Here is a 227464-nt window from a genome sequence, read left to right as displayed (position 1 = left end):
GAGGATGCAGTGTTCCAGCAGGCCCAGCTGTCGTTCGAGGCGGGCGACTACCAGCCGGCCGTCGCGGGCTTCTCGAAGCTGATTGATAACCGGCCCAACAGCCCGCTTATTCCTCAGGCTTTGCAGAAGCGCGGTGTAGCCTATGCAAACCTGCAGCAGCAGGACAAAGCCGTGGCCGACTTCCAACGCGTGCTCACGAATTATCCGCGGAGCGAGGCCGCCTCGCAGGCCTTATACAGCCTGCAGGAAAGCCTCACCGCCCTTGGCCGCACCGAAGAATTTGATGCCTCACTGGCTTCTTTTAAGGCCCAGAACCCCGACAGCAAAGCCACCGAAAGCGTGGAATTCGAAGCGGCAAAGTCATTGTATCTGTCTGAAAAATACCAGCCTGCCATTCTGCGTCTGGAGTCTTACTTGAAGCAGTACCCGCAGTCGGCACTTGGTGCTGATGCCCGCTTCTTCCTGGCCGATGCTTACCTGAAAACCGGCGACCGTCAGCAGGGCCTTACCCGTCTGCGCGCTGTGGTTGAGGAAGGCAAGTCCGAATTTGTGAACCGCGCTGTTGGCCGTTTGGCTGACCTCGAATTCGAGAACAAAAACTACGCGGCCGCCGCCAAGCTTTACGAGCGTCTGCGCGGGGCCAGCACCAACCGCCGCGAGGTTGCCAACGCTACGCTGGGTCAGATGCGCAGCCTCTACGAAAGCGCCGATTACCCCGGTACCCGCCGGGTAGCCGAGGAGTTGCGCGCCCAGGCCGGCGCTACTGCCAACGCCACCAACGCTGCTTTGCTCTATTTAGGCAAAGCCAGTCTGCGCACCGACCAACTCGACCAGGCTGCTACCGAGCTCACGGCAGCGGTTGCTGCTGCACCCAACGACATCAACGGGGCCGAAGCGCAATACTATCTGGCCGAAACCCTCTTCAAGCAGAAGAAAACCGAAGAAGCCAAAGCCGCTGCCCTGAAGGTGAACTCTGACTTCAGCAGCTACTCCCTGTGGCTGGGCCGAGCCTTCCTATTGGTGGCCGACATCTATGCCGCCGAAGGCGATAATTTTCAGGCACGAGGTACGCTGAACTCGCTTATCGATAACAATTTCCCGGTGCCCGAAATCCTGGAGGCCGCAAAGCAGCGCCTCAAGACCCTCGGCGCTGACCAACCGGACGAAACCACCGAGCCGGCCCCAACCAAAAAGCCGCCGGTGAAAGCCCCGGTAAAAGCTCCTACCAAGGCTCCCGCGAAACCAACCTCTTCTGCTACTGCGCCCCCCAAGCCGACGACTGCTCCGGCCAAGGGCAAAACCACCGTGCCCCGCACCAACCTGCGCGGCAACACCACTGCCCCGGCCGACACCACCCAGCGCTAGCCGCGGTGCCTTTTTTCATTGAAACCTCCCTGCTGATGAAGCGTTTGTCGATACTTACTTCACATACTGGTCCGCGCTCTGCCGCTGGGCTGGTGCTGGCCGCTGTGCTGGCCGGCGGCCTGGCTCCGGCCGCTGCCCAGACCCAGCCCCCCAAAAAGCGCACTGGGCAGATTGAAGAAGCCGAGATTGAGATTGTGAAGGAACGGGTGAATCTGCTGCCCGAAGCTACGCGCAACTACGAGAAAATCAAGCTGCCCGCCCCGCCCAAAGTCGAGCGCAAGGTGGCGTATACCTTTCCCGATTTCCGCTTGCCCGCCAACCGCCTCGCCCCATCGGTAAAAGTGCTCACCATTCGGGCCGAGGAACCCACGCCGCTCACTGGCAACCTTGTAAAGCTTGGCATCGGCAACTATGGCACGTTTTACGGGCGCGGCTACTTTCACAGCACCCGCAACACCGACCACGCCTATGGTTTGGACATCAAGCATATCAGCTCCATCCAGGGGCCGGTAGATGGCAAAAATTCGCGTATGTCCGAAAACAGCGCCCACCTGATGGGTGAGCTGTACCGGGGCACCGGGGCGTTCGGAGCCACGCTGGACTTTGGCCGTGAGCGGTATAATTTCTACGGCTACGAGAAAGCCGCCAATGCCAGTCCCGTAACCACGCCCGAGTCAGCCGATATCAAGCAGATTTTTAGCCGTTTCGCCGTGAAGGCCTACGCCCATAACCGCGACCCCGAGCAGGTGCTGACCTATGATGCGGGCATTGGGTACCGCTATTGGGCCGACAACTTTGCCGCTTCCGAAAACGATGTGCGGCTGAACGCTAAAGTTGGGTACGCTCTCAGCGAATCCAGTAGGATTACCGTAGCCGCTGATGCCTCGTTTATTTCGGATAAAGACCAGGCGGCTCCCACAACGGGCAATCCCAACCCGGCTTCGCTTACTCGCACGCGCACGTTTGTACAGGCCACGCCAGCCTACGAGTTCCTGAAGAATAACATTGCCGTGACGGTGGGGGCCACGCTGGGCTATTCCAGCGATACCACCACCAACGTGAGCAAAACCAGCGCCTATCCTGCAATCCGTTTGGGCTACACCATTGAGCCTGAAAAATTCATGGTGTACGCCGGCTTGGGCGGGGCTATTCAGCGGGTAACCCGCTACGACCTGAGCACCGAGAACCCCTGGCTCAACCGTGGACTGAATGTAGCCGACACGCATCGCGGGCCCACCATTTACGCTGGCTTTACATCGACGCCGGCTCGGGGCCTGGAATTCAATGCCCGCGCCACGTTTGCCCGCGACCGCAACCTGTACTTCTACCTCAATAACCCCATCGACCCTACGCGTTTCGACCTAGTGTATGATAGGCAAGGCACCACCGTGTTGAACCTGCACGGCGAACTGCTATACAATGCCGCTGAAAAATTCCGCATCGGCACGCGCATGGACTATAATACGTACACGCTCAAAAACCTCCCGGCGCCTTTTCACCGGCCCGAGTTTCAGGGCTCCGTGTTCGGTACCTATAACGTGTTCGATAAGCTGATGCTCGGCGTCGAAGGCTACTTCTACTCGGCGAGCTATGGCATCAGCTACCGGCCGGCGGCCACGCCTAGCGCGGTGCGCACCGCCGATTTCTACCGCGCCACCGACCCGGTTATCGACCTGAATCTGCGCGCCGACTACCGCATTACGCCAAAAATATCCATCTTTGTGATGGGTAACAACCTCGTCAACCGACAGTATCAGCGCTTCTATGGGTATCCGGTGAAGGGCATCAACGTACTGGGCGGGGCTACCTACACTTTCTAAGTTAAGTGTTGAGTGTTGAAGGTGAAACGCTTTATTGCTTTTAAAGTAGTAAGCTTAAGCCTGATAACTCCCGGCTTTTAACACTATACTTTTCGCTGATACAATGCATCTCGCCGACCACATCCGTCCTTTGCTCCGTGACCACGACTGCGTGATTATTCCGGACTTTGGCGGACTCGTGGCCGATGTATCGCCGGCCCGGGCCCAGCCCGGTCGGCAGGCCCTGAGCCCACCCACCAAACTTGTTGCCTTCAACCAAGCCCTCACGCGCAACGATGGGCTGCTGGTTGATGCCCTGAGCCAGCACCTGGGCTTGCCCATTGCCGAAGCGCGTGAGCGGGTGCGTGCGGCCGTGGCCGGCTTGCACCAGGAGCTTGACGAGAACAACCGCACCGAGCTGCCGGGTATTGGCATTTTCCGTCGCGCCGCCGGCCGTGGACTCGCCTTTGAGTACACGGGTACCGATAACCTGCTTGCTTCCTCGTTCGGCCTGCCCGAACTGGCCGCCCGCCCGGTGCGCACCGGCGAAAGTCGCAAGTTGCCGCAGCCCGTGTTGCGCGGCGCACGCACCCGCCTGGCCCGCTTCGTGCCTGCCAGCATCATCGCGGTAGCTGTTAGCCTGCTGTTGATTGCTAATTACCAGGTGGCCCTCAAAGCTGGGTACCTGCCCACGGCCCTGCGTACGTCGGTGCCAAAATGGGAGTGGGCGCAACGCCGCGCTGCCACGCCCGCGGTTGCAGCCGAGCCTCAACAGGCTGCCTTGGGCCAGCACGACTTTGGTCGCCCAGCGCCAGAGGCCACTGAGGGGCTAACGCCCATTGCCGAAACGCCGCCCGCAGTTCCCGAAATGGGCTCATCAAGCGACCTCACAGATACACCAGTGCGTAAAGCGCCGGTGGTGCGTGCCGAAACTGGGTCAACCAACGCACCAATTAGCTCAGCGAAGGCTGCCGCTGCTGAGCCGGCAGAAGTTGTAGCCACAATGGCTGCGCCGGCAGTGGTGGCCGCGCCGCGCAAGGCTGTAGTCATCAACAGCAGCACAATTAAAACCCGTACGGGTCGTTTCTACGTTATTGCCGGAGCCTACACCAGCCTGGCCCGGGCCGAAGCGGGCCGCCGCAACCTGCTCCGGGCTGGCCACACGGCCCGCATCATCCTGCCGCATTTTGGTACGCGGTATTTCCGCCTTACGGCCGGCGACTTTGCCGACCAGGCCTCGGCCCAGCGCGAGGCCCAGCGCTTGCGCCTGAGCACGCGCTGCGACTACATTACGCTGAAATATTAATCGACCGCATGTCCGTATTCCTCCTGCAAGTGGTTCCCACCGCTGCCGATACCCTCAATACCGCCGCCACTGCTGCTCCCATTGCCTCCGCCGACGTTCCGGTTATCGACCTGCTGATGCGGGGGGGCTTGATTATGATTCCGCTGGTAGCGCTGTCGCTGCTCTCGCTCTACATCATTCTCGAGCGCTACTTCACCATCCGCAAAGCCGCTGGCGACCCGGACTCGTTCATGGCCAACATCCGTGCCCTTATGGTAAAGGGTGACCTAGCCGGCGCCAAACTGCTTTGCGCCCAAACTGCCTCGCCACTGGCCCGAATGGTTGAGAAAGGCCTGCGCCGCATCGGCCTGCCACTCAAGGAAATCGAGACGAGCGTGGAGAACGTGGGCAAGATTGAAATTGCCCGCCTTGAAAAGAACATCAGTATCCTAGGAATCATCGCCGGCATTGCGCCCATGATTGGCTTCGTGGGTACCATCATCGGCGTTATCAAAATATTCTATTCAATTGCCGCGACCAAGGAGTTCGGCATTCCGCAGGTGGCCGATGGCCTCTACGTGAAGCTTGTGACTTCCGCTACTGGCCTTATTGTCGGCATCATCGCCCACGTGGGCTACCATTGGCTCAGCATTCTGGTTGAGCGCATGGTGTTTCGCATGGAGAACTCGGCCATCGAGTTCATGGACATTCTGCAGGATAACTAATCAATGAAGAATGAGGAATGAGGAATGAAGAAGTGGTTTCGGCCAACTCCGTCATTCCTCGTCCCTCGTTCCGCATTCTTCATTAAAAAGAATGAATCTTTCCCGCCGTCATCGTCTCACTTCGCACGTCGAAACCGGGGCTATGAACGACATCATGTTCTTCCTGATGTTGTTCTTTCTGATTGCTTCCACGCTGGTGAACCCCAACGTCATCAAATTGCTCTTGCCAAACGCAAAGTCGAGCAAGCAAGTAATGAAGCAGCCCATCACCATATCAGTTGATGCGGCTGGAACCTACTTCGTGAATAAGAAGCCGGTGAACCCATCGGCGGTGGAGTCGGAGTTGGTGGCACTGGTAGGGCCAACCACGCCTACCAGCGAGCAGCCCACGGTGGTGCTGCGCGTCGACAACTCATTGAACGTACAGAAGCTGGTTGATATTCTGGAAATTGGCAACCGGCTCAAGCTGAAAATGGTAATGGCCACGCAAGCCCAGCAGGCAGCCGGTAAATAAGCAGGCGTGAGGAACGAGTAGCAACATTCTTTGTTTCTAGTCTTGTATTCTTCATTGCTCATTCTTCATTCCTCCCCGAAAATGGCCATTGATTATCCCGAACCGCATCGCCGCGAAGCCCTGATTGGCACCCTGATCGTGCACGGGCTGCTGCTGCTGCTGTTTTTGTTCACGCACTTTCATGGGCCCAACCCGCCGCTGGCAACGTTGGGCGGAGATGGCGTAGAACTAAACTACGGTCTCGATGAAGCGGGCTCGGGCGATATTCAGAGCATGGCTCCGGCCAATAACTCGCCCAACCGCGAAGACAGCCGCCCGCCGAAAGCCAGCCCCGACCCGCAACCGCGCCCCGTGGCCACGGCTACGCCCGACCCCACTCCACCCGCGCAGGAGAAAATCATCACCAGCGACGCCGAAGAAAGCCCAGTTTCGGAAACTCCTGTTGAAACGCCTGCTCCACCCAAGGAGGAAGTGAAACCTGCCCCGCGTATGCCGCGCAAAGTAGCCGTAACATTTGCTCCCAAAGGCAATGCCACCGGTGGTGGTAATGGGGTGAACGGCACCAGCAATGTGCCTACAGGCAACAACAACGGCGACCGCCCCGGTACTACCGGCGACCAGGGCGACCCCAACGGCTCGCTCGACGCCAAAGCCCTGTACGGCGCTGGGGGCCGTGGTGGCACGGGGAGCAGCCCCGGCAGCGGCGGCCTTGAAATGAGCGGATGGCGATTTGAGAGTACACCTGTGGTGCAGGCCATCGATGATAACTCCGGCGTGGTGCGCTTCAAGATTAAGATTTCTTCGGATGGAGAAGTAGAGTCGGTTTCCAAAGTGTCAGGCAACGTATCGCCGGCTCAGGAAAAGCTTTGCCGCGATAAGCTGCTTGATGCCAACTTTGTGAAGACCAATAGTGCCACGGGAGGTGCTACCGGGTTCTATACGTTTAAAATCTCGGTGCGCTAATCCGCGTAACCCCCATAAAAAGGCCCGCAACCTACAGCAAGGTTGCGGGCCTTTTTATGGGCCGACGGTGCACTGTGCTGTAATTTGGGGCTTTCAACTTTCAAGACTTGCTACCTGTGACCTACGCCGAAACCCTTTCCTATCTCTACGAGCAGTTGCCCATGTTCCAGCGAGTGGGTGCGGCTGGCTTCAAAAAAGGGCTCGGTAATACAATAGCCTTGGCCGAAGCGCAGGGACACCCTGAGCACGGGTTCCGGAGCGTGCACGTGGCCGGTACCAATGGCAAGGGCAGCAGTTCGCACCTGCTGGCAGCAGTCCTGCAAGCGGCCGGTTACAAAGTGGGCCTTTACACTTCCCCGCACCTGCGCGAGTTCACCGAGCGCATCCGGGTGAACGGGCGCGAGCTGTCGCAGGAATACCTGGTGCAATGGGTAACCAAGTGGAGGCCCTTGTTCGAGCAGGTGCAGCCATCTTTTTTCGAGATGTGCGTGGCACTGGCCTTTTCCTATTTCGCCGAGCAGCGCGTGGATGTGGCCGTGGTCGAAGTAGGGCTTGGAGGTCGGTTTGATTCCACGAACATCATCACGCCGCTGGTTTCACTCATCACCAACATCAGCTACGACCATCAAGCGTTGCTGGGCAACACGCTGCCTGAAATAGCAGGGGAGAAGGCTGGGATTATCAAGCCCGGTGTGCCAGTGGTAATAAGCCAAATGCAGCCCGAAGTGGCCGAAGTTTTCCGCAGCGAAGCGGCCGCAAAGCTGGCTCATCTGGTCTTTGCCGATGAAATCTACCAGGCCAGCTTCACCGCCGAGGGCGACCCCGAAACGGGCTTGCGGCCGCTGGCCCTGCGCCAACACGGCCGCCTATACCTGCCCAATGCGGAGTTAGGCCTGCCCGGCGACTATCAGCAGCTGAACCTGCCCGGCGTATTGGCTACCCTTGACGAGTTGCGCGCCCAAGGTTTCCGCATTACAGAGGCGGCGGTGCGCGCCGGTTTGCGGCAAGTAACCCAGCTTACCGGCCTGCGCGGACGCTGGAGTGTAATTGGGCGACGGCCACTGGTTGTGTGCGACACCGGCCACAACGAAGCTGGCCTGCGCATGGTAATGAATCAGCTACAACGCGTTCCACACCAGTGTTTACATTTGGTCATCGGCACGGTGAACGACAAGGACGTGCCTGCTGTGCTGACCCTGCTGCCTGCTGAGGCTAATTTTTACTTTTGTGCCGCTGCTATTCCGCGTGCGTTGCCAGCTTCCGAGTTGGCCGAACAGGGCCGTAAGGCTGGACTGCGTGGGCAAGCATACGAGTCGGTAACAGCTGCTGTGGCAGCCGCTCGGGCGGCCGCTGGGCCGCACGATGTCGTGTTTATCGGAGGCAGCACCTTTGTGGTGGCTGAGGTAGCCGAGCTTTATGACCCTGGTTAAGCGGCGGGCATCGTAATTTTGAGGCTGGCCCGGGCCTTCGGCTTTGAAAAAAAGAGGCGACGGGCATTTGTAAACCCCTCATTAACTACTGCTTTTGGCCCGCGTTAAGCTTCAGCGTTTCCACGACAACGCTACCCGCCCCGACATCATTGAACCGGGTAAACCCGAATACGAACAACTGGGCGGCCGTTGGCGCACCGATTTTTTCCGGGAGCCTCACCCACTTACGCTGGAAGTTGGCTGTGGCAAAGGCGAGTACACCGTGGGCCTGGCCCAACGCCACCCGGCCCGCAATTTTCTGGGGCTCGACATCAAGGGGGAGCGCATCTGGCGGGGGAGTGCCCGGGCCACCGAAATGGGTCTGAGGAATGTGGGCTTCGTGCGGATGCGCGCCGAAGCACTGGCGGCGCAGTTCGGCCCCGGCGAACTGGACGAAATTTGGATAACCTTTCCCGACCCCCGGCCACGCGACCGCGACATTAAGCGCCGGCTTACCTCCCCACGCTTTCTGGGGCTGTATGAACAATTGTTAACTGCCGGTGGATTGCTCCACTTAAAGACTGATAACGAAGGTCTTTTCGAATACACCCTCGAAGTCCTTGCCGCCCGGTCCGGGGCAGTAGTGGAGCGGTTTACCCGCGATTTGTATGCGGAAACCGACGCTGAGTTTACGGAAGCGCAGGCAATTCAAACAAATTTTGAAGGAAAGTACCGCGCTATTGGGGTACCCATCAAATACGTGCGCTTCCGGGTCAGCTAGTCTTTCAGTTTTTTGTCTGGTAGTAAGCGCGGGTTGTGCATAAACAAGGAAAGCATCTGAGAACCTTCGATTCAGGGTCTTTCAGATGCTTCTCTGCTCTCTATGCACCCAAATTATTCCATCTCCAGCGCTTCAAAAACGGCTTCGAGCTGGTCGAAATCGCGGAGCCCGGGCTTTACTTCATTGCCCGAAGGAAAGGACAAACCGGCTAGCGGCAGCTGGGTGGCCAGGGCACGAGCCCGTTCTGGATGCAGGCCAGGACCCAGCCACAACCGTCCCTGAGCAGCCAGCGCTACCAGTGCGCTAGGGGCTTCGCTCGATGAATTATCTGATAGTTCAACCACAAACCCAACCGGCGCTGACGGCAGCAGAACTGACCCGACCGCAAGCCCATCGGCGTTGAGTTCTAGGTAAACCGGCGGCGCAATTTCGGCTAGCTCATCCTCCGTACGGTAGGAGCGGAGCAGCACTGCATCAAGGGAACATTCAGCTGATAACGCATTAATATTTTCGGCGCTAAGCTGGTCGAACTCACCAATTAGTTCAACCCCCGCCACCCAGCCGGCCAGCTCCTTCATGGCCTTGGCATCGAGGTGGCCGGGCAGCGCGGGGTCGAGCACAAACGTGAGTTTGTCGGCCCCCATGCCGGCGCAGTAGCGGGCATCGGAGAGGTTGTTGATGCCGCGAATGAGCAGCGGAACGAGGTGAGGCACGTTAAGGTAATTAGTAATGGATTTTGAGCAGTAAGCCGAGGCCGGGAGTGAAATGTGTAGCCTCGGACGGCCACAAAAGTAGAGCCAGACGGCATTCGGGGAGTGTGGCGGGTGGCTGTATCTTCGTGCCCATGAATACAACTCGTCGCGCTCCGTTGCTGGCCCCCTCGTTTCTGGCCGCTGACCTAGCCAATCTGCAAGCCGAAACCGAACTCTTGGCCAACAGCGCTGCCGACTGGCTGCACTTCGATGTGATGGATGGCCGGTTTGTGCCGAATATTTCGTTTGGCCTGCCCGTGCTGCAAGCCGTGGCCCGCTATGCCAAGCAGCCCATCGACGTGCATTTGATGATTGAGGAGCCGCAGCACTACCTGAGCGCGTTTCGGGATGCCGGAGCCAGTGGCATCACGGTGCATTACGAGGCCTGCCCGCACCTGCACCGCGTGGTGCAGCAAATCAAGCAGCTGGGGTGCCGGGCCGGCGTCGCCCTGAACCCCCACACGCCCGTGGCCCTGCTCGAAGACATCGCCGCCGACCTCGACGTGGTGCTGATTATGTCGGTTAACCCCGGTTTTGGCGGGCAGGCATTCATTCCGAACACCCTGAAAAAAGTGGCCATGCTCAAAGAGCTGTTGCTCGACAGCGGCTCCGAGGCGCTGATTGAAGTGGATGGAGGTGTGAATATGGACAATGCCGGCCCGCTGGTGGAAGCCGGCGCCGACGTGCTGGTGGCGGGCAACTTTGTGTTTAGCGCCCCAGAAGGGCCAGTAGCCACGCTGGCCCGCCTGCGCGAGCACTTGGCCGGATTGGAAATAGGCACCGAGGTCTCCACCCGGCGGCAATAGGTGCGCGGGCTCTTCGTTCTCTGCTTCGTGAAATTACCCGCTATGCCGACCCGGCCCCCGATGCCGCATTCATCTCTCCCATTTTCAGGACGCTGGCTGCTGGTCGGCACGGTTGTGCTGGGGCCGCTATTGCTGGCCACGCTGCCAGCCCACGCGCAGAATCCGGGCGAAAACGCTGCTGTTAGCCCAGGCGAATACACCATTACTGGCACGTTGCGCGATACCAACGGGCAGCCCCTGGAGCTTGCCGCTGTGGCAGTTGAAGGCCAGACTACTGGTGCCAATACCGCCGCCGACGGCAGCTTTCGCCTTCGGGTGGCCGCACCAGCCTCTGGCACGACCCTGGTGTTGGTGGTGCGCCGGCTGGGTTACCTACCCATCCGCCAGTCTTTGCGCCTGCCAGCCGATGCTAACCGGGCCCTGCGCCTGACCATGCGCCTCGACACCAAAGCCCTTGGCACGGTAAAAGTTACGGCCCGCGGCAGCCAGGGCGATACCCGCGAGGAAGTGAGTCTTACCCGCATCGACCCGCGCCAAGCGAAGGAAATTCCGTCGCCGTTCGGCGATTTCAATGCTATTCTAAAAACGTTGCCCGGCGTAATGTCGAACAACGAGCTGAGCAGCACCTACAACGTGCGCGGCGGCAACTACGATGAGAACCTGGTGTATGTGAATGGCTTCGAGATTTACCGGCCATTTCTTGTCACCTCGGCCCAACAGGAAGGCCTGAGTTTTATCAACGCCGATTTGGTGAAGCAGGTGGAGTTTAGCAGCGGCGGCTGGCAGCCTAAGTATGGCGACAAGCTGGCTTCGGTGCTGAGCGTGGATTACAAAACCCCTGAGAAGTTTGCGGCCTCCATCACAGCTAGCCTGGTGGGCGGGGCTGCTCATGCCGAGGCCCGCTCGGCCAATGGTCGGGTGAGCTACCTGGCCGGCGTACGTTACAAAAATGCCCAATACGTACTTAGCTCGTTGAGGCAGGCACAGGGTGGCTACAACCCGACTTTCTACGATGCGCAGGCGTTTGTCAACATTGGCTTGGGCCGCAAGGATGACTTGCAGCGCACCACCCTGGGCCTGATGGGCGTGGTGGCGCACAACGACTACCGCTTCTCGCCCGAAACCGGCGAGTCGACGTTCTCAACCGGCGTCAACCAGCTCACGCGGGTGTTTATTGGCTACGGCGGCCGCGAGCGGATGCAGTTCGATACCTATCAGGGCGGCCTCAACCTGAAGCATGATTTCACCTCCCGGTTGCAAGTAGAGTTGCTGGGCTCGGCGCTGATTTCGCGCGAGTTCGAGTACCGCGACGTGGAAGCGGCGTATCGGTTTGCCGAAATCAACCGCGACCCAAGCTCGCGCGATTTCAATCAGGCCGTGCGCGAGCGGGACCTGGGGTCCGAATTCAAGCATTCCCGCAACAACCTCACGGCCCGCATATTCACCGCCGAAACCCGGGGACGGTGGGCGCCCGTCACCAACCACACCGTGCGGTGGGGAGCTAAAATTGGTCGCGAGAAAATTGCTGACCGCCTCGACGAATACAGCTACGCCGACTCGGCCGACTTCGTACCCGACGCCCGGCGCACGCGCCTGCTTTCCGATTTGAGCCTGCTCAGCACCCGCAGCCAGGGCTTCGTGCAGGATACCTGGAACCTCGACTCGCTGCGCACGCTAACCTACGGCGCCCGGGCCCACTACTGGACCACCAACGGCCAGCTCGTCATCAGCCCGCGGGTGCAGTTCTCGCAAATCAGCCGCCGCCATCCCAACCGCTCCCTGAAAGCAGCCGTGGGCGTGTACTACCAGCCGCCTTTCTACCGCGAGCTGCGCACCCAGGCCGGCGAGCGCAGCAACCCTACCCAGCCGCTGGTGCAAACCGGCCAGCTGAACGTGGAGCTGCGCGCCCAGAAATCCTACCACTTCATCGTGGGCAAGGATGTGACGTTCCAGGGGTTCGGGCGGCCGTTCAAGTTCACGAGCGAAGTCTATTACAAGTACCTTACCGACGTGGTGCCTTATGATGTCGACAACGTACGGCTGCGCTACTTCGGCAAGAACAACGCCCGCGCCTACGCTGCCGGTTTCGATGCCCGGCTCAGCGGCGAGTTCGTGAAAGGAGCGGAGTCCTGGTTCAGCCTGGGCATCCTCACCACGCAGGAAAACGTGGCCGGCGATTCAGCCAATGTGCTGGATGCCGCTGGCAAAACCATTGGCCGCGAGTCCAAAGGATTCATCCGCCGGCCGCAGGACCAGCGCCTGAACGTGGGCATTTTTTTCCAGGACCATTTGCCCAATAACCCTTCGGTGCGGGGATACGTGAACCTGGTGTTTGGCTCGGGCCTGCCATTCAGCCCGCCCAACCAGCCCGATTTGCGGGGGACCGACGCCCTGGTACGCAGCTACAAGCGCGTTGACCTGGGTTTCTCCAAAGTTATTGGCCTGAAAAACACCGGCGCAGCGAAAGCACATTTCTACAGCTTCGATAACCTCTGGCTGGGCTTGGAAATCCTGAACGTGTTGGGGGCAAACAATGTGGGCGGCTACAGCTACCTGCAGGATGTAAACGGCGTGACTTATTCGGTGCCCAACTACCTTTCGCAGCGCCTCATCAACCTGCGTCTGATTGCACGTTTCTAGCCCCTGCTTGGTTTTTGGCCTTGCTAAAAAAAAAATTTAGCGCTGCCCTGTGGTATTACCGGACCAATAAAATTGTGCCCATGTATGGCACCACTGGCATATTCGTATTACATTTGCACCCGATGACCCTATTCCCCGCTGTAATTTGTGCTGTTGCTGCTGCCCCGCTGGTGGGCGGCCAGGCCGTTGCGGGTGTCCACCATCACCACCATCTGTGGGAGGCCGGGCTGTGCGCCGGGTGCTAATTCAGCACCGGTAGCCCGAGTCTCCACCGCCGCGTTCGGGGGCTTGCCAGCTGCCCGCCACACCTTTTTATTTCCGGGAAGTCAAACAACAGGCCGTCGTTGCCTGCTTAGTCTTTCGCGACCTTCTGCGTCGCGTTCCCGGTTACTTACCCAATTCATGCTCCGTTTAGCCATTCAGAAGTCCGGTCGCCTCAGCGAGGACTCGCTCGCCCTCATCCGTGAATGCGGCATCAACTTCATCAGCAGCTCTTACAAGCTCAAAACCGAAGCGACCAATTTCCCGCTCGAAATCCTGTTTCTGCGCGACGATGACATTCCCGGGTACGTGCAGGACGGCGTCGCTGACCTTGGCATTGTGGGCCAGAATGTGCTGGTGGAAGCCGGCTACCCCAACCTCGAAGTCGAACCCCTCGGTTTCAGCAAGTGCCGCCTGAGCCTGGCCGTGCCCCGGGCCGATGCTTATGCCTCGGTGGAAGCGCTGCAGGGCAAAAATATTGCGACGTCGTACCCCAACATTCTGGGCCGTTACCTGGCCGAAAATGGCGTCCAGGCCCACCTGCACACCATTAGCGGCTCCGTCGAGATTGCGCCCAGCATTGGGCTGGCCGAGGCTATCTGCGACATCGTGAGCAGCGGCTCGACGCTGCTGGGCAATGGCCTGCGCGAGGTAGAAACCGTGTTTCGTTCCGAGGCCGTGCTCATTGCCCAGCCCAATCTGAGCGCCGAGCAGGCCGACCTGCTGGCCCAACTGCAGTTCCGGATGCAGGCCGTGCGCCGGGCCAAGCGCAGCAAGTACATTTTGCTGAATGCCCCGGTTTCGGCGCTGGAAGAAGTACGCCGGCTGCTGCCCGGCATTAAGTCGCCCACCGTTACGCCGCTGGCCGAAGCCGGGTGGGTATCGGTGCAGTCGGTAGTGCAGGAAGACGACTTCTGGCACATCACCAGCCAGCTCAAAGCCGTTGGGGCCGAGGGCATTCTGGTGTTACCCATCGAGAAAATGATTGCCTAGCCGCCCCGCCATGCAGTTTATTCCCAATCCCGCCCCTGAAACCTGGCCCTCACTCCAGCAACGCCCCGCAGCGGGCGAAGCCCCCCAGGTCGCCGCTCGTGTTCGCGCTATTTTTGAGCAGGTTCGCGCCGGTGGAGACGCCGCCCTGCGCCAGCTTGCGGCAGAGCTTGACAAAGCCACGCTAACCAATTTGCTGGTTTCGGAAGCAGAATTTGCAGCGGCAATTGCGCAGGTGCCAGCCGAACTTCAGGCGGCCATTCGCCAGGCTAAGGCCAATATCGAAGCCTTCCACACCGCCCAGCGGGAGCCCGAAATCCGCCTCGAAACCATGCCCGGTGTCGTTTGCTCGCGGCGTTCGGTGCCCGTGCAACGCGTGGGGTTATACGTACCCGGCGGTACCGCGCCCTTGTTCAGCACCTTGCTGATGCTGGGTGTGCCAGCCCGCCTGGCCGGTTGCCCCGAGGTAGTGGTGTGTACTCCGCCGCAACTCGACGGTTCCATTAGCCCGGTTATCTTATTTGTTGCCCAACTGCTGGGCATTGATAAAGTCGTGAAGGCTGGCGGAGCACAGGCCGTGGCTGCCTTAGCCCTGGGCACGCCCTCTGTACCAGCCGTTGACAAGATTTTCGGCCCTGGCAACCGCTACGTCACCGCCGCCAAGCAGCTAGCCGCGGCCGAGTACGGCGTGGCCATCGATATGCCGGCCGGCCCTTCGGAAGTCCTTGTTATTGCCGACTCCAGCGCCAATCCGGCTTTTGTGGCTGCCGACTTGCTCTCGCAGGCGGAACACGGGCCCGACTCGCAGGTAATTGTGCTCAGCGACTCGCAGGAAGTGCTGGAGAAAGTGCAGGCCGAAGTATTGAGCCAGTTGGAGACCCTGCCACGGCGCAAAGTAGCCGCCCAGGCCCTGGAAAATAGCCGGGCCATTCTGCTGCCCGATGCGGCGGCCATGCTGGCCTTTTCGAACCAGTACGCTCCTGAACACCTGATAATAGCCACCGATAACGCCGACGCTCAGGCTACGCAGGTAACCAACGCCGGCTCGGTATTCCTGGGAAATCTCACGCCCGAGGCTGTGGGCGACTATGCTTCAGGGACCAACCACACGCTACCCACCAGCGGCTATGCCCGGCAATACAGCGGCGTGTCGCTCGATTCGTTCGTGAAGAAAATTACCTTCCAACGTTTGTCGTCGGTGGGGTTGCAAGCCATTGGTCCGGTTGTGGAAACCATGGCCGAAGCTGAGGGCCTCGTTGCTCATGCTCGCGCCGTTACGGTTCGGCTGGCTTCCCTGGCCGCAGGAAGTGCATCTAATGGCACTGCACTAATGGCAAAACCCGCAAACCCGTACGCTGGCCTCATTCGACCTAGTGTTGAGCGCATGCAGGCCTACTCTTCGGCCCGTGATGAATTCGAAGGTTTAGCCCCGGTGATGCTCGATGCCAATGAAAACAGCCTGGGCTCGGTAGGCCCCGACGATTTTAGTCGCTACCCCGACCCGCACCAGCGCGCTATCAAAGCAGATTTGGCCCTTATAAAGGGCGTAAGCCCAGACCAGATTTTTCTTGGCAATGGTTCGGATGAGGCCATTGACCTGCTCGTGCGCCTTACCTGCACGCCAGGGCAGGACAGCATCGTTATTTGCCCGCCTACTTATGGCATGTACGAGGTAGCCGCCAACCTGAACGATGTGCGGGTGAAGCGACTGCCACTCACCGCCGATTTCCAGTTGCCGGCCAATGCTGCAGCCACTCTGGCGGCTTCCAAAGCCAAATTGGTGTTCTTATGCTCCCCCAACAACCCAACCGGCAACCTGCTGGCCCAGGAAGCCATCGAAACCATTCTCGCAAATTTCCGTGGGCTGGTGGTGGTTGATGAGGCCTATGCAGATTTTGCCGACGCTCTCAGCTGGATTAGTCGCTTAACCGAATTTCCGCGGTTAGTGGTGCTCCAAACTTTCTCGAAGGCCTGGGGACTGGCCGGGCTACGACTTGGAGTGGCCTACGCCTCGCCTACGCTCATCAGCTACTTCAACAAAATTAAGCCGCCCTACAACATTTCGGCAGCTACCCAACAGCACGCGCTGGCCGCCCTGGCCAATGCGCCGCAACTGCCCGGCATGCGCGCCGAATTGCTGCAGGGGCGCGAATGGCTCGGCCAGCAGTTATCGCAACTGCCCATCGTCGAGCACATTTTTCCTTCCGATGCCAACTTCCTGCTCGTTCGCTTCAACGTCGACGCTACTGCGGCGTACGATGAGCTAAGCAGCCGAGGCATTGTCGTTCGGAACCGTACCACTCAACCCGGTTGTGCTGGTTGCCTGCGCCTAACCGTCGGTACAGCTTCTGAAAATGCTCAATTGGTACAGGCGCTGGCCGAAATAGGAACAGCAGTGCCTACAAATTAAGGGCACCCACGTTCCAGCTATTCTTTAATTCTCACCGCTTACTGATGATTGATTTGAAAAAGGCTTTGTTCATCGACCGCGACGGCACCATTCTGGTGGAACCCCAGCCGAGCCAGCAAATCGACGGCCTCACGCCCGATAAATTCCAGTTTTTACCCGGCGCTATCAGTAACCTGGCACGCATCGCCCGAGAGCTGCCCGAGTACGAGTTGGTGCTCGTAACTAACCAGGACGGGCTGGGCACGGCTAGCTTCCCGGAATACACTTTCTGGCCTGCCCATCAGCTTATGCGTGATATTCTGGCAACCGAGGGGGTGCATTTTGCTGCCGAACACGTCGACCGGAGCTTCCCGCATGAAAACCTGGCCACGCGCAAGCCCGGCACCGCGCTGTTGGCGCAGTACCTGGACTCAGCCAATGGATATGACCTGGCGAACTCTTTCGTCATCGGCGACCGACTTACCGATGTGCAACTAGCCGTGAACCTCGGTAGTCAAGCCATCCTGATAGGAGGGGAGCCCGACCCTCGTGCTGCCCTCACCACCACCAGTTGGGACGAAATCTATCGTTTCCTCCGGTACCCGGCGCGCGTCGCTGTTATCGAGCGTAACACCAACGAAACCCAGATTGCTATTCGACTCAATTTGGATGGCTCTGGTAAATGTGACATTCACACCGGGCTGGGATTCTTCGACCACATGCTGGAACAACTCGGTCGTCATAGTGGTGTCGATTTACACATAAGTGTAAAAGGGGATTTGCACATTGATGAACATCATACCGTCGAAGACACTGCCTTGGCATTGGGCATAGCCTTCGCTCAGGCCCTGGGCGATAAGCGGGGCTTGGCTCGCTATGGTTTCCTGCTGCCGATGGATGAAGCCTTAGCGCAGGCCGCAATTGACTTTTCGGGTCGCCCTTGGCTGGTGTGGGATGCTGAGTTTAAACGCGAACGGGTTGGCGACCTGCCAACCGAACTGTTCTTTCACTTCTTTAAGTCATTCACCGACAACTCGCGGGCAACCCTGAACATTTCTTGTCAGGGCGACAACGAGCATCATAAAATAGAAGCCATCTTTAAAGCGGTTGCCAAAGCCATTAAAATGGCGCTGCAACGGGACGAGTCCGGCGCAATTCCCAGCACGAAAGGCATTTTGTAAAATTGATTCACATTACCCATTTGGGTAAATATGTACTTGTATGGAAATTGCTGTCGTGGACTATAAAGGTGGAAATGTGCAGTCGGTACTTTTCGCGCTTGAACGGCTTGGGGCCCAGCCTACTCTTACTTCCGACCCCGAGGTATTGCATCGCGCCGACAAAGTCTTGTTTCCAGGTGAAGGAGAAGCGTCCTCGGCGATGCAGGCCTTGCGCGAAGCCGGTCTCGACCGGGTGCTCCCTACTTTGACACAGCCATTTTTGGGCATATGCCTGGGCATGCAGCTGCTAGGCTTGCACAGCGAGGAAAATGATACGCCCATGCTGGGCCTGTTGCCCTTTCGGGTGCAGCGCTTCGTTCCCGATGCCGAGCACAAAGTGCCACACATGGGATGGAACAACCTGCAGGCGCTACGCGGGCCCCTTTTTAAGGGGCTGACGGAGGCCGACCACGTTTACTTCGTGCACAGCTATTATGCGCCGGTAGGTGACTACACAACCGCACAGGCTACTCACCCCACGGCATTTAGTGCGGCAGTGCAGTACCGCAATTTTCACGGCGTTCAGTTCCATACCGAGAAGAGCAGTGCGGTCGGCACTCGTATTCTAGCCAACTTCCTGGCATTCTAACACCTACTTAATATAGCTGCTGTTTTGGAGATTATTCCCGCAATCGACCTTATCAATGGACAATGCGTCCGCCTCAGTGCCGGCGATTTTGCCCGCCAGACCACCTACGATGCCGACCCGGTAGCTGTCGCCCAACGCTTCGCTGATGCCGGCCTGCGTCGCCTGCACCTGGTCGACCTCGACGGTGCGCGTGCTGGCAAGCCAGTTAACTTGGCCGTACTCGAAGCCATTGCCCAACGTACCAGCCTTGATATCGATGCTGGCGGCGGTATCCAAACCGATGAGGCTTTGGCTCAGGTACTGAATGCCGGTGCGAAGCATGCCACCGCAGGCAGTTTGGCGGTACGTCAACCCGATATTGTAAAGCGTTGGCTGGCAAACCATGGTGCGGATGCCATCTTTCTGGGAGCCGATTTTAAAGGTGCCCACATTCTTATCAATGCCTGGGCTGAGCAAAGCACGCTCACGCTCACCGTTTTTATCGAGCAATACCTGGCTGCGGGAGCCACCACGTTCATTTGCACCGATGTAAGCAAGGACGGACTCCTTCAGGGGCCTTCCCAATCAACTTACCAGCAGTTGGTGCAGCAGTTTCCAACGGCCCGGTTCGTGGCCAGTGGGGGCGTCACCACTATCGCCGATTTAGAAGCTTTGGCTGCTATTGGTATGCACGGAGCCATTATCGGCAAAGCCCTCTATGAAGGCAGCATTGCCCTGGCAGACTTACAGCGCTTTGTTTAGCGCAATTGCGTGCCAACCCCACTCTTTTAAAGTACTTCGTTCGTGGTTAAGAAACGTCTGATTCCCTGCCTTGATGTCCGAGATGGACGTACGGTGAAAGGCATTCAATTTGAAGGACTGCGCGATGCCGGCGACCCGGTGTCTTTGGCTGAGCGTTATGCGCTCGAAGGGGCTGACGAGCTGGTTTTCCTGGATATTACAGCTACGAACCAACGGCGCCAGCCACTCACTGAGCTGGTGCGCAATATTGCCCGGGTTCTTGATATTCCTTTCACTGTGGGTGGGGGCATCAACACTGTAGCTGATGTGGAAGCATTGCTTTTGAGCGGCGCTGACAAAGTTTCCATTAACTCAGCTGCCCTGGCCCGTCCGGAGTTCATTAATGAATTAGCCCGACGCTTCGGTTCGCAGTGCATCGTGGTGGCCGTTGATGCCCGTCAGGTAGCAGGCGAGTGGCAGGTGATGACGCGTGCTGGCACCACGGCCACAGGCCGCGAAGCCGTTGCCTGGTGCCGCGAAGCAGCTGAGCGAGGCGCTGGCGAATTGCTGCTTACTTCCATGAGCCACGACGGCACCAAATCTGGCTTTGCGCTGGAACTGACGCGGGCCGTAGCCGATGCCGTGCCGGTTCCGGTTATTGCGTCGGGCGGCGCGGGTCAGCCGTCAGATTTCACGGATGTTTTTATGGCGGGCGGTGCTGATGCGGCTTTGGCCGCCAGCATTTTTCACTTCAACGAGACGGCCCTTCCGGCTCTCAAAAGCTATTTACAGTCCGCTGGCATTGCTGTGCGGCCTTAATCGTCTCTTTCTCTTCATTTTCCTGTTCACCTGTAGATGTTCGCACAGCCCGCTTCCCTTGATACGCTCCGTTTTGACCCCGTTACTGGCCTGGCACCCGCCATCGTGCAGGATTCAGCTACAGGTCAGGTTATCATGCTTGGCTATGTCAATGCAGAGTCGTGGGCTAAAACCCGAGAGGAGGGACGTGTAACTTTCTTTTCGCGGTCGAAAAACCGGCTGTGGACCAAGGGCGAAGAAAGTGGCAACTTCTTGCAGGTAAATAGCCTGCATGTTGACTGTGATGCCGATACGGTGCTGATTATGGCGACACCAGCCGGTCCCACCTGTCATCGAGGTACTACCAGCTGCTTTATGCAGCCCGATGAGTTGGCAGCCCCCTCGGTTGCGGTGGGCTTTCTGGCGCAATTAGAGCAGTTGGTGGTTGAGCGGCACCAGTTTCCAGAGCGCGCGCCTACTTCCTATACCGTGTCCCTTTTTCAGAAAGGCATGCCGAAAATTGCGCAAAAAGTAGGCGAAGAAGCTGTTGAGACGGTAATTGATGCTGTTGCTGGCCACCGCGATACCTTGCCCGGAGAAGTGGCAGACTTGCTCTACCATTTGCTTGTATTGCTGGTAGGAGCGGGGGTGCCGTTTGCCGAAGTTATAACGGTGCTGCAGGACCGGCACAAGTTGCCTAACACGCGCCATCTGAACGAGAAGTAAGGATACGGTCTGAGGCTGGTAAATTTTGACACGGCTAAGCTTGTATTTTGACACGGCTAAGCTTGTATTTTGACACGGCTAAGCTTGTAGTCACATCAAGCCTAGCCGTGTCAATTAATCAATTATTGATTCGCACGCAGCTGCCGGCGAATCTTTTCCAGCATAGCAATGGCAATGGCCAGGTCGGCCTCGTCGGTGATGTCTAGGATGGTATTTACTCCAGGCCCGCTCATCTGCATTTGATACACACTTGTATTAGAAGGTTGTAGCGTAGTGTGAGTGTTGGTATTAACTATGCCCGTAGGGATGGCCGGTGTGTTTAGCTCCGGTGAAGAAGCCTGTTGTATGTGTGCATCCTGGGCCGGTGGAGTCAGACGAGAGCGAGTTATTTCTGAATTCTCATCTGCACTGTTTGACAGCCCAAATAAATTGGCAATGACGTCCTGGTTCGGCTTTGTGCGTTCAGATTCTGGTGCTGCTGTGTGAATAAACGACTCAGCAGGCTGCGTAAATAACCCAATGGCTGAGTTGTGAGCTGCGTTTTTCCCAACATGCTCTGAGTTGGTTGTAGGAGCCGTTGGGGCAGCAGTGAAGGTATTAATATTGGGGGGTGTGCTGGCAATCTCGCGTCTGGGGGCACGTGCATTGCTTAGGGCGTCTATGTCTGCGATGATGTTTCGCTCATCAAGCAGTCCACACATGCGGCACCCATCTACAAAGGCTTTCGCGACGTTCTGGGCGTTGATTTCCTCCACCCCGAACTCTCTAATGAGCATTACATCGAGCATCTGTACTGGAAGTTCCCGATTACGGAACTTCCGGCAGAGTTGCGTAAATAATGGTGGTGTAAGAAAAGCCTCTCGGTGAAACTGCAGTTCTTCTGCTTTGTCATACGCATGTTTAATGCGTCTGAATAGGGTAGTGGTGGTCAACAGTTCTCGCTTGCTGGTCATCAATCCGAATTTTACAGCGGAACCAATGATGGCTTTAAAAGATCCACTGACCTTGCGGTTTAGCTTTCGTGCTGCTGTCTCAATGGAGCTCTTTCCACCAGTGTCGTCGACTATTTCAGCTAGTTCCCATGCGCCGGTATAGCTGGTCCGAGGGTAGTCTATAAGTTTAGGCATTTGGCGTAGTAGGTAAGTACTTGTTATCTGGTAAACGAGTAAAGTATAAAAAAGTTAAAAAATGAGTGAAATTTTATACTTTTATATGCTTTGGTATGGTGATTCTGCCCACTATTGATATCGCTATTGCTTTGTACTCGTTTGTTACTTCTGATACAGAAGCGTCACTCAGAAACTAGAGTTATAGCACAATCCTAGAGTAATTAACTCGGGTGATTATCATAATTTCTTCTTCGTTAAGCTTTTGCAAGAAGAATTAATAAAAGATGATATGCACAGCACATAATAGTATAAAATCAATTGTATTTTTTAAACTTTTTTTACTTGTATTTGTGCAAGTAGGGCAGGGGTATGGCTGAACGATATTATAGTGATGATATTTAAAACCAATAGGTTAAAGTCAAGAAAAAACGAATAATTCGCGCCGCGTGCATGAGCAAAGCTTGGCTAAACGAGCAGGAGTTACACACCAACAGGCCGCACCGCTGGCACAAGGAGCAATTTAAAACTTCGACAATATTGGTTTGGCATTCGCCTTTGGGGCAAGGGCGGTAAGAATCCACGGGCAAGGCTTGGGCGTAGACGGGGAACAAGTCGGTGAAGGACCAGCAGTAGCGGCAGTAGCGCTTGGGCAACGCCTGCCAGAGCCACTGGGCGGTGTCCGCATCACGCCGGCCCAGCACCCACGCTCACGCACACGATGCTGCGTTGCGAGTTGCGAGTTGCACTGGGCTAAGAGCTTTTCCAACTGGGCGTATCGGGCCGCCTGCTCGACCGCGGCGGGCACAAGACAGGCCAGGTGCCCGCTGGCGTTGCAGCAATAGCGGTCATGCCCGCCGCTGTGCCCGTTGCAGTGAATCTGCGCGCTGCCGCAAGCGGCGCAGCTATACTTCAGCCCAATACAAAATCCATTCTAACTTAGACCACCGCCTTAAATTAAAAGGACAACAAAGAACATCACAGCTTGAATTGAAATTTCTCAAGCTGGGCACCTAGGACTTGGGAACACATGTGAGTAAAGTAGCATACACGAATTCCAGCCGCATGAAAATCACGTGGTTATTAGAATAGGGCCAATCCAGTCGTCGTATATACAACAAGCAAGATATATAAACTCCATACTCATGTAAAATGGTCAAACTCGCAGTACAGAGCTATATTTAATCAAAAGCTACAATTGTCTTATAATTTATATTATGTTAAGTTAACTTCCATAAAGTAAGGAGGCCCACCGTGTACAGTAAGCCTCCTCCTCTGCGAATCAGATAAAACTTACTTTTTGCCAAGAGCATCAAGCCGTGCCTGAAGACGCTCAGAATCAGCGTTTCGACCCAAGCGGAAGTAAATTTTCTTTAAAGACGTAAGCGTATTGCGGTCAGTGGGCTGCACTTCCAGGGCCTTCTCGAAGAAAGGAACAGCCGACTCGAAGTACTTCTTACCAGTAGCCTCAAGGCCGCGACCTGACGTCTGGTATGACTTCAAATCCATCTTGCTGGCCTTCGTGTACGCTTCAGCTGCCTTGTTGTAATTATATACACCAAGGTTGTACTGAGCATCAAAATTCTTGGAGTCAAGCTCAATAGCCTTGCGATAGTCAGCAACGGCTAAGTCGTTTTTCTTTTGCTGGTCGTACAGCGAGCCACGCACAGCGTAAAGGTTCGAATTGGTCGGGTCAGCAGCAATGGTCTTATTTATTTTCGCGATTGCATCTTCGCCTTTCCCACCTGCAAGCGAAGCGTTCAAGTCTTCGAGCATGAAATTTTTGTTGTTAGGGTAAGCAGCCAAAGCCTGTTGCAACACTTTAGTTGCTTCAGCATTGTCGTTCTGCTCACGCGCCATTTGCAACAAACGACCATAAACTGCTGGCGATTTGTAATTCAAAGCCAACAATTGGTTATAGCTGGCTTTCGCACCCACATAATCCTTCTTAGCCTCGTAGGCATAGGCCGAATACAAGACTGCAGTAGTATCCTGAGGCTTTATCTTCGACGCTAACTTGTAACTGCTAATGGCTTTATCAAAATCCTTAGCATTATAGTTGTTTACCGCATCGTTGAAAGCTCGACCATACAGTGCATCCATACGAGGCATGACTTGCTTACCGAATTCACCATCTTTCGTGTCAAGTTCGATGGTTTTGCTGTACGACTCGTACGCCTTCTGCAAGCCTTCGCCCGGCTGCAGCTGCTTGGAGTAGATGGGGCTTTCCAACATGCCTTCGTAAACCTGCCCACGAGTAAACCAAGTTTTGGCTTTACCGCTGGTCTTTTCATTGACAATCGCCTTGTCAATATCTATCCGCGCTTTATCAAGCAGGCCGGTACGTTGGTTAAGAATGGCATTAGTGACGGCCGACGTCTGGGCCGATGCCATCAAAGGCGCCCCAGTGGCCAAAGTGGCAGCAGCGGCGAGCGTCAAAAAAGTCTTTTTCATTAGGTTGGGAATGTGCAGTGTCAAACAGGAAAACGCTGGTGCCTAGCTCAAAAACTGCGTAAGAAAAGAATAAAGTAAGAATTAAAGCCGTCTTTTTCGGGCCACAAACGCCGAAAAGCCAGCTTGGGTTCGCCAAAAATAAACGGGGCGGCCCAAATGGACCGCCCCGCTCCTACTTCAGCAACTATGCCAATTCTGTATCGTCGTCGGATTCAGACTCATCATCACCTTCATCGAGGTCATCATCGTCTTCAATGTCCTCGTCGTCAGCATCGGTTTCATCGGCCAGCAACGCACCGGAAGACGACTGGCCGTTTTCAGCAATCGCCTCGCCTGCTTCGCCAGCCAATACGGCTGTAGTCTCAGCATCCTCGTCTTTTTCCTCAGCTTCCACTTTAGCAACAGACGAAATCTCATCGTTGGCACTGATTTTAATCAGACGCACACCTTGCGTGGCACGGCCAATGGTCCGCAGGTCGCCAATGCGCAGACGAATTGTAATGCCCGACTTGTTGATAATCATCAAATCATCGGTATTGTTCACGTCTTTAATGGCCACCAGATTACCAGTTTTTTCGGTAATCTTCATGGCCCGCACCCCTTTGCCACCGCGCTTGGTAATGCGGTATTCTTCGAGCTGGCTGCGCTTGCCGAAGCCGTTCTCGCTCACCACAAGCAACTCCTGGGTGGGGTCGGACACACAAACCATTCCTACCACCCGGTTGCCGGGCACATCTTCGAGGCGAATACCGCGCACGCCGGCAGCCGAGCGGCCCATGGAACGGGCCTGGCTTTCGTTGAAGCGAACAGCCCGGCCGGTCCGCGAAGCGAGGATAACCTCGGCATTCGGAGCCAGCAGCTGCACGTCAAGAATACGGTCGCCTTCGTTGATGGTAATAGCATTGATACCAGCAGTACGAGGACGTGAGTACGCTTCGAGCGGCGTTTTCTTCACCGTGCCCTGCTCAGTGCAGAACATCAGGTAAGTATTTTCGAGATAGTCTGGGTCTTTCAGCCCGCGCACATTCACCACGGAACGCACTTTGTCTTCGCGCGGAATCTCAATGAGGTTCTGAATAGGCAGGCCTTTGGTGGCCTTCCCTCCTTCTGGCACCTCGTATACCTTGAGCCAGAATACCCGCCCCAGTTCGGTAAAGAACAAGAGGTATTCGTGCGTGGTGGCTACGAACAGGTGTTCCGTGAAGTCGTCCTTTTTAGAGATGGCTCCGCGCGAACCTGCACCACCCCGGCCCTGGGCCCGGTACTCATCCAAGTTGGTGCGCTTGATGTAGCCTTCGCGGGAAATGGTAATAACCATCGCCTCATCGGCAATCATGTCCTCGGTCGAGAAGTCGCCGCCCTGGTAGTTGATTTCCGTACGACGGGCATCGCCGTACCGGTCTCGGATGTCTTCGAGCTCGGTTTTAATGATGCCCCGCTGCAGCACGTCCGAGTCGAGCACCGACTTCAGGTAGTCGATGAGCTTCATGAGCTCGTTGTATTCGGCCACGATTTTGTCGCGCTCCAGGCCGGTGAGCCGTTGCAGGCGCATATCGAGGATGGCGCGGGCCTGCACTTCGCTCAGAGCGAAGCGCTCGATGAGCTGCCCACGGGCAACCTCGGGGTCGCGCGAACTGCGAATGAGCTTAATAACCTCGTCCAGGTGATCGAGGGCAATGAGCAGGCCTTCCAGAATGTGGGCGCGCTTCTGCGCTTCAGCCAGCTCGTACTTGGTGCGGCGAATAATGATTTCGGCCCGGTGCTCAACAAAGTAGTGAATGAGCTGCTGCAGGTTCAGCGTCATCGGGCGGCCCTTCACGAGGCACACGTTATTGACGCCAAACGAGCTTTGCAGCTGTGTGTACTTGTAGAGATTGTTGAGCACCACACTAGGCATGGCGTCCCGCTTGAGGTCGTACACGATGCGCATGCCGTCGCGGTCCGACTCGTCGCGCATGTCCGAAATGCCCTCAATCTTCTTGTCGTTGATGAGTGCGGCAGTCTTTTCAATCATCGACGCCTTGTTCACCATGTAGGGAATTTCGGTGACGACGATTTGCTCTTTGCCGGTTTTCGAGGTTTCGAAAGTGGCTTTGGCCCGCATCACGATGCGGCCACGGCCGGTTTCGAATGCCTGCTTCACGCCCTCGTAGCCGTAGATAATACCGCCGGTCGGGAAGTCAGGGGCCGACACGTACTGCATCAGCTCGGCTACCGTGATGTCGGGGTTGTCGAGGTAGGCAATGATGCCGTTCACGACTTCCGTCATGTTGTGCGGAGCCATGTTGGTGGCCATGCCCACGGCAATGCCCGACGTGCCGTTCACCAGCAGGTTAGGGAACTTGGCGGGCATTACGCTGGGCTCTTCCAGCGAGTCGTCGAAGTTGGGCTGGAAGTCAACCGTGTCCTTGTCGAGGTCGCTCAGCATTTCATCCGAGAGGCGCTTGAGACGGGCCTCGGTGTAACGCATTGCAGCCGGCGAGTCACCGTCGACCGAGCCAAAGTTGCCCTGGCCATCGACCAAAGGATAGCGCAGGCTCCAGTCCTGGGCCATGCGCACCATGGTGTCGTATACCGAGCTGTCGCCGTGTGGGTGATATTTACCCAACACCTCACCCACGATACGGGCCGACTTTTTGTAGGATTTGTTGTAGCCCACGCCCAGTTCGCTCATGCCATAGAGCACGCGGCGGTGCACGGGCTTCAGGCCATCGCGCACATCGGGCAGGGCCCGGGAAATGATAACCGACATCGAGTAATCGATGTACGCCCCGCGCATCTCGTCTTCGATGTTAATCGGAATGATTTTTTCGCCTTCCGCCATTGAGGGGGTTGCTAGGCGGCTAGTAAAATCCCAATGAAGGGGCTTTATAGCCGCACGGTGAATGGTTCTTTATATGCGTGCGAAGATACAACAAAAAGGCCGCAACGGCAAGCGCAGCGGCCTTTTTTAGGGCATTTAAACCTATGCGAAATGGGTCGATTAGCTCCTCCCCTGCTACTCCGTAAACGGACAATTTTGAATGGAGCTCCAGGCAGGTACCCGGGGTAGAAACGAAGGATTATTTGAGGGTTTTGCTGCGGTCTTTGTTGGGAGCGAAACTCTTATCCTTATGGGTTTTGATTTTCTCGCCGATGGCAGGGTTCTGCTTTTTCCAGAGCGGCTGGCCCCGGTACTTGATGCCGTTGTGGAAGTGAACCTTGCGCACGTGGCAGGTACCGATAGGGCACGTGCGGCAGCTGGCCAGCACAAGCAGGAACAAGGGCAATAAACGCAGTATCGGCTTCATGCCATCAAAGGTACAGGCTACAGGAGTGGCTAGCCAGCAGGTGGGCTTAATCAATACCGTCCCATTCGGCCAGAAAACGGGCTACATACGCTTCCATGAAGGCATGACGCTCGGCGGCGACAGTGCGGGCAGCGTCGGTATTGAGCCGGTCTTTGAGGTGCAGCAGCTTCTCGTAGAAGTGGTTGAGCGTGGGCGCAGTGTTCTTTTGGTAACTGGCAAAAGAATCGTGCGCCACGGTTGGCACAGCCGGGTCGTGCAGCAGGCGGCCCTTGTGCCCACCGTAGGCAAAGGCCCGGGCAATGCCAATAGCCCCAATGGCATCAAGTCGGTCAGCATCCTGCACCAGCGCGGCTTCGAGCGACGATACCGGAGTCGCCACGCCCAGGCCTTTAAAGGAAACCTCACGAATGGCGGTTTCGACGCGTTGGATGAGGTCTTCATCGGCGCCCTGGCTGCTGAGCCAAGCGCGCGCGGCGCGAGGCCCCGCTTCATAGTCGCCGTCGTGGAATTTCCAGTCGGCGATGTCGTGCAGCAGCGCCGCCAGCTCCGTCACCAGGGTATCAGCGCCGGGCTGGGCCGCGGCCAGGCGGCGGGCCATCAGCCACACGCGGCGAATGTGGGCCCAGTCGTGGCCACTGCCTTCGCCGACAAACAAGTGCTCCATGTGGGCGGCGGTGGCCGTTATCAGGTCGTTGGTCATCAGAATAAACCGGAGCCCAGCTCCGTAAAAAGCAAATAAAAAAGGCGGCCGTTGCCAAAGCAGCGGCCGCATTCGAACCGGGCAAAACTAACCCAGAAACGGTTTTATTGCTCGTTCAGGGCCCAATTATACGTCAGGTACCTAAGCGTCGCACTGGGGTTTATTTTGGTAGTGGCGTAACGGTTAACGAATTCCTGCACCGACTTACTCCCGTTCTTGGTGAAATCCTTCGGGTAAAAGCTGAAAATGGCCGATACTTGCGGCTTATCAATGGGCGTGAGCTTGTTTTTGGCGGGATTATTCAGGAAATCACGTCCCTGGTCGTCGAGTTGGGCAGTAAGGCTCGGGCCGGTGTAAGCCTCATTGCGCAGGCGCGGGCACGACATGGCTGCGCATACCAGCGCCAGGTGAATGCGGTTGTCTTTGAATTGCTTGCGGATAATGCGGTGCTCGATGTCGTTGAGCGAATACGCCTGCCCACCGAGGTGAATAAAATGCTTGTCCCACGGCGTGTTCACGAAAATTTTATCTCCGCCCAGGTCCTTAATGCTCTTCACAGGATAATTGCGCACGATGAGCTGGACAGTATAGGCATTGTAGGCGTTAATCCAGTAAGCGAGGCGGTCGTTATCCGTCCAGCTTTTGCTTGGCATGTGGGAGCCCAGGTCTTGAATGTAAGCGTTGAGGGCAAGGCTGTCGGTGCGAAGGCCGCGGTAGTTTACCAATCCCTGCTGGTTCACGTATTGCTTGACAATGGTATTCCAGCCCGCGTGGGTGGGCGGAGTGGTGGCCGTTGCGGCCGTAGGGTTGAGCGGAATAAGGTAACGGATGTAACCGCACCCCCAAAAGCTCCCGCTCCCGAGCAGAAGCAAACATACCAAAACCAACAAACGTGAAGAACGAATCATAAAGAATTGAAGTAAAGCAGGCTCCACCTTGGGGCGGCGTAAATACGTAGCCCACGCGGATTTGGTAAGTGCGGGTGCATTTTAAATCATATTTTCATGTAGCCCGCCGTTTCTTCGCACTTTATACTTTCGCCCTTATCAGCATGCTTACCCGTTATTCCGCCCTCGTCGCGCTGCTTTTGCCCATTACAGCTGCGGCGCAGCTTCCAACTACTGCTCCTACAGACACGACCCACAAATACCAAAGCTCTGCGGGCGCTGCTGCGGCAACCAAAAAGACTTTTTTCAACAGCAAGGGGTTTCGGGCGGCCATTGTGCCGGCGTTGCTAATCGGCTACGGTGCCTCCACCATCAACGGCAACGGCTTGTACAGCTCCTACGACGTGCGCAACGACGTGCGGTACGTATTTGGGGATTATCGCAGCCATATCGACGATTTTCTGCAGTGGGCCCCCTACCTCGAAATTCCAGCCGTGCTGCTGGCGGGCGTAGAATCGCGCAGCGACCGGGTCAACCTGGGGCTGGTGATACTGAAGAGCGAGGCCATCATGCTGGGCTCGGTATACATCGTAAAAACACTGACCCACGTGGAGCGGCCCGATGGCTCGAATACGCTGTCATTTCCGTCGGGCCACACGGCCCAGGCATTTCTGGCGGCCAGCATAGTGCACACCGAGTTTCGGGACAAAAGCCAGTGGTACGGCATCGGCGCCTACACCCTGGCCACCAGCGTAGCCGCCTTTCGCATGATTAACGACAAGCACTGGGAATCCGACGTGATTGCCGGCGCGGGTTTTGGCATTCTCTCGGCGCATCTGGCCTACCTCACCCACCGGAACCGCTGGGGCCACAAGCCCACGGGACGCGGCATTGGCGACACCAGTTTGAGGCCGATGTGGACGCCGACGGGCGGTACGGGCCTGTGCTTTACCTGGCAGCCAAAATAACACCCTGATACGTCCTGGAAACCGAATAGCGCCTACTTATTCCCGTACTATCCACCTTTTGCTTTACGTATTTTTGCAATCATTGCCCCATGGAAACCACGCTTCAGACCAAGTACCGAATCTTTAAACTCGTTTTCGAATCCAATGTGCACGACCACGGTTCGATGTGGACCTACAAGCACATTCATGGCGAAGAGAATCGTGAATTCAACAGCGAAAAAGAAGCGCTGGAATGGGTGCACGAGAATCCCACACTAATGATTAAATGCCGCGAATTCGTGATTCTGCCCGTGTATCACTTGGTATTGGCATAAAGCACCCGCTGCAAGCAGGCTCAACCAAAAGCCCCGTTGCAATTGCAACGGGGCTTTTTCACTAACTGGAGCCGCCTGTCGGACTCGAACCAACGACCCTCTGATTACAAGTCAGAAGCTCTACCAACTGAGCTAAGGCGGCGAGTTGATGGGACAAAAGTAAACAGTCCGGGTTAGTTTAGCACCCTTTATCAACGCAAATAGCTAAAAAAAGGCCCTGTGCAAGTGCACAGGGCCTTTTTGTGGTTGAACGTAAGGCGCTTAGCTGCGCACCATTTTCAACTGTTTTTTCAGGGCGTCGATGCGCTTCTGACCTTCGGCGATGCGGCCCTGGTACTCCTCGCGCAGCTGCGAAGCGTTTTTGGAGCGCGCAAAGAAGTCGAGGTTGGTTTGCAGGGTCGAAGCATCGTTTTCGAGCTCGTTGATTTCCTTGCGCAACGCCATTTCCTTACGGGTAAGCTGCTGCTGGGCGTGCGGACGCGCCTTGAGGCGGGCTACTTCGGTCTGGAACAACAGGTCGGTACGGTCGGCGTACGCCAGGCCTGGCACCTGGTCGAGGTATTTGCCGAGGAGCCGCAGCAACTGTTCTTCGCTGGCGTCGCCAGTGCCACGGTTGGGTTGCTCGTCGGTGGGGTCGAACTCTGCCGACCATTCGGCCAGGATAGCGCGGAAGCCCTCGAGCGAGCCGGGGTTCTCAGCCGAAAGGGCTTCCACCTGCTCAGCAACCTTTTCGAGATGTCCAGTCTGCTCGGCCGAGGCTTGCTGCACCCGTTCCTCACGCTGGCGAAACTCCTGCTTCGGACGCTCGAATACGGCATCGCAAGCAGCCCGGAAACGGTGCCACAGCTTATCAGCCAGCTTGTCGGGCACGCGGCCCACGTCCTTCCACTCCTTCTGCACCCGGATGATGGTTTGACGGGCGGCATCCTGGTCGGCGTTGTTCTGCGCTTCTTCGGCTTGGTCGATGAGGGCCTGTTTGGCTTTCACGTTGGCCGATTTCTCGTTGTCGAGCGACTTGAAGAAGTCATTCTTCCGGTTGAAGAAGGCTTTGTAGGCCGCCCAGTACTGTTTGTTGAGGGCATCGGCCTGGACGCGGGGCACCAAACCAGCAGCTTCCCATTCCGTTTTGATTTCCTGCAGCTCGTCGGTTTTGGAGCGCCACAAGTTCACGCGGTCGGTTTCGAACGTAGCGAAGGGCAGCACGCGCTCGAGCAGGGCCTGCTTCACCACAAGGTTGGCCTTTTCTACCACCGAACGCTGGTCGGCAAACTCCTTGCGGCGCTGATGCAGAACATCGGAAGCGGCAATGAAACGCTGCCAAAGCGGCTCGCGCTGGTCGTTGGGCACGGGACCAATGTTCTTCCATTCCTCGTGCAGCTTGGTCAGCTCATCGAGGGCCTTGTTGATGCCGGAAGCCGAACCCAAGGCCTCAGCGCGCTTGATGAGGCCTTCTTTGGCTTCCAGGTTGCGGCGGCGGTCGAGGTCCTTCATCTGCAGGAACTGCCCCTGCTTGCTGTAGTATATGTCGAGCAGGCCGTGGTAGGTATCCCAAATTGACTGGCTGTCGGTTTGCGGCACGGCTCCGGTGGCCTTCCACTCCGATTGCAACGCTTTCAACTTGGCCGAACTGTCCTTGGTTTCAGCACCTTCCACCAACGTGCGCAGCTGGTCGAGCAAGGTCTTTTTCTTGGTGAGGTTGTCGCCACGGCTGGCATCCTCGGCTTTGGCATCCTTCACGCGGTTCTCGCGGAATTCCTGCATGGCTTTGTTGAGTTCCTGCTGGCCTTCGGGCTGCTGAAAAGCGAAAGCTTCCGCACCCTCGCCGCCGGCGGCAAACTTCTCACGGGCAGCGGTGCGGGCCAGGCCCACGTTGGCTTCATATTGGCGGGTGAGGTCCTGAATCTGCTTGCGGTTGGCACGGGCATCAGAACGGCGCAGCAACTCTACCAGGTATTTCGCCTGCGCAGGCAAATCGAGACCGGTGAAATCAGGCGCTGTGGTTTCGGCAACGGCTTCCGGCGCGACCGATTCAGTTGCTTCTGAGTCCAATGGGGTTTCCGACGAAGTCGGGAGCGTAGCAACCAGCTCAGGGGCCGATTCCAGTTCGTTGGCTTCGTGCAGGTCTACAACGGGAAGTTCGGGGGCCCGGTCTTCCCGCGTTTCGGCCTGCGGGGCGCTCAGAGTTTCAGGGTCGGCAATGGGCGCGGGAGTAGCGCTGGCAATGTGCTCGTCAGCGGGCAATGCTTCAGGGTTGAGTGTCAGCGCATCGACTTCAGCCTCCAGCGTGCCATAATGCGCCTCGGCACGGGCCTGCGGTGCCGAAACATCGCTGCCATCAACCGTGACGGAATCGGGCACGCTTTGGGCGGTAACAGCAGCGGCTGCAGCTTCGGGCGAGCCGGCGTCGGGAGCGATATGGCCCAGGTCGGTGGCCATTACAGCGGACGCAGGAGCCTCGGCGGTACCGGAGCCTTCGGGCTGGCCAGCGGCGAGCTCGGGCGTGCCCTGGGCGGGCAGTTCCACCTGGGTTTCGCCCGAGGCATTGGGCTCGGGGGTTGCCGAGGGCGCTGGGGCATCGGCAGCCTTGCCCTGGATTTCAGCCAGACGGCGTTGCAAAATGGTCATCCGGTCTTCAGCGGACGAGTCGGAACCGCCGGCTTGCGGCGTGGTAGGGGTTTCTTCAGCAGCCATAAATCTTCGTGTTAGCCAGCCCGCGACGGGACCAGAGGAGCGCGCAAAAAATGTAAAACAACAAACAACCGGGCCCGAAAGCCGCCTTAATTCAAGCTAGGGTCGACTGGATAATTGGCCAGCACCTTGTAGCGCCCGCCTTTCTCCCGCAGAATGTCCCGCCAGAAAGCATCAGATGCCAAAGTAAACACTTTCCCGGCGCTTGCGGGCTGACGTATCCAACTCTGGCCCTGCATTTCGGCCGCCAGCTGCCCACCCGACCAGCCGGAATAGCCTACGAAAAGGCGAACATCTTCGGCCCGCACCGTGCCGCTGCCAATAAGACCCAGCAACGTTTCGAAATCACCCCCCCAGTACACATCCTGGCCCAGCCCCTGCGCCCCGGGCAGGTCGCCACACTGATGCACAAAGTGCAACGTATCAGGCTCAACAGGGCCGCCAAGGTAGAGTGGCAGCGTTGCGGCGGGATGTTCGAGTTGCGGCAGGTCCAGAACGTCGCCCAAAGTGAGATTGGTGAGACGATTGAGTACCAGCCCAAAGGTGCCCTCGTCGGGCTTGTCGCGGCACAGGAGCACGACGCTCCGCTCAAAATTGGGGTCGCCGAGAAACGGCTTGGAAATAAGCAGCGTACCAGGGCGCATAGCCATATAAATGAGGTGAAGTAGTAATACGGCATTTGGCCGGGAAGGGCAAATGGCACCGGGACCAATGACGGATTGTGTGCGCAGAACCGATGCAGGCTTTGATGCAGGTAGTACCTTGCGGCCTCAAAACCGGCCGGACTCGCCCCGGTGGTTCTGGTAAAGACTGTGGCTTTCGGAAATTTGTTCCGGTCATCGCATTTGCCCCACTGCTTCGCTCCCACTTCCCTCCTGCTTCCATGAACGACTTCCAACTGGCCGACCTGCGCAAAACCTACGCGCAGCGCTCGCTTTCCGAAACCGACGTGCTGCCCGATGCCGTGCGCCAGTTTCGGGCCTGGCTCGATGAAGCCCTCGCCGCCAAGCTCGATGAGCCTACTGCCGTTACGCTAAGCACGGTTTCGGCGCTGGGGCAGCCTTCTTCGCGGGTTGTGCTGCTAAAAGGGCTACCCGACGACGCCGGCTTTCTCTTCTATACCAACTACGAGTCGCGCAAGGGCCAGGAGCTGGCCGCGCAGCCACTGGCGGCACTTAACTTCTTCTGGCCGGGGCTCGAACGGCAGGTTCGCGTGGAAGGCCGGGTAGAAAAAGCACCGGAGGGAATGTCGACTGAATACTTCCAAAGCCGGCCCCGCAGTAGCCAGCTGGGCGCCTGGGCTTCGCCCCAAAGTCAGGTAATTGGGAGCCGGGAGGAGTTGGAAGTCCGGGAGGCGGAAGTAGCCGAACAGTTTGGCGCCCAGGCCCCATTGCCACGCCCGCAGCATTGGGGTGGCTACATCCTGCGGCCCACTTTGGTTGAGTTTTGGCAGGGCCGCCCCAGCCGCCTGCACGACCGCATCGTGTATGAGCTGGAAGGCAACAGCTGGAAACGTAGCCGCCTAGCCCCGTGAGCGCGATGAGTTAACGTGAGTACGTGTGCATTGGCATTTTTGCACTCACTGCCCTCCCATACCCCTCTTCCTATTCACTCTTTTTATTCAATACCGGTTCCTTGGCTGAGATTCAACCCCTGCGTGGCTGGCGCTACAACCCGACTTTGAACGCCGACATCGACGCGTATGTATCGCCGCTGTTCGACGTGGTATCGGCTAAGCAGCGGGAAGCGCTGTACCGCAACCCGCTTAACTCGATTCATCTGTCGGTGCCACTGGGCAACGACCCGGCCGCGGCCGCGCTGGAACGGCTGCGCGAGTGGCAAGCCAACGGAGTATTGCTGCAGGACCAATTACCGGGTATTTACGCGTATTATCAGTATTTCCGGCTGCCGGGCAGCGCTCGCGAGTATTGCCGCAAAGGCTTTATGTGCCACATCCGGGCCTACGATTGGGAAGAGAATGTGGTGTTGCGCCACGAAAACACGCTTCCCGGGGCGGTAAACGACCGGGCCGAGCTCCTGGCTCGCACGCAGCTCCAATCGAGCGCGACGCACGGTTTGTTTCGCGACGAAGACTTTGAGCTCGAAACCTACCTCGATGAGGCCATGCGCACGCCGCTGGCCGAAACCGAGGAAGACTACCAGGGCGCCCGCGACGTGCTGGCCGTGATTCAGGATGCAGCTATTATCCGGCGCTTTCAGGCGGTGCTGGCAGCCCGGCAGGTGATTCTGGCCGACGGCCACCACCGCTATGAAGGCTCGTTGGCCTACCGCCAGGCCCGCGAACTGGCGGCCGACGGCCAGGACACCGGCCGCGAGCCCTGGAATTACCACCTCATGTACCTCACCAACGCGGCGGCCGATGACCTGCGCATTCTGCCCACGCACCGCCTGCTGCTGGAGCTGCCCGGCAACCTGAGCGACGACGAATTACTGGCCCGGCTGGAGCCGTATTTCACCATCCGCCCGATGGAGGACGCCGGTGACCTTACCGAAATCATTGCCGGCAAACCGTGGGCTTTTGGCCTATACCTGGGGGGCCTGGCCTATAAAATTCGGCTGCGGCCAGAGGTACATTCCCAGCTCGACTGGGAAACTACTGAGGCCGTGAAAGCCCTGGACTTGACCGTGCTCCACTATTTCGTAATGGAGAAATGCTTGGGTATTATCGGGCCCGATGCCCAACGAGCCTGGCTGGGCGTGGCGTATGTGCGCAACTTCACCGAGTGCCTGCAGCGCGTGGACCGTGGCGAAGCCCGCGCTGCTTTCATCGTAAACGAGGTGAGCATGGCCGAAGTGGAAGCGGTGTGCCACTCAGGAGCCGTCATGCCGCCTAAATCGACTTTTTTCTACCCCAAAACCATTGGAGGCTTCCTTTTCAGCAGCATTGCCAAAGAGGAAACGGGCGACGTCTTTCTTGATTACTTTCAGTCAGCTTCCGCGTGAAACTTATTTTAGCCTCCAATTCGCCCCGCCGCCGGCAGCTGCTGACCGAGCTGGGCCTGACCTACGAAATCCGTTTGCTGGCAGTAGACGAAGAATTTCCACCGCATCTGCACCGGGCCGAAGTGGCGGAGTTTCTGGCCGCCCGCAAAGCAGCAGCTTATGTGGACGGACTGGCCGAAGATGAACTGCTCATAACTGCCGATACCATTGTGTGCCTCGAAAACGAGGTGCTGAACAAGCCCGTGGACCGCGCCGATGCCCAGGCAATGCTCGGCCGCCTGCAGGGCCGGGCGCACGACGTTTTCACGGGGGTGTGCCTGCGCACCGGCGATGGACGGCAGGTGGTGTTTTCCGACCAGACCACGGTGCATTTTCGCGCGCTTACCAGCGCCGAAATAGACCACTACATCGACACTTGCCAACCCTACGACAAGGCCGGTTCCTATGGTGCGCAGGACTGGCTGGGCATGGCGGCCATCGACCGACTGGAAGGGTCCTACTTTAACGTAATGGGCTTGCCCACGCACCGTGTGTGGGCCGAGTTGGAAAAGCTAGGCGCAACGCAACGCTAATCCAGTGCCACCCATGCCCGGCCCTTTGCGTTCCAGCCTTCGCGCTCACCGGCCGGACGAGTTAGCAATTGGCCGCACAGCATTGGTACTGTTGTTCCTCATTGATGCAGTTCTGAGCGTGCTCTTCATGCCAGCAAACTTGCAGCAGTTAGCTGAGCCCGCCCAACTGGTTTACCACGAAGACGGCTTCCGACAGTTGGCCCTGGCACTCACCCCAACCCGCTTGTGGGTTCTGCGGGCCGTTGTGGCCTTTGCTACCCTGTTAGGGTTGGGTGGCTGGTTGGCGCTTAGAAAAAGGGCACCAGCGGTAATTTTGCACCAAATGCGTGTTGCTGCTCGACGCGTTAGCCAATACTGGCGGCGCTTGCCAACCAGCGCCCAATGCAGCATCTTGCTATTGCTAGCACTAATTTTTGCCGCCCGCCTGTATTATTTAGTTGCTTACCCATTGAGCACCGATGAAATAGCCTCGTTCGACTACTTCGTGCATCAGGGCCCACGCGTAATTCTCAGCTACTACCCAATACCTAATAACCATCTGCTTTATAACCTGCTAGCATGGCCGCTAAACCTGACCAAATTATCACCCCTGCTGGTCATGCGTCTGCCAACCCTCGTGCTGGGGTGCCTGAACTCGGCCCTCACGCTGGGGCTGCTAAGCCGGGTTGCCGGGTTACGGCGGGCCCTGGTTATAACGGCCCTGACGGCGCTTACTCCGCTCAGTGTGTATTATGGTGCTGTTGGCCGGGGATATGGCCTGCAGCTGGGCATGGTGCAGGTCGGTTTCTGTGCCGTGCTGGAACTGCTGCGGCCCGCCAGCCGCTACCGTCAGCTAGCCTGGGCCACCCTGGTCCTAAGCAGCATCGGCGGGCTGCTGCTGGTTCCGAGCTATGCATACCCCCTGGCCGCGCTGCTGTTGGGACTCGCCATTGGGATACTCCGGCAGCGGGACTGGCCCGCTTTCGGCACGCTCGCATTGGCCGGCGCGGGCATAGTGCTGATAACATTATTGCTGTATAGTCCCGTTGGCGCGATATCGGGATGGAAGCAGTTGCTGGCTAACCGCTACGTGGCCAGCCGGGCGTCCACGCAGTTCTGGCCCGGTTTCCGCCCCCGGCTCTATGAAGTAGCCGCAGAGTTGTTTGTGCCATCGGTACGCTTGGCCGGGCCGCTGTGGCTTGGCACAGCCTTGCTGGGTGGAGCGATTAGCTGGCGGCTACTGCCGGGCACCCGCCGCCAGGGGGCGCTACTGGCCTGGTTGCTGTTGGCCCTGCCCATTGGGCTGTTGGCAGCCCAGCGCGTGTTTCCGCTGGCGCGCGTGCTGCTGTACGTACCCTGGGCCGGTTGCGTGTGGTTGCTGCTGAGCCTGCCCCGGGTAAAAAGCACCGGGCCGACCAGACAGTGGGCTATGCGCTTGGCTTTAGTGGGTACAGCAGGCTTGGGGCTGTTCCGCATTTATCTCAATGAGCCGAGGCTACGCGGCGCGCAGCGCGAAACGCAACTTGTGCAACAGGCCTATACCCGGTTGCAGCAAGTAGCTCCGGCAGGCAAGCGGGCTTCGCTGATAGGGCTTCAGGCTCCCATTCACGAGCTTTTCTTTGCGCATTATCAATTGCTAGAGCCTCATCCACCCCTGCGACTCGTTTCTTACCGGACAGCTCAGCCCAATGCGCCATTTGATTTTATCGTATTGAGCCATGCAGCCGCAGCAAGTGGCAATCGGGTCCCGTCGCGTTATGTAGCGAGCTATTCAGATGCACTGGTGACGATATACACCAATTCGGTTCCGCGCCGGGCGTCGGCACTACTGCATTAAGCTTATTAATTACCGTGCTTTCAGAACCATACGCTCCGCCCTTGGCTTCCACATCAGAGACCTCAGTTCAGCGAGTGCCCCTGGGCTATTTTGGGTTGCTGGCTAGCAGCATTACGGCTCTTTGTGCAGGCTTTGCAGCGGCCGTATTGCATCAAACCACACTCGCGGAAATGCGAGAGCTTGACCGCATCTTCCCATACTATCATTGGCATGTCCGCATCGTAAACGGCCAACTCCGGTCATCTGCCACTACTTGGCTAACCCTGCTCAGTGCCGCAACCTGCGCTGGCTTTTTTCTCCTGCTATTCGCAAGAAACAGACAAAAATGTAAAAGCTCGGAGCGCTCCAACAGCACCGCCACAACAGCATCTGGTTGGTCAGTTCTATCACAGCCGCAACGCCGGCTAGCCCAGGGTGCTATGTTGGCCATTACGGCGCTACGGCTGTTTATGAGCATTCCGGCAATTACGCCGGCTTACGATGATGCCGCTTCCTACGCCCTCTTTGTAAGTCGGGGGCTGCTTTCAGTAACCAGTTACTACCCGCTGCCTAATAACCATGTTCTAAGCAACCTGGTGGATTGGCTTTTCTTTCAGGTTAACCCCGGCTTTTGGTGGACCATGCGCCTGCCGGTGGTGCTGGCGGCCGCGCTTGCCACCTGGCTTCTTTTTATCGGCCTGCTGCGGGCGCGGGTATCTTTCCGGCCCGCGTTGCTGACAGTCGTGCTCTTCAGCCTCAGCCAACTCAGCCTCTACCACGCCACGGTTGGCCGTGGGTACTGGCTATTGATGGTGGGTGCGGCGCTGGTGTTCTTCGCCACGCTGGAGCTAAGCAGTGCCGCCCCAACGCGTCCGCGCCGCACCTGGCTGGAACTAGTCGTGGGTGGGCTAGTGGGTACTTATTCCGTTCCCACCTTCGTTTTGGTGTTGGTTTCCGCTTTTTCCTGGCTGGGCTTCCGGGCAATCCGGCGGCGCCAGTGGGAGCTATTGCTGCAAACTGCACTGGCCGGAGCCATCATCAGTGCAGGCACGTTGCTGCTGTATGCGCCGCTCATGCTGGTTTCGGGGCCGGATAAGCTGTTTGGGAATGGGTTTGTAGCACCGCGCCCCTGGCAGGAATTTTTGGTGGGCCTGCCCCGCTATATCTGGGAAACCGAAGGTTTTCTGGCCGGACAAGTGAAGCTGGGCGCGATAATCACCCTGACGGTGCTGTTGGGCGCCCTTTGGTACTTGCTGCGGGTGCGAAAGGACATCGCCGCCGGTAGCAGAGAGTTCAGTCCCTGGCAGCGTCTGGGTCTCATCAGCCTGTGGTTTCTGGGGGTGCCCTATGCGGTGCTCATTGCCCAGCATGTGTTTGCCCCAAGCCGAACCCTTTTCTACAAGTCTTTCCTGCTTTACCTGCTGCTGGCCCTGTTAGTAGAGGAAATCTTGCGCACCACTAAGCTTCGACTCCCCAAAGTTTGCGGCTTAATCGTATTAGCCGTCGGCTGGACAGCTTACCAGTTCCGAAGCCTGAGCCACGACAATCGGACGCCCCGGCAGCACAACGCCGCGTACCACGAAGCGTACGCTTGGCTGGCCCAGCACGCACCCGGCCCAGCGTTGGTACCCGAGCCGACGCACGGCATCTTCCTCACCCTGTATTTCCGCTCAGAATCGCCTGGCTACCCCTGGCTGCCCGATTTTGAGCCCCAGCCCGGCCGCACCTACAAATACGTGGTGGCATTTCCTAACCAGCGCGGCTACTTCCAGCCTCGCTTTACTTACGCCCCGGCATTCCAGAATGCCGAAGTGGAAATTTATCAGGTTCGGGAAACTCAGGTCGGACCCGGGTTACCGAACTATTGGCACCTATCCAATTAAGCCGACTAATTGCCGCGCGCCAGCAGCGCAATACCCACCACAATGCACAGCAGCCCTCCGGCCTGAGCCAGGCTGAGGTTTTCGCGCAGCACCACCAAGCCCAATAGCGCCGTCAACAGCACCGAGCCACCCACAATAATCGGCGTACCCACCGACGATGGCACGCCCCGCTGAAAGACCACGAAGGTCAGAATTTCGGCCAGACCCACGCCCAGGCCAGCCAACGCCGCTAGGCCCAGTCCAGTCCTGTTCAGGGATATGGGCTGACCTTGCAACTTGAGCCTAACAAGCCACGCGGCCCCCAGGGCGGCCGCAACTAGCTGCAATACGACCGCGCCAACTGCGGGCGCGAGGTAGCCCGAAGCCAACTTGATGAAAAAGTTGTACAGAGCCAGGCACAGGGCCGTGAGCAAGGCAAGTGGCAACCAGGCAGGCATAGCGCGTTGGGTTCTTAAAGCAGCTCGTAGTTACGGTACTCGCCCAGGCGGTAGCCCGTCAGGCGCTCCAGGGTCTGCTTGAACCGGTCCTTGAAGCGGTAGCGGTTGCGGGCGATGTCGTGCTCGAAGCGCCAGTTCTGAGCATCGATGCGGGGCTGCATAGCGGCCGGGTGAGTGCCGGTAAACCGCTGCAGCGAATCCACCTGGCTGTAGTCGAATTCTTCGACTGGGGCTACGTGCTGTGCTACCCATTCATCCGAATGCCAGAGCTTGTTGAAGGTTTCCTGCTTGCGCTGCATGGCCGCCGGGGGCTTCACCCAGCCGTAGTGGTGCACGGTAGCCTCGAGCAGCTTCACCCGCAGCTTGCGGTTATCGGCCCGGCGGAAGCCCTGCGCATCGCGATACGAGCGCACGCCGATGCCGGGCCGCACAATGCGAATTTCGCGCCGGTACCAGCGGTAGGAATCGCCTACGTAATCGTAGGAACCGTAAAAATGGCGGTAGTTCAGCAGCAGGCCTTCAACGGCTTTATCGTCCTTCCACCGTTCCATTCCGGCCCGAATGGCCGCATAATCGGCTTCGTGCAGCACCTCGTCGGCCTGCAAGTAAATCGCCCAGTCAGCATCGGTTGATACGGCGGCCAGGGCCTTGTCCGTTTCCACGGCCAGCACCCGGCCGCCCTCCCGCAGGGTATCGTCCCACACGGTCTCGATAATGCGGATTTTGGGTGAGCCAATGCCCTTAATAAGACCCAACGTCCCATCATCAGAATTACCCACCGCTACCACGACCTCATCGCACAGCGGCAGCAGCGAGTTGATACTTTCCAGCACAGGATAATCGTATCTGAGGGCGTTACGCACGAAGGTAAAACCAACGACTTTCATAGGAATCTAATTATTTATCACTCTTCTGACTGTGCATTAGAATGGCTAAAGCATTTTCAGTTGCCTCAGTATCTAGTCCAATCATAGGTTTTGTCAGCACACATCGCTTCTTAATTTCTGGTGGCAGACCATTGATTGAAAGGTCATCATCAATTATGACAAAACGTTCTGTGAATCCCTTCTTGGCGACCCAAATACTTATTTCGGTTGCCCGGTCAGCCATCTCAGCTATGGATTCAACATTGTTAATTTTCGAAATCGTAGGGGAGTGAATACCTCGCGTCTTGAGAAGCACTATCCACTCGTCAACTGAATAGGTAATTCTGTGGGTTGTAGTCAACACAATCGAAGCATTTGTCTGCTTCAAGATATGCGCTAAGTTACTGGCAGCCTTTTCATTGAACTTCATGAATCCATCAGCAAGCAACTCAACCTTTCGCCATGATGGTGTTGTAACCAATACACCATCAATATCCAGGAGAATTACCACGCGGCTTCAGTAGGTCAAGTGTTAATTCAAGGCAAATTAGCGCAGCTTCTCCTTCAGCAGCTCCATCTCCACAGCCGGCGAAATACGCTCGTACAGGATATTATAGGCTGCCTCGGTAATCGGCATGTTCACCTTCAGCTTCTTATTGAGCTCGTGGATTGACTTCACTGCGAAGTAGCCCTCGGCCACCATATTCATTTCCAGTTGCGCTGATTTGACGGAATACCCGCGGCCCACCATGCTGCCGAACGTGCGGTTGCGCGAGAACTGCGAGTAGGCCGTCACGAGCAAATCGCCGAGGTAGGCCGAAGCCGACAAGTCACGCGGTTGCGGATTAATGGCCTGCAAAAAGCGGCGGATTTCCTGCACGGCGTTGCTCACCAGCACAGCCAGAAAGTTGTCGCCGTAGCCTACGCCGTGGGCAATGCCGCCGGTGAGGGCGATGATGTTCTTCATCACGGCGCAGTATTCGATGCCGTCGAGGTCCTGGGCCGGATGGGCCCGCACGTAGCGGTTGCGCAGCAGCTCCGAGAAATCCTCGGCCAGGGCCGCGTCGGGCGAGCCGATGGTGAGGTAGCTCTGCTTTTCGAGGGCCACTTCTTCGGCGTGGCAAGGGCCGGCAATCACGCCCAGGCGAGTGTGCGGCAGCCGAAACCGCTCGGCCACGTAGTCAGTCACAAGCTGGTTTTTGTTTGGAATCATGCCCTTAATGGCCGACACAATGCGCTTGTGCTTGAGGGCCCCGCGGTCGAGCTTATCGAGCACGGGCTGCACGTAGGCGGCCGGTACGGCCAGCACCAGCCAGTCGGCTTCTTCAATGGCTTCGTCGAGGTCGGTGGTCGGGTGCACGCGGGTCAGGTCGAACTGCACGGCCGAGAGGTAGCGCGGGTTGTGGCGGGTGCGCAGCAGGTGTTGCACGTCGTTTTTCGAGCGCAGCCACCAATCAACGCGGGCGCCGTTCTCGCTCAGAATTTTGGTTAGGGCGGTGGCCCAGGAGCCGCCGCCGAGCATGGCAATTTTTTCCAACGCAACAATGCTTAGGTGGGAAGTAGGACCGCAAATAACGACAAACTCCCCGCCGGAGGCCGACGGGGAGCTTAGTTGGCGGTTTATTTATCCGCGCCGGGGTCTTCTTTCAGCGCTTCTTTGTTCAGCGTTTTCAGGTCCTTGATGTCAACCAGTGCGCCGTCTTTCAGGGTCTTGGCTACGGCCCGGAACGGGCCGCTCACCACGGTAGCCCCGGCGGGCACTCCGCTCAGTATTTCAATATTCTGAAAGTCGCTGATGCCGGTTTTCACCGGGGTCATCACCGCCTTGCCATCTTTCACCACAAACACCACTTCCTGGATTTCGATTTTCTGCGGTTTGGAGTCGTCCACGGCTTTGGCAGTGCCGTTGCCGCGGCCACCCATGCGGGGGCCGTTCGGGCCCTTACTTTCTTTCGCCGCAGACGAGTCCGAGCGCGTGGTTACCGCGGCCAGGGGCACGCTCAGCGCACCGGGCTTGCGCTCGGTGATGATGTCAACCGACGCCGTCATGCCCGGGCGGAAGGGCACCAGGGTTTTGCCGCGCACGTTGCGCAGCAGGTGCTTGTAGCTTTCGGGGAGCAGCCGAATGCGCACTTCAAACTCGGTGACGGCTTCGGCCGTCAGGGCATCCTTGGCCGTGTTGGCAATGTTGGTGACGAGGCCCTTGAATTTTTCATTCCGGCTCGTGTACGCGTCTACTTCTACCTCTACCGAGTCGCCCAGGTTCACGTTATTCACGTCGTTCTCGTTCACGTTCACGCGCACCTCCATGTTGTTGAGGTTGGCAATGCGCATGATTTCGGTGCCGGCCATTTGGGTGGTACCCACTACCCGCTCGCCTTTCTTCACGTTGAGCTTGCTCACTGTGCCGCTAACGGGCGCATAAATCGTGGTTTTGTTGAGGTTTTTGCGGGCTTCCTCCAGTGAGGCCGAGGCGGCGCTCACGGTGCTTTGCGAAGCGCGGATTTGCTGACGGGCGCTGTTAATTTCCTCCTGCGAGGCATTATAAGCTGCCTGGCTGGCCTCGTAGTCGGCCTGCGAAATCACCTTTTGCTTGTACAGCGAGGCATTGCGGCGGTACGTCAACTCGGTTTGTTTGGCCGAGGCAATGAGCTGCTGAAGCCGGGCCTGGGCCTGGCCCACATTGGCCCGCTGCGTGCCCACCTGGGCGCTCTGCACGTTCACCTGCGCCTGGTAGTTATCGGGCCGGATGCGCAGCAGCAGCTGGCCTTTGCGCACCGAGTCACCTTCGTGCACATAGAGTTCAATGATTTCACCCGACACATCGGGCGATATTTTCACTTCGGTTTCGGGCTGCACCTTGCCCGAGGCGCTCACCTTTTCTACAATGGTGGCGGGGCCGGATTTGGAAACCAACACTTCCACCCCGGTGGGCTTGCTCACCCAGCCTTGCTTTTTTGCGACGGTGTAGCCCACTAGCAGCAACACCACCAGACCAATGAGAATGAATAGTAAACGGTTGTTTTTCATATGTTTGTAGGCAGTTGTTTGTTGTCAGTTGTCAGGCAGAAGCAGTGCCCGTTGCCCCTGTTAGAAAACCCTAACAACTGACAACAGGCAACTAACAACTAGTTAGAGCGTCAGCGGCTTGCCCTGGTAAAAGTCGAGCACCTTGTAGCGGAAGAAAAACTCGTATTTTGCCTGAATCATGTCCGATTGGGCGGCGGTGAGGTTGTTGCGGGCAATGTTGAAATCGGTGCCGTTGAGCAAGCCGTTGTTGAAGCGGATTTCGGCGTTGCGGAAAGCCAGGCTAAGGGCCTCGACCTGGCGCGAGCTGGCGGCGTAGCGGCGCTGGGCCGCGAGCGCATCGGCGTAGCTCTGCTGAATGGTCTGGCGCAACTGCAGCTTTACCTGCTCGGCGCGCAACGTGGCCTGCTGCACGGTTATTTGGGCACGCTGCACCCCCACCCGCGTTTGCAGCCCATTCAGAATGGGCACGTTCAGGCTGAACTGTAAGAACTCGCCCCGGTTATCGGCCAGTTGGTCGAAAAAACGATAGGGAAGCGCCTCGGACGTGACCTGAGGGCTCAGCAACACGTAGGGTGATGGCATGTAATTGCCACCGACGTTTTGCAGCACTGGCACCGGTATTGGTTCGCCAACGGTGCGCAAAAACTGCGTGCGCGCCGATGAGAAACCCGTTTGCACCCCTCCTGCCACCGTCAGGCGCGGGTAGTAGCTGCCGCGCGCAATTTCCAGGCCCCGCTGGGCGCTGTTCACGCGCAGGTCGGCTGCTTTGATTTCGGGCTGGCGCTGGCGGGCCATTTCGAAGGTAGCGTTCGGGTCGAGCGCATCCGAGGCCGGGGCCAACGTGGCCGGGTCGGGCAGTGTGGGGGCGACTACCGAGAAACGGCCGGCCGCGGCCGGGTCGAGGTTTAATAACTGCACGAGCGAGAGCTGGGCCAACGCCAGCTGGTTCTGGGCCGTCACGAGGGTGCGCTCCTCGCCGGCCAGCTGGGCGCGGCTGTCGAGCACGTTGCCCTCGGCCACCGCCCCGGCTTTCAGCAGCTTTTCGCTACGCGACACCTGGGCCTGCGTGGTACTCAGGCGCGCCTCCGAAGCCCGGATGAGCTCCTGGGCCAGCAACAGCTGCAGGAACGAAGAGGCTACATTCAGCGACAAGTCGTTGCGGGCCTTCTCTACATCGAAGCGGGTGGCTTCGGCTTCGAGCACGCCCTGCTTGATGGTATTGCGCAGCTGGAAGCCCGAAAACAGCGTAGCCTGACCCTGCAGCGCAAAGTTGTTCGAGCGCACGTTCAACTGCTGGAACTGGTTGGTGAATGGGTCGCGGTTGGTGCCAAAGTTGAAGCCCTGCGTGCCGCTCAGGCCCAGGCTGGGCAACAGCGCGGCCCGGTTGAGGCGCACGCTGGTCAGCTGCTGCTGGGCATTCAGGTCACTGGCCTGCACGGTCAGGTTGTGGGCCAGGGCGTAATCCACGGCCGCCTGCAGCGTCCAGGGGCCGGTGGGCGCGGCGGCAGCGGGCACACCCAGCACGGTGGGGGCTGGGGCGGCGGCCGGAGTTTGAGCCGCGACGGGGCCAGCTGCCAACCCACTTAGGGCCAGGCCGCCGGCTATAGCCCGCAGGCTAAGCGGCAAAAACAGGGTATTCCTTGGTTTCATAGGGCAAAAAAGGTAGGCGAACCGAAGCGCAGGTAGTGCGCAATCTATATATCGTTTTTATCGACCGGTTTATTACAACGGCTAGTCCAGGGTCGCAATGTTGGTAATGCTGTGCACCCAGCTCAGCTGCCGCAGATACGCCAGCGTTATTTCCTTGATGGGGCTGTCCGTTTCGATAAACTGCCGGGCGGCATCGTTGCGGCCCTTGCGGCTCACAAACATGGTGGCAATGTTGCACTGGTCATGCGCAATAACCGACGCAATAAAGGCAATGGAGCCCGGCACGTCGTCGGCATCGATGATGAGGGTGTGCAGGCTGCCCGAGAAATCGGCCGGAAAGCCGTCCACTTCCACAATGCGAATCACGCCGCCGCCCCGGCTCTGGCCAATTACCTCTACCCGGCGGCCGGTGGCCCCATCCAACAGGTTCAGCTTGATGGTGTTGGGGTGCATGGTGGAAGCATTGCCCACGCTCTGAAACGTGTACTTAAGCCCACCAGCTTCAGCGTAATCAAAGGCAGTGCGAATGCGGGTGTCGTCGGGGGCATAGCCTAGCAGGCCAGCCACAATGGCGCGATCGGAGCCGTGGCCCTCATAGGTGCGGGCAAACGAGTTGTAGAATGTGATGACCGCCTCGGTGGGCAATGCCCCCAGAATGCGAATGGATGCGCGGGCAATGCGCACCACGCCCGCTGTATGCGACGAGCTGGGCCCAATCATCACGGGACCAATCATATCAAAAATGCTGGATTTTTCGGCCATAAACGGGCGCAGGGAAAGACTTTTCGGGCCTAAAAGTAGGGCCTGCCGCGCGCACCGGCGGCCAAGGCCAAGGCAGGGCAACCCATTTTTTTGGGCCACTCGCCCAAGGATGCAGTCCACCGGCAGAAGGTTGCCCCACCCGGTAGCGCAATTTTGCGATATTTGCCCGCGTCCCACCCGATGCCCTCTCCCACCACCCCTCTTCTGTTTAGCACATGCCGACCGTTCCCACCCCGGACGAATTCTCCCCCGCCGTATTTGAACAGTTGCGGCGCCTGCAGGCCCGCTATGCCCCCGATGGCCAGGACCTGGCCGCCTACCTCGAAGGCTTGTACCACGCCAAATACATCAACTACTGGGACTACATCGAGCTCGATACGCTGCTGTCCATCCAACGCCCGCTCACCAACATTCCCGACGAGCGCATTTTCATCATGTACCACCAGATTTCGGAGCTGTACTTCAAGCTCTGCCTCTGCGAGTACGAACAGATTGGCGACTTGAAGGAGCCTACCCTGGGCGAAGTGGTACTGCGCCTGGGGCGCATCAACCGCTACTTTGAGAATCTGATTGACTCGTTCGATGTGATGGTGGACGGCATGGACAAGGAGCAGTTTCTTGATTTCCGCATGGCGCTTATGCCAGCCTCGGGCTTCCAGAGCGTGCAATACCGCATGATTGAAATTGCGAGCACGGCCCTCGAAAACCTCACCGATAAAGTGAAGCGCCAGGCGCTAGGTGAGGCTTCGGCCCACGATTACGACCAGCTGCTGGGCTGCATCTACTGGAAAGCCGGGGCCACCATCGAAGCCAGCGGCGCAAAAGCTCTTACCCTCATCGAGTTCGAACGCAAGTACACCGCCGACCTCGTGCGCCACGCCGCAGCTTTCCAGGACCGCAATGTGTGGGCCGTGGTGCAGCGCCTGTCGCCGGAGGAGCAGCAACACCCGCGCTTGGTGCGTGCGATGCGCCAACTCGACATCAGCGTGAACGTGAACTGGCCGCTGATGCACTTCAAATCGGCGGTGCGCTACCTGCAGCGCAACCCCACTGACGTGGCCGCCACCGGCGGCACCAACTGGCGCAATTACCTGCCTCCCAAGTTTCAGCGCCGCATTTTCTATCCGCAACTCTGGAGTGCCCAGGAACTGGAGGACTGGGGCAAAGGCTGGGTGGAAAGCGTGCTGGGTGAAAATGTAGCTATGTAGTCCCCTAGATGCTGAGACAATATATGAAGTCCTCCATTTCAATTCCGTGCGCCGGTATGCCGCATTTCAGCAGGCTCATAATAGCTGGCTTAACCCTGTTGTGTGGCTCCTGCAAAAAAGAATCCGTTGCGGAGCCCGCGCCAGTTCTGGAAGGGCGTTGGGAATTCCGAAGCACGGTCACCTACAATTACAATGCGACCAACCAGTTACTCTCAAAAAGCGAGCAGTTTCCTGGGCAATACGGGGCATTTTATCTGGTGCTCACCACCGATTCGCTCAAGTATTTCAAGTCCTACGACAACAGCCCGCTGGGAGCTTATAAAATCAGCCGTAACGGGAATGAAATACAAATTCCCAAGCTTCAACGTACTCCCATTATCACAGAGCTTACGAACCACTCCCTGAGCCTGCGCTTTCAAAAAACATTTGTAATTGGTTCTACTGGCGCATATGAAGACTTGGAAGATAATTACGTTAGATAGGTTACTCTGCCATGCGCCCGTGCTCGCCGCGGGTTTCGCCCATTCGCCAATACACTAGCAACGAGAGAAACGCGCAGCCCGTCACATACCAATAGAACCATTCTTCGACGCCGTGGTCCTTGGCGAAAAGCGCCACGTACTCGGCCGTACCGCCGAAAACAGCCACCGTGAGGGCAAACGGCAGCCCCACCCCCAGCGCCCGAATTTCCGTAGGGAACAGCTCGGCCTTCACCACCGCGCTGATGGACGTGTAGCCGCTCACCACGAACAGCGCGGCGATGAGCAGGCCCGCTGCCGTCCAGGCATCGTGCGTCTGGGCCAGCAGGCGCAGCAGCGGCACCGTACCCAGCGTAGCTCCGATGCCAAACATGAGCAGCACCGGCCGGCGGCCTACCTTATCGGAAATGACTCCCAGCAGTGGCTGGAATAAGAGTGCTACCGCCATTACGCCAAACGAAATCAGCGTGGCCGACTCCTTGCTAAAGCCAGCCGTGTTTACCAGGAATTTCTGGGCGTAAGTAGTAAAGGTGTAGAAGGCCAGCGTGCCACCGAGCGTGAGGCCCACTACCGTAAGCACCGCCCGCGGGTGTTTCATCAACTCCCGCATCTGGCCCGACGAGGGCACATTGCCTTCGCCTTCGGCCACGGCCGAAGCGGCCTGCTGCTTCTGCTCGAAGGCGGCTGTTTCGCCCATGTGGGTACGGAGGTAGAGCGCACCCAATGCCGCCAGTGCGCCGATTACGAAGGGCACCCGCCAGCCCCATTCGGCGAGTTGCCCAGCCGTGAGCACCTGCTGCAAGCCCAGCTGCACCAGCAGTGCCAGCAGCTGCCCGCCCATCAGAGTCAGGTATTGGAAGCTGGACCAAAAACCCCGGTGTTTGGCCCCGGCCATCTCGCTGAGGTAGGTAGCCGACGTTCCGTATTCGCCACCCACACTAATGCCCTGCACCAGCCGCGCTATCAAGAGCAGTGCCGGGGCGGCTACGCCAATCTGGGCGTAGCCGGGCGCGGCCGCAATCAGCAACGAGCCGCCCGCCATTAGCCGCACGGAAAACAGCAGCGCGGCGCGGCGCCCATGGCGGTCGGCGTAGGCCCCGAGCAGCCAAGCACCCAGCGGGCGCATTAAAAAGCCCACGGCAAAAATGGCGGCGGTGTTTAGCAGCTGGGCCGTGGGGCTTCCTTTGGGAAAAAATACCGGTGCGAAGTACAAGGCAAAAGCCGAGTAGGCATACCAGTCGTACCACTCGACGAGGTTGCCAATGGACCCGCTTACAATAGAGCGCAGCCGGGAGATGATAGGTGGGGCAGCAACTGGATTCATGCCCCAAACTAAGCAAGGTTTTGATTCCCGCCGATTGGCGATGGTGTAAATGACACTGCTTCTATACGAGGAGGATTCGGCGCAGCTGTACCTTTGCAATTACTTAGGCCCGTTGCTTGAGCCCTGAAGGATAGCCACCTTTCTATTACACATATGTTAAAACAAGAACTCGAGATTCTCCTCTCGCCAGAAGTAGCTTTTGATGAGTTTGCTCGCTACGAAGCTATTTTAAAAGAAGCACAGATTACGCCGGGTGAAGCAGATTATGTGCATCTACGTCGCCGCTCCATTGATGCCCGGGGCCGGCAACCCCTCATTCGCCTACGGGCTGACATCTACCGGAAACCGGCGCCGGCCGATTTATTTGGGCCTTGGTTTGTTTATCCAAATGTTAAAGAAACCTCACCGCGGGTTGTCATTGTTGGAGCTGGCCCAGCGGGATTATTTGCGGCGCTCCGCTGCCTGGAGCTGGGCCTGAAACCCATTGTACTGGAACGCGGCCGCGATGTGCGCGCCCGGCGCCGCGACCTCGCCGCCATCAACAAGGAGCAGCAGGTGAACCCCGATTCGAACTATTGCTTTGGGGAAGGAGGCGCGGGCACTTACTCCGATGGCAAGCTGTATACCCGCGCCACCAAGCGCGGCGATGTGGGCCGCGTGCTGCGGCGGCTGGTGCAGCACGGCGCCACACCCGACATTCTGGTGGACGCCCACCCCCACATCGGCACCAATAAATTGCCGGCCGTGGTGCAGGCCCTGCGCGAAGCCATTACGGATGCCGGCGGCGAAGTTCACTTCGAGACCCGCGTGAGTGACCTGCTGCTCGAAGGCAACCAGCTGCGCGGCGTGCTCACGGCTAGCGGCGAAACCATTGAGGCTGCTGCGACCATTCTCGCAACCGGCCACTCGGCCCGCGACATTTATGAGCTGCTGCACCGGCGCGGCGTCCTCATCGAAGCCAAGCCCTTTGCCCTGGGCGTGCGCGTCGAGCACCCCCAGGCGCTCATCGACCAGGCCCAGTACCGGCGGGCCGAGCGGGGGCTGCTGCCGGCGGCTTCCTACTCGCTGGTGCATCAAACGGAGGTGCGGGGCGAACAGCGCGGCGTTTTTTCGTTTTGCATGTGCCCGGGCGGTTTCATTGTGCCGGCGGCTACGGCCCCGGGCGAGGTAGTAGTGAATGGCATGAGCCCCAGCCGCCGCGACTCGCGCTTTGCCAACTCGGGCATTGTGGCGGCGGTGGAACTAACCGACATGGACGTGGCCAAGTACGGTCCGTTGGCCGGGCTTCATTTCCAGCAGCAGATTGAGCAGCTCGCCTGCCAGGCCGCCGGCGGCACGCAACGCGCCCCGGCCCAGCTGCTCGGCGATTTTATCAACAACAAGCCTTCAACTCAGCTGCTCGAAACATCTTACCAGCCCGGGCTGGTACCCGTGCAGATGGACGACGTACTGGGCCCGGTGTTGGCCGAGCGCCTGCGGCAGGGCTTCCGCGATTTTGGTCGCAAGATTCCCGGCTACGCCACCAACGCAGCCCAGATTGTAGGCGTAGAAAGCCGCACCTCTTCCCCGATTCGTATTCCACGCGACAAGGATACCTTGCAGCACCCGGTGGTAACAGGGCTATTTCCGTGCGGCGAGGGCGCCGGTTATGCAGGCGGCATCGTGTCGGCGGCGATGGATGGCGAGCGTTGCGCCGAAGCCGTGCGCGCGCTGGTGGGGCGCTAGTTGTCGGAGTGAGCCTCGTGATGAGTTGGCAGCATTTCGATGTGGCTGTGCGCGCCTTTGTGCTGGCGGTGGGCGCCTGAGCTCCGGCCCGGCTCAATGCCCGTGGCCCGGCGCAAGTCTAAAGGAGTCGTCCGGGTGACCAAGCGGGCATGAATTGCGTAAACACGGCATATCCCCTTATTACCCTTTATTGCTTTTACTGCCCATGGCAACTGTTAATAAGAAAACCCTCGTGCTGGGGGCATCCGACAACCCCGCCCGCTATTCGTTTCGGGCGGCGCACATGCTGAAAAACCACGGCCACGACGTGGTACCGGTGGGCATCCGCAAGGGTGAAGTGGCCGGCATGGCCATTCATACCGACCGGCCGCAGGCCGACGACGTGGACACCGTAACCCTGTACATCGGCCCGCAAAACCAGCCCGAGTGGTACGACTACATCCTCGGCCTGAAGCCCAAGCGCATTCTCTTCAACCCCGGCACCGAGAACCCCGAGCTGGAACGCCTGGCCCAACAGCGCGGCATCCGAACCGAAGAGGCCTGCACGCTGGTACTGCTTTCGATTGGCCAGTATTAGGGGTTGCAAGTCCCTTGCGGGGCATTAATCAAGTTGAAAAGCCGCCCGAATAACTGCTGATACGCAGTTATTCGGGCGGCTTTTTTGTGCTTCGGCCAGCTTACCTTACTCACGTGAAACTAGCGGAATCATCTTGACCCGGCCAACAGATAGGGCCGGAACCGGGGTTCGACATCCTGCTTTATACTATTGGATAGCCAAAAACAGCCCACCAGGTACAGCCCAAATACGAGAAGCAGTCCGAGTTTTCGACTGCCGGTTGTGGGCCAGGCTGGCCACTGGCCAAAGGCTACTAGCGCCAGCAGCAGCAGGTGCAGCGGCAGCAGGAAACGCACCTCCATGCTCATTGGAATTACGGCGAGACAGGGTAGCAGCAAGGCGGTCAGCACCAGCATCTCGCGGGCCGTTGGGCGGCGCCCCCAAGCAACCAGCACCGCCCAAAACCATAGCGTGTAGTTGAGCAGCTGTTGCGGGCGTGAGGGGTCCCAGCGTTTCAGGTAAGGCGTGGGGTGGCTGATGTCGAGGCCGGCAAACAGGTGACGGGCATAGATGCCGCACAGCGTAATCGGGTGCCGCACCACGAGCCCGAGGTACTGGCCGGGCGCTTCAATTTCGGTGATCCCTTCGGCCTTTAGCAAGGTGGCTCCTGCGCTATCAATAAAAAGGAGCTGGCCCGTGGGCAATTCACGCCCCACCGACGACTCGTACTTCTCGTGCAGCAGGCCCCATTTCAGCTTTTGCAGGTAGAGGTTGTGGATGCCCAGTGTTTTCGACTGTGAAAGGACCAGCGGTGTGCGCGCACCAAAATGCCGCTGGTTGATAAGCCATTGCGGAGCCAGCACCAATGCGCCCCCAAGTACTAACGCCGCCAGCCGTGCTGCCCAGCTTGGGCCTTCTGCTCTACCAAACCACAGCAGCGCCACTACCGGCAGCGCAGCAGCCAGGTAAATAGGCCGGATGTTCAGGGCCAGTGCCAGGGCCATGCCAGCCAGTAGCGCTGCTCCGAGGCGGGGGCGCTGCACGAGCCACAGCCCGGCACCCAGGGCCAGCACAGCCGGAAAATCAGACAGGGAAAAGTTGAAGTAGTCGCGCCAGAACACAAAACTGAGCGCCGCCCACGCCAGCCGGCGCACCAGGCTCGGCGGCTGCGGGGCGCCCGTGGTAGCCCGCCAAAGCCGGGGCCCCACAATGCCAAAGAGCAGGCCGGCGAAGGCAGCATTCACCAGCTTTACCACCGTCACGGCCGGCCAACCCAGCGCTTTGCGCGCCGCTAGGCACAGGAAATTCACCAGCGGGTAAGCATAGCCGCGCATGGCATCGTCGTAGCCCAGCAGCTCAAACCGGCCGGCGCGCACAAACCGGTGGCCCAGCTGCCAGTAGTCTTCGGCGTCGTAATAGAGGTTGTGGTATTCTGTCGAAAACAAGTACAGCGCATATACCAAGGCAATGCACCCAGCCAAACCAGCTTCCTGCCGCCACTGCGAAGCAGACCGAGTAGCAGCGGAATAGGGAACAAATGCCATGGAAACGGAACAAGTATTGGAGGGCCCGCGGAACGGACACCCCAAAGGTCGAACGTGTACAGGCAATAGTTTCCATTTTCCAGGGTAGAAACGAAGCTCATGCCCAGCGGAGTACCGAACATCAGGTAAGGCTGCTATAACCTAGCCTACTTTAAAAGTGTCGACCAGCCACCGTGTCCCAACAGCGAACGGAAAGCCGTCTTCGCGCACTGGAAAGCATGTACCCACCTAGCAACGTTCTTATTTCGAGGCGAATGAGTTTAAAGGGTTCACCAAATAATTTGCACTGCCATGATTTTAAGAAGGACAGAGCGGTAAGCCCGCAACAAGTGCTGCCGCGGCAAGCTTAGCGAAGTGAACACAGCCTCATAAAAAATAAAGCAGCGCCGAGTTGCGGCTACGCCAAAGGCATGGCAAATAATATTGGCATTTTTTAGACTGCCGTTAACGCGAACTACTAGAAAGTGAGTTATTGAGAGCGCAATATCTCACCGCAGCCCAGCCGTTTATGATTACCCGCGAGAAAGCCGCTCTCTTCATCGCCTGTGACTTCTCCTCCGATTGGTTGATGCGCCATGGTACACCGCACGGCCAGGCGCTGGCCACGCAGGCAGAGTGGGCACTGATGCTCGACTACGTCGATTCGGCCTGCCGCATCCGGCGGCAATGCCTGGTGGAACCTTCGCGTCACCTTATTGGGGTTCTCCACGAGCGAGAAGATGCCCTAATGGGCGCATGTGAGAGCATGGAAGTGTTCCAAATCCTGTGAGAAGCGGTCAAGCGGCATTACGAGGCGATGGATAAAGAACCCACCTGGTTCGAGCGCGTGTTGGAGTGGCTGTCGCGCCGGCTCTAGGGTAGCCATGAGGTAACACACATTTCGGTGAACCCAACAGCGGCCCAATACCAAGTGGTCCGAAAGCTACTGCCGTGCCCTGCGAGTTTACAAAACTCGTCTACAAATCCACGTTTACAAAATGCCGGATGGGGGTTGAGTTTCGTAAACTCCCATTAACACCCATCATGCCGCCGAACTCCGCAACTCCCAAGCCATGGCAAAATTTGTGCCCACTAAAGTATACCTGCGTTTTATTGCCCTGCGCATGAGCATGCATATGGGCCACGGCAGTTCGAAGCACAGCGGAATGAACCATGGAAACATGAAACCGGGGTTATCTATAATAAAAAAGCAGCACCCAAAACCGGTGCTGCTTTTTTGTTGGCCTATTCATAGATGCCGGTGCCAAGCAACTGCCTTTATATTTGCCACCAGAATACGGTGATGGATTGCCACCGCGAACCGCCGGAGCCCCATGCCCCGCGCTGATGATTCCTACAAAACGGCACAGCCACAGGGGCCGCGCCGCCCAGCTCATCATATCCTTCGCGCTAGTGCCTTCACCCTTCTCCTTTGCTCGTCTGCGGGCCCGCAACACTACGGCGGCCCTGTTATTCCTGCTGCGTTGGCTGCTGATATGCGGCATAATTGGCGGAATGGCGGGTACCGCTTCAGCGGGTTTTCTGGTCGCTCTCGACTGGGTTACGAACTGGCGCGAAGCCCATCCCTGGGCTTTGGCACTGCTGCCGGTGGCGGGCCTGCTCATCGGGCTGGCCTACCACTATTTTGGCACCCGCGTGGTGCGCGGCAACAACCTCATTCTGGATGAAATTCATCGCCCCAGCCAGCGCCTGCCACTGCGCATGGTGCCGCTGGTGCTGGGCGGCACGCTGGTCACGCACCTGTTTGGCGGGTCGGCAGGCCGGGAGGGCACGGCCGTGCAAATGAGCGCAGCTTTGGCCGACCAGCTTACCCGCTGGCTGGGCCTGCGCCCGCGCGACCGGCGCCTGCTGCTCATCGCGGGCATGAGCGCGGGGTTTGCCTCGGTGTTCGGCACGCCGCTGGCGGGCGCGGTGTTTGGGCTGGAGGTCTTTTTGCTAGGCTCGATTCGGTACGACGCCGTGCTGCCCAGCTTTCTGGCCGCCGTGCTGGCCGACTGGGTAACGCGCGCCTGGGGCGTGGGCCACACCCACTACCCCACGCTGGGCGAATTGCCCCTTACTCCGGCGTTGTTGGGCGGCACGCTGCTGGCGGGCGCGTTGTTTGGGCTGGCAGCACGGGCCTTTGCGACGCTCACGCACGGCATTGGCAAGGTTTTCAGTCGCATTAATTACCCTCCGCTGCGGCCGGTAGTGGGCGGCGTGCTGGTGGCGGGGCTGCTGTGGCTGGCCGGCCCGGTGCGTTTCGGCGGGCTGGGCATCCCGGTTATTATCGAAGCTTTCCAGCACCCGCTTGCCCCTACCGACTGGGCCTGGAAACTGGTCCTCACAGCCCTCACGCTGGGTTGTGGCTTCAAGGGCGGCGAAGTCACGCCATTGTTTTTTATTGGGGCAGCGCTGGGCAGCGCGCTGGCCGTGGTGCTGCCACTACCGGTGGCGCTGCTGGCGGCCATGGGCTTTGTAGGGGTGTTTGCCGGCGCAGCCAATACCCCGCTGGCCTGCACGCTCATGGGGCTGGAGCTATTTGGCAGCAACGCGGCCATTTACCTGGGGCTGGCCTGCGTGGTGGCCTATTTGTTTTCGGGCCACCGGGGCATATATGCCTCGCAGGTAGTGGGCCAGGCCAAGCACCTGCGCCTGAGCCGGCAACAAGGCCGGCAGCTTGGGGAACTTGAGTAGCAGAGCCGGGAAGCATCTCCAGGCTGGACTCAGGACCGGGGCCAGAACAGAATGATGCCAATGCCCACGAAGCACACCACCCCACCGATAACGTCGTACCGGTCGGGCCGGAAACCATCGAAATACCAAGCCCAGGCAATGGACATCAGGATGAATACGCCCCCGTACACGGCGTAGGTTTTGCCAAAGGTCATGCTCTGCCAGGTGGCCACCCAGCCATAAACAATCAGCAGGAAGGCACCGAGCAGGCCGGTCCAGGCTGGTTGGTCGGCCTTGAGCCACTGCCACATCAGGTACCCGCCACCGATTTCGCAGAGGCCGGCTAGCAGGTATAGGGCGAGGGGTTGAAGGTTGGGCATGGGCAGCAGCAGTGAAATAACAGGCCAGCCGGAACAAAGGCCGCAGGCAATCTACGCCAACACCGCTCCTAGCAGCCAGCTCAACCACTCCCACCGCAGCTTTGGGCTTCAGGCTATATGCCCTCACCGCGCCAGGAAGCAGTTTTGCAGGAGTAAAGGCATGGCCCAGGCAACCCCAGCCAGTGAGTTCGAATCTGCCAGCTCACCACCCGAAACCGCCGGGGCGCAGCTTACTCAGCACTCGTCAGGCTTTTGCATCATTACCTGCCTGTATGCTCAACCGCACCATTGCCACGTCGCCCCTCTGGTATGCTCGCCTCGGCGGCGCGCTCTACCTCGTCATTATTCTGTTCGGAGCATTCTCGGAGGGGTTCGTGAACAGCAAGCTGATGGCGGCCGATGCCGCCACAACGGCGCACAACATTATTGCATCGCCGGGGCTGTGGCGGGTGGGCACCGCGGCCAACCTAATAGTGGTGCTCTGCGCCGTGCCACTGCTCTGGATTGAATTCCAGCTGCTGCGAACGGTGAGCAAAAGCCTCGCGCTGTTGGCGTTGCTGCTCAACGGCGTGTCGCTGGCCGTGGAGGCCGTGAGCAAGCTGTTTCAGCTGTTGGTGTTGCCCATTCTGCAAAGCGCCGATTACCTGCAAGCCTGGGGCCCGGCGCGAGTGGCTTTGCTGGCCAACCTCGCGCTGAAATCGCACGACGTGGCCTTCAACATTGCCCTCGTCTTTTTTGGCCTTACCTGTCTGGTGAATGGCTACCTGATTATTAAGTCGCGCTTTTTGCCCGCCGTGCTCGGCATTTTGCTGCAGGTAGCGGGCGCAGCCTACTTGCTGAGCTGCCTGGCGGCCCTTTTTGCCCCGGTGCTGGCCGATTGGCTCATTCCCGGCGTGTTGCTACCACCACTTATCGGCGAACTGTCGCTGTGCCTGTGGCTGCTTATTAAAGGGGTAAACATACCCCAATGGCAAGCGCAAATGCGCCTGCACACAGCTGGCAGCACCATTCAACCGCTTCAACCCACTGCTCATGCCCTTTAGCCTCAACGCTCTTTTCCAGCCATCGGAGTCGTAGCAAGGGGTGCACCGAATCAACATCTACGCGCTGCGAACGGTGTATGCGCTGATGTTCTTCATGCTCGGGCAAACCGTTTGGACGCACATTTTCACGCACCAGGGGCCTTGGGAGTCCGACAATGCCATGGCGTCGTCCGTGTGGGCGGCTTTCTCGGTCCTGGCTGGCTTGGGCATCGTTCGCCCCCTAAAAATGCTGCCCATCCTGCTGCTTGAAATAGTTTACAAAGGCCTGTGGCTGCTGCTGGTGGCCTACCCCCTGTGGAGGCAGGGCCAACTGGCGGGCTCAGCGTTCGAATACCAGAGTGCCGTGTTTGCCGGCGTGCTCCTGCCTATTCTAGCCATGCCGTGGCGGTACGTACTATCCCAATACGTATACCGCACGCCGCGGCCAGCACTGCTCTAGCCCTCCTACTGAGCGTGAAGAGTCGGCTGCGAGGGGTGCTTCAAAATAATTACTGGCGCAGGCAACCTTTGTGGGCGCAACGGCATCTGCCGCTGCAACTCACCATCCTTTCTGCGTTGTGCCTACTCTTACTCTATCGGAAGCCGACCTTATCGCTGCCTGCGTGCGCGGCGAGCACCGGGCCCAGCGCCAGCTCTACGACCAGCTGGCCGGGCTGATGCTCACCGTGTGCCGCCGCTACCTCAAGCGCCGCGAAGACGCCGAAGAAGCCCTGCTACTGGGCTTTGCCAAGATGTTTCGGGCCCTGCCCAACTACCGTTTCGAGGGCAGCTTCGAGGGGTGGGTACGGCGCATTATGGTGAACGAAGCGCTGATGCAGCTGCGCCAACGCGAGCTCATGACCGTGTCGTTCGAAGAGTTCGTGCAACCCGAAAGCCTGGCCGTCACGGCCGCCACCGCCGATACTGCGCTGCAGGCCGAAGACCTGATGAGCCTGCTGGGCACGCTGCCCGCCGGCTACCGCACCGTCTTCAACCTCTACGCACTGGAAGGCTACGGCCACCAGGAAATTGCCGAGCTGCTAGGCATCAGCGAAGGCACCAGCAAGTCGCAGCTCAGCAAGGCCCGCGCCATGCTGCAGCGCCGCATCCAGTTTTCCGCCATTAGCACCAACTAGACCAATGTCTACTGACCATATCGACGACTTATTCCGCAGCCAGCTCGGCGACCACGAAACGCCCCCGGGCGACGACCTGTGGGCCCGCCTGCAAGCTGGCCCCAGCGCCAGCGCGCCGGCTCCCCTGCCCAGCGCCCATGCACCCGAGCGGGTCGACCAGCTGTATCAACACCGGCTGAAGGTCCATGCCACACCGGTGCCTCGCAAAATCTGGGAGCGCCTGGAAGACGAGCACCTGCGGCCGCGTAAGCGCCGGGCAGCCGCCTGGTGGCCTATGGCCCTGGCGGCGGCAGTAGCACTGCTCCTGCTAGCCGGCGGCGCGGGCTTGTGGCTGGGTTTCCCCACGGGTTCGCGGGGTACGGCCGGCACGGTAGCTTCTCAACCAGCTGGACAGCCTAAAGCGCAAGAAAAACTGGGTAATACCACCAGCAATGCGACGATTGGCACAAAGAGCCTGGAGCAGAATAGCCAGACCGCCTCTACATCAATAATTACCAATGGTGCCGCAACCAGCATTGCTTCCGCAGCAACCCAAAACGGTGCTCAACCTTCGGAAACGGCAATTTCCAGCGCTACTCAAAAAAACCTGCCGGCCCGGGCAACCCGCTCTACTGGTACCGCATCTAGCGCTTCGAAGGTCGGGATGATGGCTCAGCAGTCGCCCCGCCGCCAGCAGGGAGCTTCCCGGCAGCCGGACGCGGCTACCACCTCCACCCCGCTGGTAGCCGGCACGACTGCCCCGCCCAGCATCTCCACCCGGCCGGCTGACGAGTCGGCATTGGCTTCCGCTAATCTGCCTGCACCTACCCCGACGGTGGAAAACGTCCCCGCCAATCCTGCTTCTTCTGCCGTCTCTCCCGCAACGCTGGCTGCAGCCAACATCATAACGGTAGATGTGCGCAACGGCGCACCCCGCCACCCCACCCTGGCAACGGCCGTGGCCACGGCTGCCGCTGCTACCGAAGACCGCCCGGGCCTGGGCGGACGCCTGCTGCGGCAAGTGGGCCACGCGGTACGGGGCGAGCGCATCAGCCTGTCGGAAGTAACCGGCCTGCCCCAAAACCTGACCCTGGAGGCCACCATTGCCGGTCGCCACGTCAGCAAGTCCATTCAACTCTAACTCTCTTCTTCTTCAGAAATCATGCAACGCGCTTTTCTCTCCTTATTTCTGCTTTTAGGCTTCGCTGGCGCCACGTCGCAGGCCCAGGCTACGGCCCTGGCCGGGCCCGCTACTGTGAAGGACACCATTGTAGTACGCCTGCCCAATAAGGCAGTCATCACCCTGATGGTGCGCGACGCGGCGCAGCTACGGCAGCTTAAAAAGTACCAGCTCGATTCGCTCACCTCGCGCTTGGCTACCTACATCACCCAAGCCGAAGCAGCGGCCAAAGCGTCCTCCACCAATCAGGTAACGATGGAATTTTACCCCGATAAGGACCAGCCGGGTAAGAACATGCCCGAGCAAATCCGCATCACCACCCACAAAACGTCCGCTGGCACCGCTACGAACAACAAGGTGGACGTGCTGATGGAAAAGGCCTCCAACAACACGGGCTTTAGCTTTAAGGTAGGTGGCAAGACGGATGAGGAGCGCCGTGTGCGCGAGACAAACCGCGACTCCATCCGCCTGAAGAATTTTGAAAACCACCACCACAAGTCGCACCTGATTCTTGACTTGGGAGTGAACACGTTTGTAAATCAGAAAACCTACCTGGGGCTCAATGGCCAGCCCGAAAGCCTTGATTTGCGCACCGAAGGTTCCCGCTACGTCAACATCGGCCTGAACTGGGACCCACGTCTCGGCGGCAAGCGCAGCCCGGTTAGCCTCACCATTGGCCCCGAGTTCGCCTTCAACAACTACATGCTGAGCGGCAACAACAAGTGGGTGAACAACAACGGCCGGACCGATGTGGTACGCGAAACCAACGGCCGCCAGTACCAGAAATCCAAACTCGCCACCTCTAGTGTGAACCTGCCCGTGATGCTGCGCCTGCAGCTGCGCGACTCGCACTACCGCCCCACTTTCCTGGTAGGAGCCGGAGGCTTTGTGGGCTACCGCATCAAGTCCTGGACCAAGCTGAAGTACACCAGCGAGGGCACCACTTACAAGGACAAAGAGGATGGCAGCTACAACATGGAGAACTTCCTCTATGGCCTGCAAGGCACCATTGGCTACCGCGACGTGGAGTTTTTCGCCAAGTACAACATGAACCAGCTCTTTAAAACCGGCGCGGGGCCCGACACCCAGGTTTTGAGCTTCGGCGTGCGCCTGATTGGGGTGAACTAAGGAACCGGGTAAACCGGCCATTGCGAGTGGAGCGCCGCAACCTCCATTTTCGGTGTGCAAGACCTTATAAAGTATTAAGCGGTTCCCCAATGAAAAAGCCCCGACACTGCATAGTGTCGGGGCTTTTCGCTTCTTACGTTTCGAATAGAGTAGGATTAGCTGCGCTCTCATCCAGGTGTCGCACTCAGCAATACCCGGAGGGCAGTCGGCGCCTTATTGCCCCCGAAAAAAGTTGTCGAGCAAAATCGCCGCAGATATTGCCACGTTTAAGCTTTCGGCCTGGCCACCGGTTCCTCTGGGGATGTGCAGCTTGCGGGTGAGCGCTGCCGCCACACCCGGCGTGAGGCCGTGCGACTCGCTGCCCATCACCAGCACGCCAGCCGGGCGAAGCTCGATGCGGTGCACGTTGTCGCCCTCCAAATCGGCCCCGTAGACGCTTGTTTGCGTTGACAGGGTGGGCAGCCACTCGGTCAGGTCGCGCTCCCACACGCGTACGCGGGCAAATGCGCCCATGCTGGCGGCCACGGTTTTGGGCGCATACGCATCGGCGCAACCGGAGCTGAGCACCACGCCAGGCAGGCCGTACCAGTCGGCCAAGCGCAACAGGGTGCCCAGGTTGCCGGGGTCGCGCACATCGTCGAGGGCCAGCAATAAACCGGTTTCGGCTAGCGTTTGGGGCAGCGGGGGTGCAACGGGCTGGCGGGCAATGGCCAGGGCCGTGGTGTTGGTGGCCAGCGTACCGAGTTGGGTGAGCTCGTGCTCGCTGGCCAAGCTCAAGGGTAGGTTGGCAGGCAGTTGGGCACGGTATTGGTCGGCGAATTCGGGGGTGGCCAGCACGTGTTCGGTTTCCAGGTCGGAACTTAGCAGCTCCAACACGCTTTTGCCGCCTTCCACCAGAAACACCCCGTGGCGGTGCCGGTACTTCTTTTGGTGCAGTGACTGCACGTATTTGCCCAGTGCTTTTGAAACCATTGTCGACTTCCTATTTTACAAACCTACGGCGCGGCGGCCGCCTGGGCCCGCTGCTGGCCCTGTTGGCAGTGGCCGCCTGCTCGCCGTTCAAGCTGCTCAAGCCCAACCAGCGCCTGCTCAGCCGCGTCGAGATAACCGGCGTGAAGAAGCAGTTAGACGAGGACGCCCTGAAAACCCTGGTCCAGCAGCAGCCCAATACCCAGCTGCCGCTGCCCAAGCTAGCCATCTACCAGCTGGGCGTAAAGTTTTACGATTCGGTGAAGTTGCGCAGCAAGCTGCGCGACATCCAGAGCACCTACGCCGCCCGCATGCAGGCCGCCGGTACCGACTCGGCCAAGCTCGGCCAGCTCATCACCCAGCGCGAGCGCAAAGCCAAGCGCAAGCAGCTGGCTCTCGACAAAGGCAACGCCATCATGCGCCTGGGCGAGCCACCGGCCATCTACGACACGGCCCTCACGGCCCGCACCGTGCAGCAGATGACTACCTACCTGCACACGCACGGCTTTTTCCGGGGCCAGGTTACGGCAACCGATACTGCCCGTTTCCGGCGCAGCCTGTTGTTTCGCATCCTCTCAGCCCCGGGCCGGGTGCTGCCCAGCAAAACCGATTCACTGGACCGTGCCAAGCGGTATCGCCGCGTAGTGGTGACTTACAAGGTCGACGAAAATCTGTTGTTTCGCTACCGTTTGCAGCCGCCCTTTATCCCCGATTCGGGGGTGGCGGCGGTGGTACGGCAACTTCAGCCTGCCTCGTTCCTGCACGAAAACGGCCGCTACAACGAAGACACGGTGGGCCTCGAGCGTACGCGCCTTGAAGCAGCCATAAAGAACGCCGGCTACTTCGATTTCCGCCAGCAGTACATCAGTTACGAGGCCGATACCAGCTACGATAAGGGCACTGTGCGGCTGCGCATGTTCATTGCGAACCCAGCTCCCGGCCAAGGCCACCGCAAGTACACTATTCGAGAGGTGCGTTTCGTAACCGATGCCGGCGTGGGCCGCACCCTACGCAGTGCCACCGGCGACACCCTGCGCCGGGCGGGTACGGCCGCGGCTTTGCGCGACCGGCCCAACCTCGGCTTGCGCACCGACACGACCGTTACGGATTCGGTTCGTTTTGCGGCTTATCAGCAGAAATACAGTACAAAGCTGCTGGCTCGCAAGGTGTTGGTACGCCCAGGCCAGCACTATAGCCTTGCCAATACCGTGCAGACGCAGCGCCTGCTCTCCGACCTCGATATGTTCCGGTTTAATACCGTGGGCTACCGCAAGGTGCCCGACCCACCCACCACCGATAGCACCAGTCTGCACCCGGTTACCGGCGAGCTGCTGGCTGTTATCAATGCCTCGCCTGCCCCTAAATATTCGCAAACTAGTGAGGTTGGTGGTACTTACGTGGCGTATTTGCCTGGTCCATTCCTCAACCTGCGCTTGAAAACCCGTAATCCGTTCGGTGGAGCCGAAGTGCTGGAACTAGGCGTTCGTGCCGGCTACGAAGGGCAGCTCACACGGGTCGATGTGAAAGAGGGAGAGGCTCCTCAAGCGGTACATACCACGCAGCTTGGGGCCACTGCTTCGCTGATATTGCCGCAGTTCCTGGTGCCTTTTCGCACCAACCACTTTTTGACCCGTTACAATCCTAAAACCCGTTTTCAGCTGTCGGAAACATTTGTTGACCGGCCTGAATACGCGCGTTCAAACTTCGAGTTCTCTTTCGATTACATCTGGCAGAAGTCGGCTTTCCATCAGTATGTTATTTCGCCTGTCGTACTGACACTCGTTAATTCCTATATTAAAGCTGACTCATTTAAGTATCAGCTGAATTATCTGCGCGATACCCAGGGCTCTTCGCTGTATCGCTCGTTCAGCAAGCAGATTGAGCCCAGCTTTAGCTTCACATCCCTTTATAATTCCAATGATTTCAACCAAACCCGCGATGCCCATTACTTGCGCATGTTTGTGGAGTTTGGGGGCCTTACACGCCACCTCTATCAAGATGCCTTAAAGTCTGGCACAGGACTGAACGTATACGATTTTGCTCGTCTCAGCATCGATTATCGGCGCTATCATCACCTTACTCCTGAGACCTTTTTCGTGTGGCGCCTTAATGGCGGCATCGTCCATGCCTTGAGCCGGACTTACGACGAAGAAACAAAAACGTATTCGTTCATCGTTCCCTACGATAAGTCATTTTTTGCCGGGGGCTCCACCAGTCTACGCGCCTGGCAACCTCGGCGGCTGGGCCCCGGAGGCTACACACCCACCCGTTCCGATGGCTCGCGCGACTACCTTACCGAACAACCGGGCGAACTGCTACTCGAAGGCAGTGCCGAATACCGTTTCCCAATCTCAGGTTTCTTCAAAGGTGCTGTTTTTACCGATTTTGGTAACGTGTGGGGCTTGCAGGAACGTAAGGAGACAAACCCTAATTCACCCAATTTTGGTAATTACCTGCGGCCGGGCGCGCAATTCCAATTAAATCAGTTCTACCGGCAAATTGCCGTGGGTTCCGGCTTCGGTGTTCGGTTTGACTTCACGTTCCTTATTATCCGCCTCGACATCGCTACTAAAATCTATGACCCGACCGCGCCCACTACAGCCGACAAATGGGCTCTACGCAACTTCGATAGCAGCGCCAACCCCATTTCTTTCAACCTGGGCATTGGTTACCCTTTTTAAGCCCAAAGAAATCAAAAAAAGGCGGTCGTGCTTCGCTTCAACTAGCGATGCACGACCGCCTTTCATTTTCACCCCTATTTAATATTCCAGCAACTCCCTCAGTGCCTCCGACACCTTGGCTGCACTGGGCAGCATCTGGCGTTCCAGCTCCACGTTCAGCGCAATAGCCGGTAGGTTAGCCGCTCCGAGGGTGAAAACCGGCGCATCCAGCGCCGTGAAGCAGTGCCGCTGAATGCGGCCCGCTAAACTCTCGGCAAAACTGTTGAGCAGTGGCTCTTCGGTGAGCACGAGCACCTTGCCGTGGCGTCGCGTAGCAGCCTCTATGGCTTCAAAATCAATGGGATTGAGAGTGCGCAAGTCGAGAATTTCGATTTGGCCGGGGAAGTCGCGACTGGCTGCTTTGGCCCAGTGCACGCCCATGCCGTAGGTTACCACCAGCGCCGTATTGCCCCGCCGCAACTGCTCGGCATCGGCGGCCTGCGCAATGGCAGCCTGGCCCAGCGGAATGGCGTAGCCAGCGGCTGGCTCCACGGTTTTGGCATCCTCGGTACCGGGCACCTTGCTCCAGTACAGGCCCTTGTGCTCGAGCATGATAACCGGGTTGGGGTCGAGGTAGGCCGCCCGCATCAGCCCTTTCATATCGGCCGCATTGCTGGGGTATACCACCTTGATGCCGCGAATAGTGAGCAGGGTGCTTTCAATGGAACCCGAATGGTAGGGGCCGCCGCCGCCGTAGGCCCCAATCGGCACGCGAATAACGGCCGGAATCGGAAACTTGCCCATGGTGAGGTAACAGGACTTCGACAGCTCCTCCACCAGCTGGTTCAGGGCCGGCCAGATGTAGTCGGCAAACTGAATTTCGACGATGGCACGCGCCCCCACGGCTGCCATACCCGCCGTGCTACCCACAATGTAGGCCTCCTGAATGGGCGTGTTAAACACCCGACGGTCGCCATACTTCTTGGCCAGCAGCGCGGCCTCGCGAAATACGCCACCCAGCTCGCCGCCCACGTCCTGCCCATAAAATAACGCCTCCGGGAATTCACGCAGGATGTCGTCTACTGCGTGCAGCGCGGCGTCTACCATCAGGGCTTTTTCGGCCCCGGCGGGGCTGCGCTCCCCGGTTTCTTCGGTTACTGCAGGCGGAGCAAACTCGTGGTCGGCAAAAGTGGCCGGGTCGGGGTTGGGCGCGGCCAGGGCCTCGGCCCAGTCGGCGCGCACCGTGGCGCGGGCTTCGGCGCGAAGGGCTTCGAGGTCACGTTCGCTTAGGCCCGTCGCCAACAACTGCTGGTGCAAGCGCGGCAGCGGGTCCTGCTCCTGGTGGGCGGCCAGGTCCGAGCGGTACCACTCGCGGCGCACGCCGCTGGTGTGGTGGCCCAGCAGCGGGCATTTAGCGTGCACCAGCACCGGCCCGCGCCGGGCGCGCACGTGGGCGAAGGCTTCGCTCAGGCCGGTGTATGAGGAGTTGAAATCGGCCCCGTCTACCTGCATCCGCCGCAGGCCGGGGAAGCCGGCGGCAAAGTCGTACGCATTCATAGCGCGCATTTCGCGGCCGGTAGCCGAAATGCCCCAGTCGTTGTCCTGCACCAGGTACACGATGGGCAGTTGGTGCAGAATAGCCATTTGCAGCGCTTCGGCCACTTCGCCTTCCGTCATGGCCCCGTCGCCAATCGAGCACAATACCAAGGGCTTTGTATCAGCCGCCTTTTCCCCAGCCAACTCTACGTTTCTGGGAATAGCCAGCCCCTGGCTTTCAAAATACGCCACCGCGTGGGCCGCCCCGGTGGCGGGAATCGCCTGCATGCCCGTCGCCGAGCTCTGGTGTGGAATCATGGGCACGCCGGCGCGGCGCAGCGAGGGATGCGAATAGTAAGTACGCCCCCCACTAAACGGGTCGTCGGCCTTGGCCAGCAGCTGCAGCATTAACTCATAGGGGCGCAGCCCCATCCCCAGCAGCATGGCATCGTCGCGATAATACGGGGCGGCGTAGTCGGTTTCGGTGAGCAAAAAGGCTGCCGCCAATTGCACGGCCTCGTGGCCCCGGGCGGTGGCGTGCACGTAGCGGGCAGCTACCGTTTTTTCCTCCTCGTAGAGGGTCGCCATTTCGGCGGCGGTGTGCATCAGGGCGTAGGCGCGCTTGAGCAGGGCCGGTTCCACGGTAGCCTGTGCCGGCGGGGCTGGCGCGGTGAAGGCCGCAGCCGCGGCTGCGGCGGCCGAAGCCACGCGGGTAGAAGCAAAGTCGGTTGTATCGGGCGCAGTTTCGGCAGCGGCGGAAGCAGCAAATTCAGTCATCGGGGGCGGGACGGGTGAGACTACAAAAGTACACCCGGCCCCGCCCTCGTATCTTTGCCGCCACTTCGGCATTCGGTATTTACCGGGGCCAAACCACCGACCCGCTGGTTTTCGGCGAGTTCTTTTTTACTTCCGCTTCGTGCGGCACTTCCTTTTGTGACTGCTACCACCTCCCCCACCATTCGACCCGAAATTGAAGCTTGGCTGGCTGATTTTCAGCTCCGCCTCTGCCAGCAGCTCGAAGCTGCCGACGGCGGCCCGGCAGCTTTCCTCACCGATGCCTGGCAGCGCGAAGGCGGCGGTGGCGGCCGTTCGAAAGTGCTTGAAAACGGCCGAATTCTCGAAAAGGGAGGCGTGGGATTTTCAACTGTGTGGGGCTCCATGAGCGAGGCGGCAGCCCGGCAGTTGCACATGCCCGACCCGCATTTCTACGCCACCGGGGTGAGTGTGGTGCTGCATCCGCGCAGCCCGCGCGTGCCCATCATCCACATGAATGTGCGGTATTTCGAAGCGGGCAACGGCGAAGCGTGGTTCGGCGGCGGCATCGACCTGACCCCGATATACGTGGACGAAACCCAGGCCCGCGCTTTCCACGCCCAGCTAAAAGCCGTATGCGACCGCCACAACCCTGCCTACTACCCCAAATTCACCCGTTGGGCCGACGATTATTTTTACCTGCCTCATCGCCAAGAAACCCGTGGTGTAGGCGGAATTTTCTATGATAGGCTGACCGTGGGAAAAGATGGCACGGCCGAAGAGCTGTTCGCTTTCATGCGCGACGTAGCCGAGCTGTTTGGCCCCTTCTATACTGGCCTAATGGCAACCAACCACGCCCTGCCCTACACCGAGCGCGAAGAAGCCTGGCAAAGCATACGCCGCGCCCGCTACGCCGAGTTCAACCTGGCCTTCGACCGCGGTACGCGCTTTGGCCTCGAAACCGGCGGCCGTACCGAATCCATTCTCATGAGCCTACCTCCGCGCACCGGCTGGGCCTACAACCCCGCCCCGCCAGCCCCCGGCACCCCCGAGGCGACCACGTTAAGCTGGCTCCGCAAAGGGGTCGATTGGCTGGCCGATGCTTGAGGCCATACTTGCGCTCGACCGCCGGCTGCTGTTAGCCATTAACCAGGCCCACAGCCCGATAATGGACGGAGTGATGGTATTTGCATCGAACCGCACGGTTTGGTTTCCGGCCTATGCCGTGCTCATTGGCTGGCTGATATACCAATTCCGGTGGCGGGCGCTGCTGCTACTGCCGCTGGTGATTACCGCCGTCGGGCTGGCCGACAGTATTACGAGCCGGTTGTTCAAGCCGTTTTTTGGGCGGCCCCGCCCCTGCCACGATGCTTCTTTGAGCCACCTGCTCCACCTGCCCGACGGCTGCGGCGGTCAGTTTGGTTTCCTGTCGTCGCACGCCGCCAATTCCGTGGCATTGGCAGTTTTCCTGACCTTGGTGCTGCCGCCCGGGCGCTTTCGCGGCCTAAAAATCGGCGTGTTTATCTGGTCTATGCTATTGTCCTACAGTCGCGTGTATCTTGGCGCTCATTATCTTAGCGATGTACTGGGTGGGGGCGCTGTAGGTGCTCTCCTGGGATGGCTGGCCGCAGTGGCTCACCAGCGCCTCTCACCGCGGTGGTGGCCTGCGCAAGCATAGCTTTTCCCTATGAGCCACTCCGGACGCCGGTTTCTATTCTTACTCTCGAGCCCGCGCCGATTGGGCAATAGCGAGCAGCTGGCTTACTGCGCTGCGCATTCGCTGCCGCCCGGCACCGAGCAGCAGTGGATGCATCTGCTCGATTTTCCGTTGCCTGATTTTGCCGACCTGCGGCACAATGGCCCCTACCAGCCACCTGTTGGCAATGCCCAGCTGCTGCTCGAGGCCACGGTGCATGCCACCGACCTGGTACTGGTTGCTCCGTTGTACTGGTACAGCCTGCCCGCGCCAGTCAAACTATACCTCGACCACTGGAGTGCCTGGCTACGCACCCCCGAGCTAAATTTTCGCGCGCAAATGCGGGGTAAAACCTTGTGGTCCATCACCGTGAGCAGCGGCGAGCGGCCCGAAGCCCAACCCCTCGAAGACACCCTGCTGCTCACGGCGCAGTACCTGCAAATGCAGTGGGGCGGCCTGCTCTTCGGCACCGGCTCGCGCCCCAACGACATCCAGGGCGATGACCTGGCCCTGCGCAATGCCAGGTCTTTTTTCTTGGCCTCTAATGAGCCTCACCAAGCTGCTCCGGCGCCCGGGCAGCCCACAGAAAAGCCCCATGGATGATATCCGTGGGGCTTTTCTGTGGGCTGATGATGTTACTTCGCCGGCTCGCGGTTGCCCGTGTGGCCGTCGCCGTGGTCGCCGTCGCCTGGTTCAGCCGTTTTCTTGGCGTTTTTGCGGTCATCTTCCGAAAGGGAGCGGTTCAGGTCGTCTGACTCGGTAAACTGGCCGTCTTCTCCGCGGCGCACGTACCGCTTATCGCCAGGAGTTGGCTCGATTAATTCGCGTTTGCTGGACATAGCAGAGGCATACATTGGGTGAATGGATACCTCGTTAACGTGCTTTCTGCGCGTGGGTTATGCCGTGGCGCGCTGACCCAACAGCTTTGCCACATATTTGCCCACGATGTCAAACTCCAGATTCACGGTATCGCCGGCCCGTAGCTGCTGAAAGCTGGTGTGCTCGTAGGTATACGGAATAATCGCCACCGTAAAACCTTCGTCGGTGCTCTCAAAGCAGGTCAGGCTGGTGCCATTCACGCAAATAGAGCCTTTCTCTACGGTGAGGCGACCGGGTGCTACTCCGTGCTCGAACCGAAACAGCCACGAGCCATTCTGGTCCTGCACGCTCTGGCACACCGCCGTGGCATCGGCGTGCCCCTGCACGATGTGGCCGTCGAAACGACCTGTAGCCGCCAGGCAACGCTCGAGGTTAAGCAGGCGGCCGGGTTGCCACTGGGCCAAATTGGTCACCCGCAGAGTCTCGTCGATGGCCGTAACGACGTGCGTACCAGCCACTACGTCGACGGCCACCACGGTCAGGCACACGCCGTCGTGCGCCACGCTTTGGTCAATTTTCAGCTCGGCCGCAAAGGGTGAGGCAATGGTGAAATGGCGGTTGCTGCCCTGGTCGGCCATGGCCACTACGGTGCCGACGGCTTCTATAATTCCGGTAAACACAGTTTGAGAAGTTAACGGTGGAGTGAAGCAGGCCCGCGCCCGGTCCGATACAAAGAACGGCACCCCGTTGCCAGAGTGCCGTTCGAAGGGAAACAACCGGCGAACCGGTAAAAAGATTGGTTAATGAGGTTGCGGTTACTTGTCGGTTTTCTCGAAGGGCCGCCAGTCGAGTTCGCCGGGCATTCCGCCAACCTTCTTGCGCAGGAATACCGTTTGGTCGTCGTCCTCCCGCTTGCCGAAGGTTACGTCGGCCCGGCACTCCAGGCAGCGCACCGAAGTGTACTTAAACTTGCCCTGCGCTACCCGGCTGGTCAGGTCCAGGTTATCGGAGCCGCAGATGCCGCACGCGGCCACGTCGGCAAAGCTGAGGCGCTCATATTCGGCGACAGTTTCGTGAAAATTATTGCCCTGCACGGTGAAGTGAAATTGGCGGCGCCCAATGCGCTTGGTCGTCATCATCTGCAACATTCTGCGGATAGAAAAATGGGTGAATTAATACTTTAAAATTACAAAATATTCACCTCAAAAACAAGCTGATATCACCTCTAAAAGGCATAAAAAAAGGACACCCATGGGTGTCCTTTTTTTTGCGAGTTGATACCCTGCTTATTGCTGCTGAAAACGCACCGTTTGGCGTACCGTACCGGTGCTCACTTCGCACAGGTATTGCCCCTTTGCCAGCACCCCGAGCTTCAGGGCAACCTCCGCTGCATTGGTAGCGGGCAATTGCTGGCGGGCCACCACGGCCCCGCGGGCATCGAGCACGCGCACGGTGAGGGGTACTCCGTATAACGAGGGAGGCAGAACCAGCATCACCGCACCCGCACCGCGCGGGTTGGGGTACAACGCCAGCGCCACTTCGGCGGTGGGCTGGTTGCTGGCCAGGGGGTTGTTGGGATGCAGGCTGTTGTAGGCCCGCCCAAAGTTGGGCAAGCCATAGCCCAGGGCATTATCGGGCGCGGTGCCCTGGCTGGCGGTGTTGCGCAGCGCCGCAATCACTTCCTGGGCCGTGAGCGTTGGATTAGCCTGCCAGAAAGCGGCGGCCATGCCCGCCAGCACGGGGCAGGCAAACGAAGTACCGTTGCCGCGGTAGGCCACCCCACTGGAGTTTAGTACCGACGTTGCCTGTCCCATAGCCGAAAGCGTGGGCTTGATGCGGCCATCGGCCGTGGGGCCGTAGGAGCTAAAAGGCGCGTGGTTGCCCAACGAGTCGACGGCTCCCACCGAGATGATGGAGTCGGCATCAGCCGGTGCCGAGATGTAGTGCCAGGGTCTACCGCCCTCGTTGCCGGCCGCGTTCACCACCAGCATGCCCACCCGGGCGGCAATGGTCGCCGCCCGCGAGCTGATGGCCGTACGCCCGTTCATGTCGGAATAGCTGTAGGAGGGCGAGGGCGCGTCGAAGTCGGTGTAGCCGAGCGAGGAGCTGATAATATCGACGCCGGTCGAGTCGGCGTATTCGGCGGCGGCCAACCAGTTGGCCTCTTCCACGGGGTGTTCCGAGTAGTCGTCTTCGGTAATGCAGAGGTGATAGGTAGCCTTGGGCGCGCTGCCCACATAGTAGCCCGGCGCGTTCGCCGCCATAGTCGACAGGCAGTTGGTGCCGTGGTTAGAGCGCTGGTACACGTTGGTACCACCATCCACAAAGTTGCGTGTGCTGGCCAGGCGCTGCTCCTGAAATAGCGGCTGCAGCGGGCTTATGTTGTTCACGCCGGGAAAGCCCGCGTCGAACACGGCAATCTGCATGCCTTCGCCCCGGTAGCCAGCATCGTGCATGCCGGGCACACCAATTTGATTGTTCTGGGCATAGGCCGAGCCATAAAAAGCGCGGCCGGCTAAGGTGCGGGCAGCGGGTACGCCTGCCCCCTGGGTGGGTGCATCGGGCTGAGCAGGCCGGGCCGACCGGTTGAGCGTACTGGCCGAACGCACGTTGGGCAGGGCCGCGATACGGGCCAGCGTAACCGAATCGCAGCTCACCAGTGCAGCATTAAACCAGCGCGACGTGTACAACACCTGGGGCCGGCCGGCCACGGCCCGAATCTGGGCTACGTAGGCGGGGTTTACAGGTAGGTCGCGCGGGAGTACGGCTATGCGTTGGCGGGTGCGCCGGGCAATGGCCCGCGCCGAGAGAAAGGCCTGCGGCTGCGCCACCGAAAAAGGGGTGCCCGCCTTGTCCCGAAAGTACACCAGGTGGCGGCGCACAGTACCCTGGGCCGCCGCCGGCACTGCAGCAACGCCCAAAGCCAGCAACAGCAGTCCGGTCAGAAAATTTCGCGTCATATGGAATAGCAAATCAGCTTGTAGAAATAGTAGGCTGGCTTCGGCGAGCTTACTTCAGTTGATAGTCAATCAGTGTTTCGCGGCGGGTGAAGGCGCTGGTAAAAGCTCCGGACGGGAAAACCTGGTTGTAAGGCGGCGTCTGGCTGGTGTAGGTGAAAGCCGCTTTGTTGTCGCGCCGCCGGTACACCGGCCCCACACCCTGCGCATATACCTGCTGGTAATTCACCTTACGCAGCAGGCTGCTTTCGGTGGCCAAGCCGGTGTTGGCCGTGGTAATGGTATTGGCATACGTAGTCGCTGCCAGGCCCGTGTTTCCGCCGCCCGTGGTAAACGTCTGGCTCACTGCGCTGTACTGCCGGGTTTCAGCAGTAATGGTATCGTTGTAGTTGTTGTTGAAGGCGTTCAGGTTCCAGGAGCGACCCTGCCGCGGCGGAAAAATCAGCTCGACCGTGCGCACGTTTCCCCGGTTAAGAACAAGCGCATTGCTCGTGGCGCTGATGGTGAATACGCTGTCGTTAACCCACGTATCGGTGGCGGTGGCCCGGCGGGCCCGCACCAGGCGGTAGGCCAGCTGCCCGGCAGCATCGGCAAAAACTTCGGAGATAGTTTCGCGGAATTGAAACGACGTGCCCGTGGCCGTGCTGGTAGGGTTGGCCAGGTTCGCCGCGCTCCACACCGAATCGCGCACAGCGTACGTCCACGTGTTGCCCACGGCCAGCGGATAGTAGCTGTGCCCAAGGTCGGGCACGGCTTCCGTGGTGTTGGTACAGCCCACCAGTGCGGCGGGCAAGAGCAAGGTGGCAATGGCTAACACCGACCGCAGACGCGATACCAGTGTTTTTCGAGCCGAAAAAGAGTTAAGCATGCAAGTCGGCGGTAAGAACCGGAGGATTAGTAATTAAAAGCCGGCAGCCCCGGCAGCGGCAAAAGGTAAGGGGAATTCGCCGATGACGTGGCGCTCAATCCAGCCACCGCCTAGCACATCGTTGCCGTCGTAGAAAACGGCAGCCTGGCCAGGCGAGATAGCGTGTACGGCTTCTTCGAAATACACGCGAATTTTGCCGTCCACTTCTTCCAGAAACGCTGGTGCCCCGTCGTGGTTGTAGCGCACCTTCACCACGGCTGGCACCAGGCCCCGGCCGGCCAGGCTCGCTTCCTTGCCCATGTTTAGCTTGCCTACTACGGTGGCGGTGCTGGCGAGCTCCTCGTAGTTGCCAAGCACCACTTCGTTGCTATCGGGCCGAATTTCAAGCACGAACGCCGGGTAACCCAAGGCCACGCCCAGCCCCTTGCGCTGCCCAATGGTGTAGAACGGGTAACCCTCGTGCTTGCCGATGACGCGCCCATTTTTGGTCACGAAGTTGCCGCCGGCCACGCGGGCCTCCAGGCCCGGCACGCGGCGCCGCAGAAAGCCCCGGTAGTCGTTGTCGGGAATAAAGCAGATTTCGTAGCTCTCGGGCTTGTTCACCAGCTCGGTGAAGCCGCGCCGCCGGGCTTCGTCGTAAATCTCCGTTTTACGCATGCCGCCCAGGGGGAACAGCGTGCGACTCAGGCTCTCCTGGCTCACACCCCATAGGGCATAGCTCTGGTCTTTGTTTTCATCCAGGCCCTTGCTCACCACAAAGCGGCCGGTGTCGGCATCCTTGCGGATGTTGGCGTAGTGGCCCGTGGCAATAAACTGGCATCCGAGTTGGTCGGCGCGCCGCAGCAGAGCATCCCACTTAATGTGGGTGTTGCAGAGCACGCAGGGATTGGGCGTGCGGCCGGCTAAGTATTCGTCGGTGAAATTATCGATGACAAAATCGCCGAATTCATCGCGGATATCGATGATGTAGTGCGGAAAGCCGAGCGTCACGGCAATGTCGCGGGCGTCGTTGATGCTGTCGAGCGAGCAGCAGCCGGTTTCCTTTTTCGACCCGCCGGCGCTGGCGTAGTCCCAGGTTTTCATGGTCATCCCGACTACTTCGTAGCCTTGCTCGTGCAGCAGCACGGCGGCCACGCTGCTGTCAATGCCGCCGCTCATCGCGACGAGTACTCTCCCTTTGGTTTCGGTATTCATGGTGGTTTGCAATTCACCCGGAGCTTGAAAGGTTCCGGCCGGCATTGCAAAGGTAGGACGCAGCCTTTGCAGCGTCTCATTGAACGATACCCTGGCTTTGCACTACCCAACTCAACGGCGCTTCAGAAGGGAGAGTTCTCACACCCGACGCAGCAAAGGCTGCGGCCTACTTCCCGCGCCCTTCTACAATAATCTTGAGGGTATAGAGCAACACCCGGAAATCCATGGCCAAGCTCATGTTTTCGATATAGAGAATATCGAATTTGAGCCGTTCCACCATCTGGGCCACGGTTTCGGCATAGCCGTATTTTACCTGGCCCAGCGAGGTGAGGCCGGGGCGCACGCGGTGCAGGTGGCGGTAGTGGGGCGCAATTTTGACAATCTGGTCGATGAAGAACTGGCGCTCGGGGCGGGGGCCCACAATGCTCATGTCGCCCTTCACCACATTCCAGAACTGCGGCAGCTCATCGAGGCGCACTTTGCGCATAAAACGGCCCCAAGGCGTAATGCGGGGGTCGTGGTCGGAGCTCAGCGCCGGTCCCTGCTGCTCGGCGTCGACGTACATTGACCGGAACTTGATGATGCTGAACGGGTGACCGTTTTTGCCGATGCGCTCCTGTCGGTAAAACACCGGCCCGGGCGACGACAGCTTTACCATGACCGCGGTGAAGGCATACACCCAGCAGGCCAGCACCATGAACAAAGCCGAGCCCACCACATCAATCACCCGCTTCAGCACCACCTGCCACACGGGCAGCAAGTCTTGCTTGATTTCGATGAGCGGCGTACCGAACAGGTGGTTCACTTTCACCGAGCCCAGCAGCATCTGGTACAGGTCGGGCAAAATGCTGATGCGCGCCGGCGAGCCCTCCAGCAGCGTGAGAATATCCTGAATGAGCCGGTGTTCGCTGGGCTCGATGGCAATGACAACTTGCTCGATGTGCAGCGCCCGCACCAGGGCCGGCAGGCGCTGGTAACTGGCCTGCTCGGGCAGCGCAGCGGCCAGGTCGGGGTCCACATTGTCGCCCACCGGCGTAAAACCTACCAGGCGCAGGCCCAGGTGCCGGCTCGTCCGGTTCAGCTCATGAAACGTGCCCAGTGCCAGCGCATTGGCACCCACCAGCAGGGTTGGAAACGAAATGCGGCCCCTACGAATCATTCCCTGCACGCTGCTCACGGCGAGCGTGCGCAGAAAGGCCGAAATCAAAAAGTGCAGCAGCAGGTAGGCCGTGAAGGTTTTGTAATAGGCGCGGTAGTTGGCCACGCCTTGGTCGTCGAGCAGCAGGGTGAAGAAAATGACCACTGCCCCGAGCAGCGACACCCGCGCCAGCCGGATAATTTCGGCCAGGCGCGACTTTCGAAACACGTCGCGGTACTCCCCCACGAGCGTGTAAAGCACCGTCCAGAAGATGGCAATGACAACGGCCGAACCGGTGAGGTCGAACAGGGCCCCTTCGGTGAAGTGGTAGCCCGTCATTTCGTTGAGCAGGTATTTGCGCAACAGGTAGAAACACATCCAGGCCACCAGGGCAGCGCCAAAGTCGGCGGCCACAAGCTTGATGTACTGAAAACGGCGAAGAAGCTGCAAAGCGGCGGTTTGGGTAGTAATTTCGCGGGCAGTGGCGGCCCACCGCGGCGGGCAAAGGTAGGGGCAACGCGTAGTTGTTGGCGCTGTTGGCCCGGGCCAGGCCGGTTTTGCTGCCGCTGCCGTCCCTCCTTTCCTTACATGACCGGAATCACTTCCCCACTTCACGATACGTACCGGCATCAGGGCCAGCGCCGCGCCCTGGCCCGCGAGCTACGCCAGCGCGGCATTGCCGACGAACGCGTGCTGGCCGCCCTGGCCGCCGTGCCGCGCCACCTGTTCTTCGAGCCCGCCTTCGAGGCCCACGCCTACCAGGACAAGGCCTTCCCCATTGGCGAGGGCCAGACGATTTCGCAGCCCTACACCGTGGCTTACCAAACCCAGCTGCTGGGCGTGCAGCCCGGGCACCGCATCCTCGAAGTAGGCACCGGCTCGGGCTACCAGTGCGCCGTGCTGCTGCGTCTCACTGCGCACGTCGATAGCATCGAATTCAACGAAGTACTGTTTGCCCGCACGCAGCAGCGACTGGCGGCCCTGGGAGCTGGCGGGGCCACGCTGTACTGCGGCGATGGCTCGGTGGGCCTACCCGGCCGCGCTCCCTTCGACGGCATTCTTGTTACGGCCGGGGCCCCGGGACTGCCACCGGCGCTGCTGCGGCAGCTGCGCGTGGGCGGCCGGCTGGTGATTCCGGTGGGCGATGCGCAATCGCAGCGCATGGTGCGCGTGACGCGCGAAGGCCCCGAAAGCTTCGTTCGCGAGGAGTTTGAAACCTTCCGATTTGTGCCGCTACTTGGGGCAAGCGGCTGGCGGAGCTAAGGGTGGAACACATTCGCGGGTAAAGGGGTTGGCCAGAGTAGCTTAATCATCCTGATTCGATAAAATATCGATAAATTTGATGGCTGCCCTGTGCGCTTATGTCCCGGCTTCGCCTGGCTTCTGAATCCATCACCTCATTCTCCCCCATTTAATCCATGTTGAAAAAACCTTTACGCAAGGTTCTGGCCCTGGCGCTTGCCTTGTTGTCGGTTTCGGCCAATGCCCAAACTATGCCCGGTGACCGTACTAGCAGTTGGTGTGGCTCGACGGCCGTGCAGGAGGCGTATTTCGCCCAGCACCCGGGTGCACGCGAGGCTCAGCAGGCACTATTGGAGCGTCTCGAAGTTCAGGAGCGGACTCTGGCCCGTGGTGGAGTTGCTGCACGCACGCCCGATATTACGATTCCAGTTGTAGTCCACGTTATTCACTCCGGTGGGAATGACAACATCAGTGACCGGCAAATTAACAGCGCCATCGACCAACTGAACATTGACTACCAGAAAATGAACGCCGACACGATTAACACCGTGTCAGACTTTGTCAACATCGCGGCCTATGTAGGTTTTCGCTTCAAGCTTGCCAAAAAAGACCCCAGCGGCAACTGTACTACCGGCATCACGCGGCATTACGCTCCAACGCTGGTTAACGATAACCTCACGGGAGCATTGCAGGCCCTTTCGTATTGGAACCCCGCCCACTACCTCAACATTTGGGTGGTTGGCAGCATCGGCGCTGTTTCGAGCGGCGGTACCACACTGGGCTATTCCTATGTGCCGCCTAGCATCCAGACCGGGCGCGATGGCTTTGTAGTGCGCAACGACTATTTCGGTAATCAAGGTACGAGTTCTGTCAACCGCGCCTTACTCCGCACGGCCACCCACGAGATTGGCCACTATCTGGGACTGCTGCATACTTTTGGTAACACCAACAACCCAGGTGGCGGCAACTGCTCCGGTACTGATAACGTCGTTGACACGCCACCTACCGACGGTACATTCACTTGTGACAAAACGTATTCGCCCTGCGGCCAGCTCGCCAACGTGCAGAACTTCATGGACTACGCCTCCTGCCCCACCATGTTCACGGAAGGGCAAAAAGCTCGTATGCGCAGTATCTTGACCCAGTACCGGCCGAACCTGGCCACGGCCGCCAACTTGGTGGCCAGCGGCACCGACGACAGCTACCAAGCCCCCGACTGCGCCCCCATTGCCCGCTTTGCGGTAGCTCCCGGCACCAGCGCCAACGTGTGCGTGAACTCGACGGTAACCCTGCGCGACTATTCCTACAACTACTCGGCCGGTGGCGGCCCGCTTACCTACACGTGGTCGATGCCCGGCGGTAACCCCTCCACGGCCACCGGCCCGTCGGTTACAGTTACTTATCCGAATGCTGGTTTTTATACGGTGACGGAGACGGTGAGCAATAGCTCCGGCAGCAACACAATAACGCAGACCAACTACATTCAGGTGGAAGGCCCGGGCGGCGGCGAAACGGCCCCGTTTGCCGAGTCGTTCGAGAATGCCAGCTTCCCTAATCTGTACACTGCGCCTACCCTGCGCAACTACCAAACCTTTGGCACCACTGCCGCCGGGGCGTTGTCGCCTTCCTATACCTGGACGCGGCAGGTAGCTTCGGGTAGCGCCGTAGCGGCTAATGGCAATGCCTTTCTGATGGTGGCCAACCGCTCGTTCCCGGCCGGGCTCATCACCACGCTCATCACGCCCAACATCAGCTTGTCGGGCCAGCCCAATACGGCAGTTGTGCGCTTCGCTCGCGCCTATGCACTGCGCTACACCAATTCTACCGACCAGCTGCGGGTGTCCTTTAGCATCGATTGCGGCCTCACCTGGTCGTCGCCGACCATACTCGACGCATTAGCTCTCAGTACGAAAGGGTCTGCTCCCATTGATGCTTTCTCGCCCACTACGGCCACCGACTGGCAGGATTTGAGCGTGCCTATTCCCGTGGCTTTCCAGGGCAGCGGCACCTTCAAAATCCGGTTCCAAATGGTGAATGGCACGCAGCCGGGCAACAATTTCTATTTTGATAACCTACGTGTGAGCATTGGGCTGCCCACCAAGGCCGAAACCCTGGCCAGCCGCGGCATCAGCCTCTATCCGAACCCCCTTACCAACGAAACGGCCCTGCACCTCAACCTGGCTGCTTCCTCCGAAGTGCAGGTAAGCCTCACCGATGTGGTGGGCCGGGAAGTGCTGCGCCTGCCCGCCAAAACCCTCGCGGTGGGCCAGCAGACGCTGTCGCTCCAGCCGGCTGCCCACGCATTGCGTGCGGGCGTGTACGTGGTGCGCATCACGCTCAACGGCGAAACATTTAGCAGCAAGCTCAGCGTGGAATAAGCGCGTAGCTACTTAACAGAAAGCCCTGTTCCATTCCGGAACGGGGCTTTTTTTTGGAGGCTGCTGCCCGGGCGTACCTTTGCAGCCATGGGCCCGCCGTGGCCCGTTTTGCAACCCGGGTTCCTGACTCTGCCCGACATTTCTTATTCCATCCCTCATGCGCAAGCAAAAGCCCGTTTCCGATTCGTTTGTCATCATGACCGAGTTGGTGCTCCCCAACGATACCAACACCCTCCACAACCTGATGGGGGGCCGCATGATGCACCTGATGGACATTGCTGCCGCCATTTCGGCCCAAAAGCACTCCAACCGCATCGTGGTCACGGCCTCGGTCGACAATGTATCATTTCGCGACAGCATCAAGCTCGGCAATGTGGTAACGCTGCAGGCCCAGGTGACGCGGGCTTTCAGCTCCAGCATGGAAGTGCACATCGACGTGTGGGCGGAGGATATTCCGAGCGGGACCAAGATGAAAACCAACGAGGCCTTCTTCACCTTTGTGGCCGTCGACCAGTCGGGCCGGCCCATTGACGTGGCTGAAGCCGTACCCGAAACCCAGGATGAAATCAAGCTCTTCGAGGGGGCATTGCGCCGCCGCCAGCTACGATTAGTTCTGGCTGGCCGCATGCAGCCTGACGAAGCCCAGGAGCTGAAAGCTCTGTTTGCAATTTAGGATTGCAACTGCCTACGCGTTATTTTTTTACTGCTAATTGCTATTGCCATGTCGGCCGAAAAACTGGCGTTTCTGCAAAATTTCTACACCGGTGTCACGCTCTACGTGCCCGCTGAACCGGAGGCCCCGGCAGCCGCCCGTCCAGCCGCAACCGTAGCGCCAGACCAGCCCGTGGCAACACTGGCCGCTGCTAAGCCTGCTACCCCAGCCCCCGAACCGCGCACGAGCAGCATGCCCAGTACCGGCTTCAGCAAGCCCTCGGCGGGACTAGAGCGGCTTACCAGCAGCATTCTGTCGCCGCCAGTTGCCTCGGTGGCAAATCCAGCCCTTGTTCCCCCTGCAGCGACGTCAGCGCTGGCCACTGACCCGGCGGTGCCGCCGGTAATGCTCACGCCTTTCACCACGTTGGGCAGCAACGCGGCCGGCGCGGTGTTGCTGTGCCGCTTGCCGCGCGAGCAGTTTGTGCGCCTGCACCGCAACGTATTCCTGAACAAGATGCTCCAGGCGCTGGGCTTCGTTATGGAAGACGTGATGCTGGTGAACGTGGAAAGCGAGTTGCCAGTGGCATTGGTCAACCTGCGCCAGCAGCTCGATGCCACGCACATCATTGCCTTTGGCAAAAACCTGCTCGACGTCACCATTCGCAACACGCAGATTTACGAGCCGGTGCTCTTCCCCAGCCTTAACCTCTCCTACCTGGCCTCGGCAACCATCGACCTGGTCGAATACGACGTGAGCCTGAAAAAACGCCTCTGGCCGGGCTTACAGGCCATGTTTTTACGCTAATAGCAATTCAAACAAAAAGGCCCGTCGGAATTCCGACGGGCCTTTTTGTTTGAATAGAAGTCTGGCAGATTACTTGAGCACTTCGGCCAGCTTGGCGGACAACGCTTCGCCGCGCAGGTTTTTGGCCACGATGCGGCCCTGCGGGTCGATGAGAAACGACTGCGGAATGGCTTTCACGCCGTAGGCCGCGCCGCCCGCACTGCTCCAACCGGCCAGGTCCGAAACGTGGTGCCACGTCAGGCCATCCGCCTCGATGGCCTTAAGCCACTTGGTTTTGTCCTGGTCGAGCGACACCGAATAGATGGTGAAGCCTTTGTCCTTAAACCTATTATAGGCTCGCACTACGTTCGGGTTTTCCTGGCGGCAGGGGCCACACCAGCTGGCCCAGAAATCGATTAGCACATACTTTCCACGCAGGCTACTGAGGGCCAAGGTCTTGCCCTCGGGGGTGGCCAGATTAATTTCCGGTGCCATCGCGCCCTGGGCAGTTACGCGCATGGGCTCGAGGCGAGCTGTGAGCTCCTTGGTGAAGGGCGAACTGGGGTTGGCCTTGCGCTGTACGGCAGCCACTGAATCGGCAAACTGGAATTCATCGTCGGGATTCAGGAATGCGCCCACGGCAAAGGCACTGACCACTGAAGTCGCGTTCTTCCGAATCAGGCCCTTGAGCTTTGCATTGTTGCGGCCCTGAACGACAAAATATTCCTTCTCGATGGCCTTCATCTCGTCGGTTTTGCCGGCCTGGCCAGCGGCGTTGTAGCGCTTGCCCAGGTCTTCGAGCTGGCTTTTGCTGCCATCCATCACCTGGGTTAGCTGGCGCAACACTTCGGCGTCCTTGCTGCCCTTCACGGTGTAGGTGGCGGGCAGGCTTTTGGCGTCGCCGCTTACCTGCACGTGGGTTTTATTGTCGAGAAACAGCAGCACCTGGTTGCCTTCGTCCACTTTCAGTTGGTAGATGCCGGGGGTCAGGGCCGTGCCTTTCAGATTAAATTTTCCGTCGGCGTCGGTCTTGCCCTGGGTTTTCTCAACGAACTGGTTGCCGGTGAGCTCACCCAAATGCAGCACGGTGCCCGCAGGCGCGTTTTTCAGTTGGCCGGCCACTTCGTAGCCATCGGCAGCAACGGCGTTCTGGCAGGCTCCGGCGAGGCCCAGCACAGCGGCGGCCACAAGGGGAAGTTTCATGAGTTGGTTCATTGGGTAATGATGGGTGGCCGGGAGGCCGGATTCGAAGAACACAGACCGAGGCCGAAATGGTTTGCCCTAGCTACTGCCTGCGGCGAAAGCTATTGCAGGCGCTTGCCCAATTCCTTGCTCAGCTCTTTGCCGCGCAGGTTTTTGGCCACAATGTGCCCGGTGGGGTCTACCAGCCAGCTATTGGGAATGGCAACTACTTTATAGGTTTTAGCGGCCGGGCTCTGCCAGCCCACCAAGTCCGACACGTGCGTCCAGGGCAGGCCGTCCTGCTGCACGGCTTGCAGCCACTTGGCGCGGTTGTCGTCGAGCGACACGGCATACACCGTGAAGCCGGCGCCCTTGCCCTTAAACTCGTCGTAGGTAGCGCGCACGTTGGGGTTTTCGGCGCGGCAGGGCTTGCACCAACTGGCCCAGAAGTCGAGCAGCACGTACTGCCCGCGTAGGCTACTGAGCTTCACGGTGGCGCCTTCGGCGGTAGTCAGAGTCAGGTCGGGGGCCAGTGCACCTACCGCCAGCGCCTCCTGGCCGTTCATGCTTTCGCGCAGCAGCGGCAGGTAAGGCGAGCCCGGGTGCAGCTTCTCGAGGCGCGGCAGCAAAGTCCCGACATAGGCTTGCTGGCTGGCTTGCATCCGCAGATATTTATGGGCCAGGTAGGGCGCCAGATACGAAGCTTGGTTTTCCTCGAGCAGACTCTTAAAGTTTGCCAGTTGCTTGTCATCGCCCGGCACTTCCTTAAATCCCAGCAGAAAATAGGGTAACAACTTTTCCATTAGCGCCTGCTCGGGAGACGTGCTGAGTAGCAGCGAGATGTTTCCTTCTTTCTCCTTTTTCTGACTGGCTTTAGCACTTACGGTTGCGTTATTATCGAGCGCCACCGGGTTCATATACCGCTGCTGACCTACACGCAGCATGTACACCGAAGGCACCGCCACTGTCCCGTGCAACTTAAACCGGCCGCTGGCATCAGCCTGGGCCGAATCGAGTACCTCATTCTTTTTGGCGGGCAGCATGTTGCCCACTGGCAGCAGGTAGATTTTCTGGCCCGCCAGCAAGGCGCTTTGGCCCTGAATGGTGTAGCCCGGCGTGGTAGTCGGGGCCGTTTGGGCATGCGCGGCGACGGCCGAGGCCGCCAGCAAAAGCCCACCTAAGAGAATACGAACAGGAAGCATAGGTGCAGAAATGGATTGGAAAGGGAAATATGGTTAGAAACTCGTCATTCCGAAGAAAGAGGAATATGAGAATCTGCCGTTGCAGGCTTTGCCCAAATTTCTCCTTCGTCGGAATGACAATACTTCTTCAAAAACAAAAGGCTTACCCGTCGAGGCCGGCGCGCAGGAGCTGGTTGGCCAGCTTGGGGTCGGCTTTGCCGCCGGTCAGCTTCATGAGCTCGCCCATGAACATGCCGGTCAGCGACTTTTTGCCGGCGCGGTATTCGGCAACTTTGGCGGGGTTGGCATCGAGCACCTGCTGCACCAGGCTGGCCAGCTCGCCGTTGTCGGCTTGCGTGAGCAGGCCCAGGCTTTCGGCCGCGCCAGTGGCGTTGGCCGTCGGGTGGTCTAGCAAATGCGGAAACAGCTGCTTGCTGGCCACCGAGTAGTTCAACTTGCCCGCATCAATCAGCTCGATAATGCCGGCCAGTTGGGCGGCGTCGAGGGGGAAGTCAGCCATCGTGAGGGCGCGCTCGTTCAGGTACGATTTCACGGGGCCCATCACCCAGTTGGCCGCCGCTTTGGCATTGGGCGTGAGGCGCGCGAGGTCGTCGAAGAACAGCGCTACTTCCTTCTGGTCGATGAGCACCGAGGCGTCGTAGGCGCTCAGGCCCAGCTCGCCGGTGAAGCGCGAGTAGAGCTGCTCGGGCAACGCCGGCAGCTCAGCCGCTATGCGGTGCAGCCACTCGTCCGAAATCACCAGCGGCGGCAGGTCAGGCTCGGGAAAGTAGCGGTAGTCGTTCAGGGTTTCCTTGCTGCGCTGGCCGTTGGTGGTGCCCGTGGTCGCGTCGAAGCCACGGGTTTCGCTGTCGACTTCGCCGCCGGCTTCGATGATGTTAATCTGACGCTCGATTTCGTAGGCAATGGCGCGCTGCACGTTGCGGAAGGAGTTCATGTTCTTCACTTCCACCTTCATGCCGAACTGCGCGGCCCCGTGCAGCATCACCGACACGTTGGCATCGCAGCGCAACGAGCCTTCCTCCATGTTGCCGTCGCAGATGCCGAGGTATTCCACTAGCTTCTTGATTTCGGTGAGGTAGGCATAGGCCTCCTCGCCAGTGCGGATGTCGGGCTCGCTTACAATTTCGATGAGCGGCACGCCGGCGCGGTTTAAATCGACGAGGGTTTCGGTTTCGCCGGCCAGGTGCATGCTCTTGCCCGCGTCCTCCTCCATGTGGATACGGGTGATGCCCACGTGCTTGGTGCTGCCGTCGGGCAGGCGCACGTCGAGGTGGCCGTCGTAGCAAATCGGGGTTTTGTCCTGGGTAATCTGGTAGCCCTTGGGCAGGTCGGGGTAAAAGTAGTTTTTGCGGGCAAACAGGTTGTCGCGCCGAATCTGGCAGTTGGTGGCCAGACCCATTTTCATGGCAAACTCCACGGCCGTGCGGTTCACCTTGGGCAGCGTGCCGGGGTGGCCAAGCGTGATAACGGAGAGGTTAGTGTTGGGGGCCACGCCGTACTCGTTCTCGTCGGCCGAGTACATTTTGCTGTGCGTGAGCAGCTGGGCGTGAACTTCCAGGCCGATAACGGGCTGGTATTTGGCAAGGGTGGCTTCGTCCATAGCGGGTAAAAAAGCGGAGTAATGGGGCTTTCTGCGCCTAAAGGTACGGCGCCCGGCCAAGGTGGCCCAGCCCCAGCCGGAGCAGCCCGCTCCTACCGCGGATGCGAGCCGGTCATATCGGGCGAATTGCGCTTGAGGAAGGATTTCCCCACGTCATTAAACTCCTCATTCGCAGCATTGGCCCGCTCAATAAACTCGCGAAACAGGCGGTTCAGCTCATCCAGCTCGGGCTGGCTCAACTGGCTGAGCCGGTTCAGGCGCTCCCCAATGGGCAGCAGGGCGCCGGTAAATTCGCTCCGCATGCGGGTGGTATAGTCGCGCCCGGCCTCCCGAAAGCTATTGTCAAGTCCCAGTTCGTCGTGACCGGTGGCCAGCTCGTTGAGAGCAATTCTGGCTTCGGCCACCGCCTGCCGACGCAACTTCTCAAAGCCCGCCCCATCGCGGGCCGAAAGTGCTTCAAAAATGGGGTCCATGGCCTGATGCACGCGCAGGTACGAAAGGTACACCTGGGTGTAATCGTGGTACAGCGCGTTGATGCGCTGGGTGCCGTACAGCCAGAGGTCCGTCATTTTGCTCACCTCGTTCCGCAAACTGTTGGCGACGGCCAGCGAATTGCGCGCGGCTTCCAGACTATCCAGCACCCCAGTAGTGCGCGTGCGGGCTGCGGCATTGGCATCGTAATAGGCCCGGCGGGCCACCAGGCTGTTGTTGCGGTATTCAAACAAGTCGTTTACGCGCTGGTATTCGCCGGTTTGCAGGGCGGCCAGCCGGCTGGCCAGCCGTTGCGCGTCGGCCACTTCGGCGTATTGCCCGGGCTGCTCGGCCAGTTTCGCTAACCGAGCCACGGCGTTGCGCGAATTGCTTACTAAACTCTCGCGGCTTTTTTCAAGGTCGGCCCGGCTCTCGGCGTTGCTGCTGCGGGAAAGATAAATCAGGTTCATCTTCAGCAAATCAAGCTCGATGCGCCCCAGTGCCCGTTCGGTCGCCACCACGTCGAGCGGTTTCTGCGCACTGACCGGTGTGGCCTGAAGCAGTAGCAGGCCAGCCAGCGCGGTAACCACCTGCCAGTAGCCGGCTAATTGGCGGAAAGGAACGGACACCATTTTCTAGAGCGAATGAGCGTGTAAAGGTTTGGGCATCCGGTAATTTACGGGAATAAAGCCCTACTCCCTGGGTTTTACCTAGGCCGCGGCGAAATGCACCCAGCCAGCATCCTACAGCTTGCCTGGCGCACCCGGGAGTTGCTCTTTTATTCGTCCGAGCCTTCGCCTTGATACAAAAAGGCCATTTGCCTGGCGCTAACTGACGCAGGCGTTTGCCGCAGCACGGCATCGCGCACGCTAGTCAGCAAGGGGTTCTCCAGTTGCCCAATGCGGCCCATGAGCCATGACTGCTCCACAATTCGGGTGGTACGGGGGCGGCGCCTGGCCTCAAACGCTTGGAATGCGGCGTTAATGTTGGTGGGGTGCAGGTGCAGGCTTCTGGCCAATGCCAGCGCATCTTCTATGGCCTGTCCTGCCCCTTGGCCCATGTTGGGCGTGGTGGCGTGGGCCGCATCGCCGAGGAGCAGCACCCGCCCGAAAGCAAAGTTGCGCAGCGGTTTAAGGTCGAGAATGTCGTTCCAAAGCAGTTGGGCATCGGTGGTTAGGGCCAGTAGTTCGGGCACTGGCTGGGGCATGGCAGCAAATTGCCGCTGCAAATCGGCCACCCGGAAGTCCCGGAATCTGGGGTTGTTGGGCTCAGGGCTGTTCAGGCAAGCAAACCAGTAAACCTGCCCATTCGCCAGGGGCACGTACCCAAAGCGGCCGGCCTTGCCACCCCATATCTCGGCCGATTTACCCGCCGGTAGCTGCAGGCTTTCGGCCTGGAGCACGGCCCGCCAGCACGTGTAACCGGCGTAGCGCGGCTGGCTGTTGGGCAGCAGCTGCAGCCGTACCTGCGAGCGCAGCCCGTCGGCCGCAATGAGCGCCGCCGCCTGGGCGCTACTGCCATCGGCAAAGTGCGCGGTTACGGCTTCGGGGCTTTCACTAAAATGCGTAAAAGCCTTGCCAAGCTGCAAGGTGCCGGGCGGCAACGTATCCAGCAGCACGCGTTGTAGCGTGGCCCGGTGTATAGCGAGGTTGTCAAACCCTATCAGTTTGGTGAACGCCTGGGTGTCGGCGGCATTCAGCACCTCGCCGCGCTGCCCCAGCAACGATATTGACGTAACGGGATGGCCCGCTGACCGCACCGCATCGTGCAACCCCAGGTGGTGTAGCACGTGCATGGCATTTGCGCCCAGCACCACTCCCGCCCCTACTTCTTTTATCGTTTCGGCCCGCTCAAATACCTGCACCTGATGGCCCACGTTGAGCAAGGCGTGAGCGGTTGAGAGGCCGCCAATACCAGCTCCAATGATAGCGAAATTCATCCTCAAATGTAGCGGCCCCAAGGGTAAACAGCCCAGCTCAAAGGCATGATTCAATTCATACAGATTAGTCGCGCAGTACCCAGGATAGTCGATTAACCAGTTCTACTGCATGCGTGGCAGCGGACTATTAGCTGCAAGGCAGCAGCTGCACCTACCCTGTGCACATCTGAAATCTGACCATTTGAAGCACAACCAGCCAGCCTACAAACCGATGATGAGCTTATGCTCAACTTCTATAAACCAAAAGAGATGCAGCACACCGTGCCTGCATCTCTTTTGGTTGCTTTGGCTAGCCTGTACAAATGGCTCAGCGGGTGACGGGTGGGATGAAGTCGACGCCCAGGGTATAAAAGGACTCGACGGGTTCCCCATCCACTAGCTGCGGCGAGAAGGTGCCGCGCAAGCCTTCTACTACACGTAAGGCTTCGCGGTCGTAAACCGGCCCCAGGCCCTTGTAAATCCGGATTTCCCGCACTTTCCCATCTACCCCAATGGCACAAGCTACCACCACCTGCCCCAGCAGCAGGGTTTCCCCACGCGGAAGCGCCGGGTAGCGCGTGTCGTGCCGCACCTGGCGTTCCAGTATCGGAGTGCCGAATTGATATTCGGCATACACCTTGCCGGCGCTGTTTTCCAACGGGCAATCGCCGGGCTGGCCGTTTAAGGAGAAGCACATTTTGCTTTTTTCCTGGCCCTGCTTGTAAATCGCCAGCTGCTGAATGGTGCCCCCGGGGAAATAGGTTACCGCCTGGCCCTCAAGCTGGCCGGCGCGGTAGGTACGCCGGCCCCTCAGCTCGCCGCTGGCCGCCCAGCGCAAGGCTACCCCTTCGCGAATTTTGGTCTCCGTGTCGGAGTACGGCACCTCTTCCAGCAGAACCCGGTTGGCGTTGTAAATGCGCTGAATAACCCCGCCCTTCGACGCAGGCGTCGTCACAATCAGGCGCACCGCTCCTGCCCGCGACCGCAACGGTTGGGCACTCGCGTTGTAAAACGCTGTGTCGGCAGCCAACTGAGGAGGCCGGGTAAGCACCGGTGTGGCGGCCAACCCGAAAGCAAAAAGAAACGGAACGACGAAAGGCATCTGGCTAACTTCTGAATGCGTTTGAAAGCAGCAACCTCCTACTTCTGCGGCTTGTGCAGTTGCTGCATGGCCATCATCTGCTCCAGGTTTTTGCTCATGCCCTCGTTCGAGCCGTCGAGGAAGATGACGTTGCCCTGCCCCTGCTCGGCGAAGTGCTTGATGGCTTCGGTCCACATCGAGAAATACACCAGCGAGGGGTCGAGGTGGTTATCGGTCACCTGCTGCACCGCCAGCGCCAAGCCCTTCGTGACTTCTTCGCGGAACAGGGCCACGCCTTGGCCGCGCAGCTGTGCTGCGATTTTCTCGGCTTCGGCCGCAATTTTGATGGCGTTGCCTTCGGCTTCGGCCGCTTTGGTTTTGGTGATGAGCAGGGCTTGGCCTTCGTTTTCAGCGGCCGCTTTCAGGTTGTTCGAAGCCACTACTTTGGCCATCGAGCGCATAATCTCCTCGTCGAAGGCAATGTCGTTGAGCTGCAAATCAATCAGGTGGTAGCCCCAGCCTTCGAGCGTGGAGTCGAGCTGCTCCTTCACGTGCAGCACGATTTCGCCGCGCAGGCTCAGCACGGCGGCCTGGCGCTGGGTAGCCACGAAGGCCCGGATGCTGCCTTCTACGGTGCGCACCAGGGCCTGCATCAGGCTGGCCTCGTTCACAAACTTGAAGGCCACGTTCTTGATGGCTTCTTCGCTCTGGTCGAAGGCCGCGTACACCAGCATGGCCTTGAAGTTGACGTTGGCCTGGTCGATGGTAATAGCCTGGAAATTCAGCTCCAACGAGCGGTTCTGGATGGAAATCCGCTTGTAAATCGTTTCAATGAACGGCAGCTTAAAATTGAGCCCCGGCATCATTATTCGGCGGTATTTGCCGAAAGCCGTGACCACGGCAACGTTGCCCTGAGGCACAATTACGAAGCACAGAAAGAGGGCCAGTGCCAGCAGCAGCACCACCACTAGTAAGAAAGTGGACATGAGAATTAGCAGGAAAAAGGTGGAAGAGAGCCGAAATGTCGGTTAAAAAAGCTCAACAATGCGCAGGCTGCTGTTTTTAGTCATTATATCGCCGGCTGGCACCGGGCATTACAACCAGGCGGCAATTAGTCGTTCATCACCGGCACGTAGGTATCCATAAAGGTCGTAGCCGTGCGGTTGTAGGCATCGTTGTACTTCTGGCGCTGCTGGTTGAAGGTCGCAATGTGGCCGTTGATGGTCTGCGCGTCGGTTTTGGTGAGGTGGTCCTTGTTCTTCATCAGCTCGGCCATCTGCACAAATTGGTTGGCGCACAGCACCACGTACATGTTGGCGTAGTCGCGGGCGGCGTTTCGGTAGGCCACGTCTTTACCCCGGAAACCCGGTAAGGCCACCAACTCGGCCACGGTTTTTTCGGCTTCGGCGCCCACGGCCACGCGCGCTGCTTCGAACGCAGCGGCATCCTGGGCATTGAGGGCGTCGGTGAGGCGGGCCGTGAATTTCTGCAAGCGGAAATACGGCAGGAAGACTTCGTGCTGGTAGTGGTTTACCTCATCCACAGCCTTGGCGTAGGCCGAAAGCTTGGCCGACTCGCGGGTGGTGCTCAGCGAGAAGCCGTGGGCTTTGGCAAAGCGCTGCTGGGCGGCATCCACAGTGTCGCTCACAACGGCCAGCTTTTTATTGGCCGCCTCCTGCGCATCGAAAAAGCGCTGCATGTTCTCGTAGCTCTCCGAGCGGGTGCTGGCCAGGGCATTCACCTGCTTGAAGTCGGCCGAATACACATCGAGCGTGGTTTTAAAGGCCTGGATGGCGGCCAGTCGAAATTCATCGTTGCCTTTAAAAGGGGCCAGATGCTGGAGCTTGGCTAAGGCTACTTTGTTCTGCTCCACAACCTCAAGGCGACGGTTTTCAATCTTGCGGTCGTTTTCGCTGTGGGCCGCTTTGCTGATGTAGCGCAGGTTTTTCTTAATCAGCTCGACCTGCTCGGCCACAATGGCGTTGTTGTAGACCCCAGGGTCGGCGGCGGGGGTTTGGGCCGCAACGGGCCGGGCAAGGGCGGCGAGCAGGCATACACGAGTAACGTGGGTAAAAAGACGCATAAGCGGGAAAGATGGAAAATGAATGAAATAAAAGACTGAATTACTGGAGCTTGAAGTTGACTGGAATGGTGAAGAAAGTATCGACCGGTTCGCCTGACATCTTACCGGGCTCGAAACGGCCCAGCGCCCACACAGCATCCATTACCGTTGTGTTGAATAGCGGTGAGGGCGATTTCAGGATGCGCACGTTGCGCACGAAACCAGCATCATCAACCAGAAAAGTGGCGAATACCCGGCCGGTTTTCTGCTGCACCAACGCCTCGGGCGGGTAGCTCACATGGCTCGACACGGCGGCGGCAATGGCTTGGTCGCCCCCACCATTCAGCGTGGGTTTTACCTGCGTTTGCGCGTCATATTTCAGCGACTTGCCCTCGGGCGTGAAGGCGGACCCTGAACTACCAAAGAACCCGCTTTTCACATTCGTACGGCTGCGCAGTTTGCCGTTGCGGTAATACTGCACGTAGGCCTGCACCGGCGCGTCGTTCTGGTAACGACAGCGGCTCTTTACCTCGCCCGTTTCGTAATAGCTGGTTTCAGGGCCTTCCTTAATGCGCTGATTAAAGTCAAGGTAGGCTACTTCGCGCCGCAACCGGCCCGAAGGATAATAAATGCGCAACTGTCCGCCGACCGGGTTTTGGTAAACCATCTCCTCGCGGTGGTCGGCACTGTCAGCGGTTGCTACTAAGCGGCCCCGAGCGTTATAGTAATTGGTGCGACCGGCCGGTATGGCTTTCGCGACGACGGGCAGCGACTGAGCGCTCGACACCCCGGCCGATAGCACGAAAAACGCCCCTAAGGCGCTGCAAAATGGGTTCATGTGGCAGAATCGTAACGGTGCAGTGGACAGGGAAGCCGAGCGATAAAGAAACTCAACTGAACACACCACTTCAAAGATGGCGAATAATTGGGGTTAGGCAATACCGTTTTTGACGAGCTGTACTTTCCGGCAGCCACTGCCCGGATTATTTTATAAATCCAGACTTAACCAGCAGCTGTAGCAGCTGCGACTGGCTGAAATAAAAAAGCTGGCTGGTATCGCAATGAAGTGCTGCTTCTGGCTGAGCGCGCTGGACGCGTTAGATGCGGTAGTTTCCTTGTGCGCCCGCTTGCGGGTGCAAACGCACTTTGCCAACGCTCATTACTCGCGTCCGGCTAGTGCTCAAAGCAGGCGGCAGGTGATGGGTATGGTAACGGAGACGTTCACTGCCTTCCGATTTTGTACGGCCGGCTGCCAGCGCCGTAGCCCCACGGTAGCCACCGCCTGCATAGCGGCTGCGTCAAGACTCAGTGAAACACTTTCGAGGATGTGAATATTGGTAATCAGGCCAGCTGACGATACCACGAACCCCACTTTCACCTTGCCTTCTTCCTGGTTGCGCAAGGCCAGGGCTGGGTATTTAAATGCTCGCTGAATGTCACGCACTAGGCGCGTTGTATCGCCGCCGGGATATTGAGGCAACCGCTCGATATACACGCCCTCAGCCAGCGGTTCTGCGCAGTAATAGTCGGTAAGCTGGCCGGCCTTTGTCTCTCGACGCAGGCGTAATTCTTCGCTGGCAAAATAGCAAAGCAGAAGCGAGGAATTGACCCGCTTAATGCGTTGCCGACGTATGGCGCCCCAGGGGAAGTACCAGGTGCGACGGTGCCAGGGTTGGCCGGCTTGGTCCAGCCCAGTCTCTGCTTGTTCGGCGAGCCACTCAGGGCCAGAATGACACTTGTAAACGCGACGAATCCTGCGGCCGTCGTTACTAGTTTCTTCGAAACGGTAAGGCGCAGCCGGTGCGGTGGCCAAGGGTGTGGGCGGCGGCTTGTCGGCGCCGCCCACTAACTTTTTCAGCCAGGTCAGCATTGCGCTACGCTCCCGCCGCGACCAGGCCTTCGGCCTTGGCAATGGCCGCGCCCAGCCCGGCCACGTTCTTGCCACCGGCGGTGGCGAAGAACGGCTGACCGCCGCCCCCGCCCTGGATTTCCTTGGCGAGCTCGCGCACCAGAGTGGTGGCATTCAGCTTGCCGGCCTGGGCAATTTCGTCGGCCAGCATTACGGCTAGCTGCGGCTTTCCGTCGACTTCGGCCCCGAGCACTAGCACAAGATTGGGCACAGCCTGGCGCAGGTTGAAGGCGAGGGTTTTCAGGGCATCCGCACTGCTGGCCTGCACCTGGGCGGCCAGGAATTTCACGCCGTTCAGGTCCTTTACCTCACCTACCAGTTGGTCTTTCTGCTGGTTGATGCTCTGCTGGCCAAATTGCTCAATTTGCTTGCGCAGGTTGGCCATTTCCTCGCTTTGCTTTTCGAGGGTAGTGAGCAAGTGCTGGGGGTTGCCCAGGGTTTCGCGCACCTGGGCCAGTAGGTCGAGCTGCTGGTCGACGAAGGCTTCGGCTGCGCCGGCCGTCACGGCTTCAATACGGCGCACGCCCGCGCCCACGGCGCTTTCGCTCGTGATTTTGCAGTAGCCGATGCTGCCCGTGTTAGCCACGTGCAAGCCGCCGCACAGCTCTACTGAATAGTTTTTATCGAAGGTGATGACGCGCACGAAGTCGCCGTACTTCTCGCCGAACAGGGCCATGGCGCCCAGGTTCTTGGCCTCGGCGATGGGCACGTTGCGGCGCTCATCGAGCGGAATCTGTTGGCGGATGCGCTCGTTTACCAGCTGTTCAATCTCGCGCAGCTGCTCATCCGAAACTTTGGTGAAGTGCGAGAAGTCGAAGCGCAGCAGCTTCTCGTTAACGAGCGAGCCTTTCTGCTGCACGTGGCTGCCCAGCACCTCGCGCAGGGCGGCCTGCAGCAGGTGCGTGGCCGTGTGGTTGTTCTTGATGAGGGCGCGGCGGGCGGCATCGGGCCGGGCCAGAAACTCCTCCGTCAGTTCCTGCGGCAGCTCCAGCGTGGTGTGAATGATGAGGTCGTTTTCCTTCTTCGTGTCAATCACGCGCACCTTGCTCAGGGTCGATTCCAGGTAGCCGGTGTCGCCAATCTGGCCGCCGCTTTCGGCGTAGAACGGGGTTTGGTCGAACACCAGCTGGTACTCCGTTTTGCCCTTTTTGTCGACTTTGCGGTAGCGCAGCAGGCGGGCCGTGGCCTCGTCCTGGTCGTAGCCCACAAACACGTTAGGCGCGTCGTGCTCCGTTACCGTCACCCAATCGCTCTGCTCGGTTTCCTGGGCGTTGCGGCTGCGGTTTTTCTGCTGCGCCAGCTCCTTCTTGAAACCTTCCTCGTCCACCGTCAGGCCCTTTTCCCGGGCAATGAGGGCGGTAAGGTCGAGCGGGAACCCGAAGGTATCAGACAGTTCAAAGGCAGTTTTACCATCAATTACGCCGCCGTTCGCGCGGGTGCTTTCTTCCAGCGCGTCGAGGCGGCGCAGGCCGGTTTCCAGCGTTTTCAGGAAAGCAATTTCCTCCTCCTCAATCACGCGCTGCACGAAGGCCGTCTGGGCTTTGAGCTCGGGGAAGATGTTGCGCATCTGCTCGGCCAGCACGGGCACGAGCTTGAAGAGGAACGGCTGCTTCTGATTGAGCGACGAGAAGGAGTAGCGCACAGCCCGGCGCAGAATGCGCCGGATGACGTAGCCGGCCTTCACGTTGCTGGGTAATTGGCCGTCGGCAATGGTGAAGGCGATGGTGCGGATGTGGTCGGCAATCACGCGGATGGCGATGTCCGTTTTCTCGTTCTCCGTAGTAGGCTGGTCCGTGACCTTGGCAGGCGCGGTGCCGTGGTAGGCCACTCCTACTTCGGTAGCAATAAACTGAATGAGCGGCTGGAAGACGTCGGTGTCGTAGTTAGATTTCACGCCCGACACGGCCATCATCAGGCGCTCGAAGCCCATGCCGGTGTCCACGCTCTGCTCGGGCAGCTTGATGAGGGACTTATCGGCCAGGCGCTGGAACTCCATGAACACATTGTTCCACACCTCCACCACCTGCGGGTGGTCGGCGTTCACGAGGTCGCGGCCGGGCGTGGCGGCGCGCTCTTCATCAGAACGCAGGTCGATGTGAATTTCGGTGCACGGGCCGCAGGGGCCGGTATCGCCCATTTCCCAAAAGTTGTCCTTCTTGTTGCCGGGCAGGATGCGGTCGTCGGTGGTGTATTGGCGCCAGAGGTTCTGGGTTTCGGTGTCGGGGCCGGTGCCGTCGGCTTTGTCTCCTTCGAAGTAGGTGACATAAAGCCGGTCTTTTTCCAGCTTGTACACGTCCGTGAGCAACTCCCAGGCCCAGGCAATGGCGTCGGTTTTGAAATAGTCGCCGAACGACCAGTTGCCCAGCATCTCGAACATGGTGTGGTGGTAGGTATCGTAGCCCACTTCCTCCAGGTCGTTGTGCTTGCCGCTCACCCGCAGGCACTTCTGGGTATCGGCAATGCGCTTGTAGGGCGCGGGCTTGTTGCCCAGGAAATAGTCCTTGAACGGGGCCATGCCCGAGTTGATGAACAGCAGCGTGGGGTCGTCCTTCACCACAATCGGGGCCGAGGGCACAATGTGGTGGCCTTTGCTGGCGAAGAAGTCGAGGAACTGTTGGCGGACAGCGGAAGCAGTGGGGAGTGACATAGGAAGCACCAACCCGGGGTTGGCGAATGATGAGAAACCGTTGAACATCTCCGCCAAATAAGCCAGCAACCAGGCATAGCTGCGAATTTTAGGCTACTTTTCGGAGTATTTGCAAAGGTAGCCATATGCCGTATAAGGAGCGCAGCATCGAGAAACAGTACTTCACCATCGGCGAAGTGGCCGCTCAGTTCAAGGTGGCCGAGTCGCTGGTGCGCTTCTGGGAAACCGAGTTTGAGGAACTGCGCCCCCGCCGCAGCAAAAAGGGCAACCGCCTCTACACGCCGCAGGACATCGAAGTTTTCCGCACCATTTATCACCTGGTGAAGGAGCGCGGCTACACCATTCCTGGCGCCCGCGATATGCTCAAGCAAAAGGGCCCGCAGCTAAAGGAGAAGATTGACGTGGTGCAGAGCCTGGAGAAAGTGCGGGCCTTTTTGATGAGTTTGAAGAAGGAAGTGGAAGCGGCCGGTAAGGCCGAGCCCGACGTTGCCGAATAGCCTTCCATGTCTACCTCTACCACCACCGAAACCCTCTTCCATGAGCTGGCCCTCACGCTGCTGCCCGGCATTGGCCCGCAGCTCACGCGGCAGCTGATGAGCTACGGCGGCGCCGCCAAAAACGTGCTGATGATGCCGCCCGGCAAGCTGCGCCGCATCCCGGGCGTGGGCGATGCCACCATCAAAATCCTCACCGGCCCGGAGCGCGAAGCAGCCTTTCGCAAAGCCGAAGCTGACCTTAAGAAGGCGGAAAAGGACGGCGTCGAAATTCTGTTTTATACCAGTAAGCGCTTCCCCAGCCGGCTTAAGCTGATTCCGGACGCGCCGGCCATTCTCTACTACCAGGGCACGGCCGACCTGAACGCTCCCAAGACCGTGGCCCTCGTGGGCACCCGCCAAGCCACCGACTACGGCCGCGAGCAAACCGAACGCATCATCAAGGGGTTGCTGCCTCACCAGCCGCTGGTGGTCAGCGGCCTGGCCTACGGCATCGACATCATGGCCCACCGCGCGGCCCTGCAGGAAGGACTCGACACCGTGGGTGTGATGGCCACGGGCCTGGACAGAGTCTATCCGCACGCGCACCAGAAAACCGCCGAAAAAATGCGCGAGCAGGGCGGCCTGCTCACCGAGTTCCCCTTCGGCACGCCGCCCGACCGCTACAACTTCCCGGCCCGCAATCGCATCATTGCCGGCCTGAGTGATGGCACGGTGGTGGTAGAAGCCGCAATAAAAGGCGGCGCCCTGATAACTGCCGAGCTGGCCCTAAGCTACGACCGCGACGTGCTGGCCGTGCCCGGTAACCTGAGCTCGCCCGCCTCGGCCGGCTGCAATGCGCTTATTCGTGATAACAAGGCGGCGCTTTACGCAGAGCCGCGCGACCTGGAGCAGCTGCTGAACTGGGACGCGGCCCTGCACCAGTCGGGCAAGTTCAAGCCGGCGCCCTCATACTCAGCTGCGGATTTCACCCCCGACGAGTTTGGCCTGATAACCGTGCTGGCCGAAGCGCCGGGCCGCGAAGTCCAAATGGACGACTTGGCTTGGAAAGCCCAACTGCCCATTCACACAGTTGCCTCACTGCTGCTGGGGCTCGAGTTTCGGGGCGTGGTGCGGGCATTGCCGGGGAAGAAGTTTGCCCTGGTATAGCTGCTGCGTGTACGCTACGCCGAAGCCCCAGTTACTACGCCACCTGCAGGTGCAGTAATTGCTTCCTCAAAGCATGCCCTTTGGATTATGACATACAATTTCAGGTGCAACTCTGGCGTTGGAATAACTTTGCCAGGCACAGAATTTCAGTATGCGTAAATCGGGACAATGGCTAGGACTTCTGCTTGGGGTAGCCGGGTTGTCCACTGCGGGGTGGTGCTACCGAAACGAAGAGTCGCGGCAAACCACCCTTCTACAGGAAATCACGAGGGTGGAAACCGCGTTGGCGGCCAACAACGAACAGGCAGCCCAACGGGCATCTGCGATTGCACGATACATCGCTAGAGAGGTTTGTCGCAACCGCAATCAGGCCCGCGACATCGCGGTTCTCACCCAAACCCAACAGATTGTGGCCCGTACCCAATCTCTCGCAGATACGTTGCGCACCCTACGCCGTAAGCTGCAAAAAAACGGCTCTAACGTCGCTACAACCGACCTGCTGCGCCATCTCGGCCGCTATCAGGCCTTTATCCGTACCTACGTTCCTGACGCCGCTAACCCTACCCGCCCAGTATCTGGAGCACCCGAACCGGATTGGTTCGACCGGTTTTATTTTCAGCATATGCCGCTGGAAGCCCGCCGGGCGGCCCTCACCAAGTTGGAAGCCATTATCCGGCGCAACGCGGCCCAAGCTCTGAGTTTGCAATCGCAAAAAATTGGCTCGTGCTGCATGTGCTTAACTCGGATTGGCGCGATGGCCGTGCCAGCCAGTGAAACCGTTGCGCCCGGCGGCGAATACCAGGCCCGACTGTTTCTGGCCGAAGCCATGTACCTGAATCGGGCAACTATGCAGCTAACTGCCAATGGCCGGAAGGTACCCTTGGATGAAAATGGCGATGGCGTAGGCCGGGTAGCCTTTAGCGTACCGGCCACGACTACTGGTCAAGCTGATACCTTTCCTACCATCTGGCATGGCGTAATCAGAGTACAGATGTGTCCAACGGATTCAGTTTTTGAGGTTGACGTGCCTTTTTCCATCGTAAAGCCTCAATTGTTGAAATGAATACTTCCCGTTCATTGCTCCTACTGGGCTTAATGGTGCTGCTCGGCGGCATTAGCCGGGCGTTTTATGCGCAGCATCAAATGTTGGCCAAGGTTCAACTACAGCTCCAACAGCTCGACCAAATATTGGCCGCCGATAACAACGACACAGCTCAAGCTACCGAAGGCACCTTGAAGGGCTTGCAGGCACAAGTGGTTAAGAACCAAAAACAGCCCACAGACATCACCCTGTATGGGCAGGCCGAAACTTTTTCCCTCCAAGCCGATTCCCTGGTTCGCACGCTCCGCGTTTATCGCCAAAAGCTGCTACGTACAGGCACCAACCCACCAACTGAAATTAACGCTACACCCTACTCTATCAGCCGCCAGCTGAGCAACTTTGAGCTGTGTCGCCAGCAGCTTAATCCGGGAGGTTCTAAACAACTTACCCCCGCCGATTTTAAACACTTACCGCCAGCCGTTGCTCTGGCTCGGCTCACGCTATTGGAAAGCGAAGTGCGCACCACTGAAATCGCTGCACTTCAACAGCTGACTCCCAAGCTAGGGTTCCGTCGCTTAAGCGGACATTTAGAAGCCGTGGCCACCGCCGAGGCCACTGCCGTAGCGCCGGGAACCATCTATCGGGCCAAGCTGTACTTGGCAAAACCGCTGGATGGACTGAGCGTGTCGATGACCTGTAACGGCCATCCGGTGCCAGTGGCCCCCAATGGCCAAGGGCTTGTGCGCTTTAAGGCTCCCCAGCGCCCCGGGCGGGCATCTTGGGTGGGCATTGTTCACATCCAGCAATATGGCCGCGACTCGACATTTGAAGTGCATGTGCCGTATCGCGTGGTCCGGCGCTAGCTTTGGGCTCATGCTTTTGCTGAATAACACTCTCCTTCCCACCGCTGCCCTGCCCCTGCCCAACCGCGGCTTGGCCTTTGGCGACGGCTTTTTCGAAACCCTGGTTTTTACCGCCGGTCACCTGCGGCTGGCTGCCGACCACCACGCGCGCATGCAACAGGCAGCCAAGGCATTCTACCTCACGCTGCCCGAGCCACTAGCTACTCTCGAAGCGCTGGAAACCACTCTGGCCCGCCTCGCGCAGGCCAACGCCCTGCCCGATGCCCGCTTGCGCCTGCAGCTGTGGCGCGCCGGCGGCGGGCGCTACACTCCCACCACCAACACAGCTGAATGGCTGGCCACGGCCGAGCCATTTATCGCCGATGACAATCCCATTGCCAAGGCGGATTTTGCATTGGAAACCCATTCTATTTACTCGCCGCTTAGCTTTTGCAAAGGCCCGCAGGCCTGGCTTTATGTGCGGGCGGCTCATGAGCGCCAACAGCGCGGCCTCGACGAGATTATCCTTTGCGATGCGGCCGGGTACGTGGCCGAGGCTGGGGCCGCAGCTATGTTTTGGCTGAAAGACGACGTGTTGTTCACGCCAGCGCTTGAAACGGGCTGTGTGGCTGGTGTGCGCCGGGCGCAGGTGCTACGGGCAGCGCGGGCGGCCGGCGTGGAATGCCGACAGGGGCTGTATTTTAAAGAGGAGTTGATGGGTGCTGATGCAGCTTTTACTGCGAACGTGGCATCGGTACGGCAGCTAAGGCAAGTTGGCACCACCTCATTCTCACCACTTAGCCAACACACTACTGCATCACAAATCTTCGGGGCACTACAATAGTGTCAATTTTAGCCCCAGCCGCAAACCTGATATGAGCTAACGGTTTAAGTGCCTCTGCATCTAAATCGTCCTTTGCTTTAGCCAGTACTTTTGTGTTCGAATTATCAGCAAGCTCCTCATTTAGCTGACGCTTAATTATTTCCGCTTTAGCAATGCTACCATCGGCCAGCACTATTAGCTGAACATAAATGGTGCCCTCAATTTGAGCCCGCAGGGTAGTTGAGGGGTACTTTGTTTCCCTGTTTATAGCCTGCCAGAATACCTGCGCCGACTGCTGATGCAAAGCACTGGGCTTATCCCAGAATCGAGCAAATGTTTGAGAGGAATCAACCGCAAGTTGTTTAACACGAGGCTTTCGCGATTGGGGTGAGCCTACTGGCACGCCACGCTGCAAATGCAACGGCATACCCGGCGCGGTATAGATTACCTCCCGACTCTGAGCATGGGCCACCACTCGAAAACCAGAGAGTGCTAATAATAAAACGAAGCTTTTCATGGTGCGGTATCTAAGCCCCTCCGAACGCGTTTATGCTCAACATTATTTCGATATTATAAGCATGAGATGCATTCTTTAACTATTGCTTCGATGCAGCATCAAGTCTAACTCACTTCTTACGTAAACCACAACCTTCCCAACGAATACAGCACCAAGCACACGCCTGTCCCGGCCAGCACAATCAGGCAGCTGGAAATGGCATATTCCACATCCAGCGCTGCTTCTGACCAGCCAAAACGATGCAAGCCAGCATGGCCGTGCTGCCGCCACAGGTTAGGCATGCTGATACGTCCCCGCTCTCTAATCCAGAGGCGTACCCAGCCAGCTAGCAGCATCAGCGGGTATACCAGCAGCAAGGTCCCGGTTCGAACCAGCCACCAAACCGTCCCGAATAGGAAGTTCAGGATGGGGCTAATAATAAATTCGCCGAGCAGTTCAGCCAGAAACTCTCCCATACCAATGCCTGATTATACCGCCACTGGTGCCTTTATGGCGGGCCAGGGCTCATAATTTTCAAGTTGGAAATCCTCGTACTTGAACCCGAAAATATCCGTCACGTCGGGGTTGATGTGCATGGTGGGCAGCGCCCGCGGCTCCCGCTCCAGCTGCAGGCGGGCTTGGTCGAGGTGGTTGGAGTAAAGGTGGGTATCACCGCCGGTCCAGATGAATTCGCCGGGCTGCAGGCCCGTTACCTGGGCCACCATGAGGGTGAGCAGGGCATAGCTGGCAATATTGAAGGGCACGCCCAGGAATACGTCGGCTGAGCGTTGGTAGAGCTGGCACGAGAGCTTGCCGTCGGCCACGTAGAACTGAAACAAGGCGTGGCAGGGCTGCAATTTCATCTCCGGCAGCTCGGCCACGTTCCAGGCCGACACGAGGATGCGGCGCGAGTCGGGCTGGGTTTTGAGCTGCTGAATAATCTGGCTGATTTGGTCGATGTGGCCGCCGTGGCCGTCGGGCCAGGAGCGCCACTGGTGGCCGTACACGGGGCCCAGGTTACCGTTGGCATCAGCCCACTCATCCCAGATTTTCACGCCGTTCTCCTTCAGGTAAGCAATGTTGGTATCGCCCTGCAGAAACCACAGCAGCTCGTGGATGATGCTCTTCAGATGCACCTTCTTGGTGGTTACCAGCGGGAAACCATCCGCCAGGTTAAACCGCATTTGGGGCCCGAAGATGGACACGGTACCGGTGCCGGTGCGGTCAGTTTTCACGGTGCCGGTGTCGAGGATTTGGCGGAGCAGGGCTTGGTATTGGCGCATTGGGAAGCTATAGACTATGGCAGTCCACAAAAGTAGCAGGCTTCTCAGTAGCTTATCACCTCAATCGAAACCGAATGCAAGAGAATACCTTTATCGTTTTCACAATCATCTCGACTTCTACAAGGCAACTGTGCTACAACGTTACCAACAACTCATTCCAGTCCTTTTTGTAGCCATTTGTTCGCTGGTTACCATTGTGACTGCCATTCAGGGCAATGTGCTACTTGCGGGTGAGTCTTACGATTTTGCGCCTACCCCGAAGCATTATGGCGGCATGGTTGCCATCGGCTTGATGGTGGCGGCTTACTTCCGCTTTCGGCCTTTTTACAAATACGTGTTAGCAGCAATCTTCTTACTAGCAATGTTCAAGACATTGCTTTTTACGCCCTTGGATTTCCATTTTGAAATCGGTAGCGAAGATTCTCGGCTGCAACTTGATTCGGTAGCATTGGCTTTCGGATTGCTGGTTTATTGGACGAATGCATCTAAGATTAACACTGCAGTCATTGCTGCCTTAAAACCTTCTGAAGAGAAAGCCCGCCAACTGGATTCAATAGAAGTTGAGGAGTTTAAAGATAGATTTTCCCGAAAAACATCTGAGGAGCTTACTCAAATAGTCACTGCCAATTCGCTGGTTCCATCGGCGGTTGCAGCCGCTCGGCAGTTGTTAAAAGAACGCCAGTAAATAACTACCAACAAAAAAAACCACCTCGTTTCCGAAGCGGCTTTTCGTTTTTGAGGCAGCAGAAGCTAATACCCCAAGAAGTTACTTAACTGTGGCCACAGCGGCTTTCGCGGCGGGCTTTACAGCTGCTGTTTTGCCGCCTTTCATGCAGCAGGAGCTTCCGCCGGCCATGCCTTTGGTGCAGGTTTCTTTCTTGCCTTTTTTACCGTCTTTGTCTTGGCCATCGTGGGCGAAAGCGGTGGTGCCGGCGATGGCAAACAGGGCGATGGCAAGCAGGGTCTTTTTCATGGTGGGGAACGAAATGAGGTGGTGATGCAGGAAAAGCAAACACAGCGTTTGCCACCCCTAAATATAAGCAGCCGAAGCCAATGCCTGGCTACTTTAGTTTCTGTTCGAGCAGGGCGATGATGGCGGCATTACCACCCTCCTTGGCCAGCGTCAGGGCATCCTTACCGTCATCGTCTTTGGCGCGGGCGTCGGCGCCACTGGCCAGCAGCAGCGTCACCATGGCGGGGTTGCCTTTGCTCACGGCCGTCATCAGCGCCGTGGTTTTAAAGGCATCAACCTGGTTTACCTGGGCTTTGGACTGCAGCAGCAGCTTCACCAAATCGAGGTTGTTGTTAATCGCCGCCGTGATAAGGTACGTGGTAGCGGAGCCCGGCACAATTTCGATGGCGGCATTGGGGTCGGTGCCGGATTTAAGCAGCGCTTCGGCCGTAGCCAAGTCGCTTTTCAATACTGCTTTTTTCAAGCTTTGGGCCGGAGTAGGGGCCTGCGCGTAGCTGCTGAAAGCAAGTAATGAGAGGGCCAGGGAGAGGATGATAAATTTGGGCACAACCTTAATTAATCAAGTAAAATAAGAGGACTAACTACAAATATGGGAGCCGTTTGGCGAACTGTTTATATCAGCTCTAGCGCTTGTTTATAAAGTGTAACCGATTGGTCGAAAATTGCTAAAACAAGGGCTACGGAGGCTTTTTTAGTCTGGGACTGCTGCAGGTACACGGCCTAACTTCTCCCGCTACCGGCAGAGTTCCCTGGTGCTGGGCCAACTACTGCGAATTGCACGTTGCTGCCCGCAGCTTGCTGGCCAGGCTCCCGAAACAAATACGGAAAGCCGGGCGTTGCCCATAGCTAAGCAACCAGCCGGGCCTCCCTCCACCCGCCCTAGCTCAGCCCCTTTGCGCGGAATTCCGCGCGATGCCTCCCCGCCCTTGTTTGCCATGTCCCTTCGCCGTACTGCCCACCTGGCCCTGCTTGTGCTGGGCTTGCTTTCTGCCCTCAGCGCCTATTACGTGGCGCAGTTGCGGTTCAACTACAATTTCAACGACTTCTACCCCGCCGGCGACCCCGACCTGGACTACTACCAGGGCTACACCCGCCGCTTCGGCAACGACAACGACTACCTACTGCTGGGCGTGGAGGCTCCCACCGGCCAAACCGTGTTTGCGCCTGGCTTCCTGGTCCGGGTCGACTCGCTGACCCAACTGGCCCGGCGCGCGCCGCACGTGGTGGCCGTCACCTCACCCACCACCATCAGCAACCCGGTAGTTGAGGGGCTGGGCTTCTTCAACCTGCCCTACCTGCACCCCGCCGAGCCCGCCCGCCGGACCCAGGACTCGGCCCTGATTTACCGCACGCCCGGCCTCGTGGGCAACGTTTTCAGCGCCGATGCCCGGGCCGTTACGCTGGTCATTCAAACTTCGCCCGACCTCAAAAAACCACCCGGCGACTCGCTGCTAGCCACCTTGCGCGGAGGCCTGGCCCGCCTGCACATCCCCGAAAGCAACTTCCATTTCGCGGGGCGCGCCGTCGCGCAGTCGGTGTTTGTGGACAGGCTGCAGTGGGAGCTGGCCGTGTTCATGAGCCTGTCGGTGCTGCTGGTAACGGGACTGCTCTGGTTCACCTTCCGGACGTGGTGGGGCGTTGTGCTGCCGCTGATAGTGGTGCTCGGAGCCATTTTGTGGGGCCTGGGCGTCATGGGTGCCTGCGGCATCAGCATCGACCTAATGACGGCCCTGCTGCCGGTGATGATGTTTGTGGTGGGCACCTCCGATACCGTCCACATCATCACGCGCTACGTGAGCGAGCTGGGCTACGGTGCTAGCAAGAAGGACGCGCTGCGGGTTACGCTCAAGGAATCGGGCTTTGGCTCGGGCTTGTCGGCGCTTACCACCAGCCTGGGTTTCTTCACGCTGATGACCAGCACCATCCGGCCAATTTATAACTTCGGCCTGTTCACGGGCATTGCGGTATTGCTGGCGTTTGTGTTGAGCTTTACTCTACTGCCTGCCCTGCTCCTGCTGCTCAAAAAACCGCAGCTGCGGGTGCCGCGCGCGCAGGGCCACAGCTGGGACGGCGTGCTGGGCCGCCTGTTCCGGACGGTGCTGGTGCGGCGGCGGCTGATTTTTGTGGTGAGCGGGCTGGTGCTGGCGGCCTCCATCGGGCTGGCCACGCGGGTGCGCATCAACTCCGCGCTGCTGGATGACTTGTCGAAAAACGACCCGGTGCGGCTGGATTTCGCCTTTTTCGAGCGGCAATTTGCCGGGGTGCGCCCCTTCGAGCTGGAGCTGAAGCCGGCCGCTGGCCGCGACATCTACGACCTGGACGTGCTGCGCCAGACCGAGCGCATCGAAACCTATCTGCGCGGCACCTACGGCCTTCGATTCGCCGCCTCCCCCGTCACGCTGGTGAAGTCGGTGCGCAAAGCCCTCAACGGCGGGGGGCTGGCCGAATACCGCCTGCCTGCCGACGCGGCCGAGCTCGCCCGACTGCGCAGCAAGCTCAAGCTCTTCCGCAAGAAGGCCGAATTCAGCGCCCTGGCCCTGCCCGATGGCTCGGCGGGCCGCCTCACCGGCCGCATGGCCGACGTGGGCAGCATTCGGGCCGATGCCCTGAACGACGGCCTGCGCCTCTACTTGCGCTCCAGCATCGACTCGACGGTGCTGCGCACGCGTCTCACGGGCTCGTCCAACCTCATCGACAAAAACAACGAGAACCTCACCCTGAACATGATAACCGGCATGAGCATCGACGTGCTCATGGTCACGCTCATCGTGCTCGCGCTGTTCAAGTCCTTGCGCATGACGGTGGTAGTGCTCATTCCCAACCTCGTGCCCATCCTCATCGTGGCCGGGGTAATGGGCCTGGTTGGGGTGAGCATGAAGGTGAGCACCAGCATCATCTTCACCATTGCTTTCGGCATTGCGGTCGACGATACCATTCACTTCATCAGCAAGCTCCGCCTCACGCTCAGCCACGAGCCCAACCTGTTCAAGGCCGTGAAGCGCACCTACTTAATGGCGGGCAAAGCCGTCATCGTCACTTCCCTGATTCTGGTGGGTGGCTTCTCCACGCTGCTGTTTTCGTCTTTCGACGGCACTTTTTACGTGGGCCTGCTCATCGGCCTCACGCTGCTGTTCGGGGTGGTGGCCGAACTGACGCTGCTCCCGCTGCTGATACTGTTTTTCTACAAGCACAAGCCGAAGGCAATTTTAGAACACTCACCAGAGTCAGTATCCTAAGTTTTTCCGCCCCCGAACGACTAAGCATTACTTTCGATACAGTGACTATTTAGAATGGATAATAAGTCCAACTGTAAGATGAACGGGAAAAGGCTTTCTTGGCTATTAGGTCTACTTCTTGTGTTGGGGGATTGCAGTTGCAGCCGTCAGCCCAATATCTGTAATTGCTGCGCCACAACTTATACAAGCGTAGGTTCGGCACAGAATTGTCTTTCTGAAACAGCGCCGTATAAATCGACAGCTGACGAAAGATTAATACTCATTGCCTTTGTTACTAAAGACATAAAAGCAAATCAGGAATTAGGCTGGAATATTATTAACGACCAAGCGATTATTCAACTCGCCAAGCGGAAGTATCTTCTGGTTACGTTGGACGTGAATGGTTTTCAAAGCCCTCCCGAATTACTTGGACTTATTAAAAAACATAAGAACAGGCCATTCTTCGTGATTGTAAATCAAGCATTATACCCTTTTGCTGAATGGACAACTGTTGAAAATAAAGATTTTATAATTAGCCGACTTGTTAACGGGAACGGACCATAGTATATAATCTGAAGTCTATGGTATGGGAGCACTTCAACTGTTCAAGCCTCCATACTTCTCAATCAAGTTTCCTCTGCTCGGTACATCACATCGGACCGCAGCACGTATTTCCCCCCCCCGCTTTACCTCGCTTCCTTCGTGGTAGAGGCTGTGCCGAAACGCCAGCGCCATGCCCTGTTGCGGCCAGATGCCAGCAAACTTTCAAAGGTGAAAATGGAATCGGTTATCTGCTGCAGTTTCATTATGCAGAATAGGCTCTCATTCAGAAAGAGTAGACTTTGTCAACTTACCAGCCCAAGTTCGAAGAATAAGTGTTAACTTTGCATTTCAAAGTTCTTTTGAACACATGCAATACTTCGTTGCTCCTACTTCCATCGTGCGCCGCATCTGGGGCTCTGCCGATACCGTGCTGTTCATATTCGCCGGGGCCGCGGCCGAGTTTGCCCTGAACAAGGCCGTCGACTGGCTGTACTTCACTGGTCGCCTGCCCGCCGACCCACTGGACCGCTTGTTTTCAACAGTGGACTACGCCCGACGCATTGTGTTTGCCGACCAGGCCGGAGCCGAAAAGGCCATTGACACCATTGCGGCCATCCACGGCGCGGTGGAGGCCAAGCGCGGGCAGGCTATCCCGGCCTGGGCGTACCGCGATGTGTTGTTCATGCTCATTGCGTATTCCATAAAGGCTTTTGAGGTGCTGGAGCGCCCGCTTACCCCAGCCGAATGCGAGGAAATTACGGAAGTATTCTGCCGCGTGGGCCGGCGCATGGGCATCCCGGATTTACCCGATTCGTACGCTGCTTGGCTGGTAGCCCGGCAGCAGCACCTGGCCTACGACACCGCCGCCAGCCATTTTACCACCGACTTATACCGGCAGTACCAGCGCCACCTGGGCCGGCCGCGCTATTGGCTGCTGCGGGCCGTTCAGGGCCTCGTAGTTCCCGAACGGGTGCGCACCCTGCTGGCCCTGCCAACCGGGGCTGCCGTGAAGCCCCCCATCGCCCTGTACCGGGCCAGCCGGCACCTGACCATTAGCCAGTGGGCCAAAAGCGCCATGCTGCCGGCCGAGTACCGGGCCCGCATTCAAGCCCTCGACCTGGCTCCGGCAGTTGCTGAAGAAGTGGTGCCAGTGGCCACGCCCCGCCGCTGCCCCATGCATTAGAGCGGTTTCGGGGCCAGTGTACAGGCTGAACGATGTAGGGGCGGAGAAGGCCCCCGCCCGTCGTTGAACGAAACCGGTCAAGGGGCCTCAACGTCCGGGCGGGGGCAAGCCCCGCCCCTACATCCACTGACTCCGAAACTGCTCTAAGCCGGCCATGTATTTCTACTCCTCGCTGCAAAGTCATCTAATTTCGGGGCCTGCTTCGCTCCCGCTTTCCCTTTCATGCTGAAATTTAGCAAGACGTATTTTCTGATGGCCGTCGGCCTGTTTGTCGTCGAAATAGTTATTGCTCTTTACGTGCACGACCGCCTTATTCGCCCGTATGCCGGCGATTTTCTGGCGACTATTCTGCTGTACTGCATGGTTCGCAGCGTGGTAAGCATCCGACTTAAATGGGCTGTAGCGGCCGTTTTATTTGTCTCGTACCTGATTGAAGGATTGCAGTACGTGGACTTACTCGGCCGACTGGGACTGCAGCATTCGCGCCTAGCGCGCATCGTACTAGGAAGCAGCTTTTCCTGGGCTGACATGCTTGCCTACACGCTGGGCGCCCTGGCCATCCTGATGGTTGAGCGCCTGACCAGGCCCGCTGGCCCTGCCCCAACTAGCCAGCGGCCGAGAATGCAGCTCGAGCGCTGATGTGCCAGACGCAACCATCAGCCGGCAATGAGAATCATGTTTGAGGTTGCTAGTGAACTCTTGCCGATGGTTCGAGGCAACGAATTTGCTAGGCTGGCGCGTTCAGCACTGGCAGGGTGCACCGGCAACGTAGCCAGCGAATGGCCCGGATGGCTTATTTTTACCCAAAAACCACTCTATGAAGAAGTATTTTTCCGGCGCTGTGGCCCGGTTCCTGTTCCCAGCGATTGTAGCTGGCACCGTGTTGGCAACTACTTCATGTTCGAAAGACGAGCCTGCTGCCGTTGCCGAGCAGGATAATTCGGCCGCCGACGATGCGACCCTCCAGAAGTATTTGGCCGACAATAAAATCACCAACGCCAAGAAGCAGCCCTCGGGCTTGTATTACATTCCGGTCGTCACCAATCCCAACGGGCTGCAAGCCACCGCCGGCCGAACCGTGACGGTGAAATACGCTGGCACCCTGCTCAATGGCAATCCTTTTGATTCCGGCACGTTTGCTTTTCAGTTGGGCGCGAAGCAGGTAATCGCAGGTTGGGACGAAGGCATTGCGCTGATGCGTCTCAACGAAAAAAGCATTCTGCTGATTCCTTCCGGATTGGCGTATGGCTCACAATCGCCTTCGTCTGCCATTCCACCCAATTCGGTTCTTCGCTTCGAAGTTGAGGTGACCAAGATTCAATAGGTAGCCGCTACCCGTACTGCAAGCCCGCGCATCCGCTTTCGGAAGCGCGGGCTTTTGCTTACCCGGCTACTGGCAGCACGCCCACCCGGGCCAGCAGCGCCGCGTGGTGCGGGGCCCGGCTCAGCATGGTTTCGTTGCCGAGCAGCACCAGCTGCTGGCGGGCCCGCGTGAGGGCCACGTTGAGCTTGCGGTCTACCTGCCCGGTTTCGTCGGGCGACACCATGAGTTCGAGCTGGTGCTCGTGGTGACAGCAGAAGCTCACGATGATGACTTCGCGCTGGCTGCCCTGGTAGCGTTCCACAGTATCGACGCTGACCTGGGCCAGTGCGGGCAAATCCAATTCCTTGGCCAGCTGCGCCAGCCGCGCCCGGATGCGGGCGGCCTGGTTGCGGTAGCTGGCGATGATGCCAAGCGTGGTTTCGGGGTTGAACTTGGTGCCGTAGCCCTGGGCCACAAAGGCGGCAGCCTGGCCGGCCAACTCCGCTTCCTGGGTCGATTCCTTCATCGACAAATCTTCGGGCTGGCGGCGGGTAGGCACAAAAACGACCCGCTCGCCCCGTAGCCGAGTTGTAAAAGCATCGGAAGCAGCGGGCCAGCTGGCCCGGTCCAGCGGGGCGGCCTGCCAGGGCAGTGGGCAACGCAACTGCCCGTCGTAGAAGTCGTCGTTCACCAGCACAGCCAGTTCCTGGTGCATGCGGTACTGGTCGGCCAGGGTGCCGTGGGCGTGGGGCCAATGAGCTTCGGCCCGGCGAAACAGGCGCTCGAAGTAGGAGTTGCGCAGGTTGCTCAGGCCCAGTTCGGCGCGCAGCAGCTCGGCACATTCGGCCGCCACGGCGCTGGTTTCGGGCTCCTGGGCCACCACGGCGGGCAGCTGGCGGTGGTCGCCGATGAGGATGAACTTGCGCACTTTGGCCAGCAGCGAAAGCATGGGCGCCTCGAGTACCTGGCTGGCTTCGTCTACCACGGCCAAATCGAACTGCTTGAGCATAAACAGCTCGGGCTTGCCCAGCAAGCTCGCCACCGTGCCCACGTAGAACGGACAGGTGGTGAGGCGGCCCCGCACCATCTGGCGGCTGTTGCAGTCGGCCAGCATGTTATCGAGCAAATACGGCCGGTACACCGGGGCCGTACCCAGCCGCGAGCCCACCCGAATAAACGGCAGCCCGGCCTGCACCAGCTGCTCACAGATTTCGTCGACGGCGCGGTTGGTGTAGGCGGCCAGTAGCACCTGCTTGTCCTGCTTGTACAGGTTCACGGCGAGCTCGCGCAGCACCGCGCGGGTTTTGCCCGTGCCGGGCGGCCCGCACAACACAAACCAGTCGGGCACGGCCAGCGCACGGGCCACCACCTCGGGGGCCGTAGTGGCAGGCGGCACGGTGGCGTTCCAGCCTTCGGGCTCGCGGGGCCCGGTACGGGCCAGCAAGCGGCGACGGCGGTCGGCAGGCAGACTGAGGAAAGCCGAAAGCCCGGCCCACTCGCGGCGGAAAGTATCGTAGGTATCGGGCTCCAGAGCCCAGTGCGAGTGGCCGTGCAGGTAGCGCGGGGCCATGCGCCGGTTGCGCACGCTCAGCACCACGCGGCCATCGGCGCCGAGGTCTTCGGCCAGCACCACCTTCACGACCTGAGCATCCAGCACACTAAGCGGAATTCCGGCCGGCGAAATTTCTGCGGCCTCCTCCGGCGCTTTGGCTGTTTTGCCGGCGCGGCGGCGCGGGTAGAGAATGAGGGTGTCGCCGGCCCGGAAGTTGACCTCCCGTCCACCGGCGGGGCGCTGGAAGATGAGGTGCGGGCCGAGACCGTCGCGGGCCTGGTCGTCGGCGTTGCTATGGTCCTCGACGAGCACGAGGTCATCGAGCAGGCTGAAGTTTTGGTATTTGCGGGCCTGTGGCAGCAGCCAGAGGCCGGCCTGCCCGCCGGCATCGCCAGGCCGAGCCTCGTCGCCCAGCAGGGTAAGGCGCATTTCGCGGGCGGCGAAGCGGGCCAACTCCAGGCAATAGGCGCGCTCGACGGGGTCGGCGGCGGCCCAGGCGTTGGCTACTTTTTCGGCCTTGGCTTTGCCGAAGGGCGGCAGCGCCATGAGGTTGGGGTGCAGCACCGGTGCCAGCAGCGCGGCCGTTTGCCGGGGGCCGGTGGCGCGGGCCAGCTGTAATTCGGTGCCCACCAACTGGTTGCGCGCCGAGATAAGCCGGTCAATCAGGTCCTGATCCTGGTCGACGCGCCGCACGGCGGGCTGGCCGCTGGGCGCGTTCGAATACAGGATGCTGGTGCGGCCCCGGCCGGCGGTTTCGCCGTCAGCCCCGAACACCGATTCGAGCAGCAGGCGGTACAGCTGGGCCTGGGCGGCGTGGTTGGTCCAGGGTTCGGCGTGGGGCACTTTGGTGGAGCTTTTCAACTCGACCAAATCGTAGCCGGTGGCGCTTTCATGCAGCAAGTCCAGGCGCCCCTGCAAGCCATAGGTGGCCGAGAGAAAAGTGGGTTCGAGGAAGCAGTCGGCTAAGTTCAACGGCTCCTGCTGGTAGCCAGTGCGGCTGGCGGCCGCGAAGCCCAGGGCGCGGGTTTCGCGCAGGGTGCGGTGGTGGCGGCGCAGGTCGTTCAGCAATTCGGGCACGCCGGTGCGGGTCTGAAATTCGGGCAGCGTACTCAGCGAGAGCGGAGCTGAGCGGAAAAGCCGACCCCGAAAAAACTGCTCCAGGTCGAAGTCTTTCGCGGTTGGTTGCTCGCTGTCAGTGGCTGGCTCGGGCAGAGAAGCTGTTGGGATTTCCGAAGCTTCTGGCACCCCGTCAGTAGCTGCCGCTTCCCTAGGGGCGCTTATTCCCCCTTCAAACGTTGTTTTTAGGCTCTCGAAAAAGCTGCTATTATTCTGTAAAGGCCTGAAAACACCGCTGGAGAGAGTTGAGAGCCTTTCAGAAGGTGTTTTTACCCCATCCAAAGTGGTTATTGGGTTCTCCGCTATTTGGGCCTGTGAGCCATCTAGCTTGGCCATCAGCTCCAACTGCTGCTTTTTGGCGGCTGCTTCCCGCTGCATTCGTAGCTCCTCGTTCCGGCCGGCTTGGCTTACTTCTTCATCCAGCAGCAGGTTCACCAGGTTTCCGACTACCAGCGGGCGCGAGGTTTCATCGGGCAAAAATGCATTTAGCAGCGCCCATTCGGGGATGGTGCCGTCCTTTTGGGCGCACTCAGCCACCGTGGTTACGCTGATGAGGTAGTCGGGTTCGAGTACCACCCGGCGGGCGCGCACGCTGCCATCAGGTAGCAGCACCGGCCCTACAAGGTGCAGCGTGGGATGCAGCGCGGCAGCCAGCGGCAGCACATTCTCGTAGGCCGGCGGCAACAGCAGTTGGAAAGGGCCGACGGGCCGGCCCTCGGCGGACGCGGCCATTTCAACAGTCAGTACGCCGGTAGCCAAATCGGCATGCAGCACCCGCACCCGCCAGACGGTGAGCGCCGCCGCCGGGAGGTTAACCGGCATACCTGCCAGTGGGGCAGTTGTCGGGGAATCTGCCTCCGGAATTTCGGAATTGGCCTTGGGCAAAGCCGGGCCAGTGTATACCCTGCCAGTAAGGCGCAGCAGCAGCCCAGCAACCGCTGCGAAGCCGCGCGCCGCTTCGGCTGGCGTGCCGGGGTAGCTTTCGTGCAGCACTAAGTTGGCGGCCAGGCGCAGGGCTTGCAGCTGCTGGCGCAACGCAACGGGCAGCTCGTGGGTGTACGCGGCCTGGCCAATGGCCTGATTGAGGTCGATAAACGGCGCTTCGCGGGCTTTGCAATCGTCGCGCAGAACGGCTTCGAGCAGCTTGCGCAGCTTGGGCAGCTGGTCGGCGGGCGCGGCCGTAGCATCGGCGGCCAGGTCGGCGAGGCGAGCGTAGTAGTCGGTTGGCATGAGCAGCGCGGTAGAGAGCGGAAGATAAAGATACCGCTCCGGGGCGGTTGTCGGGGCAGCAGTTCGAACCGCTGAGGCACTTTTTGCGATACACAGGTGCCCCGCTGCATCGTGTGGTTTGGCGGCTTTCTCCTTTACACGACTATTTCATGCTGCTGATTCGTTCGCTTTTCCGTTGTTCTTCTGCTTTTGGCTTGCTGAGCCTGCTGCTGCTGTCCCCACCTGCCCACGCCCAGGACGAGGCGGGTATTACCCCCGATTCGCGCCTGCCAGGCCTACTGAGCGAGCGCAAAACCCTGACCGACCGCTACCGCGATGCCAGTGCCCAGCGGCATAGCCTGTTCGGCAACAAGCCTTCCAAAAAGGACCTTCAGGAGGTTGTAGATGCCCTGCAAGGCATCGTAGACAAGGACCAGCAAATCGTGGACGTGCTCAACGAAACCGCCCAAAAAGCCACCACCACCTCGGTTCGCCTAGCGGCCACTACCACCCACCTCGAAACCAGCTCGCGCGACGACCGCAACCTCACGGCCCAGCGCCTCTCCGAGCTCACCAACGAATCCGAAAACATGCGCCAACGCGAAAAGCAGCAGATAGCACGCCTACGCGACCTCGAAGCTGAAGTAGCCGACGCCAAACAGGGCCATTTTGTGCGCGATGCCCTGATTGCCGGCCTCGCCGTGCTGTGCGTGGGGCTGGTGGTGGCGCTGCGGCGGCGCCGCTAACTGGAATGTGTCCGGCCCGCGGGAAGAAATGCGCGGTGGCTTGTTAGGCTGACAAACCGCTTTACCCTCTCGAATGACTGTTCTCTACTGGCTGCGCAACGACCTGCGGCTGCACGATAACGAAGCCCTCACCGCGCTGCCCACCGGCACCACCGCCCTGCTGCCCGTGTACTGCTTCGACCCCGTGGCGCTGGGCCCCGATGCCTACCTGGGCTTGCCGCGCACCGGCCCGCACCGCCTGCCTTTTTTGCTGGAAACGCTCGCCGATTTGCAGCGGAGCTACGCCGCCTTGGGCTCTGGCATTCACTTCGCGGTGGGCCGCCCCGAGGAAGTGCTGCCGGCCCTGGCCCGGCAGTTGGGCGCACAGCTAGTGCACACCAGTACCGAGCACACCACCGAAGAAGAGGACGCCGAGGCTGCGCTCGTGGATGCGTTGCCACCGCAAGCGGCCCTGCGCCGCTTCGAAACCCTGACGCTGCTGCACCCCACCGACCTGCCCATTTCCATCGGCCAGCTGCCGTTTTCCTTCAGCAAATTTCGGTTCGATGTAGCGGCTAAAATGGCGGTGCGGCCCCCGCTGCCCCCGCCACGCCAGTTGCCACCGCTGCCAACGGGTTTTGTGCCCGCGCCATTCCCTACGGCTGCCATACTGGATAGCCAGCTTGGGCAGTCGGCGCTGCTGCTGGTTTCGCCCGAACCCCGCTCGGCCCTTCCAGTGCTGGGCGGGGGCGAAATTGCCGGCCTGGCCCGCCTGCACGACTATGCCGTGGAGCGCCACTTGATTGGCCGCTACGACGACACCCGCAACTACATGCTGGGGGAAGCCTTTAGCACCAAGTTTTCGCCCTGGCTAGCCAACGGCAGCCTTTCGGCCCGTCAGATTTGGGCCGCCATTGATGGGTATGATGCCACCCACGGCGCGCGCAGCAAAGGGGCGCTGCAACTGCGTCTGGAGCTGCTCTGGCGCGATTACTTTCGCCTGCTGGCCCACAAAGCCGGGCCGGATTTCTTCCGCTGGCGCGGCCTGCGCGGGCAGGTGCCCAAGCCCGTCCAGCCCGACCGGGCGGTGTTTGCGGACTGGGCCGCCGGGCGCACCGGCAACGCGTTTGTCGATGCCAACATGCGCGAATTGACGGCCACGGGATTCATGAGCAACCGGGGCCGCCAGAACGTGGCCAGCTACCTCATTCACGACCTGCAGCAGGACTGGCGCTGGGGCGCGGCCTGGTTCGAGCACCAGCTCATCGACCACGACGCGGCCTCGAACTGGGGCAATTGGAAGTACATCGCCGGCACTGGCACCGACGTGCGCGACACGGCCTTCGATGTAGCCCAACAAGCCCGTCGCTACGACCCTCAGGGCCGTTACGTGCGCACCTGGAGCAAGTAGCACCGGTGTGTGCAGGTTTGGAAGTGGCTCGTCAGGTACCTGCCGTGGCCGGCGCTCCGGCCACGGGCCAGTTAACTTCGCGGCATGTCGGCCACTTTTCCGTTTCAGCTCGCTCCTGCCCCGCCCCCCATTTCGCCCGAGTACCAATTAGTCATTTTTGCCGATGTGGGCGGGCTGGAGGACTACTACGCCCTGTTTCAGCACTTTGGATTTGGGGGAACGGCGGCTTCGTGGGCCGAGCACCTCGAGACCATTGTGGAAGAGCATTGCCCCGCCCTGCTCGATGAAATGGAATTTGCTGAAAGCGGCACTTCTTTCGTGGCCTACGCGAGCAGCCCGGCCATTGCCGAGCAGTTTCTGGCCTGCGTACTGCCCTATTTCGGTACGCTGCCGGCCCTGCGCAAGTACCTGGGCCTTGCTGACCCGGACGATTTCTTCGCCTAAACGGCGGGGTGAACAATCAGAAAGCTGATGTAGCTTGACCTGCCTTTCGCGCCCGTGCTTTGTTGCGAGCGGGCCTTACTTTTGGTGCCTACCCAGCCCCGCATGATTTCCTTCACCGAAGCGCAGGCCCTCGCCCTCATCACCGACCCCGGCACCCTCAAACGAGGCCAGGAATTGCTAAAGCCCACCAAATGGGCCAACCTGGGCCGCACCGACATTTCTGCCTGGGGCGATTGCGCCGGCAGTGGCAGCAAGCCCTACCTCACGGGCATCGACCTGACCGAACCGGCTTTCAAGTGCAGCTGCCCCAGCCGCGTTTTTCCGTGCAAGCACGGGGCGGGCCTCTTGCTGCTGATGGCCCGCCAGCCCGAGCTTTTTGGAAGCAACACCCCACCAGCGTGGCTGAACGAATGGCTGGAAAAGCGCCAGCAAACCCAGGAGAAAAAAGCCGAGAAACCTGCTCCCAAAGCGCTTAAAGCCGTCGCCGTATCTGCCGATGCGGAAACGCCGGGCTCCGCGCCTGCTTTGGACGGGCCAACCGAGAGCGATGGCACGGATAAAAGCCTCGTAGCGGCCATACCAGCCGTTGACTCGAAACGCCTGGGCCGCATGGCGGCGGGCGCTGAGGAGCTGGTGAGCTGGCTCGAGGACCTGCTGCGCGCCGGCCTGGCCGCGCTCGATAAGCAGCCGGCTACGTTTTGGGAAAACCAGGCCGCTCGCCTGGTCGACAACCAATTGCCGGGCCTGGCCAGTACCGTGCGCGAGCTGGCCACCCTGCGCCACGCCCACGCCGACTGGCCCATGCGCCTGCTGGGCCGCCTCGGCGAGCTGTATTTGCTGGCGCGGGCCTTCTTGAACCTGCCTCGGCTCGGCGCCGACGCGCGGGCCGACGTGTTGCAGCAAGTAGGCGTCAACCTGAAGAAAGAAGACCTGATTGCCACCGCCGAGCCTGTAGCTGACTCCTGGCGGGTGCTGGGCCAGCTCCGTTGGGAAGAGGAACGCCTCACGGCTCGCCGCACGTGGCTGCATGGCTACAAAACCGGCCATACGGCACTCATACTCGAATTTTCGTTCGGTGGCCAGCCGTTCAGCACGCCGTTTATTCCGCACGGCAGCTACCTCGGCGAGCTGGCCTACTACCCCGGACTGCTGCCGTTGCGGGCTGCCCCGGTCAACATGAAGTTTGATGGTACGGTGCCGGGCTCTGTGGTGCCGGCGGGCCAGCCTATCAGCTACTTGCTGGATGAGTACGCCAGTGCCCTGGCCCGCCAGCCCTGGCTGCGCGAGTGGCCCGCCACGCTCACGCAGGTACTGCCTACACCGTTGCCCGACGGCCGCTGGCTGCTTCGCCACGCCACCGAACCGCTGGCCCTGCCCCTGCCCCTGCGCTTCGCCGACGAAAACCTACCCTGGCAGTTGTTGGCCGAAAGCGGCGGGCAGCCCATTACCCTTTTCGGCGAGTGGGATGGCGACGCATTCCGGCCTTTAAGCAGCTGGAATCAGGCCGAGGTAGCCGCGGGCACGCCCTCTCCCACCCTCACTGTCACCAGCACAGAATCGCCTGGGGAAGTAAAGCATGTGGATGCTCCTTCATCGATAGGCTCGTCCAAGACGCAAGGCTTGGAGAATGAGGTGAAGCCAGAACAGCTCCTGCGCGTGGCCCTGCTGGGCACGCGCCAAAGCGGCGAATCCATCCCCGCCTTTCCGGCCCGGGCCGATTCGCCGGAGCAGCAGCTCCTGCTGGCAGCCGGCACGCTGGCTCTGATTCGCAAGGCGGGCCACCAACCCGCCCGTCCCGCCGGCCCAGGCCTTGCGCCGGCGCCGCCCGAACTGCTCCCAGTAATTGGCCCCAAGGGGACTGACTATCTCCATCAGATGCTTGTCAACGGTCTGCACCAAGAGCTGCTGCCCGACTACCTGGCCCGCCTCGCCGGCCGCGACCGCCTGGTGCCGCCGGCGTTACTGGTGCCGCTGCTGCAGTATGCTGCCCATTCAGCCGACACGCGGGCCGTGCTGGGGCCGGTACTGGGCTACCGGGGCCACTGGCTGGCGGGCCTGCACCCCAACTGGACCAAGCTGGCCGATAAAATAATTGCCCACGACCATGCGGAGGCCACCGCGGCCACCTGGGAAACCGGGACGCTGCCCCAACGCCTGGCCTGGCTGAAAGAGCATTTCGGCCGCGCGGCCAACGAGGCCCGCGCCTTGCTCCTGGCGGCGCTGCCCACCGAGCCCGCTAAAGCGCAGGAAGCCTTGTTGGAACTACTGGGGCAGCATTTACACCCCGACGCTGAGCCCGCGCTGGAAGCCCTGCTGAAGGCTCGGGGGCAGGAAGTACGCCGGCTGGCCGCCGAGCTGCTGGTGCAGCTTCCCGGGGCGGCGCTCCAGGAGCGGCTGTGGGCGCGGGTGGCACCGCTGCTCAGCAACCGACGTGGCCTGTTGGGCTTGGGCAAGGTTACTTTGGAAATCAATCTGCCCGAGACCTGGGACAAATCCTGGCTGGCCGATGGCATCGAGGAAAAGAACTCCCACTTCACTTACCTGGCGCAGCCGGCCCAGCAGGCCACTACGGTGGGCGCCGGCGCGGCGCGCTTAGCCAACCTGCTGGCCTGGGTTCCTGTGGACCGCTGGCTAGGGCACCTGAAAGCAACTCCTTCCGAGCTGCTAGCCCAGGCACTGGCTTCCGAGTGGGCGGTGCCGGTGCTCTCAGCGTGGGCCGAAAGTGCGGCCATGCATTGCAGTCAGCCCTTTGCCACGGCCTTTTTGCAGCTGTGGCTGGCGGAGGGGCCGTACCTCGCGAAGACCGGCATTCGGCTTCCCTTGTGGAAACTCGTGGACCTGCTGCCCGCCGAAGAGCAACAGCGGCTGTTGGTTCCGGCGCTACTGCAGGGGCTCCGCGAGGCGGCGGGCACCTGGGAAACCGATTGGGAGAAGCTGGAGCAAGCCCGGGTACTGCCCGGTCCCTGGCCGTGGGCACTGGTGCAGGCGGCCATTGCGGTGGTAGCGCGCCACACGGCCGGCACCGCGCTGGCTTTACCCTACCTGCCCCGGGAGCGGCAGCGGTTCGGGCATTTTGTAAGCCAGACTCTGCTCGAAAAGCTGCCGCCTGCTAATGCCTCCGCCGCCCGGCAGCTACTGGCTGACATTCCCGATGCCCACGAGTTCTACCGCGAGCAGTTCGAGGCTTTCACCCATAAACTGAACTTCCGGAGCGATTTAGCGGCCTCGCTGAATGAGTGAATCAAAACGTGTTTTTAGCCCGCCATTAGTAGCATCCACCGGCCGGCCACCTGCCCAATATTCTCCAGCCTTCATACCAAACAAGCCATGACGCCTACCCTGCTCCGTCCCCACGCCGAAGACCTGTACGCTGAAGAACTCGCTGCGCTGCGCGCTACCGACGACCGCCCCAAGCCGCCCGGCTGGCACCTTTCCCCCTGGGCTGTGGTGACTTACCTGCTCGGCGGCAAGCTCGATAACGGCTTCGAAATCGAGCCCAAGTACATCGGCCAGCGGCGGCTGATGGAAATTGCCGTGGCTACCCTGGCCACCGACCGCGCTTTGCTGCTGCTCGGCGTACCCGGCACGGCCAAAAGCTGGGTGAGCGAGCACCTCACGGCCGCCATCAGCGGGCACACCAACCTGTTGGTGCAGGGCACGGCCGGCACCGCCGAAGACAGCCTGCGTTACTCCTGGAACTACGCCCGCTTGCTTGCCGAAGGCCCTTCGCTGGCCGCCCTGGTACCCAGCCCGCTCTACAAAGGCATGGAAACCGGCCAGCTCGTGCGCATCGAGGAGCTCACCCGCATCCCCAGCGACGTGCAGGACACCCTGCTCACGATGCTCTCGGAAAAGGTGTTGCCCATCCCCGAGCTGAGCACCGAAATCCAGGCCCGGCAGGGCTTCAACGTTATCGCCACGGCCAACGACCGCGACCGCGGCGTGAACGAGCTAAGCAGCGCCCTGCGCCGCCGCTTCAACGCCGTGGTGCTGCCCCTGCCCGCTACGTTGGCCGAGGAAGTGCACATTGTGCAAACCCGGGTGGCCAAGCAGGGCCAAGCCTTGCAATTGCCCGTGGAAGCGCCAGCGCTGGAACAAATCAGTCGCCTTGTCACCATCTTCCGCGAGCTGCGCCAGGGCGTGACCGAGAACGGCAAAACCAAGCTCAAGTCGCCCACCGGCACGTTGAGTACCGGCGAGGCCATTTCGGTGATGAACTCCGGCCTGGCCTTGGCCGCTTACTTCGGCGATGGCACCCTGCGCGCCCACGACCTGGCCGCCGGCCTCACCGGGGCCGTCATCAAAGACCCGGCCCCCGACCGCGTGGTCTGGCTCGAATACCTCGAAACCGTAGCCAAGGAGCGGGACGGTTGGAAGGATTTATACCGGGCGTGCCGGGAAGTGGTGGAGTAATGGATAACACTGACATTATTACCCAACTCCAGGAATTTGGGCCGTTGCCAGACGATAGGACTTCGGCTATCGACTCATATCCTCTACAGGAATTCGATGCACTTCTTCAGCAGCTAACCGAGCCCCTCGAACCACGCCACTCCCTTGCTTTAATTAATCTGGGTCCTCCGCGCGATGCCTCCACATTTGAAGTCGAATGGTCATTGATTCATGCAGCCGAGAATATATCCGCCGATGAATTGCAGAAAATTCTGCCATACGCTGATAATACAGAAGTCAAAAGGATAATTGAAATTCGTCTCAACAACTATTACAATAGCCCAAAATGAATCGTCTCGAAGCAGAGTTTAACATCATTCGCCTTATTCCCGACTCTATCCGGTATTACCCTGCTTCAGTAAAGATTCCACGCATACTGAAGCAGGATAATTTTATAAAACACACCAAAATGGATATTACTTTAGGTAAGTCCAGAGTTGGCGGACCGATTATAGATTTACCGAATGGAGTAGAATATCCACCAGACTTGTATTTTGCTTGTCAACTCGATTTAGCCCAAGTATCACCATTTGATACAACAGGACTACTCCCCAAGTCCGGACAGCTACTGTTCTTCACTGACCTTGACAAAGGCAAAGTGATTTACAGTGACTCAGCTAACATTGATTTAATCCGAACAATTAAGGAACATGAGGAACCCTTTTATGACGGAAGAATAATTGCAAATTGTAGCAATGAATCTGAAACGCTAGCGGAGAGATTTGACCCTTCCTTGATTGAGGATGAAGGTGACACTGGATGGGATTACTTCACTGGCAGTGAAAAATCAAAGGTTTTTGGCATTTACACACATTGCCAATTGGAACAAGAAGAAATTGAGGAAATAACTTTTTCTTCAAAAATCATTCTTCTCCAAATAGGTGAAGACTTCACAGAAGAGGGGGTTCTGAGTGTTTTGATTGAGCGAGAGGATTTGCAAAATCTTGTTTTCGACCATTGCCAATTTGCTTGGGGCCAATCATAATTGCCTAATCATAAAATCTTTTCACGCTCCTCGGCTAACCTAGTTCCCTTTCACACAGCACCTCATGCCTGACGCAATCGCCTCCATTGAGCGCCACTATGATTTTGTGCTGCCAGACCTTTACAAACGGCTCTACCACGACGGGATGTTGGACTGGTTTCTTGATGGGGGTTTTCCCAACCACGACTGGTACAAGAACATTTTTCCTCGCCTGCGGCAAAAACCACCAATATTGCTTTTCGCGCAGGATTTCGAGTTGTACGCCCCCGAAACCGTGCCGACGCTGGACCTGAGCGAAGACTGGGGTACTGCCCACGGGTTTGTGCCGCTGGGCCATACCGGCGGGGGCGACTTGTATGCCTTCTGCCTCACCCTCGCTACCGACGGCGAAACGCCTATCACGCTCTCCCTCCACGACGATAATAAAACCACGGTGCTGGCGCCCTCTTTGGAAGGCTTCATTTTCCGCGAAATGCTGGACAGGGCCACTTCCTTCGACGAATACGCCCAGGAGGGCTACGCTGGCTTTGAAGAGCTGCGGGCTGATTTGCAGCGCGCGGTGCAGTCCATCAGTCCTTATTTGCGCCCGGCGTGGGGTTCGTTGCTGGCCGAGGTGTACGCCCGGCCGCTGGGGCAGGAAATAATAGTGCTCCCGCGCCGCCAGTATACCGTGGATACGCTGTTGCCGAGCACCGAATTTGAGGCCATTGTGGCCCGGGAAATCGGGTTTGCCCAGTTGAATACCACCTTTGAGCACCTGGCTGAATGACTAGCACGCCATACCCTGATGACGCCGCGGTAGGATTGGATGAACGTTGGCACGCCTTCTTCTACTCGCTGTGCCAGGTTCATGAAGTTCCCGGCCTGCCAGCCGGACTGGCGCTGCCGGTCCTCTCCACCAATGGGTTGTGGTACGATGACGCATTTGCCACGGCCGATGCTTCGTCTCAGTTTACCGTGTTTCAGCTGGTAGATGGGCGACTGACGTTTAGCGGCGACCCGCGCTTGTTCCGGGGCCACGCCGCGATAGCCGCATTTCGGGCGCAACTTGAAGCCGACTGGGTACAGCACGAAGCGCAGTATCTGGCGGCCACCACTGCAGAGCAGCTGCTGAGTTCGGCTACGATGCCGGCGCTGCCAGCGGCTGAAACTGGCCTGGATGCAGGTTACTACTTCGAAACGTTTCGCAGCTTTCGGTACGTGCGGGCACAGTTTCGGCGCACCGGCCGGTTTCGCAGCATTAATGCCTGGCTACGGGGATGGAAAGAAGAACCAGGCGCCTTCTTTTTGCCTGCCTCTCACCCAGATTTTCGCGCTGCCCATGAGGAAGCGCTGGTGAACCAGGAGTATGTGCTGCCGGGCTTCGACCTGCCCCGCTTGCAGCCCGTTGGCCTGGCTCCCGCGTCCCCTTATTTTACCGACGGCAACTCCACCCTGGTCTACTTTGACTCGGCCCAGCAGCGGCTCGTGCAGGTTAACCAGTATTCTTGAGAAGCGAGAACAGGCCCACCATTAGCATAGAGGCTGGTTGTGCGTTGTGCAGATTAGGCATTGCTCTTTGCAGACGTCACTGGGCTCGGTGCAGCACATTTGATGCAGCAAGCCACTGATGTTCCATCTGGCAGGCAACGCTGGTAAACGCATACGAGTCGCAGTATCCTATTCCTACTCTGCTTATGGTCACCGAGTCCCTGAGTTCTATTGAAAACTGGTTGGCGAGCCACGCCCCGCGCATTCTCAACGAAAGCCTAAATCCCGGAGCCCTCGAGAGCGAGCTGGCCGAGTTGGAAGCAGCAATTGGCCGGCCGCTGCCCGACGATTATCAGGCGCTTTACCGCTGGCACAACGGACTGAACTGGGAGGCTGACAACAACGGCAGCTTCTGTTACGGCATGTCCTTTTTGCCGCTGGCCGAAGTGCTGGCGGGCTACCGCTCGCAAGCCGCGCAAACCCTTACCTCGCCCCTGCTGCAAGCCGCACCCACACTCAAACCCGAGGTGTTGCAAAACCCACTGTGGCTACGATTGGGCTTCGATGGCTCGCACGGCTGGCTGTGCCTCGACCTCGACCCAACCCCGACTGGCGACTACGGGCAGGTCATTTATCTCGACGAAATAGACGAAGTGGGATTTCGCGTGGCGGCCTCCGTGGCTGAGCTGCTCAGCACCTTCGCGCACGACCTGGAGCAGGGCCTTTACCAGCTCGATGAGGAGGCCCTGGAAGATGAGGACGAGTTTCTGGTACCCCAGCCGCTTATAGATTTGAACAATTGGGAGCAGGCCAACCGGTGGCAAAACGCCTTGTAACTACATCACCATAAAGCACCCAGCCAATGATAACACATCCATATTGGGGAAATGTAGAAGAAGACTGGGCCGGCATGAGCGCCGAACAGCAGGTTGTGCTGCCGGGCGTTGAGCAGCTTATTTCGGTTTTTCTGGGCGAGGAGCTGTTTGAGGAAGACGAGGAATACGACGTTTCGGCCGCACAGCTGGACGACTATGCGGCCACCTTTCTGGCATTTGTAGCGGAGGCACCGCGCCTGATGGCTGACTTCCGCGAGCAGGCCTTTGCGCGCTATCAGAAGCTATATGCACGCCGGTACGAAGATGCTGCGGTATCCGGGGCGACGCCGCTAAACCTGACCAGTGCCGACCAGCACGCCAGCTACCTGCAAAAGTGGAGCATGCTGCGCGTGACGGAGCAGCAAACCATTCGGCTAACACTACACTACGACCTGGACATTGAGCACGGCTTGGAAGCCAAATTCGTAAACAACGTGCTGGTCGAGCTGGGCGCCAGTGCCGAAACTTAACACCAGCAGGCCCTGTGATAGTAAAACTAGCTGGCCGCTATGCCGCCAGCCTGCTTGCCGAAGTAGCTACCTACACTCATCATCGCAATGCCTGATTGCGCCGTTCCTTACCCGCCTCCTTATGTACCTGCAACGCCTCTCCGATTCCATCTTCGAAATCACCGATTTCCTGTCTTCGGCCGAATGCAGCGAGCTAATTGCCCGCAGTGAGCAGCTTGGCTACGCCGAGGCGGGCGTGGCTACTGGCGCAGGCTCTCAGCTTATTAAGGGTATCCGCAACAATTTTCGGTTGGAGTATTCCGATGCAGCGTTGGCCGATGCGCTCTGGCTCCGCGCCCAGCCGTTTCTGCCCACTGAGCCCGATGGCGCGCCGGCCGTAGGCGTTCACGACCAGTTCAGGTTCTACCGCTACGATGTGGGCGAGCGGTTCAACAAGCACAAGGACGGTCGAATTCGGCACAGTACCGAAATTGCCAGCCGCTGGACATTTCTGCTGTATTTGAATGATGACTTCACGGGTGGCGAGACGGAATTTGAAACCCTTACCGTGGCCCCCCAGCGGGGCGCGGCGCTCTGCTTCCGGCACGAGCTGCGCCACAAAGGGTGCTCCGTAACCCAGGGCCGCAAGTACGTGCTTCGCACCGATGTCCTCTACCTAGGCGAATAGCCCCGCCACCTCCTCTTACTTATTCGGTATTTTCGGGTAGCCTTGTTCTCTGAATTGCACCCGAATCCTTCTGCCATCCTCTTCCGCTATGCCCACCGACCTCCGCCTCTTCGGCATTCGCCACCACGGCCCCGGCAGCGCCGCCAGCCTCGTGGCGGCGCTTGATGCTTTCCGGCCAGATATCGTGCTGCTGGAGTGCCCCGCCGATGCCGAAGCAGCTCTGGCCACTGCTACCCACCCGGAGTTGCGGCCGCCAGTAGCCCTGCTGGTGTACAACCCCAAGCAGCAAGGGCAGGCCTCGTTCCTGCCGTTTGCCGAGTTTTCGCCGGAGTGGCAGGCGGTGCACTGGTGCGCCCGCAATGGCACGCACGTACGCTGCATGGATTTGCCGATGAGCCTGCGGTTTGGGATGGCAACCCCACCCCCTAGCCCCCTCCCCGGTGGGGAGGGAGAACTAGTTTCTAGCACTAGTTTAGAAAGCCCTCTTGAATCTGATTCAGACGACAACCAAAATTTAGAACCAGCAACTAGTTTCCCCTCCCCACCGGGGAGGGGGCTAGGGGGTGGGGTTGACGCGGAGGACGAAATCCTGCAAACCGACCCGGTGGCCTACATCGCCCGCCTGGCCGGCTACACCGATTCCGAGCAATGGTGGGAAACCCACCTCGAACACGCGCCGGGCAATGCCGACACTTTCGCCGTGGTGCTGGAGATGATGACGGCTCTGCGCGAGGAATTGCAACGCCCCGAAACGGAGGAAACCCTGTTCCGCGAGGCCTTTATGCGCGAAACCCTGCGTACTACCCTGGCCCAGGGCTACCCGCGGGTGGCGGTGGTGTGTGGGGCTTGGCACGCGCCGGTGTTGCAAACCGACCTATTCAAAAAGGAAGACAAAGCGCGGCTGAAAGGCCTGAAGAAAGTCCCCACCGAAACCACCTGGATTCCGTGGACTTACGAGCGGCTGTCGTTTAGCTCGGGCTACGGGGCGGGCGTGCTCTCGCCGGCCTGGTACGAGCTGCTGTTTGCCCAGCCCCGCGCCGAAGTCCTGACCCACTGGATGGTACAGGTCACCCGCCTGTTGCGCGGTCAGGACATGGACGCGTCCTCGGCCCACGCCATTGAGGGTGTACGGCTGGCGGCGGCCCTGGCCACCGTGCGCGGGCTGGCGCTGCCGGGCATCGATGAACTGCAGGAAGCCGCCGTGGCTATTCTGGGCGGGGGCTACGCCGAGCCGCTGGCCCTCGTGCACAAGGAACTGGTGATTGGCGTGAAGCTGGGCGAAGTACCGGCTGGCTTGCCCGCCACGCCCTTGCAGCAGGATTTAATGCAGCAGCAGAAGACGTTGCGCCTCAAGCCTTCAGCCATGCCCAAGCCGCTCGACCTCGACCTGCGCCAGCCGGCCCAGCTCGACCGCAGCCACCTGCTGCACCGCCTGCGCCTGCTCGACATCAACTGGGGCGAGCCGGAGGAAGTGGCCGGCAAAAGCGGCACCTTTCACGAAATTTGGACGCTGGAATGGGAGCCCGAAATGGCCCTGGCCGTGATTGAAGCCGGCCGCTGGGGCAACACCGTGCTGGCCGCTGCCGTAGCGCGCGCCACCGCCCGCGCCGCTGAAGCCACCAGCCTCGAAGCTGTGAGCACCCTGCTCGAACACGCCCTGCGCGCCGACCTCGGCCCGGCCATTCCGGCGCTGGTGGCCCGACTCGAAACCATCGGGGCCGGCACCCGCGACGTGACGCACCTGCTGGCCGCGCTGCCCCCGCTGGCCCAGGTGCTGCGCTACGGCAACGTGCGCCGCACCGACACGCAGCAGGTGGCCCAGGTAGTGCAGCATCTGATGCCGCGCCTGTGCATCGGCCTGCCGGCTGCCTGCGCGGGGCTCGATTACGACGCCGCCAAGTCGCTTCTGGAGCGCATCGAAGCCACTCACCAGGCCATTCGGCTGCTGCAGAACGACGCCCACGAAGCCGACTGGTACGCCGCCCTGGCCGCCGTGAGGTGCAACGCGGCCACCAACGGCCTGCTGGCTGGAGCTGCCGCCCGCTTGCCCTTCGACGCCCAACAGGCCGACGCCGCGGCCACGGCCGTCACCCTGGGGCTGGCTCTGGCTCCCGCTCAGCCCACCGACTACGCCACGGCCTGGATTGAAGGATTCCTGCGTGGCAGCGGGCTGCTGCTCATTCATCACCGCGAATTATTCGACCTGCTCGATACCTGGCTGGGCGAATTAAACGAGAACACCTTCCGCGAAATCGTGCCGCTGCTGCGCCGCGCCTTCACCGACTTCTCGCTGCCCGAGCGCCGGAAGATTCTGGAAATTGCGACTGCGGACGCCGCACCTGCAGCCACTTCGGAAGCCGATTTTGATTGGGAGCGTGGAATGCGGGTGCTACCGGGGCTGCAGGAGTTGCTGGGGTATAATTATTGACCATATGGTAACGCTGACCGACGCTTTAGCTCTTGCTCAAACTCATCTTATCGAGATGAATGAAGTTGCCCCTATTCACCCCAATTACCAGTATGGAACGAGCAAGCCAACCGAGTATGCTCACTGCTGGTACTTCGATTACAGCATTCAACCACGCTTAGATTTTCTACCCTGCAAGCGGGAAATGTTTGCTGGAGCCCCAGGCTTTACCGTCTCTAAACAAACAGCCGAATTGCATACCATCTCCTGGTATGAAATGCAGAAATTAGCGAAGCAATCAGCAATATGGCTTCATTGTGAGTTAACTGCTAAGGCGTTGCTAGGCACAAACCTCAGCTTAACCGTACTGCGTTCACATTTTCCGGTCGATTTACCAGAGTTGGTTGCGTTCAAGAAGGACTTGGAAAAGCTTGGCACTGATAAGCTGGCGAGAAAGGAAGTGCTGAAGGCTAAGCTGCTTCAATTAGCTGGCTTTTTTAATGTTCTGTGATTCACTATTTGCCTGCGTTGAAATAATCCACCGGTTTACCTACTAAGATGTCCACTACACCTTCCCGCTGGAAACTCGTTCTTGGCAGCGCTGCTGATGAGGCCAACTCGGTCCCAATGCCGCCCGACTATGGCCGCATGGACGACGTGCTTACCGCTCTCTACGACAGCGACAAGGATAACCGCAAGGTCGGCATGGGTGCCTCAGCGCCGCGCGTGAGCCGCTGGCTGGGCGACATTCGGGAGTATTTTCCCACCGAGGTGGTGGCTATCATGCAGCAGGATGCGATGACGCGCCTCGGCCTGAAACAGCTGCTACTAGAGCCCGAAATCCTGCGCACGGTGCATGCCGATGTGCACCTCGTAGGCACGCTGCTGACGCTGAGCCGCGTGATGCCGCAGAAGGCCAAGGCCACCGCCCGGGAAGTCATCACCAAAGTGGTGCGCGAGCTGGAAAAAAAACTCAGTAACCCGCTGCGCCAGGCCGTGCAGGGCGCCCTGAGCCGGGCCGTGCGCAACCCCCGGCCCCGCTACCACGAAATCGACTGGGGCGCGACCATCAAGGCCAACCTCAGGCACTACCAGGCGGCCCACAAAACCATTATCCCCGAGCGACTGGTAGGTTTCGGCCGGCGCGGGCAGGCGCTGAAGGAAATCGTGCTTTGCGTGGACCAAAGCGGCTCGATGGCCACGTCGGTGGTTTACGCGGGCATATTTGGGGCGGTGCTGGCTTCGCTGAAAGCAGTAAAAACCCACATGGTGGTGTACGACACGGCTGTGGTGGACCTCACCCAAAATCTCCACGACCCGGTAGACATCCTGTTCGGCGTGCAGTTGGGCGGGGGCAACGACACTCCTCTGGCGCTGCGCTATTGCGAGCAGCTTATAACCCGCCCCGCCGACACCATTCTCATTCTAATCAGCGACTTATATGAGGGCGCCGGCGAAGCTGAGATGATTAAGCGCGCCGCGGCCCTGAAAGCATCCGGCGTGACGGTGGTGGTACTGCTGGCCCTGAGCGACGACGGCGCCCCAAGCTTCGACCGCGGCGCGGCGGAGAAAATGGGGGCCTTGGGCATCCCCTGCTTCGCCTGCACGCCGGCCAGGTTTCCGGACCTTATGGCCAAGGCCATTCAGGGGCAGAAGCTGGAAGTGTAGGGCGAGCGCTACAAGAAAGCCAAGCTAACACCCGACCTTCGTGAATAATATGGTTACGATGTCACATATATGCACGGGCCTAATTGCTGCTGGACGCGACTTAAGAAACTCTGAGGAACAATGGAATCAGAAGCACTCCAGGAATTTTTCTGTACTGCTGTCGGCAATATCATTGCTGAACGGCCATATGGTCCTGGTGGCGCAGAAACCCGCTCGGGCACGAAGCATTTCCGCCCTGGTGCCAAAGTGTACATCATTGATTGGTTTCCAGGAATGTGCGAAGATGTAATCGTAATTGGGCACCACCGGAAGTCAAATCGTCCCATAAAGGCTATTATCAGGGCGAAATACCTCGAAAACCTTCGCGTGAAGAATTGTTACAGTTTGGCGGCTGTTCGTCTGATTAAAGAGCACCAAGCTCTTCAGCCTGCCCCCGAACTCACGCAGGAATTTGCTGAAACCCTCTGCCAGGTATTACCACACTGGCGGTAGGAATTAATAAATAATCACTTGTTACTGGTTGTTCGTATTCACGAACAAACCCAACCCGCTTTCTTTTGTCCGATACCACCCCCACTTTCGCCCCCGTCGACCCCTACGCCATCGAAAAAGAGCTACGCCAGGTGCAAGCTCTTATGAAGTTGGAGCAACAGGAAGACCTGGTGCAATTCAAGCTCAAAAACGCCAAGGCCAGCATCTCAGAGCGGCAGCAGCGCGGCCTCACCTGGTACCCCGTCACCATCACGCAGGAAGACATTGGCTTCGGCGGCAAGGTCGTCCTGGAGCTGGAGCGGCCCGCCGGCCAGCAGGGTCTGCACCTATTTCAAGTAGGTAAGAACGCGGCCCTCTTTGGCAACGTGCCCGGCCGCGCCGCCACCGACCGGCCCACGCTCAACGGCGTTATCACCAGCGTGCGGCGCAACAAGCTGCTGCTCGCCACCACCAAGGAAGACCTGCCCGACTGGGTGACCGAAGGCCACAAAATGGGCATCGACCTCACGTTTGACGAGGTCAGCTACCGTGAGATGGACTACGCCCTGGGCAAAGTCATGGGCGCCTACGGCGACCGCCTGGCCGAGCTGCGCGACATCCTGCTGGGCGCCAAGGAAGCCCGTTTCCGCGAGGAAAAAGCCACCGACCTCTTCTACCCCAGCCCGCTGAACGACTCGCAGCTGGCCGCCGTGCGCCACGTGCTGGCGGCCAAAGACGTGGCCATCATCCACGGCCCGCCCGGCACCGGCAAAACCACCACGTTGGTGCAGGCCATTCTGGAAACCATCCGGCGCGAGCGGCGCGTGCTGGTGTGCGCCCCCAGCAACACGGCCGTCGATTTGCTCACCGAAAAGCTGGCCGAGCGCGGCGTCAACGTCATTCGGATGGGCAACCCCTCGCGGGTTTCCGACCTGTTGCTGGAGCACACCCTCGATGCGCAGGTGATGAACCACAAGAGCTACAACGAGATGCGCTCGATGCGCCAGACCGCCGACCAGTACCGCGAAACCGCCAGCAAGCACGTGCGCAACTTCGGCTACGAGGAGCAGCAACAGCGACGAATGCTGAAGGAAGAAGCGCGGATGCTGTTTCAGCAGGCCGACGACTTGGAGCGCTACATCACCGAGGATTTGCTGGAGTCGGTGCAGGTGATAACGTGCACGCTGGTGGGCGCCAGCAACCGCAACATTCGCCACCTCACCTACGAAACGGTGTTTATCGACGAAGCTGCCCAGGCCCTGGAACCGGGCTGCTGGATTCCGATTTCGAAAGGCAGCCGCGTAATTCTGGCCGGCGACCACCACCAGCTGCCGCCTACCATTAAGAGCGACAAAGCCGGGGCCCTGCGCGAAACGCTGTTCGAGAAGGCCATCAAGCGCCAGCCTGGCACGGCCCGCATGCTCACGGTGCAGTACCGCATGCACGAGCAAATCATGCAGTTCAGCTCCGACCAGTTCTACGACGGCAAGCTGGTGGCCTACGAAACCGTGGCCCACGCCGGCCTCGATGCCTACGACCTGCGCTTCGCCCCCGACCTGCCCGTCGAATTCCTTGACACGGCCGGCTTCGGCTTCCTCGAAGTCACCATCCCCGAAAGCCGCTCCACCGCCAACCCCGAGGAGGCCGACCTGCTGCTCAAACGCTTGGCCCAGCTGCTGGAACCCTACGACCCCGCCGACCACGAGGAAGACCCGCTCAGCATCGGCGTTATCGCCCCCTACCGCGCCCAAATCAACTATTTGAAGGACGCCATCGAGGAAAACGACGAGCTCAGCGGCTTCATGCTGCACCGCCAGCTCAGCGTGGGTACCGTCGACTCGTTCCAGGGCCAGGAGCGCGACATCATCGCCATCACCCTCACCCGCAGCAACACCCACGGCGAAATTGGCTTCCTCTCTGACATTCGCCGCATGAACGTGGGCATGACGCGCGCCCGCAAAAAGCTGCTGCTCGTCGGCGACTCTTCGACGCTCAGCGCCCACCCGTTTTTCAAGGCGCTGATTGAATATGTGGAGCAAATCGGCGGCTACCGCACGGCCTGGGAGTTGCAGGATTAAACGTAGGCAACGGAGCAAGCGGTCAAGCCCCAGCGGGGCGACATATAGGTAGTAGAGCAGCAAAAGAACGTCAGAGCCCCAGCGGGGCGACATTCGCTGAACGAGTGTCGCCCCACTGGGGCTCTAAAACGCAATCGAAATTGCTTTACTACCGACATGTCGCCCCGCTGGGGCTTTTCGGGATTCTACTCCGCGAAACGGTTGGCTTACCGCCCGCCGGGCGGGCAGTTCTCCTTCAGGAACTTGGTATACGTAGCGGCCAGGTGCTTGCTGGTGCCCTCGCCTTCCGAGATGCCGTGGGTGCGGTTGGGGTAAGCCATGAGTTGGAAGGTTTTGCCGTTTTTCACCAGCTCATTTATCATCTGCTCGGCGTTGTTGTAGTGCACGTTGTCGTCGCCGGTGCCGTGGACGAGGAGCAGGTTGCCGCGCAGGTTTTTGGCGTGGGCCAGCGGTGAGTTGTCCACGAAAAAGTGCTTGTCTTCGGGCAGCAGGCCCATGTAGCGCTCCTGGTAGATGTTGTCGTAATTGAGCTGGTTGTCGACGGCGGCAATGGAAATGCCGGTTTTGTAAATCTTGGGGTACTGGAACAATAGGCTGAGCGTGGAGGAGCCGCCCCCGCTCCAGCCCCACACCGCTACCCGGCTGGTGTCGACCCAACTATTCTTGAGCACCTCGGTCGCACCCATGGCCTGGTCGCGGATGTTGAGCGCGCCGATGTTATGGTAGATGGATTTGCGGAACTCACGGCCGCGCGGGGCCGGGGCGCCCCGGTTCTCGATGGAGGCGTAGATGTAGCCGTCGTCGGCCATGCTGCCCTGGTAGAGGCGGTTGAAACCCGTGCCGAAGTTGTCGGTCACCGTTTGGCTGGCCGGCTCGCCGTACACCATGAACACGATGGGGTATTTCTTGGCGGGGTCGAAGGTGGTGGGCTTCACCAGCCAACCGTCCAGGGTCACGCCATCGGCGGTTTTCACCTGGAAAAACTCGACTTTGGGCACCTTCATCATCTTGGCCTGCTCCGGCGTTTCGCCGCCACTCAGGCGCTGGTGGGCCGGCAGGGCCACGACATCGGATACCGGGTAGCTGCTGGCGCTGCCGTAGCGGTGCAGGGCCACCTTGCCGTTGGGCGACACTTCGTAGCTGTTGGTGCCGCTGAGGCTGCTGGGAGTCACACGCTCGGCCTTGCCCCCTTTCAGCGGCACTTTGTAGAGGTAGCGCTGGGTAGCGTTGGTAGGCGAGGCCAGGAAATAGATGGTGCCGGTAGCCTCCGAAATGCTCTCCACGCTGATGACGTCGTAGCTGCCGGGCGTCAGCAGCTTCTCCTTGCCGGTGCGGTCTATCTGGTAGAGGTGGCGCCAGCCGTCTTTCTCGCTGGCCCACACAAAGCTTTTGCCGTCTTTCAGCCAGTCCCAGCCCACGGGCTCGTCCTTCGCATTCACCCAGGCCTTGTCGGTTTCGGTATAGATGGTTTTTACCGCACCGGTGGCAGCAGTGCACAGCATCAGGCGGCTTTCGTTCTGGCGGCGGTTCAGCTGCTGAATAATCAGCTCGTTGGGGCCGGCCCATTCCATGCGCGGAATGTAGTGCTGCACGGCATCGCCGGGCACGTCCATCCACTTGGTGGGGCCGCCGCTCACGGCCAGCACGCCTACGCGGCAGCGGCTGGGGTCTTCGCCGACTACGGGGTACTCCACCGGCACAGTGAACGGATAGAGCGCCTCCGTCGTGTTCAACATCAGGTAGTTGCGCGTCTTGGTAGCATCGAGCTGCCAGTAGGCCAGGTGCTGCCCATCGGGGCTCCAACGGAAGCCGTCGCGGCAGTCCAGTTCCTCTTCGTATACCCAGTCGAAGGTGCCGTTGATGAGCTTGTCGGTGCCATCGCTGGTGAGCTGGGTGATGGCGTGGTCGGCCAGGTTCTCCACGAACAGGTTGTGGCCGCTCACGTAAGCCACCTTGCTCCCATCGGGCGAGAATTTGGCAAACATCAGCGACGACTCGGGCCGGCCTTTGCCCAGCTGCGTGAGCTGCTTGGTGCCGGTATCGTACACCCAATAATCGCCGCGGGTGTCGTAGCGCCAAACTTTTTTGGTGTTGGTATTGAGTAGGATGCGGCGACCATCATCGGACAGCGCCACCCGACGCACGCCGAGCGGGGCCATCTGGCCCGCCGGCGTCAGCTGGCGCTTGCTGAGCAGCGTGCGCGCCTGGCCGGGCTGGCGGATGTCGAGCTGCACCACCGAATCGGGGCGCACCTGCAGGTAGCCGTAGCCGTCTTTGGTCCATTGGGTGCCGGCGTTTTGGGCCCAGGCGGCTGCCGTCAGCAGCGAGAAAGCCCCGGCAAGGCCTACCAGGCGGGCAAGGTATTGTGTCATAAAATAAAGCGGCGTTCAAAAAACGTAAGGTTGCGATACCAAAGCTACCCGGTTTTTACACTAAAAATCCCCACCAGCATGGGCTGAAGGGGATTCCAGTTGAAACGGCTCTAATACGGCGCGCCTTTCGCCGGCGTGTCGGTTTTTACCACGGCCTCCTTGCTCACGGCCTCGTCCTGCGTGCTGGAAGCGTTGGACTGGCAGGCACCCAGCAGGGAACTACTCAGCAGAGTAGCGGCCAGCGCGATAATTGAAAGGGTACGCATTGGGAAGTAGCTGGAAAGGAGTTGGTTTTAGGGAGAAACGTACCCTATATAGCGGTACGCGCTGCGCCAAAGCCAGGTAATCAGCCTTCTCCCAGCACAACCAGTTTTATCCGATGACAGCAGGCAAAAAACCGGCTTCACTCGCTAGATGCATGAATATCGTTCAGCTAGGCTCCTCACTATACGCACTGCAATAGCTGACATTCAAACAATAGCTGACTAACGCCCGGCAAAGCCGAAATTTTTCGCCGAAATAGGTTTAACTCCAATGCAGAACAACCGTTAGCAAAAGCTCATACTCTCTCTGATTACTTTCCATGAGCAAGAAACCAACAGCCAAGAAAACCCACGAGGATGCCGTGAGCACCGCCAAAACCGACGAGCTGGCCCAGAACCGCGAAGACGGCTACGGCCAGTTCCTGACTACCAACCAGGGCCTGCGCATCAACGACGACCAGAACTCCCTAAAAGCCGGCGAGCGTGGCCCCACCCTGCTCGAAGACTTCATTCTGCGCGAGAAAATTACGCATTTCGACCACGAGCGCATCCCCGAACGCGTGGTGCACGCCCGCGGCGTGGCTGCCCACGGCTATTTCGAAGCCTACGGCAACAACGCCAACCTCAGCCGCGCCGACTTCCTGCAGGCCGGCGTGCAAACGCCGGTGTTCACGCGCTTTTCCACGGTGGCCGGCTCGCGCGGCTCCTCGGATATGGCGCGCGACGTGCGCGGCTTCGCGGTCAAATTCTATACGCAGGAAGGCGTTTTCGACCTTGTGGGCAATAACATTCCGGTGTTCTTCATCCAGGATGCCATCAAGTTTCCCGACTTCATTCACGCCGTAAAGCCGGAGCCGCACAACGAGATTCCGCAGGCCGCCTCGGCCCACGACACCTTCTACGACTTCATTTCGACCAACCCCGAAAGCATGCACATGTTGCTCTGGGCGATGTCAGACCGCGCCCTGCCGCGCAGCCTGCGCATGATGGAAGGCTTCGGAGTGCACACCTTCCGGCTGATTAACACCGAGGGCAAGTCGCGCTTCGTGAAATTCCACTGGAAGCCGAAGCTGGGTGCTCACGCCGTGGCCTGGGAAGAAGCCCAGCAGATTTCGGGCAAAGACCCCGATTTCCACCGCCGCGACCTCTGGAACTGCATCGAAATGGGCGCTTACCCCGAGTGGGAGTTGGGCGTGCAGGTGGTGGAGGAAGAAGACGAGCGCAAATTCGATTTCGACATCCTGGACTCGACCAAGCTTATCCCCGAAGACCTGGTACCGGTGCAGATGCTGGGCAAAATGGTACTCAACCGCAACGTCGACAACTATTTTGCCGAAACCGAGCAGGTGGCCTTCCACCTCGGCCACGTGGTGCCGGGCATCGATTTCAGCAACGACCCACTGCTGCAGGGCCGCCTGTTTTCGTACACCGACACCCAGCTCACCCGCCTCGGCGGGCCGAATTTCCACGAGATTCCGATTAACCGTTCCATCGCGCCCATCCACAACGGGCAGCGCGACGGGCACATGCGCCAGACCATCAACAAGGGCCAGGTGGCCTACGGCCCCAACCTGCTGAACGACAACTTCCCCAAGCAGGCCAAGCTCAGCGAAGGCGGCTTCAACTCGGTGCACGAGCGCGTGGAAGGCCACAAAATCCGCCTGCGCAGCAAAAGCTTTGTCGACCACTACAGCCAAGCCAAGCTGTTCTGGAACAGCCAGTCCGATGCCGAGAAGATGCACATTGTGAAGGCCCTGCGATTCGATCTGAGCCACGTGCAGAAAGAGTTTGTGCGCACCCGCACGCTCGTGCAGCTGTCCCAAATCGACAGCGAGCTGGTGCGCCGCGTGGCCGAAGGCCTGGGCGTGGCCGTGCCCTCGGCCGAAGGCGTGCAACTCAACCTGCAAGTGGGTGCCGATGCCGACGCGGCCTCGCTTCAATCGAAGCCAGCAGCCGGCAACATTGGCAAAGACTCGGCCCTTAGCATGGCGCCCACGGCCAAAATCAACCAAGGTAAAACCAGCATCAAAACCCGTCACGTAGCCGTGCTGGCCACCGACGGAGCCAATGTCGCGGCCATCGGCGACCTGATGAAAGCGTTGATGGACCAGGGCGCGCAGGCTGCCATCGTGGCCACGCACCTGGGCACCATAAAGGGTTCGGATGGCAAGGAGCTGCTGGTGGACGGCACGTTCCATTCCACCGCTTCGGTGCTCTACGATGCCGTGTACGTGGCGGGCGGCGAGGCCAGCGTGGCTGTTCTGAAGCAGAATGCCGACGCGGTGCGCTTCGTGAACGAAGCATTCCGCCACTGCAAGCCCATCGCAGCTTCGGGCGCAGGCATTGAGTTGCTGAAAGCGGCCGCCTACCCCGGCGCTGAGGATATTCTGAACGCCGACGGCGTGGTAACCAGCCTGGACGCGCAGGTGGGCGGCTTGGCCCCGCAGTTCATCACCGCCATTGCTCAGCACCGCTTCTGGGGCCGCGAGCTGAAGGCGATGCCCGCGTAAGGCTATCTGGCAACCGGGAAGAACGTCATGCTGAGCGTAGCCGAAGCATCTTTACCGCAGCAGTAATTGAATTTTACAATCGCAGTAAAGATGCTTCGTCAAGCTTAGCATGACGTTCTGCTTTTTTAATGCTGGTCTCTGATAAATTCCGAATACGCCTACCGTTACCGGCAGAACTTCCTTTCTTTGTGCATCAGCTGCCTGAGTTGGCACTTTCTTCTCCCCCATCCCTTACTTTACTCTCATGGCTGCAATCAGCGATAAAAAAGTTGTCACCATCACCTACGACCTCAGCGTGACCGACGAAAACCAGGAAAAAGTATTGGTTGAATCGGCTGAGGCTGATGCGCCGATGGTCTTCCTGTTCGGCCACAGCGGCCTGCCCGAGGAATTTGAAGCCCAGCTCGACGGCAAAAACCCCGGCGACGAGTTCCAGTTCAGCCTCACGCCCGAGCAGGCCTACGGCGAATACGATGAGCAGGCGCTGGTCGAAATCCCCAAAGAAGTTTTCCTCATCGATGGCAAGCTGGACGAGGAAATGCTGCAGCCCGGCAACTTCCTGCCCATGGCCGACAACGAGGGCAACCACATGCAGGCTAAGGTGCTAAGCATCGGCGATACCTCCGTGCAGATGGACTTCAACCACCCGCTGGCCGGCATGGTGATGCACTTCCACGGCAAGGTGCAGGACGTGCGCGAAGCCACCGCCGAGGAGCTCGCCCACGGCCACGTGCACGGTGAAGGCGGCCACCAGCACTAACCTGAATTAACGGCTTGAAACGCCGGGTTTCAGTACGCTTGTCCTTACCCAAAACGGCGGTCGTTGCTCCGGTCCAACCGCCCTAGGCGGTCCGACCGGTTGGTGGCGGGACAAAACCGGGGGTTCTTCAACCGGTCGGACCGCCTAGGGCGGTCGGACCGGACCGGTCAAGTGCCGCCAGCAGGCAGGCAAAGCGTTTTGGGTAAGGACAAGGTTTAAGTACGCGGGAGCGGTTTGCCAGCTGGCAGGCCGCTCCTGTTTTTTTATGGCGCGGATGGGCGTTGCCGGTTGTAGGTTTACGGCCGTGCTTTCGCCCCTTTCTATTCCGTACAGCTCATGACTACCGTTTCGATAATTGGTGCCATAGCCGCCCTGCTCACCACGACTGCCTACGTGCCGCAGGCCTACAAAACCATCAAAACGCGGTCTACGGCCAGCCTTTCGCTGCCCACGTACATCATGCTCTTCATCGGCACCTGCCTCTGGGAGGCGTACGGTTTGATGCTGCACGATTGGTCCATCATCTTCACCAACCTCGTTTGCGGGCTGCTGGGCAGCGTCATCCTTTACCTGAAGCTAATTGAGAAGCCCGGCACCGACGCCGACGCCCCGGCGCAACCGCAGTAGCGCCGGGTTACTACAGCGGCACTACGGCAGCTCCGGCGCTAGCCGCGCCAGCTCGCCAGCGGCATGCTCGCGCAGCTGCGGGAAAAACTCCCGAAAATCGGCCTCATACGCCTCGTAGTTAGCTTCCAGCTCGGTGGCGGCCGTTTCCATACCCGACCCGGCAACGGCCCGGCGACTCAGCCCACCCAGGGCCCGGCGGATGCCTTCGGTTTCGGCGTAGCCCAGCAGCCAGTTGTGCTGCACCATGTACAACAGCATTTGCTGCACGCGGGGCGGCATTTCAGCTTCCCGACCTTGCAGCAGCCCATACACCCGCTTGGCAAAATCAGTTAAGCTTTCCGCGGAATACTCCGCGAAGCTGCGGGCCAGGAAATGGTCGAGAAACATGTCCGAAATCACCCCGGCGTACTTGCCGTAGCCAGCTTCGCGCAGCCGCTTGGTACTGCGGCGCACCACGGGGTGCTGGTCGGTGTAGGTGTCGATGGCGCGGTGCAGGCGGATGCCGGCTTGCACAGCAGGTGCATAGTTTTCGAGCTGGCGGCCGGGCACCGAGTCGGCCATGAAATTGCCCACGAGCACGTCGGTATAGCAGGCCGCAGTGGGAGCGCCGGAGAGGTAGAGGTGAGCGAGGAAATTCATTGTGGCAGGCAAGGTACGGGCGTGGGCAGGTTTTATTCAACCTCGACCGGCTGGCCCCCGTAAGCCCATATGCTGCCGGCGAATACCGGCAACCAACGCTTCTTTCACCTCTCCAAAACTCCTTCCCATGTCTGATAAGACACCCGTCACCCACGACCTCACCCAGCTGTTCGAAAAAATTAAGGACGTGCGCATGGCCATGCTCACCACCACCGACGAGCACGGCAGCCTGCACAGCCGCCCCATGGCCACCATCAATCCGGGCAAAGACGAGGCCCTGTATTTCCTCACCGATATCAATTCGGCTAAAGTCTACGAGGTGAAAAAAGACAGCCAGGTCAACCTGAGCTATTCCAACCCCGAAAGCAACGTGTACGTCTCGGTATCGGGCCGTGCCAATGCCTTCCGCGACGAGGCCAAAATTGCGGAGCTCTGGAGCGAGCCCATGCGCGCCTGGTTTCCGAAAGGTAAAGAAGACCCCAGCATCAGCGTACTGAAAGTCACCATCGACAAGGCCGAGTATTGGGATTCGCCAAGCAGCCTCCTCTCGCGGGCCTATGGCTACGTGCGCGCCGTGGTAACCGGCGAAGCCAGCAAGGACGACGACGTGAACCAGCACGCCCAGGTGCAGCCCAAATAAGGCTTCGTTGCCTCATTTATAAAAGGTCGGAAGCAATTCCGGCCTTTTTTTGTTGCCTAAAACCCGCTGACCTTCCCTGAACGGTTAATTCTTCCGCATGTCCCTAACTACCCTCACCGTTTTCACCCTGAAACCCGGCCACCGTCGCTGGGGCCTCGCGCAGATGGGTACCTCGCCCGGAGAGCTGAAAAAAGTGCCGGGCTTGCGGTTTTTCAAGCTCCTGGGCAGCGGCGCCGCCAATGGTTTTGGTTTCTGGCCCAACCTCGACCGCTACGGCTTCATGGCCGTGTGGGACGATGCCGCCGCCGCTCACACCTTTTTTGCGCAACATCCGCTGTGGGCCGGCTACCAGCGGCGTAGCGCCGAGCAATGGACCGTGCATCTGGCCCCCATCAAAGCAATAGGCTTGTGGGATGGAAAAACGCCTTTTGCACCCGAACTGACCATATTGACACTCCCGGCTGCCATTCCGGAAAGCCCAATAGCGGTGCTCACGCGGGCCAGCATCCGGTTGCGCAAAACCCCGCGCTTCTGGAAGTTTGTCGAGCCCACGAGCGCGGCGCTGGCGCAGGTACGCGGGGTGCGAGCCGCCATCGGCTTGGGTGAGCTGCCAGTGGTGCGCCAGGCCACCTTCAGCGTCTGGGAATCGGCAAAGGCCATGGAGGAATATGCGTACAAGGATGCCCGCCACCGCGAAGTAATGCAGCTCACGCGCCGCGAAAAGTGGTACGCCGAGGAAATGTTCGCGCGCTTCCGGGTGCTGGGCAGTATCGGTACGCTCGATGGCCGCGAGCCACTGGCTGGCCTGTTGCCGTAGCCAGCGCACTGCGGGCCTGCACATCGCCCCAGCACCCACGCTAATCGTGCAGGTTGTAGCGCTGTAGCCAGGCGTGCGCATTGCTGGTCAGCTCAGGATGAGGGTCGGCTTCGGCCTGCACGCCGGCGGGCGGGCTGCTTCCCAGCCCATCCGGCCGCGCAAACCAGGTAACATCGCCCGCAATGGCTCCGGGCTGCGTGCGCACCTCGTCGCGGCCCAGGCCCGGGTACAGCCGCACGCCGATGCTGCCCGGCAACGCTCCACGCAGCTCAAACCGGTCGTCGCCGCCGAGGCCGTACAACTCCAGGCTTTTCGTGCCGGGTGCGGCAAACGTGCGGTCCAGCAGCAGGCTGTCGGGGCGGCCCGCGCGCCGGGCCAGCACGCACACGCGCAGGTTGCCGCCTTTGGTGTCGCTTACGATAAAGGTTTCGGGCTGGTCGGTCCCAATCAGCCAGGCCTCCTGGTTTAGCAGTTCAAAATACTGTTGGGCCACGGCGGGCAGCTGCTCACGCCGGGCGCGCAGGATGGGCACGAACCGGGCGGCGATGGCGGCCCTCGTTTCGGGCGGGCCCATCTCAAACGCGCGGGCCAATACGGCATCACCCAGGGCCTTTCTCACCGAGTCGGCCACTTCCCGGAAATCGGCCGCGCTGAGGCTGGTGAGCAAGGTGCGGTCGAGGGCGCGGGCAGTGCGGGTCAGGCCGTCCACGTTTTCGAGGCGAATGGGTCCCCGAAAGGTCTGATACTTGGGCGCAAACCACGACACCAGTCGGGTAATCAGGCCATCATCGAACAGGAAAAAGGCCTGGTCGCGGTCGCGCGGTACGGGGCGGTACGCCACGCGGCCAGCCTGCGGGAAACTGGCCCAGCGCCACTGGTCTTCGCGCCGGCTCCAGTCGCCCAGCAGCAGGTCGAGCAGGCGGGCGCGCAGGTAAGCGCGGGCGGGCACGTGGTTTCCCGGGTTGCGGCGCAGCGCCGCCAGCATATGGGCCGAATTCACCACGTTTGGCGACTGGCCGAAGCTCGCCACGCCGCATTGGTCGCCATCGGGCCGCTCTTCCAACAGATACAGCGCATTGCTATACGCGGCCCGGAATTTCCCCAGGTCCGGGTCGGCCCCCAGGTACACGAGGCGCGGGTTGGCGTGCAGCACGCCCACGGCTTCGGCCAAGTAGGCCGCCGGGTACGCGCCGTAGGGTTGGGTAGCACTGGTTTGGTCCTTGAGCAGGGCGCGCAGTAGGTTTTTTTTCCAGCCCGGGCGCAGGGCGGCACTCATGTCTTTGTCCACAGACCGCAGCACGTACTGGCGGCCGTCGGGGCCCTGCAGCCGCAAGGTGTGGCTTTGGTAGCTGCCACCGGCCTGCACCGGCAGCAGCCCACCGGGCACGGCCGTGGCCAGCCGCAGCACCGGCACCGTTACGGGCGTATTCCACCAGGTGCGGTAGTGCTGGCCAAAAAAAGCCCGCCACGTGGTGCCGCGGGCGTATTGTGGCCCGGGAACTACCCGCACCGCAGCCGAGTCGGCGGCCCATACCACCGGCGAAGGACTGGTGGCGGGGCCGGCGCAGCTATACAAGCCCAGCGTGCTCAGCAATATTAGCCCGGTCAGCTTCCAGTTAGTGCGCATCTACTGTTCCCGGCATAAGGAGCCTGTTTGGCAAAGGGGTGGAAGTGTGGTAGCACACCGGCCTTACCCACCTTTACGGCGAAGCTGCGTTAAAGGCTCATTCCCACCGCCGCGTTTTTTCTTCGGATGCCTCTTTTGTGTCTTTTTCAAGCTCGGTGTTGGTGGCGTTTGCTGGCTGTGCTGGGCTTGGCCCTGGCTGGCAGTGGCTGCGCCCGCCGTCATTATTTCCAGCCCGATGCCCGCGTGGGAGCCGGCAGCACCCTGCCCCTGTCCGCTACCGCCGACTCGGTGCTGGCTACTGCCGGCCGCCACTACAACCAGCATTCCGGGTTCTACTACCTGTTTCTGGGCCGGCACTATCGCCGGGTGTGGGCCGCTCCCGTGCGCATGCCGGTGCTCAACCTGGCCACGGCAGCGCCGGGTGGTTTGCAGCCGGGCAAAACCGGCGGCGGCTACCAAAGCATCAGCATGACCCTGGAAGGCGCTAAGGACCGCAAATACGCCCTGCGTGCCCTCGACAAAGAACCAAGCCGAACACTGCCGAAAGTCATTCGGCCCACTTTTGTCCTGAACGTCGTGCGCGACGCCACGTCGGCCGCCAACCCCTACGCCGCGCTCACGGTGCCGCCGCTGGCGCAGGCCGCGGGGGTGCCCCATACCCGCCCGCGCCTGGTGTACGTGCGGGCCGATGAAACCGGCCTGGGCAAGTCGTCCGAGCGTTTTCAGGGCAAGCTGGCGCTGCTCGAAGAGAAGTACGAAGCCCGGGCGTCCCGCACGCCCGACCTGGCCGGCGTCGACGATTTTGATGGCGGCGAAGCCATGCTCAAGAAGGTGTACCGGCACCCGTCATCCTACATCGACCAGCCCGCCTTCCTGCGGGCCCGCCTGCTCGACGTCTGGATGGGCGATTGGGACCGGCACGAAGGGCAGTGGCAGTGGGCTGAGTTCCGCGAGGCCGGCGGCCGGGTGCGCTACCTCGGCATTCCGAAGGACCGCGACCAGGTGTATTTCCGCTTCGATGACGGCCTGATTCCCTGGCTGGCGGCCCGGCCCTTTATTGCGCCGCAGTTCCAGACCTTTCGCAACGAGTACAACAACATCGCCGGCTTGGTGCATCAGGCCCAGTTCATCGACCAACGCGCCCTCTCGCAAATGACGCGCAGCGACTTCCAGCGTATCGCCCTCGACCTGCAGCGTCGGCTGCCCGATTCCGTTATCGAGCGGGCTCTGCGCCGCCTGCCGCCCCCCGTGTACGCCCTCGAAAGCAGCCGGCTGAGCACCGCCCTCAAAGCGCGCCGCGAAACGCTGCCCGAGGCAGCCAACGCTTTTTACCTCACCCTGGCCCGCGCACCCACGGTGGGCGGCACGGCGCAGGCCGAACGGTTTGTGGTGCATCGCTACCACGACTCGACCACGGTGCGGGTGTTTTCCGTCCCCAATCAGAAGCACCCAAGTCGTGACTCGCTGCATTTTCAGCGCACCTATTTCCAGAAAGAAACCAAGTGTATCAGCCTGGATGGATTAGGCGGTGACGACGTTTTTGAAGTAACGACTACGGCCGGTGCTTCCCCCATGCGTCTGGAGCTCTACGGCGGCACGGGCCACGACCAATTGCGCCTGCAAGGCAGCGGCCGGCGTTTGCGGCTCCACGACGAAGCGTCGGATATGACGGCTGCCGGGGCGCATCGCCCCAGCTTGCCCCGAAAAAAACACCGCGCTTACGACCGCCTGAATGATGACTGACGAGGTAGCGAATGAATACCTTGCGTCACTTCTCGAACGAAATGCTGCGTAATAGGCCTGGGGTGCGTGTACAGTTGAACGACGTAGGGGCTGGGCTTGCCCCCGCCCGTCGTTGCACATCTAGTACCTGAATCGTTCAACATCGGGCGGGAACAAGCCCCGCCCCTACACGTTCGCAACTGTCCATCAACCACTACACGGCTCTAATTGAATCGATAAATAGTAGCTGCTTAAACCCAAAATACAGAATATGGCGACTATACTAGTAGTCGCTAGCCTTTTTTGGCCCGCCTTCGTTCAAAGCCCGACCTTAACTCCTCTGCTAGCTCTTGATACTGCTTCGTTTGCGCTTTTATACATTGTTTGGAGGCACGCTGGCAACTCTGCTAGCCACCGGTTGCGTCCGGAAGCAGTTTTTTCAGCCCGATGCCAGGCTTGATGCCAGCACCGCGCTACCCGCCTCGGCCGATAGCGTGCGCGGCGTAACTGCCGGCCGCCAATATGCCCGCCACGGCAGCCTATACAACGCCCTGGTGGGCCGCCACCACCGCCCAAGCTGGGCGGCCCCGGTCTCGGCCCCGGTCTTCCGGCTGAACACGGCTCAACGCGGCAGCCTGCAGCCGGGCAAAGTCGGCGGTGGCTTCAATAGCACCAGCCTAAACCTAACGTCCGACGACGGCCGCGCCTACGTGATACGCACCGTGGACAAAGACCCCATCCGGGCCACGCCAGTAGCCGTGCGGGGCACCTTTTTGGTGAACGTGCTGCGCGACAACGTGTCGTCGACCAACCCATATGCTGCCCTGCTGGTACCACCGCTGGCCCGCGCCGCGGGGGTGCCCTACTCCTCGCCGCAACTGTTCTACGTGCGGCCCGACGAGCCAGCTTTTCAGTCCGACTCGCTGCTCCACTTCCGCGGCCAGCTGGCTTACCTCGAAGAAAAAGCCGCGCAGGCCCCCGAACGCCCCGTCCCCAATGCCATCGTCAACAGCGGCAAAGCCTTTGCTGGCGTGTTCGCCAGCCCAGCCCGCCGCTTCGACCAGCCCGCGCTGCTGCGCGCGCGCCTGCTCGATGCCTGGCTGGGCGACTGGGACCGGCACGCCGGCCAATGGAGCTGGGCCGAAGAGGCACCGGTCCCCGGCGGCTTCGCTTCCATCCGGCCGCTGCCCAAAGACCGCGACATGGTTATCTACCGCCTCGACGATGGCCTGCTGGGCTGGCTGATTGGCCACGTCGCCATTCCGCACTGGGTCACCTTCGGCCCGCGCTACAAAAACCCGGTCGCCCAGCTTTCCAACGGCGAGTACCTCGACCGCCGCGCCCTCAATCAGCTCTCGCGGGCTCAGTTCCAGGCCACCGCGCTCGACCTGCAACGGCGCCTGCCCGACTCGGTGCTGCAGCGGGCCGTGCGCCGCCTGCCGCCCGCGGTGTACGCCCTCGAAGGCTCGCGCACCCTGGCGGCGTTCCAAGCGCGTCGCGACCAGTTGCCCGCCCTGGCCGAAACCTTCTACCGCAACCTGGCCCGCGAGCCCCGCATTGCCGGCACGGACGAAGCCGAGCGGTTCGAACTCCATCGCTACGCCGATTCTACGGTTGTAGCGGTATTCCCGGCCCAGGGCAAAGCGGCGTTCTACCACCGCGCCTTTCTGCCGTCCGAAACCCACCGTATTCAACTCGAAGGGTTGGGTGGCGACGACTCTTTTGTAGTTGAGACCCACGGCAAGGCCGCTGGGCACCAGCTCAGCATCCGCATTTATGGCGGCCCGGGCACCGACAATTTAACTCAGCCGGGCTCCGGTATTCGCTTTGAGCAGGGCAGCGCATCAGGCGACAAGGCGTTTGATAAGCTGCCGGAGGAATAGACTGAGTTAGGGTACGGCACCGCACCCTACTCAGGCACTGCATTTAGGCATCTGCCAGCATCTTCAGCACCAGCCGCTCGATGGGAGAAAGCACGTCATCGGCCACGGCTTCTGCATCGTGCTTCCGCAGGAATTCCACCAACTGGCCCGAGTTGAACAACTCGACCACCTGTGGGTGGATATAGTATTTCGAACACACCGTAGGCGTGTTGCCCAGGTTGGTGGCCACTTCCTTCACTGCTTTTTTGATAACTTTTTCGGGGGCTAAGTCCGGCTCTTCCTTAAGCACCGTTTCGAGACAGCCAGCCATTTTCACGGTGCCGCCCCAGGTGCGGAAATCCTTGGCCGACAACGCCAGGCCGGTATGCCGGTGCAGGTACTCGTTCACGTCGCCCGATTCCAGCGCCCGGCGCTGCCCGTCTTTCGAGTAGTACTGAAACAGGTGCTGCCCGGGAATTTCCTTGCACTTGCGCACAAGGCGGGCCAGGCGGGCATCGTGCACGGTCACATCGTGCGGCACGCCTTTCTTGCCGATGAAGGAGAAATTCACGTCGGCCCCGTGCACGTCCACGTGGCCGTCCTTTAGCGTGGTGAGGCCGTAGCTGGCCTTTTTGCTGCCTTTGTTCTTGGCGTATTCCTTGTTGCCCACCCGGATAAACGACTGGTCCATCAGCGTAATTACCAGGGCCACTACTTTGTCGTGGTCGAGGCCTGGGCGAGCCAGGTCTTTTCTCAGCTGCGTGCGCAGGGGCTCCAGCTTTTCGCCAAAGGTGCGCAGGCGCGAAAACTTGGTGAGGCTGCGCACCTGGTCCCAGGCGGGGTGGTAGCGGTACTGCTTACGGCCCAACGCGTCGTGCCCCGTTACCTGCAGGTGCGTGGTGGCCGAGGGCGAAATCCACACGTCCGTCCAGGCCGGCGGAATCACGAAGCTGTTGATGCGCTCCAGCGTTTCCGCATCGCTGATTTTCTGGCCGTGGGCATCATGGTAGGCAAACTTGCCGGCCCGCGTGGCTTTGCGCGTCAGGCCTGCTCCCCCGTCGCTGGCGTAGCGCAGGCCAGCCATCTCGGCCTGGCGAGCCGGGTCTTTGTACACAATATGGGCCTCTTCCTGCGGAAGCAACGCTTTTTTACGGGTTTTAGGATTGGCGGCGGTGGGCATGGATAGAGGTATGGGAGCTGGGAATTTGAGCGTCGAGCTTTTACGTAAATGGAACCGACAGGGCCGTATCGAAGTAGCGCGGACTTTTAGTCCGCGTCGCCGCGCCGGTCGGGTATCTGCTGAGTCGCGCACTAAAAGTGCGCGCTACGTTAGCAGCACCTTTTTCACCGCCGTAGGTTTGCCCCATGAATCTGCTTAAGCCCGTGTCCGCGTTCAACGAATGGACCGACCATTTCCTGACCCGTTACCTCGCCCGTAAGGGCCGCCTCAAGCGCTTTCAGCTCGATGCGTACCGCAGCTACGGCACGGCTACCAAGTTCTACATCAAAGGCCGCCTGCTCGGCGACCGCGGCCTGCAGCCCCAAACCGCCACCGACTCCGGCTGGCGCAACTTCCGCAGCATGGTGCGGCGCTTCAACAGCCGCGAGGTAACCGGGGCCGACCTCGTGGCCGAACTCCCCGATGGCAGCCAGCACCTGGTTACCACCGACGACGAAGGTTACTTCACCCTCATCCTGGAGCCCCACGCCCTGCCCGCGCCCTCGGCCTACCTCTGGTACCCCATTCCGGTGCGAGTGGCGCGGCTGCCGGCTCCCTTTGCCACTGCGCCAGATACAACCGTGCAAGCCATCGCCAGTGTGCTGGTGCCTCCGCCCGGTGCCGAGTTTGGCATCATTTCCGACCTCGACGATACCGTCTTTGAAACCCGGGCTACCAACATCCTCAAGATGCTGGCCCGCACGCTGCTCAGCAATGCGCATTCGCGCCAGCCCTTCGATGGCGTGGCCGATTTCTACCGCCGGCTCCAGCGGGGACGCACCAGCCGGCCCGATAATCCTTTCTTCTACGTGAGCAGCAGCCCCTGGAACCTCTACGACATGCTCGAAGAATTCATGGCCCTGCACGAGCTGCCCCCCGGGCCCCTATTGCTGCGCGATTTCACCATTTCCACGCCCAAAACCACGCCCCCGCCCGGCGTCACGGGTTCGGCAGCCATCCATTTTGCCCACAAGCTCCACGAAATCGACGACATCCTGACGACCTATCCCGCGCTGCCCTTCGTGCTCTGCGGCGACAGCGGCCAGGAAGATGCTCGCATCTACCGCGAGGTAGTCCGGCGCCACCCCGGCCGCATCCGCGCCATCTACATCCGCGACGTGCAGGTGCCGGCGCGAGCCTTGCTCGTTGGGCCAATTATCGAAGAGCTGGGCCGGGAAAGCGTGCCCATGGTACTAGTAGCCGATTACGCAGCGGCAGCCGCGCACGCCGCGGGATTGGGCCTGGTAGGGTAACAGAACGATTGTAGAGACGCGACCCATCGCGTCTCCCGTTCGCGCCGTTCGGGTATCGTTCGCGCCGTTCAGGCATCGTTTAACGGTTATCGTTCAACGCGGAGACGCGATGGGTCGCGTCTCTACAATCGTTCAACGGTACAATCCTTCGCCGTTGTCCCACTCCTTCTCCCAACGGCTCGGGTTGGTGAGGATGTAATTCCGAATACGTTCTAGCTCCTCATCAGAACGCACGATGCGGTCGTGGTACCGGGCCTGCCAACCAAACGCCAGCCCCTGGATGCGGGCAAAGGTGGTAACTCCCGACTTGAACCCGCGCAGCACCGAGGCCAGGTTATGCCGTTGCGGGCCAAACCGGTTTTCGTAGGGCAGTAGCGGACCCATCGGCTCATTTTTATCAAACAAGAGCACTCCGTGAAGATGGTCGGGCATCAGTACAAATGCATCAAGCGTCACAAACGGCGCAAATTCGGGGATGCTGGCCCAGCCCGTTAGCACTCGCTGCCCCAGCGCCGTGGGCCGTATGAATGCGGCAGCCCAATCTGCATCGGGAACCTCCACCTCCCCAAAACACGGCTGCCGGCCCAGGGTACAAATGGTGATGAAATACGCTCCGCTCTACCCATAATCGTAGCCCGGCAGGCGGGTAGAGGCAACCCGGTAACTATCTCGAAACAGGTCCGGCTCCGTCATGGGGCAAACCTAAACCCGTTCAGCCATTCAAACAATATCTAGGTGTTGAACTACAGCCAAACCGCACAAACAATGTCTCCGCGTTGAACGGTAACCGTTGAACGACACCCAAACGGCGCGAACGATGTAGAGACGCGACCCATCGCGTCTCCGCGTTGAACAGTAACCGTTGAACGACACCCAAACGGCGCAAACGCGGAGACGCGATGGGTCGCGTCTCTACATCGTTCTGTTTGCTCTCGCTTTTTAGCAGTCATCAAAAGACGAGAGCAAAACTACCTATGCACATGCTCTCGCTTTTTTGCGTTGTTTAAAAAACGAGAGCAACATGGCATCCTCCGAAACTACCCGCTTCCTTCCGTCCCTCCGCACACATTTCAACCTGAGCCAGCCCGAGCTGGGCACCTGCCTGGGCCTAAGCCGCACCATGGTTTCCCAGATAGAACGCGGCCTACGTCCCCTGCCCTTACCGGCGGTTCTGCCTCAGGCGGCTCTCACCTTGGCCCGGCACAACACACCCGCCGAGCCCGCCCCTGAAGCCCTGGATACCGCCGCCCTGCAAAAGCAGCTGCGCACCTGCCAGCTCCGGGCCGACCAGCTTGCCCATGAGCTGGACCAGCTGCCGGCGCGGGCGGCCTGGGCGCGGCGCCGGCTGGCCGCACTGCCCGTGCTCACGGCCGTACTGGCGCCGGCGGGCGGCACGCCGCCGGCGTGGCTGGCAGGCTTCATAGCCGATGCCCAGGCCGAGCTGGCCCGCAGCGGCAGTACGGCGCAGGCCCGGCTACGAGGGCGCATCGCCGGGCTGCGGGCCGAAGCCGGGGCGCTGGCGCAGGAGCTGGCCGCACCGGCCACCGAATAGCTATTTTCAACTATACAATAATATGTAGTGGCGCAGAGTTGAGGAACTGCGGAGCGTGGAAGCGCGCCGGCAGTTTTTTCTACCCTCATTTACCCATTACCTGTTATGGCTTTTTCCGTCAACCTCCTCACCACCGCCGCGCAATGCGACACCCTGCTCACGGCCAAGCAGCGCGAACGCACCGGGCTCACGAACCGGCTCAACAACCTCCAGTTTCAGCTCGACAACTGGAACGATGCCAGCAGCGCCGAAGCTGAGCTCACCGCCACCCAGGCCCTGATTACGGGCCTGTCGCCCGTAGTGGCCGCCCTGCCCGACGGCGACGACAAGCGCCGCAACCAAAACCAACTCAACCGCTACGAAACCCGCGTCAACAACCTCACCAGCAAAGTGGAGAACTACGGCGTGCTGGCCCTGCTCGAAAAGGAGCTGGACCGCGACACCCTCACCAGCGACATTGCCACTCTCGACACGTTTGTGGCCGCCGTCACGGCCCGCCGCGCCGCCCTATAGAGCAGGTCAGGTAATGCAAAAGCCCGTGCCAGCAATGGCACGGGCTTTTTTATGGAACGATGTAGAGACGCGACCCATCGCGTCTCGGCGTTGAACGACATCAGAACGGCGCGAACGCCGAGACGCGATGGGTCGCGTCTCTACAAGCGTTGCAACTACTTAATTCGTGTGGTCGGCTACTACTTTCCACTGCCCGTCAATCTGCCGCAGCACCAGCAGGAAATACCCCTGCAAGTCGCCCAGCGCCGCCGGTCGCGCCAGGTGCCAGTGGCCCACTACCTGGGCGGCCGTTGGGGTAAGCAAACTCACCCGCAGCCCGCTGAAATCGAGCTGGCCCATGGCCGCCGCGGTGGGGTAGCCTTTCTGGTAGTTGGCCAGGGTGGGCTGCCAGCCGTAGGTAGGCCCTTTCTTCCCGATAAAGACCAGCGAGTCAGATTTCCAGTACCCTTCCATGAAGCCGGGTATGTCGCCCCGGTTCCAGGCCGCCGTTTGGGTTGTAAGCACCTGCACAATGGCCTTGCGGGCTGCCAGGTCTGTTTTAGACCCCGACTGCGCGGCAGCGGTGCCGGTGCCGGCCAGGCAAGCGAGCAGGCTGAGCGTTGTTTTCAGGTTCTTCATTCGATCTAAGGGTAAGCGGTGAATATATCGGGTTCAGGAGCCAATCTCGTCAATTACCGGAAATAACCCTTGGCAGTCGCCTATCAAATCAGGGGCACCAGCTGTTTAGACAGCATTAAAAGCAGCAACTATTCACTGCACTCGCCCACACGTACCCGATGACCACGCCCAGCCTCCCCGCCGAAGATATTGACCGCGTAATCGAAATGGCCTGGGAAGACCGGACGCCATTTGAAGCCATTGAGCAGCAATTTGGCCTCAACGAGCAGGCCGTCATCGCGCTCATGCGGCGCGAGCTGAAACCGGCCTCGTGGCGCCGGTGGCGCGCCCGGGTACAGGGCCGGGCCACCAAGCACCGCGCCAAAAGCCAAGTCGACGACGCTCGCTTCAAATCCACGTTGCAGCGCACCATCACCGCCAACAAAATCTCCAAGCGCGGCTAACCAGCCTACTTCAAAATCTTGGCCACGAAGCTGGTACCGCCCAGGCGGCGCATGTTGCGCAGCACGCGCAGCTGCTTGGCCCGCGCCACCGGCCCGGGGTTCGAGGCCCGGAAGCGCAGCGGATTGGGCAGCACCCCGGCCAGCAGCGCGGCCTCGGCGGCACTTACCTGGCTGGCGGACTTGCCGAAGTAGCGCCGGCTTGCCGCCTCCACCCCGAAGGTGCAGTCGCCCATCTCGGCCACGCTCAGGTACATCTCCATGATGCGGCGCTTGCTCCACAGCGTTTCGATGAGTACCGTGAAGTAGGCTTCGGCCAGCTTGCGCACGTAGCTCCGCCCCTGCCACAGAAACACGTTTTTGGCCACCTGCTGCGAAATGGTGCTGCCGCCCACGATGTGCTTGCCGTCGCCGTTCCAGTTGCGCTTGGCCGCCTGGGTCAGGGCATCCAGGTCGAAGCCGTGGTGCAGGAGAAAGCGTTGGTCCTCGGCGGCCACCAATGCCAGCGGCACGGTGGGAGCCACTTCATCCAGCGTCCGGAAATCGTAGCGGATGCGGCGCGGCGCGGGCTGAATGCCGTGGTAGCCCAGCCCTATCGGGGCGTGGGCCCGGCGGTCGAGCATGAGCCAGGTAGCGGGCGGGGCCACCCAGCGGTAGAGCAGCACCCAGGCCACCGAGGTCAGAAACAACGCGGCCAGGATTTGCAGCAGCAGCCGGCCAGCCTTTTTTAGCAGCGTGCGAACGTCGGGGATTAAGCTTGCGGAAGAGGACATGGAGCGCAAAAGTAGCGCGCCGGGCGCCGTTTCGGCATTTCGACGCCTACTCTTGTCCTGCTTTCTAACTTATGCTACTCGACTATCAGCTTTTGCGTCTGGCTAGCGTTTTTGCTGCTGATGGTTACCAGGTACATGCCTGGGGCTACGCTTCGCATATCAACGCTCGTGCGGGTGCCGGTTAGCCCCACCTGCACAACTGTTTTGCCCAATAAGTCCCGGATGACAAGTTCGGAAGCCGTGGCCTCGTGTTCAACGTGCAGCACTTCCTTGGCGGGGTTTGGGTAGCAGTGGTTACCCTTCTCCTGGGCGCTGGCCACGGCGGTTATCGTGGGGCAAGGGTTGGCAAATTCTCCGTCCAGGTAACTCAGGCGATTGTGGAGCCAGTTCGTCATGTACACGGTCTGCGCGGCATCATCAGTGAACGCGCTCCACGTCAGCTTCTCCCGCTCGTACACGTTGTTCGACCGCAGATACGCGGTATGCTGCTGGAATTTGCCCAGGATGTGGCTTTCGGCGAGCACGGTTTTCCTCAGTTGCGCCCAGCGGCGCTGCAGCGTGGCCCCGAAGCCCGTTGGTGAACAATCCTGCCGGAGTCGGTCGTAGAAGCCATTGCTCAACAAGCCGGTGGTGGTGGGGTCGTTTTGCCCGGCATAGTTCGTACCGAATACGCCATCTAAATCCCACGGCACGTAGTAATAGGGCTCGCCTGCCTTGTAGCGGGCTACGTACAGGTTTTTCCCGGTGTTGTCAGTCGCCCGCACCACATTCAGAAAGATGTAATAATCCACGGCGTTAGCCAGGTTGAATCGCTGCCGGTACGTTTGGAAAAACGTTTGATTGGAACTGTTCTCCACGAAATTCACAAAATCATAGAGCGCGGTCCAATCTATCTTCTCGTCCGGGTACTTGTACTCAAACCCACCCCAGGTTTCGCTGGTGTTGTAGAATGCGGGCAAGCCCGTAAACGTCACCGCCCCACCCCAGTCAACCCCCTTGTACAGCTCCCCAACGATGCCTTTGTTATACTTCTTCAGCTTGAGTTGTTTGCGGTCGATGCGTTCCGCGAGCTGGTACACGCCAGCGTACTCCCCGTTCAGGAAGAGCTCCGTGTAGGTTGTCGCAATGCCGCTTTTAGCATCCGGCTCGGCCGCGTGGTAATAGAGCGTGTCCATTTCCTGCCACAGCTCATTCGCCGATTTGCTGCGGATGCGCAGCGGTTCGTTGTACATGGCCTGCAGGTTCCATTTGTCGGCCGTGCGCATGGTGCCAAACTGCACATCCTGGCTCGTTAGCCCCACCGTATCGGCCCAGAAGCTGAGTTCATACGATTTTTTAGGAAAGCCTTGGGAAGCCCCGCCGCGGATTTCAATGCCGGTGTTGGCAGTCATAAACCGGCCAGTGGTATCGGCCAGCGAAAACTGCGCGTACACGCTGGGCGCATCCACGATGGGCCTTTTGGCCGAAACATGAACAACCGGCAATTGGGTAAAATACAACGTGTAAGCCACGTTGGCCAGCTTCACCTGGTAAGAAGTATTGGTTTGAACCTGCGTTGAAACCTGTTGGAAATCATACAGGCTATCAAGCAGTAAATACTTTTTGGGCTGATTACTTTCGCTGTTGAGCTCGTCCAGGTTCTGGTTGACGAGGATAAGCTTCTTGTGGTAATCGATGTGGTAGAAGTGCGGGCGCACCACCAAGGTGTCGCTTGTTGAGGCAGCAGCCTGGTAAATAGGCAGCAAGCACACCAACAAGCAAAAAGCCAGTTGGCTGAAGATAGATTTGGGTTGCATGAGCAGAAAAGAGCAGAAAGGAGGAAAGAGCAGAGGCAGCGTTATTCGGACTGGAGAAGCGTCCGGGTTTCATTCCCTAGCAGGAGGCCCCACTGGTTAGGAGAATTATTTCAGTCAAACCCAAATTCATCAGTATTTGAATTTTTGCTCAAAACTACACCCAGCGTGCTGTATACAACCTCCCAGCACTAAAAAACGCCCAGCTGAGCTACTAAAACTGTTACCAACAATTATGAAAATTATATAAAAACGATAGCACAAAGCACAGATATTAGCAAGGAGGAAAATTAAGGCGTAAAAAAATAGCTAACTTCCAATTCGCCTTTTATTTCAGCTTTTATGCCCCGCCTCTCCTTCCTAGCTGGTATTCGTCTGCTAGCCCTGCTGGCGTTCTGCAGCTGGAGGCACCCGGGTGTTGCCCAGCGCTTTGCCGCGATTGGCGACTATGGCTACGCCGGGCCGGCGGAACAACAAGTTGCCCAACTGGTAAAGAACTGGAGCCCGGAGTTCATCATCACACTCGGCGACAATAATTACGACCTGGGCGACTCGACCACCATCGACCAGAACATCGGCCAGTACTACCACGAGTACATCCATCATTACCGGGGCCGGTATGGGCCCAGCGCTTCTACCAACCGGTTTTTCCCGGCCCTGGGCAACCATGACTACTACACCCGCAACGGCGAGGCGTACCGCGATTACTTTACCCTGCCCGGCAACGGCCGCTACTACGAGTTTGTGCGCGGCGATGTACACTTCTTCGCCGTCAACAGCGACCCGCATGAGCCCGACGGCATCACCACTAGTTCGGTGCAGGCGCGGTGGCTGCAGGCGCAGCTCGCCGCCTCAACGGCGCGTTGGAACGTGGTTTACCTACACCATGCGCCCTATTCTTCGGGTGCGCACGGCGGCACCGTTGCCCTGCGGTGGCCTTTTCGGGAGTGGGGCGCTTCGGTGGTACTGGCCGGCCACGACCACCACTACGAACGGTTAATAGTAGATGGCTTGCCGTACATCGTTAATGGCCTGGGCGGGCGCAGCATTTACGGCGTGCATACCCAACGCTCGCCCGATAGCAAGGCTATTTTCAACGCTGACTTCGGTGCCTTGTTTCTGACTGCTACGGCCGACAGCCTGGCTTTGCAGTTCATTACCCGCCACCAGGTACTGAAGGATTCTTACGTTTTGCGCCACCCGATTAGCAACAATCTCGAACTGTATCCCGTCAGCCCCAATCCGTTTGAGGAGGCAGCGAACGTAAGCTTTTCTCTGCCGCGCCCGACTCCGGTGCAGCTGCGCGTGCTCAACTCGGTAGGCCGGGAAGTGGCCCGCCTCTACGACGGGGTGTTGGGCGCGGGCTGGCACCAGGTAAAGTGGTCGCGCCAGGGGCTGCCGGCGGGTTTATACTACGTGCAGCTGTTCGGAGCCGACCGTTCATTGGTTACGCGCGCCGTGGTGCTGTAAGCGGCCAGACTCTACAGCTGCCATTCCGCTACCTTGTGCCCCCGATGGCAACTTCTTTGCGTAATCAGTTTCGAATGGCGACCACATCCACTGAGTTGGCTTATTTCCGGCAGCAGGCGTGGCGACTCTACCAACCGGTGCTGCCGCAAAGCCTGAAGGCATTTGGGCAGGCATGGCAGCTCCGGCCGGGGCTCACCTTCACTCCCTTCGCCAACGCCCTGCGCTGCACGGCCCACTGCGCGTTTTGCTCCGAAGAGCTGCAGCGCTACGAGGGCCACCAGCTCACGGCCAAGCGCCTGATTGACGACTACCCCGCCTACTTTGCCCGTCTGCGCGACGTGCTGCACCCCTTCCGCGGCTGGCCGCTGGGCCTAAGCCTCTCGGGCCTCGAAGCCACTGCCGAGCCGCAGTGGTTGCGTGAGTTGCTGGCCTGCCTCACCCAACTGGAGCACGATGGGGTGGTGTTCGACGAGAAAGTGCTTTACACCAACGGCAGCGGCTTGGTGGCCAGCCCCGACCTGGGCCTGGCCCTGCAAGACTTCGGGCTCGACCGGCTTGAACTGTCCCGCTGCCACCACGACGAAGCCGTGAACCAGCAAATTATGCGCTTCAACCGCAACCAGCCCGTGCGCCACAACGCCGTGTACGCCGCCACCGTGCGCTGGCTGCACCAGCACCTGGCCGTAAAAAACTCCTGCATTCTCACCCAAATGGGCATCGCCACCCTGCCCGATGTAGAGCGCTACCTTGCCTGGGCAGCGGGCTTGGGCGTGCGTCAGGTGGTTTTTCGGGAGTTGAGCCGGCTGGAAGGCAGCTACCTGCCCAACGTTTTCACCGAGTGGATTGAAGCCCAGCGCGTGCCCATTGAGCCGCTGCTGGCGGCTGCGGTGCCGACGCTGGAAGCGCCGCGCCCCGGCTGGCAGTACGCTGGCAGCACCTTCGGCTATTATTATTACAACGAGCACTACCGCTGGCAGGGCATCGACGTAGTTTTTGAAACCTCCAGCTACCCGGCCCTGCAAGCTGCCAACGCCACGGGCGTACTGCAAAAGCTCGTTCTACACTCCGACGGGACCCTCTCCGGCGACTGGGACCCCGACAGCCGGGTACTTAGCCGCGTGGCCGCTCTGGCCCCGGCCCCGGCATGACGGCCGCCCACGAACGGCTGTACCTGCGCACGCTGCACCAGCTGGTGGCGGCCGGCGTGCCATTCGGCGTGTGGGGCACCTTTGCCCTGCGCCAGCACTGCCCCACGCTGCCCCGCCGCCTGGTGGCCGACTGCGACCTGCTCCTACCGCCCGACCCGGCCATCTTAAACACACTCACAAATGTGCTGCAAGCCGGTGGCTGGCGCGTCACGCTCTGGGAATGGCCCGTTTCGCCGCCGCTGCTGGCCACCGAGCTGAGGGGCAAGTACTACCTGCGGGCCCGGCAGGCCAGCGCCGTGCTGGACTGCACCTACGAGAACGACCGCCTGGATTGGCCGGCTTTCTGGGCCAATTGCGAATGGCAGCACGGGCTGCCGCTGCTAAAGCCCACCGCCATTATGCGCCAGAAACGCCAGTTGCGCCGCCCCACCGACCTGGCCGTGCTGCGCTGGTGGCAGCAAGTGGATGCCCCATCAGCAGGCAGCACCGCTAGTGCGCCGCAGAGAGACGCAGCCACCACTACCTGACCAACAAATACCATTACTACCAACCTATGGAAACGCCCACTATCCCACCAGTTTCAGGCCAAAGCGCGCAGCAACAGGTGCCCGGCCAGAAGCAACTTATTCGTCCTACCTGGCACTCCGGGCTGCGCGCCCATTGGCTGGCTTTGGCTATTTATGTCCTCTATGCTGGCCGCTGGGTTCAATACCTCCTAGAAGTGCGGGCTTATCGCACCCAACCGCCCGGCGGTGCCGGCGACATGCTGAACTGGTTATTGCTGGGCCAAGTGGCATTTGCTGTTGTGTTCACCCTCATCCTGCTGGCCAACGCCATTTTTCGTAAACCGAACCGTCGGTTTTATGTGCTGATGAGCGCATTGGTGCTATTGCCTTTTATGCTGCTAGCCCTTATCAACGGCTAGCGGCAGGTTCGAGGTCAGGAGTTGTAGGGGCGGGGTCGTACCCGGTAGGGCTTGCCCCCGCCCGAATGCCCCGCCCCTACATCCACGGATTCCGAAACGGCTCTACTCTGCATCTTATGCTACTCGGCGTATATTGGTATTACGGCTTTCCTACAGGCCTTTACCATTTCGATTTTTTCACCTTCCGGCCGGGCCTCGGCGGGCATGCCGACGGTCCGGCCGAGCTCACGGCGACTGTCTACGCGCCTGCTCCCATTGCCCTGCTCGACCAGGTGCGCGCCTTAGCCGCCCGCTACCCCGAAGTCCATTTAGTTGGCGATGCTCAGGGGCAGTACTTGCGCCTTACTTTAGGGGGCTACAGCCTATCCGATTACGCTTTTTATGTAGCCCGCGAACTGGAAAAAGTGCTGCGAGGGCAACAAGCCACGTTGACTGCCGGCGCCATGCCTGCCGGGGCCGAATTTCTTCGCTTGGCGGCCCCTCAGGATATGACGCCGCCTTACCACTCCGGCGGCATTTTGCAGGCGGTCAGCTCGTCGCCCGGCCATTGCCAGGCCGAAACCAGGTACTTGCGCCTGGATTGTCACCTGCCTTTGGCGCGCAAGTCCGGATTCGTTGAAGCCCTTGACAAGGTCTGCCAGGAAATCGCACTGGACGTGTTGTACTACTTCGACCTCGAAATTGGTCAGCAGGTCAACCTAATGTTGTTTTTTAGCAACGGCCGCCAGGGAGTGGACGGCCAGCCCCTTCGCTATACTAATGCCAACAGCCTGGCCGACTCTGTGGCCCAGTGCCTGGCGGCCCACGGCGGCCAGCCGAGCCACCCAGGCAACTACCCGGCCCACTATCCCAAACGTGGCCCTCACATTGTTCGTATGGTGGATGCCGCATTTATGCTGGGAACCTAGTGTTTCCAGATTTCAACCCTCCTGCCCTGGCACTGCGTACACCGAAGCAATGGGCTGCCTGCTCCAACGCTTGGCAGTTGGACCAGAAGCTGGCATGTGGCATAGAATCCCGGGTTCCTGCCAGCCCCGAAAACAGCTGTTACTACCCGAGCATAACCCGGGGTTTTACCGCCGCTGCCGTAGTTTCGCCAACATGCTCGCATTTCTGCGGTTGAGTACAACTGCCCGGCATATTCCTCCTTACCCGGTGCGGAGTAGCAAGTAGCACGCTTAGCTCGCTTCAATCATACACGGCCAGCTTTTTCCTCTCTAAACGCACCAAAACCCGCATGGCACGCCTGCTTCCGTTGTTTCCGCTCAACCTGGTGGTGTTTCCGGGCGAAAAGCTCAACCTGCACATTTTTGAGCCCCGCTACCGCCAGCTGGTACGCGAATGCATTGAGCAAAATGTAACCTTCGGCATACCGCCTTACCTCAACGACAGCCTCAGCGAGTTGGGCACCGAAATGCGTCTGCTCAGCGTCGAACAAACCTATTCGAGCGGTGAGCTCGACATCCGCACCAAGGCGGTGGGGGTGTTTCGCATCAACAAGTTCTACCGCGAGGCCCCGGGCAAGCTTTATGCGGGTGGCCTGGTCGAAAACGTGGTGCAGGACACCGAGGCCGACCCGCTGCTGCGTACCATCATCAGCAAGCAGGTGCGCCAGCTCTACGAGGCCCTGGGCCTGCGCAAGCTGCTACTGGAGCTGGCCCCCGACTATTCCATTTTCGACGTGGCCCACCACATCGGCTTCAGCACCGAGCAGGAATACCAGCTGCTGGCCACCACCAGCGAGCTCGAACGCCAGGAACTTGTGCGCGACCACCTCGACACCATCCTGCCCGTGGTGCTCGAAACCGAGCGCCTTAAGGAACGCGTGCGCCTCAACGGTCACTTCAAAAACCTCACGCCCCCCAATTTCTAGGCGATGGGTTAAAAGGAGATGGGGTAATGAAGTAAGTTGGCCTGAACCAATTTTACCTCATTACCCCATCCCCTTTTTTACCTACTCGACCTTACGGCTTCAAGCCGGCCGGTACGCCCTGTGGGTATTGAGCGGAAATTTCTTTTTGGAGCTGGCCGATGCGGTTACCCGGGTCGGGGTGCGTGCTCATGAACTCGGGCGTGCTGCTGCGGCCGCCCTGTTCCTGCAGCATTTGCATTACCTGAATCATGGCGCGGGGGTCGTAGCCAGCTTTCGGCGTGAAGTCTACGGCCAGCCGGTCGGCTTCCAACTCATCCTCGCGGCCAAAGCGCAGGTTCACAACTTTGGCAATGGCCGCTGCAATAGCGCCTTTGGCAATGGAGCTGCCCGGGTTGTTCGGGTCATACGACGCGATGGTGGCTGCACCAGCTAACCCTTGCGTCAGGTTCGATTTGGCTACCTGCTCGGCGGAATGCCGGCCCACCACATGGCCGATTTCGTGAGCCAGCACGCCGGCCAACTGGCCTTCTGAGGTTAGCTTATCCAGAATGCCCTTAGTGATAAACACCTGGCCGCCGGGCAGCGCAAAGGCATTAATGGTGTGGTCGTCGGCCAGCAAATGGAACTGGAAGCGGTAGGGCGTCTGGCCCGCTTTGGTGCTGGCGACGATTTTCTGCCCCACAGCCTGTACGGCCGCGGTGGCACGGGCATCGGGGCTTTCGCCGCCATACTCCGCGGCCATTTGCGGAGCAGCCTGCAAGCCCAGGGCTATTTCCTGGTCGGTGCTCATGTTCACGTGCTGGGTTTCGCCCGTCACCTCGTTCTTGGAGGTATTAAAGAAATAGCCAAAAAGCGACACCGCCGCCACGATGAGCCCGATGATGAAGCGCAGATTTAAACGCATGGGAAAAGAAACGAAAAAGGTGAGAAAGAAAAACGCCGGGCCCGAAGCCCGGCGCAGTACGCTTTTAACGCACCCCCGCTGTTCTGGTTATGCTAATTGCCTACGCCGCCCCCGCCGGTAGTAGGCATAGAGGCTACTGCCCCGTCTACATCAAGCCAGCGCGAGTGGTAGCCGGCCTGTGTCGGCCCGTGCAGATACAGCACGCTTCCGCCCTTAATGGCCTGCACAATGGCCGCTGCCTGCCCCGCTGGCAACGCCGGGCAGCCCTGGCTGCGCCCCAAGCGGCCGTGGGCCCGCACAAACTCTTCGCACACATAGTCGGCCCCGTGTACCACCACGGCCCGGCTTTCGGCGTTGGTGTTGAAGCCGGGGTCGAGGCCATGCAGTTTGAGCGACAGGCCGTGCTTGCCCACGTAGGTAGCCGGCGCGGTGCGGTAAAAACCCAGGCTGCTCTTTTCCGAACCTTCCTGGTTTGAAAATGCCACCGGCAGGTCGCCGCCACTGGCTTTGCCGTGCGCCACCAGCGTGTGGAACAACACGCGGCCGGCTGCCACGTCAATCACCCACAAGCGTTTCTGCTGGCTGGGCCGGCTGAAATCGACCAAGGTGAGCACCGGTCGGCTCGTGGCCTTGCTTGCGGCCCGCACGTTGTAGTAGCCCAGCAGCCCGTCCCGAAATAAATTATACGACAGGCCTGTGGCTCCCAACCGTGCAAACAGCGTGGCCGCTTTTTGTTCAAAGGCCGCTTGGTTGAGCATACGGCGGGTGCTGGCAGGCAACTTTGCCGCCGTGGCGGCCGGCAGGGTTTGCGCCTCGGCTAAGTTGCTCATCAAGCTCAACCCTATTCCAACCGTTAGAATTAAAATCCTTTTGAACATTGCAATAATATTAAATTATATAATATCTAATTTCAATCAGCGTGAGCCGTATACAGCTACGGCTCAAAAATAGTGCTTAATTTCGCCAAATATCTTGTTTACCCAATTCAGCAATCACGATGGCGCAAGTTTCAAGGTCGTTGAGCGTGCGCCGGCACCTTTCTTTTTTCATACTTTCCGTGTGCAGCATCCTGGTTGGCTGTGGCCACGCGCTGCCACAAATCCCCGGGTTTGAGGCCGCTACCTGGCGTGCCGACCCTTATGCCTGCCATAACCAGCGCCGCAACGGTGTAGCCGCGCTGTTGCGCGTGCGAGAACAGCTCTACGAAGCCCGGGCCGATGATGTGAATGCCCTGCTGGGCCAACCCGACGAGGAAGAGCTGCGGGCCAATACGGAGAAAGTGTACTACTACTACCTCGAGCCCGGCACGCAATGCGCCGCGGGCCACATCCGTTCGGCGGCTCCGCGCCTCAGCGTGCGGTTTGGCCCGCTTGGTACTGTAACCGAAGTGCTGTGCGACCCGCTTAGTCCGGCCCGTTAGCCACTCAACCAGGCCTAGAAGCAGCAACGGCCCGCCAGGAAATGGCGGGCCGTTGCGATAAAATAGCAAAATGCAGCGGGGCGATTACCCCAGGCCATTGCCGGTTGGGGCGGGCGCAGTAGCTGGCTGGACTTCCCGCTGCAGCTGGCTTAGCTGCGACGGGCTCATGATGCGGCTGCACTCCTGCTCAAACTGGGCTTCGAGCTCCGCCTGCTTCGCGGCCCGGGTAGCCGCGTCGGCGCGGTATTCGCGGTTGATGCTGTTGAGCGCACTCAGACGGGTGCGGTTCAGGGGCAGCAGCTGCAGGTACTGGCCTTCGTTCAGGTGTAGGCGGTTGGCCATTTCGCGCGTCAGCGCTTCGGCTTGCTGGCGGGAAGCTTCGCGTGGGGTCGGATGCTCGGTGATGCGGTCCGCCATCTGGGCGTTGGCCGACAGGGAGGCGAATGACAGCGACAATGCGACTAAGAGAGTAATGGAGTAATGCATAAACCTATATTTTCTTCGACTAAAACAAATTTAAGCCGCTAACGCCACCTAAGCAACGCAAAGTTTCAATTTCTTCTAACTTTTTTCACAATACTCTACCTGTCCTATATTCGGACGTCTGCATCATAACTGGAGACATAAAAAAAGCAGCCCCTGAGAGGCTGCTTTTTATGTTTTCGACCGCGACGGTCAGATGAATTAAACGCGTTCTACCTCACCAATTCCCTGATGCTGAGCACTTTTAAAGTACTGCATTGCCACCAGAGAGGTAATTACCCCCGTCATGGTGCCCAGCAGAATAATGCCCAGCCCGCTAATCAGCACTCCCAAATCGGAACCGAACAGGTCGCGGGCCTGAATCTGGCGAATGGCAGACTGGCTGATGCCGCCTAGCAGCCAGAAAAACGCGCCTAACAGCACCGAGGCCACCAAGGCCGTGATAATTCCCGTGCTGAAGCCCCCAAAGTAGGTCATGCGGTCGCCGCAGGACCTTTTCAGGCGCCGAATGGCCAGCACGACGCCAGCTGCCAGCAACACGATGTCGAGCGCACCGGCTTCGATAGTGCCCAGAAAACCGGTAAGGGCAGCTATGCCGGTGTAGGCCATTAGGCCTAGAGCGGTGAAAAGGCCCATGCGCAAGCCGTTTTTTTCGGAAGTCAAATGCTGGTCATTCATACGTGAAATTGCGTAACAGGTGAAAGGAGAAGGCCTTGGCCGGTTTTAGCAGCCATGAGAAGGGAACAGGCGCTGCGACGCAAAAGTTGTACGCAGGTGCCTCGCTGCGGTTAGCCCTCTGCCGCGCATTCAGGCACTAATCTTTGTAGTGGTTAGTTATTTCCGTCGGAAAAACCAACTCGTTTGCCCCTTCCGGATTCAGACCCGCTCCTATCGTGTAATTTTGCGTTTGGCTCCGCTTGGATGCGGGGCGCCCGCGCCTTTATTTTTTGCTTGAATGATTTCCACCTCCAATGTTAGCCTGCGCTACGGCAAGCGCATTCTCTTCGAAGACGTCACCGTTAAATTCCTGCCGGGCAACTGCTACGGCCTCATTGGCGCCAACGGCGCAGGGAAGTCAACCTTCCTGAAAATCCTCTCGGGCGAGCTCGAGCCCAACACGGGCTCGGTTGATATGCCGGCTGGCCAGCGCTTGGCGGTGCTGAAGCAGAACCAGTTTGCTTACGACGACCAGCAGGTGCTGCAAACCGTGATTCAGGGCCATCAGCGCTTGTTTGCGGTGATGAGCGAGAAGGATGCGCTGTATGCCAAAGCCGATTTCTCGGACGCCGACGGCGAGCGTGCCGCCATTCTGGAAGGCGAGTTTGCCGACCTCGAAGGCTGGAACGCCGACTACGAAGCGGCCGAGCTGCTCAGTGGCCTCGGCATTACGGAAGACAAGCACTACTCGCTAATGTCGGACCTCGGCGCCAGTGAGAAAGTGCGGGTGCTGCTGGCCCAGGCCCTTTTCGGCAACCCCGACGTACTGCTGCTCGACGAACCGACCAACAACCTTGACGCGGAGAGCGTGCTCTGGCTCGAGAACTTCCTCGACAACTTCCAGAACACGGTGATTGTGGTGAGCCACGACCGTCACTTCCTCGACGCCGTGTGCAACTACATGGCCGACCTGGACTTCTCGAAAATCACGATGTATCCCGGCAACTACTCGTTCTGGTACGAGAGCAGCCAGCTGGCCCTGCGCCAGCGCCAAGACGTGAACAAGAAAACGGAGGACAAGCGCAAGGAGCTCGAGGAGTTTGTGCGCCGCTTCTCGGCCAACGCCTCCAAGTCGAAGCAGGCTACTTCGCGCCAGAAGCTGCTGCAAAAGCTCACGCTGGAGGAAATCAAGCCGTCGTCGCGCCGCTACCCATACATCGCCTTTAAGCCCGAGCGCGAGCCCGGCAACCAGCTGCTCAACGTGGAGAACCTCAGCGCCAAGGTTGATGGCAAGCACGTGTTCAAGAATGTAACGTTCTCGCTCGATAAGGGCGACAAGGTGGCCATTGTGGGCCGCGACGACCGTGCCGCGTCGCTGCTGTTCGACATTCTATTTGGCGAGGCTACGCCGGCTACCGGCGAGTACAAGTGGGGCACCACCATCACGCCGAGCTACTTTCCCAAGGAAAACAACCAGTATTTCCAGTCGGGTGAAATGAACCTCGTGGACTGGCTGCGGCAGTACTCGACCGATAAGGACGAAAGCTTCGTGCGCGGCTGGTTGGGCCGAATGCTGTTTTCGGGCGAGGAATCACAGAAGAAGTCGAACGTGCTGAGCGGTGGCGAGAAGGTGCGCTGCATGCTCTCGAAAATGATGCTGGAAAGCGGCAACGTGCTTGTGCTCGACGACCCGACCAACCACCTCGACCTCGAATCCATTCAGGCGCTCAACAACGGCCTGCGCGACTATCCGGGCGCTATGCTGTTTGCCTCGCACGACTTGCAGTTCATCGACACGGTGGCCACGCGCATCATCGAGCTCACGCCCGATGGCATCATCGACCGCCGCATGAACTACGAAGAATACCTAGCCGATGAAACCCTGAAAGCCCAGCGTCAGAAAATGTACCAGATGGCTTAATCAATCGACGAAAGCGGCCGGAAAATGAATAATTTTCCGGCCGCTTTCGTTACCGGTCTGCGCGTACGCGCCTCACTCCCTTCCTTTTTCTCTTCGCATGAAACATTCTTTGCTTCCGCTGCTGCTATTGGTAGCTGCTGCTGCCAGCCTACCAACTTTTCGGGCCCAGGCCCAGGACAACAAGCCGGTGCTGAACTCCGCCCCTCCCGGCCCACCGCCCGCCCCTACACGGCCCGTTACGCCTGCACCCGCTACCAGCCCGGCAACTCCAGCGCCGACCCCGACCCCGGCACCTGCTACCGACCCCAACCAGCCGGCTGCCGAGCCCACGCCATCTGCTCCATCGGGCCTCGATTTCCCGGACCGGAAAACCACCAAGGCCGGCGGCGCAGAGGACACGCCGCCAACGAAGAAATTCCTCTACGCCAACTTTGGTTTGGGGTATAGCTCCATTGATGGCATTGGCAATTTCAGCACTAGTTTGGCACCCGCTGTCGGATTCCGCATCACCGATAAGTTCGCCATCGGCCCTGGCATTTCCTATGCTTACAATAACTATTCGCTCTCGCCCGAGAGTTTTTATAACACCTACGGCTACCCTTATAATACGCCCAACGGGAGTTTGACAGCTAGTGGCTCCAATAGCTTTTCCAATAGCAGCCTCGGACTAAAGGTATTCGCACAGTACATTGTGTACAAAGAGTTTTTCCTGCATGGCGAATACGAAGTCACTAATGCTCAGTTAGCCGGCTATGATAATCAAGGCTATCTGATAAAAATCAACCGAACTGTTACTTCTCCGTTGGCAGGCATTGGCTACCGCTCCTACTTAGGCGAAAAAGCAGCTATTGACTTTGTGGGCTTGTACAATTTTAGCAATTCAATATTTTCTCTGTATCCAGGGTTGAACCTTCGTTTCAGCTTACTTTTCAACATCGGCAAATAGCTACGGTTAAAAACACAAAAAGCCCCGCTGGAAATTCCAGCGGGGCTTTTTGTGTTTTTAAGTTAACCCTTGCGGGTATGCGCTATACTGCGCTTCGGCCGCTGATTACACGCAGCAGAATGGCGATGATGGCAATAACCAACAGCGTGTGGATGATGCCGCCGGTGAAGAAACCGCCGAAGAAGCTAACGGCCCAAATGATGACCAGAATGACGGCGATGATATAGAGGAGGTTGCCCATGGCTGATTGTGTGAAAGAGTGTGAAGGGGAGGTGAAAAGTAGTGTGAGAGGTGTCTCTGTGGGCTTGTACGGGGGGTAATTCAAAAGGATATAATTTTTTAAAAATATTTTGTCCTTGGTAAACAAAATGCCGCTTGTGGCTGTGGCCGTAGCTTTGCAGGTACCGGCCCGCTCGCCGGCATTTCAGAACTCACCCACCCTTCTATTCCCGCACTTTATGAACGTCGCCGTAATTGGCTCCGGCACCATGGGCAATGGCATTGCCCACGTATTTGCCCAGCACGGTTTTTCCGTTTCCCTCATCGATATCAGCCAGCCGGCCCTGGACCGTGCGCTCGGCACTATCACCAAAAACCTGGACCGACAGGTAGCCAAAGCGGCCCTGAGCGAAGACGATAAAACCGCCACGCTGGGCCGTCTCACCACCTATACCTCCATTGCCGAAGGCGTGGCTGGCGTGGGCCTGGTGGTAGAGGCAGCCACCGAAAATGTGGACCTGAAGCTGCAAATTTTCCGCGAGCTCGACCAGTTTGCACCCGCCGACGCTATTCTGGCCTCCAATACGTCGTCCATCTCCATCACCAAAATTGCGGCCGTAACTAAGCGCCCCCAGCAGGTGATTGGCATGCACTTCATGAACCCGGTGCCGGTGATGAAGCTGGTGGAGGTGATTCGCGGCTACGCCACCTCCGATGCAGTAACGACGCACGTAATGGACTTGTCGCGCCAGCTGGGCAAGACGCCTACTGAGGTAAACGACTACCCCGGCTTCGTCGCCAACCGCATTCTGATGCCCATGATTAACGAGGCCATCATTACGCTGTTTGAAGGTGTGGCCGGCGTTGAGGAGATTGATACGGTAATGAAATTGGGCATGGCTCACCCCATGGGGCCCTTGCAGTTGGCCGATTTTATTGGCCTGGACGTGTGTCTGGCCATTCTGCGGGTGCTGCACGAAGGCCTGGGCAACCCCAAATACGCGCCCTGCCCCCTGCTGGTGAACATGGTGATGGCGGGCCGCCTAGGGGTGAAGTCGGGTGAAGGCTTCTACCAGCACACGGCCGGCTCGAAGGAGCTGGTTGTGGCCGAGCGGTTCCGGAAGTAATCTGGCCGACCTGATTTTGAAACTCTCAAAGCGGCCTGTACTTCGGTACAGGCCGCTTTTTATTTACCCGAGGTGGACCGTACCGAGGTACGATGCGCTTCCGCAATTTCCAGAGCCGACCGTACCGAGGTACGATGCATTTTTGCAACACCTGAAATGGACCGTACCGAAGTACTTTGCACCTCGGGTAATAAAGAACCGGGCTGTACCGAGGTGCGGTGCCATTTCGGATGGCCTGAAAGGGCATCGTACCTCGGTACGTTGCACCTGGCCTACTCTTTACTGTAAGGAAATAACCTGGGCCACGTCTAGCGCGTTGTTATCGCAACCAACGAATCTTATTTCCTACCCATGCAACATGCAACATTTGGCGCCGGCTGTTTCTGGTGCGTCGAGGCCGTATTTCAGAATCTTAAGGGCGTGGAGAAAGTAGTTTCCGGGTATACCGGCGGCCGCATTGCCAACCCGACGTATAAAGAAGTGTGCAGCGGCCTCACGGGCCACAACGAAGTTATCGACATTACCTTCGACCCAACTGTCATCAGCTACAAGGAGCTGCTCGAAATTTTCTGGAAAACCCACGACCCCACTACCCTCAACCGGCAGGGCAACGACACGGGCACGCAGTACCGCTCGGGCATCTACTACCACAACGACGAGCAAAAGCAGCTCGCCGAAGACTATAAAAAGAAGCTTAACGATGGCCAGGCCTTCCCTAACCCCGTGGTGACGGAAATTGTGGCGGCTCCCACCTTCTACCTCGCCGAAGACTATCACCAGAACTACTTCAACCTGCACGGCCACGAGCCCTACTGCCAGTTTGTGGCCCGTCCCAAGGTGGACAAGGTCAAGGCGCTGTTTGGCGAGAAGTTGAAGGCGGGAGTGTAAGTTGTTTGCCTTAATTCAATAACAAAAAGCCCGCTAAGCAGCGGGCTTTTTTGTTGCTACTATTGTTACAATGAAACTCTTCGCCGCACTGCTACTTTGCTTCTTAGTAAGAATTCCCGCTAGCGGGCAGGTATGCCTTGGTTTCGGTCAAGACGGTAAATGCAACGGGCTTAGCCTGGATGGAGTATCCAATGGTACGCGAGAAACCAACGGGCTAAATCTGTCAGCAATATCAGAAAGCAGCAGCTACAATGGTTTAAGTATTGGGCTGTTTGCAATACTAAGAGGGACGACAAATGGCCTGGCTTTTGGCCTTGTTGCCGACCCGGAGAAGGCCAATGGGGTAATCCTCGGATGTTTTGTTGGCGGCCTGGGGTATGTAGGGCCAACAGCTGGTTTGACGAATACCATCAGTGGTTTATCAGTTGGGGCAACTACCAGCGCCGGAGCATTAAACGGGGTTGCGATTTCGATGCTCACTGATGTCAAGAAACAACGTGGTGTCACCATTGGTGGGCTCAATGTGACAGACGAGTTGCATGGCCTGCAAATCGGGATGCTTGACTACGCCGGTAATAATCCGCTCTGGTTGCGATACCTGCCCTTGCTCAATATCCAGTTCTGATGCGATGAGCAGGATTGCTTACACGCTCACCCCAAAGTCCCGTAGCGCATCATTGAGCGACGTTTTCAAGTCCGTGCTGGGCTTGCGCTGGCCGATAATGAGGGCGCAGGGCACCTGGTACTCGCCGGCTGGGAACTGCTTGGGAATGGTCCCGGGAATGACCACCGAGCGCGGCGGCACGTAGCCGCGGTACTCCTTGGGCTCGGCGCCGGTCACGTCGATGATTTTGGTGCTGCCGGTGATGGTGACGCCCGCGCCAATCACGGCTTCCTTGCCGATGCGGCAGCCTTCGACCAGGATGCAGCGCGAGCCGATGAAGGCGCCGTCTTCGATGATGACGGGGGCCGCCTGCACGGGCTCCAGCACGCCGCCGAGTCCTACACCGCCGCTCAGGTGCACGCCTTTGCCGACTTGGGCGCAGCTGCCCACGGTAGCCCAGGTGTCCACCATCGTGCCTTCGCCCACGTAGGCCCCGATGTTGGTGTAGCTGGGCATGAGGATGACGCCAGGGGCCAGAAACGCGCCGTAGCGAGCCACAGCGGGCGGCACCACGCGCACCTGCTGGCCGGCATAGTCGGTTTTAAGGGCCATTTTGTCGTGGAACTCGAAGGGGCCGACTTCCTGGGTGCTCATCTGGCGGATGGGGAAGTAGAGAATCACGGCCTTCTTCACCCACTCGTTGATGGTCCACTCGCCGCCGTCTTCGGTGGGCGGCGTGGCCACGCGCAAGCGGCCTTTGTCGAGCTCTTCGATGACGTGCTCGATGGCAGCTTTGGTTTCGGGGGCTTGGAGCAGGGCGCGGTCGGCCCAGGCGGCTTCAATTTGAGTTTGCAGGTCAGCCATGTGAGGAGGCGAAATGAATATATTAGAAAAGCCGCCGGGTAAGGCCCGCACCGCTTGGAATCAGCAAAACTACCATCTTTGAGGCGTGTTTGGCTCTGGTCCGTCTCAATTCGTTATTCTGCTGGCTTCGGTATTGAAGCCCGTGGACGATACCCGTATGCGGGGCAAGTTTGCCGGCACGCTGGCGGGCAGAACCGGGATGCAGGTGCACATAGCCGGGCGTGCCTCATCGGAAGCAAGCGTTAAGCAGGAGAAAATTGCCCTCCATCCCATTTTCACGGGAGGCAGGCTCAGCCTGAACCGGCTAACTGCGCAATGGCGCTACTGGCAGCTGTTGCGGCAGCTGAAGCCGAATCTGGTTATCGTGCACGCCCCAGAACTGCTGACCCTCACGCTGCTCTGGCAGGCGCTGGGCCGGGGCCGAAAATTTCTCTACGACATCCGCGAAAACTACGCTCTTAATGTTTCGACGCAGCACGTGTACCAGGGCCTTACGCGCCGCTGGCTGGCGGCCGGGCTGCAGTGGGTCGAAACCCTGGCTGCCGGCCACGCGGCCGGCCTCATTCTGGCCGAAATCAGCTACGCGGCCGAGTTGCCATTTCTGACCCAGTTGCCGCCGGGCCGAGTGGTGGTACTCGAAAACAAGTACCAGCCCCAGCCTGATGAAAAGCTGCGCCAGCTTCCCCTGGCCCTGCCAGCCCCGCACGAACTCCTGCGCCTGCTGTATTCCGGCACCATTTCGGAGCTCAACGGGGTGTGGGAAGCCGTTGCCCTAGCCGGCCAACTCCGGGCGGCTTGGCCTGGCAGGGCACAGCTCACCATCATCGGTTTCTGCCAGCAGCCAGTATTACTACAGCAGTTGAAGGAAAAGGCCGCTGAAAACCCCGACTGGCTAACACTCATCGGCGGGGCTGAGCTGGTGGCCCACGCCCGCATTGTGGCCGAAATTGGCCGCAGCCACCTGGGACTATTGCCCTACCGGCCGCACCCCAGCACGGAACGCTGCCGCCCCACCAAGCTGTTTGAGTACCTGGCCCACGGGCTGCCGGTCCTCTCCACGCCCAACCCGCTGTGGCTGGAGCTGCTGGAGTCCCACGGAGCCGGCCTGCCCGTTGACTTTGGCCAGCCCGTGGACGGACCCGCGCTGGTGGCGCAGCTGCAAGGTCACTCTTTCTATCCCAACGGCATTCCTACTGATGTGCGGTGGGCTGGCGAAGGCAAAAAATTGTGGCATTTGCTGGAATCTGTCATTTAACCTGCCACCTTTGCGCCCCAAATTGCCCGCAGCACGTAGTAATTCCACCCGATTTATTGCCGCCTTTGCGGCTGCTCTTTCTCCTCTAGCCCAACTTTTTCCCTCCCACCATTCATGGCAACTTTACGTCACTCATTCATCGCCGGGGTCGGCCACTACGTGCCCAGCCGGGTTGTTAAAAACGCCGAGCTGGAGCCGATGATGAACACCTCCGATGCCTGGATTCAGGAGCGCACCGGCATTCAAGAGCGTCGCTGGTTCGAGGAGGGCAAGGACACTACCGCCAACATGGGGGCTAACGCGGCCCGCAAGGCCCTCGAAATGGCCGGCGTGGAAGCCAACGACGTGCAGATGATTGTGTTTGCCACACTTTCGCCCGACTACTTTTTCCCCGGCTCCGGGGTGCTCATGCAGCGCGAATTGGGCATAACCAACAACTGCCCCGCCCTCGACGTGCGCAACCAGTGCTCGGGCTTCGTCTACGCCCTCTCGGTGGCCGACCAGTTTATCCGGACTGGCATGTACGACACGGTGCTGGTGGTAGGCTCAGAGATTCATTCCTCCGGCCTCGATAAATCGCCCGAAGGCCGCGGCGTGGCCGTTATTTTTGGCGATGGTGCCGGCGCCATGGTGCTGCGCCCAAGCCCATCCGAAAACCAGGCCATTCTCAGCACCCACCTGCACGCCCAGGGCGAACACGCCGAGGAGCTCATCGTAAAAGAGCCCAGTTCCAACCGCAACAACCGGGTGGAATACATTGTAGCCAACCAGGCCGAGCTTTACCCCTACATGAACGGCCAAAACGTGTTCAAGCACGCTGTGGTGCGCTTTCCACAGGTTATCAAGGAGGCGCTGGACCAAAACGGCCTGCAGGCTTCCGAAATCGACATGCTCATCCCGCACCAGGCCAACCTGCGCATCACCCAGTATGTGCAGCAGAAAATGGGCCTCGGCGACGACAAGGTGTACAGCAACATCCAGCGCTATGGCAACACCACCGCCGCTTCGGTGCCCCTGGCCTTCAGCGAAGCCGTGCAGGAAGGTAAAATCAAGCGCGGCGACCTCGTGTGCCTGGCTGCATTTGGCTCGGGCTTCACCTGGGCCTCGGCTCTGCTGAAGTTTTAAGTATTGAATGATGTGCATTAGGGGGCCAGTACCAAGCGTGCATTCGATTTTGATGCAGCTTTGTACTGGCCTTACCATGCCAGACCGTCCCGCATGAGCGACATCCCATCCAGCGCGCCTCCCGCCAAACTGCCCAGCCACACCGAGGAGAATTACCTCAAAGCCATTTTCAAGCTGGCCGAAGCCGAGCCGGACAACACCGGCGTGAGCACCAACCGCATTGCCGCCGCGCTGGCTACCCGCGCCGCTTCCGTGACGGATATGCTGCGCCGCCTGGCCGAAAAGGGCTTGCTGAATTACGAGAAGTACCGCGGCGTGCAGCTCACGGCCGAAGGCCAGCGGCTGGCCTTGCTCACCATTCGCAAGCACCGGTTGTGGGAAGTTTTCCTGGTGCAGCAGCTCGGTTTCAGTTGGGATGAGGTGCACGAGGTGGCCGAAGAGCTCGAACACGTGCAGTCGCCGCTGCTCATGCGCCGGCTCGATGCCTTCCTGGGCCACCCCGCCCTCGACCCGCACGGCGACCCCATTCCGGCCGAAGACGGGGCCATTCGCCGGCCCGCCCACCGCCTGCTGGCCGACCTCTGCAAAGGCGAGTTCGGCACCCTCGCGGCCGTTAAAAATACCTCCGCTCCCTTCCTCCAATACCTCGACAAAGTGGGTCTGCAGCTTGGTGCCGTAGTTGAAGTACTGGACAAGGTAACGTTTGATAATTCATTTGAGCTCAGCATAAACCGCGAGCGCACTGCTCTTATCTCAGCCGAGGTGAGCCGCAACCTGTTTGTAACGGCATGACGACTCTTTTCTCCGATACCATCGTCGCGCTGTCGACCCCGCCGGGCGCGGGCGCGCTGGCCGTCGTCCGGCTTTCCGGGTCTGCCGCAGTTGCCATTACAGCGGCTGTGTTTTCCAAGAAGAGCTTCGCCGAAGCGGCTGCCAATACCCTGCACTACGGTACCCTGCGCGACCCCAACGGCGGCGACATCCTCGACGAAGTGGTGGTCGGCCTCTTCCGCGCCCCGAAGTCTTTCACCCGCGAAGATGTAGTCGAAATCAGCTGCCACGGCTCCGACTACGTGGTGCGGCAAGTGCTGGCCCTGCTCCTGCGCCACGGTGCGCGCTTGGCGGAAGCTGGCGAGTTCACCAAGCGCGCCTTCCTCAGCGGGGCCATGGACCTGGCCCAGGCTGAAGCGGTGGCCGACCTCATCGCCGCCGACTCCGCGCTCAGTCATAAAGTTGCCTTGAACCAGTTGCGCGGCGGCTTCTCGCAGGAGCTGCGCGAGTTGCGTGCCCGCCTCATCAAGTTTGCGGCGTTGCTGGAGCTAGAGTTGGATTTCGGCGAAGAAGACGTGGAATTTGCCGACCGCACCGGCCTGGCGGCGCTGCTGGCCGAAGTCTGCGGCGTGGTGTTGGGGTTGCTCCGCTCCTTTGAGCTGGGCAACGTCATCAAAAACGGCATCACCACCGTCATTGCTGGCCATCCTAATGCCGGCAAATCCACTCTTCTCAATGCCCTGCTGCGCGAGGAGCGCGCCATTGTCTCGGCCATTCCCGGTACCACCCGCGACTTTATCGAAGATGAAGTGAGCATCGACGGCCTGCGGTTTCGTTTCGTGGACACCGCCGGCCTGCGCGAGGACACCGCCGATGAAGTGGAAGCCATTGGGGTGGCACGCACCCGGCAGCGTGTGCGGCAGGCGGCCATGCTGCTCTATTTGTTTGATTTGGCGGAGCTGTCTCCGAACCAGGTGCGCGCCGAAATCGCGGCCTTGACGGAAGGGCTGCATTTGCCTGTGCTGGCCGTGGGCAATAAAACCGACTTGGTTTCTCCCGAAGCGCTGGCCGCTTTTGAAAGTGCGTTTCGACTGGAAAAATTCGGCCAAGCCCCGGACATACCGCTGGTGCTGCTGGCAGCAAGTCAGGGCCAGGGGCTCGAAGCATTGCAGGCGGCCCTGGTGCATCGCGTGCGGGGCTCTGCGCTCGAAAACAATGCTTCCGCTACCATCGTCACCAACGTGCGCCACGCCCGCGCGCTAGAAACGGCTGCTGCCCACCTCGCGGCTGTCCAAACGGGGCTCGACACCGGTCGGGGCACCGAACTACTAGCCGCCGACTTGCGCCATGCCCTGGCGGCACTGGGCGAAATAACCGGCGAAATATCCTCGGAAGATTTGCTCACCAGCATTTTCACGCAGTTCTGTATTGGTAAATAGTGGCCCAAGTTGTTAACTGCTGTACCTCTGCCCTAAAATCTTCGCAATCGTTCTCAAAGACGAACAAACGGGCATTTGCATGGTTTTTGGAAACCTCGGGGCTGCTTTGGGTGTAAAGCCAGTAGCCACCGGGGCCGAAAAAATTTCCCGGCTTACAACCTGTGGCGTAGTTTCGCACCCTAAATCTCCTCACCCCTCCCGCCCATGGCAGAAACTGCTGAACTCATCCTCGACGGCAAGTCCATCACCTTGCCCGTCATCGAAGGTACCGAACACGAAAAAGCATTCGACATTGGCAAGCTGCGCGACCAGACCGGCTACGTCACCCTCGATTCGGGCTATAAGAACACCGGTGCCACCAAAAGCGCCATCACTTTCCTCGACGGCGAGGAGGGCATCCTGCGCTATCGCGGCTACCCCATCGAGCAGCTGGCCGAAAAGTCGAGCTTTCTGGAAGTAGCTTACCTGCTGATATACGGGGCGTTGCCCACCCAGGCCGAGCTCGACCACTTCAACGGCCAAATTACCAAGCACACGCTGGTGCACGAGGACATGCGCAAGATTTTCGACGGCTTCCCGTCGGCTACGCACCCTATGGCCATCCTGTCGTCGCTCATCTGCGCCCTCACGGGCTTTTACCCGCAGAGCGTGTCGCCTGACCTCAGCCCCGAGGAGATGGAGCTTAATATCATTCGCCTGCTGGCGAAGATGCCAACCATCGCGGCCTGGACCTATAAGAACAACATGGGCCATCCGTTGAATTACCCGCGCAACGACATGGACTATTGCGCGAACTTCCTCTACATGATGTTCAGCTTCCCCACCGAGAAGTATGAAATCAACCCGGTAGTGGTTAGCGCCCTCAACAAACTGCTCATCCTGCACGCCGACCACGAGCAGAACTGCTCCACCAGCACGGTGCGCCTGGTGGGCTCAGCCAATGCCAGCCTTTACGGCTCGGTGTCGGCTGGCATCAACGCCCTGTGGGGTCCGCTGCATGGCGGCGCCAACCAGGAAGTTATCGAGATGCTGGAAGCCATCGCGGCTGACGGCGGCGATACCAGCAAGTTCATCAACAAAGCCAAGGACAAGAACGACCCGTTCCGCCTTATGGGCTTCGGCCACCGCGTGTACAAGAACTTCGACCCGCGCGCCAAAATCATCAAAGTGGCCGCCGACGAGGTGTTGCAGGCCCTGGGCATGCAGGACAGCCCATTGCTGAAAATTGCGCAGGAGCTGGAGCAAGCAGCCCTTACCGACCAGTACTTCATCGAACGCAAGCTGTACCCGAACGTGGACTTCTACTCGGGCATCATCTACAAGGCCCTGGGCATCCCTACTGAGATGTTCACAGTGATGTTTGCCCTGGGCCGCCTGCCCGGCTGGATTGCCCAGTGGAAAGAGATGCGCGAGAACAAAGAGCCCATCGGCCGTCCCCGCCAGATTTACACCGGCGAACTGGAGCGCGACTATAAGGGTATTGAGGCCCGCTAGATTTTCTGCTTGGTTTTAAGGCAAACAAAAAGCCCGCTCTGCAAAGCGGGCTTTTTCGTGTCAGGCCGGTACCGGCTCCTCCCCTATTTCAGGCGGTGCGCGGTGAAACTGGTGCGCAGGTTTTGGTAGGCCACCAGCTGCTGGGGCTGGAGCAGTTGGCTCAGCTCGGTTTCGTAGCGCTGCTGGGCAACGGCTAGCTGGTTGTCGCGCTCCTCGGCGCTGGCTCCGTTAAGGATGATTTCCAGGTCGCGGCGCTCGGTTAGCATCTGCAGGTGCAGCTGCTTCACGGCCAGGTATTGGGCTTCGTTGAAAGGAATGTGCTGCGCAAGGGCCCGGGTGAGTGTGGTAGCGCGGCTCATCATAGCCGATGAGTAAGCGCCTTCGCCGGGGCCAGCCATGGCGACCGGGGTAACAGTAACACCCGCGGCGATGCAAGTTGCCAGAAACAGATTTTTCATGGAATTGGGGGTGAAGATGGATTAATGCGTTGAGTAGCCAGAGTTGGTGTGTTTGACCAATCCAAACGTAGACAAAATTTCTATTTGAACGAAAAATATTTTTTTTGGCACTTTTTTCACCAGCCCGTTTTCCTAAACCCTTATAACTATCTGATTTTATATTAGTTAGAATTTGCAAAAAAAGCGGACAGTTAAACAAAAAAAGTGCTCGCCAACGGGCAAGCCATATATTTTCACCGGCAAAATCCAACTATATTTTCACTTACTTAAAGCCTTGCTTTAAGTAAAATGCGGCTTTATGACCCCACCTGCACTTCATTTAGAGCATTACTTTAATTGGCTGTGTTACACGAAAAATGCCCGGAATAAACTTAGCATGGGCAATTGCCTGCCAGCAATACGAGCAAAAACGGCGGGTTCAGGCGGCAATTGCCGTCTGAACCCGCCGCAGCAGTGTTGGCCGTAGTTCTGAAGCCGCACAAACGGCGCAGCCTTATAAAATATGCAGTTCGATTCGGCGGTTCATCTGCCGATGTGCCTCGGTATCGTTAGCTGCCAGCGCGTGCGTTTCGCCGTAGCCACGCGAGCGCAGACGGTTGGCGGAGATGCCGTGCCCGGAAAGGTAATCGACCACCGACTGCGCCCGGCGCTGCGAAAGCTGCTGATTCGACTCGGGCGAGCCTACGTTATCGGTGTAGCCCGATACTTCAATCTGCACGTCGCGGTACTGGCGCATAAACTCAATGAGACGATTCAGCTCGGTGCGCGACTGTGGCTTGAGTTCGTACTTGTTCGTGTCGAAAAACAGGTTGTTGAGCACCACACTACGGCCCGAACGCACCGGCTCCAGATAAATATCGAGCGCCGTCGGGTTAAAAGCGTGCTGACTGCTGTAATCGAAGCTCAGGCTTTTAAGCAAGTATTTATCGGCTGCCGCATACATGGCGTAGTGGTGGCCTTCGTTCAACACCACGGTGTAGTCGCCATACTCCGGGTCGGAAGTCACGAACTGCGTCAGTACATCGGTGTCGAGGTCGTATAGCTTCACCTCGGCCTTAAGCGGTTTTTTGGTGTTGGCATCAAAGACCCGGCCTTGCGTATACGTGCTGGTTTCCCGTGCCTTCACGGGCGGCGGCACCGGAAAACCGAATAGCTCAACGGGGCGCTCACGGGCCAGTCGGTAGCCACCAGCCGGCTCCTCACTGGCGCGGCTGCGCGAGCAGAATCCCTTCAGGTTATCCGAAGTAATAAACAACGAAGCTTCGTTTTCAAACGTGTTGAGCGGATACCCAAGGTTTGTGGGGAGGCTCCAAGTGCCAGCAATTGTCTTTTCGCAGCGGAACACATCGAGCCCGCCCATTCCAACAAGGCCATCGGTGACGTAGTATAGCGTGGTGCCGCTGGCGTGAATGAACGGAGCCATGTCCTTGCCCGGGGTATTTACCGGCGTGCCCACGTTTTGGGCGGGGCTCCAGTTGCCATCGGGCTGCAGGGTGGTCATGTAAATGTCTTCCTGGCCCTGCCCACCGCGCCGCGTTGAGGTGAAGTAGAGCGTCCGCCCGTCGGCGGATAGGGAGGGCTGCGAGTCCCACTCCGTCGAATTCACATTCAGCCCAAGGTTGAGCGGGAAGCTCCAGTTGTTGCCGGTGCGGCGCGAGATGTATAAGTCGCAGTTGCCAATGGCCTTGGGCCGGTCACAGGAGGCGAAAACGAGGGTTTTGCCGTCGCCCGAAATTGAACCGGCGCCTTCGTTGTAACTCGAATTGATGGCGGGTGAAATGGGCTGGGGCTCGCCCATGCTGCCATCTTTGTTCTGGCGGCTTACATACAGGTCTTCGCCGCTGCTGGCCGCTGGCCGGCCTGTAAATAGCAGGAAGCGGTTGTCAGCCGTCAGGTCGGGGAAATACTGAAACTTGAAGGTATTAAGCGGGGCGGGCAGGCGCACCGGCGCTTCACCCACCGGGTGTTTCAGGGCTTCGAGGGCAAACTCGCAGGTAAGCAGCTGGCGCTGCGATTTGGCAAGGTTCTTCTGCGCCTTGGGCGCCACCTTCATCAGCTGCCGGTAGGAATCGAGGGCCGTTTGATAGTCGCCGTAACTCAGGGCCAGGTCGCCGACTAACTGATATTCGGAAGCATGGGCACCGTCGAGCGGCACTTTGCCAAGGCCGTCGCGGTAAGCCGCCATTGCCCCGCGATTATCGCCCATAGCTTTGAGCAACGAACCTTTTAACAGGTACGCATCACCAAAGGAGGGGAATTTCTGGTTGAGCTGCGTAAGCACCTCCACGGCCTTCACGAAGTCGCGCTCTTTCACGTGTCCCTGCGCTTTCTCCAGCAGGCCGCGGGCTTTGGTGTTGGTCGGAGTCGGCACTTTGGGCGGCAACTGGCCCCAGGCCGTTTCGGCCGTGGCAGCACTCAGCAGACACATCACTCCGAGGCGCAAAGCCCCCAACACTGAAAAGCGGCGCATAGGGTAAACTACGGAATGTCCAAGTATTTGTGAGTCTGCAACGATACCTGCCAACGTGGATGTGCTTTCACGTATTCGACAAGCTCAGGAGTCATCTGCGTAGCGCGGCTCCACTCAGGCTGCAGGTAGAGGCGGGTGAAGGCTGTAACCAGGGCCGCGTGCTCTTCTGCCCAGGTAAAATCGTGCCGGTTATACACCACCACTTTCAACTCGTGGGCGGCGGCAAGCACGTCGGGTAGCGGGGCCTTGAATTTTTTGGGAGAAAGACATATCCAGTCCCAAGTGCCAGATAATGAATGCGCCCCCGAGGTTTCGAGCCAGGTTCGGCAGCCTGCGGCTTGCAGCGCTGCTGTGAGCGGGCCCAAGTTGTGCATAAGGGGTTCGCCACCGGTTATTACCACGTCGCGCCCGGGGTACTCCAGCACCGCCCCCACCAGCTGGTCCACCGTTTGGCGGGGGTGCGCAGCGGCATCCCACGATTCCTTTACGTCGCACCACACGCAGCCTACATCGCAGCCACCCAGCCGAATGAAATAGGCCGCCTTTCCAGTGTTATACCCCTCACCCTGAATGGTGTAAAACTGCTCCATAACGGGCAGGGTCGTGCCCAACGCTGGCACGGCTGCTTCACCAAAAGGTGCAATAATTTCAGAAGATTGTAACGTCACGTGCACTAATAAAAAAAGGCGTCAGGAAGCGTAGCATCCATAACGCCGGCAACAGGACAAGCTGTTCCCAGTGCCGGACTTAAAAGTACAGCACTGGGACAGCTTAACCAAATATTCCAAAAAATCAGTTCACTGCCCGGGGATAGATTTCGCCCTTGGCCGCCCGCAGCGTGTTGAGCAGTAGCATGGCAATGGTCATTGGGCCCACCCCGCCCGGCACCGGTGTGATAGCCGAAGCCAGCGGCGCTACCTCGGCAAAATTCACATCGCCTTTTAAGGTGTAGCCACTTTTCTTGGAGGCGTCGGCCACGCGGGTCGTGCCCACGTCGATGACTACTGCGCCGGGCCGCACCATGTCGGCGGTTACAAACTCGGGCCGGCCAATGGCCGCTACCACGATGTCGGCCGTCCGGCAGATTTCAGCCAGGTTTTCGGTGCGCGAATGACATAAAGTAACCGTGCAGTTAGCCGTATCCAAATTCTTAGCCAGCAATATACTAACCGGCGTACCCACAATATTAGACCGGCCAATTACCACCGCATGCTTGCCGCTGGTTTTGATGCCCTGGCGACTAAGCAGCTCCACGATTCCCGAGGGCGTGGCGGGCAACAACGCGGGCAGGCCCGCCACCATGCGGCCAATGTTCATGGGATGAAATCCGTCGACATCCTTTTCGGGGCGAATAGCTTCGATGACCTTTTCCGGGTTGATGTGTTTGGGCAGCGGTAACTGTACGATGAAGCCATCGATTTCAGCATCCTGGTTCAGGTCGTCGACCCGGGCCAGCAATTCTGCTTCGGTGATGTCGTCCTCAAACCGAAGCAGTGTGGAGGCGAACCCTACCCGCTCACAGGCCAGCACCTTGTTTCGCACATAGGTTTCGGAGCCGCCATCGTGGCCCACGAGAATAGCGGCGAGGTGCGGCACCTTCAGGCCCGCGGCTTTCAGCTTGGCCACTTCGGCCGCGATTTCAACTTTGATGTCTTCAGCAGTCTGCTTGCCGTCGATGAGGTTGGTAGTGCTGGATGCTACAGCTGGATTCATAGTAAAAGGGTAATTTGTGAAGATTCAAAAAAAGCACAATTAAAAAGTTCCTATATTGCAAGCGAAAACTCCACATTTACCAAACATTTTCCCTTATGCAGAGTCAATTAATCATGCTGCTTGGCAGTTTCTTCGGCGGCTTATTTAGCCTAATCTTCGGCCTAGCCTATTTTGCCTTCCTTGGTGCCATCATCTACGGCGGCTGGAAGACCTTCGAAAAAGCCGGCAAGCCCGGCTGGGCAATGCTGGTTCCAATTTACAATTTGGTGGTGCTGCATGAGATTGTGGGCCGCGAGGCTATTAAGCTTTTGTTGTGGTTCATTCCACTTGTCAACATTTACTTCATTATCACGCTGTACATCAGCTTGGGTAAGTCTTTTGGCAAGCGCGAAACCGGCGAATTGATTCTCAGCGTATTTTTCTGGCCTTTGTACCTTGGGCTGGGCAGCGCCCGCTACGTGGGGCCTGTTGAAGGCGTTGGCAGTGCAGCCTTTGCAAATCCTTTTGGCGCAGCCAACTCATAACAAACGGGTTATTGCAACAGTGAAGCAGTAATGAAAAGGGCCGCTTTCCATATGGAGAGCGGCCCTTTTCATTAATCGATTTTCAACACAGCTAGAAATGCTTCCTGTGGGATTTCGACCGAGCCCACGGAACGCATCCGTTTTTTGCCTTCTTTCTGTTTCTCGAGGAGCTTGCGCTTGCGCGAGATGTCGCCGCCGTAGCACTTGGCGATTACGTTCTTGCGCAGGGCCTTTACGGTTTCGCGGGCGATGATTTTCTGCCCGATAGAAGCCTGAATGGCGATGTCGAACATTTGGCGGGGTAGCAGCTCGCGCAGCTTCTCGCAGAGGCGCTTGCCCCACTCGTAGCTCTTGGAGCGGTGCACAATGGCCGATAGCGCATCCACCTTCTCGCCGTTCAGCATCACGTCGAGCTTTACCATGTCGGACTCGCGGAAACCAATCAGCTCGTAGTCGAGCGAGGCATAACCGCGGCTGATGGATTTGAGCTTGTCGAAGAAGTCGAACACGATTTCAGACAGCGGCAGCTCAAAGCTCATCTCCACCCGCTCGGAAGTCAAGTAGCTTTGGCCCTTGATGATGCCGCGCTTATCCATGCACAGCGTGATGATGGCGCCGACGTACTCCGAAGCCGTAATAATTTGGGCTTTGATGTAGGGTTCCTCGATGCTCTTAATCAGGTTCGGCTCGGGCATTTCGCTCGGCGCGTTGATGGTCAGCAGCTGGTCTTTGGTGCCGGTGGCGTGGAACTGCACGCTGGGCACCGTGGTGATGACCGTCATGTTGAACTCGCGCTCGAGGCGCTCCTGCACAATTTCCATGTGCAGCATGCCCAGGAAACCGCAACGGAAACCGAAGCCCAGCGCGACCGAAGTTTCGGGTTCCCACACCAGCGAGGCATCATTGAGCTGCAGCTTCTCCATGCTGGAGCGCAGCTCTTCGTATTCGGTGGTGTCGACGGGGTAAATGCCGGCAAACACCATAGGTTTCACATCAGCAAAGCCCTGGATGGCTTCGGGGGTGGGGCGGTGCACGTGGGTAATGGTGTCGCCTACCTTCACTTCGCGGGCTTCTTTGATGCCCGAGATGAGGTAGCCCACGTTGCCGGCGTGCATTTCGGTGCGCGGCTCCTGGTTCAGGCCCAGAATACCGATTTCGTCGGCGCCGTATTCTTTGCCGGTGGCCATGAAACGGAGCTTGTCGCCCTTTTTCATCACCCCGTTTTTGATGCGAAACAGAACTTCGATACCGCGGTAGGAATTGAAGACGGAGTCAAAAATCAGGGCCTGCAGCGGGCCATCCGGGTCACCTTTCGGCGCGGGTACGCGCTCAATAATGGCGTTCAGAATGGCTTCGATGCCGATACCAGCCTTGCCCGAGGCGTGAATGATGTCTTCCGCCTTACAGCCGATAAGGTCCACGATTTCATCGGTTACTTCCTCCGGCATGGCGTGCGGGAGGTCGATTTTGTTAAGCACCGGAATGATTTCCAGGTCGGCACCGATGGCGAGGTACAGGTTGGAAATCGTTTGGGCTTCGATGCCCTGGGAGGCATCCACGATGAGCAGGGCACCTTCGCAGGCCGCAATGCTGCGGCTTACTTCGTAGCTAAAGTCGACGTGGCCAGGCGTGTCAATCAGGTTCAGCGTATAGATTTCCCCTTTGTAGGGGTACTGCATCTGAATGGCGTGGCTCTTGATGGTGATGCCCCGCTCGCGCTCGAGGTCCATGTTGTCGAGCAGCTGGGCCTGCATGTCGCGCTTGGCCACCGTGCTGGTAAACTCCAGCAGGCGGTCGGCCAGGGTGCTTTTGCCGTGGTCGATGTGGGCAATGATGCAAAAGTTGCGGATATTCTTCACAGAGGGCGGTTTTTCAGAGGGCGAAGGTACGAACTACGGGGCGCAAAAGCCAGCCGCCAGGCGGCGCGCGGGGCCAGTAGAGAAAGCGGGCATCTGGGCCCAAGTGCTTAGTTTTGCCAATTCCCCTTTATTATTTCCCTAAGCTGCGCCTATGGAGCCGAAAACTTCTACGTTATCACCGCAGACGGCCGAGGCCGAAAAAAATAAGTTCGTCGTTTCGGCCCTCAACGGCACGGGGCTTTATGTGCTGGCGTACTACCTGGTGTGGGCCCTGCACGAAAGTGTGAAAGTGCTGGCCTCGCGCCACTTTCATTTGCGCGGCCTCTGGAACCCGAGCCGGGTTGTGTACACCCTAAGCGACAACGAGTGGTGGCGCACGGCAGTAGTGACGGTGTACGGGATTGGGCCCCTGGCCTGCCTGGTGCTGGGGCTGGTGGTATTTCGCTGGTACTGGCGCAGCGAGCGGGCAAGCCGGGGGCAACGCAAGCTCCTGCTGCTCTGGATTGCATTTCATGCATGCAACGCCGTTTTTGGGGCCTTGCTAGCCGACACGTTTACGCATTCAGGCTCCTGGTACGTATTCGACTGGCTGTTTCGCATGGGCAACGTGGTGAACGTGGTGATGGCCCTGCTGGCCGGACTGGTACAACTGAGTCTGGGCTACTTCGGCGCCATTGCCTTTTTGCAGGCCCACGATTCGAAAACAGTGATGCGCTACTCCAACCGCCAGAAAATGGTGGTGAGCACCCTGGCGGCACCATGGCTGGCTGGTAGCTTGTTTATCATGCTCCTGAAAATGCCCTACCTGACTATCCAGGAAGCCCTGCACCTGGCAATGATGGCGCTTTTACTTATCCCAATGGGGCTTGCCTGCATGAATGAGGTTTTTTCGGATACCGTGAAACGGCCGCAGGCAACGCGAATGGCCTGGGGAATAATTGGGCTGGCCGTGGTGCTCGCGGTGGTGTGGCGGCTGGCGCTGAGTCCGCCAATAGCTTTTAGTTAGCCTGCAATCAGTAAAAAAGCCCCGGCCAGCCAGGGCTTTTTTTGTGGGCGCTGCAGCTGAAAGCAGTGTACTTGACCCGTTTTTCACTGATTAAAAAGAGACAATAAGGTAGTAATACAGCAAGTGAAGCCAACCAAATAAGGTCCAAACAACTTATCAGCTTACCAGCAGTTTCTGCCGAGCTTACTTTTACTACACCCAGAACACCTCTTTTTATGGGAATTACCCTGCAACAAGCCCAAGCGGCCATCCAAGCGGCCCACACAAAATCCCTCGACCTAGGGGTTAAAATGAACATTGCCGTGGTGGATGCCGGGGCCAACCTCACGGCCTTCATCCGCATGGATGACGCCTGGCTGGGCTCGCTCGACATCTCGATTAAAAAGGCTAAAACGGCCCGCTACTTTGATATGCCTACTGGTGCGATTGGCGGCCTCTCGCAGCCCGGCGGCCCGCTTTTCGGCATCGAGCACTCCAATGGCGGCCTCATCAGTTTCCCCGGCGGCATTCCGATTAAGGATGCCGACGGCCACGTTATCGGCGCCATCGGCGTGTCGGGCAGCACCGTGGAGGACGACCACGCGGTGGCCGAGGCCGGCATGAAGGCCATCGAGAACCAATAGGTCTCCGACCGTTGCCCTAGCTAACTCAGAGCGCCCCGGCCACCCCGCCGGGGCGTTTTTCGTACCTTAGTAACCCACCTGTTTTCTGATTTGCCATGAACCCGCTCTTTGCCGACGAACCCCTGGTGTTGGACGACCCTTACATGAGCCGCATGAGCGAGGACGAGTTTTTCGACTTCTGCCAGCAGCACCGCAAGTGGCGCATCGAGCGCAACGCGCAGCAAGAAATCCTCATTATGGCTCCCACCTTCTCGCTCACCGGCAAGCGCAATGCCCGGCTCATTGGTCAACTGTATGCCTGGTGGAATCTGCACCCTGAAGCCGGCGAGATATTCGATTCCAACGCGGGCTTCACACTGCCCAACGGGGCCGTGCGCTCGCCCGATGCCTCGTGGGTGCCGGCCGCGCAGTGGAACGCCCTGGGTCCGGAGCAGCAGGGCAAGTTTGCCCGCATCTGCCCGCCGTTTGTGGTGGAGCTACGGTCCAAAACGGACTCGTTGAAAGTGCTGCTGGCCAAGATGGAAGAATACCGCGCCAATGGCACCGCGCTGGGGTGGTTGCTTTCCTGCGATGATGAAACAACCTACATCTTCCGCGCCGGGCAGACTGGCTATGAAACCGTGCAGGGCTTTGAGCGGGAGCTTTTGGGCGAGGACGTGCTGAAGGGGTTTGTGCTGGATTTAAGGAAGCTGCGGTAGTACGGGGTGGGTTAATAATCCTCAAGCTCGTAGAAAAAAGCGTTTCGGGTTGACACCGAATAATATCCCAAGCCTGAGTAGCCGACAAACCAACTGTCGCCGTCTTTGAATGGGGCGTCGTTCCAGACATGCAGAGAGCGACCATTCAAGAAATCAATCGTTAAATCGCCCCACTCCGTAAGAATTGCTTTGGTGACAGGAGTGCCTTCCAGAGTTTTTAGTGCAGGAGCGATGTTATTATCGGCATCCTCATGCCATGTGCAGATGATGCGTCCGGCTTCGACAATTCGCCAAGCACAGTAAACCATTAGGGAAAATTCGCTTTGGGGCTTATCAGTTTTCAGTGTGGGTCTGAACTCCATTGTGAAAATGGAACCTGTGCCTGAGCCGGCCCGACTACGCCAGACTTGCTGTCCTGATAGTTCTTGGGTGACTTGCTCAAACTCGAAAAAAGAAACACTGCGTTTACTCATTCTGGGTGCTTCTTGGTTGCGGCCGGAACATTGGAGCTTGCTTAAAAGTCTAAACTTACGCGAACGGGCCCCGCCGGGGCTTCTTCGTACCTTTGCCTGCGTTTTCCAGCCTCACGTTCGCGGACTAAAAGTTCGCGCTACTCCCTACAATATGCACCCCGCTCCCACCGCACCCTATAAGCCTCAGAACCACGTACGCATCGTTACCGCCGCCGCTTTGTTCGATGGGCACGATGCGGCCATCAACATCATGCGCCGCATTATTCAGAGCAGCGGCGCGGAGGTGATTCACCTGGGGCACAACCGCTCGGTGCAGGAAATTGTGGACTGCGCCATTCAGGAAGATGCCCAGGCCATTGCCATTACCAGCTACCAGGGCGGGCACAACGAGTACTTCAAGTACATGCACGACCTGCTGAAAGAGCGCGGCGCGGGCCACATCAAAATCTTCGGCGGCGGCGGGGGCGTGATTTTGCCCACCGAGATTGCGGAGCTGCAGGGCTACGGGATTACCCGTATCTATTCGCCGGATGATGGCCGCGCGATGGGCTTGCAGGGCATGATTAACAACCTGCTGGAGCAGGCCGATTTTCCGACCGGGCAGAATTTGAATGGCGAGGTTAGCCATGTAAAGGAGAAAGACGCCCGCAGCATTGGCCGGCTTATTTCGGCGGCAGAGAACTTCCCGGAGGAGTTTGAGCGGGTGAAAGGCGACCTGGTGGTGGCGTTCCAAACCAGCGAAAACGACCAGAATCAAAACCTGAGCAACCGGCGCCCCGCTCCTATTCTCGGTATTACGGGCACGGGCGGCGCGGGCAAGTCCAGCCTCGTGGATGAGCTGGTGCGGCGCTTTTTGATGGACTTCCCGGAGAAGACCATTGCCATTATCTCCGTAGACCCCAGCAAGCGCAAGACCGGCGGGGCCCTGCTCGGCGACCGGATTCGGATGAATGCTATCAATTCGCCGCGGGTGTACATGCGCAGTCTGGCCACGCGCCAGAGCAATTTGGCTTTGTCGCGCTACGTGCAGGATGCCGTGGACGTGGTGCGCGCCGCCAACTACGATTTGATTATCCTCGAAACCTCCGGCATCGGCCAGTCTGATACTGAGATTATCGAGCACTCCGACGCCAGCCTGTATGTGATGACGCCGGAGTACGGTGCGGCCACGCAGCTGGAGAAAATCGACATGCTCGATTTCGCCGATGTGATTGCGCTGAACAAGTTCGACAAGCGCGGGGCGCTGGATGCGCTGCGCGACGTGCGCAAGCAGTACCAGCGCAACCACGGCCTGTGGGACTCTCCCACCGACCAGATGCCGGTATTTGGCACCATCGCCTCGCAATTCAACGACCCCGGCATGAACCGCCTGTACCGGGCGGTGCTGAAGATGCTGGAAACCAAAACCGGCGCCATCTTCGCCTCGCACCTGGAAACCACGGTGGAGGATTCGGAGAAGATTTACATCATCCCGCCGCACCGTACGCGCTACCTCTCCGAGATTGCCGAAAGCAACCGCGCCTACGACCAGCGGGTGCGCGAGCAGGCCAACATTGCCGAGGTGGCCGGGGCGTTTGCCAAGCTCGAAGAGCACTATCAAGCGGAGAAAAAAGCCGACACCAGCACGGTAGAGGAGTTCAGCAAGAATAAGCAGGCCCAGCTCCGCCGGCTGGATGCCGACAGCCAGACCATTCTGGAAAACTGGGAAAATACGCTCCAGAACTACCGCAACCCGGAGTACGTGTACTCGGTGCGCGGCAAGGAAATTCGGGTGCAGACGCACACCAAGTCGCTTTCGGGCAACCTGATTCCCAAGGTTTCGGTGCCGCGCTACACCGGTTGGGGCGACCGCCTGCGCTGGGCCATGCAGGAGAACTTTCCCGGCGAATTTCCCTACACGGCGGGCGTGTTCCCCTTCAAGCGCGAGGGCGAAGACCCCACCCGCATGTTTGCCGGCGAAGGCGGACCGGAACGCACCAACCGCCGTTTCCACTACGTGAGTTTGGGTTTGCCCGCCAAGCGCCTGAGCACGGCCTTCGACTCGGTGACGCTGTATGGCGAAGACCCGGATGTGCGGCCTGACATCTATGGCAAAATCGGCAACGCGGGCGTGAGCATCGCCTGCCTCGACGATGCCAAGAAGCTCTACTCCGGCTTCAATCTGGCCAACCCCAGCACGTCGGTTTCGATGACTATTAACGGCCCGGCGGCGACGCTGGCGGCGTTTTTCATGAATGCGGCCATCGACCAGCAGTGCGAGCTTTATATTAAGGAGCAGAGCCTGGAAGCAGAAGTTGACGCAAAAATCGACTCCATTTATGCCACGCTGGGGCAGCCCCGCCCCCGCTACCAGGGCGAATTACCCGCCGGCAACGACGGCCTGGGCCTGATGCTGCTCGGTGTGACCGGCGACCAGGTGCTGCCAGCCGAGGTGTACGCTACCATCAAGGCGCTGACGCTGACGCAGGTGCGCGGCACCGTGCAGGCCGACATCCTGAAGGAAGACCAGGCCCAGAACACCTGCATTTTCAGCACCGAGTTTGCGCTGCGCCTCATGGGCGACGTGCAGCAGTATTTCATCACTGAGAAGGTGCGGAACTTCTACTCGGTGTCGATTTCGGGCTACCACATTGCCGAGGCCGGCGCCAACCCCATCACCCAGCTGGCCCTCACGCTGAGCAACGGCTTCACGTTCGTGGAATACTACGTGAGCCGGGGCATGAGCGTGAATGACTTCGCCCCGAACCTAAGCTTCTTCTTCTCCAACGGCATCGACCCGGAGTACGCCGTGATTGGGCGGGTGGCGCGCCGCATCTGGGCCAAGGCCATGAAGCTGAAGTACGGCGCCGACGCCCGCAGCCAGATGCTGAAGTACCACATCCAGACCTCGGGCCGCAGCCTGCACGCCCAGGAAATCGACTTCAACGACATCCGTACCACGTTGCAGGCGCTGTATGCCATCTACGACAACTGCAACAGCCTGCACACCAACGCCTACGACGAGGCCATCACCACGCCCACCGAGGAATCGGTGCGCCGCGCCATGGCTATTCAGCTCATCATCAACCGCGAGCTGGGTCTGGCCAAGAACGAAAACCCGCTGCAAGGCTCCTTCATCATCGAGGAGCTGACCGACCTGGTGGAAGAGGCGGTGCTGCTCGAATTCGACCGCATCACGGAGCGCGGCGGCGTGCTCGGGGCCATGGAAACCATGTACCAGCGCGGCAAAATCCAGGAGGAGAGCATGCACTACGAGATGCTGAAGCACACGGGCGAGTACCCCATCATCGGGGTGAATACTTTCCTCTCGTCGAAGGGCTCGCCTACGGTGGTGCCGGCCGAAGTCATCCGCGCCACGGAGGAGGAAAAGCAGTACCAAATCGACATGCTCGTCCTGCTGCACCAGCGCAACACCGCCGAGGCCCCGGCGCGGCTCAAGCAGCTCCAGCAAATAGCAGTTGCCAACGGCAACCTGTTCGCGGAGCTGATGGAAACGGTGAAATACTGCTCGCTCGGGCAGATTACGAACGCGCTGTTTGAGGTCGGCGGGCAGTACCGGCGGAATATGTAGTTCTGATGGCTGCCGAAGACTCTTCAAGCGCGTCAGATTCTGTTTCTGATGAGGAATTGCTAGCGTTGTGGCGAGTGAGGTGGAAGTCTTCTATTGAAGAACTCACCTCACTCGACCACCAACGCAAAACTTGGCTTGATGCAGAAAAACCGAGCGTACACTACACTTTCGTGGAGTTTATGTGCTGCTATTTCGATGACTTGCTTTGTGGCATGAGCTACAACCAGCTTGTTGAAAACGGCTATGTAAGCGAGCAAGAGATGGGCGCCTTATTTGAATGGCATACTACTCTTGATAGCTACAATTCTCCTGGAAACAATGATTATGATGACGTTGCAATCCTGAATGACCTTGAGTGGATTCGGATTGCATCTTTAGGCGCTGTGGCTTGGGAGAAACTTCAACTTCTCTGGTCAAGTGATGAATGCGCTGTTTGAGGTAGGCTGGCAGTACCGTCGGAATATGCAGAAGCCAGTAGCTTTTTATTAATCACCTTGAAACCAACATTCAAACGTTTTAAACACAACGAACAAAAGCGTCATGATTAGTAATAAGACAACTCAATTTTTTGCATGGTTTCTTGTTGTAATTGGGACGATTGTTTTGATATATTTTTTATTCTCATCAAGGATAAATGACTACCACGTTCCAGGTTTTTTTAACCACTCAAATCAAAAAAAAGAAACAATTGATTTTACTGCAACAGGTCAATTTGGCGATTTCGTCGGCGGAGTAGTTGGAACTATTTTTACTCTTGCTGGCACCCTCCTCATATTTCTGTCATTTCAGGAGCAAGCCAAACAAAATTCTAGAGAATCATTCGAATCCTCGTTTTTCGAGATGGTTCGCCTGCACAGAGAGAACATAAGTGAACTTAGCTATAATTATTATTTAAATAACAAGTCCATTAGAGCCGAGAACAGAGAGGTTTTTAGGATTATATTCAGTGAATTCACAGATTGTTATCGGGAGGTTAAGAAGTTTTCAAATTCAGACAAACCTCTTGATTATATTACTCCTCAATATTTAAAAACACTGCAAACGATTATCAATAATAATAAAATAAAGGCTAACCCCATTGAGCTTTGCCTAATTGATATTTCATATCAATTAACTTACTTCGGAATCGAGGAGGAAGGTGAGATTATTTTAAGAAATAAGCTAAAAGACAAATACAATAATCATTATCTTTTCAGGCTATTACTTTTTATAAAACTTAAACCAAAAAACAATTATAAAGACCCACTTGCACGCTGGAAAGGCATCAGACACTCATCACTAAAGGATTTACGTCTATTGATAGATGAGCTCTATGATGTCCATCGCAATAAGGTAAAGTCAGACAGTGTTTCTCCTTTAGCGCAAGACTTTATAAACTCAGTCAAATTTTCAAGGTACTACGAGGGGCATCAGCACCGCCTAGGGCATTACTTCAGGCATCTATTCCAAAGTTTCAAATACGTAGACACCTATCCAGATTTAGATAATTCTAAAAGGTATCTATACGCTAAAATGCTCAGAGCACAGCTTTCTACATATGAACAAGCACTCCTTTTTGCAAATAGCGTTTCCACATTGGGACACAAATGGGAGTACATTCCAGATAGCCAAAACTCAAAAGTTCAAAGCACTTACAATGGACATTTGTTAACCAAGTATCAGATTATCAAAAATCTGCCTGGAAGCCATTCATACGGAATCACGTATCGGAGATTTTATCCCAATATTAAATTTGAATCTGAAGAATAGTTTCTTTCGTTCGAGCTTAACTTCAGCAACTATTCCTTCAAGGCAACCTCTTGTATCCCGCCCACGCATGCTAGCCAGACACTCTAAGCTTCCCCTGCGGCTCTGAGAGGCGCCAAGGGCACTGGGGCGGACATGCTTAGAGTTTTTGCAACAGCTTCTCCCGCCTCTCCCGCCACTTCAAGAGGCGGCGGGGGCGCTGGGGGCGGACGGGAAAGCAAATACTTCCGCAAGCATCTACAAGTGCGGAGTAGCTCATACTAGTAAAATGCGTTTGGGTAGCGAAGCCTTGCCACCGACTTACATTTGGCCCATCCACCATTTCGAGGCTTTCCACTCGCAACCACTACCATTATGCCCCACGCCGCTTACCGAAAACTAGCCATTGGGCTTAGCTTAATCGGACTGGTTTCCTGTGATGCTTTGACTGGCAAGGAAGTAGGCCGCAACACCTTTTCAGCGGTCGCTATGCCTGAAAAGATGATTTACCAGCGCACGAAGCTACAGCTGACCAAGGGCGATAAAATCCAGTTTTGGGCCGATATGGACATTGCCTATGACGGGCCGCTGGAGCTGGAGTTTTTTGTGCAGCTTCCAAAAGGACTAGCCCTTCCGTCGCAACGCCTCGACCCGCTGCACACCAGCCTGACGGTAGGCGAGGTAAAAACGGTAGTTAACAAGCACACTACCCGCAGCTTTACGGGCCGCATGGGGTCGTTTGAGGCACCTGCTACGGGCGAATATGATTTCGGCACATTGCTGCTTTCTTCTGATAATTCGACCCTTCAGCTGAAGAAAGCCGACTTGGTATTCAAGAAGTAAAAACGCAAGCAGCTGGCTGGCAGCGTTCGGATGGGCTTCAGCTTTTCCTTCAAACTGGCGCGAGTTGCGTCGCACAGCTTCACTTGCCTATCCAGCCAGGGCAAGAGGCGGCTGTGCGCTGGTGGACGGGCACCAGAACAGTTTGGCTGTGTGAGTCTGGCTTGAAGCCAAGAAGTACTACCTCAGCAAGCGCCTGCACCCGTTCGGAACATATAGGGTGCGGCTAGTCCTGCGGCCAACGGAACCGGCGTAGCTTCACGAATCCGATTTATTCAGCGCCTGTGAAAAAACGTTTCCTTATTCCTGCTTTGCTGTGCTGCTTCTCTGCGCAGGCCCAAACACTCACCCCCACCGAACGCAACATTGTGGCAGCAGTGCGCCAGCGCATGCCGACGGCGGAAAAGCTGCTGGAGCAGCTGGTGAACATCAACAGCGGCACCCTGAACGTGAAAGGAGTGCGGGAAGTCGGGAACGTGTTGCAGAAGGAATTCGAGGCCATCGGTTTTAAATCCGATTGGGTAGCCATGCCCGCCAGTATGCAACGCGCCGGCCATTTGGTGGCGCACCGCCAGGGCAAAAAGGGCAAAAAGCTTATCCTGATTGGCCACCTCGACACGGTGTTTGAGTTGGACCTGCCCTTTCCGAAATACACCCGCCTAAACGACAGCACCGCCACCGGCCAGGGCGTGCTAGACATCAAAGGCGGCGACGTGGTGATACTGACGGCCCTGCAAGCCTTGCAGGCCAACGGACTGCTCAAGGATGCCAGCATCACCGCTTATTTTACCGGCGACGAAGAGCGCCAAGGCGCAGGCGCGGAAAGCCGCGCCGACTTCATTGCCAGAGCCCGTAAAGCGGACGTGGCCCTCGGCTTCGAGAATGCTTCTAACCTGCACACCGTGGCCACGGCCCGGCGCGGTTCCAGTACTTGGCGACTGACAACTTCGGGCTCTACTGGTCACTCCTCGGGCATTTTTAAACCCGGCGTGGGGTATGGCGCCATTTTCGAGGCCGCCCGCATCCTCAATTCCTTTCGCGAAACCCTCAGCCAGGAGCAGTACCTGACTTTCAACCCCGGGCTGCTGGTAGGGGGCGCCGAAGCGACGTACGACGAAACCAAAGCCCGGGGGGAAGTGGTGGGCAAAACCAACATTATTGCCCCCACCGCTACCGTTGCGGGCGACTTACGCTTTCTGACCGAGGAGCAAAAAGAAGCCGCCCGCGCCCGGATGCGCACCATTGCAACCCAGAGCCTGCCGGGCACCCGCGCCGAAATCACCTTCTCGGATGGCTATCCCGGCATGGGTTCTACCCCCGGCAACCAAAAGCTGGCGGCCCTGGCCGACCAGACCAGCCGGGCCCTGGGCTACGGCCCGGTAGCAGCCGGGGACCCCGGCTCGCGCGGTGCCGGCGATATCTCCTACGTGGCCCAGTACCTCGATTGCCTGGACGGGCTGGGGGTATCGGGCAAGGGCGCCCACGCCGCCGGCGAAACCATCAACCTAAAAGAGTTTCCCATGCTGGTAGAACGGGCGGCGCTGATGATATATCGGCTTACGCGATAAGGCCGCCGCAGGAAAATAAGCCCGGTGAGCCGCCATCCAGGGCAGTTACTTCGCCTTCCGGTCAGTTAGAGCGGATTCGGGGTGGGTGTACACGATGTAGAGACGCAATATGTTGCGTCTCATCGTTGCTGATGTTGTTTACACGGCGCAGGGATGTTCGTTCGACGACGAGACGCAACATGTTGCGTCTCCACCACACGCTGCCCATGTACACCACCTCCGAAGCCTTAGCTGGCGCGAGTTTGGGCGCAGCCGTACCGCGTGCCGCTTCTGCAGTAGCTTCCGCCGCCTCTTGAGCTACTTTGTGCAACGGGAAAGCACCCGTTTCATTTTAGCGAAATAGTGAATTAGTTTCTGGTGCCTCCTTTAAAGCGGTTAGAGTTAATCGACGAACGATGTAGAGACGCATACTTGCGTCTCGTCGTTGAACGAAAAAAGCGGTATCCGTTCGACGACGAGACGCAAGTATGCGTTTCTACATCGTTTTTATGGCCTTTCACTATAATTTAAACAGGTTCTTAGGCAATTTAAGGGGCGAATCTGGTAAGCGCCATCGTCACGCGGCTAGCTCATATCCTCCCATATCTGGTTCGGCGAGTGGCGCGGGCTCTTGCGATATGAAACGCGGGTACACACGGTCATGCTGGATTAGTGGTTGCTGGCGACAGCGCGAAAGCGGGATAGGTTTGATGCGTCGTAGTTGCCCATTGAGCGAGCGTAGCAGCTTTTACGCCGTAAAAATCAGCAAAATAGCGGCCCTTAAACTACCTTGCGGAAACGCGGCTTGGGGTGGGCAAATAGCATTTACCGAAAAGGCGTACTACTGAGGCACGATGATGTTCTAACATCCATGCCCAGCCGGTGCCGATTCAAACCGCCTGACTGATGGATAGCCAAGGCGCTATCACCTTTTATAAATTGCCTTTATGAAAAAATTAGCTCTTCCAATTGCCCTTTTCTGCATCAGTAATTGCCCAATACTGCCGGCCCTAGCGCAACAGGCGCCTCCAGCTGGCAGTGTTTATAGCAAAACACTGCCTGAGGACCTACCAAAAAGCAAGCTGTTGTTTATCAAATTCCGGCCAGCTCCGGTTCCTGCCGAACGGCCCGCGAATATGCCGGCCGCTCACTACAAACTGTTGCAGCAGCACGCCATTAACTACCCTCGTGCCAATGAGCAATTGGTAGCAGCAGTTGCGCATTATCCCTTTCCTTATCGCATTACGACCCTGGATTCTACGTCATATTATTCCGCACGCGGCTATAAGTACGTGCTTTTCCATCAGTCCTTTAATGCATTCACGAACGGGACTTTCAAAGGCAAAGATGCTGCCACCGCAAATACGACCATCGTGGATGCTGCTACCGCCGATACCTTTGTCGATTTGTATATCCAGGATTTATCGTCGCGGGATAAATACGTATTAGATAGTTTCAGTGAATCGTCTATTTATAATTACAAAGGCTTGGTAGGCATGTTGCTAAAACGTGTTGACAAGCAATTTAAAGTCAAAAAATAGAGTGTTGCTAGCGCTTTAGACAGTGCAATACATTGCTCTGCCCTTCCGGCTTGCCAACTTTTGGAGAGCAGGGCGATTGGAAGATGAAACACTGACCAAGCGAGCGGGCCAAGCCTCAACAGCCGTTTCTTATGGCTCCCGGACTACGGCTAGCAGTGGGGCGCCGGGCCCAACGCAAAAGCAAGCGTTGGGGTGTTGGCTACCGCATTGTTGGTAAGTTGCTCGTCGCAGGTGGCATTCGCACTTACTTGCTTGAATAAATTTCAAAGCGCTTGGCCAATGCTCGTTTGTAACCCTGCGCTTGCCGGGCTAGTATGCCGCAGCTAAGCTGTTGCCGGCCGGGGCATTCGTTAATTGATTATGCCCCTTTACAATTGCCTTACCTTATGATTGACCGTCTGACCGAAGTAGATAGAACCAAGCTTTTTCTGCTGTATCATATTAATCCGGTCCACCCCAAGGCACCGGCGGCACCCAAAGGCCCTTTGCTGCAGATTGTCATCATCAGGCACGGCGAGAAGCCCACCGCGGGCGACAACCTATCCCCCGAAGGCCTCGAACGGGCGCTGGCCCTCCCCGAAGTGCTCAATAAACTGCTGCCCCGCCCGCCCCATTTCACTTACGTGCCGTGCATCGGCACCGACAAGGAGGATACCACCCGCGTGCGGATGATGCAAACCGTGCTGCCCTACGCCGTACAGCACAACCTGACCATCAACAGCAACTATGCGCCCGACGAAATCAAGGGCCTCGTGAAGGAGCTTCGGCACCACCGCGGCACCGTGCTACTGGTGTGGGAGCATCACAACATTGTGAAGATTGCCGAGGCCCTGGGCATCGAAGAACCGCTGGAGTGGCCCGACAATGATTACGACAGCATCTGGACCATCACCTTCAAGAAAGGTCGAACCAAGGGAAAAGCCCGCCAACCGGTGCTCATCAAGAGCAAGCAAAACATTCAGCCTACTGTTTAGCCCACTTCTGAACCACAGTTGGCTAGGCACTTAACTGGTTGTGGCGGCTGGGCAGTCGTTCGATACTTAAAGCAGTTTCGGAGTCAGTGGATGTAGGGGCGGGGGTTGTACCCGCCCGGACGTTGACACCCGTTGACCGGTTCCGTTCAACGACGGGCGGGGGCAAGCCCCGCACCCTACGTCGCTCAGCCTGTACACTGACCACGAAACCGCGCTAAACTCAACTGCTCTAAGCCCCTCGAACTCGCCGGGAGGTGGGAGTGGCATTTGGTATATCTTGTGGGGCTACGTTGTGCGTCCGCCTAACGAGCGCATCATTTAACTACACCGCCACATGAAAGCATTTGTGTTAGGGCGCTACGGCAGCAACCAGCAGATAACGCTCGCCGAAATGCCGGAGCCCCTGGTAAAAGAAGATGAGGTGCTAATTCAGGTTAGAGCCGCCAGCATCAACCCGGTGGATTTCAAAATCCGGGACGGGCAGCTTAAACAGGTGTTGCCGTTGCGTTTCCCCCACATTATGGGCAACGATGCGGCCGGCGTAGTGGCGCGGGTGGGAACGCGGGTGACGCAGTTTAAGCCCGGCGATGAGGTGTTTGCGCGGGTCGACACCGACCGCATGGGGGCTTTTGCGGAGTATGTGGCAGTGAACGCAGCGGCTGTTGCACCCAAGCCCGCCAGCTGCAGCATGGAAGAAGCCGCGGCCCTGCCCCTGGTGGGTCTCACGGCCTGGCAGGCGCTGCTAGATTTGGGGAAGCTGCAACCCGGGCAACGCGTCCTCATTCATGCCGGCTCGGGCGGCGTGGGCACCATAGCCATTCAACTCGCCAAACACCTGGAGGCTTTTGTGGCAACGACAACCAGCACGGCCAATGTGGAGTGGGTGAAAAAGCTGGGGGCTGATTTGGTCATCGACTACAAAAAAGCGTCGTTTGAAAACATGCTGAACGGGTATGACCTCGTGTTGGATACGCTCGGTGGGGAAGCGCTGGAAAAGTCATTTCAGGTGCTGAAAGCCGGCGGCAAAGTCATCTCGGTGTCGGGGCCACCCGACCCACAATTCGCCAAACACCAGGGCATGAACTGGCTTTTGCAACAGGTGATGGGCGTACTCAGCTTTCGCGTACGGCGCCTTGCCAAGAAGCACCAAGCTACTTATTCTTTCATGTTTATGCACCCCGACGGCGCACAGCTGCGGGAGCTTGGTGCGCTGGTGGACGTCGGCATTATTCGCCCGGTGGTGGACCAGGCATTCCCGTTTGAGGCCGCCAACGCGGCGCTGCAATATGTGGAAAGAGGCCGCGCCAAGGGCAAAGTCGTGGTGCGAATAGCTTAACTGCGCTGCCCAGGCAGGCCAATATCCGGCCGGAGGAGTGGCAGTACCGTTGCCAGGGCCATTAGGCCAACAGCCGGGCCTGGTGCGCGATGTTGATGAGGGCGGGCGCATTCTGCAGCGTGGCCAGCACCACTTCCTTGGCGGCCTGCTTCAGCTCGTCTTTGCTGATGTCGCGGGTTTCTTCCAGCACCAGCTCGGCCAGGGCCTGGAAGGCGTGCGTCAGGGCCTCGCGGCGGGGCCGCTCGGCGTGTAGCTCGGCGTATACTTCGGTGAAGTGCTGCTTGATTTTCCGGCGCCGGATGCGGAAAACGGACTCTTTGCTCACCGAAGGCTGAATAGAATCGAGCAGGGCCACCAGCGGCAGCAGCTTGGTAGCAGTGCTGGCGACGGCGGCGGTGAGGCTGGGACGGCGCACGTCTTGGGCCAACTCCGCTCCTACTTCCAAGTCGTTGTTAAAACCGTCGGCAGCCGCTTCCGGGTCGGTGAAAGCGTTAAGTTTTGGGGAAGGGGCAGGCATGGGTACGAGCGAGCATCGACGGAGGGTAATGCAAACATACAGGGCAACCCAAGATGGTTGGGCTTCTTATTGAATTTCGGCCGAGTACAGGGCAACGGTGCCAGCCTTGCCGCGCAGGGGAAACCCGCCCAGTGCCTGAAAGCGGAATTCGGGCGGATGCGCCCGCGCCTCGTGAAGCGCCGCCGACAGCAGCAGCTGGCTAGTCAGGGCATTGCATTTGGCCTCGATGCGGGCGGTGGTATTCAGCACGTCGCCGTGGAATACCAGCTCGGTTTTAATCGCCCTAACCTGGGTGGCCATTACCGGGCCGCCGTGCAGGCCGGCCTTGAACTCGGGCACCACGCCGTAGGTGCGCAGGTAATAGGCGTGCCCACTACAAAAAACACTGTGAGGGCCAGCACCGAGTGCCAATAGAACCGCTGCAGGGACCGCCGCCAGGGCGAAGCGTGTGAGAGCATAGCGTGTGAAGTAAGCGGCCCTGGCCGAAACCACTGGGCTCCCCTTCAAACATAGCGGGCAGCAAAGCGTCTTCTGCTTACCAACTCCTAACGCTGTTCTATGAGCACCATCACCATTGCCCAACATTCTGCCCAGCCGCTCACCGTCAACCGGCTTGGCTATGGCACCATGCGCCTTACCGGCCCCGACATCTGGGGCGAGCCCGCCGACCGCTCGCAGGCCCTGGCCATCCTCAACAAGGCCGTTGCGTCGGGGGTGAATTTTCTCGACACCGCCGACTATTACGGCGAGGACGTCACCAACCGCCTCATCGCCGAAGCCCTGCACCCCTACCCGGCCGACCTCGTGCTTTGCACCAAAGTGGGGGCCACCCGCCGGCCCGATAAAAGCTGGGTGCCCTTCAATACCCCCGAAAACCTGCGCACAAGCATCGACAACAACCTGCGCACCCTGCGGCGCGAGCAGATTCAGCTGGTGCACCTGCGGCTGATGGGCCACGGCGCGGTGCCGCTGGAGGAGCAGCTCGGGGCCATGTTCGAGTTGCAGCGCGAAGGCAAAATTCTGCACGTGGGGTTGAGCAACGTGACGCGCGAGGAGCTGGAAACCGGTCTTCAGTTGGGGGCCATTGCCACCGTCGAAAACATGTACGGCTACGCGCAGCGCACCACCCTGCAGCTACCCTACGGCGTGAACACGGGCGGGGAGGAAGTGCTGGACTTGTGCGAGCAGCACGGCATTCCGCTCATTCCCTTCTTCTCGCTGGTGCACGGCCTGCCCAATGCCGGCGACAAGCTGACTGGCTTGGCCCAGCAACGCGGCGTAACACCCGCGCAGCTTAACATTGCCTGGTTGTTGCACCGCTCCCCCTGGATTCTGCCCATCCCCGGCACGTCGTCGCTCGCGCACCTCCAAGAGAATTTGAAGGCCACCGATATGAAGCTGAGTGCGGAGGAAATGGCCTATCTTGGGTAGTCTGGAAAATACTCAACCAAACTATAGAACGTTGTGCATCGACTGCGCATAGCATGACGTTCTACAGTTTGGCCTTTCGTAATTCACCCCTGTGACCTCAATCCTTTCCTAATGCTAACCGACACGCTGCGCCAACTATTTACCCGTGACCTCAACCGCCTGAAACAGGAACTACAGAGCTACCAGGACGAGGATAAAATCTGGCACGTTGAAAAAGGTATCACTAATTCAGCGGGCAATCTGTGCCTGCATTTAATTGGTAACCTGACTACCTACATCAGCGCGACGCTGGGCGGCGTTGCTTATACGCGGGACCGAGACCGAGAATTTTCACTGAAAGGAGTGCCCCGGGCCGAACTGGTTCGGCAGGTGGAGCAAGTCCGCGACGAGGTGGAGCAAGCCCTGCGTGGCCTGGCAGCGGATGATATGCTGGCCGAGTATCCGCTGCTCGTGTTTGAAGCGCGGACCTCAACCGAATACTTCCTGGTGCACCTGGCCACGCACCTGAGCTACCACCTGGGCCAAGTCAACTACCACCGGCGCCTGCTCGACGGGGCCAGCGTAGCGTAATTTGTGCCGGGCCGTTTTGTGCTGGGGAGGGCAACTTCCGGCCTTCCCACCCGTCCTTTCGGCCATTTACCCATCTACTGAGCTTATTGATTGCAGCATGAAAAGCAGCTTTTGGTATGGCATCGGGGCCCTGCTACTCGCGGCCCCGGCTCCGGCCCAATCCCTGTCGGGCGTTTGGCAGGGCGTTGAAACCGACACCCACCAGCCCGGCGCCTACTGGCCCTCGGTGCTCCGGCTACAAAAAAGCAAGGGCACCAACGTTTTCGGGATTCTCTACGAGGAAGTGGGCACCAACCCGGGCATCACGGTCACCTTCCAGATGAAGGGTACGCGCACCGCCACCGGCCTGCGCCTCGAACACGGCGAGAAGCTGAACGAAACCGGCCGCACCATGAACAGCTACTGGTGCGATGGCTCCATCACCTTCACCTACGACCCGGCCCTCGAGAAGCTCACCGGCCGTGCCACCTACCGCCCGCAGGGCGACTGCAGCATCGGCACCCTCACGCTGTACCGCATCAAGATAAAATCGGCCGCCACGGTGCCGGCCGGGGTCGAAAGCACCGTGCGCGTCTCGGGCCGCAACGTGCTCTGGTTTGCCGATGCCGCGCTGAAAAAGCCGCTGACGGCCGGCAACACCTACCGCGCCAAGCTGAGCAAAACCACTACCTTCTACCTGCAGCAGAGCTATTACCCCACCAAGGAAAGCCCGGTGGTGCCCATCACCATTCAGGTAACCGGTACCCCGCCCAAGGCCGCTCCGCCCAAACCAGCGCTCGTGCCAGCACCTCAAGGCCCAGCTTCAGCCGATACGACTGTGGCAACTGCTCCGCCAGCCCCACCCATTCTGCCAGCCGCACCGGCTCTGGTGGTATTGCCTACGGTACTGTTCGAAGTAGGCAAGCCCGAGCTACTGCCCAGCTCCAGCCCGGCTCTGAGCCAGTTGGCGGCCGAGCTGAGAGCCCGGCCCGACTTAAAGCTGCGCATAGCCGGCCACGCCGATAAGGTGGGCGAACCCGACAAAAACCAGGTGCTCTCCGAGCAGCGAGCCCAGGCAGTGAAGGAGTTTCTGGAGAAGGCGGGCGTTGCGGCCGAGCGCCTGAGCACAGTGGGCTACGGCGACACCCGCCCGCTGTATCCCTCGCCCGACGTGCGCAACCGCCGCGTCGAAGTGGAAGAAATAAAATAGCCGGCCACGCAGGTTCGCCCCTGGCGGCGGCATCTTTGCGCTCCGGCCTTTCACCGCCCCAATGAAACTGCTCACGAGTTTTACGCTGCTGGCAACGCTTCTCTGCACCAGTCCGGCATGTGCCCAGCCGGCCCGCTGGAACAACAAGCAATGTGCCGTGGTGCTCACTTACGACGACGCCATCGACGTGGACCTCGACAACGTGGTGCCGGCCCTGGACTCGGTGCAACTGCGCGGCACCTTTTACCTGATTGGCTACAGCCCGGCCGTAACCAGGCGCATTTCCGAGTGGCGCGCCGCCGCCCGGCGCGGGCACGAGCTGGGCAACCACGCCCTGTTTCATCCCTGCGATGGCAGCCTGCCCGGCCGCAGCTTCGTGAGCCCCGACCACGACCTAAGTAAGTACACTGTGGGCCGCGCCGTGGATGAAATCCGGGCCAACAACACCCTGCTCGCGGCCATCGACGGCAAAACCACCCGCACCTTCGCCTATCCCTGCGGCGACCGCACCATTGGCGGCGTCCAGTTCTACGACCAGCTAAAAAATGATTTCGTGGCCGCCCGGGGCGTTTCGCCCGGCCTGCAAACCGCTGCTCAGGTCGATTTGGCCAACATCGACAGCTACATGATAAACGGCGAGCCGGGCCAGTACCTCATTGATTTGGTGAAGCAGGCTCAGGCCTCGCACACGCTACTGGTGTTCTTATTTCACGGCGTGGGCGGCGGCCACGGACTGAATGTGAGTCTCCCCGCGCATCGCCAGTTGCTGCGCTACCTTAAGGCTCACGAAAAGGAAATCTGGGTGGCCCCTATGGTGGAAGTAGCCGAAAGCATCCGGGCCGAGCAGCGCGGAGCTCCCAAAAAGTAGACGTACGCTTGAAACAGGCAATCCTTTCTATCTGGTGTGGCGTGGCAGCGGTAGGGTTTACCACTCCGGCGCTCTGCCAGAACTTGAGCGGCAACTGGCAGGGCCTGGAGGTAACGCCGCCGCGGGTGGGCAGTTGGTCGTCGCACCTCACCCTGCGCACGTGGCCGGGCAATGCCGTCACCGGCGAGTTGTATCAGCAAAACGACACCAACCCCAATTTTACGGGCGCCTTTGCAATGCGTGGCCGCCAAACTGGTCCGGTCTTACGCTTAGTGCATGCGCGCATCATCAGCCAGCATACCAACAACGGGGGCTTCTGGTGCCAGGGCAGCCTGGCGCTTACCTACAACGCTATCGAAGAAAGCCTCACCGGCCGCGCCACCTACCGCCCGCAGGGCGACTGCAACACCGGCCTGTTCACGTTCTACCGCATTCGGTTAAAATCGGCAGCCGCAGTACCAGCCGGCGCCCTGAGCACCCTGCGCGTTTCGGGCCGCGAAGTGAAGTGGTTTGCCGACTCGGCCCGGCAGCACCGGTTGGCCAGCGGCAACACCTACGCCGTTCGACTGCAAAAAAACACCACCTTTTACCTCACCCAGGGGTACTATGCTACTCCGCGCAGCCGGCCTGTACCCATAACGGTGCGCGTGGTGCCGGCCGTGGCCAGGCCATTGCCCCACACGTCCCGTCCGCCAGGGGCCCGCCCCGCCCAATTGGCGCGCGTGGTATTGCCCACCGTGCTGTTCCGCACGGCGACGGCCGTGCTGGTGCCCGAATCCGGCCCGGCCCTCGACCAGCTGGCGGCCAACCTGCGAGCCCGGCCCACGCTGCGCCTGCGCATTGCCGGCCACACCGACCGCATTGGGGAGCCCGCTAAAAACGTGGCTTTATCCGAACGGCGCGCCCGGGCCGTGCAAGCCTACCTGGCAAATGCCGGCATTGCCCTCACCCGCCTCCAAATTGTGGGCTATGGCGACACCCGCCTGCTCTATCCCACACCCGATGCTCGCAACCAGCGCGTCGAAGTCGAAGAGCTGCACTAGCTCCGCCGCATACCGCTCAGGCAGCACGATACATGCAATCGCACTGCCCAAACCCTACTTTTGCAGCACGCTAGCCTGCTTATTTACCGAGTTTAGCTGTTTTGCCAGGGCCCGCCAGCAGGTGTTTTTCGAGTTTTCATGTCACATCGCCACTTTCTTATCCACAAGCCTTTTGGCTACCTCAGCCAGTTTGTGGGCGAAGCCAAGAAGAGAAAACTCGGCGAGTTTCACGACTTTCCAGAAGGCGTCATGGCCATTGGCCGGCTCGATGAAGACAGCGAAGGCCTGCTCCTGCTCACCACCGATGGCCGCACGAGCGAACTGGTGCGCAGCAAAAAAGTTGAGAAGGAATACTACGCTCAGGTCGACGGCCTGATTACCGATGAATCCATTGCTCAGCTGCAAACCGGCGTCGAAATTGGCATTCACAACGTGCGCTACCTCACCAGCCCCTGCAGCGCTGCTCGCCTCGACCCCGCCCCGAATTTTGCGCCGCGAAGCCGCAAAATCCGCGACGACCGCCACGGCCCGACCAGTTGGGTCAGTATTACCCTCACCGAAGGCAAGTTCCGGCAAGTCCGAAAGATGACGGCTGCGGTGGGCTTCCCTACCCTGCGCCTGGTGCGGGTGCGGGTGGCCGACATTTGGCTGGGCGACTTGCCCGTTGGGGGCGTGCGCGAAGTAGTTGATTTTGGGGTATAGGGAAAGCCAAGACCTGCGCATAGGTTTGCACCAGCTTGGTTATCAGGCTGCATAGATAGGTTAACGCAGAATTAATTATGCTGCATGCATAACATTATTCGTCAGTTGTCGTATATTTGCACTGGAATTACCACCAGCCATTACCCACTCGATATGAAAAAGACCACTGCCCTCTCGTTTTCCTCGTTACTGCTCGCCGGCGGCGTAGCCTACCTGGCTGCCAAACTGGCCGACCTCGACCTGACGTTTTTCTTCCACGGCGACGACGACCACCAGCACTATTGCTAACCGTTATTCTATCGTTAGACTGCCTATTCGCGTTATTTATGAAAAAAGCCTGGCCTATTAGCCGGGCTTTTTTGTTGCTGTTTCGGCCAAAGCGGCGGGCTTGGCCGGTTCGGCGCGGCTTTTGGAACTTTGCCCCTGCAACGGCGTAACCCGTGGCAACACTATTCACAGCGGCGAACGCCGGCATGCTGCCGGCTTCGGCGTTTCACCAATCCCCCTCCTGGTTTTATGAACCTCGATTCCCAACAAGCTCAGGTGAGCTACATCATTGGCCGCGACCTGGCCCGCAATTTTGCCCAGCAGGGCCTCGACCTGGACGTAGAGACCCTGGCCGGTGCTTTGAAAGAAGGCCTCCAGGGCCTCCCCAGCCGCCTCACCCAGGAGCAGATGCAGGCCGCCATGCAACAGCTGCAGGAGCAGATGGGCGGCGGCGCTGAAGAAGAAGACACCCAAGACCCCGATACCATGAAAAACAACAAAGCCGAAGGCGAAGCCTTCCTCGCCGAAAACGCCAGCAAAGCCGGCGTTACCACCCTGCCCAGCGGCCTGCAATACGAGGTAATCACGCAGGGCACGGGCGCCAAGCCCAGCCTGAAATCGTCGGTAACCACGCACTACCACGGCACCCTCATCAACGGCACTGTGTTCGACAGCAGCTACCAGCGCGGCCAACCCGCCACCTTCCCCGTGAACGGCGTAATTGCTGGCTGGACAGAGGCCCTGCAGCTCATGGCCGAAGGCTCGAAGTACCGCCTCTACATCCCCTCCGACCTGGCCTACGGCAAGCGTGGCGCGGGTCGCGACATCCCCGGCGACACGGCCCTGATTTTCGACGTGGAGCTGCTGAAAGTAAACAACTGAGCGAGCGTAGCGGCGGGAGTTTCTCCCGTCGCTACCCGCACGGCGGCCCCAACCTGGAGCCGCCCCATCAGCACCATCCCGGCTGTTTCCAAGACCATGAATTCCTTCGAAGCGCAGCCTCCCGCTGACCAGCCCAACGTGGCCCCGGAACAACTTTCCGGGGCCGCTTTGCTGACTACACCTGCCGAACCGGCCCCGGCAGCTGGCCCAACTTACACAGCAGCACCCGAGCTGCTGCTGGAGTTGCCTGCGCTGCCCGTGGTGAAATCCGACGACGGCCGCGTGCTTATCACCGACACCACCGTGACGGTGCAGGGCCGGGAATTTCTGCTGCGCGAGCTGGAGCGGGCCGACGTGGCCCACGTGCGCTGGATACTGTGGTTTTTGCTGGGCGGGCTGGGGCTGGCCTTCGTGATGATTACCTATTTGCAGAACGGGCTGCGCACCGGCCCGGCCATGCTGGGCATGGCCCTCACCGGCCTGCTGCTGGCCTATGGGCACCGCGGCACCAACCGCTTGCGTCTGCACCGCCTGGGCCGCGAGGTCGTCAACTTTGCCCTGCCCGGCGAAACGCCGCCCTGGCAACGCCTCACCGCGGAGCTAAACCGCCGCATTTTCCGGGTGCACGACCACGCCGCCCGCCTGGCTGCCGCCGAGCTGGCTGCCGCCGATGAGACCATGCGCCTGGCCGCCCAACAAGCCGCCGAAGCAGCTCTTTATAACCAGGTGGCACAATCCGGCCCTGCTCCGGAAATTAACCCCTAATACTGACCGCCGGCTACCATTGTCGGGCGGCGGCAAAGCTGCCAGCCCGGGTCTACCTGCTACCTTCGCGCCCCGTAAACCAATTCCAGCCACCGCCACGCCTCTGCGATACCTGACTTTCCCCTTATGAGTTCTGATTCGAAACACTCGCACACCGCCATTTCCGGGGCGGGGCTGCTGATTGCCTTAGGCATCATCTACGGCGACATCGGCACCTCGCCGCTCTACGTGATGTCGTCCATCCTCAAGAGCGGCCGCGTGCCCGACTTGATTGATGCAAAACTGGTGCTGGGTGGCATCTCCTGCGTTATCTGGACGCTCACGCTCCAGACCACCGTTAAGTACGTGCTGCTCACGCTAAACGCCGACAACAACGGGGAAGGCGGCATTTTCTCGCTTTACGCCCTGGTGCGGCGGCGCGGGGCTTGGCTTTCGGCCGTGGCCATCATCGGCGGCTCGGCCCTGCTGGCCGATGGCGTGATTACCCCGCCCATTTCGGTGTCATCGGCCGTCGAAGGGCTTAAGAACGTGTTTCCGCAGCTCACGCAGGACATTGTCGTGTACATTGTCATTGGCATTATCGCGGGGCTTTTCCTTTTGCAAAGCTTTGGTACTCAGATTGTCGGCAAGGCCTTCGGTCCCATCATGCTGCTGTGGTTCACCATGCTGGGGGTGTTGGGCATTTCCTGGATAGTGCAGAATCCCGTTATTCTTAAGGCGGTGAACCCCTACTATGCCTACGACCTGCTGGTGCATTACCCCGGCGGTTTCTGGCTGCTGGGCTCGGTGTTCCTCTGCACTACCGGGGCCGAGGCGCTGTATTCGGACCTGGGTCACTGCGGCAAGGGCAACATTCGCATTAGCTGGACTTTTGTAAAAACCTCGCTGCTGCTCAACTACCTGGGCCAGGGCGCCTGGCTGCTGGCCCACCAGGGCCAGATGCTTGAGGGCAAAAACCCGTTTTATGCCCTCATGCCCGACTGGTTCCTACTTATCGGCATCAGCATCGCCACCATTGCGGCCGTTATTGCTTCGCAAGCCCTCATCACCGGTTCCTTCACGCTGGTAGCCGAGGCTATTCGCCTGAACATGTGGCCCAAGGTGAAGCTCAACTATCCCACCGACGTGAAGGGCCAGCTTTTCGTGCCCAGCATGAACCGGCTGCTGCTGCTGGGCTGCATCGGGGTGGTGCTGTACTTCCGCGAGTCGACCAACATGGAAGCAGCCTACGGCCTGGCCATCACGCTCACCATGCTGATGACCACCATTTTGCTCACCGTATGGCTGAAGGCCAAGAAAGTTTCCCTGCCGCTCATCATCCTGTTTGCAGTGGTGTATGGCATTATCGAAGGCTCGTTTCTGGTGGCCAACATGATTAAGTTTCCGCACGGCGGCTGGGTGTCGCTGGCCATCGGCGGCACGCTCATGGGCGTGATGTACGTGTGGCTGAAAGCCTACTACATCAAGCGCCGCCTCACCGAATTCGTGAAGCTGGAACCCTACGTCGATGCCCTCAAGCAACTCAGCGACGACGAATCCATTCCGAAATACTCAACCCATCTGGTGTTCCTCACCTCGGCCGAGCGCAGCTCCGAGATTGAGCAGAAAATCATCTACTCCATTTTCCAGAAGCGCCCCAAGCGGGCCGACATCTACTGGTTCATCCACGTCGACACCACCGACGAGCCCTACACTATGGAATACAAGGTAACGGAAGTGGCCAAAGACGACGTGTTCCGCATCAACTTCCGTCTGGGCTTCCGGGTGCAGCAGCGCATCAACCTTTACTTCCGCAAGGTGATTGAGGACCTGGTGCGCAACAAGGAAGTGGACATCACCTCGCGCTACGAGTCGCTGAGTAAACAGCACGTGACCGGCGATTTTCGCTTCGTGGTACTCGAGAAGTTCCTCTCCGTCGAGAACGACTTCCCAACCATGGAGAAGCTCGTGATGCAGGCCTACTTCTACATCCGCCAGTTCATCGCTTCCGAAGACCAGTACTTCGGCCTCGACACCTCCTCGGTAAAAGTAGAGAAGGTGCCGCTCGTGATTGCGCCGGTGCAGAAAGTGGAGCTGAAGCGGATTAAGTAACCCTTAGCTTCAACGAATTTCGCAGGTTCAAGCTACAAAAAAAGCCCCGTGCAAGCTGCACGGGGCTTTTTTGTGTATTCTCCAAAAGCCTATTTGCCCAGCCACTTGGCCAGCACGGCCTGCTGAGCAGCTGTTGGGCTGGCCATTGGCTGGATGGTGAACTTGCGGTCGGTATCGGCCTGCATTTTTAGCTTGATGTCGCGCAGGAGGCCATCGCGGCGCACTTGCAGGGTTACCTCGCTGCCTACGGGGCCACCGGCCAGGGCCTTCACCGTTTCCTCGCTGGGGGCGGCGCCGTTGATGAGCACAATTTCATCGGTAGCGCTGAGGCCGGTAGTCCAGGCGGCGCCGTCGCGCTCCACAGCGGCTACCAGCAGCTTGCCGGTGCGGTTCGAGAAAGCAGCACCCAGCGTGCCTTGCGAAGCGGGTGTCGACATCAGGGTGAGGCCGGCATAGCCCAGTGCGGTGGCGAAATCGATGGGCTGGGTGTCGTACACGCTGTTCTGGAAGAAGCTGTCGAAGCGGCGGCCCGCTACCGTGGCTACGGCATCCTGGTACTCCTTGTCGGTGAAGCCACGCTTGGCTTTCACATAATACGTGTCGTAGAGCAGGCGGAACACGTCGTCGAGGTGCTTTTTGCCTTGGGTAGCCTGCACAATGTTCAAATCGAGCCAAGTGCCGATAACGTCGCCCTTGGGGTAATAGCTGATTTGGGTATTGTTGGAGTTTTCATTCGGCCGGTACGACTTAATCCAGGCATCGAAGCTCGACTCGGCGGCCGACTGAACGCGGTTGCCGGGCGTGTTCTCCACCTCCGTAATGGTATTGCCCAACTTGCCCAGGTACTCTTCGCGGGTAAGCAGGCCGGCCCGCGCCAGAATCTGCTTGGAGTAGTATTCGGTCATGCCCTCGCTCACCCACAGCATGTGCGTGTAGTTCTCCTGGTCGTAGTTGAACGGCCCCAGCGCCACCGGGCGAATGCGCTTCACGTTCCAGAGGTGGAAATACTCGTGCGCCACCAAACCCAAAAAGGACTTGTTGCCGGCGTCGGTGCTGTACGCCGTGCGGCCGACTTCCAGCGTGGTTGAGTACAGGTGTTCCAGGCCGCCGCCGCCTCGCTCCAGGTTGTGCACGATGAACAAGTAATGGTCGAGCGGATTCTGGCCCAATACGCGGTGCGCTTCTTCGCACACGCGCTTCATATCGGCCACAATCTTGGCATCATCGGCAGTATACTGGCCGTACATCGCCACTTGGTGCGGGGTGCCATTGGCCGTGAATTCGAGGACTTTCTGGTTGCCGATTTCCATTGGCGAGTCGGCCAGCTCGTCGTAGCTCGCGGCTTTGTAGGTGAACTTGCCGGTGCCGGGGCGCAGGGCCGTGCTCACCTGGCTCCAGCCGGTGGCGGGCTGCACCACCACGGTGCTGGGCAGCATTTTGTTGTCGGCGGGGTACATAAATACGCTGCTGCCGTTCAGGTAGCCGTGGTCGGCATCAATAAACGAGGTGCGCACGCTCAGCTCGAAGGCGTACACGCGGTAGCTCACCCGGAAACTGCCCTGCTTGGGGTGTTTTACCCGCCAAGTGTTCTTATTAAGCTTTTCGAAGGTCAGTGGTTGGCCAGCAGCGGTGCGGGCCTCAAAGCCCTCTACATTTTTAGCGTACTCGCGCACCAGGTAAGAGCCCGGGGCCCACACCGGCATTTTCAGGTCGGTGTATTCAGCCCCGAAGCCGCCCAGCTCCATTTTCACTTCAAAATAGTGCGACTGGGGCAGCGGCATGCTCAGTGTGTAGCGCAGCGAGGGCACGGCCGCCGCCGGGGTTGGAGCAGCCGTAGCAGCCCCCCCTGGATACGTAAGCAGCCCGGCCAGGGCAAAGGCGCGGAGCGCGGCAGTGGAATTTCTTGACATTCGGAAATAGTTGAGGGACTAGCAAGGGCACAAAGTAAGGTTGCCGGGTTGCCTCCAACCTAGCAGTGCCTGGGCCCGTTAGGGCTAGCGTGGCGCTTACTTGGCCACTCCTACGTTTTTTCAGCAGCATGCGGTACATCTGGATGATTTTTGGCGCCATACTCGTGGCCATGCTGGCCATCCTGCCGCGCCTGGGCCACCACGCCCCGAGCCCACCCTCCCAGCAATCGCCGGTTCGTGAGGCAGCGTACTCACCAGCGGCTTTGGCCCCTTTGGCCCGGCCCGACCTGGCCAAGGCCGACAGCGTCGTGGCCTTCGGGCTGGCCCAGCGCGGCACGCCCTACGCGTGGGCCGGTACCTCGCCCCTTACCGGCTTCGACTGCTCGGGGTTCATTATGTACACCTTTGCGCATTTTGGGGTACCCATTCCGCATTCCACTTCCTTGCTCATCGATGTGGGCCGGCCTATTGCCCGGGCCGAGGCACAGCCCGGCGACATCGTCGTATTCACCGGCACCGACAAGGCCAGCACCACCCCCGGCCATGCAGGCATCGTCATCTCGCGCCGGGGCGAGTTGCCGTTGCGCTTCGTGCACGCTTCCTCCTCGCGCCGCGAGCCCTTCGTGAAAGTGAGCCAAGTAGAGACCACCGACTACGAACGGCGCTTCATGCAGGTGCGGCGGGTGCTGGGGCCCGGCACCGGAATGGGGGCCACCGCCCGGGCTAAAACGCCCGCTGCTACGCCCGCCGCAACCATGCGGCCGCCTGTGCCAGTGGTAGCGCTACCTGCTCATCCAGTGCCACTCGCCGGAAAATCCGCGTCCGTAGCCCCATTACCGACGGTGCTGGCAAAGCGACCCGTGCACCGGCAGGCGGTGGCGCGAAAGCCAGCGGCAGTGCACAAGGTTCGGGCAACCCCCAAGAAGGTTACGAAAGCCCCTACACCCCGAAAAGCTGCTGCGAAGCCGGCACCTAGGGCAGTCACCAAATCTTCGGTAAAGCCACGTACAGCTAGCCGAAAAAAGGCCCCCGTTAAAAGAAGGTAAGCACCAGTTCGCAATCGAATTTGCACTTGTTAAACCGGAATCAGTGCGCGTGCGTGGCACCCCGCCAAAACGAATAACTCAGTATTGTAACCCCAAAGGGCTTTAACGCAGCGATGCCCGGCCTGCCTCTGCCGTCCCATTGAAGGGCGACTGGGCAAACCGGGCATCTAATCCTTCAAATCTTACCAAGCGGCGAAACTGGGGTGCAGTTCCGGCGTCTTTTCGATAAGACCTGGCCGAATGTGGGCAGCCTTAGGAGCTACCCCACGAAGCTGTTGTTAGGCGCGTACTGCGGTGAAGCGTACGACATTCGACAGGCTTGGCAGGATTTGGTTGGGACTACTGGACATTTTGTACCTCCTTTCTTTACGTTCGACATATCCTCCGTTCGCGCGGCCCAGCACCTTAGGGCTGCTTGAGCGGGGTCGTAGCACTCACTACTGAGCGGTAAAGTTAATAGCGGAGGCTAAGGTTCAAAGTGAAACCGTGTTTTTTCTAGCAAAAGCCTGTTTTTAGTGAATTTACGGCTGATAATCAGCGCTATTTCTTTTGCTCTATGGGTGGATTTTTTCAATAGAAACGCCCCGCTCAAAAATTGGCCGTAAAGTTGCAATTGCCGACAATGTGACCGTGACTGGCACGTAACGGGAATTTTCCCTTACCTTTTCTACGAAAACCCACTCAAACATCATTTTAAAATGAAAAAAACCCTGCTTCTCCTTGTCCTTCTCGTAGTAGGCGCTGTCCGCATGGCCTCGGCCCAAACCATGTCGCCAATAGGCATTTGGACTGATGCTGAAAAAGATGCCACCTTTGAAATCTTTAAATGCGGCGACAAATTGTGTGGCAGAATCGTTACCCTGACCGTGCCCAACGACCCGGCCACTGGCAAACCCAAAACCGATAATCTTAACCCTGACCCTAAGTTGCGTAACCGCCTGCGTCAAGGCATAGTATTCATGCAGGGCTTTAAGTACGACAGCGACAACAAGTGGGATGACGGCAAAATATACAACCCCAAGGATGGCAAGACTTACTCGTGCTACATGAAAGTGAACGACGCTAAAACCATGGAAGTGAAAGGCTACATCGGTTTCTCACTCATTGGCAAGTCGCAGACCTGGACGCGGGTGAAATAGACGCTCCGCTGCTGCAACACCAAGGCCGGCTTCCTATGGGAGCCGGCTTTTTTATGGCCCGATTTCAGCTTTCTGCCGCGGTGAAATGTGGTAAATAAAGCTGAATTCCCACCTGGCCGCAGAAACTATTTGACTGGGTCCATGTTTCGACTCCACAATTATTTGCTGCCTTGATCCAATTCATTCAGAATTTATTTCGCTCAAAAGCAACCGCCCCGGCGGCCTGGCAATCCGTGGTGCTCACCCCGGCCCAGGCGCGCCGCCACGCCCGCTGGGTAGAGCAGCACGTGTTTCTGAACTGGCTGGAGCCCTATTTTAAGGCCTACCATCTGCATAAGATTGGGGCCGGGGGCCGGCGCGGCTTTCAAGTGCAGCCCCTGCTTGAAGCTGGGCGTGAAGGCGCGCTGTTTTTCTACGATGCAAGCATTGGCCCGGGCAACTTCCGCCATTTCTACGAGCACCTGGGCGAGCGGCTGCTGGGCATGGGCTACCATCGCGGCTGTGCCGACCAGTGCACCCGGCGCAAGCAGCACCTGGTAGAAACCACGCTCAAGCAACTCTTCAAGCCCAACCCCACAGACTGCCCCGATACTGGCGACTGCAACCAGCGTTTTGGGTTGGTAACCATCGACCTGATAGCGGTGAACGGCGAGCCGCTTTTCATTCGCATAGCCAGCAATGCCGTACGCCAACCCGGCTTCACGCCGGCGGCATCGTTTGAGGAGTTACTGCGCGAGTTACTGGCCGCTCCGGCCCCCACCGCTGCAACCCAGGCCCTGATACCCGAATATTACCAGCGGTTTTAAATCAGCCCGTCATACAAGCCAAAGCGCCAGCCCTCTCACGAAGGCTGGCGCTTTTTATATCATTACCTCGCAGGTTATTCCCGCACAAACTGGCCTCGGCCCAGTAGCTCCCCCGCCGGGCCAAGCAGCCGCAGGTAGTAGAGGCCCGGGGCCAGTGCTTGGGTATTGAGTTGGGGCCGGGCTACGTGCAACTCCTGGCGCAGCACCACGCGGCCAGTGGCATCTACCACTTCACTTTGCACGGTGGCGGCGGGCAGCGCGGCCAGGTTCAGCACGTCGTGGCAAGGAATGGGGAACAGGGAGAGGGGCGCGAGGCTGCCAGCCGTGTGCGTGGCCAGGGCCAGGGAGTTGTCGCGCTGCGGTGCTGGAGCCGGCAGGTCGAGTATCCACTGGTCGGGGTCGACGGCGATGCCAACGACGGCCCCGGTGGCGGCGAACTGGAACGTTTGCACCGGCTGGCCCTGATGCAGCCGCACGGTTTGGCTGGTGCCGTCGGCAAAGGAAAGCCGGTAGTCAACCTCGGTATCAAAAAATGGGGTAACAGTAGGCACCGAGGCGGTTTCGGTTACGCGCAGCACTACCGTGCTGCCTACTTGGTTCCAGCGGGCAGTCAGAGTGGGGTAGCCCTGCCCCCGATACCACTGCTGAAAAAAGTAGCCCAGCGGCCGGCCGGCTTCGGCCTCGAACACGCGCTGCAAATCGGCGGTGCGCGCCGTGCGGCCCCGGTACTGGGTCTGGTAGGTGCGCAGGGCATTGAAGAACTTGGAGTCGTCGTTCAGGAGGTAGCGCAGCATGTGCACCACAGCCGCGCCCTTTTTATAGGAGAGGTAGTAATCGAAGATACGCCCTACGTTGGTGGTATCGGGCACGTAGACGGTGCCGTTGCTGCGCTGGGCGTACTCGTGCGCGTTGTTCATCCATCCGCGGGCATCGGCAGGCACAAAGGCTTGCAGCGACAAATATTCGCCGTAGGAAGCAAAGCCTTCGTTCAACCAGATGTCTTGCCAGCTGGCGCAGGTTACATTGTCGCCGAACCATTGGTGGAACAGCTCGTGCGCGGTAAGCGTGAAGTTGAAGCTATCCTGCGTGGTCATCGTCTGGTGCTCCATGCCCCCACCTACCGGGGCCATGCTGTGGCCGTACTTTTCGTCGGCAAACGGGTAGAGGCCCACCAGGTTGGAGTAGTTTTCGATGAAGCCGGCCGTACGGGCTATTTCGCCCTGATAAAAATTTAGCGTGCTTTGGTTATAAACGTAGTCGACGATGGGCACGGTGGGCCCGCCCTTGGGGTGGGCGTAAGTCACATTTTCAATGTAAGGCGCTACGGCCACCGAAATCAGGTAATAGTCGATGGGATGGCGCGATTTCCACTCGTACCGCACCTTGTTAGCGGGCAGGGGCACGGTGCGCACCAGCACGCCATTCGAGCCCACCTTATTGGGCAGCGTGGTAGTAACCCACACGTCGCTGGAATCGGCTTTATCGGTGAGCACCTGCTTACAGGGAAACCACTCGTGAGCGGCAAAAGGCTCCGATAGGCTCCAGGTAACGTTATAAGGTTGAAAAGCCCCATTCACGCGCACCTGGCTGCGGTTGTTGAACCCATTACCGATTGCAGCCGAGCCACCGCTCGGTGCCGTGCCGTGGTAGTAGATGCGGGCATCGGTGAGCGAGCCGGCGGCGGCGGGCCGGGCCAGAGCAGCCGTAGCATCGTTGCCGACGCGCCGGACGCCGGGCGAGCGCAGCCCGTTCACCACCACCGAGTCGATGAGCAGAGTAGCCGCGCCCGGCGCGCCCTTATACAGCTCAAAGGCCAGCGAGTCGAGGGCCTGCGCGCCAATTCGTACGCGCATCCAGGCTGAACCGGCAATAGTGAGCGACGTGTTTTCCAGGGCCAGGTCCAGCTTGTAGTACTTCACGTCGTAGCGCTCCATTTTGGCGCGGTGTGCTACCGAGGCAGTGGTGGTCCGCTGAACAGCAATGCCCCGGGTGGCGGCACAGCTGTGCCCGCCTTCGAGGTCGGTGGCCTTCAGTGCAGGGGCTATGGCCTGGGCGCTCAGTCGTTCGGGCCGCGTGGCCAGGAGCATAAGCAGTAGTAGCGCGCAGTGACGAATGTTCATAGCAAGCGGAGCAATCATAGAGTGTGGAGAAACGGCAGGAGGAAGGCCGGTGTGCAAAGATAGGCGGCACTTTACCCGACGGAACCGTGTACGCAATTGCCACGGCTTACAGCGGAGCAACGAAGGCAAAAGCAGGCGTATATTTCGGCATAAAAGAGATTGAATGCGCTTTTTTCGTTATTTCTGGTCGCTAGCTCCCTTACCGGGCCGAAACTGCGCCGCTTGGCTGCTGCTCTGCAGCCTATGGCTGCTGGCCGGCCGGGCTCGCGCCTCGCACATTGTAGGCGGCGAACTGGAATTAACGCACACCTCCGGTACTGCGTATGTCCTCACGCTGAATCTTTACTTCGATAACGCCGCCGCATCCGACCTGATTACCGGCACTATAACGGCCAGTATTTTCGACAAGGCCACCAACAACCGCATGCAGGACGTGGCCCTGCCCCTCACCAGCAATGCCCTGGTGAACTACAGCAACCCACTCTGCGCCCGGTCATCTCTCAGCACGCGCAAGCTGGTGTATAGCAAGGAAATCTCGCTGCCATCGGGTACTTACAACGGGCCCCAGGGGTATTACGCGGCCGTGGAGCAGTGCTGCCGCAACGCCTCGATTGCCAACATCGTGAATCCTGGCAACGCCGCGGAGGCGTTCTACCTTGAATTTCCGGCTGTGACGCGCAACGGGCAGTCGTTTCTCAATTCTACGCCCCGGCTTTTTCCCGCCTTGTCGGAGTACGCCTGCTTGGGCGAACCCTTCTACTTCGATTTCGGGGGAGTCGATACCGACGGCGACTCGCTGGTGTATGACCTGGTGACTCCACTCAACGGCCACGCCACCATCAACGCACCCCGGCCCACCGCCACGGCCGCGCCCTACGTGCCCGTTACCTGGAACCCGGGCTTGAGCGCCACCACCCCGCTGCCCGGCACGCCCACCCTGCGCATCGACCGGCGCACCGGCCGCCTGAGCGCGCGGCCCACCAACCTAGGGCTTTTTGTTTTCGGTGTGCGCTGCTCGGAGTACCGGCGGGGCGAAAAAATTGGCGAAGTGCACCGCGACTTTCAGTTGCTAGTGCTCACCTGCGCCCCCAATGCGCGCCCCGCGGTGGCCATATTGCCCGGCACGACCGGGCCGGTGCGCTACCAGCCGGGCCGCGATACCCTGCGCCTGGGACCAGCCGGCAGCCGCTGCGTGCGCGTTCGCTTCAGCGACCCCGACCTGAATGCGCGGCTCACACTGGCCGTGCGGCCAGTGAACTTTGCCGGACCACTGCCCACCTTCACGACGGCCAGCACGGGTACCGTGCATGCCGCCGGCCAGCCCGATACCCTTAGCAGCACGCTGTGCTTCCCGGAGTGCCTCGACAGCCACGGCGAAGTGTGGCAGCTTGATGTGATAGTATCCGACGACGGTTGCAGCCTGCCCAAGCGCGACACCGTGCGCCTGGCCTTTATAGCCGTGCCGCCCCCCAGTGGGCCGCCCACCGTGAGCACAACTGCACCGGTGGGCCGCCCGCTAGTGGTGCGTGTAGGCGATATAGTGAGCTTAGATATGCAGGCGGCCGCACCTTTCAACCAAAGTGTACAGTTGAACATGACTGGCCAGGGATTTGTGCCTGCCGACCTGGGGGCTACACTCACTCCCACCAGCCCGGGCAATCCACTAGTGGCACGGTTCCGCTGGCCAGTCGACTGCCGTGTTTTAGCCGGCGACTCGGTGCGGGTATTCCAGTTTACAGCGGCTAGCGACCCGTGCGGTGTGCGCCAAACGGCAACGGTGAACGTGGTGGTGGTGGTGCGCTATACCAACACGGCGCCGGTGCTGCGCACAGCGGTACCACTGCCATTGCCGCAGGTGGCTGGTGAACCACCGCTCGTACGGCTGCCCTTGGGAGCCACGTTTACCCTAAACCTTATTGGCAATGACGCTGACCGCGACAACCTGACGCTAACTGCCGGCAGCGAGAACTTTACCCTGGCCGAAGCTGGTATGCGCTTCACGGCCCGCAACGATGCAGGCAGCGCCAGTGGCACTTTCGTGTGGGATGTGAGCTGCGGGGCCGCGAACCTGCACCGTCCGCTCGATGTCACCTTCCAACTATTGGATGCCACCTGCCGCCCCCTGCCCCAGCGCCAAAAAGTGCGTTTTGAAGTAGAAACGCCGGCGTCTCCCACCCTTAGGCTCTACAACATTATCACCCCAAACGCCGACGGCCAGAACGATGACTTCCGGCTGCCCGAACTACCCGTCGATTTTTGCGATAAACGCTTTGACCGCATTCAGGTGTTTTCGCGCTGGGGGCAGCCTGTGTTCGAGTCGTCGGACCGGGAGTTCCGCTGGACCGGCGAGGGACAGGCCGGAACCTACTATTATTTAGCAACCTACACCGATGGCCGGCGTTTCAAAGGCTGGCTTGAGGTAAAGCCCTGAGTCGTTACTTCTTTGCTTCGATGCTCAGCCAGCAGTCATCAATACATAAACAGGAACACGCCAAACAGCACCACCCACAGCACGTCGATGAAGTGCCAGTAAGTGCCCAGCAGGCGCAAATGCCGGCGGTGGTAGGGGTTACGGATGAAGACAAGTGTGCGCACGGCATCGCGCTCGGCGTGCACTACGCGCAGCAGTACGGCCAACAGCAGCAGCACGCCGCCGAGCAGGTGGGCTACGTGCAACGCCGAAATAAGGTAGAGAAACTGCCCGCTGCTCCGGCTCCCTTCGCCTCTGAACGCGACCCCGTTTTGCAATAGCTCACGCCAGCCCAGTACTTGCAGGCCAGCAAACACACAACCCAGCAGCAGCGTGGCTACCAGGCAGCGCGCCAGGCTGGGAAGGTCGTCCTGAGCATACAGGCGCGGGGCCTGGCCCATGGTGTAGCTGCTGACAAGCAGCACAATGGTACTGAGCGAGAAGTAGCGCGGCAAGGCGTAGAGCCCGGTGGTCACGCCACTGTTGAGGCGGGCCTGCACGTAGGCGGCAACCAGGATGGCAAACATGATGGCAATTGCCAGCATGCCCAGGTAGCCTGCCACCATCAGCGGCGGCAGGCGCTCGATGCGCCCAAACGAGGAGGCCCGGCGCCGGGCTCCAATCTGGTTATCGCGTTCGGAATCAGAATTCATTGGGGTAGCGCCAAGGGTGTAGCTACGAAACTACACAGGCCGGAATTAGTTGCATGCCGGCCGGCTTTTGCCCAAATGTTACGCACCCAACTTGTGAGCACAGCACTACTTACTTAAAAAAGGAGCCAATCTTGCCCAGCACGGCGTTGAGAGTGATTTTTGGCGTGCGTTGCACCCCAAACGTCACGTACGTTTTGCCGGCCACGCGCAGGTCAAGCACCCAGCCCAAACGGCGCATAAGGTCGTTGATTTGCTGCAGCGGGTCGGGGCCCGGGGGCTTGGGGGTTTTGGGCGCACCGGGGGCCTTGGGCGGACCCGCCGTGAGCTGGTCGAGCACCTGCTGGCTCGGAATGTTGAGGATGAGGTAGGTGCCCGCCGCTGCCAGTTGCAGGGCGTGCCCGTTCCAGCTAATCACCAGCTGAGCCTCGATTTCGAGCGCGCTAGGCACCGGGCTCGGCGGGACTGGCGGGCAGTTGGGCCTGCGAGGCGGCCGGAGCGGCGGTTTGCTCGCCACGGGTGCGGATGCGGAGGGAACCGTTCAGCTTCCAGGTGGCGGCGGGGGCACTGGGATTCTGCGGATTGGGCACCTGGAGCTCCATCTGGTCGAAGGCGCAGCTAAGCTCGACGCCGCCCGAGAGCTTGCCGAGCAGCGAGGCGGCCATGTCGGCCCAGTTGGGGGAAGTAGATTCGGGCATGATTACTGAGTTGAAGATGAAATAGGCTGCCAGCGAGCAGCGCGGCCGCAAAGTACGGCTCTGCGCCAGCTAACGCAAGGCTGCGGCCTGGGTTGCCCGCCACCTTGCTACGCCACCTGCCTATACATCGCTGTATCTTGCTCTCTCTGATTCTTCGCTCATTGCCCCATGCGTTATTTCTGCAACTTCCTCGGTTTATTCATTGGCCTTCATACCCTACACGCTACGGCTCAAACAGCGCCCGCTCCCACCGGCCCAGCTGTGGTATCAGACCTTTCCTTTAAGCAGGCGGGCGCGGCCTGCGCTCATCCATTCGGGCTTAGCACCGGCCAGCAGTTAGAATATCAGCTCCTTGATGCCAAAGGCAGACCAACCGGCTCGGTACGCTACCGGGTGCTCAGCATCAAAACCGACACGGCGGTTGTTGGCAAGAAAAAAAAGAAGGTGGCGACAACTACCGTCAAGCTTAAAAGCGGCTACTACGACCTTTCGAACCTCGTGCTGCAGCAGCAAGACCTCACCTACACCTGCCAGCGCGACACCGTGTACACCGATGGCCTGGGCGAAATCAACTACGAGGGTCTGAAGTCGTTTCGCGACCGCCTGCTGGCGCCTAGCGGCAAGCCTTTAGCCTGGCCCAACCAGCCCACGGCCAACACAGCCCTGCCCAAAGGGGGCGCAGAAGTGAAAGTAAGCAGCCCGTCGGTGGCCATTGCCAAGGTGAATACCACCGTGAAGTCGCGCAAGGTGCTGGCCGGCCCCGTGGCGGTTACCGTGCCAGCGGGCACCTTCAACTGCTACCCCGTCGAGAGCCAGCGCGAATTGGCTACCGCCGCTCGCGCCGACCTTATTCTGAAAAATACCGGCCGGGAGGTTGACTACTACAGCCCGGTCGTTGGCATCATCAAAACGGAGTATTACGACAAGAATGGCAAGCTGCTGCAAAGCCGCGTGCTGGCTAAAAAATAATTGCGGCAACGGCACCTGTGGCTCGCTCAGGAACTGGTGTTAGCCACAGGTAATTCTCTGGCAGCTGCGAGCAAAGCTAGATAGCCGCCCAACCGGTTTGCCCCTGCGGGCCGCGCAGCAGGCTGAAACCGTTGACTTCGCCCAGTACCACCACCGCCGTGCGGGCAGCCAACGCCGTGCAGGCTGGCGCAGTAGCCGCTGGCCGCCCCCGCAGTTCCAAGGCCACGGGCAGCAGTAAGCGGCGCAACGGCGCGGCTCCAGCCCCTACCACAGCCTGCGTAGCAATGTAGCCGATTTGCCCGGCCGGCGTTTGCACGCGCAACGCCGGGCCTTGCTGCCCCAATACCAGCAACGGCAGCTGCTTAGACAGCTTCATTGATTGACTGCTATTGTTAGCAGCAACGGTGGGCCGCAACGCAGCGCCTGTACGCAAGCGCACAAACTCGCCCCGGCGGTCGGGGCCGGCCTGGGGCGCTGGTGCACTGGCAGCGCGCTGCACAAAAGGGAACGGGTCGATAGCGCCCCGGCCGCTCTGGTAAATGCCGAAGTGCAAATGCGGCACCGTGGTGCGGGCGTTGCCAGTGTTGCCCACGAGGCCCAGGGTATCGCCGGCCCGCACGCGCTGGCCCGGGCTCACCAATTGCTTGTCGAGGTGGGCGTAGTAGAGGTGTTCGCCGTGGGCGGCGTCGGCCAGCCACACCACGCGGCCACCCAGCGCCGTTTCGCCGGTGCGGGTAATAAAGCCATCGGTGGCGGCCACGGCGGGCGTGCCACGCGGAGCAAAAATGTCAATTCCCTCGTGGCGGCGGGAACCGCCGTCGCGGTTGGCGCCCCAGAAGCTACCGGCAGCCGCATCGTTGCGACCGCCCACCGGAAACACGCTCAGGCTGGGTTCGCGGGCCACACGCAGGGTATAGCGACCAGCGGTTAGCAGCTCGGGCTGCACGCGCAGCAGGTGCTGGCCCGTGGTTTCGGCGCGGTAGCGAAAGTCCAGAACGACGGTATCGGCACTAGCGAGCGGGGCCCGGGTTTGGCCGGGCTGCACTTCAAACGCATCGAGGAAAACGCGGGCATTAACCCCGGCTGCGAGCGCAAGGCTGACGTGCACCTGTTCGCCGGCGCGCACAGCGTAGCGGTAGCTGGCAGCAGCGGGTACTTCGGGCCGGAAATAGCCGGTTTCGGCGAAGGGCAGCGGCACCACCAAGGAGTCGCGCAGGGCCTGGCCCGCGGCCGTAAGCCAAGCCCGACCAGCCGGGCGACGGTCGAGGCCCGATTGGGTTAGCTGGCGGACGTAGACCTGGTGCGGCGTCGATTTCTGAAAAATGGCCTGCAGGGTTTGTTGCTTGCCACAGCTGCCGAGCATGAGCATCAAGCCCGCCAGCACGGCCCATAACCAGCCCGTAAACGGCCGAATGGTCGGCCGCGCAATGGTAGAATCCACCTGAATTTGCATGGGTTCCGAACACGGGCCACCGCAAGCTGGTTCGCCTGGGTCGTGCCCATAACCTAGCTTAGCTGCCATGCGTGAGGTTGGCTGCTACCTTTACGGCTCATTCCCGCCCCTCACCTTCTCTCCATTATGAAGCTCATCGAATGCCCGCGCGATGCCATGCAGGGCCTCACCGAATTCATTCCTACTGCTACCAAAACGGCTTACCTCAATGCGCTGCTGGCGGTAGGGTTTGACACCCTGGACTTTGGCTCGTTTGTGTCGCCCAAGGCGATTCCGCAGCTGCGCGACACGGCCGAAGTGCTGGCCGGGCTCGATTTGAGCCAGACGAAAACCAAGCTGCTCGCCATCGTAGCCAACCGGCGCGGGGCCGAAACCGCCGTACAGCACCCCGAAATCAGCTACCTGGGTTTTCCCTTATCGGTGTCGGAGACTTTCCAGCGGCGCAACACCAACCAAAGCACTGCCGAGGCCCTGGCCGACGTAGCCGCCATGCACGAGCTATGCGAGGGGAGCGGCAAAACACTGGTAGCCTACCTGTCGATGGGTTTCGGCAACCCCTACGGCGACGCCTGGAGCCCGGAAATCGTGACCGATTTCACCGAGCAGCTGGCCCGCCTGGGCGTCCGCATCGTGGCCCTTTCCGATACCATCGGGGCCAGCACGGCGGCTACTATTGCGCCTCTTTTTTCGGCCTTGATTCCAGCTTTTCCAGCGATTGAGTTCGGGGCTCACCTGCACACTACCCCCACCAGTTGGCGCGAAAAAGCAAGCGCCGCCTACGAAGCTGGCTGCCGCCGCTTCGACGGGGCCATTGGCGGTATTGGCGGTTGCCCCATGGCAGCCGATGAGCTCACCGGTAACATGGCCACCGAAAATCTGCTGGCTTACCTAGCTGAACAAGGTGTTAAAACGGGGTTGGATATGGCCGCATTCGGCCGCGCTCAGGCGATGGCCGCCACCGTGTTTCCCAGTCATTAATCCCTTTACCGTCATGCCCATTACCGTCGACATCTTCATCCCCTGCTTCGTCGACCAGCTCTACCCTGCCACGGCCCTGAACATGGTGAAGGTGCTGGAGCGCCTGGGCGTGCACGTCAACTACAACCCCAACCAAACCTGCTGCGGCCAGCCGGCCTACAACGCCGGCCACCATCCGGCAGCCCGCGCCGTAGCCGAGAAATTTCTGGAGGACTTTGCTGCCCCGGCCACCGACACCGGGCGCTACATTGTGAGCCCGTCGGCCTCGTGCGTGGGCATGGTGCGCAACAGCTACAACGAGCTATTCGCCGAAACGCCGGCCCGGCAAAGCGCCTGCCGGGGCGTGCAGGGCCGCGTGTATGAGCTGACGGAGTTCCTGGTGGGCGTGCTGGGCATTACGGCCGTGCCGGGGGCCCAATTGGCCGGCACCTATACTTACCACGACTCCTGCTCGGCGCTGCGCGAGTGCGGCATTGGCCCAGGCCCACGCCAGCTGCTGGACGGCGTGGTGGGCCTGAAGCGCATTGAAATGGCCGAAACCAGCACCTGCTGCGGCTTCGGCGGCACCTTTGCCGTGAAGTTTGAAGCCATTTCGGTGGCCATGGCGCAGCAGAAAGTGGAGCACGCCCTCGAGACCGGGGCCAACTACCTAATAAGCACCGACGTGAGCTGCCTCATGCACCTCGAATCTTACATCAAAAAGGAGAACCTGCCACTTAAGTGCCTGCACATAGCCGATGTGCTGGCCAGCGGTTGGTAATAGGTGCTGCCTGTCGTTACGAATGGAGCACAGCGCAATGCGGCAATCCGTCCTGTTGAAACCAGAGAGTCTCTTAAGTAGTCACGCACAAGTAACCGTCATGCAGAGCGCAGCGAAGCATCTCGCTCGCATCGTGAAACGATTGATTTACTGCTACATGCGAGATGCTTCGCTGCGCTCTGCATGACGTTCTTTTACTCGTTTACTTTTACGCACCTACTTAAAACATAAAGGCCCAACACTGCACAGTGCTGGGCCTTTTCACAATATGTAGGGTTATCACATCAGGAGGACGGATTGCCATGGTGCTCCATTCGCAATGACAGGCAAAATCTTACAGCGCTTTGCGAATCCGGTCTTTCAGGCCTTCGGTGGCTTCGAGCAGAGGCAGGCGTACGGCGGCTCCGCACACGCCCAGGCCTTCGAGGGCAGCCTTTACGCCCACGGGGTTGCTTTCCTCATACATGAGGGGGTTGAGGGGCAACAGGCTGAAGATGCCGGCGCGGGCGGTAGCAAAGTCGCCCGCCAGGGCGGCGCGGGTGAGTTCGGCGAAGCGTTTGGGGAAAGCGTTGGCCAGCACTGAAATAATGCCTTCAGCCCCGCAGGCGATGAGGGCGGGCGTGAGCATGTCGTCGCCCGAGAGGAGCAAAAACTCTTTGGGCTTGCCAGCAGCAATGGCCATGCACTGCTCCATGTTGCCGCTGGCCTCCTTGATGCCGATGATGTTGGGATGGCGCGCCAGGCGCAGCGTGGTCTCGGCGGTGAGGTTGGACGCCGTGCGGCCCGGCACGTTGTACAAGATGATGGGCAGCGGGCTGGCGTCGGCCAGGTGGGTGTAGTGGGCAACGAGGCCGGCCTGGCTGGGTTTGTTGTAGGCGGGGCTGGCCGAGAGAACAGCGGCCACCCCTTTTAGGTCGGTGGTGCGAAACAGCTCCTCAGTGGCAACGGTATCGTTGCCGCCGATGCCGTACACCAGTGGCACGCGGCCGGCTACGTGCTTTACGGCTATGCGCAGCAGTTCAGCCCTTTCGGTGGCCGTGGTGGTGGGCGACTCGCCAGTGGTGCCGTTTACCACGAGGTACTCTACACCGCCATCGATGCAGAAATCGAGCAGATGCCGCCAGCCGGCGTAGTCCACGGCCAAATCTCGGGTGAAGGGCGTGACCAGGGCCACACCGGTGCCATGAAATGCGGGAAGACGGGAACCAGGAGTGCGCATGCCGGGAGTTTGGGCGTTAGTTTTGTGGGCTGCAAAAGTAGCAGGTCGGCCCGCTATTTGGCGGCGCAAGTTTGCACGTTTCAGTATTCACCCCCATTTCACTCCCCGGTTGCGAAGTCCAGCTTCGTGTGTTTCAATGAAAGTTTCCCTTGCTTCCCTCCTGCTCGCTGCCCTGACATTGGCTGCCTGCGACTCCAAAACCGCCACCACCGGCGAATCGGCCACCAGCAAAGCCACCGTGGGCGCCGCCGATTCGTTGGTAACCGACCCGGCCCTGGCCAAAACCTCGGGCACCCAGGCCACGGCCACCGACGAGGCCAACGCCACGCCCGCGCCCGACCCCAAAACCATTCCGGCAGGCAAGGCTACCGATGCGGCCGGCATCCTGGCCCGTCCGCAGGTGCCCATTCTGTGCTACCACCAGATTCGCGACTGGACGGCCCGCGACTCGAAGGGCGCCAAGGACTACATCGTGCCCATCGCGGCCTTCAAGGCGCAGATGAAGATGCTCGCCGATTCGGGCTACCACACTGTTTCGCCCGACCAGCTGTACGCCTACATGACTACCGGCGCCAAACTGCCGAGCAAGCCCATCATGCTCACGTTTGATGACACCGACCTTGACCAGTTCACCGTTGCCCGCCCTACACTGGAGCAGTACGGCTACAAGGCCATGTACTTCGTGATGACCGTTAGCCTTGGCCGCCCGCACTACATGACCAAAGCCATGGTGAAGCAGCTTTCCGATGAGGGCAACGTCATCGGCTCGCACACCTGGGACCACCACAACGTAAAGAAATACCAGGGCAAAGACTGGGAAACTCAGATTGACAAGCCCACCAAAACGCTGGAGGAAATCACGGGCAAGAAAATCAACTACTTCGCCTACCCCTTCGGCCTCTGGAACACCCAGGCGTTCCCCGAGCTGAAGAAGCGCGGCTTCGTAGCCGCTTTCTCGCTCGCCGAAAAGCGCGACCAGCAGGACCCGCTCTTCACCATCCGCCGCATCATCGCCAGCGGCTACTGGAGCCCCAAAACGCTGCGCAACAACATCGTGCAGTCGTTCTAGTCCCGAACGGAAGATGATTTCCCGGTCCGGCCCTGCCCGCATCTGGATTCGCGAACTGGCCTGGCTGCTTGGCAGCTGGGCTTTTTCGTGGGCTTTGCTGAACCAGCTGCTGGGCTATAAGTACCTGTGGCACCCGGAACTGGATATACAGATGCACAATACCTTCTTCGTGTTTTAGCCGCTGCTGTTCACGACCTTGGTGTTTCTGCCCGTGGCAACGGTGGTTACCGGTGTGCGGGTGCTGGTGGGCGCTTTTCGGCACTTCGGGCCGCTTTGTTTTAATATGACACGCAAACATGACGGTCAAGCTCTGTATTTTATTCTTCGTTTTTGCCTCTTGTAGTGCAGAACGTAAGCCCCCCTCACCTGCGGTGCGGAAATATTTGGAGGAGGTAGTCAGTATTATGCAAGCCAATTCCATTAATCGGGCGGCAATAAACTGGGTAGATTTCAAGAAGAACCTGCTAGCGGAAGCAAGCGGCGCCAAAACAATTGAGCAGGCCTATCCAGCGGTTGTATTTGCCATCGTTGCCTTGGGCGATAAGCACAGTTTTTTTGTACCCGCCCGCCCGGTGAAGGGCCCCGAACTACCCACTCCTAAGCAGCCCCCGATATACCTCGACGAGCCGGTTCCTGGGGACATCGGCTACATTAGAATTCCTTGGGTTGTCGGCAGTCAGGAAAAGCTGGACGCGTATATAACTAGCGTGCAAGCCCAAATCAAGGAGCGGGATAAGCGGGAGTTAAAAGGCTGGCTCGTGGATTTGAGAGGGAATATGGGGGGTAATATGTGGCCGATGCTCGTGGTGGCAGGGCCGATTTTGGGAGAAGATACACTTGGCTATTTTTTTGACTCGAATAATATTAAAACCGCGTGGCGGTACGAAAAAGGCAAGGCGTTGCTGGACGGCGACGTACAGGCCGAAACAGCCAATTATTATACGCTTAAGTCTGCCCAACCTGTAGTGGCCGTGCTGACGGATACCCTAACAGCCAGTTCGGGAGAGGCGGTCGCGGTTGCCTTCAAAGCCAGAAAGCACACCAGAAGCTTTGGGGCGGGCACGTGCGGAGTATCTACCTGCAATAGCTCCTTTTATTTATCCGATGGGTCCATTATCTGGCTGACAACCGCTGTGCTCGCCGACCGCCGCCTGGTACCGTATGGCCACTCAATAGCACCCGACGAGCCGCTCAAGCCAACAGAAGTAGTGCCGCGAGCCGTTCGCTGGATTAGAGAAGAATACAAAGCGAAGAAATAAGTGACTTGGCTATAAAAACTGTAACATCTTTACTGACTTGATGCCAGATAAAATTCTTTACAAAAATACTGTCTTGGTTACACTGGTGAGCCTTTGGACGGTGCCAGGGCTGCTTGTTGCGGGCCGGCTGGTACTGGGCTGAAACCAATATTCTCAACCCCAGCGACTAGCACCTGCCGGATTATCGCGCAAGAGTAGTTCGATTGTGCGCGTAATTTCGTCGCTCCATATCACGTTGCGGATGAAGTCGATGGCAAGCACAGTTTTGCCGTCAGCTTCGCCATATTGGGTGTATACCTCTAGCAGCAGTTCGTCGTCACTTACATCAGAAACATAGCCGTAGAAATCGTAATCGCCACCAGTTTCGAGGAACACCAACTGCCGAGACTGTTGAGCCTTTTGTAACAAGCTGGTCATAGTCAGGTAATCGGTGGCCGAAACATCAGGCGTAGTGGGCTGTCCGATGGCAATTTCGGGGTTGTGCTCTTTGAATTCGACCAAACGGATGTAACGGTCATCGAAATCAACCCGCGAAATATCCTCCATTTTGATGCTCCGCACACCCGTGAGCAGCCCTTGCCGGGTGATGCTTCGCAACAGCAGTAATTCTGGGTTTAGGTTGAGCACGTAGCCTAGAAAGGTATTCCCGCTGGTGGTATGCAGCGAAATCATCTTCTGGCTAGACTGCGCCTGACTAATCTGGTCAATGAGGAGTGTTCCCATGATAGAAGTGGTATAAAACGCCTATTTCAGCCCCTTTAGAACGTCCATCGCATTGCTCACGTGGTCGGTGGCGCCGCTCAGGGAGTTGAAGATGTACTGGACAACACCTTTTTTGTCAATCACGAAGGTAACGCGGCCGGGCAGCAGGCCCAGCAGGGCGCGGGGCACTTCGTAGAGCTTGCGCACTTTGCCTTCGGTATCGGCCAGCAGCTCGAAAGGCAGGCGGTGCTTCTGGGTGAATTTCTGGTGCGACTTCTCGCTGTCGGAGCTGATGCCTACGACTTCAGCGCCCAAGTCCTTAAAGTCTTCGTACTGGTCACGGAACGAGCAGGCTTCGGCGGTGCAGCCGGGGGTGTCGTCTTTGGGGTAGAAATAGAGAACGACGTGGCGGCCGCGCTGGTCGGCCAGGCGAAATGGCTGGCCGGAAGTGGTGGTGAGGGTGAAGTCGGGTGCGGGCTGGCCTACCTGAAGCATGGTAAAAACGTTGAATTGAGCCCGCAAAGTACGGCCCGTGTAAGTCTTTGTGGGCAAAGGCGTCATCTTTGTAACCCGTCAGCCTACTCTCTTTCATGCCGCAGCCCCGCATCAGCGTTATCATCCCGGCCCACAACGAGGCGGGGGCCATAGCGTTGGTGCTGGCCGAAATTCCGCAGGGGCTTGCCCACGAGATAATTGTAGTCGACAATAACTCGACAGATGGCACCGGCACTGTTGCCCGTGCCAGTGGCGCCACCGTGCTGCACGAGCCCCGCCCCGGCTACGGCTACGCCTGCCTGGCGGGCATGGCCCACGCTTTCGGTCCCCACAAATCCAAGTGGCCCGACCTCGTCGTATTTCTCGACGGCGACCACTCCGATTTTCCCGAACAAATGCCCGAACTACTCGCCCCGCTCCTGCGCGGGGAGGCCGATATGGTCATTGGCTCGCGGGCCCTGGGCGAGCGCGAAAAAGGTTCGCTCATGCCCCAGCAGCGCTTCGGCAACTGGCTGGCTGCCCGTCTGCTGAATATGCGCTACGGCGGCAAGGTCACCGATTTAGGCCCGTTTCGGGCTATTACGGCCAGTGCGCTCCAAGCCATCGGCATGGAAGACAAAACCTACGGCTGGACGGTTGAGATGCAAGTAAAAGTTGCCCGCCTGGGCCTGCGCACCGTGGAAGTGCCGGTGCGCTACCGCAAGCGCATTGGTACCAGCAAGGTGTCGGGCACGGTGAAGGGCACGCTGGGGGCCGGCTACAAAATTCTCTGGACGATTTTCAAATACTGGTAATTCGGGCCACTGGGCAGGGTTTTGGCCCGCACAGACCAGGCGCCACACTTTTCTCGCTTTGTTGCACGCTTACGTTTCCTGTTTCTGATGGCGGTACTGCCAATTTTGCTGGTGGTGCTCTACGTGCTGTGCCTGCTGTTCATTCTGGGCTTCAGCGTGGGCCAGTGGCAGCTCACACGGCTGGCGCTGCGGGCCTATAAACAAGGCCTGCCGCCTGCCCCGGCCGCGCCGTCCACTTGGCCTTCGGTATTAGTGCAGCTGCCGCTTTATAACGAGCAAAACGTGGTGGAACGCGTCATCGACGCCTGTGCCGCACTCGACTACCCGGCCGACCGGCTGCACATTCAGGTACTCGACGACTCGAACGATGCTACCGTAGCGCTGGCCGCGGCCCGCGTGGCGCACCACGCGGCTCGTGGCCTGCACATCAGCCACGTGCGGCGGCCCGACCGCCACGGCTTCAAGGCCGGGGCGCTGCGCTTTGGGCTCGAAGGCAACACCGACGAGTACGTGGCCATTTTCGACGCCGACTTCGTGCCCGAGCCTGATTTCCTGCAGCGCGTCATGCCGTATTTTTTGCCGGATGAGCAGATTGGCGTGGTGCAAACGCGCTGGGGTCACCTCAACGAAAACGAGGACCTGCTGACCCGCCTGCAAGCGTTTGGGCTGAACGCCCACTTCCTCATTGAGCAGGTGGGCCGCACGTTCGCGGGTTACTTCATCAATTTCAACGGCACCGGCGGGGTGTGGCGGCGGGCCTGCATCGACGACGCCGGCGGCTGGCACACCGATACCCTCACCGAAGACCTCGACCTGAGCTACCGGGCCCAACTGCGCAACTGGCGCTTCGTGTACCGCCCCGACATTGTGGCCCCCGCCGAATTGCCGGCAGTGATGGACGCCCTCAAATCGCAGCAGTTCCGCTGGACCAAGGGCGCGGCCGAGACCGCGCACAAGCACCTGGGCCAGATGTGGCGCTCGCAGCAGCCGCTGGCCGTGAAGCTGCAGGCTACGTTTCACCTGCTCAACAGCTCGGTGTACATCGTCATCATGCTCATGGCTTTGCTTAGTGTGCCCCTGGTGTTCGTGCGGGCCCAGCACCACGAGTTTAAAGCGGTGTTTCAGCTGGCTTCCGTCTTTCTGATTGGGTTTACGCCACTCATCTATTACTACTACACTGCCTGGCGACTGGCTCACCCCAACAAGCCGCTGTGGCGCTACCCGGGGTTCT

The 227464-nt window shown here is 59.2% G+C and carries 210 protein-coding genes, 1 tRNA gene and 1 riboswitch (2 of these 212 running past the window's edge); of the genes, 133 read left to right on the top strand and 78 right to left on the bottom strand.

The annotated features are described in order from the left end of the window. From ABD837_RS02595 to trmB, 8 genes are all read left to right on the top strand, one after another. Nucleotides 1-1365, top strand: the end of a protein-coding gene (locus ABD837_RS02595; RefSeq protein WP_345049915.1) for a tetratricopeptide repeat protein. Its footprint begins 1896 nt before the window's first position; 1365 of the gene's 3261 nt are visible here — the last part of the coding sequence; its start codon lies off the left edge, out of view; the stop codon is at nucleotides 1363-1365. 35 nt (nucleotides 1366-1400) lie between these two features. Then, entirely contained in the window at nucleotides 1401-3185 is a 1785-nt protein-coding gene (locus ABD837_RS02590; RefSeq protein ID WP_345049912.1) for a TonB-dependent receptor, read from the top strand. Nucleotides 3186-3288: 103 nt separating this feature from the next. Next, nucleotides 3289-4470 (top strand): HU domain-containing protein, encoded by a 1182-nt coding sequence (locus ABD837_RS02585; protein WP_345049910.1) that lies wholly within the window; start codon nucleotides 3289-3291, stop codon nucleotides 4468-4470. A gap of 8 nt (nucleotides 4471-4478) precedes the next feature. Further along, nucleotides 4479-5174 (top strand): MotA/TolQ/ExbB proton channel family protein, encoded by a 696-nt coding sequence (locus ABD837_RS02580; protein ID WP_345049908.1) that lies wholly within the window; start codon nucleotides 4479-4481, stop codon nucleotides 5172-5174. 91 nt (nucleotides 5175-5265) lie between these two features. Further along, complete coding sequence (locus ABD837_RS02575; RefSeq protein ID WP_345049905.1) at nucleotides 5266-5688, top strand: ExbD/TolR family protein; 423 nt, start codon at nucleotides 5266-5268, stop codon at nucleotides 5686-5688. Between the two features lie 81 nt (nucleotides 5689-5769). Beyond that, a complete protein-coding gene (locus ABD837_RS02570) occupies nucleotides 5770-6651 on the top strand; it encodes a hypothetical protein (RefSeq protein WP_345049902.1) in 882 nt (293 codons plus the stop codon). 116 nt (nucleotides 6652-6767) lie between these two features. Then, a complete protein-coding gene (locus ABD837_RS02565) occupies nucleotides 6768-8081 on the top strand; it encodes a bifunctional folylpolyglutamate synthase/dihydrofolate synthase (RefSeq protein ID WP_345049900.1) in 1314 nt (437 codons plus the stop codon). 94 nt (nucleotides 8082-8175) lie between these two features. Further along, nucleotides 8176-8841, top strand: a complete 666-nt coding sequence (gene trmB, locus ABD837_RS02560; protein WP_345049899.1) for a tRNA (guanosine(46)-N7)-methyltransferase TrmB — start codon at nucleotides 8176-8178, stop codon at nucleotides 8839-8841. Between the two features lie 113 nt (nucleotides 8842-8954). Here the strand turns inward: trmB and ABD837_RS02555 are convergent, their stop codons facing one another. Continuing rightward, the gene (locus ABD837_RS02555) at nucleotides 8955-9554 is read right to left on the bottom strand and encodes a hypothetical protein (RefSeq protein ID WP_345049896.1); all 600 of its coding nucleotides are present in this window, start codon (nucleotides 9552-9554) and stop codon (nucleotides 8955-8957) included. A gap of 131 nt (nucleotides 9555-9685) precedes the next feature. Between ABD837_RS02555 and rpe the strand changes: the two genes are divergently transcribed. The 9 genes from rpe to hisIE all read left to right on the top strand — a co-directional run bounded on the left by rpe (nucleotide 9686) and on the right by hisIE (nucleotide 20732). Further along, on the top strand, nucleotides 9686-10399 hold the full coding sequence (gene rpe / locus ABD837_RS02550; RefSeq protein ID WP_345049894.1) for a ribulose-phosphate 3-epimerase: 714 nt from the start codon (nucleotides 9686-9688) through the stop codon (nucleotides 10397-10399). A gap of 27 nt (nucleotides 10400-10426) precedes the next feature. After that, nucleotides 10427-13039 carry a TonB-dependent receptor gene (locus tag ABD837_RS02545; RefSeq protein ID WP_345049892.1) on the top strand — a complete coding sequence of 871 codons (2613 nt, stop codon included), beginning with the start codon at nucleotides 10427-10429 and terminating at the stop codon, nucleotides 13037-13039. Between the two features lie 402 nt (nucleotides 13040-13441). After that, on the top strand, nucleotides 13442-14293 hold the full coding sequence (gene hisG / locus ABD837_RS02540) for an ATP phosphoribosyltransferase (RefSeq protein ID WP_345049890.1): 852 nt from the start codon (nucleotides 13442-13444) through the stop codon (nucleotides 14291-14293). A 10-nt stretch (nucleotides 14294-14303) separates the two neighbouring features. Continuing rightward, nucleotides 14304-16700 (top strand): histidinol dehydrogenase, encoded by a 2397-nt coding sequence (hisD, locus tag ABD837_RS02535; protein WP_345049888.1) that lies wholly within the window; start codon nucleotides 14304-14306, stop codon nucleotides 16698-16700. 53 nt (nucleotides 16701-16753) lie between these two features. Further along, nucleotides 16754-17860, top strand: coding sequence for a bifunctional histidinol-phosphatase/imidazoleglycerol-phosphate dehydratase HisB (hisB, locus tag ABD837_RS02530; RefSeq protein ID WP_345049945.1), 1107 nt, complete (start codon nucleotides 16754-16756; stop codon nucleotides 17858-17860). Nucleotides 17861-17900: 40 nt separating this feature from the next. Beyond that, complete coding sequence (gene hisH / locus ABD837_RS02525) at nucleotides 17901-18488, top strand: imidazole glycerol phosphate synthase subunit HisH (protein WP_345049885.1); 588 nt, start codon at nucleotides 17901-17903, stop codon at nucleotides 18486-18488. Nucleotides 18489-18512: 24 nt separating this feature from the next. Next, nucleotides 18513-19229, top strand: a complete 717-nt coding sequence (gene hisA, locus ABD837_RS02520) for a 1-(5-phosphoribosyl)-5-[(5-phosphoribosylamino)methylideneamino]imidazole-4-carboxamide isomerase (RefSeq protein ID WP_345049883.1) — start codon at nucleotides 18513-18515, stop codon at nucleotides 19227-19229. Nucleotides 19230-19271: 42 nt separating this feature from the next. Next, complete coding sequence (gene hisF, locus ABD837_RS02515) at nucleotides 19272-20027, top strand: imidazole glycerol phosphate synthase subunit HisF (protein WP_345049881.1); 756 nt, start codon at nucleotides 19272-19274, stop codon at nucleotides 20025-20027. A gap of 36 nt (nucleotides 20028-20063) precedes the next feature. Beyond that, nucleotides 20064-20732 carry a bifunctional phosphoribosyl-AMP cyclohydrolase/phosphoribosyl-ATP diphosphatase HisIE gene (gene hisIE, locus ABD837_RS02510; protein WP_345049879.1) on the top strand — a complete coding sequence of 223 codons (669 nt, stop codon included), beginning with the start codon at nucleotides 20064-20066 and terminating at the stop codon, nucleotides 20730-20732. 122 nt (nucleotides 20733-20854) lie between these two features. On the opposite strand, the gene ABD837_RS02505 is transcribed toward hisIE, so the two are convergent. The 6 genes from ABD837_RS02505 to ABD837_RS02480 form a co-directional block, all read right to left on the bottom strand. Continuing rightward, nucleotides 20855-21859 carry a hypothetical protein gene (locus ABD837_RS02505; protein WP_345049877.1) on the bottom strand — a complete coding sequence of 335 codons (1005 nt, stop codon included), beginning with the start codon at nucleotides 21857-21859 and terminating at the stop codon, nucleotides 20855-20857. 1272 nt (nucleotides 21860-23131) lie between these two features. Then, complete coding sequence (locus ABD837_RS02500) at nucleotides 23132-24292, bottom strand: tetratricopeptide repeat protein (protein WP_345049875.1); 1161 nt, start codon at nucleotides 24290-24292, stop codon at nucleotides 23132-23134. A 184-nt stretch (nucleotides 24293-24476) separates the two neighbouring features. Beyond that, nucleotides 24477-27116 (bottom strand): DNA gyrase subunit A, encoded by a 2640-nt coding sequence (gene gyrA / locus ABD837_RS02495; protein WP_345049873.1) that lies wholly within the window; start codon nucleotides 27114-27116, stop codon nucleotides 24477-24479. 238 nt (nucleotides 27117-27354) lie between these two features. Continuing rightward, the gene (locus ABD837_RS02490) at nucleotides 27355-27582 is read right to left on the bottom strand and encodes a hypothetical protein (protein WP_345049871.1); all 228 of its coding nucleotides are present in this window, start codon (nucleotides 27580-27582) and stop codon (nucleotides 27355-27357) included. Nucleotides 27583-27628: 46 nt separating this feature from the next. Next, nucleotides 27629-28282: an HD domain-containing protein gene (locus ABD837_RS02485; protein ID WP_345049869.1), complete on the bottom strand. Its 654-nt coding sequence runs from the start codon at nucleotides 28280-28282 to the stop codon at nucleotides 27629-27631. 104 nt (nucleotides 28283-28386) lie between these two features. Beyond that, the gene (locus ABD837_RS02480; protein ID WP_345049866.1) at nucleotides 28387-29190 is read right to left on the bottom strand and encodes a DUF547 domain-containing protein; all 804 of its coding nucleotides are present in this window, start codon (nucleotides 29188-29190) and stop codon (nucleotides 28387-28389) included. A 143-nt stretch (nucleotides 29191-29333) separates the two neighbouring features. Between ABD837_RS02480 and ABD837_RS02475 the strand changes: the two genes are divergently transcribed. Together ABD837_RS02475 and ABD837_RS02470 are read left to right on the top strand one after the other, a co-directional pair. Then, a complete protein-coding gene (locus ABD837_RS02475; protein ID WP_345049865.1) occupies nucleotides 29334-30137 on the top strand; it encodes a phosphatase PAP2 family protein in 804 nt (267 codons plus the stop codon). An 89-nt stretch (nucleotides 30138-30226) separates the two neighbouring features. Beyond that, nucleotides 30227-30451: a hypothetical protein gene (locus ABD837_RS02470; protein WP_345049862.1), complete on the top strand. Its 225-nt coding sequence runs from the start codon at nucleotides 30227-30229 to the stop codon at nucleotides 30449-30451. Nucleotides 30452-30517: 66 nt separating this feature from the next. On the opposite strand, the gene ABD837_RS02465 is transcribed toward ABD837_RS02470, so the two are convergent. The 3 genes from ABD837_RS02465 to ABD837_RS02455 all read right to left on the bottom strand — a co-directional run bounded on the left by ABD837_RS02465 (nucleotide 30518) and on the right by ABD837_RS02455 (nucleotide 33789). Then, nucleotides 30518-30593, bottom strand: a tRNA-Thr gene (locus ABD837_RS02465). 119 nt (nucleotides 30594-30712) lie between these two features. Further along, complete coding sequence (locus tag ABD837_RS02460; RefSeq protein ID WP_345049861.1) at nucleotides 30713-33142, bottom strand: DUF349 domain-containing protein; 2430 nt, start codon at nucleotides 33140-33142, stop codon at nucleotides 30713-30715. 86 nt (nucleotides 33143-33228) lie between these two features. Further along, complete coding sequence (locus tag ABD837_RS02455) at nucleotides 33229-33789, bottom strand: YqgE/AlgH family protein (protein WP_345049858.1); 561 nt, start codon at nucleotides 33787-33789, stop codon at nucleotides 33229-33231. A 233-nt stretch (nucleotides 33790-34022) separates the two neighbouring features. On the opposite strand from ABD837_RS02455, the gene pdxH reads away from it, so the two are divergent. The 5 genes from pdxH to ABD837_RS02430 all read left to right on the top strand — a co-directional run bounded on the left by pdxH (nucleotide 34023) and on the right by ABD837_RS02430 (nucleotide 40353). Then, nucleotides 34023-34673: a pyridoxamine 5'-phosphate oxidase gene (pdxH, locus tag ABD837_RS02450; protein ID WP_345049857.1), complete on the top strand. Its 651-nt coding sequence runs from the start codon at nucleotides 34023-34025 to the stop codon at nucleotides 34671-34673. Nucleotides 34674-34774: 101 nt separating this feature from the next. Further along, nucleotides 34775-36103, top strand: coding sequence for a DUF1015 domain-containing protein (locus tag ABD837_RS02445; RefSeq protein WP_345049854.1), 1329 nt, complete (start codon nucleotides 34775-34777; stop codon nucleotides 36101-36103). Then, nucleotides 36100-36675 carry a Maf family protein gene (locus ABD837_RS02440; protein WP_345049852.1) on the top strand — a complete coding sequence of 192 codons (576 nt, stop codon included), beginning with the start codon at nucleotides 36100-36102 and terminating at the stop codon, nucleotides 36673-36675. Before ABD837_RS02445 ends, ABD837_RS02440 begins: the two co-directional genes overlap by 4 nt. A gap of 598 nt (nucleotides 36676-37273) precedes the next feature. Then, nucleotides 37274-38491 carry a hypothetical protein gene (locus ABD837_RS02435; protein ID WP_345049850.1) on the top strand — a complete coding sequence of 406 codons (1218 nt, stop codon included), beginning with the start codon at nucleotides 37274-37276 and terminating at the stop codon, nucleotides 38489-38491. Between the two features lie 419 nt (nucleotides 38492-38910). Beyond that, nucleotides 38911-40353, top strand: coding sequence for a hypothetical protein (locus ABD837_RS02430; protein ID WP_345049848.1), 1443 nt, complete (start codon nucleotides 38911-38913; stop codon nucleotides 40351-40353). 5 nt (nucleotides 40354-40358) lie between these two features. Here the strand turns inward: ABD837_RS02430 and ABD837_RS02425 are convergent, their stop codons facing one another. The 7 genes from ABD837_RS02425 to sdaAB form a co-directional block, all read right to left on the bottom strand. After that, the gene (locus ABD837_RS02425) at nucleotides 40359-40790 is read right to left on the bottom strand and encodes an EamA family transporter (protein ID WP_345049845.1); all 432 of its coding nucleotides are present in this window, start codon (nucleotides 40788-40790) and stop codon (nucleotides 40359-40361) included. A 14-nt stretch (nucleotides 40791-40804) separates the two neighbouring features. Then, nucleotides 40805-41677, bottom strand: a complete 873-nt coding sequence (locus tag ABD837_RS02420; RefSeq protein WP_345049843.1) for a glycosyltransferase family 2 protein — start codon at nucleotides 41675-41677, stop codon at nucleotides 40805-40807. Between the two features lie 10 nt (nucleotides 41678-41687). After that, nucleotides 41688-42167 carry an HAD domain-containing protein gene (locus tag ABD837_RS02415; RefSeq protein ID WP_345049841.1) on the bottom strand — a complete coding sequence of 160 codons (480 nt, stop codon included), beginning with the start codon at nucleotides 42165-42167 and terminating at the stop codon, nucleotides 41688-41690. A gap of 36 nt (nucleotides 42168-42203) precedes the next feature. Continuing rightward, nucleotides 42204-43193 carry an NAD(P)H-dependent glycerol-3-phosphate dehydrogenase gene (locus ABD837_RS02410; protein WP_345049839.1) on the bottom strand — a complete coding sequence of 330 codons (990 nt, stop codon included), beginning with the start codon at nucleotides 43191-43193 and terminating at the stop codon, nucleotides 42204-42206. Nucleotides 43194-43276: 83 nt separating this feature from the next. Further along, nucleotides 43277-44686, bottom strand: coding sequence for an efflux RND transporter periplasmic adaptor subunit (locus tag ABD837_RS02405; protein ID WP_345049837.1), 1410 nt, complete (start codon nucleotides 44684-44686; stop codon nucleotides 43277-43279). A gap of 102 nt (nucleotides 44687-44788) precedes the next feature. Next, on the bottom strand, nucleotides 44789-46336 hold the full coding sequence (locus ABD837_RS02400; protein WP_345049835.1) for a TolC family protein: 1548 nt from the start codon (nucleotides 46334-46336) through the stop codon (nucleotides 44789-44791). Nucleotides 46337-46417: 81 nt separating this feature from the next. Further along, nucleotides 46418-47098 carry an L-serine ammonia-lyase, iron-sulfur-dependent subunit beta gene (gene sdaAB / locus ABD837_RS02395; protein WP_345049832.1) on the bottom strand — a complete coding sequence of 227 codons (681 nt, stop codon included), beginning with the start codon at nucleotides 47096-47098 and terminating at the stop codon, nucleotides 46418-46420. Between the two features lie 215 nt (nucleotides 47099-47313). Here sdaAB and ABD837_RS02390 point away from each other — a divergent pair, with 215 nt between their 5' ends. After that, nucleotides 47314-48306 (top strand): tryptophan 2,3-dioxygenase family protein, encoded by a 993-nt coding sequence (locus tag ABD837_RS02390; protein ID WP_345049830.1) that lies wholly within the window; start codon nucleotides 47314-47316, stop codon nucleotides 48304-48306. A gap of 23 nt (nucleotides 48307-48329) precedes the next feature. After that, on the top strand, nucleotides 48330-48788 hold the full coding sequence (locus ABD837_RS02385) for a hypothetical protein (protein WP_345049827.1): 459 nt from the start codon (nucleotides 48330-48332) through the stop codon (nucleotides 48786-48788). 1 nt (nucleotide 48789) lies between these two features. Here ABD837_RS02385 and ABD837_RS02380 read toward each other — a convergent pair whose 3' ends face one another. After that, entirely contained in the window at nucleotides 48790-50109 is a 1320-nt protein-coding gene (locus ABD837_RS02380) for an MFS transporter (RefSeq protein ID WP_345049826.1), read from the bottom strand. Nucleotides 50110-50262: 153 nt separating this feature from the next. On the opposite strand from ABD837_RS02380, the gene ABD837_RS02375 reads away from it, so the two are divergent. Together ABD837_RS02375 and ABD837_RS02370 are read left to right on the top strand one after the other, a co-directional pair. Continuing rightward, on the top strand, nucleotides 50263-51834 hold the full coding sequence (locus tag ABD837_RS02375) for an NAD(P)/FAD-dependent oxidoreductase (protein WP_345049823.1): 1572 nt from the start codon (nucleotides 50263-50265) through the stop codon (nucleotides 51832-51834). 205 nt (nucleotides 51835-52039) lie between these two features. After that, nucleotides 52040-52411: a CoA-binding protein gene (locus ABD837_RS02370; RefSeq protein ID WP_345049821.1), complete on the top strand. Its 372-nt coding sequence runs from the start codon at nucleotides 52040-52042 to the stop codon at nucleotides 52409-52411. A gap of 128 nt (nucleotides 52412-52539) precedes the next feature. Here ABD837_RS02370 and ABD837_RS02365 read toward each other — a convergent pair whose 3' ends face one another. Next, entirely contained in the window at nucleotides 52540-53934 is a 1395-nt protein-coding gene (locus ABD837_RS02365; protein WP_345049819.1) for a hypothetical protein, read from the bottom strand. 508 nt (nucleotides 53935-54442) lie between these two features. Between ABD837_RS02365 and ABD837_RS02360 the strand changes: the two genes are divergently transcribed. After that, a complete protein-coding gene (locus ABD837_RS02360) occupies nucleotides 54443-54703 on the top strand; it encodes a hypothetical protein (protein WP_345049817.1) in 261 nt (86 codons plus the stop codon). A 500-nt stretch (nucleotides 54704-55203) separates the two neighbouring features. Next, a riboswitch (Fluoride riboswitch) is annotated at nucleotides 55204-55277 on the top strand. 49 nt (nucleotides 55278-55326) lie between these two features. After that, nucleotides 55327-56610, top strand: coding sequence for a voltage-gated chloride channel family protein (locus ABD837_RS02355; RefSeq protein ID WP_345049815.1), 1284 nt, complete (start codon nucleotides 55327-55329; stop codon nucleotides 56608-56610). A 29-nt stretch (nucleotides 56611-56639) separates the two neighbouring features. Here the strand turns inward: ABD837_RS02355 and ABD837_RS02350 are convergent, their stop codons facing one another. Continuing rightward, nucleotides 56640-56969, bottom strand: coding sequence for a YnfA family protein (locus ABD837_RS02350; protein ID WP_345049813.1), 330 nt, complete (start codon nucleotides 56967-56969; stop codon nucleotides 56640-56642). Between the two features lie 272 nt (nucleotides 56970-57241). Between ABD837_RS02350 and ABD837_RS02345 the strand changes: the two genes are divergently transcribed. The 5 genes from ABD837_RS02345 to ABD837_RS02325 all read left to right on the top strand — a co-directional run bounded on the left by ABD837_RS02345 (nucleotide 57242) and on the right by ABD837_RS02325 (nucleotide 61414). Then, nucleotides 57242-58012, top strand: a complete 771-nt coding sequence (locus ABD837_RS02345) for a DUF4386 domain-containing protein (RefSeq protein ID WP_345049810.1) — start codon at nucleotides 57242-57244, stop codon at nucleotides 58010-58012. 40 nt (nucleotides 58013-58052) lie between these two features. Next, nucleotides 58053-58451, top strand: a complete 399-nt coding sequence (locus ABD837_RS02340; protein ID WP_345049808.1) for a hypothetical protein — start codon at nucleotides 58053-58055, stop codon at nucleotides 58449-58451. 118 nt (nucleotides 58452-58569) lie between these two features. Beyond that, complete coding sequence (locus ABD837_RS02335) at nucleotides 58570-59127, top strand: RNA polymerase sigma factor (protein ID WP_345049806.1); 558 nt, start codon at nucleotides 58570-58572, stop codon at nucleotides 59125-59127. Between the two features lie 4 nt (nucleotides 59128-59131). Further along, nucleotides 59132-60247 carry a hypothetical protein gene (locus ABD837_RS02330; protein WP_345049804.1) on the top strand — a complete coding sequence of 372 codons (1116 nt, stop codon included), beginning with the start codon at nucleotides 59132-59134 and terminating at the stop codon, nucleotides 60245-60247. Between the two features lie 21 nt (nucleotides 60248-60268). Further along, entirely contained in the window at nucleotides 60269-61414 is a 1146-nt protein-coding gene (locus tag ABD837_RS02325; RefSeq protein WP_345049802.1) for an outer membrane beta-barrel protein, read from the top strand. Between the two features lie 213 nt (nucleotides 61415-61627). Here ABD837_RS02325 and ABD837_RS02320 read toward each other — a convergent pair whose 3' ends face one another. Further along, on the bottom strand, nucleotides 61628-62386 hold the full coding sequence (locus tag ABD837_RS02320) for a TrmH family RNA methyltransferase (protein WP_345049800.1): 759 nt from the start codon (nucleotides 62384-62386) through the stop codon (nucleotides 61628-61630). Between ABD837_RS02320 and tamL the strand changes: the two genes are divergently transcribed. After that, nucleotides 62386-65064 (top strand): translocation and assembly module lipoprotein TamL, encoded by a 2679-nt coding sequence (gene tamL / locus ABD837_RS02315; protein ID WP_345049798.1) that lies wholly within the window; start codon nucleotides 62386-62388, stop codon nucleotides 65062-65064. The genes ABD837_RS02320 and tamL overlap by 1 nt on opposite strands. Nucleotides 65065-65142: 78 nt before the next feature. Here the strand turns inward: tamL and ABD837_RS02310 are convergent, their stop codons facing one another. Beyond that, nucleotides 65143-67356, bottom strand: a complete 2214-nt coding sequence (locus ABD837_RS02310) for an alpha-ketoacid dehydrogenase subunit alpha/beta (RefSeq protein ID WP_345049797.1) — start codon at nucleotides 67354-67356, stop codon at nucleotides 65143-65145. Nucleotides 67357-67512: 156 nt separating this feature from the next. Between ABD837_RS02310 and hemF the strand changes: the two genes are divergently transcribed. From hemF to ABD837_RS02295, 3 genes are read left to right on the top strand one after another with little or no spacing between them, the layout of a single operon-like run. Continuing rightward, nucleotides 67513-68439, top strand: a complete 927-nt coding sequence (gene hemF / locus ABD837_RS02305; RefSeq protein ID WP_345049794.1) for an oxygen-dependent coproporphyrinogen oxidase — start codon at nucleotides 67513-67515, stop codon at nucleotides 68437-68439. Beyond that, nucleotides 68432-69010, top strand: coding sequence for a phosphatase PAP2 family protein (locus ABD837_RS02300; RefSeq protein ID WP_345049792.1), 579 nt, complete (start codon nucleotides 68432-68434; stop codon nucleotides 69008-69010). The genes hemF and ABD837_RS02300 overlap by 8 nt, the downstream gene beginning before the upstream one ends. Nucleotides 69011-69019: 9 nt before the next feature. Beyond that, complete coding sequence (locus ABD837_RS02295; RefSeq protein WP_345049791.1) at nucleotides 69020-69631, top strand: flavodoxin family protein; 612 nt, start codon at nucleotides 69020-69022, stop codon at nucleotides 69629-69631. A 32-nt stretch (nucleotides 69632-69663) separates the two neighbouring features. Here the strand turns inward: ABD837_RS02295 and ABD837_RS02290 are convergent, their stop codons facing one another. The 7 genes from ABD837_RS02290 to ABD837_RS02260 form a co-directional block, all read right to left on the bottom strand. Further along, nucleotides 69664-69867, bottom strand: a complete 204-nt coding sequence (locus tag ABD837_RS02290) for a hypothetical protein (RefSeq protein WP_345049789.1) — start codon at nucleotides 69865-69867, stop codon at nucleotides 69664-69666. Nucleotides 69868-69924: 57 nt separating this feature from the next. After that, the gene (locus ABD837_RS02285) at nucleotides 69925-70527 is read right to left on the bottom strand and encodes a riboflavin synthase (RefSeq protein ID WP_345049788.1); all 603 of its coding nucleotides are present in this window, start codon (nucleotides 70525-70527) and stop codon (nucleotides 69925-69927) included. A 135-nt stretch (nucleotides 70528-70662) separates the two neighbouring features. Beyond that, the gene (locus ABD837_RS02280; RefSeq protein ID WP_345049785.1) at nucleotides 70663-70995 is read right to left on the bottom strand and encodes a hypothetical protein; all 333 of its coding nucleotides are present in this window, start codon (nucleotides 70993-70995) and stop codon (nucleotides 70663-70665) included. A 138-nt stretch (nucleotides 70996-71133) separates the two neighbouring features. Further along, entirely contained in the window at nucleotides 71134-72807 is a 1674-nt protein-coding gene (locus ABD837_RS02275; protein WP_345049782.1) for a S8 family peptidase, read from the bottom strand. A 49-nt stretch (nucleotides 72808-72856) separates the two neighbouring features. Further along, a complete protein-coding gene (locus tag ABD837_RS02270; RefSeq protein WP_345049780.1) occupies nucleotides 72857-73672 on the bottom strand; it encodes a hypothetical protein in 816 nt (271 codons plus the stop codon). Between the two features lie 33 nt (nucleotides 73673-73705). After that, nucleotides 73706-74866, bottom strand: a complete 1161-nt coding sequence (gene mnmA / locus ABD837_RS02265) for a tRNA 2-thiouridine(34) synthase MnmA (protein ID WP_345049777.1) — start codon at nucleotides 74864-74866, stop codon at nucleotides 73706-73708. A gap of 166 nt (nucleotides 74867-75032) precedes the next feature. After that, on the bottom strand, nucleotides 75033-76454 hold the full coding sequence (locus ABD837_RS02260; protein ID WP_345049774.1) for a sugar transferase: 1422 nt from the start codon (nucleotides 76452-76454) through the stop codon (nucleotides 75033-75035). Nucleotides 76455-76592: 138 nt separating this feature from the next. Between ABD837_RS02260 and ABD837_RS02255 the strand changes: the two genes are divergently transcribed. From ABD837_RS02255 to ABD837_RS02240, 4 genes are all read left to right on the top strand, one after another. Continuing rightward, complete coding sequence (locus ABD837_RS02255; RefSeq protein WP_345049773.1) at nucleotides 76593-77267, top strand: protein-L-isoaspartate(D-aspartate) O-methyltransferase; 675 nt, start codon at nucleotides 76593-76595, stop codon at nucleotides 77265-77267. 155 nt (nucleotides 77268-77422) lie between these two features. Beyond that, a complete protein-coding gene (locus ABD837_RS02250; protein ID WP_345049770.1) occupies nucleotides 77423-79624 on the top strand; it encodes a M43 family zinc metalloprotease in 2202 nt (733 codons plus the stop codon). A 157-nt stretch (nucleotides 79625-79781) separates the two neighbouring features. Then, nucleotides 79782-80297 (top strand): acyl-CoA thioesterase, encoded by a 516-nt coding sequence (locus ABD837_RS02245; protein WP_345049768.1) that lies wholly within the window; start codon nucleotides 79782-79784, stop codon nucleotides 80295-80297. Nucleotides 80298-80345: 48 nt separating this feature from the next. Beyond that, complete coding sequence (locus ABD837_RS02240) at nucleotides 80346-81083, top strand: hypothetical protein (protein WP_345049765.1); 738 nt, start codon at nucleotides 80346-80348, stop codon at nucleotides 81081-81083. Nucleotides 81084-81152: 69 nt separating this feature from the next. Here ABD837_RS02240 and ABD837_RS02235 read toward each other — a convergent pair whose 3' ends face one another. The 11 genes from ABD837_RS02235 to alaS form a co-directional block, all read right to left on the bottom strand. After that, nucleotides 81153-82265: a redoxin domain-containing protein gene (locus tag ABD837_RS02235; protein WP_345049764.1), complete on the bottom strand. Its 1113-nt coding sequence runs from the start codon at nucleotides 82263-82265 to the stop codon at nucleotides 81153-81155. 101 nt (nucleotides 82266-82366) lie between these two features. After that, complete coding sequence (locus tag ABD837_RS02230; RefSeq protein WP_345049762.1) at nucleotides 82367-83446, bottom strand: redoxin domain-containing protein; 1080 nt, start codon at nucleotides 83444-83446, stop codon at nucleotides 82367-82369. Between the two features lie 142 nt (nucleotides 83447-83588). Further along, nucleotides 83589-85046 carry an Asp-tRNA(Asn)/Glu-tRNA(Gln) amidotransferase subunit GatB gene (gatB, locus tag ABD837_RS02225; protein WP_345049760.1) on the bottom strand — a complete coding sequence of 486 codons (1458 nt, stop codon included), beginning with the start codon at nucleotides 85044-85046 and terminating at the stop codon, nucleotides 83589-83591. Nucleotides 85047-85138: 92 nt separating this feature from the next. Then, nucleotides 85139-86149, bottom strand: a complete 1011-nt coding sequence (locus ABD837_RS02220) for a hypothetical protein (protein ID WP_345049757.1) — start codon at nucleotides 86147-86149, stop codon at nucleotides 85139-85141. A gap of 146 nt (nucleotides 86150-86295) precedes the next feature. After that, a complete protein-coding gene (locus ABD837_RS02215; RefSeq protein ID WP_345049755.1) occupies nucleotides 86296-87456 on the bottom strand; it encodes an FAD-dependent monooxygenase in 1161 nt (386 codons plus the stop codon). A 307-nt stretch (nucleotides 87457-87763) separates the two neighbouring features. Next, nucleotides 87764-88537: an energy transducer TonB gene (locus ABD837_RS02210; RefSeq protein ID WP_345049754.1), complete on the bottom strand. Its 774-nt coding sequence runs from the start codon at nucleotides 88535-88537 to the stop codon at nucleotides 87764-87766. Between the two features lie 38 nt (nucleotides 88538-88575). Then, nucleotides 88576-89502 (bottom strand): SPFH domain-containing protein, encoded by a 927-nt coding sequence (locus ABD837_RS02205; RefSeq protein ID WP_345049751.1) that lies wholly within the window; start codon nucleotides 89500-89502, stop codon nucleotides 88576-88578. A 125-nt stretch (nucleotides 89503-89627) separates the two neighbouring features. After that, nucleotides 89628-90599: an LIC11966 family surface protein gene (locus ABD837_RS02200; protein WP_345049750.1), complete on the bottom strand. Its 972-nt coding sequence runs from the start codon at nucleotides 90597-90599 to the stop codon at nucleotides 89628-89630. Between the two features lie 40 nt (nucleotides 90600-90639). Then, nucleotides 90640-91416 carry a TonB family protein gene (locus tag ABD837_RS02195; protein WP_345049747.1) on the bottom strand — a complete coding sequence of 259 codons (777 nt, stop codon included), beginning with the start codon at nucleotides 91414-91416 and terminating at the stop codon, nucleotides 90640-90642. Nucleotides 91417-91758: 342 nt separating this feature from the next. After that, nucleotides 91759-92448: an energy transducer TonB gene (locus tag ABD837_RS02190; protein ID WP_345049746.1), complete on the bottom strand. Its 690-nt coding sequence runs from the start codon at nucleotides 92446-92448 to the stop codon at nucleotides 91759-91761. Between the two features lie 4 nt (nucleotides 92449-92452). Continuing rightward, nucleotides 92453-95134, bottom strand: a complete 2682-nt coding sequence (alaS, locus tag ABD837_RS02185; RefSeq protein ID WP_345049743.1) for an alanine--tRNA ligase — start codon at nucleotides 95132-95134, stop codon at nucleotides 92453-92455. A gap of 125 nt (nucleotides 95135-95259) precedes the next feature. Here alaS and ABD837_RS02180 point away from each other — a divergent pair, with 125 nt between their 5' ends. From ABD837_RS02180 to ABD837_RS02160, 5 genes are all read left to right on the top strand, one after another. After that, nucleotides 95260-95631 carry a MerR family transcriptional regulator gene (locus ABD837_RS02180; RefSeq protein WP_345049742.1) on the top strand — a complete coding sequence of 124 codons (372 nt, stop codon included), beginning with the start codon at nucleotides 95260-95262 and terminating at the stop codon, nucleotides 95629-95631. A 6-nt stretch (nucleotides 95632-95637) separates the two neighbouring features. Next, nucleotides 95638-96777 (top strand): DNA-processing protein DprA, encoded by a 1140-nt coding sequence (gene dprA, locus ABD837_RS02175; RefSeq protein ID WP_345049740.1) that lies wholly within the window; start codon nucleotides 95638-95640, stop codon nucleotides 96775-96777. Nucleotides 96778-97048: 271 nt separating this feature from the next. Continuing rightward, nucleotides 97049-97840, top strand: a complete 792-nt coding sequence (locus tag ABD837_RS02170; RefSeq protein WP_345049738.1) for a hypothetical protein — start codon at nucleotides 97049-97051, stop codon at nucleotides 97838-97840. Continuing rightward, nucleotides 97837-98682 (top strand): hypothetical protein, encoded by an 846-nt coding sequence (locus ABD837_RS02165; RefSeq protein ID WP_345049736.1) that lies wholly within the window; start codon nucleotides 97837-97839, stop codon nucleotides 98680-98682. The genes ABD837_RS02170 and ABD837_RS02165 overlap by 4 nt, the downstream gene beginning before the upstream one ends. Nucleotides 98683-98692: 10 nt before the next feature. Then, the gene (locus tag ABD837_RS02160) at nucleotides 98693-99505 is read left to right on the top strand and encodes an aminotransferase class IV (protein WP_345049733.1); all 813 of its coding nucleotides are present in this window, start codon (nucleotides 98693-98695) and stop codon (nucleotides 99503-99505) included. Here the strand turns inward: ABD837_RS02160 and ABD837_RS02155 are convergent. The 3 genes from ABD837_RS02155 to ABD837_RS02145 all read right to left on the bottom strand — a co-directional run bounded on the left by ABD837_RS02155 (nucleotide 99471) and on the right by ABD837_RS02145 (nucleotide 101263). Next, complete coding sequence (locus ABD837_RS02155; protein ID WP_345049731.1) at nucleotides 99471-100001, bottom strand: energy transducer TonB; 531 nt, start codon at nucleotides 99999-100001, stop codon at nucleotides 99471-99473. The two genes, ABD837_RS02160 and ABD837_RS02155, sit on opposite strands and share 35 nt — an antisense overlap. A 116-nt stretch (nucleotides 100002-100117) precedes the next feature. After that, nucleotides 100118-100456, bottom strand: a complete 339-nt coding sequence (locus ABD837_RS02150; RefSeq protein WP_345049729.1) for a hypothetical protein — start codon at nucleotides 100454-100456, stop codon at nucleotides 100118-100120. Nucleotides 100457-100468: 12 nt separating this feature from the next. Further along, nucleotides 100469-101263: a thymidylate synthase gene (locus ABD837_RS02145; protein WP_345049728.1), complete on the bottom strand. Its 795-nt coding sequence runs from the start codon at nucleotides 101261-101263 to the stop codon at nucleotides 100469-100471. A gap of 16 nt (nucleotides 101264-101279) precedes the next feature. Between ABD837_RS02145 and ABD837_RS02140 the strand changes: the two genes are divergently transcribed. Continuing rightward, a complete protein-coding gene (locus ABD837_RS02140; RefSeq protein ID WP_345049725.1) occupies nucleotides 101280-101948 on the top strand; it encodes a hypothetical protein in 669 nt (222 codons plus the stop codon). 81 nt (nucleotides 101949-102029) lie between these two features. On the opposite strand, the gene ABD837_RS02135 is transcribed toward ABD837_RS02140, so the two are convergent. Both ABD837_RS02135 and ABD837_RS02130 read right to left on the bottom strand, forming a co-directional pair. Then, nucleotides 102030-102236, bottom strand: coding sequence for a hypothetical protein (locus ABD837_RS02135; protein WP_345049723.1), 207 nt, complete (start codon nucleotides 102234-102236; stop codon nucleotides 102030-102032). Between the two features lie 88 nt (nucleotides 102237-102324). Further along, entirely contained in the window at nucleotides 102325-102783 is a 459-nt protein-coding gene (locus tag ABD837_RS02130; protein WP_345049721.1) for an ankyrin repeat domain-containing protein, read from the bottom strand. 388 nt (nucleotides 102784-103171) lie between these two features. Between ABD837_RS02130 and ABD837_RS02125 the strand changes: the two genes are divergently transcribed. The 5 genes from ABD837_RS02125 to ABD837_RS02105 all read left to right on the top strand — a co-directional run bounded on the left by ABD837_RS02125 (nucleotide 103172) and on the right by ABD837_RS02105 (nucleotide 108501). Beyond that, nucleotides 103172-105472: an efflux RND transporter permease subunit gene (locus tag ABD837_RS02125; protein WP_345049718.1), complete on the top strand. Its 2301-nt coding sequence runs from the start codon at nucleotides 103172-103174 to the stop codon at nucleotides 105470-105472. A gap of 54 nt (nucleotides 105473-105526) precedes the next feature. After that, nucleotides 105527-106015, top strand: coding sequence for a hypothetical protein (locus ABD837_RS02120; protein WP_345049716.1), 489 nt, complete (start codon nucleotides 105527-105529; stop codon nucleotides 106013-106015). 346 nt (nucleotides 106016-106361) lie between these two features. Next, entirely contained in the window at nucleotides 106362-107177 is an 816-nt protein-coding gene (locus ABD837_RS02115) for an oxygenase MpaB family protein (RefSeq protein WP_345049713.1), read from the top strand. A gap of 222 nt (nucleotides 107178-107399) precedes the next feature. Continuing rightward, nucleotides 107400-107816 (top strand): ribosomal maturation YjgA family protein, encoded by a 417-nt coding sequence (locus ABD837_RS02110; RefSeq protein WP_345049711.1) that lies wholly within the window; start codon nucleotides 107400-107402, stop codon nucleotides 107814-107816. A 178-nt stretch (nucleotides 107817-107994) separates the two neighbouring features. Next, nucleotides 107995-108501: an FKBP-type peptidyl-prolyl cis-trans isomerase gene (locus tag ABD837_RS02105; protein WP_345049709.1), complete on the top strand. Its 507-nt coding sequence runs from the start codon at nucleotides 107995-107997 to the stop codon at nucleotides 108499-108501. Nucleotides 108502-108559: 58 nt separating this feature from the next. Here ABD837_RS02105 and ABD837_RS02100 read toward each other — a convergent pair whose 3' ends face one another. After that, nucleotides 108560-112378: an AAA domain-containing protein gene (locus ABD837_RS02100; protein ID WP_345049707.1), complete on the bottom strand. Its 3819-nt coding sequence runs from the start codon at nucleotides 112376-112378 to the stop codon at nucleotides 108560-108562. A gap of 149 nt (nucleotides 112379-112527) precedes the next feature. On the opposite strand from ABD837_RS02100, the gene ABD837_RS02095 reads away from it, so the two are divergent. From ABD837_RS02095 to ABD837_RS02015, 17 genes are all read left to right on the top strand, one after another. After that, complete coding sequence (locus tag ABD837_RS02095; protein WP_345049705.1) at nucleotides 112528-113103, top strand: hypothetical protein; 576 nt, start codon at nucleotides 112528-112530, stop codon at nucleotides 113101-113103. 73 nt (nucleotides 113104-113176) lie between these two features. After that, nucleotides 113177-114493, top strand: a complete 1317-nt coding sequence (locus tag ABD837_RS02090) for a DASH family cryptochrome (protein ID WP_345049703.1) — start codon at nucleotides 113177-113179, stop codon at nucleotides 114491-114493. An 84-nt stretch (nucleotides 114494-114577) separates the two neighbouring features. Beyond that, nucleotides 114578-114937: a hypothetical protein gene (locus tag ABD837_RS02085; RefSeq protein WP_345049702.1), complete on the top strand. Its 360-nt coding sequence runs from the start codon at nucleotides 114578-114580 to the stop codon at nucleotides 114935-114937. A 102-nt stretch (nucleotides 114938-115039) separates the two neighbouring features. Beyond that, nucleotides 115040-118177 carry an SWIM zinc finger family protein gene (locus tag ABD837_RS02080; RefSeq protein WP_345049700.1) on the top strand — a complete coding sequence of 1046 codons (3138 nt, stop codon included), beginning with the start codon at nucleotides 115040-115042 and terminating at the stop codon, nucleotides 118175-118177. 87 nt (nucleotides 118178-118264) lie between these two features. Then, complete coding sequence (locus ABD837_RS02075; protein ID WP_345049698.1) at nucleotides 118265-119350, top strand: ATP-binding protein; 1086 nt, start codon at nucleotides 118265-118267, stop codon at nucleotides 119348-119350. Continuing rightward, on the top strand, nucleotides 119350-119679 hold the full coding sequence (locus ABD837_RS02070) for a hypothetical protein (RefSeq protein WP_345049697.1): 330 nt from the start codon (nucleotides 119350-119352) through the stop codon (nucleotides 119677-119679). The genes ABD837_RS02075 and ABD837_RS02070 overlap by 1 nt, the downstream gene beginning before the upstream one ends. Then, nucleotides 119676-120374 (top strand): DUF1963 domain-containing protein, encoded by a 699-nt coding sequence (locus tag ABD837_RS02065; protein WP_345049695.1) that lies wholly within the window; start codon nucleotides 119676-119678, stop codon nucleotides 120372-120374. The genes ABD837_RS02070 and ABD837_RS02065 overlap by 4 nt, the downstream gene beginning before the upstream one ends. Nucleotides 120375-120438: 64 nt before the next feature. Continuing rightward, nucleotides 120439-121143, top strand: coding sequence for an SMI1/KNR4 family protein (locus ABD837_RS02060; RefSeq protein ID WP_345049692.1), 705 nt, complete (start codon nucleotides 120439-120441; stop codon nucleotides 121141-121143). After that, on the top strand, nucleotides 121140-121865 hold the full coding sequence (locus tag ABD837_RS02055) for a hypothetical protein (protein WP_345049691.1): 726 nt from the start codon (nucleotides 121140-121142) through the stop codon (nucleotides 121863-121865). The genes ABD837_RS02060 and ABD837_RS02055 overlap by 4 nt, the downstream gene beginning before the upstream one ends. Nucleotides 121866-122050: 185 nt before the next feature. Further along, the gene (locus ABD837_RS02050) at nucleotides 122051-122680 is read left to right on the top strand and encodes an SMI1/KNR4 family protein (RefSeq protein WP_345049689.1); all 630 of its coding nucleotides are present in this window, start codon (nucleotides 122051-122053) and stop codon (nucleotides 122678-122680) included. Between the two features lie 26 nt (nucleotides 122681-122706). Beyond that, complete coding sequence (locus ABD837_RS02045; RefSeq protein WP_345049687.1) at nucleotides 122707-123189, top strand: hypothetical protein; 483 nt, start codon at nucleotides 122707-122709, stop codon at nucleotides 123187-123189. A 121-nt stretch (nucleotides 123190-123310) separates the two neighbouring features. Further along, nucleotides 123311-123856 (top strand): prolyl hydroxylase family protein, encoded by a 546-nt coding sequence (locus ABD837_RS02040; protein ID WP_345049684.1) that lies wholly within the window; start codon nucleotides 123311-123313, stop codon nucleotides 123854-123856. An 88-nt stretch (nucleotides 123857-123944) separates the two neighbouring features. Further along, a complete protein-coding gene (locus ABD837_RS02035) occupies nucleotides 123945-126284 on the top strand; it encodes a DUF5682 family protein (RefSeq protein ID WP_345049681.1) in 2340 nt (779 codons plus the stop codon). A 4-nt stretch (nucleotides 126285-126288) separates the two neighbouring features. Beyond that, the gene (locus tag ABD837_RS02030; RefSeq protein WP_345049679.1) at nucleotides 126289-126774 is read left to right on the top strand and encodes a hypothetical protein; all 486 of its coding nucleotides are present in this window, start codon (nucleotides 126289-126291) and stop codon (nucleotides 126772-126774) included. Between the two features lie 47 nt (nucleotides 126775-126821). Further along, nucleotides 126822-127931, top strand: coding sequence for a VWA domain-containing protein (locus ABD837_RS02025; RefSeq protein ID WP_345049676.1), 1110 nt, complete (start codon nucleotides 126822-126824; stop codon nucleotides 127929-127931). Between the two features lie 120 nt (nucleotides 127932-128051). Next, nucleotides 128052-128423, top strand: coding sequence for a hypothetical protein (locus ABD837_RS02020; RefSeq protein WP_345049673.1), 372 nt, complete (start codon nucleotides 128052-128054; stop codon nucleotides 128421-128423). Nucleotides 128424-128488: 65 nt separating this feature from the next. Beyond that, entirely contained in the window at nucleotides 128489-130480 is a 1992-nt protein-coding gene (locus ABD837_RS02015; protein ID WP_345049671.1) for an AAA domain-containing protein, read from the top strand. A gap of 206 nt (nucleotides 130481-130686) precedes the next feature. Here the strand turns inward: ABD837_RS02015 and ABD837_RS02010 are convergent, their stop codons facing one another. Together ABD837_RS02010 and ABD837_RS02005 are read right to left on the bottom strand one after the other, a co-directional pair. Then, nucleotides 130687-132852 carry a S9 family peptidase gene (locus tag ABD837_RS02010; RefSeq protein WP_345049668.1) on the bottom strand — a complete coding sequence of 722 codons (2166 nt, stop codon included), beginning with the start codon at nucleotides 132850-132852 and terminating at the stop codon, nucleotides 130687-130689. 110 nt (nucleotides 132853-132962) lie between these two features. Continuing rightward, nucleotides 132963-133118, bottom strand: coding sequence for a hypothetical protein (locus ABD837_RS02005; protein ID WP_345049665.1), 156 nt, complete (start codon nucleotides 133116-133118; stop codon nucleotides 132963-132965). A gap of 317 nt (nucleotides 133119-133435) precedes the next feature. Here ABD837_RS02005 and ABD837_RS02000 point away from each other — a divergent pair, with 317 nt between their 5' ends. The 3 genes from ABD837_RS02000 to ABD837_RS01990 all read left to right on the top strand — a co-directional run bounded on the left by ABD837_RS02000 (nucleotide 133436) and on the right by ABD837_RS01990 (nucleotide 137012). After that, on the top strand, nucleotides 133436-135625 hold the full coding sequence (locus tag ABD837_RS02000; protein ID WP_345049663.1) for a catalase: 2190 nt from the start codon (nucleotides 133436-133438) through the stop codon (nucleotides 135623-135625). Between the two features lie 244 nt (nucleotides 135626-135869). After that, the gene (locus tag ABD837_RS01995) at nucleotides 135870-136385 is read left to right on the top strand and encodes an FKBP-type peptidyl-prolyl cis-trans isomerase (protein ID WP_345049661.1); all 516 of its coding nucleotides are present in this window, start codon (nucleotides 135870-135872) and stop codon (nucleotides 136383-136385) included. 336 nt (nucleotides 136386-136721) lie between these two features. Continuing rightward, a complete protein-coding gene (locus tag ABD837_RS01990) occupies nucleotides 136722-137012 on the top strand; it encodes a SemiSWEET family sugar transporter (protein ID WP_345049659.1) in 291 nt (96 codons plus the stop codon). Between the two features lie 21 nt (nucleotides 137013-137033). Here ABD837_RS01990 and ABD837_RS01985 read toward each other — a convergent pair whose 3' ends face one another. Continuing rightward, complete coding sequence (locus tag ABD837_RS01985) at nucleotides 137034-137651, bottom strand: acyl carrier protein phosphodiesterase (protein WP_345049657.1); 618 nt, start codon at nucleotides 137649-137651, stop codon at nucleotides 137034-137036. A 127-nt stretch (nucleotides 137652-137778) separates the two neighbouring features. Here ABD837_RS01985 and ABD837_RS01980 point away from each other — a divergent pair, with 127 nt between their 5' ends. After that, on the top strand, nucleotides 137779-138291 hold the full coding sequence (locus ABD837_RS01980) for a pyridoxamine 5'-phosphate oxidase family protein (protein ID WP_345049654.1): 513 nt from the start codon (nucleotides 137779-137781) through the stop codon (nucleotides 138289-138291). 97 nt (nucleotides 138292-138388) lie between these two features. After that, nucleotides 138389-139108 carry a spheroidene monooxygenase gene (locus tag ABD837_RS01975; RefSeq protein ID WP_345049651.1) on the top strand — a complete coding sequence of 240 codons (720 nt, stop codon included), beginning with the start codon at nucleotides 138389-138391 and terminating at the stop codon, nucleotides 139106-139108. A 40-nt stretch (nucleotides 139109-139148) separates the two neighbouring features. Here ABD837_RS01975 and ABD837_RS01970 read toward each other — a convergent pair whose 3' ends face one another. Continuing rightward, nucleotides 139149-140735: a hypothetical protein gene (locus tag ABD837_RS01970; protein WP_345049649.1), complete on the bottom strand. Its 1587-nt coding sequence runs from the start codon at nucleotides 140733-140735 to the stop codon at nucleotides 139149-139151. A gap of 168 nt (nucleotides 140736-140903) precedes the next feature. Here ABD837_RS01970 and ABD837_RS01965 point away from each other — a divergent pair, with 168 nt between their 5' ends. Both ABD837_RS01965 and ABD837_RS01960 read left to right on the top strand, forming a co-directional pair. Beyond that, nucleotides 140904-142478 (top strand): hypothetical protein, encoded by a 1575-nt coding sequence (locus ABD837_RS01965; protein WP_345049647.1) that lies wholly within the window; start codon nucleotides 140904-140906, stop codon nucleotides 142476-142478. Between the two features lie 329 nt (nucleotides 142479-142807). After that, nucleotides 142808-144340 (top strand): hypothetical protein, encoded by a 1533-nt coding sequence (locus ABD837_RS01960; RefSeq protein WP_345049645.1) that lies wholly within the window; start codon nucleotides 142808-142810, stop codon nucleotides 144338-144340. 43 nt (nucleotides 144341-144383) lie between these two features. Here the strand turns inward: ABD837_RS01960 and ABD837_RS01955 are convergent, their stop codons facing one another. Continuing rightward, complete coding sequence (locus tag ABD837_RS01955; protein WP_345049643.1) at nucleotides 144384-145499, bottom strand: DNA topoisomerase IB; 1116 nt, start codon at nucleotides 145497-145499, stop codon at nucleotides 144384-144386. Nucleotides 145500-145684: 185 nt separating this feature from the next. Between ABD837_RS01955 and ABD837_RS01950 the strand changes: the two genes are divergently transcribed. Then, nucleotides 145685-146791, top strand: a complete 1107-nt coding sequence (locus ABD837_RS01950; RefSeq protein WP_345049641.1) for an App1 family protein phosphatidate phosphatase — start codon at nucleotides 145685-145687, stop codon at nucleotides 146789-146791. Nucleotides 146792-146923: 132 nt separating this feature from the next. Here ABD837_RS01950 and ABD837_RS01945 read toward each other — a convergent pair whose 3' ends face one another. Next, the gene (locus ABD837_RS01945) at nucleotides 146924-147223 is read right to left on the bottom strand and encodes a hypothetical protein (RefSeq protein ID WP_345049640.1); all 300 of its coding nucleotides are present in this window, start codon (nucleotides 147221-147223) and stop codon (nucleotides 146924-146926) included. A gap of 589 nt (nucleotides 147224-147812) precedes the next feature. Here ABD837_RS01945 and ABD837_RS01940 point away from each other — a divergent pair. Further along, entirely contained in the window at nucleotides 147813-148343 is a 531-nt protein-coding gene (locus tag ABD837_RS01940; RefSeq protein WP_345049637.1) for a helix-turn-helix domain-containing protein, read from the top strand. A gap of 105 nt (nucleotides 148344-148448) precedes the next feature. Continuing rightward, complete coding sequence (locus ABD837_RS01935) at nucleotides 148449-148856, top strand: hypothetical protein (RefSeq protein WP_345049635.1); 408 nt, start codon at nucleotides 148449-148451, stop codon at nucleotides 148854-148856. A 159-nt stretch (nucleotides 148857-149015) separates the two neighbouring features. Here ABD837_RS01935 and ABD837_RS01930 read toward each other — a convergent pair whose 3' ends face one another. Next, the gene (locus ABD837_RS01930) at nucleotides 149016-149474 is read right to left on the bottom strand and encodes a YybH family protein (RefSeq protein ID WP_345049632.1); all 459 of its coding nucleotides are present in this window, start codon (nucleotides 149472-149474) and stop codon (nucleotides 149016-149018) included. A gap of 158 nt (nucleotides 149475-149632) precedes the next feature. On the opposite strand from ABD837_RS01930, the gene ABD837_RS01925 reads away from it, so the two are divergent. Further along, entirely contained in the window at nucleotides 149633-149917 is a 285-nt protein-coding gene (locus ABD837_RS01925) for a TIGR03643 family protein (RefSeq protein ID WP_345049630.1), read from the top strand. Between the two features lie 5 nt (nucleotides 149918-149922). Here ABD837_RS01925 and mtgA read toward each other — a convergent pair whose 3' ends face one another. Further along, entirely contained in the window at nucleotides 149923-150687 is a 765-nt protein-coding gene (mtgA, locus tag ABD837_RS01920) for a monofunctional biosynthetic peptidoglycan transglycosylase (protein ID WP_345049627.1), read from the bottom strand. A gap of 74 nt (nucleotides 150688-150761) precedes the next feature. Continuing rightward, nucleotides 150762-152483, bottom strand: a complete 1722-nt coding sequence (locus ABD837_RS01915; protein ID WP_345049625.1) for a CotH family protein — start codon at nucleotides 152481-152483, stop codon at nucleotides 150762-150764. A gap of 339 nt (nucleotides 152484-152822) precedes the next feature. Here ABD837_RS01915 and ABD837_RS01910 point away from each other — a divergent pair, with 339 nt between their 5' ends. The 6 genes from ABD837_RS01910 to ABD837_RS01885 all read left to right on the top strand — a co-directional run bounded on the left by ABD837_RS01910 (nucleotide 152823) and on the right by ABD837_RS01885 (nucleotide 157896). Then, nucleotides 152823-153950, top strand: a complete 1128-nt coding sequence (locus ABD837_RS01910; protein WP_345049622.1) for a metallophosphoesterase family protein — start codon at nucleotides 152823-152825, stop codon at nucleotides 153948-153950. A gap of 74 nt (nucleotides 153951-154024) precedes the next feature. Then, nucleotides 154025-155098, top strand: coding sequence for a radical SAM family protein (locus tag ABD837_RS01905; RefSeq protein WP_345049621.1), 1074 nt, complete (start codon nucleotides 154025-154027; stop codon nucleotides 155096-155098). Next, nucleotides 155095-155625, top strand: coding sequence for a hypothetical protein (locus ABD837_RS01900; protein WP_345049618.1), 531 nt, complete (start codon nucleotides 155095-155097; stop codon nucleotides 155623-155625). The genes ABD837_RS01905 and ABD837_RS01900 overlap by 4 nt, the downstream gene beginning before the upstream one ends. Before the next feature lie 26 nt (nucleotides 155626-155651). Further along, complete coding sequence (locus tag ABD837_RS01895; RefSeq protein ID WP_345049616.1) at nucleotides 155652-156023, top strand: hypothetical protein; 372 nt, start codon at nucleotides 155652-155654, stop codon at nucleotides 156021-156023. A 116-nt stretch (nucleotides 156024-156139) separates the two neighbouring features. Next, a complete protein-coding gene (locus tag ABD837_RS01890; RefSeq protein ID WP_345049613.1) occupies nucleotides 156140-156931 on the top strand; it encodes a hypothetical protein in 792 nt (263 codons plus the stop codon). 329 nt (nucleotides 156932-157260) lie between these two features. Then, a complete protein-coding gene (locus ABD837_RS01885; protein WP_345049611.1) occupies nucleotides 157261-157896 on the top strand; it encodes an LON peptidase substrate-binding domain-containing protein in 636 nt (211 codons plus the stop codon). Nucleotides 157897-157987: 91 nt separating this feature from the next. On the opposite strand, the gene ABD837_RS01880 is transcribed toward ABD837_RS01885, so the two are convergent. Continuing rightward, nucleotides 157988-158800 carry a M48 family metalloprotease gene (locus tag ABD837_RS01880; protein ID WP_345049610.1) on the bottom strand — a complete coding sequence of 271 codons (813 nt, stop codon included), beginning with the start codon at nucleotides 158798-158800 and terminating at the stop codon, nucleotides 157988-157990. A gap of 92 nt (nucleotides 158801-158892) precedes the next feature. Further along, nucleotides 158893-159630, bottom strand: coding sequence for a murein L,D-transpeptidase catalytic domain family protein (locus tag ABD837_RS01875; protein WP_345049607.1), 738 nt, complete (start codon nucleotides 159628-159630; stop codon nucleotides 158893-158895). A 227-nt stretch (nucleotides 159631-159857) separates the two neighbouring features. Here ABD837_RS01875 and ABD837_RS01870 point away from each other — a divergent pair, with 227 nt between their 5' ends. Then, nucleotides 159858-160220, top strand: a complete 363-nt coding sequence (locus ABD837_RS01870) for a hypothetical protein (RefSeq protein WP_345049604.1) — start codon at nucleotides 159858-159860, stop codon at nucleotides 160218-160220. 84 nt (nucleotides 160221-160304) lie between these two features. Here ABD837_RS01870 and ABD837_RS01865 read toward each other — a convergent pair whose 3' ends face one another. Together ABD837_RS01865 and ABD837_RS01860 are read right to left on the bottom strand one after the other, a co-directional pair. Beyond that, a complete protein-coding gene (locus ABD837_RS01865) occupies nucleotides 160305-160676 on the bottom strand; it encodes a hypothetical protein (protein ID WP_345049602.1) in 372 nt (123 codons plus the stop codon). A gap of 228 nt (nucleotides 160677-160904) precedes the next feature. Further along, a complete protein-coding gene (locus tag ABD837_RS01860) occupies nucleotides 160905-161381 on the bottom strand; it encodes a DUF4199 domain-containing protein (RefSeq protein WP_345049599.1) in 477 nt (158 codons plus the stop codon). A gap of 277 nt (nucleotides 161382-161658) precedes the next feature. Here ABD837_RS01860 and ABD837_RS01855 point away from each other — a divergent pair, with 277 nt between their 5' ends. Next, nucleotides 161659-163281, top strand: coding sequence for an ABC-F family ATP-binding cassette domain-containing protein (locus ABD837_RS01855; protein ID WP_345049597.1), 1623 nt, complete (start codon nucleotides 161659-161661; stop codon nucleotides 163279-163281). Nucleotides 163282-163378: 97 nt separating this feature from the next. Continuing rightward, nucleotides 163379-164227 carry a hypothetical protein gene (locus ABD837_RS01850; protein WP_345049594.1) on the top strand — a complete coding sequence of 283 codons (849 nt, stop codon included), beginning with the start codon at nucleotides 163379-163381 and terminating at the stop codon, nucleotides 164225-164227. An 82-nt stretch (nucleotides 164228-164309) separates the two neighbouring features. On the opposite strand, the gene ABD837_RS01845 is transcribed toward ABD837_RS01850, so the two are convergent. Continuing rightward, nucleotides 164310-164468, bottom strand: coding sequence for a lmo0937 family membrane protein (locus ABD837_RS01845; protein ID WP_208176736.1), 159 nt, complete (start codon nucleotides 164466-164468; stop codon nucleotides 164310-164312). Between the two features lie 217 nt (nucleotides 164469-164685). Between ABD837_RS01845 and ABD837_RS01840 the strand changes: the two genes are divergently transcribed. From ABD837_RS01840 to ABD837_RS01830, 3 genes are all read left to right on the top strand, one after another. After that, complete coding sequence (locus ABD837_RS01840) at nucleotides 164686-165573, top strand: 3-hydroxybutyryl-CoA dehydrogenase (protein ID WP_345049590.1); 888 nt, start codon at nucleotides 164686-164688, stop codon at nucleotides 165571-165573. Between the two features lie 351 nt (nucleotides 165574-165924). After that, nucleotides 165925-166461, top strand: coding sequence for a peptide-methionine (S)-S-oxide reductase MsrA (msrA, locus tag ABD837_RS01835; RefSeq protein WP_345049588.1), 537 nt, complete (start codon nucleotides 165925-165927; stop codon nucleotides 166459-166461). 70 nt (nucleotides 166462-166531) lie between these two features. Continuing rightward, complete coding sequence (locus ABD837_RS01830; RefSeq protein ID WP_345049585.1) at nucleotides 166532-167086, top strand: hypothetical protein; 555 nt, start codon at nucleotides 166532-166534, stop codon at nucleotides 167084-167086. Between the two features lie 18 nt (nucleotides 167087-167104). On the opposite strand, the gene ABD837_RS01825 is transcribed toward ABD837_RS01830, so the two are convergent. Beyond that, nucleotides 167105-167929: a 2,3,4,5-tetrahydropyridine-2,6-dicarboxylate N-succinyltransferase gene (locus ABD837_RS01825; RefSeq protein ID WP_345049582.1), complete on the bottom strand. Its 825-nt coding sequence runs from the start codon at nucleotides 167927-167929 to the stop codon at nucleotides 167105-167107. Nucleotides 167930-168071: 142 nt separating this feature from the next. On the opposite strand from ABD837_RS01825, the gene ABD837_RS01820 reads away from it, so the two are divergent. The 5 genes from ABD837_RS01820 to ABD837_RS01800 all read left to right on the top strand — a co-directional run bounded on the left by ABD837_RS01820 (nucleotide 168072) and on the right by ABD837_RS01800 (nucleotide 174013). After that, nucleotides 168072-169184, top strand: coding sequence for a glycosyltransferase (locus ABD837_RS01820; protein ID WP_345049580.1), 1113 nt, complete (start codon nucleotides 168072-168074; stop codon nucleotides 169182-169184). A gap of 114 nt (nucleotides 169185-169298) precedes the next feature. After that, nucleotides 169299-170309, top strand: coding sequence for a 3-oxoacyl-ACP synthase III family protein (locus ABD837_RS01815; protein ID WP_345049578.1), 1011 nt, complete (start codon nucleotides 169299-169301; stop codon nucleotides 170307-170309). Between the two features lie 93 nt (nucleotides 170310-170402). Further along, complete coding sequence (locus tag ABD837_RS01810; RefSeq protein ID WP_425554279.1) at nucleotides 170403-171101, top strand: metal-dependent transcriptional regulator; 699 nt, start codon at nucleotides 170403-170405, stop codon at nucleotides 171099-171101. Beyond that, on the top strand, nucleotides 171098-172519 hold the full coding sequence (gene mnmE, locus ABD837_RS01805) for a tRNA uridine-5-carboxymethylaminomethyl(34) synthesis GTPase MnmE (protein WP_345049577.1): 1422 nt from the start codon (nucleotides 171098-171100) through the stop codon (nucleotides 172517-172519). The genes ABD837_RS01810 and mnmE overlap by 4 nt, the downstream gene beginning before the upstream one ends. A gap of 204 nt (nucleotides 172520-172723) precedes the next feature. Next, nucleotides 172724-174013, top strand: coding sequence for a citrate synthase (locus ABD837_RS01800; protein ID WP_345049574.1), 1290 nt, complete (start codon nucleotides 172724-172726; stop codon nucleotides 174011-174013). A gap of 83 nt (nucleotides 174014-174096) precedes the next feature. On the opposite strand, the gene ABD837_RS01795 is transcribed toward ABD837_RS01800, so the two are convergent. The 4 genes from ABD837_RS01795 to ABD837_RS01780 all read right to left on the bottom strand — a co-directional run bounded on the left by ABD837_RS01795 (nucleotide 174097) and on the right by ABD837_RS01780 (nucleotide 178654). Beyond that, nucleotides 174097-174471: a hypothetical protein gene (locus tag ABD837_RS01795; RefSeq protein ID WP_345049572.1), complete on the bottom strand. Its 375-nt coding sequence runs from the start codon at nucleotides 174469-174471 to the stop codon at nucleotides 174097-174099. A gap of 493 nt (nucleotides 174472-174964) precedes the next feature. Then, complete coding sequence (locus ABD837_RS01790; RefSeq protein ID WP_345049569.1) at nucleotides 174965-176941, bottom strand: OmpA family protein; 1977 nt, start codon at nucleotides 176939-176941, stop codon at nucleotides 174965-174967. A gap of 8 nt (nucleotides 176942-176949) precedes the next feature. Beyond that, a complete protein-coding gene (locus tag ABD837_RS01785; RefSeq protein ID WP_345049941.1) occupies nucleotides 176950-177531 on the bottom strand; it encodes a 7-carboxy-7-deazaguanine synthase QueE in 582 nt (193 codons plus the stop codon). A gap of 202 nt (nucleotides 177532-177733) precedes the next feature. Next, the gene (locus ABD837_RS01780; protein ID WP_345049567.1) at nucleotides 177734-178654 is read right to left on the bottom strand and encodes a bifunctional 5,10-methylenetetrahydrofolate dehydrogenase/5,10-methenyltetrahydrofolate cyclohydrolase; all 921 of its coding nucleotides are present in this window, start codon (nucleotides 178652-178654) and stop codon (nucleotides 177734-177736) included. 95 nt (nucleotides 178655-178749) lie between these two features. Here ABD837_RS01780 and ABD837_RS01775 point away from each other — a divergent pair, with 95 nt between their 5' ends. Further along, nucleotides 178750-179178: a DUF5684 domain-containing protein gene (locus ABD837_RS01775; protein ID WP_345049564.1), complete on the top strand. Its 429-nt coding sequence runs from the start codon at nucleotides 178750-178752 to the stop codon at nucleotides 179176-179178. A gap of 71 nt (nucleotides 179179-179249) precedes the next feature. Here the strand turns inward: ABD837_RS01775 and lepA are convergent, their stop codons facing one another. Next, a complete protein-coding gene (gene lepA / locus ABD837_RS01770; protein WP_345049562.1) occupies nucleotides 179250-181037 on the bottom strand; it encodes a translation elongation factor 4 in 1788 nt (595 codons plus the stop codon). Nucleotides 181038-181188: 151 nt separating this feature from the next. On the opposite strand from lepA, the gene ABD837_RS01765 reads away from it, so the two are divergent. The 3 genes from ABD837_RS01765 to ABD837_RS01755 all read left to right on the top strand — a co-directional run bounded on the left by ABD837_RS01765 (nucleotide 181189) and on the right by ABD837_RS01755 (nucleotide 183364). Further along, a complete protein-coding gene (locus tag ABD837_RS01765; RefSeq protein ID WP_345049560.1) occupies nucleotides 181189-182043 on the top strand; it encodes a hypothetical protein in 855 nt (284 codons plus the stop codon). 215 nt (nucleotides 182044-182258) lie between these two features. Next, complete coding sequence (locus tag ABD837_RS01760; RefSeq protein ID WP_345049559.1) at nucleotides 182259-182666, top strand: GlcG/HbpS family heme-binding protein; 408 nt, start codon at nucleotides 182259-182261, stop codon at nucleotides 182664-182666. Between the two features lie 95 nt (nucleotides 182667-182761). Beyond that, nucleotides 182762-183364, top strand: a complete 603-nt coding sequence (locus tag ABD837_RS01755) for a Uma2 family endonuclease (protein ID WP_345049555.1) — start codon at nucleotides 182762-182764, stop codon at nucleotides 183362-183364. Between the two features lie 11 nt (nucleotides 183365-183375). Here ABD837_RS01755 and ABD837_RS01750 read toward each other — a convergent pair whose 3' ends face one another. Next, on the bottom strand, nucleotides 183376-183837 hold the full coding sequence (locus ABD837_RS01750) for a hypothetical protein (RefSeq protein WP_345049553.1): 462 nt from the start codon (nucleotides 183835-183837) through the stop codon (nucleotides 183376-183378). A 151-nt stretch (nucleotides 183838-183988) separates the two neighbouring features. Here ABD837_RS01750 and ABD837_RS01745 point away from each other — a divergent pair, with 151 nt between their 5' ends. From ABD837_RS01745 to ABD837_RS01710, 8 genes are all read left to right on the top strand, one after another. Then, the gene (locus ABD837_RS01745; RefSeq protein WP_345049551.1) at nucleotides 183989-187408 is read left to right on the top strand and encodes a methylmalonyl-CoA mutase family protein; all 3420 of its coding nucleotides are present in this window, start codon (nucleotides 183989-183991) and stop codon (nucleotides 187406-187408) included. 5 nt (nucleotides 187409-187413) lie between these two features. After that, nucleotides 187414-187845: a hypothetical protein gene (locus tag ABD837_RS01740; RefSeq protein WP_345049547.1), complete on the top strand. Its 432-nt coding sequence runs from the start codon at nucleotides 187414-187416 to the stop codon at nucleotides 187843-187845. A 103-nt stretch (nucleotides 187846-187948) separates the two neighbouring features. Next, a complete protein-coding gene (locus ABD837_RS01735) occupies nucleotides 187949-189157 on the top strand; it encodes a putative phage abortive infection protein (protein WP_345049545.1) in 1209 nt (402 codons plus the stop codon). Between the two features lie 465 nt (nucleotides 189158-189622). Next, the gene (locus tag ABD837_RS01730; protein ID WP_345049542.1) at nucleotides 189623-189976 is read left to right on the top strand and encodes a hypothetical protein; all 354 of its coding nucleotides are present in this window, start codon (nucleotides 189623-189625) and stop codon (nucleotides 189974-189976) included. Between the two features lie 281 nt (nucleotides 189977-190257). Then, a complete protein-coding gene (locus tag ABD837_RS01725) occupies nucleotides 190258-191541 on the top strand; it encodes a M20/M25/M40 family metallo-hydrolase (RefSeq protein ID WP_345049539.1) in 1284 nt (427 codons plus the stop codon). 926 nt (nucleotides 191542-192467) lie between these two features. Further along, nucleotides 192468-193061 carry a hypothetical protein gene (locus ABD837_RS01720; protein WP_345049537.1) on the top strand — a complete coding sequence of 198 codons (594 nt, stop codon included), beginning with the start codon at nucleotides 192468-192470 and terminating at the stop codon, nucleotides 193059-193061. Nucleotides 193062-193447: 386 nt separating this feature from the next. Next, on the top strand, nucleotides 193448-194035 hold the full coding sequence (locus ABD837_RS01715; RefSeq protein ID WP_345049534.1) for a histidine phosphatase family protein: 588 nt from the start codon (nucleotides 193448-193450) through the stop codon (nucleotides 194033-194035). Nucleotides 194036-194369: 334 nt separating this feature from the next. After that, complete coding sequence (locus tag ABD837_RS01710; protein WP_345049532.1) at nucleotides 194370-195371, top strand: NADP-dependent oxidoreductase; 1002 nt, start codon at nucleotides 194370-194372, stop codon at nucleotides 195369-195371. A gap of 61 nt (nucleotides 195372-195432) precedes the next feature. Here the strand turns inward: ABD837_RS01710 and ABD837_RS01705 are convergent, their stop codons facing one another. Together ABD837_RS01705 and ABD837_RS01700 are read right to left on the bottom strand one after the other, a co-directional pair. Further along, nucleotides 195433-195888 (bottom strand): hypothetical protein, encoded by a 456-nt coding sequence (locus ABD837_RS01705; protein ID WP_345049529.1) that lies wholly within the window; start codon nucleotides 195886-195888, stop codon nucleotides 195433-195435. Nucleotides 195889-195954: 66 nt separating this feature from the next. Next, nucleotides 195955-196299 carry an adenylate/guanylate cyclase domain-containing protein gene (locus ABD837_RS01700; protein WP_345049527.1) on the bottom strand — a complete coding sequence of 115 codons (345 nt, stop codon included), beginning with the start codon at nucleotides 196297-196299 and terminating at the stop codon, nucleotides 195955-195957. Nucleotides 196300-196446: 147 nt separating this feature from the next. On the opposite strand from ABD837_RS01700, the gene ABD837_RS01695 reads away from it, so the two are divergent. From ABD837_RS01695 to ABD837_RS01650, 10 genes are all read left to right on the top strand, one after another. Continuing rightward, a complete protein-coding gene (locus ABD837_RS01695) occupies nucleotides 196447-197319 on the top strand; it encodes an aldo/keto reductase (protein WP_345049524.1) in 873 nt (290 codons plus the stop codon). Between the two features lie 111 nt (nucleotides 197320-197430). Further along, a complete protein-coding gene (locus ABD837_RS01690; RefSeq protein ID WP_345049523.1) occupies nucleotides 197431-197889 on the top strand; it encodes a DinB family protein in 459 nt (152 codons plus the stop codon). A 97-nt stretch (nucleotides 197890-197986) separates the two neighbouring features. Continuing rightward, nucleotides 197987-199078, top strand: a complete 1092-nt coding sequence (locus ABD837_RS01685; protein ID WP_345049520.1) for an OmpA family protein — start codon at nucleotides 197987-197989, stop codon at nucleotides 199076-199078. 61 nt (nucleotides 199079-199139) lie between these two features. Then, on the top strand, nucleotides 199140-199946 hold the full coding sequence (locus ABD837_RS01680; RefSeq protein WP_345049519.1) for a polysaccharide deacetylase family protein: 807 nt from the start codon (nucleotides 199140-199142) through the stop codon (nucleotides 199944-199946). 8 nt (nucleotides 199947-199954) lie between these two features. Further along, nucleotides 199955-200989: an OmpA family protein gene (locus tag ABD837_RS01675; protein ID WP_345049516.1), complete on the top strand. Its 1035-nt coding sequence runs from the start codon at nucleotides 199955-199957 to the stop codon at nucleotides 200987-200989. A 138-nt stretch (nucleotides 200990-201127) separates the two neighbouring features. Next, on the top strand, nucleotides 201128-201691 hold the full coding sequence (locus tag ABD837_RS01670; protein ID WP_345049513.1) for a pseudouridine synthase: 564 nt from the start codon (nucleotides 201128-201130) through the stop codon (nucleotides 201689-201691). A 153-nt stretch (nucleotides 201692-201844) separates the two neighbouring features. Continuing rightward, nucleotides 201845-201979 (top strand): hypothetical protein, encoded by a 135-nt coding sequence (locus tag ABD837_RS01665; protein WP_345049512.1) that lies wholly within the window; start codon nucleotides 201845-201847, stop codon nucleotides 201977-201979. 228 nt (nucleotides 201980-202207) lie between these two features. Continuing rightward, entirely contained in the window at nucleotides 202208-202840 is a 633-nt protein-coding gene (gene bamJ, locus ABD837_RS01660; RefSeq protein WP_345049510.1) for a BamJ family beta-barrel-assembly machinery protein, read from the top strand. A 96-nt stretch (nucleotides 202841-202936) separates the two neighbouring features. Then, a complete protein-coding gene (locus tag ABD837_RS01655; protein WP_345049508.1) occupies nucleotides 202937-203605 on the top strand; it encodes a hypothetical protein in 669 nt (222 codons plus the stop codon). A gap of 126 nt (nucleotides 203606-203731) precedes the next feature. Next, nucleotides 203732-205696, top strand: a complete 1965-nt coding sequence (locus tag ABD837_RS01650; RefSeq protein ID WP_345049506.1) for a KUP/HAK/KT family potassium transporter — start codon at nucleotides 203732-203734, stop codon at nucleotides 205694-205696. Nucleotides 205697-205785: 89 nt separating this feature from the next. On the opposite strand, the gene ABD837_RS01645 is transcribed toward ABD837_RS01650, so the two are convergent. Continuing rightward, nucleotides 205786-207606: a M61 family metallopeptidase gene (locus ABD837_RS01645; RefSeq protein WP_345049504.1), complete on the bottom strand. Its 1821-nt coding sequence runs from the start codon at nucleotides 207604-207606 to the stop codon at nucleotides 205786-205788. Nucleotides 207607-207734: 128 nt separating this feature from the next. On the opposite strand from ABD837_RS01645, the gene ABD837_RS01640 reads away from it, so the two are divergent. The 3 genes from ABD837_RS01640 to ABD837_RS01630 all read left to right on the top strand — a co-directional run bounded on the left by ABD837_RS01640 (nucleotide 207735) and on the right by ABD837_RS01630 (nucleotide 210597). Beyond that, complete coding sequence (locus tag ABD837_RS01640) at nucleotides 207735-208652, top strand: C40 family peptidase (protein ID WP_345049501.1); 918 nt, start codon at nucleotides 207735-207737, stop codon at nucleotides 208650-208652. A 698-nt stretch (nucleotides 208653-209350) separates the two neighbouring features. Then, nucleotides 209351-209791 (top strand): DUF2147 domain-containing protein, encoded by a 441-nt coding sequence (locus tag ABD837_RS01635; protein WP_345049500.1) that lies wholly within the window; start codon nucleotides 209351-209353, stop codon nucleotides 209789-209791. 170 nt (nucleotides 209792-209961) lie between these two features. After that, nucleotides 209962-210597, top strand: a complete 636-nt coding sequence (locus tag ABD837_RS01630) for a hypothetical protein (RefSeq protein ID WP_345049497.1) — start codon at nucleotides 209962-209964, stop codon at nucleotides 210595-210597. Nucleotides 210598-210671: 74 nt separating this feature from the next. Here ABD837_RS01630 and ABD837_RS01625 read toward each other — a convergent pair whose 3' ends face one another. Then, complete coding sequence (locus ABD837_RS01625) at nucleotides 210672-212735, bottom strand: M1 family aminopeptidase (RefSeq protein ID WP_345049494.1); 2064 nt, start codon at nucleotides 212733-212735, stop codon at nucleotides 210672-210674. 145 nt (nucleotides 212736-212880) lie between these two features. Here ABD837_RS01625 and ABD837_RS01620 point away from each other — a divergent pair, with 145 nt between their 5' ends. Continuing rightward, nucleotides 212881-215148, top strand: coding sequence for a T9SS type B sorting domain-containing protein (locus ABD837_RS01620; RefSeq protein ID WP_345049491.1), 2268 nt, complete (start codon nucleotides 212881-212883; stop codon nucleotides 215146-215148). 38 nt (nucleotides 215149-215186) lie between these two features. On the opposite strand, the gene ABD837_RS01615 is transcribed toward ABD837_RS01620, so the two are convergent. The 3 genes from ABD837_RS01615 to ABD837_RS01605 all read right to left on the bottom strand — a co-directional run bounded on the left by ABD837_RS01615 (nucleotide 215187) and on the right by ABD837_RS01605 (nucleotide 216535). Further along, nucleotides 215187-215840: a cytochrome c oxidase subunit 3 gene (locus ABD837_RS01615; protein WP_345049488.1), complete on the bottom strand. Its 654-nt coding sequence runs from the start codon at nucleotides 215838-215840 to the stop codon at nucleotides 215187-215189. Nucleotides 215841-215949: 109 nt separating this feature from the next. Then, nucleotides 215950-216288, bottom strand: coding sequence for a hypothetical protein (locus ABD837_RS01610; RefSeq protein WP_345049485.1), 339 nt, complete (start codon nucleotides 216286-216288; stop codon nucleotides 215950-215952). Then, a complete protein-coding gene (locus tag ABD837_RS01605) occupies nucleotides 216281-216535 on the bottom strand; it encodes a hypothetical protein (RefSeq protein WP_345049481.1) in 255 nt (84 codons plus the stop codon). The genes ABD837_RS01610 and ABD837_RS01605 overlap by 8 nt, the downstream gene beginning before the upstream one ends. A gap of 168 nt (nucleotides 216536-216703) precedes the next feature. On the opposite strand from ABD837_RS01605, the gene ABD837_RS01600 reads away from it, so the two are divergent. After that, a complete protein-coding gene (locus ABD837_RS01600; protein WP_345049479.1) occupies nucleotides 216704-217504 on the top strand; it encodes a TapB family protein in 801 nt (266 codons plus the stop codon). A gap of 76 nt (nucleotides 217505-217580) precedes the next feature. Here ABD837_RS01600 and ABD837_RS01595 read toward each other — a convergent pair whose 3' ends face one another. Further along, a complete protein-coding gene (locus ABD837_RS01595) occupies nucleotides 217581-218957 on the bottom strand; it encodes a M23 family metallopeptidase (RefSeq protein WP_345049476.1) in 1377 nt (458 codons plus the stop codon). Between the two features lie 126 nt (nucleotides 218958-219083). On the opposite strand from ABD837_RS01595, the gene ABD837_RS01590 reads away from it, so the two are divergent. Beyond that, the gene (locus ABD837_RS01590) at nucleotides 219084-219935 is read left to right on the top strand and encodes a hydroxymethylglutaryl-CoA lyase (RefSeq protein WP_345049474.1); all 852 of its coding nucleotides are present in this window, start codon (nucleotides 219084-219086) and stop codon (nucleotides 219933-219935) included. A 13-nt stretch (nucleotides 219936-219948) separates the two neighbouring features. After that, nucleotides 219949-220695, top strand: coding sequence for a (Fe-S)-binding protein (locus ABD837_RS01585; protein ID WP_345049472.1), 747 nt, complete (start codon nucleotides 219949-219951; stop codon nucleotides 220693-220695). Between the two features lie 334 nt (nucleotides 220696-221029). On the opposite strand, the gene dapA is transcribed toward ABD837_RS01585, so the two are convergent. Then, complete coding sequence (gene dapA, locus ABD837_RS01580; protein ID WP_345049470.1) at nucleotides 221030-221914, bottom strand: 4-hydroxy-tetrahydrodipicolinate synthase; 885 nt, start codon at nucleotides 221912-221914, stop codon at nucleotides 221030-221032. Nucleotides 221915-222050: 136 nt separating this feature from the next. On the opposite strand from dapA, the gene ABD837_RS01575 reads away from it, so the two are divergent. The 3 genes from ABD837_RS01575 (at nucleotide 222051) to ABD837_RS01565 (ending at nucleotide 224242) form a co-directional block, all read left to right on the top strand. Further along, on the top strand, nucleotides 222051-222983 hold the full coding sequence (locus ABD837_RS01575) for a polysaccharide deacetylase family protein (RefSeq protein ID WP_345049467.1): 933 nt from the start codon (nucleotides 222051-222053) through the stop codon (nucleotides 222981-222983). A gap of 13 nt (nucleotides 222984-222996) precedes the next feature. Beyond that, on the top strand, nucleotides 222997-223161 hold the full coding sequence (locus tag ABD837_RS01570) for a hypothetical protein (RefSeq protein WP_345049465.1): 165 nt from the start codon (nucleotides 222997-222999) through the stop codon (nucleotides 223159-223161). A 118-nt stretch (nucleotides 223162-223279) separates the two neighbouring features. Then, nucleotides 223280-224242 carry a S41 family peptidase gene (locus ABD837_RS01565; protein ID WP_345049462.1) on the top strand — a complete coding sequence of 321 codons (963 nt, stop codon included), beginning with the start codon at nucleotides 223280-223282 and terminating at the stop codon, nucleotides 224240-224242. Between the two features lie 153 nt (nucleotides 224243-224395). Here the strand turns inward: ABD837_RS01565 and ABD837_RS01560 are convergent, their stop codons facing one another. Continuing rightward, on the bottom strand, nucleotides 224396-224965 hold the full coding sequence (locus ABD837_RS01560) for a hypothetical protein (RefSeq protein ID WP_345049459.1): 570 nt from the start codon (nucleotides 224963-224965) through the stop codon (nucleotides 224396-224398). Nucleotides 224966-224986: 21 nt separating this feature from the next. Beyond that, the gene (locus ABD837_RS01555) at nucleotides 224987-225439 is read right to left on the bottom strand and encodes a peroxiredoxin (protein ID WP_345049457.1); all 453 of its coding nucleotides are present in this window, start codon (nucleotides 225437-225439) and stop codon (nucleotides 224987-224989) included. 95 nt (nucleotides 225440-225534) lie between these two features. Between ABD837_RS01555 and ABD837_RS01550 the strand changes: the two genes are divergently transcribed. Both ABD837_RS01550 and ABD837_RS01545 read left to right on the top strand, forming a co-directional pair. Next, complete coding sequence (locus ABD837_RS01550) at nucleotides 225535-226233, top strand: glycosyltransferase family 2 protein (protein ID WP_345049455.1); 699 nt, start codon at nucleotides 225535-225537, stop codon at nucleotides 226231-226233. 87 nt (nucleotides 226234-226320) lie between these two features. Continuing rightward, nucleotides 226321-227464: the 5' portion of a glycosyltransferase gene (locus tag ABD837_RS01545; protein ID WP_345049453.1), read on the top strand. It continues 314 nt past the right edge of the window; only the first 1144 of its 1458 coding nucleotides appear in the window; it begins with the start codon at nucleotides 226321-226323; its stop codon lies off the right edge, out of view.

This window comes from Hymenobacter glaciei, assembly GCF_039539585.1.
GTDB lineage: Bacteria > Bacteroidota > Bacteroidia > Cytophagales > Hymenobacteraceae > Hymenobacter > Hymenobacter glaciei.
This window is presented reverse-complemented; position numbering and strand designations above follow the sequence as displayed.

What these genes read in the sequence shown, in the direction of transcription:
- ABD837_RS02590 (WP_345049912.1), top strand. Translation starts at nt 1,401, where the DNA reads ATGAAGCGTTTGTCGATACTTACTTCACATACTGGTCCGCGCTCTGCC.
- ABD837_RS02585 (WP_345049910.1), top strand. Translation starts at nt 3,289, where the DNA reads ATGCATCTCGCCGACCACATCCGTCCTTTGCTCCGTGACCACGACTGC.
- ABD837_RS02580 (WP_345049908.1), top strand. Translation starts at nt 4,479, where the DNA reads ATGTCCGTATTCCTCCTGCAAGTGGTTCCCACCGCTGCCGATACCCTC.
- ABD837_RS02575 (WP_345049905.1), top strand. Translation starts at nt 5,266, where the DNA reads ATGAATCTTTCCCGCCGTCATCGTCTCACTTCGCACGTCGAAACCGGG.
- ABD837_RS02570 (WP_345049902.1), top strand. Translation starts at nt 5,770, where the DNA reads ATGGCCATTGATTATCCCGAACCGCATCGCCGCGAAGCCCTGATTGGC.
- rpe (WP_345049894.1), top strand. Translation starts at nt 9,686, where the DNA reads ATGAATACAACTCGTCGCGCTCCGTTGCTGGCCCCCTCGTTTCTGGCC.
- hisG (WP_345049890.1), top strand. Translation starts at nt 13,442, where the DNA reads ATGCTCCGTTTAGCCATTCAGAAGTCCGGTCGCCTCAGCGAGGACTCG.
- hisD (WP_345049888.1), top strand. Translation starts at nt 14,304, where the DNA reads ATGCAGTTTATTCCCAATCCCGCCCCTGAAACCTGGCCCTCACTCCAG.
- hisH (WP_345049885.1), top strand. Translation starts at nt 17,901, where the DNA reads ATGGAAATTGCTGTCGTGGACTATAAAGGTGGAAATGTGCAGTCGGTA.
- hisIE (WP_345049879.1), top strand. Translation starts at nt 20,064, where the DNA reads ATGTTCGCACAGCCCGCTTCCCTTGATACGCTCCGTTTTGACCCCGTT.
- ABD837_RS02505 (WP_345049877.1), bottom strand. Translation starts at nt 21,859, where the DNA reads ATGCCTAAACTTATAGACTACCCTCGGACCAGCTATACCGGCGCATGG.
- ABD837_RS02500 (WP_345049875.1), bottom strand. Translation starts at nt 24,292, where the DNA reads ATGAAAAAGACTTTTTTGACGCTCGCCGCTGCTGCCACTTTGGCCACT.
- gyrA (WP_345049873.1), bottom strand. Translation starts at nt 27,116, where the DNA reads ATGGCGGAAGGCGAAAAAATCATTCCGATTAACATCGAAGACGAGATG.
- ABD837_RS02490 (WP_345049871.1), bottom strand. Translation starts at nt 27,582, where the DNA reads ATGAAGCCGATACTGCGTTTATTGCCCTTGTTCCTGCTTGTGCTGGCC.
- ABD837_RS02485 (WP_345049869.1), bottom strand. Translation starts at nt 28,282, where the DNA reads ATGACCAACGACCTGATAACGGCCACCGCCGCCCACATGGAGCACTTG.
- ABD837_RS02480 (WP_345049866.1), bottom strand. Translation starts at nt 29,190, where the DNA reads ATGATTCGTTCTTCACGTTTGTTGGTTTTGGTATGTTTGCTTCTGCTC.
- ABD837_RS02475 (WP_345049865.1), top strand. Translation starts at nt 29,334, where the DNA reads ATGCTTACCCGTTATTCCGCCCTCGTCGCGCTGCTTTTGCCCATTACA.
- ABD837_RS02470 (WP_345049862.1), top strand. Translation starts at nt 30,227, where the DNA reads ATGGAAACCACGCTTCAGACCAAGTACCGAATCTTTAAACTCGTTTTC.
- ABD837_RS02460 (WP_345049861.1), bottom strand. Translation starts at nt 33,142, where the DNA reads ATGGCTGCTGAAGAAACCCCTACCACGCCGCAAGCCGGCGGTTCCGAC.
- ABD837_RS02455 (WP_345049858.1), bottom strand. Translation starts at nt 33,789, where the DNA reads ATGGCTATGCGCCCTGGTACGCTGCTTATTTCCAAGCCGTTTCTCGGC.
- pdxH (WP_345049857.1), top strand. Translation starts at nt 34,023, where the DNA reads ATGAACGACTTCCAACTGGCCGACCTGCGCAAAACCTACGCGCAGCGC.
- ABD837_RS02435 (WP_345049850.1), top strand. Translation starts at nt 37,274, where the DNA reads ATGCGTCTGCCAACCCTCGTGCTGGGGTGCCTGAACTCGGCCCTCACG.
- ABD837_RS02430 (WP_345049848.1), top strand. Translation starts at nt 38,911, where the DNA reads ATGTTGGCCATTACGGCGCTACGGCTGTTTATGAGCATTCCGGCAATT.
- ABD837_RS02425 (WP_345049845.1), bottom strand. Translation starts at nt 40,790, where the DNA reads ATGCCTGCCTGGTTGCCACTTGCCTTGCTCACGGCCCTGTGCCTGGCT.
- ABD837_RS02420 (WP_345049843.1), bottom strand. Translation starts at nt 41,677, where the DNA reads ATGAAAGTCGTTGGTTTTACCTTCGTGCGTAACGCCCTCAGATACGAT.
- ABD837_RS02405 (WP_345049837.1), bottom strand. Translation starts at nt 44,686, where the DNA reads ATGAAAAACAACCGTTTACTATTCATTCTCATTGGTCTGGTGGTGTTG.
- ABD837_RS02400 (WP_345049835.1), bottom strand. Translation starts at nt 46,336, where the DNA reads ATGAAACCAAGGAATACCCTGTTTTTGCCGCTTAGCCTGCGGGCTATA.
- sdaAB (WP_345049832.1), bottom strand. Translation starts at nt 47,098, where the DNA reads ATGGCCGAAAAATCCAGCATTTTTGATATGATTGGTCCCGTGATGATT.
- ABD837_RS02390 (WP_345049830.1), top strand. Translation starts at nt 47,314, where the DNA reads ATGCCGACCGTTCCCACCCCGGACGAATTCTCCCCCGCCGTATTTGAA.
- ABD837_RS02385 (WP_345049827.1), top strand. Translation starts at nt 48,330, where the DNA reads ATGAAGTCCTCCATTTCAATTCCGTGCGCCGGTATGCCGCATTTCAGC.
- ABD837_RS02380 (WP_345049826.1), bottom strand. Translation starts at nt 50,109, where the DNA reads ATGAATCCAGTTGCTGCCCCACCTATCATCTCCCGGCTGCGCTCTATT.
- ABD837_RS02375 (WP_345049823.1), top strand. Translation starts at nt 50,263, where the DNA reads ATGTTAAAACAAGAACTCGAGATTCTCCTCTCGCCAGAAGTAGCTTTT.
- ABD837_RS02370 (WP_345049821.1), top strand. Translation starts at nt 52,040, where the DNA reads ATGGCAACTGTTAATAAGAAAACCCTCGTGCTGGGGGCATCCGACAAC.
- ABD837_RS02365 (WP_345049819.1), bottom strand. Translation starts at nt 53,934, where the DNA reads ATGGCATTTGTTCCCTATTCCGCTGCTACTCGGTCTGCTTCGCAGTGG.
- ABD837_RS02360 (WP_345049817.1), top strand. Translation starts at nt 54,443, where the DNA reads ATGATTACCCGCGAGAAAGCCGCTCTCTTCATCGCCTGTGACTTCTCC.
- ABD837_RS02350 (WP_345049813.1), bottom strand. Translation starts at nt 56,969, where the DNA reads ATGCCCAACCTTCAACCCCTCGCCCTATACCTGCTAGCCGGCCTCTGC.
- ABD837_RS02345 (WP_345049810.1), top strand. Translation starts at nt 57,242, where the DNA reads ATGCTCAACCGCACCATTGCCACGTCGCCCCTCTGGTATGCTCGCCTC.
- ABD837_RS02330 (WP_345049804.1), top strand. Translation starts at nt 59,132, where the DNA reads ATGTCTACTGACCATATCGACGACTTATTCCGCAGCCAGCTCGGCGAC.
- ABD837_RS02325 (WP_345049802.1), top strand. Translation starts at nt 60,269, where the DNA reads ATGCAACGCGCTTTTCTCTCCTTATTTCTGCTTTTAGGCTTCGCTGGC.
- ABD837_RS02320 (WP_345049800.1), bottom strand. Translation starts at nt 62,386, where the DNA reads ATGGTTTCAAAAGCACTGGGCAAATACGTGCAGTCACTGCACCAAAAG.
- ABD837_RS02310 (WP_345049797.1), bottom strand. Translation starts at nt 67,356, where the DNA reads ATGACTGAATTTGCTGCTTCCGCCGCTGCCGAAACTGCGCCCGATACA.
- ABD837_RS02300 (WP_345049792.1), top strand. Translation starts at nt 68,432, where the DNA reads ATGCTTGAGGCCATACTTGCGCTCGACCGCCGGCTGCTGTTAGCCATT.
- ABD837_RS02295 (WP_345049791.1), top strand. Translation starts at nt 69,020, where the DNA reads ATGAGCCACTCCGGACGCCGGTTTCTATTCTTACTCTCGAGCCCGCGC.
- ABD837_RS02290 (WP_345049789.1), bottom strand. Translation starts at nt 69,867, where the DNA reads ATGTCCAGCAAACGCGAATTAATCGAGCCAACTCCTGGCGATAAGCGG.
- ABD837_RS02280 (WP_345049785.1), bottom strand. Translation starts at nt 70,995, where the DNA reads ATGTTGCAGATGATGACGACCAAGCGCATTGGGCGCCGCCAATTTCAC.
- ABD837_RS02275 (WP_345049782.1), bottom strand. Translation starts at nt 72,807, where the DNA reads ATGACGCGAAATTTTCTGACCGGACTGCTGTTGCTGGCTTTGGGCGTT.
- ABD837_RS02270 (WP_345049780.1), bottom strand. Translation starts at nt 73,672, where the DNA reads ATGCTTAACTCTTTTTCGGCTCGAAAAACACTGGTATCGCGTCTGCGG.
- mnmA (WP_345049777.1), bottom strand. Translation starts at nt 74,866, where the DNA reads ATGAATACCGAAACCAAAGGGAGAGTACTCGTCGCGATGAGCGGCGGC.
- ABD837_RS02255 (WP_345049773.1), top strand. Translation starts at nt 76,593, where the DNA reads ATGACCGGAATCACTTCCCCACTTCACGATACGTACCGGCATCAGGGC.
- ABD837_RS02250 (WP_345049770.1), top strand. Translation starts at nt 77,423, where the DNA reads ATGTTGAAAAAACCTTTACGCAAGGTTCTGGCCCTGGCGCTTGCCTTG.
- ABD837_RS02245 (WP_345049768.1), top strand. Translation starts at nt 79,782, where the DNA reads ATGCGCAAGCAAAAGCCCGTTTCCGATTCGTTTGTCATCATGACCGAG.
- ABD837_RS02240 (WP_345049765.1), top strand. Translation starts at nt 80,346, where the DNA reads ATGTCGGCCGAAAAACTGGCGTTTCTGCAAAATTTCTACACCGGTGTC.
- ABD837_RS02235 (WP_345049764.1), bottom strand. Translation starts at nt 82,265, where the DNA reads ATGAAACTTCCCCTTGTGGCCGCCGCTGTGCTGGGCCTCGCCGGAGCC.
- ABD837_RS02230 (WP_345049762.1), bottom strand. Translation starts at nt 83,446, where the DNA reads ATGCTTCCTGTTCGTATTCTCTTAGGTGGGCTTTTGCTGGCGGCCTCG.
- gatB (WP_345049760.1), bottom strand. Translation starts at nt 85,046, where the DNA reads ATGGACGAAGCCACCCTTGCCAAATACCAGCCCGTTATCGGCCTGGAA.
- ABD837_RS02220 (WP_345049757.1), bottom strand. Translation starts at nt 86,149, where the DNA reads ATGGTGTCCGTTCCTTTCCGCCAATTAGCCGGCTACTGGCAGGTGGTT.
- ABD837_RS02215 (WP_345049755.1), bottom strand. Translation starts at nt 87,456, where the DNA reads ATGAATTTCGCTATCATTGGAGCTGGTATTGGCGGCCTCTCAACCGCT.
- ABD837_RS02210 (WP_345049754.1), bottom strand. Translation starts at nt 88,537, where the DNA reads ATGCCTTTCGTCGTTCCGTTTCTTTTTGCTTTCGGGTTGGCCGCCACA.
- ABD837_RS02205 (WP_345049751.1), bottom strand. Translation starts at nt 89,502, where the DNA reads ATGTCCACTTTCTTACTAGTGGTGGTGCTGCTGCTGGCACTGGCCCTC.
- ABD837_RS02200 (WP_345049750.1), bottom strand. Translation starts at nt 90,599, where the DNA reads ATGCGTCTTTTTACCCACGTTACTCGTGTATGCCTGCTCGCCGCCCTT.
- ABD837_RS02195 (WP_345049747.1), bottom strand. Translation starts at nt 91,416, where the DNA reads ATGAACCCATTTTGCAGCGCCTTAGGGGCGTTTTTCGTGCTATCGGCC.
- ABD837_RS02190 (WP_345049746.1), bottom strand. Translation starts at nt 92,448, where the DNA reads ATGCTGACCTGGCTGAAAAAGTTAGTGGGCGGCGCCGACAAGCCGCCG.
- alaS (WP_345049743.1), bottom strand. Translation starts at nt 95,134, where the DNA reads ATGTCACTCCCCACTGCTTCCGCTGTCCGCCAACAGTTCCTCGACTTC.
- ABD837_RS02180 (WP_345049742.1), top strand. Translation starts at nt 95,260, where the DNA reads ATGCCGTATAAGGAGCGCAGCATCGAGAAACAGTACTTCACCATCGGC.
- dprA (WP_345049740.1), top strand. Translation starts at nt 95,638, where the DNA reads ATGTCTACCTCTACCACCACCGAAACCCTCTTCCATGAGCTGGCCCTC.
- ABD837_RS02165 (WP_345049736.1), top strand. Translation starts at nt 97,837, where the DNA reads ATGAATACTTCCCGTTCATTGCTCCTACTGGGCTTAATGGTGCTGCTC.
- ABD837_RS02160 (WP_345049733.1), top strand. Translation starts at nt 98,693, where the DNA reads ATGCTTTTGCTGAATAACACTCTCCTTCCCACCGCTGCCCTGCCCCTG.
- ABD837_RS02155 (WP_345049731.1), bottom strand. Translation starts at nt 100,001, where the DNA reads ATGAAAAGCTTCGTTTTATTATTAGCACTCTCTGGTTTTCGAGTGGTG.
- ABD837_RS02150 (WP_345049729.1), bottom strand. Translation starts at nt 100,456, where the DNA reads ATGGGAGAGTTTCTGGCTGAACTGCTCGGCGAATTTATTATTAGCCCC.
- ABD837_RS02145 (WP_345049728.1), bottom strand. Translation starts at nt 101,263, where the DNA reads ATGCGCCAATACCAAGCCCTGCTCCGCCAAATCCTCGACACCGGCACC.
- ABD837_RS02140 (WP_345049725.1), top strand. Translation starts at nt 101,280, where the DNA reads ATGGCAGTCCACAAAAGTAGCAGGCTTCTCAGTAGCTTATCACCTCAA.
- ABD837_RS02135 (WP_345049723.1), bottom strand. Translation starts at nt 102,236, where the DNA reads ATGAAAAAGACCCTGCTTGCCATCGCCCTGTTTGCCATCGCCGGCACC.
- ABD837_RS02125 (WP_345049718.1), top strand. Translation starts at nt 103,172, where the DNA reads ATGTCCCTTCGCCGTACTGCCCACCTGGCCCTGCTTGTGCTGGGCTTG.
- ABD837_RS02120 (WP_345049716.1), top strand. Translation starts at nt 105,527, where the DNA reads ATGGATAATAAGTCCAACTGTAAGATGAACGGGAAAAGGCTTTCTTGG.
- ABD837_RS02115 (WP_345049713.1), top strand. Translation starts at nt 106,362, where the DNA reads ATGCAATACTTCGTTGCTCCTACTTCCATCGTGCGCCGCATCTGGGGC.
- ABD837_RS02110 (WP_345049711.1), top strand. Translation starts at nt 107,400, where the DNA reads ATGCTGAAATTTAGCAAGACGTATTTTCTGATGGCCGTCGGCCTGTTT.
- ABD837_RS02105 (WP_345049709.1), top strand. Translation starts at nt 107,995, where the DNA reads ATGAAGAAGTATTTTTCCGGCGCTGTGGCCCGGTTCCTGTTCCCAGCG.
- ABD837_RS02100 (WP_345049707.1), bottom strand. Translation starts at nt 112,378, where the DNA reads ATGCCAACCGACTACTACGCTCGCCTCGCCGACCTGGCCGCCGATGCT.
- ABD837_RS02095 (WP_345049705.1), top strand. Translation starts at nt 112,528, where the DNA reads ATGCTGCTGATTCGTTCGCTTTTCCGTTGTTCTTCTGCTTTTGGCTTG.
- ABD837_RS02090 (WP_345049703.1), top strand. Translation starts at nt 113,177, where the DNA reads ATGACTGTTCTCTACTGGCTGCGCAACGACCTGCGGCTGCACGATAAC.
- ABD837_RS02085 (WP_345049702.1), top strand. Translation starts at nt 114,578, where the DNA reads ATGTCGGCCACTTTTCCGTTTCAGCTCGCTCCTGCCCCGCCCCCCATT.
- ABD837_RS02080 (WP_345049700.1), top strand. Translation starts at nt 115,040, where the DNA reads ATGATTTCCTTCACCGAAGCGCAGGCCCTCGCCCTCATCACCGACCCC.
- ABD837_RS02075 (WP_345049698.1), top strand. Translation starts at nt 118,265, where the DNA reads ATGACGCCTACCCTGCTCCGTCCCCACGCCGAAGACCTGTACGCTGAA.
- ABD837_RS02070 (WP_345049697.1), top strand. Translation starts at nt 119,350, where the DNA reads ATGGATAACACTGACATTATTACCCAACTCCAGGAATTTGGGCCGTTG.
- ABD837_RS02065 (WP_345049695.1), top strand. Translation starts at nt 119,676, where the DNA reads ATGAATCGTCTCGAAGCAGAGTTTAACATCATTCGCCTTATTCCCGAC.
- ABD837_RS02060 (WP_345049692.1), top strand. Translation starts at nt 120,439, where the DNA reads ATGCCTGACGCAATCGCCTCCATTGAGCGCCACTATGATTTTGTGCTG.
- ABD837_RS02055 (WP_345049691.1), top strand. Translation starts at nt 121,140, where the DNA reads ATGACTAGCACGCCATACCCTGATGACGCCGCGGTAGGATTGGATGAA.
- ABD837_RS02050 (WP_345049689.1), top strand. Translation starts at nt 122,051, where the DNA reads ATGGTCACCGAGTCCCTGAGTTCTATTGAAAACTGGTTGGCGAGCCAC.
- ABD837_RS02045 (WP_345049687.1), top strand. Translation starts at nt 122,707, where the DNA reads ATGATAACACATCCATATTGGGGAAATGTAGAAGAAGACTGGGCCGGC.
- ABD837_RS02040 (WP_345049684.1), top strand. Translation starts at nt 123,311, where the DNA reads ATGTACCTGCAACGCCTCTCCGATTCCATCTTCGAAATCACCGATTTC.
- ABD837_RS02035 (WP_345049681.1), top strand. Translation starts at nt 123,945, where the DNA reads ATGCCCACCGACCTCCGCCTCTTCGGCATTCGCCACCACGGCCCCGGC.
- ABD837_RS02030 (WP_345049679.1), top strand. Translation starts at nt 126,289, where the DNA reads ATGGTAACGCTGACCGACGCTTTAGCTCTTGCTCAAACTCATCTTATC.
- ABD837_RS02025 (WP_345049676.1), top strand. Translation starts at nt 126,822, where the DNA reads ATGTCCACTACACCTTCCCGCTGGAAACTCGTTCTTGGCAGCGCTGCT.
- ABD837_RS02020 (WP_345049673.1), top strand. Translation starts at nt 128,052, where the DNA reads ATGGAATCAGAAGCACTCCAGGAATTTTTCTGTACTGCTGTCGGCAAT.
- ABD837_RS02010 (WP_345049668.1), bottom strand. Translation starts at nt 132,852, where the DNA reads ATGACACAATACCTTGCCCGCCTGGTAGGCCTTGCCGGGGCTTTCTCG.
- ABD837_RS02005 (WP_345049665.1), bottom strand. Translation starts at nt 133,118, where the DNA reads ATGCGTACCCTTTCAATTATCGCGCTGGCCGCTACTCTGCTGAGTAGT.
- ABD837_RS02000 (WP_345049663.1), top strand. Translation starts at nt 133,436, where the DNA reads ATGAGCAAGAAACCAACAGCCAAGAAAACCCACGAGGATGCCGTGAGC.
- ABD837_RS01995 (WP_345049661.1), top strand. Translation starts at nt 135,870, where the DNA reads ATGGCTGCAATCAGCGATAAAAAAGTTGTCACCATCACCTACGACCTC.
- ABD837_RS01990 (WP_345049659.1), top strand. Translation starts at nt 136,722, where the DNA reads ATGACTACCGTTTCGATAATTGGTGCCATAGCCGCCCTGCTCACCACG.
- ABD837_RS01985 (WP_345049657.1), bottom strand. Translation starts at nt 137,651, where the DNA reads ATGAATTTCCTCGCTCACCTCTACCTCTCCGGCGCTCCCACTGCGGCC.
- ABD837_RS01980 (WP_345049654.1), top strand. Translation starts at nt 137,779, where the DNA reads ATGTCTGATAAGACACCCGTCACCCACGACCTCACCCAGCTGTTCGAA.
- ABD837_RS01975 (WP_345049651.1), top strand. Translation starts at nt 138,389, where the DNA reads ATGTCCCTAACTACCCTCACCGTTTTCACCCTGAAACCCGGCCACCGT.
- ABD837_RS01970 (WP_345049649.1), bottom strand. Translation starts at nt 140,735, where the DNA reads ATGCGCACTAACTGGAAGCTGACCGGGCTAATATTGCTGAGCACGCTG.
- ABD837_RS01955 (WP_345049643.1), bottom strand. Translation starts at nt 145,499, where the DNA reads ATGCCCACCGCCGCCAATCCTAAAACCCGTAAAAAAGCGTTGCTTCCG.
- ABD837_RS01950 (WP_345049641.1), top strand. Translation starts at nt 145,685, where the DNA reads ATGAATCTGCTTAAGCCCGTGTCCGCGTTCAACGAATGGACCGACCAT.
- ABD837_RS01945 (WP_345049640.1), bottom strand. Translation starts at nt 147,223, where the DNA reads ATGCCCGACCATCTTCACGGAGTGCTCTTGTTTGATAAAAATGAGCCG.
- ABD837_RS01940 (WP_345049637.1), top strand. Translation starts at nt 147,813, where the DNA reads ATGGCATCCTCCGAAACTACCCGCTTCCTTCCGTCCCTCCGCACACAT.
- ABD837_RS01935 (WP_345049635.1), top strand. Translation starts at nt 148,449, where the DNA reads ATGGCTTTTTCCGTCAACCTCCTCACCACCGCCGCGCAATGCGACACC.
- ABD837_RS01930 (WP_345049632.1), bottom strand. Translation starts at nt 149,474, where the DNA reads ATGAAGAACCTGAAAACAACGCTCAGCCTGCTCGCTTGCCTGGCCGGC.
- ABD837_RS01925 (WP_345049630.1), top strand. Translation starts at nt 149,633, where the DNA reads ATGACCACGCCCAGCCTCCCCGCCGAAGATATTGACCGCGTAATCGAA.
- mtgA (WP_345049627.1), bottom strand. Translation starts at nt 150,687, where the DNA reads ATGTCCTCTTCCGCAAGCTTAATCCCCGACGTTCGCACGCTGCTAAAA.
- ABD837_RS01915 (WP_345049625.1), bottom strand. Translation starts at nt 152,483, where the DNA reads ATGCAACCCAAATCTATCTTCAGCCAACTGGCTTTTTGCTTGTTGGTG.
- ABD837_RS01910 (WP_345049622.1), top strand. Translation starts at nt 152,823, where the DNA reads ATGCCCCGCCTCTCCTTCCTAGCTGGTATTCGTCTGCTAGCCCTGCTG.
- ABD837_RS01905 (WP_345049621.1), top strand. Translation starts at nt 154,025, where the DNA reads ATGGCGACCACATCCACTGAGTTGGCTTATTTCCGGCAGCAGGCGTGG.
- ABD837_RS01900 (WP_345049618.1), top strand. Translation starts at nt 155,095, where the DNA reads ATGACGGCCGCCCACGAACGGCTGTACCTGCGCACGCTGCACCAGCTG.
- ABD837_RS01895 (WP_345049616.1), top strand. Translation starts at nt 155,652, where the DNA reads ATGGAAACGCCCACTATCCCACCAGTTTCAGGCCAAAGCGCGCAGCAA.
- ABD837_RS01890 (WP_345049613.1), top strand. Translation starts at nt 156,140, where the DNA reads ATGCTACTCGGCGTATATTGGTATTACGGCTTTCCTACAGGCCTTTAC.
- ABD837_RS01885 (WP_345049611.1), top strand. Translation starts at nt 157,261, where the DNA reads ATGGCACGCCTGCTTCCGTTGTTTCCGCTCAACCTGGTGGTGTTTCCG.
- ABD837_RS01880 (WP_345049610.1), bottom strand. Translation starts at nt 158,800, where the DNA reads ATGCGTTTAAATCTGCGCTTCATCATCGGGCTCATCGTGGCGGCGGTG.
- ABD837_RS01875 (WP_345049607.1), bottom strand. Translation starts at nt 159,630, where the DNA reads ATGAGCAACTTAGCCGAGGCGCAAACCCTGCCGGCCGCCACGGCGGCA.
- ABD837_RS01860 (WP_345049599.1), bottom strand. Translation starts at nt 161,381, where the DNA reads ATGAATGACCAGCATTTGACTTCCGAAAAAAACGGCTTGCGCATGGGC.
- ABD837_RS01855 (WP_345049597.1), top strand. Translation starts at nt 161,659, where the DNA reads ATGATTTCCACCTCCAATGTTAGCCTGCGCTACGGCAAGCGCATTCTC.
- ABD837_RS01850 (WP_345049594.1), top strand. Translation starts at nt 163,379, where the DNA reads ATGAAACATTCTTTGCTTCCGCTGCTGCTATTGGTAGCTGCTGCTGCC.
- ABD837_RS01845 (WP_208176736.1), bottom strand. Translation starts at nt 164,468, where the DNA reads ATGGGCAACCTCCTCTATATCATCGCCGTCATTCTGGTCATCATTTGG.
- ABD837_RS01840 (WP_345049590.1), top strand. Translation starts at nt 164,686, where the DNA reads ATGAACGTCGCCGTAATTGGCTCCGGCACCATGGGCAATGGCATTGCC.
- msrA (WP_345049588.1), top strand. Translation starts at nt 165,925, where the DNA reads ATGCAACATGCAACATTTGGCGCCGGCTGTTTCTGGTGCGTCGAGGCC.
- ABD837_RS01830 (WP_345049585.1), top strand. Translation starts at nt 166,532, where the DNA reads ATGAAACTCTTCGCCGCACTGCTACTTTGCTTCTTAGTAAGAATTCCC.
- ABD837_RS01825 (WP_345049582.1), bottom strand. Translation starts at nt 167,929, where the DNA reads ATGGCTGACCTGCAAACTCAAATTGAAGCCGCCTGGGCCGACCGCGCC.
- ABD837_RS01815 (WP_345049578.1), top strand. Translation starts at nt 169,299, where the DNA reads ATGGCAACTTTACGTCACTCATTCATCGCCGGGGTCGGCCACTACGTG.
- ABD837_RS01810 (WP_425554279.1), top strand. Translation starts at nt 170,403, where the DNA reads ATGAGCGACATCCCATCCAGCGCGCCTCCCGCCAAACTGCCCAGCCAC.
- mnmE (WP_345049577.1), top strand. Translation starts at nt 171,098, where the DNA reads ATGACGACTCTTTTCTCCGATACCATCGTCGCGCTGTCGACCCCGCCG.
- ABD837_RS01800 (WP_345049574.1), top strand. Translation starts at nt 172,724, where the DNA reads ATGGCAGAAACTGCTGAACTCATCCTCGACGGCAAGTCCATCACCTTG.
- ABD837_RS01795 (WP_345049572.1), bottom strand. Translation starts at nt 174,471, where the DNA reads ATGAAAAATCTGTTTCTGGCAACTTGCATCGCCGCGGGTGTTACTGTT.
- ABD837_RS01790 (WP_345049569.1), bottom strand. Translation starts at nt 176,941, where the DNA reads ATGCGCCGCTTTTCAGTGTTGGGGGCTTTGCGCCTCGGAGTGATGTGT.
- ABD837_RS01785 (WP_345049941.1), bottom strand. Translation starts at nt 177,531, where the DNA reads ATGGAGCAGTTTTACACCATTCAGGGTGAGGGGTATAACACTGGAAAG.
- ABD837_RS01780 (WP_345049567.1), bottom strand. Translation starts at nt 178,654, where the DNA reads ATGAATCCAGCTGTAGCATCCAGCACTACCAACCTCATCGACGGCAAG.
- ABD837_RS01775 (WP_345049564.1), top strand. Translation starts at nt 178,750, where the DNA reads ATGCAGAGTCAATTAATCATGCTGCTTGGCAGTTTCTTCGGCGGCTTA.
- ABD837_RS01765 (WP_345049560.1), top strand. Translation starts at nt 181,189, where the DNA reads ATGGAGCCGAAAACTTCTACGTTATCACCGCAGACGGCCGAGGCCGAA.
- ABD837_RS01760 (WP_345049559.1), top strand. Translation starts at nt 182,259, where the DNA reads ATGGGAATTACCCTGCAACAAGCCCAAGCGGCCATCCAAGCGGCCCAC.
- ABD837_RS01755 (WP_345049555.1), top strand. Translation starts at nt 182,762, where the DNA reads ATGAACCCGCTCTTTGCCGACGAACCCCTGGTGTTGGACGACCCTTAC.
- ABD837_RS01750 (WP_345049553.1), bottom strand. Translation starts at nt 183,837, where the DNA reads ATGAGTAAACGCAGTGTTTCTTTTTTCGAGTTTGAGCAAGTCACCCAA.
- ABD837_RS01745 (WP_345049551.1), top strand. Translation starts at nt 183,989, where the DNA reads ATGCACCCCGCTCCCACCGCACCCTATAAGCCTCAGAACCACGTACGC.
- ABD837_RS01740 (WP_345049547.1), top strand. Translation starts at nt 187,414, where the DNA reads ATGGCTGCCGAAGACTCTTCAAGCGCGTCAGATTCTGTTTCTGATGAG.
- ABD837_RS01735 (WP_345049545.1), top strand. Translation starts at nt 187,949, where the DNA reads ATGATTAGTAATAAGACAACTCAATTTTTTGCATGGTTTCTTGTTGTA.
- ABD837_RS01730 (WP_345049542.1), top strand. Translation starts at nt 189,623, where the DNA reads ATGCCTGAAAAGATGATTTACCAGCGCACGAAGCTACAGCTGACCAAG.
- ABD837_RS01720 (WP_345049537.1), top strand. Translation starts at nt 192,468, where the DNA reads ATGAAAAAATTAGCTCTTCCAATTGCCCTTTTCTGCATCAGTAATTGC.
- ABD837_RS01715 (WP_345049534.1), top strand. Translation starts at nt 193,448, where the DNA reads ATGATTGACCGTCTGACCGAAGTAGATAGAACCAAGCTTTTTCTGCTG.
- ABD837_RS01710 (WP_345049532.1), top strand. Translation starts at nt 194,370, where the DNA reads ATGAAAGCATTTGTGTTAGGGCGCTACGGCAGCAACCAGCAGATAACG.
- ABD837_RS01705 (WP_345049529.1), bottom strand. Translation starts at nt 195,888, where the DNA reads ATGCCTGCCCCTTCCCCAAAACTTAACGCTTTCACCGACCCGGAAGCG.
- ABD837_RS01695 (WP_345049524.1), top strand. Translation starts at nt 196,447, where the DNA reads ATGAGCACCATCACCATTGCCCAACATTCTGCCCAGCCGCTCACCGTC.
- ABD837_RS01690 (WP_345049523.1), top strand. Translation starts at nt 197,431, where the DNA reads ATGCTAACCGACACGCTGCGCCAACTATTTACCCGTGACCTCAACCGC.
- ABD837_RS01685 (WP_345049520.1), top strand. Translation starts at nt 197,987, where the DNA reads ATGAAAAGCAGCTTTTGGTATGGCATCGGGGCCCTGCTACTCGCGGCC.
- ABD837_RS01680 (WP_345049519.1), top strand. Translation starts at nt 199,140, where the DNA reads ATGAAACTGCTCACGAGTTTTACGCTGCTGGCAACGCTTCTCTGCACC.
- ABD837_RS01670 (WP_345049513.1), top strand. Translation starts at nt 201,128, where the DNA reads ATGTCACATCGCCACTTTCTTATCCACAAGCCTTTTGGCTACCTCAGC.
- ABD837_RS01665 (WP_345049512.1), top strand. Translation starts at nt 201,845, where the DNA reads ATGAAAAAGACCACTGCCCTCTCGTTTTCCTCGTTACTGCTCGCCGGC.
- bamJ (WP_345049510.1), top strand. Translation starts at nt 202,208, where the DNA reads ATGAACCTCGATTCCCAACAAGCTCAGGTGAGCTACATCATTGGCCGC.
- ABD837_RS01655 (WP_345049508.1), top strand. Translation starts at nt 202,937, where the DNA reads ATGAATTCCTTCGAAGCGCAGCCTCCCGCTGACCAGCCCAACGTGGCC.
- ABD837_RS01650 (WP_345049506.1), top strand. Translation starts at nt 203,732, where the DNA reads ATGAGTTCTGATTCGAAACACTCGCACACCGCCATTTCCGGGGCGGGG.
- ABD837_RS01645 (WP_345049504.1), bottom strand. Translation starts at nt 207,606, where the DNA reads ATGTCAAGAAATTCCACTGCCGCGCTCCGCGCCTTTGCCCTGGCCGGG.
- ABD837_RS01640 (WP_345049501.1), top strand. Translation starts at nt 207,735, where the DNA reads ATGCGGTACATCTGGATGATTTTTGGCGCCATACTCGTGGCCATGCTG.
- ABD837_RS01635 (WP_345049500.1), top strand. Translation starts at nt 209,351, where the DNA reads ATGAAAAAAACCCTGCTTCTCCTTGTCCTTCTCGTAGTAGGCGCTGTC.
- ABD837_RS01625 (WP_345049494.1), bottom strand. Translation starts at nt 212,735, where the DNA reads ATGATTGCTCCGCTTGCTATGAACATTCGTCACTGCGCGCTACTACTG.
- ABD837_RS01620 (WP_345049491.1), top strand. Translation starts at nt 212,881, where the DNA reads ATGCGCTTTTTTCGTTATTTCTGGTCGCTAGCTCCCTTACCGGGCCGA.
- ABD837_RS01615 (WP_345049488.1), bottom strand. Translation starts at nt 215,840, where the DNA reads ATGAATTCTGATTCCGAACGCGATAACCAGATTGGAGCCCGGCGCCGG.
- ABD837_RS01605 (WP_345049481.1), bottom strand. Translation starts at nt 216,535, where the DNA reads ATGCCCGAATCTACTTCCCCCAACTGGGCCGACATGGCCGCCTCGCTG.
- ABD837_RS01600 (WP_345049479.1), top strand. Translation starts at nt 216,704, where the DNA reads ATGCGTTATTTCTGCAACTTCCTCGGTTTATTCATTGGCCTTCATACC.
- ABD837_RS01595 (WP_345049476.1), bottom strand. Translation starts at nt 218,957, where the DNA reads ATGCAAATTCAGGTGGATTCTACCATTGCGCGGCCGACCATTCGGCCG.
- ABD837_RS01590 (WP_345049474.1), top strand. Translation starts at nt 219,084, where the DNA reads ATGAAGCTCATCGAATGCCCGCGCGATGCCATGCAGGGCCTCACCGAA.
- ABD837_RS01585 (WP_345049472.1), top strand. Translation starts at nt 219,949, where the DNA reads ATGCCCATTACCGTCGACATCTTCATCCCCTGCTTCGTCGACCAGCTC.
- dapA (WP_345049470.1), bottom strand. Translation starts at nt 221,914, where the DNA reads ATGCGCACTCCTGGTTCCCGTCTTCCCGCATTTCATGGCACCGGTGTG.
- ABD837_RS01575 (WP_345049467.1), top strand. Translation starts at nt 222,051, where the DNA reads ATGAAAGTTTCCCTTGCTTCCCTCCTGCTCGCTGCCCTGACATTGGCT.
- ABD837_RS01570 (WP_345049465.1), top strand. Translation starts at nt 222,997, where the DNA reads ATGATTTCCCGGTCCGGCCCTGCCCGCATCTGGATTCGCGAACTGGCC.
- ABD837_RS01565 (WP_345049462.1), top strand. Translation starts at nt 223,280, where the DNA reads ATGACGGTCAAGCTCTGTATTTTATTCTTCGTTTTTGCCTCTTGTAGT.
- ABD837_RS01560 (WP_345049459.1), bottom strand. Translation starts at nt 224,965, where the DNA reads ATGGGAACACTCCTCATTGACCAGATTAGTCAGGCGCAGTCTAGCCAG.
- ABD837_RS01555 (WP_345049457.1), bottom strand. Translation starts at nt 225,439, where the DNA reads ATGCTTCAGGTAGGCCAGCCCGCACCCGACTTCACCCTCACCACCACT.
- ABD837_RS01550 (WP_345049455.1), top strand. Translation starts at nt 225,535, where the DNA reads ATGCCGCAGCCCCGCATCAGCGTTATCATCCCGGCCCACAACGAGGCG.